Here is a 179815-nt window from a genome sequence, read left to right on the forward strand (position 1 = left end):
GCTCCACAAGCCTGCAGGGCCACGCTGCTTGTTTCCGATCAGACTGGGCCCGGGCGCTGCCCGGCGCGCTGGCGGTACGGATTAGGCCTGGAGGCTCTATCAACTCCGACATATCAGACGGCCGAAATTGCGCTGCTCCCAAGCGGTGGGGTTTGCAGGCGAAAGAGGGTTTGGGCCTCAATCTCTGCCTCCAGCAGCGCGGCCTTCAAATCCGGGCTGAGCCTTTTAAAAGGCGCCCAGTCGCCGAGGGTCCAATTGGTATCGCCTGGTAAGACGCGCTGCATGATCACTATTGCATCGCTCACCTCGGACAGATGGCCGTAGGTCCGATCGTCGTGCCGGAGGATGTCCAAGATTCGCAGTTTCAGGGCGTCAATCGTCAGGTGAGTCAGCATGGTACCTCCTATGTTTCGAGGCTTTATCGTGCCGGCACGACTCCCAGCAATCAAGTCCGGGCCTGAGCAAAAAGACCGGTGACCTCTTGCTCGCAGGTTCCATCTTGCTTTTTAAATAGATTAGTGGCAGAGCCGTTACAGCGGATGAAGAGCGCCAAAGGCTGCGACATTTCGCGCCAAAGGCGACGTAAATCAGCGCCAAAGCGCGCGGCGCGCAACTCGGTGTCAGCACCGGAGCGCATTTACGCTGTATCAATCCGCCCTCTGACGGAACCAATCCCCAAAACCCAGTGTCATTAAAATGAGAATCAATAACATTTAAAGAAAACAGCGCCCGATGATCACCCCGCACGACAGCGCCGCTTTGCCGCAGCAGTCCTCCACTGCCAACAGCCCCGCGCCATCCACAGCCCTTGACCGGCTGCCCCTGCACACCCCTGCGCTGGTGACGGGCCTGCATAGCGCCAGCGGCGAGCAGGAAGAAGGCACGGTGCTGCGTCTGATGGAGATCGGATTTCTCCCTGGCGAGGCGGTGCGTGTGGTCGCGCGCGGTGGTTTTGGGGTGGACCCGATTGCGGTGCGGGTGGGGCAGGCCACGTTTGCGTTGCGCCGCAGCGAGGCGTCGATGGTGCAGGTGCAAATCGGCGTCGAGGTGCAGCCATGAGCGCGCAGGGCACCTCCACCACCGCGCCATCGACAACCGCCCCGCTGCGCATCGCCCTGCTGGGCAACCCCAACTGCGGCAAGACCGCGCTCTTCAACCTGCTGACGGGTGCCCGCCAGAAGGTGGCCAACTATGCGGGCGTGACGGTCGAGCGCAAGGAAGGCTCGCTGCAGACCGCCAGCGGCAGGCGCGTGCGCGTGCTGGACTTGCCGGGCGCCTACAGCCTGCATGCGCAAAGCATGGACGAAGCCGTCACGCGCGACATCGTCACCGGGCAGCGGGCAGGCGAGCCGGCGCCCGAGGTGCTGGTCTGCGTGACCGATGCCACCCACCTGCGGCTCAACCTGCGCCTGGTGCTGGAGGCCCGCGCCCTGGGGCTGCCCATGGTGCTGGTACTGAACATGAGCGACGTGGCCGAGCGCCAGGGCATCGTGATCGACCGCGAGGCGCTGGCGCGTGAGCTGGGCATGCCGGTGCTGGCCACCGTGGGCGTGCGGGGCGGCGGTGCGCAAGAACTGGTGCAATGGCTGGACACGGTGCAGCCTGCGGCGCTGGCCGCCGCGCAGGTGCCGCTGGCGATGCCCGAAGGCAGCGCGCAGCAGCAGGTGATGCAGCTGCACCAGCAGGTGCGCCGCATCATCGACCTGGCAGTGCGCGCGCCGCAGGTCAGCCTGCACCGCGACGACCGCATCGACGCGGTGGTGCTGCACCCGGTGTGGGGCATGGTGCTGCTGGCCGTGACGCTGTTCCTGATGTTCCAGGCGGTGTTCAGCTGGGCCGCTGCGCCCATGGACTGGATCAAGGCCGCCACCGAGGCCGCGGGCGCGTGGGTCAACGCGAACATGGGCGAGGGCACGCTGCGCAGCCTGCTCACCGACGGCATCATCGCCGGCGCGGGCGGGGTGGTGGTGTTCCTCCCGCAGATCCTGATCCTGTTCTTCTTCATCCTGGTGCTGGAAGACTCGGGCTACCTGCCGCGCGCGGCGTTTTTGCTGGACCGGGTGATGGGCGTGGTGGGCCTGTCGGGCCGCTCGTTCATCCCGCTGCTGTCGAGCTTTGCATGTGCCATCCCGGGCATCATGGCCACGCGATCCATCCCGAGCTGGCGCGACCGGCTGGTGACGATCATGATCGCGCCGCTCATGACCTGCTCGGCACGTTTGCCGGTGTATGCGCTGCTCATCGCGGCCTTTATCCCGGAGCAGACGGTGGCCGGTGTGTTCAACCTGCAGGGCTTGGTGCTGTTCGCGCTGTACGTGGCCGGCATCGTCAGCGCCATGGCGGTGGCCGCCGTGGCCCGGCTGGCGCGCACCAACACCGGTGCCGCGCCGCTGCTGATGGAGCTGCCCACCTACCGCTGGCCCAGCGTGCGCAGCCTGGCCATCGGCCTGTGGGAGCGCGCCAAGATCTTCCTGCGCCGCGTGGGCGGCATCATCCTGGCGCTCACCGTGCTGCTGTGGTTCTTGTCGTCGTTCCCGGCGCCACCGGTGGGCGCCACCGGGCCCGCCATCGAATACAGCCTGGCGGGCAAAATCGGCAGCCTGCTGGCGGTGGTGTTCGCGCCCATCGGCTTCAACTGGCAGATCTCCATCGCCCTGGTGCCCGGCATGGCCGCGCGCGAGGTGGCCGTGGGGGCCTTGGGCACCGTGTATGCGCTGTCGGCCACGGGCGAGGAGACCGCCGCGCAGTTGGGCCCGCTGATCGCCGCCCAATGGTCACTGGCCACGGCGCTGTCGCTGCTGGTGTGGTTCATCTTCGCGCCGCAGTGCCTGTCGACCATCGCCACCGTCAAGCGCGAGACCAACAGCTGGCGGTACCCGTTGATCATGACGGCGTACCTGTTTGCGCTGGCCTACCTGGCCAGCTTCGTGACGTACCGCATCGCACTGGCGATGGGTGGAGGGTAGACAACCATGGCCCAGGACATCATCGTCGGCGTGATCGTGGCCGTTGCCATGCTCTACGTGGCGTGGCGCTACATGCCGCAGGGTTGGCGGCAACGCCTGGGAAGGGTGCACCCGGCGTTGGTGCAGGCACCGGGCTGCGGCAGCGGGGACGGCGGTGGGGGGTGCAGCAGCTGCAGTAGCGGTGGCGGTGGCTGCGGTCCTGCAGCATCGTCGCCGGGCGAGGCTGCCGAGAAAACAGTGGCCATGCCACGCTCGCGGCATTGATTTGGGTTGCTATATTATTTGTAGCTCCTTGCGCTTGTCCATCAAGCGGTAGAGGGCGCTGGAGCATCTAATAGGCTTGGATGGCTTGGATGGCTTGGATGGCTTGGATGGCTCGGATGGCCACATGCGTCACATACCCCCAATCCGTTCGGGCTGAGCCCGTCGAAGCCTTGCACGCTGGGGGCATGCCCTGGCTTCGACAGGCTCAGCCCGAACGGATGGTGAGTTCGCTGAGGCTGCAGTTCATCAGGCCGCGAGTTCGCTGAGGCTGCAGCTCATCAGGCAGATGGCCAGCGGTTGTCACGACGGCCATGGCCCGCTCCGGTCAGCGCCGCATCAGCCCCGGCGCGCCGCCAGCGGTATCTCCACGAAGAAGCCCACGCCCCGCCCGCCCAGTCCCTGGCCCAGCCGCACTTGCCCGCCCATGCGCAGCGCGGCCTGGCGCACGATGGCCAGGCCCAGACCGGAGCCGTTGGTGGCATGGCCTGCATCGTTGTGGCTTCCGCTGCTGGCCGCGTGGCCCGGGCCGCGGTAGAAGCGTTCGAACACCTTGCCCTGCTCGGCCGCCGGAATGCCCGGCCCGTCGTCCTGCACCGCCAATTGCAGCGTTGTGCCACCGTCGTCCACCCGCAGGCCGACAGCCACCGTGCCGCCTGCGAGCGAGTAGCGCACCGCGTTGTCCAGCAGGTTGTGCACCACCGATTCCAGCGCGGGCAGGTCCAGCCGCGTAGTCAGGCTGTCGGGCGCGTCCAGCGACAGTTCGATCTGCCGGGCCATGGCCCGCGGCGCGGCCTGCGCCAGCGCGGCGCGCAGCCACTGCGCCACGTCCAGGTCGCGCGGAGTAGGGCGCTGCGCTTCATCGAGCGCGGCCAGGTCCAGCAGCTGCTGCGCCAGGTGCGATGTGCGGGCGATGGCCTGCTCCAGGTGCGCCTGGGCCTGCGTGCGCTCGGCTTCGCTTTGCGAACGTGCCATGACATGGGCTTGGGCGGTGATGACGGCCAGCGGCGTGCGGATCTCGTGGGCGGCGTCCTGCACGAAGGCGCGCTCGCGTTCGACTTTCTGGCGCATGCGGGCCAGCAGGGTGTCCAGGGACTGCTCCAGCGGTTTGAGCTCGCGGTGCTGTGCGTCGAAGCCCACGGGCTGCAGGTCGTCGTTGTTGCGCCGGGCAATGCGGCTGGCCAACTGCTGCAGCGGCTTGAGGCCGTTGCGCACCGACAGCCACACGGGCACCAGCACGAAGGGCATGGCCAGCAGCAGATAGGGCAGGATGAAGCGGCCGTTGTAAGCCAGAAAGGCTGCATCCGTGCGCTTGGGCTCGAACACCTGCAAGGCCCACCGGGCGTTGTGGCCTGTGTAGATGCGGTACACGGTGCCCTCTGCGATGGCTTCGGTAATCACGCCCACCGCCTCCGGGTGCCTGGGGGGTAGATTCAGGGTCTTCAACTCATGCGAGGCAAACACCGGATTGCCGTCTGCATCACTGAGTGCGTGCAGTGTCTTGCCAGGAAAAATGCCAATCTGGCGGCGTCGTATGTAGGTCCACGTTTCGGTGGAGTCGATGGCTGCTGCAGCGTGTGCGGGGTTGGTCACGTCCTGCAGAGACACCAGCAGGGCGTCTCCGTACTTTTGCAGGCCCGGGTCGTTGGTGATGGTGTGTTTGTAGGTCATGAAGATGTAGCACAGCAACACCCCCCAGACCAGCACAAACGCCAGCAGCACCGATACCACGCTGCGGCGCACCAGGGTGGGCTCGGCCAGCCGCTGCCATCTGGCGCGCAATGTCGTGCGTGCGCTCATGCTTGAAGCAGGTAGCCCACGCCGCGCACCGTACGGATCAGCTCCGGCCCGATCTTGCGGCGCAGGTTGGACACATGCACTTCGATGGCGCCAAAGTCCACCGGCTCGCCCAGCGGGTCCAGCCGCTGCGCGATCACGCCCTTGGGCACCACGGCGCCAGGCTCGCGTGCCAGCTCCAGCAGCAGCTGAAACTCGCGCGGCGACAAGTCCAGCGCCTCGCTGCCACGCCGCACCTGGTGGCGCCGGGGCTCGATCACCAGCTCGCCCAGCACCCAGCGCTCGCTGGCCTGCCGCGCGCTGCGGCGCAGCACCGCGCGGATGCGCGACATCAGCTCGGCCGTGGCAAAGGGCTTGATCACAAAGTCGTCCGCGCCGCCGTCCAGTCCCGCCAGCCGGTCCTCCACCGCCGAGCGCGCGGTGATCACGATGACGGGCACCTGCTCGCCCTGCGCCCGCCAGCGCGCCAGCAGGTCGAACCCGCTGCCGTCGGGCAGCGTCAGGTCCAGCAGCACGCAGTCCACGGTGGTGGCATCCACCGTGGCGGGCGCGTCCACCGCGCGGCGCAGCCACTCGCTGGTCAGTCCCTCGACCTTCAGCGCCGACTGCAGGGCCCGGCCCAGGTCCAGGTCGTCTTCGATGAGCAGGATGTGCATGGGGGGGATTGTGGCGGTTTGCACCACGGTTGGACGGGGCAACAGCATGTTGGCGCGCCGTCTTTGGCTGCGCTTAAGACACGCGCTGGACAATGACCGGAGGAGGGTAGGTATGAGAAAAATCAAGCGCCATGCCGCGATGTGGATGACTTGTCTGGCGGGCCATGCTGCGTGGGCCCAGGGTCAGGCCGAGGGCGCGGGTGCACCCCCGCAACTGGAGGGCGTGACGGTGACGGCGCGCCGCTCGCTTGAGCAGCGCTTCTTTGCTGCGGGCTCGCTGGTGGTGGTCGACCGCAACGACATCGAGCAGATGGGCGCTTTCTCGGTGGCCGATGTGCTGCGTCAGTTGCCCGGTGTGCAGGTGACGCCGTCAGGGGACGGCAGTGTGGAGATTCGCATGCGCGGCATGGACCGTGGCGCGACCCAGTTGCTGGTGGATGGACAGCGCGTAGGCAGCAAGCGATCGCAGTTGCCCATCGACCAACTGCCGCCAGAGCTGATCGAGCGCATCGAGGTGGTACGCGCGCCCACTGCGGAATTCTCAGGCGCCACGGGCGGCACCGTCAACATCGTGCTGCGCCAGGCCACGGTCAAGCGCGAGACAGTGCTGCGCCTGACGGACAACCATGTGTGGGGGCGCGATGCGGGCCAGGCCTTCTTCTCGCGCACGGGTCCTATCGGCGCCACGCCGACACGGGCTGGCGCTGAGAGTGATGCAGCGCCCAGCCCGCCGTGGTCGTACTTCGTGGCCGCGTCGGCCACAGGGCTGCTGCTGGGCTCGGACACCCACCGCAGCACGCAGCGTCCGGGTGTGGAAGTCGCCCAGTCGGACACCAGCGCTCGCTACCGGCGCACCGACTATGCGTTGGTCCCGCGCGTCAGCGGTCGGCTGTCGGCGCAAGACCAGCTCACGCTGCGCGCAACGCTCAGCCGGGGCGAGTTTGCCGGCGAGTCTGTCAGCGTGGGTAGCGGTGATGGAACCTATGCGCTGAGTTCACAGGAAGCGCACCGTTACGAGCGCCGCTACCTGCAGGCCGCGGCCGACTGGACGCACCGCTTTGCCGCCAGCAAGCTCGAAACCACACTCGCCACAAGCCGGGCAAGTGACACCGTGGACCGCGATGGAACGCTGGTCCGCGCTGCGGGAATGGCGGGGGCCGCTGCAGTGACCGACAGCTACAGCTTTCTGGATGACCGGCGGGAGGACCTGGTGAGCCTGAGTACCAAGCTCACCGGCACCACCAGCGCTTTGCTCTGGAGCGTGGGTGCGCAGCTGGAAGACCGTCAGTTGCACGTCCGCACGACAGCGAGTGGCGAGTTGCCGTCGAACACTGCGTTGGAGTCTGGAATCCGCCGCGCCGTACTGTGGGGGCAAAACGAATGGGAGCTGCCCGCCAACACCACGCTCACCCTCGGGTTGCGGGGCGAGCAGGTCACGCTCCATGGTGGCAGCTCGCTGGTGGCGGGCCAGCGGCAATGGAACATTTTGCAGCCCTCGCTGCACACGCGCACACCGCTGTCCGACGATCTGCAATGGCGCTTCAACCTGGCCCGCGTAACGCAGCTGCCGCGCGTGTGGGACCTGGTGGACCGGACCATTCCCAGCCAGGGCAGCAACAGCCTGAGCAACCCCGACACCATGGGCAACCCGAACCTGCGCCCTGAAGTGACGTGGACGCTGGACACAGGCTTTGAGCGCCGGCTGGCGGCGGGCCACATGGGCTTGAACGTTTTCGTGCGCAGGGTGAGCGATGCGCTCGCGCCCACGCTCCAGCTACAGGGCGCGCGCTGGGTGGAGCAGCGCAGCAACGTGGGCGACGCCATGGTCTGGGGCCTGGAGGCGGACGCCCGCACCGGCCTGGGTTGGCTGGGGCTGGCCAGCGACTGGACGCTGTCTGCCAACGCCAGCCTGCTGCAGTCGCGCATGACCAGTGGGCGCAACGAGGGCCAGCGCATTCCCGGGCAAGCCCGCTACATCGTCACGTTGACTGCGGCCCGCCCTATGCCGCGCGGCGGCGGTTGGTACGGCGGCGCCACGCTGTCGATGACCGGGCCTGCAGACCAGAATGTCGACCCGGTGTTGACGGGGCGCAGCCGTGCCCATGCGATGCTGGATGTGTACGTGGGGCAGTTGGTGCGGGGCCTGGGTTACTGGCGGCTCGGTATCTACAACGTGGGGGACGCACGCTTTCGCCGCGACCGGGTAGATGCATCGGGCCCGGTGCCGCTACTGAGCACCAGCAGCATGCGGCTGACACCGCGTGTGTACCTGACGGTGGGCACGCAGTTCTGACGGTGGCTGCCGCCTTGTCTTGCCTCTGGCTGCGCTGAGCGGTTCAATCCCACCTGTCTACCCATCGCCTGGAAATCATGGATGCTCCCAACGCTTTGATCGAACTGCGGCAGCTGTCTGCCGCCAATGCGGAGGTGTTTTCGTCGCTGCGCCGCGAACTGACAGCGGACAACCCGATACCCATGGGTCTCACGTTGGAAGAAGAACTGAGCCGCTCTCTGGACGGCTTCAGGGAGCAACTGGCGTATCCGGCGCCGAATGCCGTATTCGGAGTCTTTTGCGATGGTGTGTTGGCGGGGACGGCAGCCGTGGCATGGCAGAGCAAATTCGCATCGTCTCGCCACAAGGTATTGTTGTGGGGCACTTTTGTTTCCCCACGGTTCAGACGCCGAGGTTTTGCGCGCAGGCTGGTTGTGCGGGCCATTGAGCACGCACGTGCTCAAGGTGCGCGGCGGATCAATCTCATGATGTATTTGCCCAACGATGCGGCGGCCCAGCTGTGCCGGTCGCTGGGTTTCTCGACATACGGTGTGGAGCCGGAGGCCGTGTGTCTTGACGGGGCGTACTTCGACGCTGCGCTGATGAGCCTGCGGTTGGACTGAGCCCTGCGCGGAGTTGCGCCGTGACCCGCTCAGCCGTACAAGCGGCCTGAGGAAAGGGCTTGCAAGGCGTTCTGGAGGTTTGCGCGCGCCTGTGCCTCACAGCGCTCGTGGAACCACTCCGAGCCATAAATCCGCGGCCGGTCCACAAACCCCTGCAGCACCGCGCTGCGGCCCGCCACGTAACGCGGCCAGCGGACAAAGAAGTATTCACGCCGCACGTTGCGCTCGAACTGGCGGTAGACCGCCTCGCTCTGGCCGAGGATGGACAGGTCGATATCGACAACCCATTGCGCATCACCGGCCAGGGTGCCCGGGTTGTGGCGGGTGTCGAGGATGTGCTGGTGCACGCTGAGAACCATGGTTTCGGGCAGTCCCTGGCTGCGCAGGAAGCGCACGGCCCAGTCAGCGCTGCGCTGCTCGTTGTGCTTGCTCCACGGCCAGTAGACCGCGTCGTGGTACCACAGCGCCAGGGCCACCGCATGGGGGTCTTGCAGGACACCGGGCTGCCGGTCCTGCACGGCCTGCAGGTGCCGCAGGCAGGCCCACAGGTGCGTGGTGTCGTGGTACGCGCGGGGCCAGTGGGCCCAGCTCAGGATGAGGCGGCGGCCCTCGGCGCGCCAGGCGGGGGTGTCGCGGCCCAGCGCCTGGCCCAGCGCGTTCCAGCGCGCCTGCAGTTGGGCGCTGTGGACGGGCTGGCGGCGCCAGGGCATGGTGGAGCAGTGAATCAGGCCACGCTTCCGAGCAGAAGGTACTCCATGAGTGCCTTCTGCACGTGCATCCTGTTTTCTGCCTCGTCCCAGACCACCGACTGCGGCCCGTCGATCACATCGGCTTCGACCTCTTCGCCGCGGTGGGCGGGCAGGCAGTGCATGAAGAGGGCATCCGGCTTGGCGGCGGCCATCATCTCGGTGTCCACGCACCAGTCGGCAAAGGCTAATCTGCGCTCTTCGTTCTCGGCCTCGTAGCCCATGCTGGTCCACACATCGGTGGTCACCAGGTCGGCGCCTTGGCAGGCTTCGAGCGGGTTGCTAAAGAATTGATAGCTGCCAGCGCTGATTCCACGGTCGCCAGCGGCCAGTTTCTCGTCCACTTCGTAGCCGCGCGGCGTGCTCACATGCACCTTGAAGCCCAGCAGCGATGCCGCCTGCAGCCAGGTGTTGGCCATGTTGTTGCCGTCGCCCACCCACGCCACGGTCTTGCCCTTGATGGCGCCGCGGTGCTCGATGAAGGTGAAGATGTCCGCGAGGATCTGGCAGGGGTGGTATTCGTTGGTCAGGCCGTTGATGACGGGCACGCGCGAGTTGCCGGCAAAGCTTTCGATCTTGGCTTGTTCATACGTGCGGATCATCACCAGGTCGACCATGCGGCTGATGACCTTGGCGCTGTCTTCGATGGGCTCGGCGCGGCCCAGCTGGCTGTCGCCCGTGGTCAGATGCACCACGGAGCCGCCCAGTTGGTACATGCCGGCCTCGAAGCTCACGCGCGTGCGCGTGCTGGCTTTCTCGAAGATCATGGCCAGCGTGCGGTCCACCAGGGGGTGGTGCTTTTCGTAGGCCTTGAACTTCTTCTTGATGAGCGCGGCGCGCTCGAACAGGTACGCGTATTCGTCGGCGGTGAGGTCGTTGAACTGCAGGTAATGTTTCAGCGTCATGGCGTGCTTGCTCTTCATTCAGCCAGGATGGCTTTGACCAGCGGGGTCAGCTTGGCGACGATCTCGTCGGCCTCGGCGGTAGTCAGGATCAGTGGGGGCACCAGGCGGATCACGGTGTCTGCCGTGACCGACAGCAGCAGGCCAGCCTCGGCCGCGCGGGCGATCAGCGCGCCGCAGGGCTTGGCAAGCTCGATGCCCAGCATCAGGCCCTGGCCGCGGATGTCCTTGACGCCCGGCAGGCTGCCCAGCTCGCGCTGCAGCGCCGCGCGCAGGTGGTCGCCCACCTTTGCGGCGTTGGACAGCAGGCCATCTTCTTCCATGATGCGGATGGTCTCGACCCCGGCGCGCATGGCCAGCGGGTTGCCGCCGAAGGTGGTGCCGTGGTTGCCGGGCTGCAGCACGTTGGCGGCCTTGGGGCCGGCCACCACCGCGCCGATCGGCACGCCCGAGCCCAGGCCCTTGGCCAGGGGCATCACGTCGGGCACGATGCCCGCCCATTGGTGGGCGAACCACTTGCCGGTGCGGCCCATGCCGCACTGCACTTCGTCGATCATCATGAGCCAGCCGCGCTCGTCGCACAGCTTGCGCAGCTGCTGCAGGTATTCGATGCGCATGCCGTTGATGCCGCCTTCGCCCTGGATGGTCTCGAAGAACACGGCCACCACGTTGGGGTTGCCTTCGGTGGCCTTCTTGATGGCCTCGATGTCGTTGAGCGGCACGCGGATGAAGCCTTCGACCAGCGGGCCGAAGCCGTTGTGGATCTTGGGGTTGCCGGTGGCCGACATGGTGGCGATGGAGCGGCCATGGAACGCCTTCTCGTACACCACGATCTCGGGCTTGGCGATGCCCTTGTCCACGCCGAACTTGCGGGCGATCTTGAGGGCCGCCTCGTTGGCTTCGAGGCCCGAGTTGCAGAAGAACACGTTCTGCATGCCCGACAGCTCCACCAGTTTGGCGGCGAGCTGCTCTTGCAGCGGCACGTGGTAGTAGTTGGAGGTGTGGATCAGCTTGGTGAGCTGGTCCTGCAGCGCGGGCACGAGCTTGGCATGGTTGTGGCCCAGCGTGTTCACGGCGATGCCGCCCAGGCCGTCCAGGTATTCCTTGCCGTTGACGTCCCAGACTCGGCTGCCCTGACCGCGGGCCAGCGCGATGGGGACGCGGCCATAGGTGTTCATCACGTGGGGCGAAGCTGCCGGGGTGGTAGCGGTCATGCAGAAATCTCCTGACGGTGCGGTGAATGGGCTGCCCTGTTGGGATCAAAGCCCGAGAAAGCGAAGCACGATTCTAGGGGGAGCACGGTGAACGGCTGTTGACGATTGCGCATTACTGCAATGCCGTGCGTTGGCAGCAATCCGGGCCTGATTCCCGATGCCGGCCGTGGATTAGAGGGGTAGCTCTTATATAAGAGTTAGAATGTCGCGTTGCGGTGCAGCATGCAGTGATCCTGCCTTGGGGCGCCCTTACTACCACTCCAATCCCCCGATGGTTTCCCCCTCCTCCAAAGAAGTCTTCATCCAGGGCATCACCCACGACGGGAAGACCTTTCGCCCCAGTGACTGGGCCGAGCGGCTGGCCGGGGTGATGAGCAGCTTCCGCCCGGGCGGGGCGCGGCCTGGCAGCCATCTGAGCTACTCGCCGTGGTGCATTCCGACGACGCTCAATGGCGTCAAGTGCGTGGTGGTGCACCGCGACCTGCAAGGGCACGAGCCCATGGCGTGGGATTTCGTCATCAACTTCGCACGCGACAACAACCTGCAGGTGGCCGAGGCCTGCCTGCTGCCCGACCCGCCGCCCAAGGGCTGAAGGAGCGCAGCGCCGGGGTTGTTTAGCGCTGGACGTTGCTGCCCGCAGGCCCCGCGCGCAGCAACTGGTCCGCCTGCAGCCGGTTCATCCAGGCCTTTTCCACGAACGGGTCGGTCACGCCGTAGTGCCCGTGCTTCACACGCATGAGCAGGTTGGCGGACGTCATCATGCCGATGATGCCCTGCACCTCCTGCGCGGTGACATCGCGGCCAATCTGCGCCGCATAGGCCTTGAGCGCTTCGCCGGTGAACACGCCCTTCACGTCGCCGCCGATGCTGCAGATGCGCGAGAACACCGCCTCTGCCAGCGGGCCCATGGCTTCTACCTTTTGCAGCTCCACATCGGCTGCCGCGGCGCCCAGCGACTGGGCAATGGTGGGCAGGTGTTCGTCCGGCAGCGCGTCGGCGGGCAGGCTGCGCAGCACGTTGAGCGCTTTCATCAGCTCCTCCGGCCGGCTGCCCATGCTGCGAAAGGCAGATTCTGTGACGTCGGCCGAAGGCAGCATGGCGCCCAGCTGCGGGCGGACCTGATCCAGCACGTAGTCGATGAAGTCCCGCCCCAACACCGGAAACTCGTTGGTCACCGCGCCGTTGAAGGCCTGGTTGCCCTTGAGCGTGAGCTCCTGCACGCGCGCGCGGTGTGAGCCGGTGCCGATGAACAAGAAGTAGCCAGGAGTGTCGGGGCGGGTGTTGATGGCGTCGCGCGCGGCCTTGAGCGCGTGCAGCAGGTGGTCGCCGTCGGCGCTGCCCAGGGCGTGCTGCACCTCGTCGATGATGAGCACCACGTCCGTTCTGGCCTGGTCGATCAGTGCCTCGAAGGCGTGGGCCAAGGTGGTGCCGTCGTCCTTGCCCACGTCGGCCAGCTTGAAGCCAAACTTGAACCCCGCCGCCCCGGCCTCGACGCTGGCCACGTCCTTGAGGCGCTTCAAGATGCCCGAGCCGGGCGTCTGCAGGTCCTTGAGCGTCTTGCGGATGGCCTCGTGCACCAGGTCCGCGGGGTTGGCCTGGGGCTGGCTCCACAAATCCACATAGACCACGATGGCGCCCAGCGCCTCGAGCACAGGGATGAGGTCGGTTGCGAGGAACGTGGTCTTGCCCACCCGGCGCTGGCCCGACAGGAACAGCCCGGAGCGCAGGGACGTGTCCAGGAACGAGGGCCTGAGCAACTGCGTGGCCATCTGCTCGGCAAGGGCGGTGCGGCGGAACGTCATGGTTTATAGGTTTTTATGAAATTCCAATAATTATGATCAATCCATAATTCGCCGTAAAGCCGGATGGCGTGCATTCTGGGGCGACGGCTCTGGATATTGAGCGCCAAATCGGCGCAAAGCGTTCGGAAACGAAAAAACCGCCCGAAGGCGGTTTTGTTCGTTTGCTGGCAGCGCACCCGTTACAAACGGCGAACGGCACATGCCGTTCGGGCTGTTTGCCTGAAGTGAATCAGGCGGAAAATGAGTTTTAAGCGGCTGCCAGAGCCAGGGTCTTCACCTTGGCAGACAGACGGCTCTTGTCGCGAGCAGCCTTGTTCTTGTGGAAGATGCCCTTGTCGGCCACGGAGTCCACCACGGCTTGCATCTTGGCGAACAGTTCGGTCGCCTTGGTCTTGTCGCCAGCCAGAACAGCCTTTTCGACGTTCTTGACAGCGGTACGGTATTTGGAGCGCAGCGAGGTGTTGGCTGCGTTCAGCTTGGTGTCCTGACGGACGCGCTTGCGGCCCGACGCCAGGCGCGGGTTCTTCTTCTTGGGTTTAGCGGATGCCATGATTTAGTTCCTTGAGTCTGAGGATGATGCCAGCAAAGCCCGCGATTATAGCCCAGACCGGGTTTCAGCTGCCACCACACTCAAAAGCCGGCGCAGCGCCATCGCCTGCGCAACCAGGGCGTGGGCTTCGCCGTGCCGCCCGATACGTCCCCCATGGGGTGAAGCCGCGCAGCGGCACAGGGGTAATACACTCCAGCGGTGTCATTGCTCAAAGCCGCCTCCACCGTTTCCCTGCTGACCCTGGCCTCCCGTGTGACGGGACTCATGAGCCAGTTGCTCATGGCCTCGATGTTCGGGGCCAACGCGCTGACCGACGCCTTCCAGGTCGCCTTCCGCATCCCCAACCTGTTCCGGCGGCTGTTTGCCGAAGGGGCGTTCAGCCAGGCCTTCGTGCCGGTGCTGGGCACCGCCAAGACGCAGCAGGGCGAGGAAGCCACGCACAAGCTCATCTCCGCGGTGGCCACCGCCCTGGCCTGGGTGTTGCTGCTCGTCTGCATCCTGGGCGTGGTCGGCGCGCCGCTGCTGGTATGGGCGCTGGCCAGCGGCCTGCGCCAGAACGCCGAGGCCTACGACGCCGCGGTGCTGATGACGCGTTTCATGTTCCCGTACATCGGCTTCATGTCCATGGTGGCGCTGTCGGCGGGCATCCTCAACACCTGGAAGCACTTCGCCGTGCCCGCCGCATCGCCCGTGCTGCTCAACGTGTGCATGATCGCCGCGGCCTGGCTGGGTGCGCCGCAGCTGGAGGCCCGCGGCATCGAGCCCATCTACGCCATGGCCGGCGGTGTGATGCTGGGGGGCGTGCTGCAGCTGGCCGTGCAGATACCGGCCCTGGTGCGCCTGGGTCTCATGCCGCGCATCGGCGTCACCTGGGGCACCGTGCGTGCCGCCTGGGCCGACCCCAGCGTGCGCCGCGTGCTCACGCTCATGGGGCCGGCGGTGCTGGGCGTGGGGGTGGCGCAGATCTCGCTCATGATCAACACGCAGATCGCCTCGTACCTGGCGCCGGGCAGTGTGACCTGGCTGTTCTATGCGGACCGGTTGATGGAATTCCCCACCGCGCTGCTGGGCGTGGCGCTGGGCGTGGTGCTCACCCCACAGCTCACGGCGGCCAAGGCGGCGGGCGATGCCGAGAAGTACTCGGCCATGCTCGACTGGGGCCTGCGCATCGTGGTGCTGCTGGCCGTGCCCTGCGCGGTGGCGCTGCTGACCTTTTCCACACCGCTGGTGGCCACGCTGTTCCACTACGGCAAGCTCACCGACGACGATGTGGGGCAGATTGCGCTCGCGCTGTCGGGCTACGGCGCCGGGCTGATCGGCATCGTCGCCATCAAGGTGCTGGCGCCCGGCTACTACGCCAGCCAGGACGTGCGCACGCCCGTGAAGATCGCCATTGCCGTGCTGGTCATCACGCAGTTGCTCAACATCGCGCTGGTGCCTTTCATCGCCCACGCGGGCCTGGCCTTGTCGATTGGTCTCGGGGCCCTGGTCAACGCGCTGTGGCTGCTGATCGGCCTGCTGCGGCGCGGCAGCTACCAGCCGCTGCCGGGCTGGGGCATGTTCGCCTTGCAGGTGATTGCCGCCAGCGCCTTGCTGGCCGTGCTGCTGCTCTGGGGCTCGCAGCATTTCGACTGGGTGGACATGAAGGGGCAGACCCTGCGGCGCATAGGGCTGCTGGCGGCGCTCATGGCGGCCGCTGCCGCGCTGTATTTCGGCGCGCTGTGGGCGGCGGGGCTCAAGCTGCGCCAGTTGCTGCGGCGCTGATGCCGGTGATGCTGGTAACAGCCTGGCAAAACCTGGGTTTGTGCAGCTTGACGCCAGGGCAGGGTGCACTTACAACAACGCCATGCCCCTGAGTCTTTCCGTGCCCACCTCGCTCGAGTACTTTGCATCGCTGGTGCAGAGCGACGACCACTTTCCGCTGCTGGAAGCCGCCGCCAGCCTCGCCCAGGACGAGTACCCCGAAATGGACGTGCAGCTGCTGCTGGGCGACATGGACCAGTTGCTTGCGCGCATCAAGCGCCGCCTGCCGGTCGATGCGCCCGCGCTGCAGCGCCTGCGCACGCTCAACCAGTTCTTCTTTGCCGACCTGGGCTTTGCCGGCAACATCAACAACTACTACGACCCCGAGAACAGCTACCTCAACGCCGTGCTGCGCACCCGTCGGGGCATTCCGATCTCGCTGGCCATCCTGTGGATGGAACTGGCGCAGGGCCTGGGCCTGCACGCGCGCGGCATCGCCTTCCCGGGGCACTTCATGGTCAAGGTGCTGCTGCCCAAGGGGCAGGTGGTGCTCGACCCGATCTCGGGCCAGTCGCTCAGCCGCGAGGAGCTGTCCGAGCGGCTGGAGCCCTACAAGCGCCAGAGCGGCCTGGTGGACGACTACGACGTGCCCCTGGGCCTGTACCTGCAGGCCGCCACGCCACGCGACATCATTGCGCGCATGCTTCGCAACCTCAAGGAAGTGCACCGCACCCAGCAGGACTGGCAGCGGCTGATCTGCGTGCTGGACCGCCTCATCGTGCTGCAGCCGCAAGCCTGGGGCGAGTGGCGCGACCGGGGCCTGGCGCATGCCGAACGCGGCAATACTGCGGAGGCCGTGGTGGACCTGGAAACCTACCTCGACCATGTCGAGGACGGCCTCGACATCGACCTGATCTCCGACCGCCTGAGCGCCTTGCGCAGCGCGGGCTGACCTGCTGCAGCGCAGGCAGGCACGCCTGCCGCCTGCGCGCCGGGCACCTTGGGGTCAGCGCGGAACTAAACCCCCTGCCTAGAACGGCGCCCCGTCTGCTGGCAGGGCCGCCTGCAGTTGAAACAGCTGCCTGCGCAGCTCGGTGTTCTCAGCCGTGAGTTCGGCCACGCGGTGGCGCAGTGCCTGCAGTTCATCAGCGCCCGAGCTTGCGCCTGCGCCAGTATCTGTGTCAGCGCCTTCCGCCTCTGGCGATGGGGCGTCTTCCTTGGGCTTGCGCTTGTTGAGTTCACGCACGCGCTTGGCGGCCTGCTTGAGCTCGTCCTTGCCCGCCGCGACGGCGGCCACCTGTTCTTCAGCGGGCAGTGTGGCGACGGCGGCAGCGGCGTTGATCGAGATGGTGCCGGACTTCACCGCGGCCACCAGTTCGGGGGCGGCCTGCTTCTGGATCTTCTCGATCATCACCACCTGGCTGCTGCTCAGCCGGGCAGCCTTGGCGATGGCCTCTCGGCTGCTCAACGGGTCGGGCGCGGGCAAGGCTGCCATTGCTTCGGGCGCAGCTGCCGGCATGTCGGTCGTAGCGGCCGACTCAGCGGGTTCGGCAGCCGTGGCAACGCGTGCCTTGCGGTCCGCGATGATCTCCCGCTTGCGCAGGGCCAGCACACCGCGCTGGAAGTCGGACACGCTGCGGCGCCCCAGGTGCTGGTCGATCATCCACAGGTGCACGTCTTCCATCGACTGAAAGCGCGGGTTCTGCACCGTCTGGAAAGGCAGGCCGTGCTTTTGGCAGATGCCATAGCGGTTGTGGCCGTCCACCAGCACATCGCCCCACAGCACCAGCGCATCGCGGCAGCCTTCGGCCAGGATGCTGCGCTCCAGCGCCTCGTGCTCGTCAGGGGTCAGGGGTTCGATATAGGCTTTGAGTTCTTCGTTGACGACGATGTTCATGGCAGGCAGGGCAGGGCTTGGGAGGGCGAATCGGAGGCGGGCAAGGGGCGCGATTGTAGACATGCCCGGCCACCGGCCCCGCGCAATCGCCCCGCTGCGCTGATGCAGCAGCTCAGCGGCCGCTGACCCTTCGCTCACCGGTCGCGCGCATCCCGCAGCGCCAGCCAGCCTGCCACGGCCGTGAAGGCCACCACCACCGCCACGATGATCCAGAAGCCGTGCGGCTCGTCCGCCAGCGGCACGCCGCCCACGTTCATGCCGAACAGGCCCGCCAGGATGTTGATGGGCAGGGCCAGCACGGTGACCACCGTCAGCACGAACAGGCTGCGGCTGTTGGCCTCCTGTACGCTGGCGGCAATCTCTTCCTGCAGCAGCTTGATGCGCTCCTGCAGGCCCTGCATGTCGCGCAGCACCACCGAGAATTCTTCGGTGGAGTCGCGCAGCTCCTGGGCGTCGTCCGCATTCATCCAGACGGGCGGGTGCTGCAGCAGCCTGAACAGCGCCGCGGGCTCGGGCGCCAGCAGCCGCTGCAGGCGCACCAGCAGCCGCCGCAGCACGCCCAGGCGGGCGCGCTTGTGGTCCAGGCGGCCTGCCAGCAGCGCGTCCTCCACATCGTCGATGCGCTGTGTCACGCCACGCACGATGTTCACCAGGCCCGAGGCCTGCGTGCGCATCAGCTCGGCCAGCAGCCCCACGCTGGAGCGCGGCGCCTGCCCGCTGCGCACCGCCGTGCGCAAGGCATCCACCGACCGCAGGGGGCGCGTGCGCCCCGTCACCATCAGGTGCGGCGCCACGCTGGTCCACAGCGTGGCGATGTCCGAAGGCTCGAACGCGAAGTCGAAGTGCGCATCGTTGAGCACCGCGATCAGCGTGTCGTCGTCGCGCTCGATGCGGGTGGAGACCGAGCGGTCCTTGAGCGCGTCGAAGAACGCTTCGGGCAAGTGGGCGTGCCGCTCCATCCAGCGCACGGCCTGGGCCTGGCTCAGGTTGAAATGCAGCCACAGGAACTCGCCCGGGGCTGCGGCAGCGGTGCCCTGCGCCTGCAAGGCCAGCCACTGGGCGGCTTGCACGGAGTCCACCTCGCGCGGCAGGGCGTCGTCGCCCAGCAGATAGCCGCAGATGAGCCCTGCGGCATCGCCACCATAGTTGAGGCTGGCGTGGAGGGCGCCCGGAACAGGCGGGCTGGGGGGAGCGGGGGTTGCAGGCGTGGGCACGGACGTGCATGATGCAGCGCCGTTGTGACGCTGCGGTGACAGATCATGGTGCTGTCATGCCGCTGTCACGGCAACGTCACTCGCCGGGAGCACCATGGCGCTCTTTGTGTGAAGACCCTGACGCCCATGCTCTACAACAACGCCCTCGACACCCAGGAACTGATGCAGCGCATCGCCAATGACCTGATCGACAGCTACGACGAAGAACTGGAGCTGGAGATCGAAGACCGCGAGGTGGACGACATCGGCGCGCCCACGGCCGCCGACAAGCTCGCACGCCAGCAATATTTCAAGGAACTGTTTCGCCTGCAGGGCGAACTGGTCAAGCTGCAGGACTGGGTGCAGCACAGCCGCGAGAAGGTGGTGATCCTGTTCGAGGGGCGCGACGCCGCGGGCAAGGGCGGCGTGATCAAGCGCATCACCCAGCGCCTGAACCCCCGCGTGGCCCGCGTGGCGGCACTGCCCGCACCGAACGACCGTGAGCGCACGCAGTGGTACTTCCAGCGCTATGTGGCGCACCTGCCAGCCGCGGGCGAAATGGTGCTGTTCGACCGCAGCTGGTACAACCGCGCCGGCGTGGAGCGCGTGATGGGCTTTTGCTCGGACGACGAGTACGAAGAGTTCTTCCGCACCGTGCCCGAGTTCGAGAAGATGCTCGTGCGCTCGGGCATCCGCCTCATCAAGTACTGGTTCTCCATCACCGACGAAGAGCAGCACCTGCGCTTTCTGGGCCGCATCCACGACCCGCTCAAGCAGTGGAAGCTCAGCCCCATGGACCTGGAGAGCCGTGTGCGCTGGGAGGCCTACACCAAGGCCAAGGAAACCATGCTCGAGCGCACCCACATCCCCGAGGCCCCCTGGTGGGTGGTGCAGGCCGTCGACAAGAAAAAGGCGCGGCTGAACTGCATCGCGCACCTGCTGTCGCAGATGCCGTATGAAGAGGTGCCGCACCCCACCGTGGTGCTGCCCGAGCGCGTGCGCAACCCCGAGTACCTGCGCCAGCCCGTGCCTGCGTCGATGTACGTGCCCGAGGTGTACTGAGCCGCCTGGCTCAGGTAGCCTGGGCGGTGAGCGGCTCCAGGCGCCCGCCGGCTTGAGTGCCCTCTGCATGGGGCGATAGCCGGATCGGCTGCGGGCCTGTTGGATTGCTCGGCAAGTTGGCCGGCTCGCCGTTTGGCAGTTTGGCAGGCCCGCAGGGCGCTCGGTTGCTGGTTCAGCAAACCAACTGTGGTGCTACTATTTTTATAGCTGCTACCGCTTGCATATCAAGCGATAGGGCATCAAAAAATCAAAATCCAGGGCGCGCTACGCCGTGCCTTTGAGCATCTGGATCGTCGAGATCACATCCCGCACCTTGAAGGGCTTGAGCAGCACGCGCCGCACCTGCAGGGCCTTCATCTGCACGGCGGTGGAGGCGTCGACCTGGTCCGTGGTGACGGCCACGGGCACCTGGGCGTCCACCGCGAACTGGGCGCTGCGCACCCGCTCCAGCAGGGCCACCGCCTCGGCCACCTCATCCAGCGACACGATGACGCCCGAGAAGCCTTTGTTCGTCAACTGCTGCTGCGCGTTGCGCACGCTGTTGACCTGGCGCACCGGCGGCAGGTTCAGTTGGCGCGCGGTGGCCACGATGATGCTGCCCGTCAGCGAGCTGGGCTCGACCAGCAGGATGTCTTGCTGCGAGGTGGGGCTCATGGGGCCACCTCCTCGCGGGCGCGGCGCACCAGTTCTTCCACCGCCAGGTCGCGCAGTGACCCGAGGATGGCCAGGTCGACCTCGTCGAGTTGGCGCGGTGTGCGGTCGATCAGGCACAGCGTGCCGATGTTCTGCCCGCCCGGCATCTTGAGCGGCGCACCGGCGTAGAACTGGATGTGGGGGTCGCCGGTGACCATGGGGTTGTCGGCAAAGCGGTCGTCCAGCGTCACATCGGGCACCACCATGGTCTCGTCCTGCAGGATGGCGTGGCCGCAAAACGAGATGCCGCGCCCGGTCTCGCACACGTCCAGCCCGACGCGGGCCTTGAACCACTGCCGGTCTTCGTCGATGAGCGACAGCAGCACGATGGGCATGTCGAACTCGTCGGCAGCGAAGGCGGTGAGCCGGTCGAAGCGCTCTTCGGGCGGGGTGTCCAGGATCAGCAGCTGGCGCAGGGCCTGCAGGCGGTCATCCTCGTTGGCGGGGCGAGGGGGCTCTTTCATGGCGGTGTGGGGATAGCAGTCGCGATGGCGTCGATTATGGCCGTGGCTGTGGCCGCTGCGCGGGCACCTGGTGGATCAGTGGGGTTGACCCCGCCCCGCGCCCTGGGAGGGCGTGCCGCCCCGGCCGAACTGGTGCCAGGCGCGGCGCAACTGCGTGTCGGAGCTGAAGCCCGCCATCTGCGCCGCCTGCGTCACGTTGCGCCCGGACTGCAGCGCCGCCTCGGCCGTGGCCAGGCGGATGCGGCGCAGGTAGGCCAGCGGGGCAATGCCCGCATGCTCCAGAAACAGCCGCGTGAGGTGCCGCGGCGAGGTATGCGCCACCTCGGCCATGGCGGGCACGCTCCACTGGGCCTGGGGCTGCTGGCCCACGGCGTCCTGCACGCGGTGCAGGGCGGCGTGCAGGTGGTTGCGGTGGTGCAGAAACGGCGAGAACTGCGGGTCATCCGGCCCGCGGCGCAGCACGATCACCATGGCCTGCGCCACCTGCACCGCCACCGTGGGGCCGCACAGGTCCGAAATGCGGTGCAGCAGCAGGTCGATGCCGGTGGTGACGCCCGCGCTGGTGTACACCGGCCCGTCGGTCACGAACACGCGGTTGGCGACCACGTCGCAGCGCGGGTCCACCTCGGCCAGCTCGTCCAGGTGCAGGTGGTGCGTGGTGGCGTGCCGCCCGGTCAGCAGCCCCGCGTGCGCCGCCAGCACGGCACCCGCGCACACGGTCACCAGCTCCAGCAGCCCGGCCGCCAGGCGCAGGCCGCGCAGCCAGTGCAGCAGCGCCTGCGCTTCTTGGCCGCTCACATCGATGCGCTGGCCCACCAGGCCGACCAGCACCACCCACGCCGGGCTGGGCAGCGTGTCGGGCAGCGGTGCCAGCCCGCTGATCGCGACCCCCACCGACGAGAGTGACTCGGGCGTGGGGCTCACGAAGTGCTGCACGAATCGCTCGGGCAAGCCGCGCGCGCGCAAGGTCTGGTTGGCGATGCGCAGTGCCTCGGCCGGGCCCGCCCAGTCCAGCACCAGGCTGCCGGGCAGCAGGGCGAAGTAGACGTGGATGGGGGTGGGTGGGGTCAGGGCTGCGGGTTCCATGGCGTGTCCAATTGGCGGGCAGTGCGCTTTGACAGCGCCTCGCTCACCAGGCGCGTCACCAGGTGCAGGCTCATGTCGATGCCCGCGCTGATGCCGGCCGATGTGACCAGGGCGCCCCGGTCCACCCAGCGCACATTCTCCCGCACGTCGAGCGCTGGAAACTGCGCGCGCAGGTCGGCAATGTCTTCCCAGTGCGTGGTCACAGGTCCGTCGGTGACCACGCCGGCCGCCGCCAGGATGAACGCGCCGGTGCACACCGACGCCGTGATCTGCGCGCCGCGCGCCGCCTGCGCCACCCAGGCACGGGTCTGGGCGCAGGCTGCGGCGGCATCCACCACGCCGCCGGGCACGATGAGCACGTCGGGCGCCGTGGCGGTGGTGAAGTCGGCGTCCGGCAGCACGCGCAGGCCGGCACGCGCCTGCACGGGCGCCAGGCTTCGGGCTACGCACTGCACGGCAAACGGCGCGGGTGCGCCGGGCTGCAGGCGCTGCTGCATGCGGGTGGCGGTGGTGAACACTTCGTAGGGGCCACCCAGGTCCAGCGCTTCCACCTCGTCGAAGACGAGGATGGCGATGTTCAGGGGGTGCGGAGCTGCAGTGATTGAGGTCATGGCCGTGGTGAAGTCGAAGAAAAGACGTAGCGCGGGTAGGTGGCCTGCGCGGCGGCCGGGGCCTGCAGGTCCAAGTCCACCGTGCAAAACGGCTGTGCGGGCGAGGTGCGCGCCAGCAGCACGCCGTCGGGGCTGATGACCCAGCCCGCGCCGCCGTAGGTGCCGGCGGCGGTGTCCACGCGGTTGGACGACAGGCTGTACGCCCCGGTGCGTGCGGCGGCCACGGTGCCCACGGCCAGCCACTTGGCGGTGGTGGCGGCAGCCGTCGCGCGCGGCGACAGGATGGCCTGCACGCCGCCCAGCGCGGCATAGTCGCCGTAGGTGTCCAGGGCCCAGAGTTCGGAGCAGATGTTGAGCCCGAACGCGAGGGCCCCGGCGTCGAAGCGGGGAAAGGCCGCATCGCCGCGCTCGAACCAGTGCGCCTCCCAGCCGCCGGGCTCGTCAGGCAGGTGGAACTTGCGCCGCAGCGGCGTGTAGCCGCCCAGGCGCGACCAGGCAAAGCCTTCGTTGAGGCGCCGCCCGCCCACCGTGACCGGGCGTGCGCCCACCACCCAGTCGGCGCCCAGCTCGTGCAGGCGCGCCTGCCAGGCATCGCTCAGCGCCACGGCGGCATCCCAGCGGGCGGGGTCCGGGGGCAGGGTCTCCCACACGGGCTCGACGAACGCAAACTCGGGCAGCAGCACCAGCGTCGACCGCTCGGCGCGGGTGTGCGCGCACAGCGCCGCCCAGGCGCGGTCGAGCAGCGCGGGGAGGTGGGGGAGTTCACAGACGGTGGCGCGCATGGTGGTGGGTCCTGGTGTGTGGGTTTTTGGGTGATCCATCGGGCATCCGTCCAGCGTCATCACGGTGCCATCACTATGGGACATCGCAGTGAGACGGGGCGGATGCCATGGTTCAAGGCATGGCGCCTATGGTGCCTGGCCTGCAGGAGCACGTCCGAACCCCGCGGGACACATTTCGATCAAATTGAGACATCCTGCAGGCCCGATGGGCAGACCGGGCGCACGCCACCGTCCACAGCGCAGTTGAAGGACTTGGAATATGGCAAAAAATGGCCTCTACCGCTTGCCTGGAGTACGCTAGAAGCTATCAAATTGATAGTAGATGCGCGCAGGGCCCGAGATGCTGTTAAGGTGGCTAGGGTTTTCCCTTATCTGTCGATCACGCTTTTCTCCAGCGCCCTCGTCACCGAGGCCTCCCCGACACCGCCACTGCCACTGCCTCTACCGCTTCATCCACACCCATGGCCCGACGTTCACGCATGTTCTCCCTGTCGGCGCTGACGCGGGCGTACCAGCGCAACCTCAAGGCCCTGGTGCGCGCCACGCGGCCCGCGGCCACGCCCAAGAAGACAAAATCGCTGAAGGCGGTGTCGCCCTTGCGGGCAGGGGCTTTGGCCCCCGCGCGGGCGCCTGCGGCCCCACGCAGTGCCAGCCGCGTGCGCAAGCCGCGGGTGGCGGCGGTGCGGGGCGAGTGGCTGGCCGGCGTGGCCCCGGGGCCGGCCGGGGCGCGGCGCTACCACCTGTTCGTGCCGCCGGGGTTGGTGGCACGGCCTGGCGAGACCTTTCCGCTCCTGGTGATGCTGCACGGCTGCGGCCAGACGGGGCGCGATCTGGCCGTGTCGTCGCGCATGAACCGGCTGGCCGCGCGCGAGCGCTTCCTGGTGCTGTACCCCGAACAGGAGCGCGTGGCCAACGCACACGGCTGCTGGAACTGGTTCGAACGCCGCAGCGGCAAGGCCGAGGCCGAAGCGGCCACGCTGCTGGCTGCCGTCGACAAGGTGGCCCGCCGCCAGCCGGTGGACCTGTCGCGCGTGGGGGTGGCGGGCTTGTCGGCGGGGGCCAGCATGGCGGTGCTCATGGCGGCCACCTACCCCCACCGGTTCTGCGCAGTGGCCATGCACTCGGGGGTGGCCCCGGGCACGGCAGAGTCCGCTGCCACCGCCATGGCCGCGATGGGCGGACGGCGCGAGGCGCAGTTGCCCGAGCCCGTGCTGGGGGCTGCGGCCGATCTGCCTGCGCAGCCCCGCGGTGCCACGGCCACGGCCGCCGCCGCAGTGGCCGCAGGCGCGCCGGGGGCCGCCGTCGCGCTGCCCCCCCTGCTGGTACTGCACGGCAACGCCGACAGCGTGGTGTCGGTGCGCAATGCCACCGCCACGGCGGCGCTGTGGGCCGACAAGCTGGGTGCCCGCGCCGGGGCGGTGCGCATCCTGCAGCGCGGGCAACGCCACGCCACGCAGGTGACGGAGTTCAAGGCCCGCGGCCGCACCGTGGTGGCACTGCGCGAGGTGGTGGGCCTGGCGCACGCATGGAGCGGCGGCGCGGCCGACCAGCCCTACAGCGACCCGGCCGGGCCCGATGCGTCCGCGCTCATCTGGGCTTTTGTGGCCAAACAGTTCGATCGCAGGAAAGCTTGATCAAAAACAGCGGCTGGCGCTTGATAGAAAAGCGCTGGAAGCTATGCTTTTGGTAGCGTCTGGCGCGGGTGTCCTGCGCGGTGTCGGGCGCAACGCAGGTCAGCCCGTTCGATCCATCCAGGCAGAGGGCCGGCCGTGGTGCGCAGGCCGGCTACACCAGCCGCGCCGCCACCAGTTCCTTTTTCAGGTACGCATAGAACAGTGGTGCCGCCACCAGCCCCGCGGGGCCGAAGACCGCCTCGGCGACGAACATCACCGACAGCAGCTCCCACACGCCCATCTGGGTGCGGCGGCCCACCACCTTGGCGTTGATCACGTATTCGGCCTTGTGGATCAGGATGAGAAAGCCCAGGCAGGCCGCCGCCGCCAGGGGCGACACCGACAGGCCCACGATGGTGATCACCACGTTGCACACCAGGTTGCCCACGATGGGCACCAGCCCGGCGATGAAGGTGAAGGTGATCAACACCGGCGTGTAGGGCAGCTCCAGGCCCCACACCGGCAGCACGAACAACAGGAACAGGCCCGTCAGCAGGGTGTTGAACGCCGCGATCCAGAACTGCGCGGCGACGATCTGCCGGAACGCCTCGCCGAACAGCGTGATGCGCAGCCGCAGTTGCTGCGCCAGCGGCCCCCGCGCCAGCACCGCGGGGCGCACGGCGGCCAGGGCGCCGATCAGCAGGCCCACATAGGCAAACAGCACGCCGGCCAGCCAGGCACGGCCGGCCATGGCCAGTGCGCCTGCCTTGGCGCCCAGGTAGCTGGCGATGATGCGCTGGATGTCGGCCACGCCTTCGGGCAGGTGCGCGGCCATGTCCTCCGGCAGCTTGAGCCGCAGCTCCAGCACCGTGCGCGCCATGTAGTTGAGCAGCTCCTGGTACTGCTGCGGTGCGGTGACCAGATAGCCGCGCGAATGCGTGAGCCCCGCCGCCAGCAGCGCCAGTGGCAGCAGCATCACCAGTGCGGCGGCCGCAATCTGCGCAACGCGCAACGCCGAGACCGAAGGATGGGCCTGGCGCCGCACCCGGCTCAGACCCTGCGCGAACCAGCGGGTGAGTGCCCGCGTCAGCAGAAAACCCAGGCACACGCACAACAAGCCCGGCAGCAGCCCCCGCCACATCACCAGCAGCAGCGTGGCCGCCATGAGCACATAGCTGGCGATCACGATGCCTTGCGTCGCGGCGAGCGGGGGCAGGGTGGTGGGATGTTGGTTAGCCACGGTGCTCGGTATCGACCGCATGGTCAGCAACTGGCGCAGCCCCGGCCAGCGGACGCCTCGCTCGGGCCACTCCGCCGTGCTGCTGCCGTCCCCCCGCCCGCAGGGTTCTATCCTGCGAGAGTGGGGAGAAGCCGCGAAGCGGCTCGGCGGGGCATTGCATCACTTCAGGCCACGACCACGGCAGCACCTTCGCCACGTGCGGCGATGGTGCCGATGGCGTACACCTGCTCGCCCGCGGCGCGCAGCGTGGCAGCCGTGGCTTCTGCGGCGGCAGCATCCACCACCACCACCATGCCGATGCCGTTGTTGAAGGTGCGGTTCATTTCGATGTCGTCGATACCGGCCGTCTTCTGCAGCCAGGCGAACAGCTCGGTCTGGGGCCAGCTGCCCTTGGTCAGGTGGGCGGCGGTGCCGTCGGGCAGCACGCGGGGAATGTTCTCCAGCAGGCCGCCGCCGGTGATGTGGGCCAGGGCCTTGATGCCGCCGGCATCCTGCGTGTGCGGGTGGGCAGCCAGCGCGGCCAGCACGTTCTTCACGTACAGGCGGGTGGGCTCCATGATGGCCTGCTTGAAGGGCTTGCCGTCCAGCGTGGCCGGGGCTGTGGCGCCCGCGCGCTCGATGCACTTGCGCACCAGGCTGAAGCCGTTGGAATGCACGCCGTGGCTGGCCAGGCCCAGCACCACATCGCCGGGCTTCACGTCCTGGCCGGTCAGGATCTTGGCCTTTTCGACCGCACCGACGGCAAAGCCGGCCAGGTCGTATTCACCTGCGGGGTACATGCCGGGCATTTCAGCGGTTTCGCCGCCGATCAGCGCGCAGCCGGAGAGTTCGCAGCCTTTGGCAATGCCGCCGATCACGGCCGCGGCGGTGTCCACATCGAGCTTGCCGCAGGCGAAGTAATCCAGGAAGAACAGGGGCTCGGCGCCCTGCACCAGCACGTCGTTCACGCTCATGGCCACCAGGTCGATGCCCACGGTGTCGTGCATGTTCCATTCGAACGCGAGCTTGAGCTTGGTGCCCACGCCATCGGTGCCGGACACCAGCACAGGCTCCTTGTAGCGCTTGGGCACTTCGAACAAGGCGCCAAAGCCGCCGATGCCCGCCAGCACGCCTTCGCGCATGGTCTTCTTGGCCAGCGGCTTGATGCGCTCGATGAGCGCGTCGCCCGCGTCGATGTCAACGCCGGCGTCTTTGTACGAGATGGGGGTGGAGGAGGCAGAGGAGCTCATGGAAGGGGCTTTGGTGCTGGTAGACCCGCCGGGCGGGCTGGAATCCGAGGATTTTAAGCGGCACGCCCGGGACGGACTTTCTCAGCCCTGACTGGGCGGGGGATTTGAAGCTGGCACCCGGGCGGTGCCATCACACGCGCACGCCGGCCACCGCGCGCCGCGACGGCCGCCCGCGGGGGATGCCGCGGCATCCCCCACAGCTCGGTTCCACGGCTGTGCAACTAATAAGTTCACTCATCAAACTATGTCGGGTTTGCCCGGATGTGTGCGCCGGTTCGGCCCTTCCATAATTAGTTCGTCGTCCGCACTATGTCGTCGGAAGGCGGTGGTCCGGAAGGGGAACTGCCCGCCACGGACTGCAGCCTGCAGGGTTCAGCGAGAGGGGTTGCGGCGCGACAGTCAACGTCGTTCACACCAACCAAGGCCCGCACGAGGCCATCAATGGAGACAAGAATGAAATTGAAGACAACCTTGACCGCCCTGGCAGCCCTGGTGCTGGGCCTGTCCGGCGCCAGCGCCTTCGCCCAGGTGGTGGGCGTGAGCTGGTCCAACTTCCAGGAAGAGCGCTGGAAGACGGACGAGAAAGCCATCAAGGACCAGTTGGCCAAGCTCGGGGCCAGCTACATCAGCGCCGACGCGGGCGGCTCGCCCGAGAAGCAGCTGTCCGACGTCGACTCGCTGATCGCCAAGGGTGCCAAGGTGCTGATCGTGCTGGCGATGGACAAGGACGCGATCCTGCCCGCGGTCAACAAGGCCGCGCAGCAGAAGATCCCGGTCGTGGCGTACGACCGCCTGATCGAAGCGCCCGGCGTGTTCTACATCACCTTCGACAATGTCGAGGTCGGCCGCATGCAGGCCCGCGCGGTGTTCGAGGCCAAGCCCAAGGGCAACTACGTGATGATCAAGGGCTCGCCCACCGACCCCAATGCCAACTTCCTGCGCGGCGGGCAGCAAGAGGTGATCGAGGCGGCCATCACGAAGGGCGACATCAAGATCGTCGGCGAGGAATACACCGAAGGCTGGAAGCCCGAGGTCGCGCAAAAGAACATGGAGCAGATCATCACCAAGAGCGGCGGCAAGATCGACGCCGTGGTGGCCTCCAACGACGGCACGGCCGGCGGTGTGGTGGCGGCGCTCACGGCCAAGGGCATCAAGGGCATTCCGGTGTCCGGCCAGGACGGCGACCATGCGGCGCTCAACCGCGTGGCCCAGGGCTCGCAGACCGTGTCGGTCTGGAAGGACGCCCGCGACCTGGGCCGCGACGCGGCGGCCGCCGCCGTCGCGCTGGCCAAGGGGCAGAAGGTGGCCGGCGCCCAGACCTGGAACGGAGGCGAGAAGAAAGTGCCGCTGCAGGCGCAGTTCCTGAAACCCGTGCCCATCACCGCCAAGAACCTCGACCTCGTCGTGAAGGCCGGCTGGATCCAGAAGGACGCGCTGTGCAAGGGTGTGGATGCGGCCAAGGCGCCCGCCGCCTGCAAGTGACGTGACCCCGGCGCGGCGCTGCATGCCGCCCGGTGGCTGAACAACACGTTTTGAAGCTCCCGGACCGGGAGCGGGACCCTGCCGCGCGCGGCGGGCCGGCCTGCGCCCGGTCCCTTCACGAACAATTTTGGCGGAGTGCGCTTGTGAGTCCTGTTCCCCATGCCCTCAGGCAGTTGGCCATCGACTGGCGGCTGGTGCTGATGGGTGCCGTCCTGGTGGTCACCGCCATCGTGTTCAACATCCTCTCGGGCGGCCTGTTCCTGTCGCCCGAGAACCTCTACAACATCGCCCAGCAAACGGCCGTGGTCGGCATCGTGGCCACGGTGGTGGTGCTGGTGATCGTGGCGCGCCACATCGATCTTTCGGTGGGCTCGGTGATGGGTTTCGTCGGCGTGCTGATCGCCACGCTGATGTACACCGCTGGTTGGCACTGGGTGGCGGCGTCGCTCGCCGGGCTGGCGGTGGCGATCGGTGTGTCGCTCTACCAGGGCGCGCTCACGGCGATGCTGGGGGTGCCGTCGTTCGTGGTCACGCTGGGCGGGCTGATGTCGTTTCGCGGCGCGGCCTTCATGGTGGCCGACGGCAAGACCCAGCCGGTCAGTGACAGTTTCTTTCAGCGCCTGGGTGGCGGCTTCGATGGCGCCATCGGCGTGCAGGCCAGCTGGGTGCTGGCCGTGGTGCTGGTGGTGGCGCTGGGCCTGAAGACCTGGCTGCGGCGCCGGGCCAAGGCCTCGTACGGCGTGCCCAACCCCGCACTGTGGCTCGATGCGCTGGTGGCGGCCGTGCCGGCGGTGATCGCCGTGGGCTTTGTCGCCACCATGAACGCGTACCAGATCCCCACCAAGGATGCGCCGCAGGGCGTGCCCATCCCCGTGCTCATCTGGGGCGGCGTGGCGGTGGTGCTGTCGTTCATCGTGCGGCGCACGCGCTTTGGGCGCTACGTGTTCGCCATCGGCGGCAACCCGGAGGCCGCGGCCCTGGTCGGCATTCCGGTGCGGCGCGTCACGCTGATGCTGTTTGCGCTGATGGGTGTGCTCATCACGATTGCGGCCATGGTCTCGATCGCGCGGCTCAACGCCGGCACCAATTCGCTGGGCACGGGCATGGAGCTGTTCGTGATCGCGGCGGCCGTCATCGGCGGCACGGCGCTGGCGGGCGGCAGCGGCTCCATCCTGGGCTCGGTGCTGGGGGCGCTCATCATGCAGAGCATCGACAGCGGGCTCTTGCTGCTCGACATCTCCATCGGCCTGCGCTACGTGATCATCGGGCAGGTGCTGATCGCGGCCGTGGTGTTCGACGTGGTGTACCGCCGCCTGACCGGAGACACCGCATGAACGCGCCCCTCGTGGAAATGCGCGGCATCCGCAAGTCGTTCGGTGGCGTGCGGGCGGTGGACGACGTCAGCCTCAACCTGTACCCGGGCGAGGTGGTGGCCCTGCTGGGGCACAACGGCGCGGGCAAGTCCACGCTGATGAAGATGCTGGCCGGTGCCTACCCCATCGACAGCGGCGAGGTGCTGGTGCAGGGGCAGGGCGCCCACATCCGCACGCCGGCCGATGCGCAGCGGCTGGGCATCGAATCCATCTACCAGACGCTGGCGCTCGCCGACAACCTGGACGCGGTGGCCAACCTGTTTCTCGGCCGCGAGCTGCTCACCCGCTGGAACACGCTGGACGATCACCGCATGGACGCCGAAGCCCGCAAGGTCTTCGAGCGCCTGAACAAGAACTTCCGCAACGTGCGCACGCCGGTGCGGCGCCTGTCGGGCGGGCAGCGCCAGGTGGTGGCCATCTCGCGCGCCATCTACTTCAACGCCCGCATCCTGATCATGGACGAGCCCACCGCGGCGCTGGGCCCCGAGGAGACCGCCATGGTGGGCCGCCTGGTGCGCCAGCTCAAGGCCGAAGGCGTGGGCATCTTCCTCATCACCCACGACATGCCCGATGTGTTCGGGCTCAGCGACCGCCTGGCGGTGATGAAGAACGGGCGCATGGTGGGCGCCTACCGCACGGCCGATGTCACCGAGGACGAAGTTCTGGGCATGATCATCGCAGGCAAACAACCCGAAGGAAAAGCGCAGACCCACCGCCTTGGCGAGCCTGCGCCGACCCCCACACCCGCATGAAGACCACCGGCGACCAGCAACTTGTCAAACGCATCAACCGCAGCGTGCTGCTGCGACTGCTGCGCCAGCGCGGCAGCCTCTCGCGCGCCCAATTGGCCGGCGAGAGCGGCCTGACCAAATCCACCGTGAGCCTGCTGGTGCGGGAGCTGATCGACGAAGGCTGGCTCGCCGAGACCGGGCTGGCCGCCGCGCAGGGCATGGGCCGCCCGTCCACACCGCTGCGCCTGGACGGCAGCCGCCGTGCCATGGTGGGCGTGGAGATCGGCGTCGAGTCGCTGCGGGTGGTGGGCGTGTCGGTCACCGGCGAGGTGCTGTGCGCGGCCGAGGCCCCCCTGGCCGACCGCGACCCTGCCGCCGTGTGCCGCCAGGTGGCGGCGCTGGTGGTGCGCACGCAGGCCGAGCTGACCGCCAGGCCGGTCACCGTGTCGGGCGTGGGCATCGGCGTGCCCGGCGCGTTCGACGAGGCCACCGGCACCATCCGCTTTGCGCCCAACCTGGGCTGGCGCGACGTGGCCTTTTTGCCGCTGATCACACGTGCGCTGGCCGACGCGGGCAGCCCGCCGGTGGCGGTGCATGTGCAGAACGAGGCGGACACCGCCGCGCTCAGCGAGTACGAGTTTGCAGATGGTGAGGCGACGGACTCGCTGATCTTCGTGACCTGCGGCGTGGGCGTGGGGGCGGGCATCGTGCTCAACGACCGGCTGTTCACCGGGCTGCAGGGCATGGCCGGAGAAATCGGCCACAGCATTTTGCAGATCGACGGGCCGCCGTGCTCCTGCGGGCGCAGGGGGTGTGCCGAGACCTTCTTCGGGGCCCGGGCGCTCGAGCGCCAGAGCGACCCCGCGCGCGGCGGCGTGTTCCTGGGCGTGGTGCTGCAAAACCTCTGGACCACCTTCAACCCCGGCGCGCTGGTGGTGGGAGGGCCCTCGTGCGAGCGGCACCCCGGCATCGTGCAGCAGGCCCGCGACACGCTCGATGCCTACGCGGCCAGCGCGGGCGTGGCGGCGCCCGCCGTGCGCGCAGCCCGCTACGGCCTGCTGGCCTCGGCCGTGGGCGCGGCTGCGCTGGTGCTGCACCACGAGCTGCGGCCCATGCACGCACCGGCAGTGGCCGCGGCGGGGGCCGACGAGCAGACCCTGGGCCCACCACCGGCAGGCGCCACACCGCCCGCCCTTCTTCACTGAACGCAGCCATCCACCATGTACATCGGCATCGACATCGGCACCTCGGAAGTGAAGGCTTTGTTGCTCGGCCCGGACCAGCAGGTGCTGGGTGCCGCCGGTGCGCCCCTGTCGGTGTCGCGCCCCCACCCCGGCCACAGCGAGCAGGACCCGGCCGACTGGTGGGCGGCCACGCAGGACGCCCTGGCCAGCCTGCGGGCCGTGCACCCCGAGGAATACGCAGCCACCGAGGCCATCGGCCTGTCGGGCCAGATGCATGGCGCGGTGCTGCTCGATGCACACGACCGCGTGCTGCGCCCCGCCATCCTCTGGAACGACACGCGCAGTGCCGAGGAGTGCGCAGAGATGATGCGCGAGCTGCCGGCGCTGAGCGGTCTGGCCGGCAGCCTGGCCATGCCCGGCTTTACGGCCCCCAAACTGCGCTGGGTGGCACGCCACGAGCCCGCGGTGTTCCGGCAGATCGCCAAGGTGCTGCTGCCCAAGGACCATGTGCGCCTGATGCTGACCGGCGAGCACGTGAGCGATCTGTCGGACGCGAGCGGCACCCTGTGGCTCGATGTGCAGCGCCGCGACTGGTCGGATGAACTGCTGGCGCTGACCGGCCTGGCGCGCCGGCACATGCCGCGCCTGGTGGAGGGCAGCGCAGCGAGCGGGCGCCTGCGGACCGATGTGGCGCAGTCGCTGGGCCTGCGGCCCGGCACCGTGGTGGCCGGTGGCGCGGGCGACAACGCCGCCAGCGCCGTGGGCATGGGCGCGGTGCAGCCCGGCCAAGGGTTCCTGTCGCTGGGCACCAGCGGCGTGCTGTTTGTGGTCACACCGCAGTACCAGCCGAATGCGGCCAGCGCCACGCATGCGTTCTGCCACGCGGTGCCGGGCCGCTGGCACCAGATGAGCGTGATGCTGGCCGCCGCCAGCGCGTTGCAGTGGGCGGCCCACCTGCTGGGCGCTGCAGACGCGGGCGAGGTGGCCGCACGCGCCGCGGCGCTGAGCGCCCCGGACCGCGAGGCGGCGCCGGTGTTTCTGCCCTACCTCAGCGGCGAGCGCACGCCCCACAACGATGCGCGGGTGCGCGGCAGCTTCCACGGGCTGGACATGGACACCGACGCCGCACGCCTGGGCTATGCGGTGATGGAGGGCGTGAGCTTTGGTTTGCGGGACGGCCTGGCGGCCTTGCATGCCGCGGGCAGCGAGGTGTCGCGCCTGTCGCTGGTGGGCGGTGGCGCCCGCAGCGCCTTCTGGGCGCAGATGCTGGCCAGCGCGCTGAACGTGGAGATCGTGACCCACGGCGGATCGGCCGTGGGCGGCGCTCTGGGGGCCGCGCGCCTGGGCGCACTGAGCGTCGGCATTCCCCTGGAGTGGGCGTGCCTGCCGCCGCCCATCGACACCGTCTACCTGCCTGACCCTGCCGAGCGCGCCTTGCTGGCGCCGCGCCATGCCTTGTTTCGCAGCCTGTACCGCAGGCCCTGATGTCCCCGAGCCCCGTCCTGAGCCCTGTCCCGAGCCATGTTCCGTCCTTAGCCGAGAAAACTATGAGCACCTACTTCTCCGACATCTCCCCCATCGCCTACGAAGGCCCCGATTCCACCAACCCGCTGGCCTTCAAGTGGTACGACAAAGACCGCCTGGTACTGGGCAAGCGCATGCAAGACCACCTGCGTTTTGCCGTGTGCTACTGGCACAGCTTCTGCTGGAACGGCTTCGACCCCTTCGGCTACGACGGCACCTTCGAGCGCCCGTGGCAGCAGGTGGCCGACCCCATGGCCGCGGCGCGGCTGAAGGCCGATGCGGCGTTCGACTTCTTCGCCCGGCTGGGCACGCCGTACTACTGCTTTCACGACCGCGACGTGGCGCCCGAGGGCAGCACCCCCCGCGAGAGCGTGAGGTACCTGCACGAGATGGTGGACGTGCTGCAGGCCAAGCAGGCCCAGACGGGCGTGAAGCTGCTGTGGGGCACGGCCAATCTCTTCAGCCACCGGCGCTTCATGTCGGGCGCCTCCACCAACCCGGACCCCGACATCTTTGCGCTGGCCGCTTTGCAGGTGAGGGAGGCGATGGACGCGACGCTCAAGCTTGGCGGAGAGAACTACGTGCTGTGGGGCGGCCGCGAGGGGTATGAAACCCTGCTCAACACCCGCGTGGGCCACGAGTTGGACCAGATGGGGCGCTTCTTGAACATGGTGGTGGAGTACAAGCACAAGATCGGCTTCACCGGCACCATCCTGATCGAGCCCAAGCCGCGCGAGCCCTCCAAGCACCAGTACGACTTCGACACCGCCACGGTCTACGGGTTTCTGGCCCGCTACGGCCTGGACAAGGAGATCAAGGTCAACATCGAGGCCAACCACGCCACGCTGTCGGGGCACAGCTTCGAGCACGAGATCGCCACGGCCATCGACCTGGGCATCTTCGGCTCCATCGACATGAACCGCGGCGACATGCAGTGCGGCTGGGACACCGACCAGTTCCCCAACAACATCCCCGAAACCGCGCTGGCCCTGTACCTGATCCTGCAGGCCGGCGGCTTCACCACCGGGGGCCTCAACTTCGACGCCAAGGTGCGGCGCCAGTCGCTGGATGCCGAGGACATGTTCCACGGCCACATCGGCGGCATGGACGTCGCGGCCCGGGCGCTGCTGATCGCCGAGAAGATGGTCACCGACGGCCGCCTGGCCCGCCACGTCGACGCCCGCTATGCTGGCTGGAACGCGGCCTTCGGCCAGGATTTGCTGGCCGGCCGACTGGGACTGGCCGAGGTGGCCGACCGCGCCCTGGAGCGCAACCAGGACACGCGGCCGGTGTCGGGCCGGCAGGAGCTGCTGGAGAACCTGCTCAACAGCTATCTTTGACAACAACGAACCGAAAGCTTGGTATGAAACCTGTGGTGTGGGGCGTGCTGAGCACGGCCAGGATCGGCATGCAGCACGTGATTCCGGCCCTGCTGGCGAGCCCGCTGGTGGAGTTGCGCGGCATCGCCTCGCGCACGCTGCCAGCGGCCCGGCAGGCGGCGCAGCAACTGGGCATCGCCCAGGCGTATGGCAGCTACGAAGAGCTGCTGGCCGACCCGGCCATCGAGGCCATCTACAACCCGCTGCCGAACCACCTGCATGTGCCGCTGACCCTGCAGGCCGCGGCCGCCGGCAAGCATGTGCTGTGCGAGAAACCGGTGGCGCTGACGTCGGCAGAGGCCCAAACACTGCGCGCCGCCGCAGGCCAGGTGCACATCGAAGAGGCCTTCATGGTGCGCCACCACCCGCAGTGGCACCGCGCGCGCGAGCTGGTGCGGGCCGGGCGCATCGGCACGCCGCAGGCGGTTCAGGTTTTCTTTTCGTACTTCAACGACGACCCGCACAACATCCGCAACCAGCCCGGCATCGGCGGCGGGGCGCTGTACGACATCGGCTGCTACGCGGTGCTGGCCGGGCGCTATCTGTTCGAGGCGGAGCCGCAGCGCGCCGTCGCCTTGGTGGACCGCGACCCGGCGCTGGGGACCGACCGGCTGACCAGTGCGCTGCTGGATTTCGGCGCGGGAAGGCAGGCCAGCTTCACCGTGTCGACGCAGAGCGTGCGCTACCAGCGGGTGCAGGTGGTGGGCACGCGTGGCCGCATCGAGATCTTCATCCCCTTCAACGCGGCGCGCGGTGGCGAGATGCGCCTGGCGCTGGACGAGGGCGGCCTGCTGGACGGCAGCAGCATCACCACCGAAACCCTGCCAGCCTGCGACCAGTACCAGCTGCAGGTGGAGGCCTTCTCGCGCCGCGTGCGGGACGGTGCGGCCCCGCAGGCCCAGGGCATCGACGACGCGGTGGCCCAGGCGCGGGTGATCGACGCGCTCTGGCAGTCCGAGCGCACCGGGCGGTGGGAAGCACTCGCCTGAAGGCGGCGCGAACCCGCGACCAGAGGGCGCCCGGGCCCACCGGCCCGGGGTTTGGCACCATTGACAGGGTGCCCCGGGCAGGGCGCACAAGCCCTCCGGCGCCGCCGTCCGGGCCCGGAACGCTGGCGGCCGCCCGAAGCCGGTTGGCGGCAGTCTAAAATCCCGCTCACTGTCGCCCCCCGTCCTTGCGATGCCGGATCGGGGCGACCCCGCGCCCCAGCCTCTTGTCCGCGGTGCCCGCCGTAGTTGCTCCGTTGCTCTAGGGTCAGGCACCTTCCAATTCACCTGTGATGCCGCTGCCGATCCCATACCTGTCCGCCGCTCCTGCACCCGCCACCGCTGGCCTGGCCCGGCCGCAGGGGTGCCGCGCATGATGAAGCAGCTGGCGCTGGACATCGGCCTGGCCACGGGGCCCACCCTGGCCCGTTTCTTCGCCGGCCCCAACGAGGCCGCGCTGCAGCACCTGCGCCTGGCCGCCGGGGACGGCAGCAGCCTGGCCACCCGGTCGCCCGTGCCCACCTACCTGTGGGGCGAGCCCGGCAGCGGCAAGACCCACCTGCTCAAGGCGGTGCGCCAGTCCCTCCGGGAGCAGGGCGCCAGCGTCGGCTGGCTCGACCCGTCGGTGGCCGAGCCGCCGGACTTCAACGAAGACTGGGCCGCCATCGTCATGGACGATGTGCATCTGTACGACACCGCCCAGCAGGCCACGGCGTTCAACTGGTTCGTCAACGCCATCAGCCCGGCCAGCGGCAGCCAGCGCTGGGTGCTGGCCGCCGGCAACCTGCCCCCGGCCGACCTGCCCCTGCGCGACGACCTGCGCAGCCGCCTGGGCTGGGGCCATGTGTTCCAGCTGCAGCTGCTGGGCGAGTCCGAGCGCCGCTCGGTGCTGCGCCAGGAGGCCGACGCCCGCGGCGTGTTCCTGGGCGACGACGTGATGGACTACATGCTCAACCGCTTCTCGCGCGACCTGGGCAGCCTGATGCTGCTGCTCGACCAGCTCGATGCGTTTGCGCTGCGCACCCAGCGGGCGATCACCATCCCCTTGCTCAAAACGATGCTCGAATCGGAATGATGACGCGTCCTTCCTTGCCTTTTGTGAACCTGAATGACCTCTGACACCCGCCCCCTGCGGCTTGCGCTGTTCGACCTCGACCACACGCTGCTCCCGCTCGACTCCGACTACGAGTGGGGCGAGTTCACCATCCGCATCGGCTGGAACGACCCGGTGGAGTTCGCGCGGCGCAACGGCGAGTTCTATGCGCACTACCAGGCCGGCACGCTCGACGTGCATGACTACGTGCGCTTTGCGACCGAGGCCGTGCGCCTGCGCGGGCCCGAGGCTTCGGCGGCCGCGCATGCGCAGTTCATGCGCGAGGTGATCGGCCCGGCCATCAAGCCCCAGGCGCGCGACCTGATCCGCCGGCACCAGGCTGCGGGCGACACGGTGCTGATCGTCACCGCCACCAACGAGTTCGTGACCCGCCCCATCGCCCATGCGCTCGGCGTCGCCGACGATGCGCTGCTGGCCGTGCAATTGGCGCGCGACCCGCTCAGTGGCTGGTACACCGGCGAGATCGACGGCGTGCCCACCATGCGCGAAGGCAAGGTGCGCCGCATGGAAGAGTGGCTGGCCGCACGCCAGCTTGGCTGGGCGGACGTGGACAGCACGTTCTACAGCGACTCCATGAACGACGTGCCCCTGCTCGAGAAGGTGAACCGCCCCGTGGCCACCAACCCCGACCCGCGCCTGCGCGCGCTGGCCCAGGAGCGCGGCTGGCGCATACTGGACCTGTTCCCCCAGACTGAAGCCAGCCAGGACGCTGCTTCCTGACACCCGCGCGCCAGCGCCAGACCTTTTGCTTCACTCGCTGACCCATGATCAAGAAGTTCATTGACAAACTGCTGGGCAAATCGACCCCCGGCACCTCGGGCGGCAAGCCCCATTTCGGCAAGCGCGAAGAGGTGCCCGCCACGGTGCACGGCATCGACCCCGAGCTGGTGGACCGCCGGGCTGCCGAGGTCGTGGCCACGCTCAAGCAGGCCGGCTACGAGGCGTATATCGTGGGCGGCGCCGTGCGCGACCTGCTGCTGGGCCTGCGCCCCAAGGACTTCGACGTGGCCACCAACGCCACGCCCGAGCAGGTCAAGGGTCTCTTCCGGCGCGCGTTCATCATCGGCAAGCGTTTTCGCATCGTGCACGTGGTGCACGGCCGGGGCCGCGAGCATGAGGTGATCGAAGTCTCCACCTTCCGCGCCTACCTGGACAACAGCGCCGCAGGGCAGCAGGTCAGCGGCAACGAGAAGACCTCCAGGGCGGCCCTGGCGGGCATGCAGCATGCCGTGGACGCATCGGGCCGCGTGCTGCGCGACAACGTCTGGGGCCCGCAGGACGAAGACGCCACGCGCCGCGACTTCACGGTGAACGCCATGTACTACGACCCGGTCAGCCAGATCGTGGTGGACTACCACAAGGGCATCCAGGACGCGAAGAAGAAGACGCTGCGCATGATCGGCGACCCGGCCACGCGCTACCGCGAAGACCCGGTGCGCATCATCCGCGCGGTGCGCTTTGCGGCCAAGCTCAGCGGGCTGGGTTTCACCATCGAGGCCAAGACCGCCGCACCCCTGGTGGAGTCGCAGACCCTGCTGGCCGACGTGCCGCAAAGCCGCATGTTCGACGAGATGCTCAAGCTGCTGCAGACGGGCCACTCGATCGCGAGCGTGGAGCAACTGCGCAAGCTGGGCATGGCCAAGGGCATCTACCCGTTGCTGGACGTGGCGGTGGAGCGCGCCGACACCCCGTTCGTGAAGGCCGCGCTGCTGGACACCGACCGCCGTGTGAACGAAGGCAAGCCCGTGGCCCCGAGCTTCTTGCTGGCCTGCGTGCTGTGGGAAGACGTGCGCAAGAGCTGGACGGAGCGCCTGGCCCAGCGCCAGCACCCGCTGCCTGCGCTGCAGGACGCCATCGACGATGTGTTCGACAAGCGCATCGGCGATGTGTCGGGCCGCGGCAAGCTGGCCGCAGACATGCGCGAGATCTGGGTCATGCAGCCCCGCTTTGAAAAGCGCGTGGGCAGCACGCCGTTCGGCATGGTGATCCAGCCGCGCTTTCGCGCGGGCTTCGACTTCTTGCGCCTGCGCGCCGATGTGGGCGAGGTGGAGGAGGCCCTGGCGGAGTGGTGGCAGGACTTCCAGGGCGCCGACGACGAGCGCCGCGAAGACCTGATGGACCAGGCCAAGGAAGAGCAAAAGACCCGCCAGAAGGCCCAGCAGGCGGTGGTCAAGCGCGTGCCGCGCCCGGCACCTGCACCCGCCCCTGCACCCGCCCCTGCACCCGTCGCGGCCCCCCGCGAGGGCGGCGATGCCGACGCAGCCGATGCCGGTGACGGCGCCGCCGAGTTCACGGCCGACGGCGCAGCCGCCCCCAAGAAGCGCCGCCGCCGTCGCCGCAAGCCCGTGGGCGACGGCAGTGCCACCAGCTCGGTCCCCGGCCCCGAGCAGGACGCCTGATCGGCATGGCCCCGCGCCCTGCAGCCGCGATGCGGTGGGTGCGGCAGCCACAAGACAACCCACGGCGCAGACCCCGATGACCCCGGCACCGCAGAGCGGCGCAGCGCCTGCGCTGCGGCTTGACGACCAATCCGCTTCCACGGCCTATATCGGCCTGGGTGCCAACCTGGGCGATGCCGCCGCCGCCCTGGGCGCAGCCGCCCGTGCCATCCATGCCTTGCCGGGCACGCGGGTGCTGCGCGCATCGTCGCTGTACCGCAGCGCGCCGGTGGACGCCACGGGCCCGGACTATCACAACGCGGTGGTCGCCGTGCGCACTGCCCTGGCCCCCCACGCCTTGCTGGGCGCGCTGCAGGCCATCGAGGCGGCCGCCGGCCGCGAGCGCCCCTACCGCAACGCACCCCGCACGCTGGACCTGGACATCCTGTTTTTTGGCGAACAGGCGATCGACACGCCCACGCTGACCGTGCCGCACCCGCGCCTGCAGGAACGCGCGTTCGTGCTTCTGCCCCTGGCCGAGATCGCGCCCCCCCAAGTCCACCCTGAGTGGCTGGCGTCGGTGCAGGATCAGCGCATCGAGCGGCTGTCGGCCGCGTGGTGCGAAGGGCTGTAGCCGCCCACTGGTCGCGCTGATCGGCTCTGCCGAGACCCGGCAAGCCGCAGGTGGTGTCGCCCTGGGGGCGGGCGCCGCCGGCGACTCAGGGGTTCAACCCTGCCGCGCGCGTTGGTTGGACGCAAACACGTTGTCCTTGGCCAGCGCCGTGCCCGCCTGCACCGCGGCCATCCAGTCGGCCGTGGACACGGCTGCGGCAAAGTTGCTGTGGAACACCACGCTGAACACCCGGTGGATCTCTTCAGCGCTCGCGCGGCCCGCGGCATTGGCGTAGGGCAGGGCGCCCGTCGCATCGGCCAGGAACTCCACCGACAGCCCGCGGTGCGAGGCTTCGTAGATCGTGCTGGCGTCGCAGTTGTGCGTCATGTAGCCCACCACCGTGAGGGTGTCGATGCCGCGCTCGGCCAGCCACTCGGCCAGGCCGGTGTTCGTGAAGGCGCTGGCCATGCTCTTTTCGATGCGGTGGTCGGCGTGGCGGCGGGCCACTTCGGGGTGCAGTTGCCAACGGTCGGTGGCCTTGTCGAACACGGGCGCACCGGTCGGCGCCGTGTGCTGCACCACCACCACCGGCACGCCGGCGGCGTGGGCGGCGTCCATGGCGCGGGCGATGTTGGGCAGGGTGTCGGCAACGGGCGGGTATTCGATGGGCAGGTTGCCGCCCGCGAAATACTCGTTTTGCACGTCGATGACGATCAAGGCGCGGCGGGGGGCGGTGGTGGCAGAGGTCATGGTCACGGTCCTGGGTGGATGAAGAAAAGTCTGGGATTGCCGTTCGGGAACGAGGTGATTGTTCGCGCTTGGGCTGTCCACCAAAAGTGGCTGGATTGACATGCATCGATAGAATCGGGCCATCATGCCTGCCTATGCTGCGTCTTCCCCGCTGCCCGCTTCGTCGCCCGCCCCGGACACCGTGGCCGTCGTGGCCTTCGACGGCATCAGCCCGTTTCACCTGTCGGTGCCCTGCCTGGTGTTTGGGGAGGACCGCACGGCCGAGGGCGCGCACCGCTACCGGCTGGTGGTGTGTGGCGTGGAGCGCGGGCCGCTGCGCACCTCGGCGGGTTTTGGTATCCACGTGGACCATGGCCTGGTGGCACTGCGGCGCGCGCAGATCATCGTGGTGCCGTCCTGGCGCGATGACCTGGCGCCGGCGCCACCTGCTTTGCTGGCGGCGCTGCAGGCGGCACACCGCCGCGGCGCGCGCATCGTGGGGCTGTGCCTGGGCGCCTTTGTGCTGGCCGAGGCGGGACTGCTCGACGGCCGTGCCGCCACCACGCACTGGGCGCTGGCGCAGGAGTTTGCGCGGCGCTACCCCCGCGTGCTGCCGCGACCGGAGGTGCTGTACGTGGAGGATGGCCTGGTGCTCACCTCGGCCGGCACGGCTGCGGGCATCGACTGCTGCCTGCACCTGCTGCGCCAGCAGCACGGCGCCGAGGTGGCCAACCGCGCCGCGCGCCGCATGGTGGTCGCCCCGCACCGCCAGGGCGGGCAGGCGCAGTACATCCAGCAGCCGGTGGCGCCGTCGGTGCGTGGCGACCGGCTGGCGCCGCTGCTGCAGTGGCTGGGCGAGCACCTGCACCACACCCACACGCTCGAATCCCTCGCCGAGCGCGCGGTGATGAGCCCGCGCACCTTCACCCGGCGTTTTCGGCAGTCCACCGGCACCACCGTGGGCCAGTGGCTGCAGAACCAGCGCATCGCCCTCGCGCAGCGCCTGCTGGAGGGCAGCGACCAGTCCATCGAGGCCGTGGCCGCCGAGGCCGGCTTCGGCTCGGCCGTCTCGCTGCGGCAGCACTTCTCGGCGGGCGTGGGCATAGCGCCCTCGGCCTACCGGCGGCAGTTTCGCCGCACGGCGTAGTGCATTCGTGATGGAATGATTTGCTATTGATTTGCTATTGATTTGCTATTGATTTGATAGCTGCTTGCGCCCGATGGACAAGCGGCAGAGGCGTTTTTCATCCCATGGATGCGGTGCACGAAGGGCCCGTCCTGCCTGTCGCCTGATCACTGCTCCGCACCGCCCCGCACTGCACGCATATTCGACTGTCAGCGCCGGGGCACTGCGGGATTGCTTTCAGTGGTGCATTAAATGCTGCATTTCAATAAGCGCCGGTGATTTTCTGTTGTTATTAATTTTCCGACGTTATTTTTGTTCGGAATATTGCACTCCGCCGGGGTCGGAATTAATGGGGCGAAACGCCCAGAAGCATGCGTTGCATAGAGTGAATGGACCCGCTGGTTCAGCGCGGAAAATCGTATGGCCCCTGGGCTGGCGAATCATTTTTCTGATTATTCCGAGTGCTGCATACTGATTTTCTGTCATTGCCTGGCAGTTTCCCATCAGCACAGGAGGTCACCGCACCATGTCACTCGGTCGCCGCGCATTGGTTCAATCCACATTACTGGCTCCGCTGTCCGTGATCGGCCGGAACGTGAGAGCTGCAGAGGTCGTCCGCATCGGCCAGACGGTCGCACTGTCGGGCAACTTCGGCGAGATGGGTGGCATGTACACCCAGGGCATCAAGGCCGCGTTCGATCATGCCAACCGAGGCCGTCAGGCGCGGCAGATCGAGCTGATCACGCTCGACGACAAGCTCGACGGCCCGGCCGCCCTGACCAATGCCAAGCGGTTGGTGGAGCAGGAAAAGGTGGCCGCGATCATCGGCGTGGCCGGCACGGGCGTGGCCAAGGCCGTGATGCCGTACTGCGAGGAAAAGCGGGTGCCGCTCTTTGCACTGACCGGCGACGACAGCGTGCGCAAAATCAAGCAGGAGTTCACATTCTTCTCGTGCGCCAGCTACGGCGACGAGGTCAGGAACATGGTGCGGCATGGCGCCACCATCTCGCACAAGAGCGTGTTCGTGGTGCACACCGACGTGCCCGCAGGCGCTTCGTGGGTCGACAGTGCGCGCCTGTCAGCGCAGGACAACAAGCTCGAATTCAAAGGCTCGATCGCTGCGGCGCCCGATGGCTCCAATGCCGACGCGGTGCTCAAAGCCTTCCTGGATTCTCGGGCGAGTTTTCTGGTGATGGTGTATGCGGGCGCGGGCGTGAAAGTCCTGCTCGAACGATTGCACCAGGCCCATGTGTTTCCCGGTTCGATCTACCTGTTGTCGCAGGGCGCGACGCCCGGGCTGGTGGATTCGGTGCGCAGCAGTGCGTCGGGGCTGATCGTGTCGCAGGTGGTGCCGAACCCGTTTTCCACCCTCAGCCCGCTGGCGCGCGACTACGACACCGCCATCGCTGCGTCGGCGGTGCCCAAGAATTACATGACCTACCAGGGCTTTTTGCTGGGCCGCGCTTTTGCCGACGCCCTGGGTAGAACCAAAGGGGCGGCCACCGCGGCCGCGGTGGCCGATGCCTTGCAGGAGACCCCGCTGGCCTATGGCGACTACAAGCTGGACTACCGGGGCGGCAAGCGCCTCGGGACATCGTTTACCGACATTTCGATGCTCACCCGAGACGGCCGTTTCATTTCCTGAGACAGCCAGGGCGCCACGCGCCCGGCGCGGTCAATCCACCTTGGCGCCCGACGCCTTCACGACCTGCTGGTACTTGGCGCGCTCCGCGGCCATGAAGCTGTCGAACTGCGCTGGCGTGGTGCTCACCGGCTCGGCCAGCAGTGCGGCGAAGCGGGTCTTGGTTTCGGGCGTGTTCAGGGCCGCCACGAAAGCCTTGTTCAGCTTGTCGATGATGGGCTTGGGCGTGGCTGCAGGCGCCACCAGGCCCCACCAGGTGTCGATGGAGAAGCCCTTGAAGGTGGCAGACAGCGGCGGCACACCAGGCAGCGAGGGCGAGGCGTCCAGCGAGGTCACGGCCAGGGCCTTGAGCTTGCCCGCGCGGATGTTGGGCGCGGCGGCGGCCAGGTTGTCGATGTTGAAGTCCACCTCGCCGCCCAGCAGGGCCAGCTGTGCGGGGTTGGCACCGCGGTAGGGGATGTGCAGCGCGAAGATGCCGGCGCGCTGCTTGAACATCTCGCCTGCCAGGTGGCCCGCGCTGCCGTTGCCGCCGCTGCCGTAGTTGAGCTTGGCCGGGTTGGCCTTGGCGTAGGCGATCAGGTCGGCCACGGTGTGGATCTTGAGCTGCTCGGCCTTGGCGGCGTTGATGACCAGCACGTTGGGCACGCGCACCATCTGCGTGATGCCCGCAAAGTCCTTGGCGGCGTCGTACGGCATCTTGGTGTACAGCCAGGGGTTGACGGCGTGCGTGGCGGTGGCGGAGATGCCGATGGTCAGGCCGTCCGGCGCGGCCTTGGCGATGGCGTCGGCACCGATGTTGCCGCCCGCGCCGCCCTTGTTGTCGATGATCACGGTGCCCAGCGAGTCGCGCACGCGCTCGGCCAGCGCACGGGCCGTCACGTCGATGGGGCCGCCCGCTGCGTAGGGCACGATCAGCCGGATGGGCTGGCCCGAGTCCTGCGCGAGCGCGACGTGGGAGGAGAAAGCCGCGGTGAGGGCGGCGCTGGCGATGAGGATGTTTCTGCGGTTCATGGATGCCATTGTGCAAAAAAATCGTAAGAAGGCTTACGAAAACCTTCGGGTGGGGCGTTCTTTGGGGTCAGGACGGGGTCCTGGAGAGCCCCAGGTCCTCGACCAGCATGCCCAGTTCGTGCGACGAGCGGATGTCCAGCTTGAGAAAGATGGCCGAGCGGTGCGTGTCCACGGTGCGTGGGTCGATGGGGCGCTCCGGGTCGCGCTGGGCCATGGCGCGGGCGGCCTCCTTGCTGCTGATGCCGGTGGCCAGCAGGCGCGCCACCTCCTGCTGGCGGGGGCTCAGGGCGTTCCACCGCTCCAGCAGCAACGCGTGCCGCTGCGTGTGGGCAGCCACTTCCTCTGACATGGTCGCGGCGCGGTGCACCGCCGCCAGCAGGGTGGCTTCGTCGCAGGGCTTTTCCAGCCAGTCCACGGCACCTTGCTTGACGGCGGCCACGGCCGAGGCCAGTTCGCCGTGCGCGGACAGGAACACCGTCTTGAGCACGGTGCCCCGCTGGCGCATGGCGTCAAAGACCTGCAGCCCGCTCATGCCGTCCATGCGCAGGTCCAGCAGCACGCAGCCCGGGCGCGACAGGTCGGCGCGGGCCAGAAAGTCGGCCCCGCTCTCGAAAGGCTCGGCCACATGGCCCCCGGCCAGCAGCAGCGCGGCGAGCGAATGGCGCACGCCTTCGTCGTCGTCCACGATGTAGACATGGAATGCCGGTGCTTCGGGGGTTGCCGTGGTGGTCGTGGTGGTGACGTGGTGGTCGATCATGGCGATTCGTTGGGCAGGAGCGCGGTGTGCAGGGGAAGCCGGATCTCGAAGACTGCGCCGCCGCCCTCGCGGTTGCGGGCCAGCAGCTCGCCCCCCATGCTCTCGACGATGGAGCGGCAGATGTTCAGGCCCAGCCCCAGGCCGTCGGAGCGGGTGGTGAAGAAGGGTTCGAACAGGCGGTCGGCGATTTCAGGCGCCAGGCCCGGCCCGCGGTCCAGCACCTGCAGGGACGCGCGGCCCGCTTCGGTGGTGGTGCGCAGCAGCAACTCGTGCCCCGCACGCGGCGCGGCATGCGACTGCATGGCCTGCAGTGCGTTCAGGCCCAGGTTCAGCACCACCTGTTCCAGCAGCACACGGTCGGCGCTCACCTGCACCGGCCCGTGGGCCAGGTCCAGCCGCACGGCCACGCCGTGCCGGCGGGCCTCGGCGCGCAGCAGCAGGGCCAGGGACTGGTCCACCGCGGCGTTCAGGTCGCAGGGCTCGCGCGCCTCGGGGTGCTGCCGCACCCAGCGGCGGATGCGGCCCACGATGTCGGCCGCGCGCAGTGCCTGGGTCGAGAGGGCGGCCAGGGTATCGTTCAGCAGCTCGGCCTTGCCCTGTGCTGCGAGCGACTTGGCGGCGGCCGCGTAGTTGACCAGGGCCGCCAGCGGCTGGTTGAGCTCGTGCGCCAGGGTGGAGGCCATCTCGCCCACGGTGATCACGCGCTGCACGCGCTGCAGTTGGGCTTCGCGCTGCTGCTGCTGTTCTTCGGCCCGCTTTTGCGCGGTGATGTCCACCACCGAGCTCATCCAGCCGATATGGTGGCCGCTGCCGTCGATGAGCCGCGTGGTGTAGAACATGGTGTGCACGTCCGAGCCGTTGCGGTGCCGCAGCCGGTTCTCGCGGCCCTGGGGCGATGCCTTGCCGGCCTGCACCGTGTCCACGTCGTTCCAGTGGCGGTCCAGGTCGTCGGGGTGCCAGTAGGGGTAGGGCGGCCGTTGGCCGATGAGCTCGGCGGCCGTGTAGCCCACCATGTCGCACATGGCGGCGTTCACATAGACGATGCGGCCTTCCAGGTCGCGTGCCCGCATGCCCACCAGCAGCGAGTCTTCCATCGACTGGCGGAACGCCTGGGCTTGCTGCAGCGCGTGGGTGCGTTCGTGCACCCGCTGCTCCAGCTCGATGCGCGCCTGGCGATTCTCGGCCAAACGCCGCTCGCGCAGTTGCCAGTAGAGCGCGCCCAGCACCAGCAGGCCCGACGCCAGGCTGGCCAGCGCCCAGGCCTGCTGGCGGGCCGCAGCCACCACCTTGCTGTCGGCCGTGATGGTCAGCGACCAGCCCAGGTCGGGCAGGGGCTCCTCGTAGGCCAGGTATTCCTTGCCGGTGTCCGGCACGCGCAGCTGCCCGCCGGGCTGGTCGGCAGGCAGCTCCAGCTTCCAGGGCACCGGCACTGGCGACCACTGCGCGCCGTACTGCTCGTCGTGCTGCACCTGCTGCACTGCGTCGGGGGGCAGTGGCCGGGTGGTCTTGTAGAGCCAGGGCGCCACCGACCCGAGGAACACGATGCCGCGCTCGTCGGCCACGAACACCGGGTCCCGCAGCTGCGACCAGGTGTCCACGATGGGCTGCATGCGCACCTTCACGGCCACCACGCCGATCACCTTGCCGTCGGCCTGCTGCACAGGTGCGGACGCAAAGAGGCCGGGCTCGCCCGTGGTCTTGCCCACGCCGTAGAAGCGGCCTGTCAGCCCGTGCAGCGCGTCGCGAAAATACGGGCGGTTGCCGTAGTTCTGGTCGACGAAACTGCTCGGGGTGTCCCAGTTGCTCGACGCCAGGGTCATGCCCTGGGCATCCATCACGTACAGCGTGTCGGAGCCCGCGCGGGTGTTGACGGTCTGCAGATAGGCGTTGGCAGCCTCGCGCACCTGCGGCGAACTGGGGTTGCGCAGCAACTGCGCCACCAGCGGCTGCTGCGCGGCGGTGAAGGGCAGGTAGCTGTAACGCGTGGCCACGCCCCGAAGCGCCAGCGCCTGCACTTCGGCCGAGCGGCGCAGGTTGTCCCATTGGCTATCGAGCTCATTGCGCGTGGCCCATTCCCCGGCCCCCAGCACCATCAGCACGGCCACGCACAGAACCGTGACCGTGGAGCCCGCGCCCTGCAGCGCACGGCGCAGCCTGGTCATTTCAATGGTCCACGGTGTTGCTCGACAGCATCCCCGGCCCGAGAAACGGGCGCGGCCAACGCCAGTGCACCCGTGGGTCTGGCTGCGCCAGTCCACCGGGTGCGTCCCCCCTCGGGAGGGAAGGCGCGCAACGCCTCAGGGGGGCGTCCCATGCTTGTCGGCTTCGGACGTAAAAGAGTCCGCATAGAACTCTTCGGGCGGCAGGCCGCGGTGCGCGCTGTAGCTGTCGCGTGCAGACTCGACCACGATGGGCGCGCCGCAGGCATACACCTGGTGGCCCGAGAGGTCGGCGAAATCATCGAGCACGGCCTGGTGCACAAAGCCCGTGCGGCCCGTCCAGCCGTCGTCGGGCTCTGCGTCCGACACCACGGGCACATAGGTCAGGTGCGGCATCTCGGCCGCGCGGGCCAACACCCAGTCGTGCATGTACAAATCGCCCGGCCGGCGCCCGCCCCAGTAGAGCACCGTGGGGCGGGTGATGGCCTTGAACTGCATGTGCTCGATGAGCGCCTTGATGGGCGCAAAGCCCGTGCCCGAGGCCAGCAGCACGATGGGGCGGTCGGAGTCCTCGCGCAGGAAGAAACTGCCGAACGGGCCTTCGACCCGCAGGATTTCCTTTTCCTTCATCGCGCCGAACACGTGGTCGGTGAACTTGCCGCCCGCCATGTGGCGGATGTGCAGCTCCACGCCGGGCGCCTCGGCCTGCGTGTGCGGCGCGTTGGCCATCGAGTACGCACGGCGCGCGCCGTCGCGCAGGATGAATTCAATGTACTGGCCCGCGTGGTAGCGGAAGGTGTCGGCCGCGGGCAGCTGCAGGCGCACCTGCATCACGTCGTGAGATGCCTTGGTGAGGGTGGACACGCGCACCGGCATCTTCTTGATGGGGTAAGCGCTCTCGTCGGTGACCTGGCGCGACTCCAGCACCACGTCGGTCAGCGGCTCGGCGCAGCAGGTCAGCACCAGGCCGGCAGCTTCTTCGTCGGCCGTGAGCGCCTTGGACTGGTGTTCGCCATGGTGCACGGCACCGCTGATCTTCTTGCACTTGCACGAGCCGCAGGCGCCGTCCTTGCAGCCATAGGGCAGGCCCACGCCGCTGCGGATGGCGCCGGCCAGGATGGCTTCGCCGGCGTTGGCGGTGAAAGCGCGGCCGCTGGGCTGGACGGTGATCTGGAAGGCTCTGGGGCTCGCGGTCTCGGCGCTGGTCATCTTGTGGGTATCCTTGGGAACGTACTTCTTCACAAACCGGTGTTCTTCGCATTCACCCGGCTGAGTAAACGGACCGATTTTGCCTTCAAACCAAAACCCCCTTGGCGCCCTGCCGGCGCGTTTTCGCCGCGAGCGCCTGCTGATCGTGGGCTGCGGTGACGTGGGTCAACGCGTGGCGCGCCAACTGCACACCGGCCCCGGCGCGGGGCGCATGCATGTGCTGGCGCTCACGTCGAGCCCCGAGCGCACCGCGGCCTTGCGCGCCCAGGGCATTCGCCCGCTGCGCGGCAACCTGGACGACCCGGCCACGCTCCGGCGACTGTCGGGCATTGCCACGCGGGTGTTGCACCTGGCGCCGCCACCCGGTGAAGGTGCTGGCGGCCAAGGTTGGTGGCGTGATCCCCGCACGGTGGCCCTGGCCCGCGCACTGCGCCTGCGCAGCCTGCCCACATCGCTGGTGTATGCATCCACCACCGGCGTGTACGGCGACTGCGGCGGTGCCCTGGTGCCGGAGACCCGGGCCGTGGCCCCCGGCACGCCACGCGCGCAGCGGCGCGTGAATGCCGAGCGGGCAGTGCGCCACCTGGGCCGTGCGGGCGTGCGGGCCAGCGTGCTGCGCATTCCGGGCATCTACGCCCCCGACCGCGAAGGTGGCACGCCCGAAGCCCGCCTGCGCCGCGGCACCCCGGTGCTGGTGCCCGAGGACGACGTGTTCACCAACCACATCCATGCCGACGACCTGGCGCGCGCCTGCCTGGCCGCCCTGTGGCGCGGCCGGCCACAGCGCATCTACAACGTGAGCGACCAGACGGAGCTCAAGATGGGCGACTACTTCGACCTGGCGGCCGACCTGTACGGCCTGCCGCGCCCGGCGCGCGTGGCGCGCAGCGCCGCGCAGGAACAACTGTCGGTGATGCTGCTGAGCTTCATGAGCGAATCGCGCCGGCTTTACAACCGGCGCATGCGCCAGGAGCTGGGGCTGGTGTTGCGCTACCCGACGGTCGAGAAAGGTTTGAAATAACCAAAATCTATCTTGGAATCACATTTCCTTGATTGTCGTAGCAGCGAAAAACATTGCAGTTTACAATTTTGCCAGTGCGCACTACAGGTGGCACTGGCGTTGGGCGTCGGTTGTGAATCACTAACGGCGGTGTAGCTTGGGTAGAGTTCGCGGCACGGGCCTTCTCTATTTCTGCAAAATCTGCTGGCCCGAGACAGTCAAAATTAACTTGTCGCTGCGCTGTATCGAGTCGCACATTCTGCTCGTAGGATCCATTACTTGCCTCACTTGCAATAATGTCTAGATTTCGCCTTGAACGCGCGCATTCTCTAGAGTGAGCATAATTGGGCTTAATGTTTGGCAGATTGTGCCCAGAAGTGGTATTTTGGTTTTCCTGCTTGGCGGCATCCAGCTCTGCGCGCAATGCTGCGCGTTTGCGCTCAATTGCAACTGCAGCTTGCTCTCGCTCAAGTCTTAGTTCCTCAGGCGTTTTTCGAGATTCAACCTCGTAAGCGTCCGTTCCGCTTGAACAAGCACCGTCAGTGTAAGTAACCTTACCGCTGCGAGCGTCGGTGCAACGCATCACCTGAGCACCTACGCTAAAACTCAAAAAAATAGCGCAGGTGATCAAGTATTGAGTCAAAGTGGTACGCCGACTCATAATCCTTACTCCAAGAGCCCAGCATCAAGGCTTGTCAGGGTTGTTGATGCCCTGGCGTGCACGCCAGTCACCAGGGGCTGGCGTGTAGCTGTCGGGTGCCATGCGGCCGGGGCGGGACTCGCGGTTGCGGCGATCTTCGGCGGCGCGGCGGTCACGCTCGGCCTGCTCGCGGATCGCCTGGTCACGGTCGCGCTGGCGGCGGTCGGCATCGCGGGCCTGCTGGTCGCGGCGGTCGCGGGCTGCGCGTTCACGCTCGGCACGGTCCCGTTCGCGTTCACGTTCCATGCGCTCACGGTCGCGTTCGCGGTCACGCCAGTCGTTGCGGTTGCGGTCACGCTCCCAGCGGTCGTCGCGGTCGCGCCCGCCGTAGTAGATGGCCGCGGGTGGTGCGGAGTACGCGGGGTACGCAGGGTAGACCGGCGGCGGGCTCGAATAGACGGGCTGCGAGTTGTAGATGTAGCCCGGTTGCTGCTGGTAGGCGGGCTCGTAGTACGGGTCGCCCGGGACAGTGGCGCACCCGGTCGCTGCGGCGCCCAGGACCGCGATGGAAATGATGCGGGCGAATGTGTTTTTCATACTGTTCAGACCCCCGGCAGGGCGTGGGCGTTCCGACCTGCTCGTAAAGCCCCCGAAAAGCACCCCGGCGGGGTGTTACAAATTCGCGGACTGCGTGTTCACGCGTTGTAACTTTAGCGTTCGGAGGCGGGGTTTGGTTGACCGGACGGCGATCCTGCAGGTAGGACAGTTTCCCCTGCCGCTCGCCACAGGTTGACAGTATCGACGACGCGCTCGTCAAAATGCATAGCAGCCAGCGCTTGCTGGGCCAGCGCTGGCTGCTAAAAACGCCTGAAGTGAGAGTCCGGCCGGCCGCAAAAGTGCGCCGGACGGCACACGCCGATCTTTACTTGGGCAACACGCGCCGGATGGTTTCGGCCAGGTCTTCCGCCACGAACTTGGCGACGTAGCCATCGGCACCCACGCTGCGCACGTGGTCTTCGTTGGCAGAGCCCGACAGGGACGAGTGGATCACCACCGGCAGCCCATGGAAACGCGCGTCCTGCTTGATGTTGCGGGTGAGCGTGAAACCGTCCATCTCCGGCATTTCCAGGTCGGTCAGTACCATGGCGACGCGGTCGAGCACGGTCTTGCCCTCGGCCTCGGCGCTCTTGGCGATGGCGTTGAGCCGGTCCCAGGCTTCCTTGCCGGACTTGACCATCTCGTACGGCGCCTTGAGCGCCTTGAGTTCCTGCTCGATGAGCGAGCGGGCCACGAAGGAATCATCGGCCGCAAGGATCATCGTGCCGGGCTTGAGCTTGAGCTTGGCGCCCACCTTCTCCTCGGTCACCTCATGGCCGTCGGATGGCGACACCATCTGCAGGATGGCCTCGACGTCCAGCACCTGGGCCAGGCGCGATTCGTCGGTATTGCCGTCCAGGCGGGCGATGCTGGTCACCAGCTTGCCCTTGGCGCCGCTGGTTTCGGCCGACAGCACCTGCTTCCAGTCCAGGCGCACGATGTCTTCCACGGATTCGACCGCAAACGCCTGGGTGGTACGGGCGTACTCGGTCACCAGCATGATGTTCAGGCCTGTCTGGGGCTTGCAACCCACGATGGAGGGCATGTCCAGCACCGGGATCACCTGGCCGCGCAGGTTGACCACACCCAGCGAATGGGGCGTGGTGCCCGCGATCGGGGTGATGCTGGGCATGGCCACGATCTCGCGGATCTTGAAGACGTTGATGCCGAAGAGTTCGGATTTGCCCAGGGCGGCGTCCACCCCCAGGCGAAACAGCAGCAGCTCGAACTTGTTGGTGCTGGTGAGGTTGGTCCGCTCGTCGATGTCCTGCTGCACTGCTTTCATGATGGATCCTTCGCGCAGAAAAAAGATACGCGCTTTTACAAATTCTAGGAGCAGAACGGCATGCGCAGTGCGCTAAATCTTCAGGCGATACCCGAATAGTGCGCTGCAGCATGCCGCCGTCGCGGCGCCGATACAGACCGGGCCCCATTTCCCTACCCAATGCAAGGGCGCTGGCACCCTGCGCCGGTCGTCCTTCTTGAACGACGTCGCGCAGCCGCCGTGCGGGTCAATGCGGCCTCTGTCTTTGTACCGCACCGCCCCGTCCGGGCGCCAGTGGTTTTCGACCACGCGGCCCCGTCGCTGCCCTGCGGTAGGCGGCCTGGCGGCATCCGAAGCCCCTTCAGTCCGCCACCCCCGGCAACTGCCGCAGGTAGGCCTGCAGCGCCGCGATGGCCTGGCGCACCTTGGCGGGCTGTGCATCGCGCTGGGGCGTCACCGCCCAGATATCCATGGTGCCGAAGGACCAGTCGGGCAGCAGTTGCACCAGCCGCCCGGCCTGCAGCGCCTCGTGCGAATCCATGCTGCCCACCAGCGCCAAGCCGAGCCCCGCCTCGCACATCTGCTGGATCGACAGCTGGTTGTTGCTGGCGATGCGCGGCTCCACCCGCAGTGCACGGGGCTCGCCCGCAGGGCTGCGCAGGTCGACGAGCAGCCCGCCGTTCTCGCGTGCAAAGCCCAGCCAGCTGTGCGACAGCAGCGCGTCGGGGTGCTCGGGCCGGCCGTGTGCGGCCACCCAGGCGGGCGATGCGCACAGCCGCCACTGCATGCTGCCCAGGCGTCGCGCCGCCCAGGTGGAGTCGGCCAGGCGCCCATAGCGCACCGCCAGGTCGATGCGGGCATTGATGAGGTCGATGGTGGCGTCGTCCACCAGCAGACGCAGGCGCAGGGCCGGGTGGGCGGCCAGCAGGTCACCGAGCGCCGGGGCGATGTGCCGCGCAAACCCCACCGTGGCCGACAGGCGCAGTTCGCCGCTGGGGGCATCGCGTGAGGACGCCAGCTCCGCCCGCGCCTGCTCGGCGGCCGCCCACATGGCGGCGCAGCGGGCGTGGTAGCGCTGGCCGGCCTCGGTGAGCGCCAGCTTGCGCGTGGAGCGGTGCAGCAGCGTCACGCCGCCGTCGCTCTCCAGCTTGCGCACCTGCTGGCTCATGGCAGAAGTGCTCATGCCCAGCGCCCGCGCGGCGCCGCTCATCGAGCCGTGCTGCACCACCGCGGCGAACACGGCCATGCGTTTGAGGTCGTCCATGGAAAGAAGGCGTAGGGGTGAAAAAGCGGTCAATTGTGAAGTACAGCTTCAAGCACAAGGCATTTGAAGCCCTCTACCGCACGCTTTGACAAGCCCCTATTCTCACTGCATCCCAACTCTCTGACCTGAGGAACCCTCCATGAACATCGCCCTGATTGGTGCCACCGGCTTTGTCGGCTCGGCCGTGCTCGACGAACTGCTGCAGCGCGGCCACCGCGTGACCGTGCTCGCCCGCAACCCCGGCAAGCTCACCGCCCGCGAACGGCTGACAGTGGTCGCCGCCGACGCCCAGGATGCCCCGCAGATCGCCCAAGCCGCTGCCGGCCACGACGCCGTGGTCAGTGCCTACAACCCCGGCTGGACGGTGCCTGACATCCACGACCAGTTCCTCAAGGGCACCCGCGCCATCATCGACGGTACCAAGCAGGCGGGCGTGCGGCGCCTGCTCGTGGTGGGCGGCGCCGGCAGCCTGTTCGTGGCGCCCGGCGTGCAACTGGTGGATACGCCGGACTTCCCTGCCGAATGGAAGCAGGGCGCCCTGGCTGCCCGCGAGGCCCTGAACTGGATCCGCACCGAGAACACGCTGGACTGGACCTTCCTGTCGCCCCCCATCCTGCTGGCCCCGGGCGAGCGCACCGGCAAGTACCGCCTGGGCACCGAGGCGCCCCTGATGAATGGCGAGGCGCCCGGCGGCATCAGCGTGACCGATCTGGCGGTCGCGATTGCCGACGAACTGGAAACGCCGCGGCACGTGCAGCAGCGGTTCACGGTGGCGCATTGATACGCATCGAGGCGAATTGACATCACGTGGCGCGCCTCATGGGCCGCAGCCGTTCAGTCCCGGCCCCCCGTCGGGCGGAAAAAGCGCCTTGTCCTACAGGGAGAGTGCTCACGGTAGCGGCACGATATGTTGAAGGCGGTAAAAAATTGCAAGAAAACTCGGGAAGCTGCCCGCCCGCGTGACTGGACGTTGCTGCGTCCGCTCGCGGTCGGTGCCGAGCGGTTTGCCTTGCGCAGGCCGCCGGCAACCCAGCGCTTCCGGAGTTTGTTTCTGTGCCTACTTTTTCTTCGCTGAACACTCAGCAATCCCCCATCTACAACCGCTTGCCTGCAGCCTTGCGCGCTTGGCGCCGCTTGAGCCTCTTGTGCGTCCTGGGCTCGGCACTCGGCGTGCTATCGACCACCGCCAGCGCCCAGGATGCTCCGCCGGAGCAGCGCCGCATCTTCATCGACGGCGCCCGCGCCGCCGGGGATGTGGGGCTTGCATCGGTGGGGGTGCAATTGCCTTGGGAATGGCGCCGCTCCTTCCTGGGGGGCGAACTCTCGGGCCACTGGGATGCCCACGTGGCCCATTGGCGCGCGCCCGCTGGTACGGCGGCGTCGGAGCGGCGGCATTGGACCCAGCTGGCGCTGGTGCCCACGCTGCGGTTGCGGTTTGACGGCGGGCGGTCGGCGTGGTTCATGGAAGGGGGCATCGGCCTGTCGGTGCTCGACGGGCACTACGCCACACGGCACAAGACCTTCAGCACGCGCTTCAACTTTACCGACCACCAGGGCATTGGTTTCAACTTCGGTGCGCAGAGGCAGCACGAGCTGATGCTGATCGTGCGCCATGTCTCCAACGGTGGCATCCGCAAGCCCAACCCGGGCGAGGATTTCGTGCAGTTGCGCTACGGCTTCGCCTTTTGAACGAAGCCGGGGCGCATGAACGCGTTGAGTGCTACTGATTTGATAGCTGTGGGCGCTTGTCCAGTGCGCGGAAGAGGCATTTTTTAGTCAGTAAACGCCGTATTGCCCCCACCGCGCGCGAGGTGCCCGGGACGCAAAGGGCGCCCATCACCCATCACCCATCACCCATCACCCATCACCCATCACCCATCACCCATCACCCATCACCCGTCACCCGTCACCCGTCGATCAGCTGCGGGTCCCACGCGAACACGGTCTGCTCCTGCTCGCCCAGCTTCTCGATGCCCAGGCGCATCACGTCGCCGGGCTGGAGGAACTGCGCCTGGGGCTTCTTGCCCATGCCCACGCCGGGCGGGGTGCCGGTGGTGATGAGGTCGCCGGGCTCCAGCGTCATGAAGCGGCTGAGGTAGCTCACCAGCTGCGCCACCGTGAAGATCATCGTGCGGGTGCTGCCGGTCTGCTGGCGCTCGCCGTTCACGTCCAGCCACATCGACAGATTCTGAGGATCGCCCACTTCGTCGGCGCTCACCAGCCAGGGGCCGATGGGGCCGAAGGTGTCGCAGCCCTTGCCCTTGTCCCAGGTGCCGCCGCGCTCGAGCTGGTATTCGCGCTCGGAGATGTCGTTGATGGTGCAATAGCCGGCCACGTGCTGCAGTGCATCCGCCTCGCTCACGTAGCGCGCGCGCGTGCCGATCACCACGCCCAGCTCCACCTCCCAGTCGGATTTGACCGAGCCCTGCGGCAGCACCACCGGGTGATTGCAGCCCACGGCGCAGTCCACCGTCTTGGTGAAGATGATGGGCTCCTTCGGGATGGCCATGCCGGCTTCGGCCGCGTGGTCGGCGTAGTTCAGGCCGATGGCGATGAACTTGCGCATGCCCGTCCACGGCACGCCCAGGAGGCCCTGGGGCACGACGGGCAACGTGGCGGCATCGATGGCGGCCAGCACGGCCAGGCCAGAGGGTGACAGGGTGGCGGGGCTGATGTCGGGCAGCACGCCGCTCAGGTCGCGCACCGTCCCGTCGGTGTGCAGCAGGGCGGGTTTTTCCTGGCCCTTGGGGCCGTGGCGAAGCAGCTTCATGGTTCGTAGTGGTGGAGGGGTTGGATGATGGGTGGCACAAAACGCAGAGCGTAGATGAAATCAGTTGGACCAGCCGCCGTCGATGACCTGGGCGGTGCCCGTGGTGAACGATGACTCGTCGCTCGCCAGGTACACGGCCAGCGCGGCGATCTCTTCGGCCCGGCCCAGCCGGCCCATGGGCTGGCGCTCGACAAAGCCGGCCTCCACAGCGGCCAGGCTCTGGCCCGTGGCCGCGGCCTGCGCGGTGATGCGGTCCTGCAACGACGGCGACATCACCGTACCGGGGCAGATGGCATTGCAGCGGATGCCCTGGGCCACGAAGTCGGCGGCCACCGACTTGGTCAGGCCCACGACCGCCGCCTTGGTGGTGCCGTAGACGAACCTTCGCGGCGCCCCCTTGATGCTGCCCGCTACCGACGCGACGTTGATGATGGACCCGGCGCCGCGCGCCAGCATGCCGGGCAGGAAAGCCCGGATGGTGCGAAATTGCGCGCGCACGTTCAGATCGAAAGCGAAGTCCCACTCGTCGTCCGTGCAGTCGAGCACACTGCCCGCATGCACAAAGCCCGCGCCGTTGAACAGCACGTCCACCGGACCCACGGCGGCGGCTGCGTCGCGCACGGCCTGGGCCTGGGTCACGTCCAGCACGCGGGTCTCGCAGCCTGTGTCGCGCTGCAGGGCGGCCAGAGCGGCAGCGTTGATGTCGGTGGCGATCACCCGCGCGCCCTGGGCCGCAAAGGCGATGGCCGTGGCGCGGCCGATGCCCTGGCCGGCGGCGGTGAGAAAGGCGGTCTTGCCTGCAAGTCGGAGTGTCATGGTGTGGCGGCGGTGGGTGACAGAGAGGGCGGAAAAGGCATTGCCAAGCACTAGCCCGTGAACCAGCGCAGCGGCGCCAGCACCGTCTGCGGAAAGATCACCATGATGAACATCACCGCGAACTCGGTCGCCATGAAGGGCAGCACGCCGCGCGTCACCTCGTCCATCTTCATGCGCCCCACGCCGGCCACCACGTTCAGGATGGTGCCCACCGGCGGCGTGACCAGGCCGATGGAGTTGTTGATGATGAACAGCACGCCGAAGTACACCGGGTCGATGCCCGCGGCCTTGATCACAGGCATCAGCACGGGGGTCAGGATGAGGATGGTGGGCGTCATGTCCATGGCCGTGCCCACCAGCATCACCAGCACCATGATCGCGATCAGCAGCAAGGTCTGGTTGCCCATGAAGGGTTTGAGCAGCTCCACCATCTGCGCAGGCAGGTTGGCCACGGTGATGAGCCACGACGACACCATGGCCGCCGCCACGAGGAACATCACCACCGCAGTGGTCTTGGCCGCGGTGGTGAAGATGGGCAGCAGCGCGCGCAGCGGCAGCTCGCGGTAGATCACGCTGGCCACGAACAGCGAATACACGGCCGCGACCACCGCGGCCTCGGTCGGCGTGAACACGCCCATGCGCAGGCCCACCAGGATGAACACCGGCAAGGTCAGCGCCCACACCGACTCCCGCGCGGTGCGCCAGACTTCGGCTGCAGTCTTCTTCTCCGGCATGGCCAGCACTTCCTTGCGGCCCACCCACCACCAGGTCACCGCCAGGCCTACGCCGATCATGATGCCGGGCACGATGCCCGCGATGAACAGCTTGCTGATCGACACGTTGGCCGCCACGCCGAAGATCACGAAACCGATGCTCGGCGGAATGATGGGCCCGATGACGCCCGACGCCGCGATCAGCCCGCCCGAAACCTCCTTCTTGTGCCCGGCCTTGACCATCATCGGCAGCAGCAGCGCCGTGAGTGCCGCCGCATCGGCCACGGCCGATCCTGACAGCGACGACAGCAGGCAGGCGGCCAGGATCACCACATAGCCCAGGCCGCCCTTCACATGCCCCACCAGCGCCAGCGCGAAGTTGACGATGCGTTGCGACAGCCCGCCCACGTTCATGATCTCGCCGGCCAGCATGAAGAAGGGCACGGCCAGCAGCGGAAAGCTGTCGGCGCCATTGATGAAGTTCTGCGCCAGGATCTGCGCGTCGAACAGATCGAGCTGCCACATCAGCGCGACGCCGGCGGCCAGCAGCGCATAGGCGATGGGGATGCCCAGGGCCATGGTCCCGATGAGGGCCCCCAGAAAAATCAGCACGGTCATGTGTTGTCTCCGTTATTTTTGATGTGCCATCTGTGAATGCATGCGTGCTTACGTGCGTGCTTGCCTATTGGCCGCGCTGCTTCGGCGTCTGGCCCAGCGCCCGCGCGGCCGCGTCTTCGCGCGCCAGCTCGGCCTGCAGGGCCTCGAGCTCGGCCTGTTCTTCGGACTCCTTGACCATCACCAGCTCGTCCTCGCTGGCCTTGCCGGTCAGCACGCGCAGCAGTTGCAGCGTCAGCAGGAAGCCGGCGCACACCGAGAACACCACGCCCGAGGCATAGAAGATGGCCATCGATGCGCCGGTGACCGGGGCCTCCACATCCCAGTTGATCTTCATCTGCTGCCAGCTGCCGTCGAAGAACAGCCAGGTGATGTAGAGCATCAGCACGTGGCCCAGCGCCATGCAGGCTTTCTTGCCCCGCACCGACAGGCGCGACACCAGCATGTCGGTGCCCAGGTGCGCGTTCTCCTTGATGGCCGCCACCGCGCCCAGGAAGGTGATCCACACGAAGAGCCAGCGCGACAGCTCCTCGCTGACGGCGATGCCGGAGTTGAAGACGTAGCGCAGCACCACGTTGCCGAACACCAGCACCACCATGGCGGCCAGCGCCAGCGCGATGAGAAGGTTGATGGCCCGGACGTAGCGGTCGATGACAGTGTTGAGCATGAGGTTGTCTCCGTGGATGGCGGGGTCGGCCGGTCTCGCGTTGTTTCAAAGGCTCAGAGCGCCGCGCCCTGCAGCAGCCCGCGCGCGGCCAGGTTGGCGATGAAGGCGCGCAGGCCAAAGCGCCAGGGCGGCGCCGTCTCGCTGTGCGTCACCGTGTTGTGCAGCGCGCCCAGCCAGGCGCTCTGGATCGTGACCACGTCGCCCAGCTTGTGGGTGAAGCCGCCGCCGGGCTGGTCGCGGTCTTCGATGGGCGCGAACAGCGTGCCCAAAAAAAGCATGAAGCCGTCCGGGTACTGGTGCGCGGCCAGCGTCTGGGCCACCAGGTCGGCCGGGTCGCGGCTGATGCTGGCCATGGTGTTGATGCCCCGCAGCGTGAAGCCGTCGGTGCCCGCCACGCGCAGGTGCACGGTCTCGGTGCGCACCTGGTCCAGCCCGAAGCCTGCGTCGAACAGCCTGATGAAGGGGCCGATGGCGCACGAGGCGTTGTTGTCCTTGGCCTTGCCCAGCAGCAGCGCGCTGCGGCCCTCGATGTCGCGCAGGTTCACGTCGTTGCCCAGCGTGGCGCCCACGATGGCGCCACGGCTGTTGACGGCCAGCACCACCTCGGGCTCGGGGTTGTTCCAGGCCGAATCGGCGCGGATGCCGATCTCCTCGCCCGTGCCCACCGCTGCGAGCACCGGCGCCTTGGTGAAGACCTCGGCGTCGGGGCCGATGCCGACTTCGAGGTATTGCGACCACAGGCCTTTGTCCTGCAGCAGTGCCTTCAGGGCCATCGCCTGCTCGGAGCCGGGGCGGATGTCTGCCAGGCTCTCGCCGATGAGCCCCACCACCTGGCTGCGCAGGCCCTGGGCACGGGCCGCGTCGCCGCGGGCCTGCTCTTCGATGACGCGCTCGATCAGGCTGGCCGCAAAGGTCACGCCGGCGGCCTTGACCACCTGCAGGTCGCAGGGGGCTAGCAGCCAGGGCAGGGCTGCGTTGCGCGTGCTGCTCTGGCCGATGTGGTTCGGTTGGCTGTTGGCGAGAAGTTCATCCACGCGGCACAGGTATTGGCCCTTGGCAGCACGCGCCGCCTCTGCGGGCGCGGGCGTGTCCAGCAGCGTACTCATGGTGGGGTAGTGCCGGCTCAGGTCGAAGACGCCGTCGGTGCGCAGGGCGATCACCGCCGGGCCGGGCACATCGCCAGGCACCCAGGCACGGCCGACCAGGGTGCCGGCCAGGCCGTCTTCGGGGAGGATGTGGGCGTGCGGTGCGGGTGCTTGCGCCGCCCGCTGCAGGACGGGAGATGCTGAGGTGTCGGTCATGGAAGTCCTTGAAATGAAGTTCTGGTTCTCTGCCCAGAGTTTTCGCAGCAGTGGGCGGGTGCTGGGTGCTCTCCCGCATGCCATCCCTGCATCACCCCATCCGTTCACGTTGAGCTTGTCGAAACGCTGCGCAAGGCTTCGACAAGCTCAGCCCGAACGGTGGGGAGGGGGGAGGGCTCGGGCCTCGCATCGCCCACCCCATCAATGGTTGTGCCGCGGCGTGTGTTCCGAAATCCGCCGGTAGTCCAGCGCAAAGTCGAGCGTCGCTCCATCCACCAGCTGCCCGGTCTTCTCGCGGTACAGCGCTTCCCAGGGCGACTGGCTTTTGGGAACAGGTGGCGTGGGCAGCTCGCGGCGGCGGCGCTCGATCTCTTCGGGCGCCACCAGCGCATCGCACCGGCCCGTGTTCAGGTCGATGCGAATCGTGTCGCCGCTGAGCAGCCATGAGAGGCCGCCGCCCACCGCGCTTTCGGGTGAGACATTCAGGATCGACGGGCTGTCGGCCGTGCCCGACTGGCGTCCATCGCCCAGCGTGGGCAGGGTGTTGATGCCGCGTCGGATCAGTGCGTCGGGCGGCTGCATGTTGACCACCTCGGCCGAGCCCGGCCAGCCGATGGGACCCGCGCCGCGCATCACCAGGATGCAGCCTTCGTCGATGCCGAGCGACGGGTCGTTGATGCGCGCGTGGTAGTCATCGGCCCCTTCGAACACCACGGCGCGCGCTTCGAAGATGCCCTCTGCGCCTGGCGTGTTCAGGTAGCGCTGGCGGAAGGCTTCGGAGATCACCGAGGTCTTCAGGATGCCGAAGTCGAAGAGGTTGCCGTGCAGCACCAAAAAGCCGGCTTTCTCCATCAACGGCGCGTTGAAGGGGAAGATCACCTCGCGGTCGCGCGTCTCGCGGCCCTGCAGGTTGTGGGCCAGGGCCTTGCCGGTCACGCTCAAGGCACCGGCATGCAGGCGGCCGGCCTGCTGCAGCTCCCACATCAGCGCCGGCACACCGCCTGCGCGGAAGAACCGTTCGCCCAGGTATTTGCCGGCGGGCTGCATGTTCAGCAGCAGGGGCAGGTCGTAGGCATGCTGCGTCCAGTCCTCGGGGCGCAAGTCCACGCCCGCGTGGCGGGCCATGGCCATGATGTGCACCTGCGCATTGCTGCTGCCCCCGGCCACGCTGACCACGGCCAGCGCGTTGAGAAAACTCTCGCGGGTGAGGATGCGTGAAGGGCGCAGGTCCTCGAAGGCCATGTCCACGATGCGCCGCCCGGTCTCGTACGCCATCTGCCCGCGTTCGCGGTAGGGGGCCGGAATGGCGGCGCAGCCCGGCAGCGACAGGCCCAGCGCCTCAGCGACCGCGTTCATGGTCGATGCGGTGCCCATGGTGTTGCAGTGGCCGGCCGATGGCGCGCTGCTGCAGGCGCGCTGCAAAAATTCTTCTTCGTCGATGTCGCCCGCGGCCAGCTGGCGGCGGCTGCGCCAGATCACGGTGCCCGAGCCCACCAGTTCGCCGTCGTGCCAGCCGTCCAGCATGGGGCCGCCCGAGAGCACGATGGCCGGGATGTCCACGGTGGACGCCGCCATGATGCCGGCCGGCGTGGTCTTGTCGCAGCCGGTGGTCAGCACCACCGCGTCGATGGGGTAGCCGTACAGGATCTCCACCAGCCCCAGGTAGGCCAGGTTGCGGTCGAGCGCAGCCGTGGGGCGGCGGCAGTTCTCGAAGATGGGGTGCACCGGGAACTCCATCGGGATGCCCCCGGCGTCGCGGATGCCCTCGCGCACGCGCCGGGCCAGGTCCACATGGATGCGGTTGCAGGGCGACAGGTCGCTGCCGGTCTGCGCGATGCCGATGATGGGGCGGCCCGAGCGCAGTTCTTCGGGCGTGAGCCCGTAGTTCATGAAACGTTCGAGGTAGAGCGCGGTCATGTCCGAGCGAGCGGGGTCGGCAAACCATTCGCGGGAGCGGAAGGGGCGGCGGGGTGTTTGGGTCATGGATCGCGGTGTGTCAGCAGGAGGGACGGGCGCTGCGCCAGGGGGTTGCATGTGTGAGGTCGAACCACCAAGCCGTTCGGGCTGAGCCCGTCGAAGCCTTGCACAGCGCTCCGACAGCCCTCAGAGAACGGTGGGGCGGAGCAGAAAAACTACTTGCCGCCCCGCACCTTGGCCAGTTCCGCGTTCATCTCGCCCGTGGTCTCCTCGCCGAATTCCTTGGCGTACTTGGTCAGCACCGGCTGCAGCTTGGCGCGCATCTTGGCCTGCTCGGCGGGTGCGAGTTCGGTCACCTGCATGCCCGCCTTCTTCAGCTCGCCCAGTGCGGTCTCGCTGAACGCGCGGATGGTCTTGCGTTCGAACAGGGTGGCTTCGCGCGCGGCGTCCTGCACGATCTTTTGCTCCTGCGCCGACAGGCCGTCCCAGGTCTTCTTGGACATCAGCAGCACCCAGGCGCTGTACATGTGGCGCGACAGCACCAGGTGCTTTTGCACCTCATAGAACTTGCTCGACAAGATGGTGGCGGGCGGGTTCTCCTGGCCGTCCACGGCGGCCTGCTCCATGGCCGAGTACAGCTCGGTGAAGGGCATGGGCGTGGCGTTGGCGCCCAGGGCGTTGAAGGTGTCGAGGAACAGGGGGCTCTGGATCACGCGCAGCTTCAGGCCTGCCAGGTCTTCCGCCTTGGTGATGGGGCGGCGCGAGTTCGTCACGTGCCTGAATCCGTTCTCCCAGAAGCCCAGGCCCACCAGGCCCTTTTCGGGCAGCTTGGCCAGCAGCTTCTGGCCGAACGGGCCGTCGAGCACCGCGTCGGCTTCTTGCTCGTTGTTGAAGGTGAGCGGCAGGTTCAGAACGCCAAACGGCTTGATCAGCGCCATCAGCGTGGAGCTGTCGGGCACCGTCATCTCCAGCGTGCCGCCACGCAGTGCCGAGGTCATGCTCACGTCGTTGCCCAGCGAGCCGCTGGCGTACAGCTTGGCCACCAGCTTGCCGCCGCTCTTGGCCGAGAGCTGCTCGGCAAAGTGCTTGACGGCCTGCGCCTGGGGGTGGTCGTCGTTCAGGCCGATGCCGACCTTGAACACGTGGTCCTTGATCTGCGCCGACACAGGTGCGGCCATGGCGGCCAGCAATGCAGCGGCCAGGGCGAGTGATTTGAATTGCATGGTGTTTGTCTCCGAATATGGAATCGCTGGGGCACGGTGGGGCACGGCCCAAAGACGGTCCACCGGCGCCATCGGGTCTCTGCAGGACCCTCCCGACGCAGGCGAGAGATTAGGTTTGGCTGGGCGCCGGGTCCACTCACTTTTTTGCTAGCATCCATTCCAAATGCTGATGACTTGCCGTGGCCTCCACCCTTGGTTCGGGTAAACCCCTGTCGATGGCGCAGGCCTGCGCGCGGCTGCGCTTTCGGCACCTGCAGTTCCTGGACATCCTGGGCCAGACGCGCAACCTGCGCCTGACGGCCGAGCAGATGCACATCACGCAGCCGGCGGCCACCAAGATCCTGATGGACATCGAGGAGATCCTGGAATCGCGGCTCTTCGATCGCCTGTCGCGCGGCATGCGGCCCAACGAGCTGGGGCTGTTCACACTGCGCTACGCGGCCAGCGCGCTCGCCGGCCACCGCAAGTTCGTCGATGAATTCAACGCGCTCAAGGAGGGCGGCCACGGCCACCTGACGATCGGCGCCATCACAGGGTCGGCCGCGCATGTGCTGACGGCGTCGGTGGCCGAGATCCAGCGCCTGCGCCCGCTGCTGGTGCTCAAGGTGCTGGAGCAAAGCAGCGACCAGTTGATCGTGTGGCTGGCCGAGCGCAAGATCGACCTGATGATCGGCCGCTTCACCGACGAGGTGCAGCGCGCGCAATTCCACTACGAACGCCTGTCCAACGAGCCGTTGCTGGTGGTGGGCGGCCTGCACCACCCCCTGCGCGGCGCGCGCGACCTGGACATGGCGGAGCTGTCGCACTGGCCGTGGATCCTGTACCCCGCGTCCACCGCGGTGCGCAGGGTGTCGGACGACATCTTCGGCCGCAACGGCCTGGCGCTCAGCTCGGGCGTGGTGGAGACCCCGTCGTTCCTGTTTGCGCTCCAGATGATGCAGACCACCGACATGCTGTCGCTGCAGCCCCAGGCGCTGGTGGAGCGGTACATCGCCAAGGGCCTGCTGGCCCGCATCCCCGTGGACCTGCCCGACCGCATGCCCGACTACGGCCTCATCACCCGGCTGGGAGAGTCGCCCACGCCTGCGATGCAGGCCTTCACCGACGTGCTGCGCGAGGTGGCAAGCCCTGCCGCCGATGGGCCCTGACCGGCCTGGCTGTGGGCGCCGTGGGCACTCGGCTATCGATAACCAAAGGTTATTGAAAATGCCTTGCAGCCGCGCCCGCCCGCCCGCCCGGGCCGTTATGCTCTGCGCCCTTTCCCCGAATCTTCTGCAAGCCTTCTCTCCATGCAAGACACCCCTGACACGCCCGACACCATCCAGGAACCGCGCCGTTGGTCCGACGGCCAATGGACCGCGCAGGTCATCAAGAACGAGGATGACGACGGCTGGGCGGTGTCCATGACGCTCAAGGGCGAGACGGAGCCCGCGCTGGTCGGCCCCTGGACCATGGGGCGCGACAAGAAGAACCCCAAGCCGCTCGACGTCTCGGCCTTCCACACCCTCGTCAAGACCGCCAGCGAGGTGCTGCGCCGCCATGAGCAGCAGTTGCATGCGCAGCTCAACAAGAACGTGTCGGTCACCGTCAACGGCCAGCGGCTGAAGGTGGCCCTGGCCATCGTGCCCGACGAAGAAGGCGCCACGGCCACGCTGAGTGCCCAGGACGATCTGGGTGAAGAACTGGCGCGGGTGCCGGCGCCGCCCACCTTCAAGCTCACGGCCGCGAGCGCCACGGCCTGGGTGGAGGGGGGCTTCGAGAAGCCGCGCTGACGGGTTGATGCGCCTCAACGGTCGCGGCAGGGCCATCGCGCAGGCGACTGCAGGGCACCAGGGTTTCCCCTAGAATCCGTGCGCCGGGCGGGATGTTTCCTGCACGGCAGCGTTCTCAGGGCGGGGCGAAATTCCCCACCGGCGGTATCTGCAGGCAGATGTCTTTGCATCTGCACTGCAGCAGCCCGCGAGCGCCCGGGCCGTGCCAGCAGTGGCCGCGGCCCGGGGTCAGCAGATCTGGTGAGATGCCAGAGCCGACGGTCACAGTCCGGATGAAAGAGATCGCGAAACCAGGGGCCGCCCGCAGGGGGGGCGCCGTGTGCGTGCTGGGTGCAGCGTGTCTGTCTTTTTGTGTCCGCGGGGTGGTGATGCGTCACGGCCCTGGGGTCCGGCCGACACTGCGGCACCGGTGCGCGCGGCGCCGCCCAGGCACGGCAGTCCTGTTCGCGCGCCCTGATTCTGGCAATCCTTTCCTCGCTTTTGAGATAAGTCCATGAATCAGTCCATTCCTTCCCAGACAGCCATCTCCGCCGCCACGGCGCGCCGCAGCGAACGCGTCGCGATCATCTGCGCCGGCTGGCACCGGGACATCGTCCACCAGTCGCGCGATGCCGCGATCGCCGAGTTCGGCCGCAACGGGCTGCCCGCCGGGCAGATCGAGCAGTTCGAAGTGCCCGGCGCCTTCGAGATCCCGCTCCTGGCCAAGCGCCTGGCGCAAAGCGGCCGCTACGACGCCATTGTGGCCTGTGCGCTGGTGGTCAACGGCGGCATTTACCGCCACGAATTCGTGACCACCGCCGTCATCGACGGCCTGATGCGCGTGCAGCTCGACACCGAGGTACCCGTGATGTCCGCCGTGCTCACGCCGCGCGACTTCCACGAGCACGAAGACCACCTCAAGTTCTTCCGCGAACACTTCGTGAAAAAGGGCACCGAAGTGGCCGACGCCTGCCTGCGCACCATGGCGCAGTACAAGGCGCTGGAGCCTGCGCACGGGGACTGAAAAACCCCAACCCTCTGTGGCGCCCGGGCGTGCTGGCACGCGAGCGTCGGATGCTATAAAAAATATAGCTATCAGCGCTTGATGCGCGAGCGGTCGCAGTCGATTGGTTTGAATGTCGACTGCACGCCAGGGGTCTCAGGCTGCAGCCAGCCGTGGCACGCCCCCTACCCGTACTCCGGCGCCTGCGTGCTGCTCGCCCGGCGACAGGCGAAACACCGCCACCGCGTCCACCAGCTGCTGCGCCTGCACCTTCAGGCTGTCGGCCGCTGCGGCGCTTTGCTCCACCAGCGCCGCGTTTTGCTGCGTGGCCTGGTCCATCTGCATCACCGCCTCGCCCACCTGTGCCACGCCCGCGCTCTGCTCGCTGCTGGCTGCGCTGATCTCGCCCACGATGTCGGTCACCCGGCGGATCGACGCCACCACCTCGGTCATCGTGGCGCCGGCCTTGTCGACCAACGCGGTGCCTTGCTCCACCCGCTCCACGCTGGTGTGGATCAGGCTCTTGATCTCCTTGGCCGCGGCGGCACTGCGCCCGGCCAGGCTGCGCACCTCGCTGGCCACCACGGCAAAGCCGCGGCCCTGGTCGCCTGCGCGGGCGGCCTCCACCGCGGCATTCAAAGCCAGGATGTTGGTCTGAAAGGCAATGCCGTCGATCACGCTGATGATGTCGGCGATCTTCTTGCTGCTGTCGTTGATGCCCTTCATGGTGCTCACCACCTCGGCCACCACGTCGCCGCCCTGCACGGCCACGGTGGATGCACTCACGGCCAGCTGGTTGGCCTGGCGGGCGTTGTCGGCGTTGGCCTGCACGGTAGAGCTGAGCTCCTCCATCGATGCCGAGGTTTCCTCCAGCGCGCTGGCCTGCTGCTCGGTGCGGGCCGACAGGTCGTTGTTGCCCTGCGCGATCTCGGTGCTGGCGGCGGCCACGTTGTCGGCGTTGTGGCGCACATGGCTCACCACGCCGGACAGGCTCAGTTGCATGGCGTGCAGCGCGTTCTGCAGCAGCGCGATCTCGTCCTTGCCGCGCACGGGCTGGGCCACGGTCAGGTCGCCGCTGGCCACGGCCTGCGACACCCGCACGGCGTTGTCCAGCGGGTTCACCACTGTGCGGCTGAACGCCACCGCGCCGGCCATGCCCAGCGCACACACCACCAGCATCACCACCAGGCTGATGGTGGTGGCCTGCCGGGCCGCGCCGGCTGCACCTGCCGCCACCTCGCTGCTGGCCTTGGCGATCAGGTCACCGGCCTGGTCCAGCAGCTGTGATGGCTCGCGGTCCATGCCCTGCACGGCCTTGTCGCCGGTCTCGGCATCGTGGCCGGCAGCCTTGAACGCCTCGAAACCCTTGCGATAGGCCACCCCCATGCGCTCATGCGCCTGGGCGAACTGCGCCACCCGGTCGCGCCCCGCGCCTGCGGGCAGGCTGGCCACCAGCTTCTGTGCACCGTCGTTGATGGCCTTCTCCTGTTTTTCAAACGCGGCCCAGTAGCGGTTGAGTTGCGCTGGGTCCTTGCCGCGCAGCAGCACGTTCTTCCACTCCTGCACCTGCACCTTGAAGTCGCTGAGCATGGCGGAGGCCAGCCGCTCATGCTCGAAGCTCTGCGCCACCGTGGTCTGGTAGGTGTGCAGCGCCTGGTTCAGGCGGCTGATGCCGAACAGCGCCGCCGCGAACAGCAGCAGCAATGCTGCGGTAAAAGCGAGGGGGAGCTTGAGACTGAGCTTCATGGCGGACTCCTGAGGTTCCACTACAACGGCGCCATCGCACAACGCATCGGGCGCGGAGATGCAAGCTGCAAAGTCTCTGCAGGCCGGCCAGCGGTGACGCACGGCGAGTGAGACTTCCGATGCCATTATGGGCACGTGTGTAAGTTTTTGTGTGCGGATTTAACGCGGTTGCTGAAAGGTGCGCACTGCGCCGCAGTAAGATGCCGCCCGCGGTGCAAGCCGCGCCCGGGCCCGCGGGAAGGGTTGAACCCACTTGCCACTCCTGGAGCACTCTGCGTGCTCCGTGCCGAGCTGACTTTTCTTTTCATCCTTTGTGCTGCCGGAGTTGCGGGCCGTCGGCGATCCATGCACGGAGGTTCTCGTGAAACGCATTCCCCCTCGGCCCGACCTGGGCCATCTCAAGAAACAAGCCAAGGACCTGCTCGCCCGCTACCGCAGTGGCGAGCCCGAGGCGTTGGCACGCTTTCGCATTGCGCTGCCGGCGGCTGCAGGCCAGGCTGACGAAGCCATCGCCGCCATGGGCCTCAGGCTGCACGACGCGCAGTCGTGCCTGGCGCGCGAGCATGGCTTTGCGTCGTGGGCCGACGTCCAGGGCTTTGTGCTGGCACGGCGTGCGCTGGAGGATGACCCGGAGCGCGCCACCCTGCAATGGCTGCGGCTGGTCTACGCTGGCGACATTGCAGGCGGCAACCACAGCGCCCGGCCCCGGCTGGCCGAACGCCTGTGGGCCGATGGCGCCATCCCGCAGGACGAAGGCCCGTGGCTCGCCTGTGCCGTGGGCGATGAGGCGCGCCTGCGCCAGGCCATTGCGCAAGACCCGGGCTGGGTGCACCGCGCTGGCGGGCCCTTGCAGCTGCCGCCGCTGCTGGCCGTGGCGCATTCCAGCCTGGCGCGGCTGCCGGCGTTTGCGGACCGCCTGCAGGCCTGCGTGGGCCTGCTGCTGCAAGCGGGTGCCGATGCCAACCAGCGGGTGGGCAGCCGCTGGCCCCCCGCGTCGCTGGCAGCGCCCGATGCAACGCACCCCCTGTCGGCGCTGTATGGCGCAGCGGGGCAGAACCAGCATGCCGGCATGGCGCGCCTGCTGCTGGACGCGGGCGCCGACCCCAACGATGGCGAGTCGCTGTACCACGCGCTGGGCAGCCTGGACTGCACGCGCATGCTGCTGGAGGCGGGCGCGCGGGTGCAGGGCACGAACGCGGTGTACAGGGTGCTCGACATGGACGACCTGCTTGCGCTGCAACTGCTGCTGACGCACGGTGCGGATGCGAACGAGCCCTTGGGCCAGGACGGCGGGCCCGCCCCCCACAGCGCGCCCCTGCTGTGGGCCCTGCGGCGGCGGCGATCGCTCGCACACGTGCAGGCGTTGGTGGCCGCGGGTGCCGACCCCGCCATGCGCACCGCCGACGGCACGGCGGCGCACATCCAGGCCCTGCGGTATGGGCTGCCGGCCGTAGCGGAGTTTCTGCGCACCGCGGCGGGCGGGGGCGAGGTGCCTGCCGACGAGCAGTTCATCGCCGCCTGCGCCGAGGCCGACGAGGCACGGGCGCGCACGCTGCTGACCGCCCTGCCTGGGCTGGTGCATGCGCTGTCGCCGCCCCAGCAGCGCCTGCTGCCCGAGCTGGCTGCCCAGGCGGACTGCGGCCATGCCGTGCGGCTGATGGTGCGCCTGGGCTGGCCCATCGACGCGAAGGGTGGCGACTGGGACGGCACCGCGCTGCACCTGGCCATCTTTCGGGGCGACGCGGCGCTGACCCGTTTCCTGCTGGAGCACGGCGCGCGCTGGCAGGCCACGCATGGCTTTGAGGACAACGCTTGCGGCGCGTTGTCGTGGGGTTCCATCAACACGCCCGAGCCCGGTGGCGACTGGGTGGGCTGTGCGCAGGCGTTGCTGGACCATGGCCTGCCGCCGGCAGCGCTTGATCCGAAGGGGTCCGAGGCGGTGCTGCTGGATGGGCGGCTGATGCGGTTCTCGGACGATGTAACGGAGTGCTTGCTGGAGGCTGCAGCGCCGATGGCGTGAAGCGAAACGCGTTCACCTCTATCCCACCACATCCCACCGTTCACGCTGAGCCCGTCGAAGCGCCGCGTGAGGTTTCGACGGGCCTGTCCTGAGCCCGTCGAAGGGCTCAGCCCGAACGGTTGAGGGAGGTTCGAGCCGATCCGGGATTCCGACCAGCTGACATTAGGTTGGGACGGGAAAGTAGCTGCAGAAAAAGCAACGCCCCGCATCGAGTGAGGCGGGGCGTCGCGGATGATTGATCACGGATCACGGATCACGGATCACGGATCACGGATCACGGATCACGGATCACGGATCACGGATCACGGATCACGGATCACGGATCACGTCGGTCAGCGAGTGGCTACACCACGCCCGTCGCCCGCAGTGCTGCAATACGCTCGGCACTGATCCCCATCTCGGCAAGCACCTCGTCCGTGTGCTGACCCAGCGCCGGCGGCGCATTGCGCAGGACCGGCGGCGTGGCCGACAGGCGCAGCGGGCTGGCCACGCCGGTGATCTGCTGCACGCTGTCGGTGGCGGCCTCGCCGTCCTTCCAGCGCGGCAGCGTCACCGCCAGGCCGCGCGCTTTGACCTGCGCATCGTCGAACGCCTGCGCAATCGTGTTGATGGGGCCGCAGGGCACGGCCTTGTCTTCCAGCAGCGCGATCCAGTCGGCGGTGGTGCGCGTGCGCGTCACGGCCTCCATGGCGGGGATCAGGTCGGTGCGGTGCTTCACGCGCAGCGTGTTGGTGGCAAAGCGCGGGTCGGTGCCCCACTGGGGCTGGCCGGCCGCGGCGCAAAAGCGCTGGAACTGCCCGTCGTTGCCGATGGCCAGCAGCATGTTGCCGTCGGCGGTCGCAAAGTCCTGGTAGGGCGCCAGGCTCGGGTGGCTGTTGCCCATGCGCTCGGGGGCCTTGCCGGTGGCAAGGAAGCCTGAGGCCTGGTTGGCCAGCACGGCCATGCCTACGTCCAGCAGCGCCATGTCGATGTGCTGGCCCTGGCCGGTGCCAGTGGCCGCGTTGTCGCGCACATGCAGCGCGGCCAGGATGGCGTTGCTGGCGTACAGGCCGGTGAACAGGTCGATCACGGCCACGCCCACACGCATGGGGCCGCCGCCGGGCTGGCTGTCGGCCTGGCCGGTGATGCTCATGAGGCCGGTCATGGCCTGCACCATCAGGTCGTAGCCCGCGCGCTCGGCGTACGGGCCGTCCTGCCCGAAGCCGGTGACCGAGCAGTAGATGAGCCGCGGGTTCAGCGCGCGCAGGCTCTCGTGGTCCAGGCCGTATTGCTTCAGGCCGCCGACCTTGAAGTTCTCCACCACGATGTCGGCCTCTTGCGCCATCTGCCGGATCAGCGCCTGCCCGTCGGGCGAGGCCATGTCGATGGTGACCGAGCGCTTGTTGCGGTTGCAGGCGGTGTAGTAGCTGGCCTGGTTCGTGTCGTTGCCCTCGGCGTCCTTCAAGAAGGGCGGGCCCCACTGGCGCGTGTCGTCGCCCACGCCGGGGCGCTCCACCTTGACCACATCAGCACCCAGGTCGGCCAGCACCTGCGTGCACCAGGGGCCCGCGAGCACGCGGGAGAGGTCGAGGACCTTGATACCGGCCAGGGCGCCTTGGGGGGAGAAGGGTGTGGTCATGGTGTTGTTACTATGAAATTGATAGCTGGTGGCGCTTGTCTGGCAAGCGATGGAGGCCTTTTATGCCTCAAGATACGTGCTCAGGGCGCGTTGCAGACTCACTCTCCCTCGTGGGCGAAGGGTTGGGGAGAGGGGGCGGCGCAGGCATGGCGCAGCCGCAGACCCCTCTCCCCCGGCCCCTCTCCCGCAAGGGGGAGAGGGGAGTGTCGACACAACACAGCCCCCGATAGGCTCCCGTATTCGCTCCCTCTCCCCTCGCGGGAGAGGGTTGGGGAGAGGGGGCACAGGCATAGGCGCACGCCGCAGACCCCTCTCCCCCGACCCCTCTCCCGCAAGGGGAGAGGGGAGTGTCGACACAGCACCGCGCCCCATAGGCCCCCGGATTCCGCTCCCTCTCCCCTCGCGGGAGAGGGCTGGGGAGAGGGGGTGATCAAGCACAACGCATGCGCCGCTACGCCCCCTCCCCCAGCCCCTCTCCCACAAGGTCAGAGGGGAGTTTCACGTCTCAGTTCGAGAACGCCGCAATCCCCGTCTGCGCACGGCCCAGGATCAGCGCGTGCACATCGTGCGTGCCTTCATACGTGTTCACCACTTCCAGGTTCACCAGGTGGCGCGCCACGCCGAACTCGTCGCTGATGCCGTTGCCGCCCATCATGTCGCGCGCCAGGCGGGCGATGTCCAGGGCCTTGCCGCAGCTGTTGCGCTTGATGATGGACGTGCCTTCCACGCTGGCCGTGCCCGCGTCCTTCATGCGGCCGAACTGCAGGCAGGCCTGCAGGCCGATGGCGATCTCGGTCTGCATGTCGGCCAGCTTTTTCTGGATGAGCTGGTTGGCAGCCAGGGGGCGGCCAAACTGCTTGCGGTCCAGCGTGTACTGGCGGGCGGTGTGCCAGCAGAACTCGGCCGCACCCAGGGCGCCCCAGGCGATGCCGTAGCGCGCGCTGTTCAGGCAGGTGAAGGGGCCCTTCAGTCCCTGCACTTCAGGAAACGCGTTTTCTTCAGGCACGAACACGTCGTCCATCACGATCTCCCCCGTGATCGATGCACGCAGGCCCACCTTGCCGTGGATGGCAGGAGCCGTCAGCCCCTTCATGCCCTTGTCCAGCACAAAGCCGCGGATGGGGCCCACCGCGCCGCCTTCGGATACTTCCTTGGCCCAGACGACGAACACATCCGCCACGGGGCTGTTGGTGATCCACATCTTGCTGCCCTTGAGCTTGTAGCCGCCATCGACCTTGTAGGCGCGCGTGGCCATGCTGCCAGGGTCGGAGCCGTGGTCGGGCTCGGTCAGGCCGAAGCAGCCGATCCACTCGCCGGTGGCGAGCTTGGGCAGGTACTTCTGCTTTTGCGCTTCGGTGCCGAACTCATGGATGGGCACCATCACCAGCGACGACTGCACGCTGGCCATGGAGCGGTAGCCCGAATCCACACGCTCCACCTCGCGGGCGATCAGGCCGTAGGCCACGTACGACAGGCCGGGGCCGCCGTACTGTTCGGGGATGGTGGGGCCCAGGAGGCCCACTTCGCCCATCTCGCGAAAGATGCTCACGTCCATCTTCTCGTGGCGGAAGGCGTCCAGCACGCGGGGTGCCAGCTTGTCCTGGCAGTAGGCGGCGGCAGCGTCCCGGATGGCGCGCTCGTCGTCGGTCAACTGCTGGCTCAGGAGGAAAGGGTCATCCCATTGAAAAGAGGCGTGGGCCATGTGCGTGTCTCCAGGTGGAAAAAAAAGGGGTGGCAATAAAGGTGTTCTGGGGCGCATCGTAGGCCTCACCCCACCATGCCGCAAGCGAGTTCTTTTCATCCAGATATGCATGAATGGAATGTATGGAATACTTTGTGCCAGATACCGCCTGCCCAGTCGGCAGCGTACAAGTTCATCTTCATCATGCGCCGCAATATTCCATCGACCCAGGCCCTGGCCTGTTTTGAAGTCGCCGCCCGCCACGAGAGCTACACCCGCGCCGCGCAAGAGCTGGCGCTGACCCAAAGCGCCGTCTCGCGCCAGATCCAGGCACTGGAAGAATTTCTGGGCGTGCAGCTGTTTCGCCGCACCCGCCACGGCGTGGTGCTGACGCCTGCCGGCGCGCACTATGGCCGCCAGGTGGCGCGCTGGCTGCAGGGGCTGGAGCGCGACACGCTGGACGTGATGGCCCACCAGGGCGAGGGCGGCACGCTGTCGCTGGCGGCCGTGCCCACGTTCGCCACGCGCTGGCTCATACCGCGCCTGCCGCAGTTGGCGCAAGTGCACCCCGACATCGTGGTGCACATCGATACGCAGACGCGGCCGTTTCTGTTTGCCGACACCACCTTCGACGCCGCGCTGTACGCCGGCACGCCGGAGCAGGTGGCCAACTGGCCCGGCGTGCAAGCCCAACTGCTGATGCACGAAGAGGTCGTGCCAGTGTGCAGCCCCCGCTTGCTCGAATCCGCCGCGCCACGCGGCCGGGGCCGCGCCCACCAGCCGGTGGCGGCCGAAGCGCTGGCCGAGTTGCCCCTGCTGCAGCAAAGCACGCGCCCGTATGGCTGGCGGCAGTGGTTCGATGCGATGGCAGTGGAGGCGCCCCACGCGCTCGACGGCCCGCGCTACGAGCTGTTCTCCATGCTGGCCGTGGCGGCCACGCACGGCATGGGCGTGGCGCTGATCCCGCCGCTGCTGATCGAGGCGGAGCTTGCCAGCGGCGAACTGGTGGTGGCCTGCGCCCGGCCCCTGCGCGGCGAGCGCGGCTACTACCTCATCAGCCCCGCGCAACCCGCGCAGTCCCCGGTGTTGACCGCGTTCTCACGCTGGTTGCAGGACATGGCCGCGTTGGGGGGCAGTCCGATGCCGGGACCCGGCTAATGCGCTTGCATGCGCCTTCTGGCTGAACTAATCTGGCGCTGCAAGGATCAGTCAACACATAAATCACAACCTGAAAGCGCCCTCCATGACGACCTACCATGCACCGCATTTCGATCCCACCGTCGACGAGATCGAAACCCTGAAGCAACTCGAAATGGGCCAGACCATCACCATGCCCCACGCGCTCAAGGACCACGTGTCCGCGCGCCTGCTGGAATGGGGCTTCATCGCCAAGGGCACCTCCGGAGACCTGACCATCACCCCCAGCGGCCGCCAGCTCATACGCCGGCAAGACAACTGACCCGTGGCACACCACACCGCTGTTGCAGCGCCGGCTTTGAAGCGCACGCCCCTGTCGGGCAAGGCCCGCGCCCTGCGCGCGGTGGTGCTGGGCGCCGCCGTGGCGCTGCTGCTCCAGGGCTGCAGCACCGTCAAGCTGGCCTACAACCAGGCGCCGCAGCTCATGGCGTGGCAGATCAACCGCTACCTGGGCCTGTCGGACGCGCAGAGCGAACGCGTGCGCGACGAGCTCGATGACCTGCACCAGTGGCACCGCGACACCATGCTGCCCCAGCATGCCCAGGTGCTGCAGAAGGTCCAGCGCCAGCTGGCGGACGACGTGACCGCGCAGCAGGCCTGCAGCACCTACGCCGATATCCGCACCCAGCTCGACCAGGTGGTCAGCCAGGCCGAGCCCAAGATGCTGTGGCTCGCATCGCAGCTGACGGACAGCCAGATCCGCCAGCTGGAGCGCAAGCAGGCCGACAGCAATGCCGACTGGCGCAAGGAATGGCTCGACCCCACGCCCGAGAAACTGCGTGAGCACCGCTTCAAGGAACTGCTCTCCAAGGCCGAAGGCTTCTATGGCCGGCTGGACGAGCCACAAAAGGCCGCGCTGCGCGCCTTCATCGCCCAGTCCTCCTTCGACCCTCAGCGCACCTACAACGAACGCCTGCGCCGCCAAAAGGACCTGGTGCAGGTGCTGCAGACCGTGGCCCGCGACCGGCAGAACACCGCCCAGACGAAAACCCTGGTGCGCGAGTACCTGGCCCGGTTCGATCAATCCCCCGACCCGGCTTATCGCAGCTACGCACAGACGCTGCTGACCGAAGGCTGCGCCGGCTTTGCACAGGTGCACAACGCCACCACGCCGGCCCAGCGCGTGAAGGCGGTGGCATCGGCCAAGTCGTACGAGCAGGATTTCATGACGCTGGCTGCGCAGTGACGGGGTAGAGCCGTGCAGGTCGTGGGGGCCGCGGTGGCGAACCAGCAGGCCTGACTGGTGCGGGATGGTTGGCTACAGCTTGCGGCGACGAGGTTTGACCGGCAGGGGCTGGCAGGTACTGTGGCTGTTGAGCGCTGCTGCCCGCTGACGTGCAGTCAGGCCGTAGCTGCAGGCATTGACGCGCGAAGCCAGACCACATGCTGATCGGTGGTCCCACGGCGTATTGCGGCCTGCGACGGCGTGCAACTGCGTGCCGCTGGTCGCCTTGCATCCCGTGGCAATCCCCCATGGCGTCTTTTGCGCATTTGGGTAGATCATGGGGTCCTTGCTTGGCACTTGCAGGAGACCCCGATGGACAACGCTGTCTATGTAAAGCTCAAGGGCATCGTGATTCAGGACTTGCTGAAAGACCCACACCGCGCCCAATTCCACGAGCGCGAACTCAAGACCGAGGACCTGACGCCAGAGTACCGGCGGGCGGTGGAAGAGGCGCTCGCCGAGCTTCGTGCGGCGCAGCGGTCACGCGGTGCTGCTGCCGCTGCGGCACAAACGCAGCGCAAGTGAGCAGGCCTTATCCCGGCATCTGCTTTTCAAAAACCAAAGTTCAGTCAGCGCGCGCCAGCCTCAGAGTTCGTGCTTGGCTTTGAGAAACAGTCGCCCGAGGAGCGAACCCACGACGCCTGCCACCACTGCGGACAGGTAAATCTGCCGGTCCGAAAGCCAGTGCTCCGTCAGGACAAACTTCAAAAGCACGGCGGTCAGCGCAAAACCGAAGAAAGCCCCGATGCCCGAGTACATGCGCGCGTCGAGTGCGTTCGCAGCCTTCTTGAACCCCTCCGAGTGGCCCGCCGCCTCGTGAATCAGCGTCGTTTGGCACCTCATGCACCTCACGTCGGTCGCTGCATTGAGGTTGTTGCATGTCGGACATTGCATGATCGGCGATCCCTCCTGTTTTTGTGGTCTGCCGAATGTATCGCTGAACGTCGGGCGGTCCGGTCACCAGGTCTGCTCCGTCCAACCGCCGCGCATTGTCGAAGGGTTGAAGGCAGCTGGCGCAGTTCCGATTGACCGAGAGGTGGGGCGCTATCGGTCGAAGTACCACTGCAGAAATTTCCCAGCGGTCTCAGGCTCTGCCATCTCGAGAACTGCCTCAGCAATAGCATGCTGTCCTTGAGCGGCGGCCGTGGCAGACAGCGCGCAAGCAACAACCCCGCGCTCACGTTGACTGGCGAGCGCCAGCGCTGCCAGCGACGGAAGGCGCACAAGAGAACTGAAATAGGCTTCTGAGAGGTCTTCAGGAACTTCGATTCCACCTTTTGCACGGCAGATTTCTACCCATGCGGGGAATTGAAGGAATGAAGAATCGGCTTCGGCTGGTGCGATTGCCAGCGCGGCAACGACATGTGGAACAGCGGCGAACGACGCGGAATAAACGTCGCCTTGGTGAGCGAGTGCGCTCCACAGACTGAACCAAGGCTCGGCAGTACCCTCCGATGACGGGAGAGAGCTCAATTGAGCGAGCAGCGCGGGGATATCCACCGCGCTGCCGTATGCGTGTTGCAGTTCTGACCACCGCTCACTCGTCAAACTCAGCACAACAATTCCTCATGACGTCTGTATCCTGTAAAAACCTGCGGGAGACACAGGACTATGACTACGCAGCTGCTCGCGGCCCACTTGATGCAAGGACACGCGCCGCGCGTGTCAGCAGGTCCGACCAAGGCTCGCTGAATACCCATCATGGATGACCTCGACTACGTTCTGGAACGCATTGATCCTTGGGTCTCGAAGTTCATTTCTTCAGGGACAACAGATATGACTCCGCTGCAGGTCGTCGGCGTGGGCGTATGGCTGCTGGAAGCGAAGGTGAACAACGGCGGGTTCGATCAGTATTACTCCAATTCCGCCGGGGCTCTGGCGGTTCCCACCGTGTCCGCGCTTGAAGCCATCGGCGCTAGCAATACAGCCCACTTGCTGGCGGCAGCCAATGCTGAGTTTCCACACGCCATGCCGCCGGTAGACCGAGAGAAACGCCGACAAGCTCTTGACTCGGTCAGAGAGACTGCGCGATTCGGCGCACTGGAGCGGGAGTTCTACCAAGATCAAGAGCACCGTGTATCGCTTCTGGCGAGCTATCTCAGGGCGCACGTCCTTGATGCCTGATATCAGAAAAGGACTGGCAAGCGGACAGTCCACCACCGTCCGATTTCGTCGCCCGTGTTGTTTGCTGTTCGTAAGTTGGCAGCGGCATACGGCCGGGCGGCTCGGTCGGTTTGGTGGGCTTTGATGGGCTTTGATGGGTTTGCCGATTGTCCAATTGCGTAGATGGCCGTGGACTGCATGGATAGCTAAGCTGCTGATTACAAAGCAGAAAGAAAAAGTCCAGAAGAGCTTGGACTCTTCTGGAGTCGTTCGTGGTGCCGGACCCATCCCATCCCGAACAAGTACAAGCGCTAGACGCTGAGCGTTCTTGCTGGTGCCTTGGCCGTCCGGTCTGAGCCGCTCGGTCTAGCGCACATCGTCAAGGCGGATGACGTGGTAGCCAAACTGGCTCTTGATGGGGGTCTCGGTGGTCTTGGCCTTTTTCGAGTGTGAAGAGGGCGGCGCTGAACTCGCTCACGTAGCGCGAAGGGTCGGCCGTATCCAGGTCGCCACCCCATGAGCCGGAGGCTGATACGCAGAGATGCGGTGCGCGAGTTGTGCCGGTGCTACCTTAAAAATTTGCTCTTCTGCTCCAAAATTGAGTTAACAGGCCAATGGGAATTGCTCCTACAGTGAGAGCAAATTTTTTATACTTTAATAGGCATTCTTGGGTGTTAATTCTGATGGCATCAAAGAAATTCAAGTCCGCCAATATATTCAAAGTAGAAATGAAAAAACCTTTATTTATCGGCATTGCTCTCGTCGCCATGAACCTTTCTGCTTCGGCGTGGGCTCAGACCGCAGGCCAATTCATGAATAATCCAGCGTTTACCGGTCAAAGGCCGGCGCAGTGCATCTCAACACTTGAAATGCAGCAATGCGCTGCACATGACTTGCGTGATGCAGATGCCGAGATGAGCAAGCACTATGCTGAGTTGCGTGCTACCCTGAGTACAGCTGCTCGAAAGACTCTTTTGACCGAGCAACGGGCGTGGTTGAAATCGCGTGATCGGGACTGCGTCTCCAAAGGGCGCAGTGGCGGCACGATGGCTTCTGTAGCCGTTGCTAGCTGTTGGGTTGAAGTAACTAAATCTCGCTCTTCATCGCTGGAGAAAGAACTCGGGTCGAAGGTGAATTCTGCAGCTCCTTTGCCAGCATCCGCGTTTCTCGGCCGCTGGCGCGGCGGCGAAGGCACTGTAATGAAAATTACGCGCGAAGGCGATCGCCTCTTGATTGACAATCAGTGGGGCTTGGACGCGGATATGCATGGCAAATTTGTTGGCACCATTACAGCGGATGGTCTTCGCTTCGAGCGTAATGGTGTGACCGAGACTGTGCGTCCTGGTATGGGAGATTCCGTAAATCGCAGTGCGTTGAGAGGAAAAAAGGACTGCCTTGTGGTTTCGCGCGATGAAGGCTATTGCCGATATTAGTACGATATTTATTGGAAATAAAAACGATCTTTTGAGATTGGCGCTTCTTAGCATTGACTGCTTTTAACTGATTGCAGACCAACGCAAAAATGCTCCAATATCACTGCCGGGGCCTTTTGCATTCAGCGCCAAGCGTATGCCTGGTAGGAATCATCGCGACGCTCAGGCCGCCGCAGCATCTTTCGCTCGCTGTAACTGCAATGCCTGCACCGGCGTCAGGTACGCATGCCCAGCGCCTCCACTCGGGCTGTTCCAAAGCCTCCGGCCGCTCCAGCGCCACGGCCTTGAGGCGATCAGGGACGGACGGCCATGAACAAGCGACTCCCGCATGTGTGCGGGCTGTACACATGCGGGAGTCGGTCGATTTGGATCAAGGGGCCAAAGAGAAGCCGAGTTCGGGCCATTGGCCAAGTCCGGGGGTGGACTGGTCTGGACGGGTACGGGCAGCCAAGCTGCTGATTCCACAGGACAAATAAAAAAGTCCAGAAGAGCATGGACTCTTCTGGACTCGTTCGTGGTGCCCGGGGCCGGAATCGAACCGGCACGCCTTGCGGCGGGGGATTTTGAGTCCCCTGCGTCTACCAATTTCACCACCCGGGCTGGAATTCGTGAAGCCGCAAATTATGGCACAGTAGGGCGCATGAAATATCCGACGATTGAAGATGCGGTTGGCAACACGCCGCTGGTCGCGCTGCAGCGCATTGGGGCTCAGGACAATGCCGCGCGCGGCAACGTGGTGCTGGGCAAGCTGGAGGGCAACAACCCGGCGGGCTCGGTCAAGGACCGGCCGGCCCTGTCGATGATCCGCCGGGCCGAAGAACGCGGGGACATTCGGCCCGGTGACACGCTGATCGAGGCCACGTCGGGCAATACCGGCATTGCGCTGGCGATGGCGGCGGCGATCAAGGGCTACCGCATGGTGCTGGTGATGCCCGAGGACCTGTCCATCGAGCGCGCCCAGACCATGAAGGCCTTTGGCGCAGAGCTGGTGCTCACCCCCAAGAGCGGCGGCATGGAGCATGCGCGCGATCTGGCCGAGGCGATGCAAAAGCGCGGCGAGGGCAAGGTGCTCGACCAGTTCGGCAACCCGGACAACCCGCGCATCCACTACGAAACCACCGGCCCCGAGATCTGGGAGCAGACCGATGGGCGCATCACGCACTTCGTGAGCGCGATGGGCACCACGGGCACCATCACCGGTGTGTCGCGGTTCCTCAAAGAGAAGAACCCGGCCATCCAGATCATCGGCGCGCAGCCGGAAGAGGGCTCGCGCATCCCCGGCATCCGCAAGTGGCCGCAGGAGTACCTGCCCAAGATCTACGACGCGAGCACGGTGGACGAGCTGGTGTACGTGAACCAGGACAACGCCGAAGACATGTGCCGCCGCCTGGCGCGCGAAGAGGGCATCTTTGCGGGCATTTCTGCCGCCGGGGCTTGCTGGGTGGCGCAGCAGATCGCCGCGCGCTACAGCAACGCCACGATCGTCTTCGTGGTGTGCGACCGGGGCGACCGTTACCTGTCCACCGGCGTGTTCCCCGCCTGATCGGGAAGAAGGCCGGCTGCGTGACCTTCTTTTTTAATGAAAATGGCCGCTACCGCTGGATGAACGTGCGCCAACAGCTATCAAAATAAGAGCATATGCACTACGAAACCCGCTTCTGCACCCACTGCGGCACCGCGCTGCAGCCGATCACCCTGGCCGAAGACGGTGGCGACAAGGAGCGTCTGCGCTGCCCCGCCTGCGGCTGGACGCACTGGAACAACCCCACCCCGGTGCTGGCCGCCATCGTGGAGGTGGACGGCCGGGTGCTGCTGGCGCGCAACGCGGCCTGGCCGGCCAAGATGTTTGCGCTGATCACCGGCTTCATGGAAGCGGGCGAGTCGCCGCAGGAGGGCATTGCGCGCGAGGTGAAGGAAGAGACCAACCTCGACGTGCTGTCCACCACCATGGTGGGGGCGTACGAGTTTCTGCGCATGAACCAGGTCATCATTGCCTACCATGTGGTGGCGCAGGGCGAGGTGCGGCTGTCGCCCGAACTGGTGGATTACCGGTTCTATGACCTCGACAAGCTCAAGTGCTGGCCTGCCGGCACGGGCTATGCGCTGGCCGACTGGCTGCGCACGCGCGGGCACGAGCCGGTGTTCTTCACCGCCGAAGAAAATGAAGAGCGCCGCCGCGGCCTGAACCTGCCGCCCAAAGACTGAAGCACAAGACAAGACAAGACAAGACAAGACAAGACAAGATACGGACACAACACCATGGACATCCACAAAGAAGTCGACACGCGCGGCCTGAACTGCCCCCTGCCCATCCTCAAGGCCAAGAAGGCGCTGGCCGACATGGCCAGCGGCCAGCTGCTCAAGGTGGTGGCGACGGACAGCGGCTCCCTGCGGGACTTTCAGGCGTTTGCCAAGCAGACGGGCAATGAGCTGGTGGAGCAGCAGACGGTGGGCGAGGAATACATCCACGTGCTGCGTCGGCGTTGACGACCTGACGGGTACACGCACGGAGGCACCGCAGGCGGTTCACGCCGCGGCGCGTCCTGTGCAGGGCTGGGGCCACGGGCGCACGCCCGGCCATCAAAAAAGAAACCCTCTCGCAGCGTTTGCTGGGAGAGGGTTTTTTGTTGTGCAGGCACGGTGTTGTGACTGGGCGGCGGTCAGCTTTCGCGGCGCGGGCCAGGCGCGGCGCCCGGCTTCGACAGGCTCAGCCCGAACGGGCAGGGGTGATGGTGCGCCGGTGGGCGATCTCTGATCCCCGAGTCCTGATCCCTGGAGCCCGATCCCTGGAGAACGATCCTCGGGGCCTGATCCCCGCGGTCGCGCTTACGCTTACAGCTCCAGCGCCTTCAGGTATTCACGGAAGTGCGCACCCACCTGCGGGTGGCGCAGCGCCAGTTCCACCGTGGCTTCCAGAAAGCCTTCCTTGCTGCCGCAGTCATAACGCTTGCCCTGGTACTGGAACGCGTACACGGCCTCGTTCTGCATCAGGCGGGCGATGCCGTCGGTGAGCTGGATCTCGCCGCCCACTCCGCGTGGCTGGTTGCGGATCTCGTCGAACACGCCGGGCGTGAGGATGTAGCGGCCGGCCACGCCCATGCGCGACGGGGCCACGTCGGCCTTGGGCTTTTCGACGATGCGCTCGATGCGGATCAGCGGGCCCCCGGCGGATTCACCGGCCACGATGCCGTACTTGTGCACCTGGTCTTCCGGCACTTCCTGCACGGCGATGACCGAGCGGCCCTGCTGGCGAAAAGCCGTGGCCATCTGCGCCAGCACGGGCTGGCCGCCCTGGGGGCCGACCATCAGGTCGTCGGCCAGCAGCACGGCAAAGGGCTCCTTGCCCACCAGCGGTTCGGCGCACAGCACGGCGTGGCCCAGGCCCAGCGAGCGGGGCTGGCGCACGAAGGCGCAGTCCATGTCGTCGGGCTGGATGGAGCGCACCAAGTCCAGCAGTTCCTTCTTGCCGGCGGCTTCGAGTTCGGCTTCCAGCTCGTACGCGGTGTCGAAGTGGTCTTCGATGGCGCGCTTGCTGCGGCCCGTGACGAAGATCATGTGGCGGATGCCGGCCGCATAGGCTTCTTCCACCGCGTACTGGATCAGCGGCTTGTCGACCACGGGCAGCATCTCTTTCGGAGATGCCTTGGTGGCGGGCAGAAAACGGGTGCCCAGGCCAGCAACGGGGAACACGGCTTTGCGGACGGTGGTGGCAACGGTCATGGAGAAGGTTCCTTCGGGGATGTGAAGCAGTGAAATCGGGTGGTGGGGGGCGCCGCCAGGGCGGGCCCTCCAGCCCGAAGAGTATGGCGTCGGTGGTCAGCCCAGTCGTGTCAGTTGATCGCGCAACCGGCCCAGCGTGGCGCCGAAGTCGGCGATGCGCTTCTTTTCCTGGTCGATCACCGCAGGGGGGGCCTTGGCCACGAACGCTTCGTTGGAGAGCTTGTTGTGGGCCTTGGCGACCTCGCCCTCGATGCGGGCGATTTCCTTGGACAGACGGGCCTTCTCGGCCGCCACGTCGATCTCCATGTACAGGCACATGCGGGCATCGCCCACCACAGCCACGGGCGCGGCCTGCGCGGCGGCGGCCCAGGCGGCTTCGTCGTCGAACACCTTGACCTCGCTGAGCTTGGCCAGCGCCTGCAGCACCGGCGCCACGCCGCGCATGAACTCGGTGTCGCCCACCACGAACATGGGCAGGCGGGTCGACGGCGAGACGCTCATCTCGCCACGCAGGGCGCGGCAGGCGTCCACGAGGCCCTTCACGCGGCCCATGTGGGCGATGGAGGCCTCATCGATCTTGGCGGGTTGGGCCTCAGGGTAGCGGGCGATGCTGACCGACTCGCCGGGGATACCGGCCACGGGCGCCACCACTTGCCACAGGGCTTCGGTGATGAACGGGATGATCGGGTGGGCCAGGCGCAGGATGGCTTCCAGCGTGCGGATCAGCGTGCGGCGCGTGGCGCGCTGCTCGGCCTCGGTGCCGTTCTGGATCTGCACCTTGGCGATCTCCAGGTACCAGTCGCAGTATTCGTTCCAGACAAAGTCGTAGATCGTGTTGGCCACGTTGTCCAGGCGGTACTCGGCAAAACCCTTGGCCACCTCGGCCTCGGTCTTTTGCAGCAGCGACGTGATCCAGCGGTCGGCCTGGCTGAAGTGCATGTAGCCGTGGGCGGGGCCGCCGGGCTGGCATTCTTCCTTGGTGTGCTCTTTCAGGCCGCAGTCCTGGCCTTCGCAGTTCATCAGCACGAAGCGGCTGGCGTTCCAGAGCTTGTTGCAGAAGTTGCGGTAGCCCTCGCAGCGCTTGCTGTCGAAGTTGATGCTGCGCCCCAGGCTGGCCAGCGCCGCAAAGGTAAAGCGCAGCGCATCGGCGCCGTAGGCCGGGATGCCCTCGGGGAATTCCTTTTGCGTGTTCTTGCGCACGGTGGGTGCGGTCTCGGGCTTGCGCAGGCCGGTGGTGCGCTTGTCCAGCAGCGGGTCGAGCGCAATGCCGTCGATCAGGTCCACCGGGTCGAGCACGTTGCCTTCGGACTTGCTCATCTTCTTGCCCTGCGCGTCGCGCACCAGGCCGTGGATGTACACATGCTTGAACGGCACGCGGCCGGTGAAGTGCGTGGTCATCATGATCATCCGGGCGACCCAGAAGAAGATGATGTCGTAGCCCGTCACCAGCACGGTGCTGGGCAGGTACAGGTTGAAGTCGTCGGTGGGTGCGTCGCCTTGTTCAGGCCAGCCCATGGTGCTGAAAGGCACGAGCGCGGACGAGTACCAGGTGTCGAGCACGTCCTCGTCGCGGCGCAGCGTCTTGCCGGGCGCCTTGGCCTGCGCCTCGGCTTCGCTCCGGGCCACGATCACGGTGCCGTCCTCGTCGTACCACGCCGGGATCTGGTGGCCCCACCACAGCTGGCGGCTGATGCACCAGTCCTGGATGTTGTTCATCCACTGGTTGTAGGTGTTGACCCAGTTCTCGGGCACGAACGTCACCTCGCCCGTGGCCACCGCGTCGATGGCCTTTTGCGCGATGCTCTTGCCCGTGGGGTCCTGCTCGGACACCTTGCTCATGGCCACGAACCACTGGTCGGTCAGCATGGGCTCGATGACCTGGCCGGTGCGGGTGCAGATGGGCACCATGAGCTTGTGCTTCTTCACCTCGACCAGCGCGCCGAGGGCTTCGAGGTCCGCCACCACGGCCTTGCGGGCCACGAAGCGGTCCATGCCCTGGTATTTGGCCGGGGCGTTCTCGTTGATGGTGGCCTGCAGCGTCAGCACCACGATCATGGGCAGCTTGTGGCGCTGGCCCACGGCGTAGTCGTTCTGGTCGTGCGCGGGGGTGACCTTGACCACGCCCGTGCCGAATTCCTTGTCCACGTAGTCGTCGGCGATCACCGGGATCTGGCGGTCGCACAGCGGCAGGTTCACCATCTTGCCGATGAGGTGGGTGTAACGCGCGTCCTCCGGGTGCACCATCAGGGCCACGTCGCCCAGCATGGTCTCGGGGCGGGTGGTGGCCACCGTCAGGCTGCCCGAGCCATCGGCCAGCGGGTAGGCAATGTGCCACAGCGAGCCGTCTTTTTCTTCGCTCTCGACTTCCAGGTCGGACACGGCGGACTGCAGCTTCGGGTCCCAGTTCACCAGGCGCTTGCCGCGGTAGATCAGGCCCTGTTCGTACAGCTTTACGAAGGTGTCTGTCACCACCGTGGAGAGCTTGTCGTCCATGGTGAAGTATTCACGGCTCCAGTCCACGCTGTCGCCCATGCGGCGCATCTGCGTGGTGATGGTGTTGCCCGACTTTTCCTTCCATTCCCACACCTTGCTCACGAAGTTCTTGCGCGCCTCGGGCGGGGTCGGGCCCATGTCGTAGCGGCTGATGCCTTGTTCCTGCAGCTGGCGCTCCACCACGATCTGCGTGGCGATGCCCGCGTGGTCGGTGCCCGGCACCCACGCCGTGTTGAAGCCACGCATGCGGTGGTAGCGCGTCAGGCTGTCCATGATCGTCTGGTTGAACGCATGGCCCATGTGCAGCGTGCCCGTCACGTTGGGCGGCGGCAGCTGGATGGAGAACGCGGGCTCGCCCGCCTGGGCGGCGCCGGTGCCCCGGAAGCCCGCTACGCCGTAGCCACGGCGCTCCCATTCGGGGCCCCAGTGGGCTTCCAGGGCGGCAGGTTCAAAAGACTTGGACAGGCTGTCGAGGCCGGTTTGTTGCAGGGGCGAGCTCATGGGGTATGGGGCGGTGGGACCCGGCGGCCACGCTGTGCGGCGCCGGGTCGGACAAGATGGACCGGGCATTTTACGGGAGCGCAGCCACTGCCCCGGCGCCGTGGGGCTGCGGGCTGTCCGACCGTTCATCCAGCGTTTCTATCCAATTGTTACCTTGTGCCTGCACCTGCAGCCACAGCGGTGCCGATAATCGCCGCCCATGGAGCGAGGGAAGGCCGCAGTGAAGCAGGCCGGGCTCCATGCAAGAGAGCACGCGCGTGCTCTTCGGATCACTACATACAACACGGTGGACTACCGGCCAGAAAGGCGGCGCGCAAAAGCGCCGGTTTCGGGCATTGGGCCGCCATAACACACGTCCGAACCCATGACAGCAGTTCCATCTTCTTTCCGCACGGCCCTGGCCAAGGTCTTCGTGTACGCGCTGCTCGCGCTGTTCCTGGTGCCGGCGGGGACGTACTTCTTCAGCGGCTACGCGCAGCGCGACCAGGACGCGGGTTTCGTGGCCGGCATCAGCCAGCGCATCGACGCCGAAAAGGGCATGCCCGCGGCCGAGAAGCAGGCGCGCAAGGACTACTACCGCCTGAACCCGCCGTCCACCATCTGCGGCAGCACCGACCCCGAGGCGCAGGACTACCGCGCGGCGCTGTGCGAGCGGTACTCGGACGTCTGGCAGTTCAACATGGCGCGCAAGGTGTCGTTCTGGACCCTGGTGGCCAGTGCCCTGCTGCTGGTGAGCGTGCTGGGCCTGGGCGCGCTGGCCTTTGCCGACCGCACGCTGCAGTACAGCAGCTTCGTCACCGGCTGGCGCCTGACCACCTGGGCCAGTGCGGCGGCGCTGGTCGTGCAGGGGGCCATGGCGGTCTGGCTGTCTTTCTGGGTCACTGCCTTTTTCTTTCACAAGTACTCGCCCAAGCTCATCATCGTCGTCGGCCTGGCCGTGGCGGCCGGTGTGTTCGTGGCGGTGGCGGGCATCTTCAAGCGGGTGCATTCCGAAAGCCGCGCCGTGGGCGAGCTGGTGTCCGAAGAAGATGCGCCCCTGCTGTGGAAGCGCATCCGCCACATGGCCGAGCGCCTGAAGACCGAGCCGCCGCAGCACATCGTGGCCGGCATCGACGCCAACTTCTTCGTCACCGAGGCTCCGCTGGCGGTGGGTGACAAGCTCCTGACGGGCCGCACGCTGTTCGTCAGCCTGCCGCTGCTGCGCATCCTCGACCAGTCCGAAGCCGACGCGGTCTTCGGCCATGAACTGGCCCACCTGCGCGGTGGCGACACCAAAAGCAGCGCCCTGCTGGGCCCCAAGCTCGTGCAGTACGACCACTACCGCCACGCGATGCGCACCGGCGGGCTCACCGCCATCGTCTCGCCCGTGCTCGACCTGTACCGCATGATCTTCGAGATCGCGCTCGCCCGCGACAGCCGCGAGCGCGAGTTCAAGGCCGACCGCATCGCCGCCAAGCTCATCACCCCCGCGGCGATCGCGCAGTCGCTCGTCAAGATCGCGGCGTACGCGCAGTACCGCCACAAGATCGAGGACGAACTCTTCGGCCGCAACGAGCGGCACGACCAGGCCACGCTGGGTATTGCCAGCTTCGTGGCCCAGGGCCTCGCGCCGTACGCTGCGTCGGACGACTTCCTGGCCGCGATGAAGACCGCCAACGTGCCCCACCCCTACGACTCGCACCCCGCCATGCCCGAGCGGCTGCGCAATGTGGGCATGGCCGTGAAGGAGCAGGACTGGGGCAGCATCGCCGTGCGCGTGCCTGCGGCCACCTGGGTGCAGCAGATACTCACGGCCGACGCCATCGAGCAGCGCCTGTGGAGCGACTACGAGCAGCAGTTCGCGCAAGACCACGAGCGCAGCCTGGCCTACCGCTACGAGCCGGCCAATGACGCAGAGCGCGCCGTGGTGCTGAAGTACTTCCCGCCGGTGGTGTTCCAGCTCAAGGGTGATGACACCGTGGAGATCAGCATCGACGGCATCCGCACCAGCGCCGACGAGACCACCGTGTTCTGGGACGCGGTGAAGGCGCTGGAGTACAAGGAAAGCAGCTTCGGCAATGCGCTCATCGTGACCCACCCCGACAAGGGCGCGCTGGGCACGGCCAAGACCACGAAGATCAAGCTCGGCGGCCTGGCCAAGCAAAAGGACGAGTTCAACGCCGCGGTGGGCCATTACTGGCAGCGGCACCAGATCATGCGGGCGCACCAGCAGGGCGGCTGAGGCACCAGGGAGCGCCTGCGGGAGCACTCATTGCCGGTTGGGAGGCGTGCTGTTGGACGCCTGGGGATGTGCTGGCGAGCGCGGGCTGTGAGTGCAACTCGTGCTTTGTCTGTAGCCGCCAGCGCCCGGCCTGCGCCAGGTGTCGGCTTCTTGCTACTTTTTTTATAGCTGCTGGCGCTTTTCTATCAAGCGGTGGAGCACTTTTTCATCACGAGCGAGTGCCAGCCGGGCGCCCCCGGGCCACCGCATCAGCCTTGTGCGTACTCCGGCCGGTCGTTCTGCTGCGGCTTCAGGGGCTGGGCCGCCTTGCCTTCGGCGCGCTCCTTGCGCCACTGCTCCTTGCGCGCCGTCCACTCCTTCAGGCGCGCATGCGCCACCGTGCTGTCCTTTTCCATGGCTTCTTCATTGGCCAGCTGGGCCGACAGCTCCAGGCGGATGCCGTTGGGGTCGAAGAAGTAGATGCTCTTGAAGATGTGGTGGTCCGTCACGCCCAGCACCTCGATGCCGTGGGCCTGCAGGCGCTGCTTGGTGTTCTCCAGCTCTTCGATGGTGTTCACGCGGAAGGCGATGTGGTTGACCCACAGCGGCGTGTTGGGCGAAGGCTCGGCCTTCACGTCGTCGCCCAGGTCGAAGAAGGCGATGAACGAGCCGTCCTTCAGGCGAAAGAAGAAGTGCGTGTACGGGCAGTACTCGCCGGTGCTGGGCACGTGGTCGCTCTGGATGATGTGGTACAGCGGCAGGCCCAGGATGTCTTCGTAGAAGTGGCGCGTTTCCTCGGCGTCGCGCGCCTTGTAGGCGTAGTGGTGCAGTTGCTGGATGGCAGCGGGCGCGGGCAGGGTGGCCAGGTCGGGCTTCAAGACGGCATTCATGCGGTGTCTCCTCAGATGGATGGTTGTAATTCTACTATTCGTAATCAATTTACGTTAAGTTAATTTTTAGGGGCGACGAGTTTGCGGTACAGTCCGCATCCGTCCATTGCCACCCACCGAGGCCCGACTCCCATGCGCCTGTAAGCCTCTTCAAGCCGTTCCCCCGCTTGCCTTTGCGAAGGCCAGGGGGCTCTCTGTCTTGTCTGGAGTGCTTTGGCATGGCGACACCTTCACGGGGCGCATCCGCCCCCGGCAGCCGCAGCGCTGCCGCATCCACCCTCAGTAGCCGCAGCGCTGCCGCAGCTTCGGCTGCTCATCCTTCGTCGGATTCCCCTTCCTCTGCCGTGTCCGCGGCTTCTGGTGACGGTGGGGCGCCGTCCCCATCGCCGCATCCGCGTGCGGGCGCCAGCGTGCTGCAGTTTCACGACGTCACCTGGGGCCCGCCCGGCGGGCATGCGCTGTGGGCACGCCCCCTGACCGTGGCCGTGGGCCGCGGCGTGACGGGCATCGTAGGTGCCAATGGCAGTGGCAAGAGCGTCTTCCTTCAGTTGGCGGCGCGTGCGCTGCAGCCGGCCAGCGGCGTGGTGCTGGGCCAGCCCCCGGTGCATGCGGTGGCGCAGGAGGTGGACGCCGCGCCGCAGGCCACAGTGGCAGACATCGCCGGCCTGGGGCCGGTGCTGGGCGCGCTGGCGCGGCTCGCGGCCGGGGAGGGGTCTGCCGACGATGTGCTGGCGGTCGATGGGCGGTGGGACCTGCCCGCGCGCTGGCAACAGGCGCTGCAGGCACTGGGCCTGGCCCACCTGCAACCGGGACACGAGGCCCGGCAACTGAGCGGCGGCGAACGCATGCGCGTGGCGCTGGCGGGCGCTTTCTTGTCGGATGCGGACCTGCTGGTGCTGGACGAGCCCACCAACCACCTGGACCGCCCCGCCCGCCGCTGGTTGATGGAGTCGCTCGGCCAGTGGCCCGGCAGCGTACTCGTGGCCAGCCACGACCGCGAGCTGCTGGGGGCGGTGGGCAGCATCTTGGAGCTGTCTCCGGCCGGGCTGCAGCGCTATGGCGGCAACTGGGCCCTGTACCAGGCGCAGCGCCAGGCCGAAGCCGCAGCCGCCCAGGCGGACCTGGACCACGCGCGCACCGAGCGCGAGCGGGGCCTGCGCACGCTGCAGCGGGACCACGATGCACAACTGCGCCGCGCAGCCCGTGGCCGCGAAGTGGGGCGCACGGCCAACCAGGCGTCCGTATTGCTGGACCGCCAGAAGAACAACGCCCAGGCCCACGCCGGCCGCGAGCACGAGCGCCAGCAGCAGGAGCGGCTGCGCCTGAACGACGCGGTGCGCGAGGCGGCATCGCGGCTTCCCGCGCAGGCATCGGCCACGCTGGTGCTGCCGCAAAGCGCTGTGCCGGCGGGCAGGCAGGTGCTGGCGTTCGAACAGGTGGTGGTGCCCCATGTCGCACCCGGCCAGCCGCCGCTGGATGGCGTGTGGAGCGGGCCGGTGCGCATCGCGGTCACGGGGCCCAACGGCTGCGGCAAGAGCAGCCTGCTGCGGCTGATCGCGGGGCCGGGCGAGGTTGCGCGCGACATGTCGGGCGACGTCTCGGGCAACATGTCTGGGGGCCGCGTGCTGCGCAGCGTGCGGGCCGCCTGGCTGGACCAGCACAACACCGACATGCTGCCGCCCGGGCGCAGCGTGCTCGATCAACTGCAGGCGCTGGGCTCGCCCTTGCCCGAGGCTGCGCTCCGCACGCACCTGGCGCAGATGGGGCTGGGGGCGGACAAGGTGCGGCAGTCTTCAGGGCAGCTCAGCGGTGGGGAACGCATCAAGGCCGCGCTGGCCTGCGCGCTGTGGGCGGGCGAGCCGGCGCAGATGCTGCTGCTCGACGAGCCCACGAACCACCTGGACATGGCCGCCGTGGACGCCCTGCAGTCTGCGCTGCAGGCCTTCACCGGCGCCTGGATCGTGGTGTCCCACGACCATGCCTTTTTGCGTGCCCTGCAGCCGGATGTGGTGTGGGCGTGGCGGCACCAGGGCTGGGATCTGGATGCGTCGCTGGACACAGCCTGAGCGCACACCGGGCAGCTTGCGCCCCAGATGCCCACGGTGGCGCCCAGGAAAAAAGCCACCCGCTGCGCTGACGCTGCGGGTGGCTTCTGGGCCAAGACGCCAGCGGCGCCTTGGGGGCAGTGACGACCGTGATTACTGCTTCACGGCTTCGATCTGGACCACGAGGCGCACGTTCTTGGGGAAGCCCCATTCCACGCCGTAATTCATGCCCCACTGGGTGCGGTCGATGGTGGTCTCGAAGTCGCCGCCGCACACTTCGCGCTTGAGCATCGGGCTGTCGTAGCAGTTGAACTGCGTGGCCTTCAACGTCACGGGGGCGGTCTTGCCCAGCAGCGTGAGCTGGCCGGTCACTTCGCTGACCTTGTCGCCGTTGAAGGTGAACTTGTCCGACACGAACTTGATGGTGGGGTGCTTGGCCGCATCGAACAGGTCAGGGCTTTGCAGGTGCTTGTCGAACGGAGGCGTGCCCGAGTTCACCGAGGTGGTGTCGATGGTGATGTCCACCTTGCCGGTCTTGGCTGCGCGGTCGAACTCCACCGTGCCTTGCTTCTTGTCGAAGCGGGCGCGGTTCGTGGTCGTGCCGAAGTGGCCGATCTCGAACGTCACGAAGGTGTGCGTCGGGTCGATGGCGTAGTTGGCGGCCTGGGCGGCGCCAGCGGTCAGGGTGGTGGCAGCAGCCACGGCCAGCAGGGAGAACAGGGACTTGCGCATGCGAAAACTCCTTAAAAGGAAAGGTTCAGGGACGAAGGAACACGAAAAAGTTTGAGTTGTCAGCCCAGGCCCGAAACAGGCATGGCCGAGGCCAGCGCTCCCGCGCAAGGGCCGCCCCGCCGCGCTGGGAGCGTCCCCCTCCCGCATTGCGCAGCAATGCGAGAGAGAGAGGAAGGCGCGGAGCGACTCAGGGGGCGCTTCATTCAGATCTTGCCCACGCCGGTGAGAGCGAGCTTGAACTTCACGGTCACGTCGTCGGCCACCATCGAGGTGTCGGCCCACTCGTTCTCGCCGATCTTGAACGCCAGGCGCTTGATGGGCAGGGTGCCGGTGGCCGTGGTGGTGGGGCCGCTTTGCGTGAGCGTCACGGGCACGACCACGTTCTGGGCATTGCCCTTGATGGTGAGCTTGCCGGCCACTTCGAACTTGCCGCCGCCCAGCGCCTTGATGGCGGTGGACTCGAACTGCGCCTGCGGGAACTTGGCCACGTTGAACCAGACGGGCTTGGGCAGCTCGGCATCGGTTTCCTTGGAGCCCAGCGTGGCGCTGCCGGTGTCCACGGTGAGCGCGATCTTGCTGGTGGCCAGCTTGGCGGGGTCGAACGCCACCTGGGCGCTGAACTTCTTGAAATGCCCATCCAGCGGCACACCCATCTGGCGCGCGGTGAACTGCACCTCGCTCTGGGCGGGCACAAGCTGTTGCTGGGCCATGGCAGCCTGGGCGCTCACGACGAAGGCGGCGCCCAGCACGATGCGGGAGAAGGCGGAAGACAAGTTCATTCGGAAACTCCGATCAAAGATTGTTGGAAAAGAGAGCAGTGCCGAGATGTGCCACTGAGGTATGACTGGGGCGAGCACTCGCCAGCGCACCCGTGGATCCGGCTTTGCCGGTCCACCGGGTGCGTCCCCCTTCGAGGGAAGACGCGAAGCGGCTCAGGGGGGCCTTCATCCTCCACCAGGCAGCATGCGTCGGAGCAGGCCATCGCGGTCGATGATCTGGTGCTTGAGCGCTGCCGCCACATGCAGCACCACCAGGCCCGCCATCGCGAACGCGGTGTACTGGTGCCACGGCTTGATGGCCTCGGCCAGCTCCTTGCTCACCGGCACGAAGTCGGGGAGCTGCCACAGGCCCAGGAAGACGATGGGAAAGCCCGCCGCAGAGCTGTACGCCCAGCCGATCAGCGGCACGGCGAAGAACAGCAGGTACAGCAGGTGGTGCGTGCCGTGGTGCGCCAGTTTTTGCCACCGCGGCATGGCGTTGTCGACAGCGGCAGGCAATGCTGGGGGGCGGTGCGTCAAGCGCCACAGCAGGCGCAGCACCGACAGCACGAGGATGGTCACGCCCGCCCACTTGTGCCAGTTGTAGAACTTGAGCCGCTGGGGCGAGAACGGCAGGCCGGTCATGTACAGGCCGAAGCCGAACAGTCCGATCAGCGCCAGACCCAGCACCCAGTGCAGGAGGATGGCGGTGCGCGTGTAGCGGCGTGGTGGTGCTGCGGCAGCAGGGGCTTGGGCGGTTGCAGTCATCAAAAAGGTGGCTCAGGAATGTGGGCGCCGGCGCGCTGCAGCGGGTGCTGGTGCGCGTCCGGTGATAGGGCAGTGTAGGAAGCCAGGGGCAGGCCCGGCTTCAGGCAGATTGACCACTCAGTTCAAAAAAAATGAATTGAGGGGGCCTGAGCAATCAAAGTTCCCCAATGCTTGGGGTAACCCTGTGCGGTCAGGGGGCATCGGGTGAGGCGATGGATGAAGAGCGCCCGGGGTCTGGCCGGACCGCGCCGGTCGGACTGTGAAGCGGCGGCATGGCGGCAGGTCGCTCTGTCATGCAGCGCGTCCTGGCGGCTCTTTCAAACGGCGTGCTCGGGCAGCTAGCTCAAGCCGCCGGTGCGCGGGTGCGCGGGTTGCGCGGCGCAGGGTTACCGGCCCAGCGCGGCTTTCTTCCACGCCTCGGCCGCGACGGCATCGTCGCCCCGCTGCTCGGCGAGTTCGGCCAGATGCCGCCACGCACTGGCGCGCAGGCCGGCGTCGGCCAGCTGCTGCGCGGCCTGCGTGAGCAACTGCTGGGACTTGCCCCACAGTTGCCGCTTGAGGCAGGCCATGCCGGCCAGGTACTGCAGCCGCGCGTCGCGCGGGTTCGCCTGGTGGGCGGATTCGATGCGGGCCAGCCAGGGCGCGTCCAGTGCATCCAGGCCCGCTTCGAGTGCCCGCACCAGCTTCAGCGCATGGTGCTCTGCCAGTGCGTCGGGCAGGCCGACCATGCGCTCCCACACCGGCAGCAGCCAGGCGCGCACCTGCGTGGCGTCACCACCCAGTGATGCGAGGCGCTGCGCGGCCTGAATCGCCAGCTCGGGCATGTTGCGTTCGGACGATTCCAGCGACAGCCAGATCTGCTGCAGCTGCGCGGTGTCGTGCGCGCTGTGGATGAGCTCAGTGGCCAGGCCGCGCACGATGCTCTGTGCCGCGCTGGGCGAGAAAGCGCGGTGCTTGCCCAGCAGGCGCGCGGTGTCGAGTGCCTCTTGCGTCTGCCGTGCCAGGCGCGTGGCCTTGAGCTTGATGCGCAGGGCCAGCGTGCGACGCGCCGCGCCCTGGGGCAGGGCGGCCAGGCGTTCGAGCGCTGCGCTCGGGTCGCGGTCGTCCAGCGACCAGCGGGCGGCGCGCATCTGCGTGCCTTCGCGCATTTCCTGCTCGTTGACGGTGCCGCGGGCCGGGGCCTCCTGCAGCGCGTCCTGCAGATGGCTTTCGCGCGTCGCGCGGTCTTGCAGGGCATGCGATGCCTCGGCCGCAATCATGTGCGCCAGGGCGCGCAGCTGGCCGCCGTGCGGCACGCCTTCGCCGGAGGCGGCCAGCGCGCTCTCTTGCGACAGCGCCGCCACCGCCGCCTTGCGCGAGCGGATGAAACGGCCGCCCAGCATGTGGGTCAGCGCATCGAGCAAGGCCGCGTGCATGGCGCGCTCCTTTTGTTGCACGCGCCAGCGGCGCGCCTGGTGCGGCAGCTCCAGCAGCGCAGCGAGGGCACGCAGCGCGGCGTAGACGGTGACGAACCCGCCCACCAGCAGCAGCACCACCATGTTCAGCGACAGGTCGATGCGGTAAGGCGGCCAGTACAGGGTGACAGTGCCCTGGTTGTTGCCCGCGAACAGCGCAGCCGCCACGGCCACGCCAAACAATGCTAAAAGCCAAAGTGCTGCGCGCATTTCAATATTGCTCAGTGATCCGCTGCACTGCGCGCCTGCCCGTGAAACTGGCGCGGCCAGAGGCGAGTGCCACCGTGGAACTGGCTTCGCCAGGCCACCGGTGGCGTCCCCCTCCCGCAGGAGAGGGGGAAGGCGCGAAGCGACTCAGGGGGTGATTCATTTACCTTCCGGCTGCTGCGGTGGCCAGGGCGGACAAGGTTTCGTCCAGCCGCGGCTGCTCGGCCGCCTTCATGCTGGCCTGCGCGGTCTGCAGCGTGCTGGCCGCGTTCTGGGTGCGCCGCGATGCGGGGTCGAAGTACTTGTTCAAGGCCACGGTGGCGGCGGTCAGGTCGGCGCGGGCCGATTCGAACTGCCGCGCGAGCACGCCCAGCCGCGCATTGAGCAGCTTGAGTTTGAGGTTCTCGCGCAGGAAAAAGGTCTGCTCGGGCGCCAGCAAGATCGCCTCGGGCTGGTCGATACGGCTCACGCGCACCAGGCCCCGGGCTTCGTCGCGCACCACTTCCCAACTGCGCTGCAGGGTGGCTTGCCACCACGCCATGCCCTCGGTGGGGGCGGGCGGGCTGCCGACAGCGGCCGGGCCGGTGGACAGGCGCTTGGTCGACGCTGCCTGCGCCACCGCGTTCAGCACGGGCAGCTCGTCCACCTGGCGCACCAGGTCGTCCAGGCGGGCCAGCAGGCCGGCGGTGTCGGTGACGGCCGCACGGGTCAGGCGGTCCAGGTCACGGCCGATGGCGCGCTGCACGGGGGCCAGGCGGGGTTGCGCTGCGCGCTCGATGCGCTGGTTGGCGCTCTTGAGGGCGGCCACCAGCGGCTCCAGGCTGCCAGTGAGCTGGGCCTGCTGCTGGGCTAGGCGGATAGCGGACTCGATGTCCACCACCAGGTTTTCATCGCGCGACCGCGACAGGCTTTGCATGAGCTCTTCGAGCTGGCTGCGCTGCAGGGCCACTTCGCTCACGCGCGCCTCGGCCACCGACAGGCGGGCGGCGGTGTCGCGCACCAGTTCTTCGGCTTGGCGGGCCATGGTGCGGGCCTCGATGGCCTGCGCGCCGGAGTCGGCGGACTGCCGGGCCAGTTGTTCCTGGATGGCGCTCAGGCGTTGCCACAACAGGCCGCTGCTGATCAGCGCGGCGGCGGCCACCGTGCCGAGCAGCAGCGTCACGGCGCCGCCGCGGCCTGTGGCGGCGGGTGCCGGTGCAGGTACGGGGATGGCCGCCGGTGCGGCCACGGGCGCGCCGGCGTGGGCTGGAGGCAGGTCGTGGGAAGGCGCGGAACTCATGCGCCCGATTCTATCGACGCCACCACGTCGGCCAGCGCTGGCCGGCATTCCCGCACCGTGCCAAAGCCCACTGCGTGGGCCGCCTGGGCGATGCGAGGGTGGGTGGTCAGCGCCTGCGCCGCCGCCCAGGTTTGGCCCGGCAGCGCCTGTGCCAAGTGGGCCACGGCCTCGGAGCTGCTCAGCAGCCACACCGAACCGTCCTGCGCGGCCTGTTGCGCCAGCGCCATCTCCATCGCATTGAAAGTGGGCGCGCCGCGTTGGTATGCCACCACAAAGTCCACCTGCCCACCGGCGGCGGTGATCTGCTGCGCGAGCCAGTCGCGCCCCGTGCCCTGCGCCGACTCGTGCGCGCCGTCGGGCGTAGCCGAGCGTCCGCGCACGATGAGCACACGGTCGCCCGGGCCGATCTGGCCGTGCACCTGTTGCCACAGCGATTCGGAGTCGAACTGCGCGGCATCGGGCGCCGGGCCGTCGATCTGGCCAGGTGGCACGCCCGCCTGCACCAGCGCGGCAGCTGTGCCCGGGCCCGGTGCCCATGCTCTTGTTTTGATAGCTGATAGCGCTTGCTTATAAAGCGGTAGGGGCTGTTTTGATTCAAAAAAGTAGGTGGCGGCATTGCCGCTCACGAACATCAGCGCGCGGTAGCCCGCCAGCCGTGCGTGCGCCTGCGCCAGGGCCTGCTGGGCTGCGGGGTCGGTGCAGGGGCCGATGCCGATCAACGGCAGTGCGACGGCATCAAGGCCGTGCGCCGAAAGCTGATCGACCCAGTGCGCGGCCTCGCGGGCCGGCCGCGTGACGATCACCCGGGGCAGGGGCATGGCCGCCTCGGCTCAGTCTTGTGGGCGGAACGCGGGGTCCACGCCGCGCGCGCCGCCAGCGCGCAGGCGCTCGGCCACCGCGGTGCCCAGTGCTTCTGCTTGAACCAGCGTGGCCACGGGCCCGTGGGCCTGTGCGCGCACCAGCGGGGCCTGGCCGTCCGGGTCGCCCCAGGCAGCGTCGATGTGCAGCACGCCGCCGCTCAGCGTGCCGTGCGCCGCCAGCGGCATGGAGCAGCTGCCGCCCATCGCACGGCTGACCGCGCGTTCGGCCGCCACGGTGAGCCAGGTGGCCTGGTGCGCCAGCGGTGCCAGCGCGTCCACCAGGTCCTGCCGCTCGCCGCGCACCTCGATGCCCAGCGCGCCCTGGCCCGCTGCGGGCAGCATGGTGTCGGGGTCGAACGCGGTGCGGATGCGGGACTCGAGCCCCAGGCGCTTCAAGCCTGCGGCCGCCAGCACGATGCCGTCGTACTGGCCTTCGTCCAGCTTGCGCAGGCGGGTGTCGAGGTTGCCGCGCAGCGGCTCGATTTTCAGGTCCGGCCGCAGGGCCTGCAGCAGCACCTGGCGGCGCAGGCTGGAGGTGCCCACCACCGCGCCCTGGGGCAGATCGGCGAGCGACGCATAGCGGGGCGAGACGAAGGCGTCGCGCGGGTCTTCGCGTTCCATCACGCAGGCCAGCACGAAGCCTTCGGGCAGCTCCATGGGCACGTCTTTCAGCGAGTGCACGGCGATGTGCGCGCGGCCTTCTTCCAGCGCCACTTCCAGCTCCTTCACGAACAGGCCCTTGCCGCCCACCTTGGACAGCGAGCGGTCCAGGATCTGGTCGCCCTTGGTGGTCATGCCCAGCAGCTCCACCGTGTGGCCCTGCGCGCGCAGCAGGGCTTGCACATGCTCGGCCTGCCACAGCGCCAGGCGGCTCTCGCGCGTGGCGATCACGATGGACAGCGGCGGGGTTGCCGCGGGGCTGTGCCCTTGCGACAAGCGAGACTCCTGGGGGGGCAGCGACCCGGTCGGCGAGGCGTGGGGGGCGTCTTTGGGGGTGCTCAAGTTCGTAACCTGTTTGTAATCTTTCAGGGGCGGGCGATGCTAGCATGCGCCCGCACCGGGGCTGTGGTGTGGCCTGGCGCAGACCGGGCGGGCGGCCCCCGGCCATCCCATCCATTCCCGGAGACACCTGCATGAAACGATCCGACAAGGACCAGCCCCTGATCGACGACATCCGCCTGCTCGGCCGCATCCTGGGCGACGTGATCCGCGACCAGGAAGGCGTGGCCGCCTATGAGCTGGTCGAGCAGGTGCGCAAGCTCTCCGTGGCCTTCCGGCGCGATGCCGACCAGGAGGCCGACCGGGCGCTCAAGAAGCTGCTCAAGTCGCTGTCGGGCGACCAGACGGTGAGCGTGATCCGCGCCTTCACCTACTTCAGCCACCTGGCCAACCTGGCCGAGGACCGCCACCACATCCGCCGCCGCGCCGTGCACGAGCGCGCCGGCGACACGCAGGAGGGCAGCATCGAGGTCGCCCTGTCGCGCCTTCGCTGGGCCGGCATCGCGCCCAAGACCATCTCGCAGACGCTGGCGGGCAGCTACGTGGCGCCCGTGCTCACCGCCCACCCCACCGAAGTGCAGCGCAAGAGCATTCTGGATGCCGAGCGCGACATCGCCCAGCTGCTCGCCACGCGCGACGACATCCAGGTGCGCGCCCAGCTGTACAACACCGCCAAGGACGCGCTCACCCCGCGCGAGTTGGCCGCCAACGAAGCCCAGCTGCGCGCCCGCGTGGCCCAGCTGTGGCAGACGCGCCTGCTGCGCTACAGCAAGCTCACCGTGGCCGACGAGATCGAGAACGCGCTGTCGTACTACGAAGCCACCTTTCTGCGCGAGATCCCCAAGATCTATGCCGACCTGGAAGCCGAGCTGGGCCAGTACCCCGTGCACAGCTTCCTGCGCATGGGCCAGTGGATCGGCGGCGACCGCGACGGCAACCCCAACGTCACCGCGCAGACCCTGCAGTACGCCCTGGGCCGCCAGGCCGAGGTGGCGCTGCGCCACTACCTGACCGAGGTGCACTACCTGGGCGGCGAGTTGTCGCTGTCGGCACGCCTGGTGCAGGTGTCGGCCGAGATGGAGGCGCTGGCTGCGCGCTCGCCCGACACCAACGAGCACCGGGTGGACGAGCCGTACCGCCGGGCGCTGACGGGCGTCTATGCGCGCCTGGCCGCTTCGCTCAAGGAGCTGACCGGCGGCGAGGCGGCGCGCCATGCGGTCGCCCCGCAGAACCCGTACGTGAGTGCCGAGGCCTTTTTGGCCGACCTGCGCGTGATCGAGGCGTCGCTCAAGTCCCACCACGGCGAAGCCCTGGCCGCCGAGCGCCTGCACCCGCTGATCCGCGCGGTGCAGGTCTTCGGCTTTCACCTGGCCACGGTGGACCTGCGCCAAAGCTCCGACAAGCACGAAGAAGTGGTGGCCGAGCTGCTGTCCACGGCACGCATCGAGACCGCGTATTCCACGCTGTCCGAGACCGACAAGCGCGCGCTGCTGCTGCGCCTGCTTAACGACGCGCGCCCGCTGCGTGTGGTGGGCGCCAGCTACTCGGACCATGCCCGGGGTGAGCTCGCCATCTTCGAAGCGGCCCTGGCCATGCGCCAGCGCTACGGCCACCAGGCCATTCGCCACTACATCATCAGCCACACCGAAACGGTGAGCGACCTGCTGGAGGTGCTGCTGCTGCAAAAGGAAGTGGGGCTGATGCGCGGCACGCTGGACGGCGACGCCCGCAACGACCTCATCGTCGTGCCGCTGTTCGAGACCATCGAAGACCTGCGCAATGCCGCGCCCATCATGCGCGAGTTCTATGCCCTGCCGGGTGTGGCAGGCCTGGTGCACCGAAGCGGCAGCGAGCAGGACATCATGCTCGGCTACAGCGACAGCAACAAGGACGGCGGCATCTTCACCAGCAACTGGGAGTTGTACCGCGCCGAGATCGCGCTGGTGGAGCTGTTCGACGAACTGGCCACCAGCCACGGCATCCAGCTGCGCATGTTCCACGGCCGCGGCGGCACCGTGGGCCGCGGCGGCGGCCCGAGCTACCAGGCCATCCTGGCCCAGCCCCCCGGCACCGTGCGCGGCCAGATCCGCCTGACGGAGCAGGGCGAAGTCATCGCCTCCAAGTACGCCAACCCCGAGATCGGCCGGCGCAACCTGGAGACCCTGGTCGCCGCCACGCTCGAAGCCACGCTGCTGCAGCCCACCAAGCCTGCGACCAAGGCGTTCCTCGATGCCGCAGCGCAGCTGTCGCTGGCGAGCATGGGCAGCTACCGCGCACTGGTGTACGAGACGCCCGGCTTCACCGAATACTTCTTCAACTCCACCCCCATCCGCGAGATCGCCGAGCTCAACATCGGCTCGCGCCCCGCGAGCCGCAAGGCCAGCCAGAAGATCGAAGACCTGCGCGCCATCCCCTGGGGCTTCAGCTGGGGCCAGTGCCGCCTCACGCTGCCCGGATGGTTCGGCTTCGGTTCCGCGGTCGATGCCTTCGTCAACGCCGAAGGCAAGGACTCCAAGAGCCAGCTGGCACTGCTGCAAAAGATGTACCGCCAGTGGCCGTTCTTCCGCACCTTGCTGTCCAACATGGACATGGTGCTCGCCAAAAGCGACCTGGCCCTGGCCTCACGCTACAGCGAACTGGTGACCGACGCGCGGCTGCGCAAGAAGGTCTTCACCGCCATCGAAGCCGAATGGCTGCGCACGGCAGAGGCCCTGACCCGCATCACCGGCGACAAGCACCGCCTGATGCACAACGCGGCGCTGGCCCGGTCCATCAAGCACCGGTTTCCGTACATCGACCCGCTGCACCATTTGCAGGTCGAACTCGTGCGCCGCTGGCGCGCGGGGCAGGGGGATGAGCGGGTGCAGACCGGGATTCACATCTCCATCAACGGGATTGCGGCGGGGTTGCGCAATACCGGCTGACGAGGGCCGGGAAGGGGCGCGGCTGCGCCTGCATGTGGCGTATGGCGTATGGCGTCAATCGCGCAGCAACTGGGAGTGCCGCAAGCATCCCCACGCCACGCCCAACGCGATGCCGATGCCCAGCCCCCAGGCCACCGGCAGGCCGGTGCCGAAGATGAGCAGGGCCGTCACCCCCAGGCTCGCCAGCGCGATCCAGAACATCGTGACGAGGTCGAAGTGGGCGACTGCCACGGCATCCTCGTCCACGCTGCGCTTTGAGCTGCCGCGCGTTTCGCGTTGGCGCCTGAATACGAAGACGTCCGCGATGAACTCCGCGATGCCGGAGAGAAGATCGGTCACGATGCTCATGGCAAGTTCACACCTTTGCTGCAGTGGTCGTTCTTGAAGTGGCAAGTGGCTGCCGCCGCACCCGTACGGGATGTGCAGGTGCGGGGCAGATCCAAGCGGAATGTAGTGCCAACGGCGACGCCAGCATTTCATCAGCGGTCAGTGCGTCAAATCCACACCTTGGTTGGTATCGCAGCTTCAGTCCGGCATGAACCCCGGCAGCCCTCCACTACCATTTCCTCGGTCGTGGGCCTTCGGTTTTGTGTGGCTTGCAAGGCAGGCCGTCACGGCTGGCTGGTGTGCTGCATTCTGTGGCAGCGTGGATGGCTCCGGCGGGGGGCTTGCCTGCGGCGGAAGGCACCGTCCACACGAACGTCGCGTCCGGCTCGGGGGGAGCCGGCGGGACGCAATCATTCAGTAGATATCTATGGCGAGTTCTTCACAAATAAGAAACTACATGCTCAGGCGCGTGGCCTGTTGGCTGTTTGCGTTGGCCGGGTGGTTCGCCGTCGGGGCGCCAGTGGTCCATTGGGTGACCTGGAACTCGGCCGAACAGGAAATTGCGATTCTGGAGACGGCCGGCGAGCGCGACGAAAGAATATCGCCCGTGGTGCTCTACAGCACCATTCGCCGGTGGGAGGCGCAAGCCGCCCAGCTGGAAATTTGGCTGACGGCCGCCGGGATCGTGACCCTGTGCTTCATCGCCAACGCAATCGAATGGGCCTGGGCGCGGCGCACCCAGCGCAGCCCATAACGGGCGTGACCCGTGGCCAGGCCCGGGCCGGGCGACAGCGCTGACTCAATCGCCCAGCAACTCCCCCACCGCCTTCAAATCCTCCACCCGGTCACAAATGGCCTTCACCGCCATCATCACCGGGATGCCCAGCAGCAGGCCCCACAGGCCCCACAGCCAGCCCCAGGCGAGCACGCTCACGAACACGGCGACGGGACTCATGCTGCTGGTGCGGCTGGTGAGCCAGGGGGTCAGCAGGTTGCCGATGAGGGTGTGGATGACCAGCGACGCACCGCCGATGGCCAGGGCCATGTCGATGGTGCCAAACTGCAGGAAGGCGACCAGCGCCGATGAACCCGTGACCAAGGCCGAGCCGATGTACGGCGCCAGGTTGAGCACCCCGGCCACGACGCCCCACACGGCAGCGTTCTGCAGGCCCAGCGCCCAGTACGCCAGGCCCGTGGCCACGCCCACGAGCACGCTGGTGAACACCTGCACCAGCAGGTAGCGCTGGATCTGGTTGGTGATGTCTTCCAGCACGTGGATGGTCACCTTGCGCCGCTCCAGGCTGGTGCCCGCGATGCGCAGCAGTTTGTTGCGAAACAGGTTGCCGGAGGCCAGCGCGAAGAAGGTGAGGAAGATCACCACCGTCAGTTGCCCGAGCGCCGACATCAGACCCATGGTGCCGCTCCACAGGTAGTCGCGCACGTTGAAGGGCGGGCGCTCCACGATCACGCGCTGCACGCCGCGCCGGGCGGGAGCGGCGGCCGTGTTCTCGTTGGCGGCCTGTTCGATCTGGGCTGCGGCCTGTTGCACGGTGTCCAGCGGGCTGGCGGAGGTGGCGCGCGAACGGATGTTGTCGCGCACCTTCTTGGCGGCTACGGGCAGGGAGTCGACCAGCTGTGCAGCGCCGTCGCTCAGCGACCAGGCGGCGGTGGCCAGGCTGCCGACAATGGCGATCAGCAGCACGCCCGCGCCCAGCCAGCGCGGAACGCGGGCGCGGTGCAGCATCTCCACGGCGGGCCGCAGCGCCGTGGTGAGCAGCAGGCTCAGCATGATGGGGATGAACACCGCGCTGGCCCAGTGCAGCAGGGCCACGCTCGCGAACAGGGCGAGCAGGGCGAGCGACAGGTTGCGCACGTCCACGGGCATGTGGAGCATGAGCGGGCCGTTCAAGGCAGAGGGGGAAGCTGAAGACAGCGCGGCTTCTGACAGGGAGGGGGCCGCAGTGCCGGACTCTGCGGCTGCAGCTGCGGCTTGAGGGGTGGGGGTGGGGCTGATGAGGCTGTCTGCGGTCGTAGCGGATGCGGGGGCTTGCGCCGGGGGGGCTGCTGCGTGCGGCGTTTTCTGCGTTTCGCTGCCTGCCGGTTCGGCGGGAATGGCGTCCGCAGGGGTTGCGGGGGCAGGGGGCAGGGGGTCGGCAGTGAGCGCAGTCATGCGCAGATTGTGCTGCAGCCACCGGGCTCCCTGTGTAGGCGGCCACGCCAGCGCTGGGATGGTGCGCAGGGAAGAGCGGCGCAAAACCCGCGCTTATTGCCCGATGGCCGCACCCCGCTCATCGCTAGGATGACGCGATGCCATTGCATTGCCTGCATTTCCACCACCACACGGCGACAAAGGGGTCGTGCGCATGAAAAACCAACGACATCCAGCGGTAGGGGGCGTGCTCTGGCGCGCCGCGGCGGCCTCGATCGTCCTGCTGTTGGCGGGCTGCTCGTCACTGGATGTGCCCCGTGCCGACAACTACCCCGCCACCGACCAGAAGAAGGCCCGCGCCGTGCACCACTGGGACGTGCTGGCCGACGATGTGGCCAGCCGGGTCGCGGGCAAGATCAGCGCCTGGCCGCCGGGCGAGTACCCCATCTACGTGGCACCGTCTGCGGGCGACACCAGCTTCAACAACGGGTTTCGCAAGCTCCTCATCACGCGCCTGCTGGACCGGGGCGTGACGCTGTCCACCCAGCCTACGGCCGTGACGCTGACGTTCGAGACGCAACTGGTGCAGCACGAGGCGCGGGTCGTCAGCATGGGCCCGATGCCCTGGACCCGCCTCGCGCTGGGCGTGGGTGTGGCGCGGGACTGGCACCTGTACCACCAGAGCGCGGGCTCGATGCTCGGCGGGATCGTGGCCCTGGGCGCGATCACCGACCTGACGCAGTACGCCATCAGCGGCGCCGCCGCGGGCGGGCCCACGCGCACCGAAGTGCTGATCACCACCTCGCTGGAGAGCGCCGACCGCTATCTGGCGCGCACGGCCGACGTGTACTACATCGAACAAGATGACTCGGGCCTGTACAAGGCCAAGGCGCCGGAGCCGCCACCGCCGATGCCGCCGCCCCCCACGCCCATGAAGACCTGGCGGGTGGTGGCGCCATGAGGCCCCGTCTGCTTGGCGCCCCAGCCCGCGCCGTGCACGCGCTGGCCGCAGCCTGCCTGGCGCTGGGCCTGCAGGGCTGCGCGTCGAACCCGATGCACAGCTACTACTACGGCGACCGCGCCGGTGGCGTTTCGCGCAGCGACCTGATCGAGACCAACGAACGCGCTGCCGATGCGCTGCTGCAGTACGCACCGCTGGATGCGAGCCAGCCCGTGCTCGTGGCCACGCTGGTGAATGTGGACCGCCTGACCGAATCGTCCCGCCTGGGCCGCATCTTCTCCGAGCAGATCGCAGGCCGCCTGGTGCACCGCGGGCTGCGGGTGACCGAGGTGAAGCTGCGCGACAACCTGCTGCTGCAGCGCGACCAGGGCGAGTTGCTGCTGTCGCGCGAGGTGCGCGAGGTGAGCCAGGCGCAGGACGCGCAGGCCGTGGTGGTGGGCACATACGCGGTGTCGACGACGGTGGTCTACATCAGCCTGAAGCTGGTGAACCCCGTGGGCAACACGGTGGTGGCGGCGTACAACTATGCGGTGCCGATGGACGAGAACGTGCGGGCGTTGCTGGCTGGAAGGTAGTGAAGCCCCCCTGAGCCGCTTCGCGCCTTCCCCCGAGGGGGACGGACGCCCCCAGCGCGGCGGGGCGGCCCCTGCGCGGGGGCACTGGCGTGGTCCATGCGAGTTCATAGACCAGTGGACTGTTGTCTCCTCCAGAAACGCCAAAGCCCCGCCGGTAGTCCGTGCGGGGCTTTTTGCTGGAAAGGTCAATGCAGCATCAGCGCGCCGGCGGTCTTGCTCTTGCCTGCGCGTGCGGGTGGGTTGCACAGGCCGCAGGTGAAGTGGCGGTTTTCGTACAGCTCGGTCACGAACTGGCCGCTGCACTGCGAGCACTTGGTGCGGGTGAGCATGCCGGCGTCCACGAATTTCACCAGGCGCCAGGCGCGGGTGAACGACAGCAGGGGTTCGATCTCGGCGGTGGCGACCTGTTCGTTGTACAGGCGGTAGGCCTTGGTCAGCAGTTCCACCGAATCCAGGTCCACGCCCTTGGACAGGTATTCGTAGATGTTCAAGAACAGCGAGCTGTGGATGTTTTCCTGCCAGGTCAGGAACCAGTCGGTCGAGAAGGGCAGTTGGCCCTTGGACGGCGACTTGCCCGCGATCTCCTTGTACAGGCGGATCAGCCGCTCGTACGACAACGTGGTTTCCGATTCCAGCACCTGCATGCGGGCGCCCATCTGGATCAGCATGGCGGCGCGTTCGATCTGCTTGGATTCGTTCAGAACGCTCTTGGCTGGGGCTTTGACGGCGGCGGCAGGGGTGGTGGACGACATGGCGGGCTTTCGGCGGGGTGGGCGGTGGGGGCGGGCGGGTGAAGCGCTGCTGTGTCAGAGCACTTCAGACACGCGGCTGGCCATCAGGATGTTGGCGTGCAGCGTGTTGGTGGCTTCGTTGCCCACCTTCTTGGCCGAGTGGTTGGTGAGCAAGCTCCACACCAGGTTGTCGTCCACGCGGAAGCTGCACAGCAGCGTGTTGCGGGAGGCCAGCTTCATCACTTGCGCTGCGGACAGCGAAGCGAGAATATCGGCAGACTCCTCGTTCATGCCCAAGCGGAACACGGCTTCCGCCTTGTCCTGGCGAATCAGGGTCTGGGCCAGCATCAGGTAAGTGAGGTTGGCTTCGCGGATTTCAGCGAGGAGTTGTTCGTTGGTCATGGCGGCTTCCTTTGTTCCATTGCCCGGATCCTGCGTTGTCTGCTGGTTGCAGGGTTTGCGTGATCCGTTGAAATGGATTGTGAAACCGCCCCAATCAGAAATTAAGTCGGGGTTTGGATGTGCCGCGTGTCTGGTTGTGCGGTGGGCCGTGTAGGAATTTGCCTTACAAGAACCTCAGGCGCTGTCCCGCATTTCCATTGGTGAAGGGGTGCTGTGCCTTTGCGCACACCCTGCCCGGTTCTGCTCATGGTTTTGATAGCGCCTGCAAAACCATCTTTTTTGCGGTTTTACATGTCGCGTCGGCACGTTGTGGCGCGGATCAGCCTTTTTCGACGGGGCGGGCGGGGTCTGAGCACCACTCGCTCCAACTGCCGGCAAACAGCGCGGTAGGGCCCAGGCCGGCGACTTCCATGGCCAGCAGGTTGGGCACGGCGCTCACGCCGCTGCCGCACTGGTGCACCACGGTGGCCGGGTCACGGCCTGCGAGCAGGGTGTCGAACTCCGCGCGCAGCGTGGCGGCGGGCTTGAAGCGGCCGTCCGCGCCGATGTTCTCGGCGAAAGGGCGGTTCAGCGCGCCGGGGATGTGGCCCGCCACCGGGTCCAGCGGCTCCACCTCGCCGCGAAAGCGGGCGCCGGCACGGGCGTCGATCACGTTCTGCGCGGGGCTGCCCAGGCCGGCCAGCACCTCGTCGGCCGTGGCCAGGCGGCGCAGGGGCTCGCCCAGCTCGAAGTTGGACTGGAAGTGCGCGGGCTCTTCGCCGCTGGCCACCGCGCCACCGGCCGCCTGCCAGGCCTGGAGGCCGCCGTCGAGCACGGCCACCGCATCGTGGCCCGCCCACTTGAGCATCCACCACAGGCGACCGCAGTAGTTGGCGCCCTGGCGGTCGTACACCACGGCCTGCATGGGGTTGGCAAAGCCCACGCTGGAGAGCCACATCGAAAATCGCTCGCGGCTGGGCAGCGGGTGGCGGCCGCCGGACGCGGGCTTGTCGGCCTCTTGCGCGGTCAGGGTGCCGCCCGCACCGGGCGCGCCGTGCTTGGCGCTCAGGTCGTGGTCGAGGTCGGCGTAGACGGCGCCGGGGATGTGGGCCTGGTCGTACTGCTGTGCACCGGCCGAGGGCTGCATCAGCTCGAAGCTGCAGTCGAACACCATCAGCGGCGCGCCGCCGTCGATCAGGGCCTGCAGTTCAGAAGCGGAAATGAGGGTGGTGTAGGAGGTGGTCATCGGAGTGGGATGTCAAAACAACGGGCTCCATTGTGTCCAGTTGCGCGCGGTCCCGCGCATCCACTTCGTATCAATGTTCTTCGGCGGGCGCGCCGGGTGCGGCGCGGGCGCGCAGGATGGTGGCGGCGATGCCGCTGCCCACGATGAGCGCCATGCCCGCCCAGGCGATGGGCGGCAGCTGGTCGCCGAACAGGGCCACGCTGTAGATCGCGGCGAACACGATGCCCGAGTACTGCAGGTTGGCCACGACCAGCGTGCCGCGCTGGGTCTTGGCGCTGGCATACGCCTTGGTCATGCACAGCTGGCCGCCCGCCGCCAGGATGCCGATGGGCAGCAGCCACAGGGCCTGCCAGCCCGGCCACACCGACGTGCCGGTGAAGAGCATCGCTGCGCCGCCCGCCACCGCCGAGCCCAGTGCAAAGTAGAACACCGTGCGCGACTCCGGTTCGCCCAGGCGCGACAGCGCCACGACCTGCATGTAGGCAAACGCGGCCGACAGGCCCGACATCAGGCCGATCATGCCGGCGAAGGCCTGGTGCGCATCCAGGCTGGGGCGCAGCATCATCACCACGCCCACGAAGCCGGTGAGCACGGTGGCGATCAGCGTGCCCTGCAGCGCGGGGCGCGGGGTGGTGGCCGACGGGCGCCAGGCCAGCAGCGTGCCGCCGATGAGGAAGGCCGCGATCCACACGCTGCTCATGTAGTTGAGCGTCATGGCCGTGGCCAGGGGGAGGTGGGCGATGGCGTAGAACCAGGCCCCGAGGGACACCACACCCACCGAGCTGCGCCAGGCGTGCATGCCCGGGTACTGCGTGGCCAGGCTCACCTTTTGCGAGCGCGCCAGCAGCCACAGGATGCCCATGCCGATGATGCCGCGGTAGCACACCAGCTCGGCCGAGTTGAAGAAGCTGGAGGCGAGCTTCACGCACACGCCCATGCTGGCAAACAGGAACGCGGCCAACACCATCCAGAGGGCTTGCATGGGGAATGAGTCTCGAAAGTAGAAATAGCTGCCGCGCTGGATTACCAAGCGCTGGCAGCTATTGTAATGAGAGCGGTTTCAGCAATTGCCGCTACTCGACAGCATTTACCTCGCTGTTCGAGTGTTCGGGTATTCGGTCACGGCGGCAAGGGGAATGCGTCCACGTCGTGCAACCGTAGCGGCCTGATCCAGCGTCACCGCGCAAGGGCCGCCCCGCCGCGCTGGGGGCGTCCCCCCACCGTGGGGGAAGGCGCGAAGCGACTCAGAGTGGGCTTCCCATGGCTTGGCGGTACCACTCGTGAAAGTGTTGCATGCCGTCTTCCATCGGGCTTTGGTAGGGGCCGACCTCGTTGTCGCCGCGCGCCAGCAGCGCCTTGCGGCCGGCGTCCATGCGTTCGCCGATCTCGTCGTCCTCGACGCAGGTCTCCATGTAGGCAGCCTTCTGCGCCTCGACGAATTCGCGCTCGAACGCAGCGATCTCTTCGGGGTAGTAGAACTCCACCATGTTCATGGTCTTGGTCGGGCTGATGGGGTGCAGCGTGGACACGGTCAGCACGTGCGGGTACCACTCCACCATGATGTGCGGGTACAGCGTGAGCCAGATCGCGCCGTGCTTGGGCGGCTTGCCCTCGCGGAAGGCGAGCAGTGCCTCGTGCCAGCGCTCGTACACGGGGCTGCCGGCCTTGCCCAGGCGGTTGGCCACGCCCACGGTCTGCACCGAGTAGTTCTTGCCGAATTCCCAGCGCAGGTCGTCGCACGTCACGAAGCTGCCCAGGCCCGGGTGGAACGGGCCGACGTGGTAGTCCTCCAGGTAGACCTCGATGAAGGTCTTCCAGTTGTAGTTGCACTCGTGCAGTTCCACATGGTCAAGCACGTAGCCGTCGAAGCTGAGGTCGGCGCGCGGGCCCATCTGGGCCAGGTCGGCAGCCACGTCGTAGCCGTTGTCTTCGAAAAGGAGCCCGTTCCACTCCCGCAGCTTGTAGTTGTTCAGGTCCAGGCAGGGGTCGTGCGAGAAGTGGGGCGCGCCCAGCAGTTCGCCCTTCGGGCTGTATGTCCAGCGGTGCAGAGGGCACACGATGTTGCCGCCCGCATGGCCCTTGCCCTGGCCTTGCAGCGAGCCCTTGCCCTTGAGCATGACGGCCTGGCGGTGGCGGCAGACGTTGGAGACCAGCTCGATGCCGCCCTGGGCGTTGCGCACCAGCGCGCGGCCTTCGCCCTCCTGAGGCAGGGCGTAGTAGTCGCCGGCATTCGGCACGCTCAGTTGGTGCCCCACATAGCGGGGCCCGCGCTGGAAGATGGTGGCTAGCTCGCGCTGGAACAGCGCCTCGTCAAAGTAGCTTGAAACTGGTAGTTGGCTTGCGGCCTGCTGCAGTTGAAGACTTAAATCAGACATGGGTGACCTGACCTAAAGACTCCCCACAGGGAAGTGCGGGAGGTGCGCCGAAGCGCATCCAGAAAAAAGAAACCGGCTAGGGAAGCTGAGCCGGTGTGCGGGAATGGGATTATAGGCGGTGGGGTTATTCCCGCATCCCAGCTACGTGTATTGAAAAGCTTCGTTCTAGATGCAGATCAAAATCAAACCGCCCGCAGTATCCGGGCCCATGGGCGGGTTGGCTGGCCAGCTGGCGCGGTCCGCGGCGCCGCCATTCCAGTGGCCGAGGTCCCCTGCGCCGCAGTGGTGCGCCTAAAATGACCGGTTTTTTCACCCGCGCTCTGCGCCCCCTCCATGCCCAAGGCCCCCGCCACCCCCGCGCCTCCTTCCGAACCCGCCAGCTACGAAGCGGCGCTGGAAGAACTGGAGCAGCTTGTGGCCCGCATCGAGTCGGGCCAGCTGCCGCTGGACCAGATGCTGGCCGGCTACCAGCGCGGCGCCACGCTGCTGGCCTTTTGCCGGCAGCGGCTCGAAGCCGTGCAGGACCAGATCAAGGTGCTGGACGACGGCCAGCTGCAACCATGGAGCCAGGAATGAGTGCAGTGCCCGCGCCGACATCCGCAGCAACGAATCCCGTGCCTTTTGAATTTGAAGCCGGCCGCTGGAGCCACCACTACCTCGCCCGCGTGGAACAGGCCCTGTCCCTCTGGGTGGGCGACGGTGCGCCGGCTGGCCTGGGCGATGCGATGCGCTACGCGGTGCTCGATGGCGGCAAGCGGCTGCGGCCCCTGTTGGTATTGGCCGCGTACGAGGCCGTGTGCAGCGGCCAACCCGCAGCGGCAGCGGCTGCACCGGCCACTGCGGCCGACGACGCCGCCTTGCGGGCCGCGTGCGCGGTCGAGCTGATCCACGCGTACTCGCTGGTGCACGACGACATGCCCTGCATGGACAACGACGTGCTGCGCCGGGGCAAGCCCACGGTGCACGTGCAGTTCGGCGAGGCGCAGGCCCTGCTGGCGGGCGACGCGCTGCAGGCGTTTGCGTTCGAGCTGCTCACGCCCGACGGCAGTGCCATTCCCCCTGCCACGCAGGCCACGCTGTGCCGCCTGCTGGCGCGCGCGGCGGGCTCGGCCGGCATGGCGGGCGGGCAGGCGATCGACCTGGCCAGTGTGGGCGTTGCCCTGACCGAAGACCAGTTGCGCCAGATGCACCGGCTCAAGACCGGCGCGCTGCTGCAGGGCAGCGTGCTGATGGGCGCCGTGTGCGGCCACGCCGCGCAGCCGGCGTACCAGGCGCTGTCCGACTACGGCGCCGCCATGGGCCTGGCGTTCCAGGTGGTGGACGACATCCTGGACGTGGTGGCCGATTCGGCCACGCTCGGCAAGACCGCCGGCAAGGATGCCGCGGCCGACAAGCCCACCTATGTGTCGCTGCTGGGCCTTGCGCGTGCGCAGGCCTATGCGCAAGAGCTGCTGCGGGAGTCGCAGGCGGCGCTTGAGCGCAGCGGCCTGCCCGACACCCGTGCCCTGGGGGCGCTGGCCGACATGGTCGTGCGCCGCTCCCACTGACTCCCGTTCTTGCACCGCTGGCGCAGATCACGATGAAAACCAGCCCCTGCCGCTTGTCCAGCAAGCGCTGGCAGCTATCAAAAGAATAGTAATGTCAACCACGTCCTTTCCCCTGCTGCAGACCATCAACGACCCGGCAGACCTGCGCCAGCTCTCGCGCGCAGACCTCAAGGCGCTGGCCACCGAACTGCGCGAGTTCGTGCTGCAGAGCGTCTCGCAGACCGGCGGGCACCTGAGCTCCAACCTGGGCACGGTCGAGTTGACGGTGGCCCTGCACCACGTCTTCAACACCCCTGAAGACCGCCTGGTGTGGGACGTGGGCCACCAGACCTACCCGCACAAGATCTTGACCGGCCGGCGCGACCGCATGCAGACGCTGCGCCAGATGGGCGGCATCTCGGGCTTTCCGCAGCGGGCCGAGAGCCCGTACGACACCTTCGGCACGGCGCATTCCAGCACCAGCATCTCGGCCGCGCTGGGCATGGCCCTGGCGGCCAAGCTCAAGGGCGAAGACCGCCACGCGGTGGCCATCATCGGCGACGGCGCCATGACGGCCGGCATGGCCTTCGAGGCATTGAACAACGCCGGCGTGGCAGATGCCAACCTGCTCGTCGTGCTCAACGACAACGACATGTCGATCAGCCCGCCCGTGGGCGCGCTCAACCGGTATCTGGCGCAGCTCATGAGCGGCCAGTTTTACGCCGCCGCCAAGAACGTGGGCAAGACCGTGCTCAAGCCCGTGCCGCCGCTGCTGGAGCTGGCCAAGCGCTTCGAGCAGCAGGCCAAGGGCATGGTGGTGCCCGCCACGCTGTTCGAAAAATTCGGCTTCAACTACATCGGCCCCATCGACGGGCACGACCTCGACTCGCTCATCCCCACGCTCGAGAACATCAAGAGTCTGAAAGGCCCGCAGTTCCTGCACGTGGTGACCAAGAAGGGCCAGGGCTACAAGCTGGCCGAGGCCGACCCCGTGGCCTACCACGGCCCGGGCAAGTTCGACCCCAGCGTGGGCCTGACCAAGCCCGCCACGCCGCCCAAGCCCACGTTCACGCAGGTGTTCGGCCAGTGGCTGTGCGACATGGCCGCGCACGACACGCGCCTGGTGGGCATCACGCCCGCCATGCGCGAGGGCTCGGGCATGGTCGAGTTCGAAAAGCGCTTCCCGGACCGCTACTACGACGTTGGCATTGCCGAGCAGCACGCGGTGACCTTTGCGGGCGGCATGGCCTGCGAGGGCGTCAAGCCCGTGGTGGCGATCTACTCCACGTTCTTGCAGCGCGGCTACGACCAGCTGATCCACGACGTGGCGCTGCAGAACCTGCCGGTGGTCTTTGCGCTCGACCGCGCGGGCCTGGTGGGGGCCGACGGCGCCACGCACGCGGGGGCGTACGACATCCCCTTCGTGCGCTGCATTCCCAACATGAGCATGGCGTGCCCGGCCGACGAGCGCGAATGCCGCCAGTTGCTGTCCACCGCGTTCGCGCAGAACCACCCCGTGGCCGTGCGCTACCCGCGCGGCAGCGGCGCGGGCGTGGCGCCCCTGCCGGGGCTGGAAGGCCTGCCGTTCGGCAAGGGCGAGATCCGCCGCGAGCGCCAGGGCACTGCTGCGCCCGGCAGCACCCCGCGCATCGCCATCCTCGCCTTCGGCACGCTGCTGTACCCGGCCCTGCAGGCCGGTGAGGCGCTCGACGCCACCGTGGCCAATATGCGCTGGGCCAAGCCCATCGACGAGGCCCTGCTGCGCGACGTGGCCGAGCGCCACGATGTGCTGGTGACGCTGGAAGAGGGCGCCATCCAGGGCGGCGCAGGCAGCGCCGTGACCGAGGCGCTCAACGCCATGGGCATCGTGCGCCCCGTGCTGCAATTGGGCCTGCCCGATGTCTTCATCGAGCATGGCGACCCGGCCAAGCTGCTGGCGCTGCAGGGCCTGGATGCCGCGGGCATCGAGCGGGCGATCCGCCAACGCTTTCTGGCGTCCTGATCGGCACACCGCCAGGGGGCGGGGTGCGGCAATGGCTACTGGCATGGGCGGCCCGCACAGGCCGTGCACTGATGGCCGGCCGCGTTCGGAGCGTCGCCGCGTGCGGTGCCATCGCTTCGGCGTCACCTTGACCTGCGATCGGCCAGAGCGGGGCAGTTGCCGCTGCGGCCCTGGACGGCTTCGGCCGGGCGCAGAGATACCTCGCCCGGCGCCCGGGAAAACCTAGAGGGCAGTCCGCACCCCTGCCTTCTACAATTGCGTCAAAAAGCAACGGGCCACCAGCCCGTGCGGGCGCTGCAAGGGTGCCCTGGCTGCTCCCTTCCGGCACTACCACCCCTCTGGAGACTTTTTGTATGGATCGCCGTTCGCTCATCAAGCACTCCGGTCTGGCGGGTGTACTGGCCACAGGCGTTGCGCCGGCCGTGCATGCCCAGCCCACGCTGCGGTGGCGCATAGCATCCAGTTTCCCGCGCTCCTCGGACAACATCTTCGGCGGCGCCGAGGTGTTCGCGAAGGCCGTGCGCACCCTGTCCAACGGCAAGTTCGAGATCTCGGTCCACCCCGGCGGAGAACTCATGCCCCCGTTCGACGTGGTGGATGGCGTGCAGAGCGGCGCGGTGGAGATGTGCCACGCCGTGCCGTATTACTTCTACGCCAAGAACCCGGCGTTCGCGCTGGGTTGTGCGGTGCCTTTCGGCTTCAATGCCCGCCAGATGAGTGCGTGGATGCTGCATGGCAACGGGCGCAAGCTCATGAACGAGTTCTACGCCGGCTACAACATCGTGAGTTTTGCCTGCGGCAACACAGGCACGCAGATGGGCGGCTGGTTCCTGCGCGAGATCAAGACGCCTGCGGACTTCAAAGGCCTGAAGATCCGGGTGGGTGGCGGCTTGGTGGCCGAGGTCATGCAGCGGCTGGGCGCCATTCCGCAGAGCCTGCCGGGCGGCGAGATCTACCAGGCGCTGCAAAAGGGCGTGATCGATGCGGCCGAGTGGATCGGCCCTTACGATGACCAGAAGCTGGGCTTCAACAAGGTGGCGCCTTACTACTATTACCCCGGCTGGTGGGAGGGCGGCCCCGAGGTCGACCTCTATGTGAACAAGAAGGCCTACGAGTCGCTCACGCCAGACTACCGCTTCATCATCGAGGCTGCGGCATCGATAGCGCACACGGACATGCTCGCCCGGTACGACGCGCTCAATCCCAACGCGCTCAAGCAACTGGTGGCCGCCAAGACCAAGGTGCTCCCGTTCTCGCAGACCGTGATGGACGCTGCGTTCAAGGCATCGATGGAAGTCTTTGCGCAGAACGACTCCAAGAGCCCGGAGTGGAAGAAGATCTACGGCGACATGCGCAACTTCCAGCGCGACCAGATCCTGTGGTTCCGGTTTGCGGAAGCGCGGTATGACACGTTCATGTCGGCGCAAAAGATTTAGCTCCCCCTGAGTCGCCTGCGGCGCCTTCCCCCTGAGGGGGACGCACCCAGCGGCCTGGCAAAGCCAGTTCCGCGGGTGCACTCGCATGGGGCGCGCCAGTTTCTGCGGCTGGTTATGGCGCTTGCGCGCTGTGACTCCGCAGAGCCATCGTTGGCGCTCTGAATCGCGATGCTTGCAGAACCCTGAAGCCCGTATGCGCGCGCCGGGCTTTCACGGGAAAACCCCCAAATCCGCGGGGGGGCATGTTCCTACAATCAATCGGGCTAGAAGGTCCTTGGCTGCGGGCGACCCGCTTGCGTGCCAGGGTGTGCAATCACAAGTATTTCGGAGAGAACTCATGGATCGTCGTTCAATCATCAAGCAGGCAGGTATTGCCGGTGTGCTGGCCGCCGGAGTGGCACCAGCAGTGCACGCGCAAGCCGCAGTGCGCTGGCGCCTGGCATCGAGCTTCCCCAAGCCCCTGGACACCATCTACGGTGGCGCTGAAGTGTTCGCCAACGCCGTCAAGGCGATGTCCGGCGGCAAGTTCGAGATCTCGGTCCACGCGGGTGGCGAGCTGATGCCTCCCTTCGGCGTGGTCGACGGCGTGCAGCAGGGCTCCGTCGAAATGGCCCACACCGTGCCTTACTACTTCTACGGCAAGAACCCCGCGTTCGCCATCGGTTCGGCCATTCCTTTCGGTATGAACGCCCGCCAGATGAACGCCTGGATGCTGCACGGCAATGGCCGCAAGCTGATGGACGAGTTCTACGGCGGCTACGGCATGCTCAGCTTTGCGGGCGGCAACACCGGCACGCAGATGGGCGGCTGGTTCCGCAAGGAAATCAAGACCGCAGCCGACCTGAAGGGCCTGAAGATGCGCCTGGGCGGCGGCCTGGTGGGCGACGTGATGACCAAGATGGGCGTGGTGCCCCAGAGCATCCCTGGCGGCGAAATCTATCAAGCGCTGGAAAAGGGCACGATCGACGCGGCCGAGTGGGTGGGCCCGTACGACGACCAGAAGCTGGGCTTCAACAAGGTCGCTCCGAACTACTACTACCCCGGCTGGTGGGAAGGCGGTCCTGAAGTGGACTTCTTCGTCAACAAGAAGGCCTTCGATGCCCTGTCGTCCGAAAACAAGGCCATCATCGCCGCCGCTTCGGCGCAGGCTTCGGTGGACATGCTGGCCAAGTACGACGCCCGCAACCCCGTCGCCTTGAAGCAACTGATCGGCGCCAAGACCAAGCTGCTGCCGTTCAGCAAGGAAATCCTGGACGCATCGTTCAAGGCCTCGCTGGCCGTGTACGAAGAAAACAGCGCCAAGAGCCCCGAGTGGAAGAAGATCTACACCGACTTCGCCGCATTCCAGAAGGACCAGGTGGCATGGTTCCGCGTGGCCGAAGGCCGGTTCGACAGCTACATGCAGACCATCAAGCTCTGATCTGGCGCTGCGCCAGGCATTGCAACAAAAAACCGCGCTTCGGCGCGGTTTTTTTATGCGTGGCGTGGAGAGGCTTCCCCATTCCGCACTCAGTCACGCGCTCGCCGGTAGTGCAGGGCGACGGCGCCGTTGCGCATAGGCGCCGCAGCAATCAACGCCAGCCGTCGCGTGCCAGGCAGCCCGCTGGCGTACAGCGTCGGTCCGTGGCCCGCGATGCGGGGATGCACCAGAAATCGGTACTCGTCGATCAGGTCCAGCGCATCCAGCGCCGCCGCGAGCTGGCCGCTGCCGAGCAGCACGCCAGCAGCTGTCGCGTCCTTCAGCGCCTGCACCTGCTCTGGCAAGTCAGCACCGCCAGCGATGTGGTGGCTTTGGGTCCACGGGAAATCTTTGCGTGTGGACGAGACCACGTACTTCGGCTTGGCCTCCAGCTTCACCGCCCACTCGCGCACGGCCGGCGGCGCCTGCACATCGCCACGCGCGACGCCCGGCCAGTAGCCCTCCATCATCTCGTAGGTGACGCGGCCCCAGAGCATTGCGCCGTGCTCGTCCATGAGCTGGGTGAAGAAGGCGTGTGTCTCGTCGTCGGCAATGCCCTCTTGGTGGTCGGCACAGCCGTCCAGGGTGAGGTTGAGGCTGAAGGTGAGAAGTCCCATGGGATGGCTCCGCGTTGGGTGATCAGGTGTTCAGAGCCGCTGTCTAGCAATTGCGGCCACTGCTGCGCTCTTGTGTCTTTTCCCTCGTTGCTGCACACACCACTTGTGGGTGCTGACCCATCGCTGGTGCCGGGCCGCAGGTTCGGCTGCACTCATTCCTTGAGGCTCACCCCCAGGTTGTCCAGTTTTTTCGCATACGAGTCTCTGCGTTTTACCGCCTTTGCAGCGGTTTCGACCGCAGCTTGGATGGCCCTGGGGCCCTTGTTCTCCGCAGCTTTGATCAATCCGAGCTTGTGAGCGGCATCTGCCTGAGCCCGTCTGAACGTGGCAATGAGTTCGGAATGTGCAACGGATGAATTCACAGTTACTCCCACATCAATCGGCGCAGTTGGCCTCAAAGCTTGACGCTGGTGCGCAGCAAGGCTGTCCTCAACTCGCGAGTCGCAGACTTCGACACATCCACCTGTTGAACGGCCAGGTCGAACGGTGAGCCTGGCTTGATATTCGAAGGCAGTATCTTTTTTGCTGGAAGCTTGGAGGGGTAGGTGCCCTGGCCCGGACACATGCGAACGGAAAACCCGAATTCTTCGAGGACACCATTGGCATACAGCTCTGCCAATTGTTGGAACGTCACGAAAGTTGAACGTTTGACGTCCTTGTGTCCAGGCTCCTGGATGTCACGAACGATCTCGAATTTACCCAGCGAATCTCGCTGCGTATCGGTGAACGGGTGCAGCAAGAACGTCTGACGAACGCCATCCTTCTTGGACACCAGCGTGTGCTCCACGGCTATATCTGTTAACAGCATTTATTTCCTTGCAAAGCGCCATCAGTCGCCATGGTTGCCTTGGTTGCCAAAGTCGCAGACCCTGTTGAATCAGATCAGCTTGGAGCAGTCTTCGACGCCCAGTCTTTGGCGGACCGCATGGGGCCGATGCGGGAAGTCTATCCACTCACAGTGGCGTTGAGTCAAGACGCAACGGTCCAGCGTGCACCGGCATGCCACGATCATCCGGCAAGAAAAAACCGCGCCTCAGCGCGGTTGTGGTGTTTCTGAGCCCGGAGCAATGTCCAGTGCTGTTGCGGTCAAAACTGCCGAAACGCCTTCAGCTCCGCCCCGATCCGCTCGAACTCCGCCATCAGCTGCGGTGTCGCGCCGTAGAACACCGTGAACTTGCCCGCCAGCGTCCGCACATACAGCCGCGGCGCAATCAACCAGCTCAAGCCCGGCACGCGGATCAGGCGCACGTAGGCCAGGTCGTCGAAAGCCATGGACTTGTCCCACACCCAGCGCTGGTGCAGGCCGCTGGGGGTGATGCGGGTGCGGCTGACCATGATGCTCCACCAGGTCCAGGCCATCAGCAGCAGGCCGGCGATGAACCAGCCCGTGCCGTTGCTCACGCCGCTGCCCAGGGCGCCGCGCGACCACAGCTGGTAGAACCACAGGGTGCAGCCGCCCACGATCAGCGTGGCAAACGCCCGGAAGGTGGGCGAGAACGCCGCGCCTGTCACCTCGCCGTCTTTCGGGGCAAAGCGAAACGGCTCCATCAGGGGCTGCGGCGTGATGTTCATCAGCATGCGCAGGCCACCTTGGTTCGTGCGATCACGGATGCCATCACTTGGCAGGCTCGGCCGGCGCTGCCGCGGGGTCTGCCGGCGTGGCAGGCTCGGCGGGTGGGGTGGCGGAGTCGCCAAAGGGGTTCTCGCCGCCCGACGATGACTCTTCGCTGCGCATGTCGTCCACCGGCACTTCGATCTGCACCTTGTCGGTGTCGATCACCTCGGCCTTGGGCAGGAACATCGTCACGGTCTGGGGCACGAAGATCACGATGGCCACCAGCAGCAGCTGCATGATCACCCAGGGGATCGCGCCCATGTAGATGTCGCTGGACAGCACGGGCTTGGGAATGCGGCCTTCCTTGAACAGCGTGTTGGCAATGCCGCGCAGGTAGAACAGCGCGAAGCCGAAGGGCGGGTGCATGAAGCTCGTTTGCATGTTCACGCACAGCAGCACGCCGAACCAGATCAGGTCGATGCCGAGCTTGTCGGCCACCGGGCCCAGCATGGGCAGGATGATGAAGGCGATCTCGAAGAAGTCGAGGAAGAACGCCAGGAAGAAGATGAACAGGTTGACGGCGATCAGGAAGCCGACCTGGCCGCCGGGCAGGCCCGAGAGCATGTGCTCGACCCACTTGGCACCGTCCACGCCCTGGAACACCATCGAGAACACCCGGGCACCGATCAGGATGAACACGACCATGGCCGTGAGCCGCATCGTGCCTTGCATGGCCTCCCACATCAGCGACAAGGTCAGGCGCTTGTGGATGGCCGCCAGCAGCATGGCGCCGACCACGCCCATGGCACCGGCTTCGGTGGGGGTCGCGATGGCGGTGTCGATACCTGGCAGGCCGCCCATGGAGCCCAGCACCGCAAAGATCAGCAGCGCCGACGGGATGATGCCGCGCAGGCACTTGAGCCAGAGCTTGGCGCCCGACATGGTGCGCGCTTCCTTCGGAATGCCCGGCAGGTAGTGCGGCTTGAACACGCCCAGGAAGAATGTGTAGCCCGCGAAGATCAGCACCTGCAGGATGGAGGGGCCCCAGGCGCCGCGGTACATGTCGCCCACCGAGCGGCCCAACTGGTCGGCCATGACGATCAGCACGAGCGACGGCGGCACCAGCTGCGTGATGGTTCCCGAGGCGGCCAGCACGCCGGTGGCGTAGCGCATGTTGTAGCCGTAGCGGATCATCACGGGCAGCGAGATCAGCGCCATGGCGATCACCTGGCCGGCCACGGTGCCGGTGATGGCGCCGAGGATGAAGCCCACGATGATCACCGAGTAGCCCAGGCCGCCGCGCACGGTGCCGAAGAGCTGGCCCATCGAGTCGAGCATGTCTTCGGCCAGGCCGCACTTCTCGAGGATGGCGCCCATGAAGGTGAAGAACGGGATCGCCAGCAGCAGCTCGTTGGAGAGGATGCCGAAGATGTTGATGGGCAGGTTGGCCATGAACACGGGCGGGAACCACCCCATTTCGATGGCGAAGAAGCCCGACGCCAGCCCCAGGGCGGCAAGTGAGAAGGCGACGGGGAAGCCGATCAGCATCACCACCACCAGCCCCGCGAACATGATCGGGGCGAAGTTTTCCATGTGCATTTTGTTGTTCCTGAAATTCCGGGAGTGAGAGCGCGGCAGGCCGTCCTAGCAGGCGGGGCCGGGGTGCCGCGGGGTCTTCTTCATGGCGCGTCCTGGAGGGAGCGGCCCAAGGAGCGGGCTGCTTACTGCACCGGCTTTTCGTAGTGGGTGTTCATCTGGTAGATGCCGCGCAGGTAGGCCACGCGCTTGATGATCTCGGCCAGGCCCTGCAGGACCATCAGGGTGAAGCCGACGGGCATCAGGATGATGGCGGGCCAGCGGATCAGGCCGCCGGAGTTGCCCGACATCTCGCCCGACAGGAAGGCGCGCTCGAACAGGGGCCAACTCAGGTAGGCGATGAGCGCCATGGCAGGCAGCAGGAACAGCGCCAGGCCCATGATGTCCACATACACCTGCTTGTTGCCGCGCAGCTTGCCGTAGATGATGTCCACGCGCACATGCTCGTTGAGCATCAGCACGAAGGGCGCGCCCAGCATGACGGTGGCGGCAAACAGGTACCACTGGATCTCGAGCCAGGCGTTGGAGCTCATGTCGATGCCGTAGCGCACGAAGGCGTTGCCGGCAGAGATGAGGGCGGCGGCGAGGACGGTCCAGGTGGCGATCTTGCTGAGCTTGCTGGAAATCCAGTCCATGCCCAAGGCCAATTTGAGAAGTGCTGACACGTTGTGTCTCCTGAGTATGAAAATGGGGCGGGCCCAATGCGCTGCCGGGCCCGAGGGTGTCTGAAAGTAACGCGCATCCTACTCCCCAAGCGCTGAAGAAAGCCTGACGCGCCGACATGGGGTTTTCCTCAGGGTCGGGCCCCTTCATCGGCGCTTTCCGAGGCTTCGCGCGCCGGTATCCCCACACCATTTTCCCTCTTGGCACCACCCCCGCAGCATGCGCTTGTGCGGCATGCGCTGCCTGTATGCGTTCTCAGGCCGCCTGGGCGCGGGAGGCGCGCTTGGGCTTGGCAAAGCGCCACCAGGGCAGCACCCGGCTCATCGCCAGCACCTCGCCGCAGCGCAGCGGCGTGTAGCCCGGCAACCCGGCCATCTGCTGCAGCCAGTCGGGCGTCTGCAGCAGGGTGCGCAGGGCCAGGGTGGCGGGCTGGTCCAGGCTCGCCTTCAGGCAGGCCAGGTGGTAGCGCTCGCGCACCAGCGGCACAAAGCCCAGGCCGCGCGCCCGCGCCGCCAGCTCGATGCCCACGCCCACATCGGCCGCGCCGGCGGCCACGGCCTGCGCCACCGCGGTGTGCGATGGCTCGTCGGACGCATAGCCGGCCAGCGCGCCCGGTGCCAGCCCGTCCTGCGCCAGCAGCTCGTCGATGAGCACGCGCGTGCCGGAGCCCAGCGGCCGGTTCACGAACCGTGCCCCGGTGCGGGCCACGTCGGCCAGGGTGTTCAACTGCAGCGGGTTGCCCGGCGCGACGATGAGGCCCTGCGTGCGCTGGGCAAAGCCGATGACCTTGTGCAGGCCCGGCTGCAGCAGGGGCTGGTAGGTGCGCGCGGTCAGCGACTCGGCCTGGGCGTTCTCCACCGTGTGGAAACCCGCCAGCGTGCAGCGCCCTTCGTTCAGCGCGCGGATCGCATCCACGCTGCCCGTGAAGCGGATGTCCAGGTGCAGCCCGCCGGTGCGCCCCGGTGTGGCCGCGTGCGCCCGCAGTGCGGCCAGCGCGTCGTCGTGGCTGGCGTACAGCGTGAGCACGTGGGCCTGCGGGTCGAAGGCCACGGCGAACGCGCGCTCCAGGTCCGCATGCAGTGCCGCGATCTGCGGCGCCAGGCGGGCCTGGGCCTGCCGCTCGGCCCACAGCAGCTTGGTGCCGAACTCGCTGAGCTGGGCGGACTGCCCCTTGCCCCAGATGATGAGCTCGCCGCCCAACTGCTCTTCCCAGCGCTTGAGCGCACCCCAGACATGGCGGTAGGACAGGTCGAGCGCACGCGCCGCGCCCGAGATGGAGCCGTGCTCCGCCACGGCCTGCAGCAGTTCCGGCAAGGGGTTGCGAATGAGTGCGGTGCCCGCGTCGCGGCTCAGCGTGTAGTGGAGTTGGACCCTATGCACAGGATTTCATATGGCTGGATATTGGCAGGGTGCCTACGATAGCCCAATTCAATATATGTCCACGCTGACCGAAAGCGCGAGCACAGCGCTGCAACTCACCCTCTCCTTCGACCCGGTGCTGTGGGCCATCGTGGGCCGCTCCCTGTCGGTCAGCGCCACCGCCTGCCTGCTGGCCTGCGGCCTGGGGCTGGTGCTGGGGGCATGGCTCGGGGTGGCGCGGTTTGCGGGGCGCGGCGCGGTCCTGGCCGTGCTCAACACCCTGCTGGCCGTGCCGTCCGTGGTGGTGGGGCTGGTGGTGTATCTGCTGCTGTCGCGCAGCGGGCCGCTCGGGTCCCTGGGCTGGCTGTTCAGCTTCAAGGCCATGGTGCTGGCCCAGGCCATCCTGGTGCTGCCGGTGGTCACCGCGCTCACGCGGCAGGCGGTGGAAGACGCCGAGCGCGCGCACGGCGAGCAGCTGCGGTCCCTGGGGGCGGGCACCTTGCTGCGCAGCCTGCTGCTGGCGTGGGACGAGCGCTACGCGCTGCTCACCGTGCTGATCGCATCGTTCGGGCGCGCCATCTCCGAGGTGGGCGCCGTCATGATCGTGGGCGGCAACATCGACGGCTTCACCCGCGTCATGACCACCGCCATCGCGCTCGAGACCAGCAAGGGCGACCTGCCCCTGGCGCTGGCGCTGGGCATGCTCCTGCTGGCCGTCGTGCTGGCGCTCAACGTGGTCATCGCCCTGGTACGCCGATGGCGCGAGCGGGTGGACGGCGCGGCCTCCGGCATGCCGGTGGGGGTGGCCGCATGAGCGCAGTGCACACCACCCAAGGCGTGGAGATGGCCGGCGCGCCAGGCCAGCCAGCCGCCAACGACGGCGCCCCGTGGGTGGACCTGCGCCACGTCTCGGTGCGCTATGGCGCCGTGGTGGCGCTGGCGAATGTCAGCCTGTGCATCGTGCCCGGCGAGCGCGTGGCCCTGGTGGGCGCCAACGGCAGCGGCAAGAGCACGCTGCTGCGCGTGCTGCACGGCCTGGCCGATGCCAACGGCGGCGGAGGCCTGCACTGCAACCGCACGCTGCGCCAGGCCATGCTGTTCCAGCGCCCGCACATGCTGCGCACCAGCGCCCTGAACAACGTGGCGCTGGCTCTGTGGCTGCGCGGCATGCGCTGGCGCGACGCCCGGCTGGCCGCGCTCACTGCGCTGCAGCGTGTGGGTCTGCAGGGCATCGCGGCGCAGAACGCACGCACCCTGTCGGGCGGGCAGCAGCAGCGGCTGGCGCTGGCGCGCGCCTGGGCACTGCGGCCGGATGTGCTGCTGCTGGACGAGCCCACCGCCAGCCTGGACCCGCACGCCAAGCGCGAGGTCGAGTCCCTGATGGCCGACTTCGCCGCCAGCCACGGCGCTGGCGGCCCCGCCCACCCAGTCACCATGGTGTTCAGCAGCCACAACCTGGGCCAGGTCAAGCGCCTGGCCAGCCGGGTGATCTACATGGAGCATGGCCGCCTGGTGGCCGACCTGCCGGTGCACGACTTCTTCAACGGCCCCCTGCCCGAGGCCGCCCGTCTGTTTGTCAAAGGAGAACTGGTATGAAAAAAACCGCCCCCCACGCTCGCCACCCCGTGCCGTCGCTGTCGCCCGAGGGATCCGCTTTCTCGTCCCGGGGTGGCCCGGTGATGAAGAATTTCAAGCTTTTGGGCCCTGTACCGCGCATTCAGCAAGCGCTGGTAGCTATTATTTTTGTAGCATCTGGCGTGGCGTCCGCGCAGAGCATCACGATGGCATCCACCACATCCACCGAGCAGTCGGGGCTGTTCGGCCACCTGCTGCCCGAGTTCAAGAAGACCAGCGGCATCGACCTGAAGGTGGTGGCCCTGGGCACGGGCCAGGCGCTGGACATGGCGCGCCGGGGCGACGCCGACGTGCTGTTCGTGCACGACCAGGCAGCCGAGGAGAAATTCGTGGCCGATGGCTGGGGCGTCAAGCGCTACCCCGTCATGTACAACGACTTCATCCTCGTCGGCCCCAAGGACGACCCGGCGGGCACGCGCGGCAAGGACATCGTGCAGGCGCTGCAAAAGCTCGCGGCCGGCAACGGCAACTTCGTCTCGCGCGGCGACAAGAGCGGCACGCACGCTGCCGAGCTGCGCTACTGGAAGCTCGCGGGCGCCGATGCCGCCAAGGGCAGCGGCTACAAGGAATGCGGCTGCGGCATGGGCCCCGCGCTCAACATCGCGGCGTCGAGCAACGCCTACGTGCTGGCCGACCGCGGCACCTGGCTCAACTTCAAGAACCGCGCCGACCTGGCCATCCTGGTCGAGGGCGACACCAAGCTCTTCAACCAGTACGGCGTGATGGTGGTCAACCCTGCCAAGCACCCGCACGTGAAGGCGCAGGACGCGCAGAAATTCGTCGACTGGGTCGTGTCGCCGGCCGGCCAGCAGGTCATCGCCAGCTACAAGATCGGCGGCGAGCAGCTGTTCTTCCCGAACGCGAGCAAGTGACCCCCCCTGAGGCGCTGCGCGTCATCCCGCCAGCGGGACGCCACCCGTGGCCCGGTGAAGCCGGCTCCACGGTGGCGCTGGCCTGCGGCGCGCCGGTCGGCTAACCCCCCGGGTGAAGGCATCGTCCGGTGGGGGCTCAGCCCCACAGGCCGGGCTTGTTCACCATCAGGTAGAACACCACGACCATTGCGATGAAGGCGGGGTAGCCCAACGCTTCCCACCAGCGGGCGCAGCGCCAGTACTGCGGGGGCAAGGGGCTGCCCATGCGCGCAGCCTCTGCCGCCATGTCGCGCATGCGCAGCTGCAGCCACACCACCGGCAGCCAGCAGGCGCCCGCCAGCACATACAGCCCCAGTGACAGCGCCAGCCACGGCGTTGTCAAAGGCAGGCCCAGCATGTACGCCATGCCCAGCCCTGTGGCGGGCTGTACGAACACCGTGGGCGTGGTGAACCACCAGTCCGCCCGCACCACCAGCCGCGTGACCACGGCCTGCGCCTGCACGTTGCCGCTGCGGTTGGTGAAGAACATGTAGAACGCCGAGCCCAGGCCCGTGCCCACCAGCAGCATGCTGGAGACGATGTGGATCCACTTGAGGGTGAGGTACAGGCTCATGGTCGGCTTGTTGGCGCAGCGCGCGGCGTGGCCTGCAGCAGCACCCACAGGATGGCGGCGATGGGCAGGTTCTTGGTCAAGGGGCCCAGCGGGTGCAGCCACAGGTCGGGCTGGATCACCGTGGCCAGCACCGTCATGGTGGCCATCAGCGCCAGCGCGGCGGCATACGCGGCGCGGCCAGGTCGCCATGCCATCCACCCACCCAGCACGGCATCGGCAGCCGCGCCGCCCAGGATGAGTGCAGCGGTCCAGCCAGGCGTTTGCAGCGCGGCCGGCAGGCCGGCCAGCAGGGCGCGGCTTTGGCCGTGCAGCTCCCACACGCTGACGATAGCCGTGATGAGCCACACGGCCACGAGGCTGTAGCGCAGCAGGCGCTCGGTGGCTACGGGCAGGGCGTTCACGCGGGTTCTTCCACCACGTCGGTCACCATGCCCCAGCGGTCGAATTCGGGCGCGAAGGATTCGAGTGCGAGCAGGCCCGTGCTGGTGTGCGCACCCAGCGGCAAGGGGTTGCCGGCCGCCAGGCGCCGCGCGAGCAGGATGGCGGCCATGCACGGGATCTCCGGGCCGTGGTCGTGGTCGGCCGCGATGTGCCAGGCGCGGCGGCGCGTGTGGCCGTGGGCATCCGTGCCGGCCACGCGCACCACCATGCCGCCCAGCGGCGTGCCCAGCACGTCCAGCACGCCGCCCGCGCGGTGCAGCAGCCCGGCCAGGCGCTCGGGGTGCGGCAGCAGGCCCCAGTGGCGCAGCGCGGCGATGGCGGCGAAGCTGCGCTGCGCCAGGCCCACCTCCAGCGCGGCTCGGAACACCACGCGGTCGCGCACCTGGTAGCGCTGTGGGAACAGCTCCAGGTCCGGGATGTCGCACACCGCGGCCAGGCGGGGGCGCAGCCGCTGGAAGTGCACCGGCACCGGCTCGGACCAGCCTCGCCGGGGCCGCCACTGGCCACCTTCCCACACCGGAATGGGCACGCCGCAGTAGCTCAGCACCGCCGCCAGCGTGGCCTGCCCGCGCGGTGCGCGCTGGGCGGGGGCGATGCAGATGTCGATGCTGTCGATGTGCTGCCAGCCGGCGCACAGGTGGTCGATGACGGCGGACGACAGCGCGGGCACGGTGCTCGCGCCCGTGACGGCGGTGCGCTGCGCCGCAGCGAAGGTGCCGTGCACCGCCGCCGGAAAGTCGCACACGAAGCGGCGACCGTCGGCCAGGTCGATGTAGTGCGCCCCGGCCTGGGCCGCTGCCTGCGCCACGGCATAGGCCTGCGCCTGGAACGGGCCGGCCGTGTGGATGACGAGGCCCACGCCCCAGGCGCGCAGCTGGTCGGCCAGGCCCGGGGCCTGGTGGTCCAGCGCCACGCCGCGTGCGCCGTGGTGCAGCGTGGCTGCCAGCGCTTGCGCGCGGGCTGCATCGCGGCCGGCCACCAGCAGGGTCATGTGGTGGTGCTGGGACGGGTCGCCCGCCAGGGCGCGGCAGATGCGCGCGCCGAAGTTGCCATAGCCGCCCAGGACCAGTGTGGTGAGAGTTGTCACGAATGAGAGGGATGAACGGAGTGCAGAAAGTCGGGCCCGGAGGCGCGCGACGCGGACAGCACCGGCGCCGCCGCAGCGCTGCCAGCGGCCGCCCGGGTGGTGTGGGAGAGCAGGGCCTGCAGTGCCTTGCGGCGCGGCTGCATCTCGTTGGCGTACCAGGCCGGCACGCTGGCCGATGCCATGGGCTTGCTGTACAGGTAGCCCTGGATGGCGTGCAGGCCCGCGGCCGCCACGGCTTGCAGTTCGTCCGCGGTCTCCACGCCCTCCACCACCACCGACAGGCCGAACTCGCGGGTCAGCGCCCCGATGTGCCGCAGCAGCGACTGCCTGCGCGCATCGCTGGCCAATTGCTGCACGAACAACCGGTCGCACTTGACGCCCGCGATCGGCAGGTCCGCCAGCATGCCCAGCGACGAGTAGCCGGTGCCGAAGTCGTCCATCACCACCGCGATGCCCAGCGTGCCCAGCGCCTGCAGCGCGTCCACCATGGGTGCGCCCAGCGCGATCACGGCGTGCTCGGTCATCTCCAGCCGCAGCGCGTGGTGCGGCAGGGCGCGCTGCGCCAGTTCTGCGCGCAGCCAGTCGCAAAAGCCGGTCGCCAGCAGCGTGCTGGGTGCCACGTTCACGCTGATGGTGATCTGAAGCAGCCCCTGTTCGCGCCAGGCGGCCAGGCAGTCCAGCGCGTTGCGCAGGATCATGCGGTCCACATCGCCGGTGCGGCCCTGCAGCTCGCAGGCCAGCAGAAAGATCTCGGGGTTGAGCGGGCCCAGGGCCGGGTCTTTCACGCGCAGCAGCGCCTCGAACTGCACGCCGGGCTGGCGCAGGTCCACGATGGGCTGAAAGTGCAGCGCCAGCCGGTCGGGCTGCAGCAGGTCGTGCAGCCGGTCGGCGATGAGCGACAGCTGCATGTCGCGCTCGGGGTTGTGCGCCATGTTGGACGCCCGCATCATCGACAGCCCGCGGCGCAGCAACTGCTGGCGGCCCGCGTCGAAGTGCATGTTGCGCAGCTGCTCTACTGCCAGGGCGGTGCCGAACACCACCACGCAGACCAGCAGCGCGCTGTTGTGCGCCGCGTCGCCAGCCGGGACGCTGAGCAGGCCGAACGTGTTGACCAGCAGCCAGTGCAGCAGCAGGATGGCCGCGCCGCACACGGCCTTTTCTTCCCATGACCGGCGCAGCAGATGGGGTGTGAGGACGCTCATCTTCACCGCCCGGTGGCGGATGGATGTCCAGGTGGCCAGGCACAGCGCAATGGCAGCCGCCAGCACGATCGCCGTCCAGTTCACCGTGGCAAAGCTGCGCACCAGGTCCTGCGTGATGGTGAAGTGCGCCAGCAGCATGCCCGCCGCCAGGCAGGCCCCCGCCATCGCGATGTGCAGTTTGCGGGCGCTGGTGCTCAGCGTCGGTATGGTCAGGCGCGTGCTCACCGCCATGATGATGAGCCCGCTGAGTGCGGGCACCAGGTCGAGTGCCACCGCGTGGTGCGCCAGCTCTTCATACAGAAAGAGGCCCACCACATCCAGCGCCCACACGATGCAGCCGATGCCCAGCGATGCGTGCGATGCACTCACGCGCCGGCTGGGCGGGTCGGCCGAGAACGCCGTGTGCTCCACCAGGCGCTGGCACACGTGCACCACCAAAGACGCAGTCACCCAGAACAGCAGGCCCTGCAGCGGCGCAGGAAAACCCACCCCGAACGCCTGCGCGGCGTCATGCCAGATTGAAACCATGTTGCCCCACCCCCGTTGTAGGCGGTCATCATACGACCCGGGGACGGGCCCACTGTTGCGCTCAGTTGACGATGGCCACGCCCTTGATCTGTGCATACACCGGCTTGCCCGCCACCAGGCCGAGCGCCTGGGCCGAACGCTCGGTGACCCGCGCCAACAGCCGCGTGGGCCCGGCGTCCAGCGCCACCATCAGCTGGCCCGGGCTGTCGTGCGCCACGTGGGCCACCGTGGCAGGCAGGATATTGAGGATGCTCGTGCCTGCAGGCGGCGTGAGCGCAATGCTCACGTCCCGCGCCTGGATGCGCAGCCGGATCGGCGCGCCCACGGCATGCTCGCCGGGGCTGACCAGCAGCAGCTGCCCGCCTGCGAACGTCACTGTGGTCACCAGGTCGTGGTCGTCGTGCTGCGTGACGTGGCCGTCGATCACCGTGGCGGCAGCGTCGCCATGGGCCAGGGGAAGGTCCAGCCGCACCAGCAGTTCGGACGTGGGGCCGTGGGCGCGCACGCGGCCGTCCTCCAGCAGCACCATGTGCGCGGCCAGCCGCGCCACTTCGTCGATGGCGTGGCTCACGTACAGCACCGGGATGTCCAGCGTGCACTGCAGTGTGTCGAGGTAAGGCAGCACCTCGGCCTTGCGCGGTGCATCCAGCGCGGCCAGGGGCTCGTCCATGAGCAGCAGGCGCGGGCTGGTGGCCAGGGCGCGTGCAATGGCCACGCGCTGGCGCTCGCCGCCCGACAGGGCCTGGGGCTTGCGGTCCATGAGGTGGCCGATGCCCAACAGGTCCACTGCTTGCTTCAGCGCCACCTGGCGGCGCGCGGGCGGCGTGCGCTTTTGGCCGTAGCCGATGTTGCCCTGCACCGTGAGGTGGTCGAACAGGCTCGCTTCCTGGAACACATAGCCCAGAGCGCGCTCGTGCGTGGCCCGCCAGATGTGCTGTGCGTCGTCCTGCCAGGTCTCGCCGTTGACCTGCACGTGCCCCGGCTGCGCACGCTCCAGGCCCGCAATGGCGCGCAGGCAGGTGGTCTTGCCGCAGCCCGAGGGGCCGAACAGCGCGGTCACGCCGCGCCCGGGCAGGCGCAGGTCCACATCCAGCGTGAAGCCGGGGCGTGCCAGGTGCAGGCGCGCCTCGATCTGCTGAGAACTCGGTGCGTTGGCGCTCATCACGACACCATCGACGCCCGGCGCCGCGTGAGGTTCAGGCCCAGCAGCACCAGGAACGAGAAGACCACCATGCCGCCGGCCAGCCAGTGCGCCTGCGTGTACTCCAGCGCTTCCACATGGTCATAGATCTGCACCGACACCACGCGCGTCACGCCGGGGATGTTGCCGCCCAGCATCAGCACCACGCCGAACTCGCCCACCGTGTGCGCAAAGCTCAGGATCGCCGCGGTGATGAAGCCTGGGCGGGCCAGCGGCAGCGCCACGGTGAAGAACCGGTCCAGCGGCCCGGCGCCCAGCGTGGCAGCGGCTTCGAGCGGCCGCCGGCCGATGCTCTCGAACGCATGCTGCAGCGGCTGCACCGCGAACGGCAGCGAATAGATGAGCGAGCCCGCCACCAGCCCCCAGAAGGTAAACGGCAGCGTGCCCAGCCCCAGGCTCTGCGTGAACTGCCCGATGGGCCCATGCGGCCCCATCGTGACCAGCAGGTAAAAGCCGATCACCGTGGGCGGCAGCACCAGCGGGAGCGCCACCACGGCGGACACCGGACCGCGCCAGCGCGACGGCGTGTGCGCCAGCCACCAGGCCAGCGGCGTGCACAGCACCAGGAGCAGCGCCATGGTGGTGCCGGCCAGGCGCAGCGTCAGGCCGATGGCCGCCAGATCGGCGCTGGAAAAGGGCATGGAGCGTCGGAAAGTGTCTTGGAAGTCGGGAAGCGGTGCCAAGCGATTTGCGCACGCGCCCTTCAGAAACTATAGCCGTAGGACTTGATGATGGCGCGGGCCTTGTCGCCGCGCAGGTACTGGAGCAGCGCCGTGGCCGCCGCGCTGTCCTTGCCCGGCGTGAGCAGCGCCGCATCCTGGCGGATGGGCTCGTGCAGATCCGCCGGCACCTGCCAGGCCGAGCCGCTGGTGATCTTGCCGTCGGCCATCACCTGCGACAGCGCCACGAAGCCCAGTTGCGCATTGCCCGTGGCGACGAACTGGTGCGTCTGCGCGATGTTCTCGCCCTGCACGAAGCGCGGCTGCAGCTGCGCGGTCACGCCCAGCTTGTCCATGGTCTGCATGGCGGCCAGGCCGTAGGGCGCCAGCTTGGGGTTGGCGATGGCCAGGTGCTTGAAGTCGCCGGTCTTGAGCACGGCGCCCTGCGCATCCACATAGCCGGGCTGCGCGCTCCACAGCACCAGCGTGCCGATGGCATAGGTGAAGCGCGAATTGGTCACGGCCTTGCCTTCCTTCTCCAGCCGCGCGGGCGTGGTGTCGTCGGCCGACAGCAGGATCTGGAACGGCGCGCCGTTGGTGATCTGCGCGTAGAACTTGCCGGTGGCGCCGAACGACAGCTCGGCCTTGTGGCCCGTGTCCGCCTCGAAGGCGGTGGCAATCTTCTGCATGGGCGCCGTGAAGTTGGCGGCCACGGCGACCGACACGGTGTCGGCATGGGCCGACGGCAGCAGGGCGGCGAACAGTCCCGTGGACAGGCTGGTGGACCAGCCGATGGCGGTGAGGATGCGGGGCAGGGAGGCAAGGCGATGCAGCATGGCGGCGCGGCGCGGGTGGCGCTATTCATGAATGGAATAGCGCGAGTATATGCAGATCGCTGTGGTGTGCTGGTGGGGCCAGGGGGCCCGGCTGCGCCGGGTCAGGCCAATGGAGGCAGCCGCATCGGCCAGGCCGCAGTCGGCTGCGCTGTAAGCTTTGGCGGATGCAAGAGCAAGAATTTCAGGTGCTGTGCAAAGGCAGGGCGCTGCATGGAACAGCTTTTCACGGCATTTCGCCACAACCCCCGCGCACGCTGGCCCTGCACGGTGGCGGGCGCTCGTCGCGCCAGGGCTACCGGCCTCTGCTGACCTACCTGGCGGGCCAGGATCAATCTGCGGCGGCGTTCGATTTTGCGGGCCAGGGCGACAGCCCGGGGCCGATGTCCGACTCCAGCCTGGACGACCGTGTCGCGCAGGCGCTGGCGGTGGTGGAGAGGCTCGGCCTGCAGCCGCCGGTGTCGCTCATCGCCAGCAGCATGGGCGGCCACATCGCGTGCAGCCTCATCCCGCGCCTGATGCCTGCGGCCATCGTGCTGTTCTGCCCGGCCGCGTACGAGGCCGCGGCGCAGCCGGTGGCTTTCGGGCCGGCATTCCAGCAGGTCATTCGCACCACCACGGCCTTTGCGGCATCGCCCGCGTTCAGCGCGCTGGAGCAATTCGAAGGCCGGCTGTTGCTGGTGCTGGGCGAGCACGACGCAGTGATCCCCCGGGAGGTCGAGCACGGGTACATCACCCGGGCCACGCGGGCGCGCAGCGTGGAGGTGATCCGCCTGGCAGGGTCGGGCCACGCGCTGCATGCCTGGCTGCAGGACCACCCCGCGGACCGTGGGCACGTGTTTGCCCGCGTCCTGGCCACGCTGCGCGGCTAGGTGTGGTGCGACACTTGTGCTTGGCCGCCCACGCCGCCTGGCCATCATCCTGAATCTTCCATGTCCTCATCGCTGTCCATCTCGTCCGCACTGACCCACGCCCTCACCGACAAGCGCATCGACATCCTGCGGCAGATCGGTGACACCGGCTCCATCTCGCAGGCGGCGCGCGTGGTGGGCGTGAGCTACAAGGCGGCGTGGCAGGCGGTGGACACGCTCACCAACCTGGCCGGTGCGGCGCTGGTCGCACGGGCCGTGGGCGGCGCGGGTGGCGGGGGCGCGCGGCTGACCGAGGCGGGGCAGCAGTTGCTGGCGGCTGCGGATGCGATGACCCAGGCGCGGGGCGCCGTGCTCTCGCGCTGGCAGGCCACGCCGCATGCGGGCCCCGCGCTGGCGAGGCTGGCGGTGCGCACCAGCATGCGCAACCAGTGGCCCTGCGTGGTGCAGCGGCTCGAAGTGCTGGGGCAGATCGTGCGCGTGCACCTGGTGTTCGAGGCCGAGCTGGGCGATCTCGCGGGTGCGACGGTGCTCGCATCGCGCATCACCCGCGAGAGTGCGGAACTCCTGGGCCTGCAACCGGGGCTGGTGGTGCAGGCGCTGTGCAAGGCGACCGCGGTGCGGGTGGAGCGCCGTGCCAGTGCGGGCTCCGGGGCCGGCCGGGAGGGCCCGGACGCGGGCCGCTTCTGCCTGCCAGCCAAGGCCGTGCGCGTGGTGCGCGGCGAGTCGGGCGACGAAGTGTCGGCCCAGCTCGCTGCCGGCGTGCAGATGGTAGGCTTTGCCGCGGCGGGCAGCGGGTTGCGCGCGGGCAGCCGGGTGGAGCTGATCGTGGACGACAACGCGGTGGTGCTGGCGCTGGCCGAAGTCTGAAGGGACCGCAGTCGGCTGTCTGCGCCGTGCGGCGCAATCTATTCAGATGCTATGGATTTGATAGCTGGTAGCGCTTGTCTACCCAGCGGCAGACCGCGTTTTTATTCAAGAAATTGGAGTCCTTGCGGGCGTGGGCGCACCGCGCATGCCCGTAGCGTGTGCCCGCCGTCTGCGCTCAATGCCCCTTGGGCACGCCCAGCTTGCGGTACACCGTGGCGCGGCTGATGCCCAGGGCGCGTGCGGCTTCGGCGACATTGCCGCGGGCGTCCTGCACGGCCCGGCGGATGAGGGCGGTTTCGGCCTCGCGCAGCGGGGCGGGTGATGTGGCGATGGGGGCCATCGGCGCCATGGTCGCAGGGCCCGCAGTCCAGGCGCTGCCGGGCGCCGTCTGGTGCGGTGCCAGGGCCAGGCCCGACAGCCGCAGCCCCGACCACAGCGGCAGGTCCAGCGGCGCGGGCGTGCCGCGCGAGCGGGCGGCATCGAAGAGCTGGGGCCAGGGCAGCGCCATCAGGTCGCTGCAGTGCCGCAGGCTGCCCGGCGGGCACAGCGGCAGGGGCAGCAGTTGCCGGGCCATGCTGTTGCAGCCCAGCACGTAGCCGTCGGCATCCAGCACCAGCAGCCCGTCGGCCTCGCTGCCCAGCGTGCTGCCGGGCCAGTTCACGCGCAGCAGCAGTGAGTGGGGCAGCTGCTGCAGCAGTGCGTCTTCCATGGCGCGGGCGGACCGGGCCACCAGGTGGCGCAGTTCGGGGCGCTCGGGCACGTCCACGCCAGTCAGGTCCAGCATGCCGATGCACTGCCCGTCGGGGCCGAAGAGCGGCGCGCCCGCGCAGCTGTAGCTGCCGTTGTCGTCGAAGAAGTGCTCGCCCCGGTGCAGCCACACCGGCTGCAGCTCGGCCAGCGCGGCGCCGATGGCGGTGGTGCCCACCGCCGCTTCAGACAGGTCGATGCCCACGCGGCCGATTGCACTGGCGCGCGGGTCGTGGCGGTCGCACGGGCCCTGCACGTCCACCACGATGCCGTGGGCGTTGGTCAGGATGGCGAAGTACCGCATGCCGGCAATCGCGCGGGTGAGCTGGTGCAGCACGGGGCGCGCGGCGGCCAGCAGCTGGTGGTTCTGGTCGCGGCTGCGGCGCTGGGCCGATGCGCTCACTACATCAAAGGCCACGCGCTGTGCGGGCTGCAGGCCCCTGTCCAGGCAGCGTTGCCACGACCGCGTGATCCACGGCTCCACCGCGGTGCGCGTGGTCAGCGCGCCCTCGTCCAGCAGTGCGCGGCGCGCCTGGGCGATCAGGGCGTGGCGGTCCTCGGCGGGTGATGGCGGTGCGGTGGCGAGCATCGGTATCCCGGATGGATGGCGGGTGGCGGCGCCGCAGCAGGGGCGGTCGCAGCGGCGTGCCCCGCATGATGCGCCGGTGTGCGGCGCAACATGTTTCATTTTGAGAATTTCCGGCGCGCGCTGCCGGAAATTCAGGGTTCTCCCTAGGGATGGGGCCGGGGGGCGGGCAGAAGATGCAGCGGCTTAGGACAGGTTCACAGCCAAACTCTTCGAGGAGACAGCCAGATGCAAGTCCAGTTCACGGTCAACGGGCGCGCGGCCCGTGTTGACGTTCCACCCAACACCCTGCTGGTCCATGCGCTGCGAGAGCACCTGCTGCTCACCGGCACCCACGTGGGCTGCGACACCAGCCAGTGCGGCGCGTGCACGGTGCACGTCAACGGCCGCGCGGTCAAATCCTGCGCCATGCTGGCCGTGCAGGCCCAGGGCGCCGATGTGCAGACCATCGAGGGCCTGGCCGCGCCGGACGGCACCATGCACCCCATGCAGGCGGCCTTCAAGGAATGCCACGGCCTGCAGTGCGGCTTCTGCACCCCGGGCATGGTGATGAGCGCGGTGGACCTGTGCAACAGCCACCCGCACGCGAACGAAGGCGAGATCCGCGAGCTGCTCGAAGGCAACATCTGCCGCTGCACGGGCTACCAGAACATCGTGCGGGCCGTGCAGGTGGGCCAAAAAGCCATGGCGTCGGCATAACGGAAACAAGGAGACAGACCATGGGTGCATCCGACTTCTCCAAGCTGCCGCACATCGGCGAATCGCTCCGGCGCAAGGAGGACTACCGCTTCCTCACCGGCGCCGGCCAGTACACCGACGACGTGGTGCTGGCTGCGCAAAGCCACGCCGTGTTCGTGCGCTCGCCGCATGCGCATGCGCGCATCAACAGCATCCACACCGACGCCGCCAAGGCCGCGCCGGGTGTGCTGGGCATCTTTGTGGGCACCGATGTGGCGGCCGACAACATCAACGGCCTGCCCTGCGGCTGGCTCATCACCAGCACTGATGGGCAACCGATGAAGGAGCCACCGCACCCCATCCTGGCGCAGGGCAAGGTGCGCTATGTGGGCGACCATGTGGCCATGGTGGTGGCCCTCACGCAGCAGCAGGCGCGCGACGCAGCCGAGCTGGTGGAGGTGGACTACGACGTGCTGCCCGCGGTGGTCAGCGTGGCCGATGCCGCCGCAGGCACGGTGGCCGGCGCAGGCCTGCACGACGCGGCGCCTGACAACCACTGCTACAAGTGGGCCATCGGCGACAAGGGCGCGGTGGATGCGGCCTTTGCCAACGCGGCGCATGTGACGCAGCTCGATCTGGTCAACAACCGGCTGATCCCCAACGCCATGGAGCCGCGCACGGCCATCGGCAGCTACAGCCGCGCCAACGACGAGTACACGCTGTACGTGAGCAACCAGAACCCGCACGTGGAACGGCTGCTCATGACGGCCTTCGTGATGGGCCTGCCCGAGCACAAGGTGCGCGTGATCGCGCCCGACGTGGGTGGCGGCTTCGGCTCCAAGATATTTTTGTATGCCGAGGACGTCTGCCTGACCTGGGCGGCCAAGAAGCTCAACCGCAACATCAAGTGGGTGGCCGATCGCAGCGAGTCGTTCCTGTCCGACGCGCATGGCCGCGACCACGTGAGCCATGCCGAGATGGCGATGGACAAGGACGGCAAGTTTCTGGCCATGCGCGTGCACACCGACGCCAACATGGGCGCCTACCTCAGCACCTTTGCCAGCGCGGTGCCCACCATCCTGTACGCCACGCTGCTGGCGGGCCAGTACACCACGCCGCAGATCTATGTCGAGGTGGACGCCTGGTTCACCAACACCGCGCCGGTCGATGCCTACCGCGGCGCGGGCCGGCCCGAGGCCACCTACCTGCTCGAGCGCCTGGTCAGCCGCTGCGGCTGGGAGATGAACCTGCCGCAGGACGAGATCCGCAAGCGCAACTTCATCACCAGCTGGCCCTACCAGACGCCCGTGGCGCTGCAGTACGACGTGGGCGACTACCACGCGTGCATGACGCAGGCGCAAGAGCTGGCCGACGTGGCGGGCTTTGCGGCGCGCAGGGCGGCCAGCGAGGCCCAGGGCCTCCAGCGCGGCATCGGCTACAGCAGCTACATCGAGGCCTGCGGCATCGCGCCGTCCAACATCGCAGGCGCTCTGGGTGCGCGCGCGGGCCTGTTCGAATGCGGCGAGGTGCGCGTGCACCCCACCGGCAGCGTGACGGTGTTCACCGGCTCGCACAGCCATGGCCAGGGGCACGAGACCACCTTTGCGCAGGTGGTGGCCGCGCGCCTCGGCATTCCGGTGGAGAACGTGGACATCGTGCACGGCGACACGGGCCGTGTGCCGTTCGGCATGGGCACCTACGGGTCGCGCTCCATCAGCGTGGGCGGCGCGGCCATCATGAAGGCGCTGGACAAGATCGAGGCCAAGGCCAAAAAGATCGCGGCGCATTTGATGGAGGCGAGCGACGCCGACATCGACTTCAGCGGCGGCGAATTCACGGTGCGCGGCACGGACAAGAAGATCCCGTTCGGCCAGGTGGCGCTCACGGCCTACGTGCCGCACAACTACCCGCTCGACAAGCTCGAACCCGGGCTCAACGAGACGGCCTTCTACGACCCGACCAACTTCACCTTTCCCGCCGGGACCTACATTTGCGAGGTGGAGGTGGACCCCGCCACCGGCAGCACGCGGGTGGACCGGTTCACCGCCGTGGACGACTTCGGCACCATCATCAACCCGATGATCGTGGAGGGCCAGGTGCACGGCGGGCTGGTGCAGGGCATCGGCCAGGCGCTGATGGAAAACTGCGTGTACGACCGCGAGACGGGCCAGCTGCTGACGGGCAGCTTCATGGACTACGCCATGCCGCGCGCCGATGACTTCCCCGAGTTCAAGCTGGGCCATGTCTGCACACCCTGCACGCACAACCCGCTCGGTACCAAGGGCTGTGGCGAGGCGGGCGCCATCGGCTCGCCACCGGCGGTGATCAACGCCGTGCTCGACGCGCTGCACCCGCTGGGCGTGAAGGAGTTCGACATGCCCGCGTCGCCGCACCGCGTGTGGGAAGCCATTCAGTCGGCCAAGGCATAAGGAAGGAGATCGACCATGTACGCATTCACCTTTGAAGCGCCTTCTTCCACCGCAGCCGCCGCACAGCTCATCGCCCAGGGCGGCAAGCTGCTCGCGGGCGGGCAGAGCCTGCTGCCGTCGATGCGCCTGCGCCTGGCCAACCCCGAAAAGATCGTCGACCTGAACAACATCGCCGAGCTGGCCGGCATCCGCCGCGAGGGCAACGCGCTGGTCATCGGTGCCATGACGCGCCACATGGACGTGGCGAACAGCGCAGAGGTTAAAAGCGCCATCCCTGCGCTGGCCGACCTGGCCGCGCACATCGGCGACCGGCAGGTGCGCGCGCGTGGCACGCTGGGCGGGTCGGTGGCCAACAACGACCCTGCGGCCTGCTACCCCAGTGCGGTGCTGGGCCTGGGCGCGACGGTCATCACCAACCAGCGCGAGATCGCGGCCGATGATTTCTTCGTCGGCATGTACACCACGGCACTGGAGGAGGGCGAGATTCTCACCGCCATCCGCTTTCCGATCCCGAAGCGCGCGGTGTACCTCAAGTTCAAGCAGGCCGCGTCGCGCTTTTCGCTGGTGGGCGTGTTCGTAGCGCAGACGGACAGCGGCGTGCGCGTGGCCATCACCGGCGCGGCCAGCAGCGTGTTTCGCCACGCGGGGCTGGAGGCGGCGCTCAACCAGAGCTTCACGCCCGCATCGGCCGCTGGCGTGAAGATCGAAGCGAGCGACCTGAACAGCGACATCCACGCCAGCGCGGCTTACAGGGCGAATCTCATCAGTGTGCAGACCCAACGGGCCGTGGCCCAGTTGGTGGGATAAGCGGGGAGGGGATATGGGTGACCCACCACGGCGCCGGGTGCTCCGTGGTGGGCAGGTATTGAATAAAAATGGCCGCTACCGCTTGTTAGATAAGCGCTATATGCTATCAATTAAATAGCAATGAATCCGCAGACTCCTCACGTTGCTCACCACCCTGCGCCTGCCTCCGTCGACGCGCTGCTGCAGGCCCTGCAGGGCGTGGGCTACTTCGCCGACCGGCGCCTCGCCACGTCAGTCTTCCTGGCCCTGCAATTGCAGCGCCCCCTGCTGCTGGAGGGCGAGCCCGGCGTGGGCAAGACCGCGCTGGCCCGGGCCTTGAGCGCGGTGCTCTCGCGCAGCCTGATCCGCCTGCAGTGCTACGACGGGCTGGAGCAGCGCGAGGCGCTGTACGAGTGGAACTACGCCGCCCAGCTGCTGCACATGCGCCTGGCGGAAGGCAAGGCCAACGCCGACATGGCGCAGGTCGAGCGCGAGGTCTACCAGGACCGCTACCTCATCCGCCGCCCCCTGCTGCAGGCCCTGCAGGCCCCCGCGCCCGGTGCCGTACTACTCATCGACGAAGTGGACCGCGCCGACGAGCCCTTCGAGGCCTTTCTGCTCGAATACCTGGGCGAGTACCAGGTCAGCATCCCCGAGATCGGCACCGTGCGCGCCAGCGCCACGCCCGTCACCCTGCTCACCAGCAACCGCACGCGCGACCTGCACGACGCCGTCAAGCGCCGCTGCCTGTACCACTGGCTCGACTACCCCGACCGCGACCGCGAACTGGCCATCGTGCGCGCGCAGGTGCCGGGCGCGAGCGCGGCCCTCGCGCAGCAGGTGGCCGACTTCGTGGGCCGCCTGCGCAGCCAGCCGTTCGCCAACGCCTTCCAGCGCGCGCCCGGCATTGCCGAAAGCGTGGAATGGGCCAAGGCGCTGGTCGCGCTCGACACCATCGTGGTGGACCCCGAAGTGGTGTCCGACACGGCGGGCATCTTGTTCAAGCAGCGCGAGGATGTGGCGGCACTCACGCGCGACATGTCGCAGCAGCTGTTGCAGCCTGCCGACGCGTGATGCCAAGCGGCCTTCAAAAATACGCGGCCGCTCACGCTGAGCTTGTCCAAGCGCTGCGCGAGGCTTCGACAGGCTCAGCCCGAACGGTCTGGAGCGATCGAATGCGCATCCGTGGCCTGTGTGGGAACCTGTGAGGGTGCGACCATGGCGGGAGGCACACCCATCTCTCAACTTGGCGACGCCCGCACCGGCAAGCTGGCCGACAACCTCACGGGCTTTGGCCGCACCCTGCGCCGCGCCGGCGTGCCGGTGGATGCCGCCCGCATGGCGCTGGCGCAGCAGGCCGTGATGCTGGTGGGCGTGGAGCGCGCCGACTTCGGCGCGGCGCTGGAGTCGGTGCTGATCAGCCGCGAGCAGGACCGGCTGGTGTTCCGCGAGCTGTTCGATGCGTACTTCAAGAACCCCGCCATCGCGCAAAAGCTGCTGGCCCAGATGCTGCCCAGTGCCGAAGCGAAGGCAAACCCGGTCAAACGCCGCCCGCGCGTGAGCGAGGCGCTGGCCCCGGTGCACGCCGCGCGCAACGCTCCGCCGGTGCGGGAGGACGAAAAAATCGACCTCGACGCCGCCATGACCGCCAGCGACCGGCAGCGCCTGCACCATGCGGACTTCCACCAGCTGTCGGCCAGCGAGTACCTGTTGGTCGAGCGCCTGGCACGCGATATCGCCCTGCCACTGCCGCACTACGCGGCCCGCCGCACCCGCCCCGGCGCGCGCGGCAGCCGCCCGCACTGGCCCGGCGCCATGCAGCAGGCCGCGCGCACCGGCGGCGAGCTGCTAACCCTGCCGCGCCTGCAGCGCCGCCAGCAGCCGCTGCCCTTGCTGGTGCTGGTGGACGTGTCGGGCTCCATGGAGCGCTACGCGCGGCTGCTGCTGGCCTTCCTGCACGCGGCCACCGCGCCCCGCCATGCAGGGCCTGGCCTGCGGCGCGACGTGTTCGCGTTCGGCATGGGCCTGACCGACCTCACCCCGGCATTCAAGCTCGGCGACACCGATGCCATGCTGGAAGTGGCCGGCCAGGCGATTGCCGACTTTGCCGGCGGCACACGCATGGGCGACAGCCTGGCCGCGCTGCGACTGCAGCACGCGCGGCGCCTGGTGGGGCGGCGCACGCTGGTGCTGCTCATCAGCGACGGCCTGGACACCGGCGCGCCCGAAGTGCTGGAGCGCGAATTGGGCTGGCTGCGCCGCCACAGCGGCCGCCTGCTGTGGCTCAACCCCTTGCTGCGCTTTGGCGGCTATGCGCCCACCGCGCGGGGCGCGGCGGCGCTGCACCGCCAGGCGCACGGCATGCTGGCGGTGCACAACCTCGCGCGGCTGCAGGACCTGGCGGGCAGCCTGGCGGCGCTGCTGCGGCAGTGAGGACTTGGAGCGGACGCGGATGCGGTGGCGGTTGCCGACGAATGCCATCACCACCGTTCACGCTGAGCCCGTCGAAGCGCCGCGCAGGGCTCCGACAGGCTCAGCACGAACGGTGAAGGGGCTGCGCTGTATCGAATGCAATGGATTTCTGAGACCTGTGAACACTGAGAGGACCCCACCATGGAAATGCAAGCCAGCCGTACCCTTGCCGTGAGCCAGCAGCAGGCCTGGGACGCACTCAACGACCCCGAGGTGCTCAAGCTGTGCATCCCCGGCTGCGAGAAGGTCGAGCCCACCGCCGAGCACCAGTACAGCGTGGCCATGGCGCTCAAGATCGGGCCGGTGTCGGCCAAGTTCGCGGGCAAGATCACGCTGTCGGACATCGTGCCGCCCGAGAGCTACACCATCGCCTTCGACGGATCGGGCGGCGTGGCAGGCTTTGGCAAGGGCAGCGCGCAGGTCCGGCTGGTGCCGCTGCCTGCCGATGCGGCAGGGCAGGACAGCTGCGAGCTGCACTACACCGTGCAGGCCACGGTGGGCGGCAAGATCGCGCAGCTGGGCCAGCGCCTGATCGACGGCGCGGCCAAGTCGATGGCCGAGGATTTCTTCAAGCGCTTTGACAACAAGATGCAGCGCCGCCACCCGCGCGCTGTGGCAGACGACGCAGCGGGTGCAGCGGTGCCGCCCGAAGAGCCCGAGCCTGCGGTGGCGGCCCTGGCAGCGGCGACTGGGATGCAGGCAGGCAGCGGGCCCGGTGCGCCCACTGCCACCGCCACCGTGTCTGCAGCCTCAGCGGCGACTGCCGCCGCAGAGCACAGCGCATTGGCCGCCACAGCGGGTGACGACAATCCCCCCAGCGGCATACCGGTTTGGGTGTGGGCGGCCGGCGCAGGCGCGCTGGTGCTGTTAGCGTGGTGGTGGAATTGACGCCCCCCTGAGTCGCTTCGCGCCTTCCCCCCTGAGGGGGGACGCCTCCGGTGGACCGGCGAAGCCGGATCCACGGTGGCGCTGGCATGGGCACCGTGCTGATTTGGGGCGCAGCGGGCGTGATGGATGGCGGTGCAAGACCGTTGAAATGAACTAGCGAAGAAGCAAATGGAAAACCTGGATGTGATGGTGCTGCGCACGCTGCAGGGCTGGCGGGCTGCGGGGCGGCGGGCGCTGCTGGGCACCGTGGTGCGGACTTGGGGATCGTCGCCGCGGCCGGTGGGCTCGATCATGGCGCTGTGCGAAGACGGCGCGGTGGTGGGGTCGGTGTCGGGCGGGTGCATAGAGGACGATTTGATCGACCGCCACACGCGGGCCTATGCGCAGGTGGCCGCCGCAGCCAGTGCGGCCGGTGCAGGCGATGCGGTGGTGGACCGCAGCATCCCGAGCGGCCCGCCCGCCTTCGTGAAGTACGGCATCACGGCGGACGAGGCGCACCGCTTCGGCCTGCCCTGCGGCGGCACGCTGGAGCTGTTGCTGGAGTACGACCCTGACCCGGCCGGCCTGGCCGCGCTGATCCAGGCGCTGGAGGCCGGCCGCCTGATGCAGCGCAGCGTGCGCCTGGCCGATGGCGTGGTCACGCTGCAAGCCGCCGCAGCGCCGCAGGACCTGGTGCTGGACGCGCAGCAGCTCACCAACACCTTCGGCCCCGAATACCGCATGCTGCTCATCGGCGCGGGGCAGCTGGCCGAGTACCTGGCCACCATGGCGCTGTTCAACGGCTTCGCGGTCACGGTGTGCGACCCGCGCGAGGAATACCGCGGCAGCTGGAACGTGCCCGCCGCCACGGTGGTGAGCGACATGCCGGACGACGTGGTGGCCGCCTTCAAGCCCGACCGGCGCAGCTGCGTGGTGGCGCTCACGCACGACCCCAAGCTCGACGACCTGGCGCTGCTGGAGGCGCTGGGCACCGAGGCGTTCTACGTGGGCGGCATCGGCTCGCGCCGCAACAACGAGGCGCGCCGCGCGCGGATGATGGAGCACTTTGACCAGACGGCCGAGAGCCTGGCGCGGCTGCGCGGGCCCATCGGCATCTACATCGGCAGCAAGACCCCGCCCGAGATCGCGGTGAGCGTGATGGCCGAGATCCTGGCCGTGAAGAACGGCGTGGCCCTGCCGCGCGACGTGGAGGTGGCACAGGCCAAGAACGAGCGGGAACTGGCGCACAACGAGCCGGGTGCGCTGGTGTGCGGCGTGGGCTGACGCGAGCCAGCCGCGCCGACCCCTCGTTCAGCCACCCGTTCAGGCCCCCATGACCACCGGCCCGCCCTTGGCGATGCCGCGCTGGTAGGCCGGGCGTGCTTCCATGCGCCGCTTGTAGGCCTGCAGGTTCGGGCAGCTGGCAGCCTTGCTGGCACGTGAGAGGGCGGCCTCGACCGCAAAGCTCATCTGGAAGTCGGCCATGCTCAGCTGCTCGCCGGCGAACCAGGTGTTCTGGCCCAGGTGCTGCTCCATGAAGTCGAGCGCGGTGTTCACGTTGGGGTCGATCACCTTGTCCTGCACCTTGCCGCACAGCGCCTTGGCGATGGGTTTGACGAAGAAGGGCATGGGCTGCGTCGGGATGGTCATGAACACCAGCTTCATCACCAGCCAGTTCATCAACGAGCCCTCGGCGTAGTGCATCCAGAACCGGCATTGGCGGTAGGCCGGCGTGCCGCGCGCAGGCTGCAGGTGGGCCAGGTCGCCGCCGGCCTGGGCGCCGTAGGTTTCCACCAGGTATTCGACGATGGCACCGGACTCGGCGATCACCTCGTCGCCGTCGGTGATGACGGGCGACTTGCCCAGGGGGTGGATCTTTTTCAGCGCGGGCGGGGCCAGCTTGGTGGCCTTGTCGCGCTGGTAGATCTTGAGCTCGTACGGCACGCCCAGTTCTTCCAGGAGCCACAGGACGCGCTGCGAGCGCGAGGTTTCGAGGTGGTGCACGGTGATCATGGTGTCATCTTAGCGGTTGGAGATGGGCGCCCGCGCTGTGGCGGGCCGATGGCGGGGGCAGGCCGGCAGGCACAAAAAAGCCCTCGCGAAGGAGGGCGTTTCTTGGCACGGGGCCATGGCCCCAGGGGCAGATCAGCCGCCCTTGTGGGTGCGCTTGCCAGGGTTCTTCTTGCTGCGGGTGGCCACGCCACGCTCCAGGCTGGTGCGCTGGCCGCGGCCAGGGGTGGCCAGCGACATGCCAGGCAGGGGCTGGGGACGGGGAGTGCGCTTGCGGTCTGCTTCGGTGACGATCTTGTTGCCCATGGTGGTTCTCTGTCGAAGTGGAAAAAAGAGTGATTTTAGGCCACATGCGGCTTTCGGGCTTTTTCACGCCTGGCGCACGGGCATCGAGCGTGGTCACAAGCCGGCCGGTTGCGAGCCGGCGGCCATCTGCTGGCACCCAGTTGCCGCGTCGGCAGGCAGGGCCCAGCCTGCGCGCGTCAAGGCACCGTGAAGTGGTTGCCTGCGACCGTTCCCTGGTCGGTGGACAGTGCCTCGATGCAGTGCACGGGCTGCACGAAGCGGTTGTCCGCATCTTCGATGGCAGTGGTGCGGATGACCGGCGGGTCGGCCCGCACGCCGCCGAAGATGGTGGCAAACGCCACGTCCGCCGCATCGCGCCCGGTGGAAAAGCGCAGCAGTCCCATCGGGATGGCGGTGCCGGAGGGGTCGAAGATGTACCAGCGGTCGCCCAGGTACACCTCCACGTAGGCATGAAAGTCCGGCGGGCCCAGGCTGGGGTCGGCGCCGTAGTCGGTGCCGGTGGTAAACCGCGCAGGAATGTTCACCGCGCGGCACAGCGCGATCATGAGGTGCGCGAAATCACGGCACACGCCCACCTGTTCGATCAGGGTATCGACCGCCGATGTGTTGGAGTTCGAGGTGTTGGACGTGAACGCCACGTGGCGGTTCACCCAGTCCCGGATCGCCTGCACGCGGCCATGCCCTTGCCAGAGCGCGCCGAATTCCTTGTTGGCCAGGCGCAGCAGCCTGTCCGACTGGCAGTAGCGGCTGGGGTAGATGTAGCCCATCACCTCGGGCGGCAGTTGCCGCACCGGCACTTCCGCCAGCTGCAGGGGGTCGGCGCGGTGGTGGGCGATGTCTACCGTGGCCGAGTACGACAGCTCCAGCACGCCCGGCTCGCCGTGCAGGCGCAGCGAGCGGTTGAGCGTGGCGGGGTCGGTGTGGATCTGGTAGGAGATGTCCTGGTTGATGACCAGCCGCTCGTTGCTCACCGTCTGCTGGGGCGTCTTGGCGGCGTGGATGTTGAACACGAAGTCCGCGCCGTACTGGTCGATCTCGTAGCGCAGTCCGATGTGCAGCTCCATGCGGACGCGGTCGGCCGATGGGCGCGACGCTGCGTTGGCGTCGCTGCCCCCGGTGCCGGGCAGGGACCATCCATCGGTGGCGAGCAAGGCGCTGTGGGGTGGCGTGGCGGCCATGGTGTGCAAAAGGGTCATGCTGCGCTCCACTGTCCGGCCGTGGACGCAAAAGGTACCGCACCGCGGCGCGCGGTGCGGGTGTGGCGGGGGTACTGGAGGTGGCGATCCATGGGGTGTCCTTGGTACGCTGCGCATCCGCAATCCGGGCGCGACAGCTTGCATTGAGGATAGACCCGCAGGCCCTGCGGCCACTGTAGGCCGACGGCGCGCCGTTGCGCAGGCTGTGCGGGGCTTTGTGGCCGCCAGAGGGGATTCACGCTATGTCGAACGCGCTGCGCAGCGCTGCGCAGAACGCAGCATTGCCGCTGATCGACAGCGTCAAGGTGGTGCGTGCAGGCGCTGGGCTGCCCGGGACGCTGTGGATGCTGCCGGACAGCGGCTCGAAGGCGAGTTGCAGCGGCGTGCTGACTTCCTGCACGCCCTGCAGGTCGTACTGCCACTGGCCCCCATCTTCCGCCGGGCCGCAGGCGTCGGGGAATTCGGCGTGGGCCCACTGCAGCACCTGCGCCACTTCGGCCTGCAAGGGCGGCAGCTGTGCAGGCGACACGCTGGCCATGGCGTCGAAGGTGCCGGTGCCTTCGTCGTCTTCGCTGTAGTCAAAGTCCAGGTAGTTCAAGGTCATTGCGGCATTGTGCGGGAGACGTATGGCAACCTGGCGCGGCCACGCGTGCTGGTGCGCTCGGTGCGTGCGCGGCCCACTCTCTAGAATTCCTTCTTTTTTCAATGTGCAAGGACGCGCGGTGGCCGACAACGTGGTTTTGAGGGTGGAGCGCCTGGGTTTTGCCTACCCCGAGTGCGCGGTGCTGGAGGACGTGTCTCTGGCCTGGCCCGCAGGCCTGGCACTGGTGCAGGGCGATGAAAGCAGCGGCAAGACCACGCTGCTGCGCCTGCTGGCGGGCGAGCTGGCGCCCCGGTCGGGCGAGGTCACGCTGCAGGGCGTGCGGCAGCGCACCGACCCGGCGGCCTACCGCGCACAGGTGTTCTGGCAGGACCCGCGCAGCACGGCGCTGGACGAGCTCACCGCACGGCAGTGGCTGGCGGGGCTGCCTGCGCAGCATGCACGGTGGGATGCTGCGGCCCTGGCGGCCCATGTGGAAGGCTTTTCGCTGGACCCGCACCTGGACAAGCCCTTTTTTGCCTTGTCCACCGGCAGCCGCCGCAAGGTGCTGATGGCTGGCGGCCTGGCCAGCGGGGCGGCGCTCCTGCTCATCGACGAACCGGTGGCGGGGCTCGACAAGCCCTCGGTCAACTACCTGGTGCAGGTGCTGGGCCGGGCCGCCGCCGACCCGGCGCGGCTGGTGGTGGTGGCGCACTACGAGCCGTTGCCGGGCGTGGCCTGGGGCCGCACGCTGACGCTGGCCCGGGCTCGGTAAACTGGGCGCCTTCCCCCGGCAGTTTTTTCTACTTTTTCTCCTTTCATCCCAAGGAACACCATGGACGCGCTCCTCTTCGCCCCCGTGGCGGTGGCCATTGCGCTCACGCCCGGCCCCAACAATTTTTGCGGCCTGAACAACGGCATCCGCGCCGGTGTGGGCGCCGCGCTGGTGGCTACGGTGGGCCGGGTGGCGGCGTTCGCCATCTTCCTCACGGTTTCGGCCGTGGGCCTGGGAGCCATGCTGCTGGCGTCCGAGACGGCGTTCACCGTGGTCAAGTGGGTGGGCGCGCTGTACCTGTTCTGGCTGGGCTGGCGTGCGTGGCGCAGCCGCGAGTTCAGCGGGCTGGAGGTGGTGGAGGGCGGCGATGTGAAGGCCTCGGGCGTGCCGGTGAACCTGCGGGCGCTCATCACCCAGGAGTTCCTGCTGGGCATCACCAACCCCAAGGCGATCATCTTGTTTGCCGCGATCTTCCCGCAGTTCATCGACCCGGCCCAGCCGGCCGTGCGCCAGTTCGTGGTACTGGGCGCCGTGTACCTGGCCGCCGAGTTCGTGTCCACGGCGGTGTACGCAGCGGGTGGGCGGCAGATCCGCCGCTTCATCCGCACATCGCGCGGGGTGGTGCGGCTGAACAAGGCCACCGGCGGCTTCTTCATGGGCGCGGGCGGCCTGCTGCTGGCCACCAACCGGTAGCGCGGTGACGCGGTAGAGCGAGCAGCGGGCCGCGCAGCCAGGACAGCCCTGCGCTGCTGCGCTACATCGCCTTGAACAGGTGGGCGTACAGGCGGCTCACGGGCAGCTTCTCGGGCCGGCCGGCCAGCTCCAGGTGCAGCTTGCCCGCCTCGTCGCGGGTCACGGTGGTGATGCTGCTGGCGCGCACCAGCGTGCTGCGGTGGATCTGCCAGAACACCTGGGTATCGAGCTGGCCGATCAGGTCCTTGAGCGGGGTGCGGATCAGGTACTCCCGCGCTGCGGTCAGCACCCGCACGTACTTGTCGGCCGCCTCGAAGTACAGCACGTCGGCCACCGGCACCATGTGGATCTGGCTGCCGCTGCTGGCCTGGATCAGCGTGAGCGGCGTGCCCGCCGCGGGCGTGGCAGGCGCTGTTGCGGCTGCGGGTGCCGCCACCCCCGGCGCCACCAGCAGATGGCGCAGTTGCGCCATGGTTGCTTCCAGATCAATAGCAGCTGGCGCTTTGCTGGCAAGCGCCAGCTGCAGTTTTTGCACTGTCTTTTGCAGCCGGGCCGCCTGCACGGGCTTGAGCAGGTAGTCCACTGCCTGGGCTTCGAACGCCTGCACCGCGTACTGGTCGTAGGCGGTCACGAACACCAGCGCCGGGAAGGGGCGGCCCGCGGGGCCGTCCGTCGGCCAGGCGTCGGCCAGTTCCACCGCCGCATCCAGCCCGCTCTGGCCGGGCATGCGGATGTCGAAGAACAGCACGTCCGGCTGCAACGCCAGGGCCTGGCGCACGGCGGACAGGCCGTCGCCCACCGTGGCCACCACCTGCAGCGCGGGCCAGGCGCGGGCCAGCTCCTGCTGCAGCGCGGCGGCGAGCAGGGGTTCGTCTTCGGCGATCAGGGCGCGCACGGCAGGCTGGGTCATGGGGTGGTGCTCGATGGGCTCGATTTCAAAGGAAAAGTGACCGTAGCGCTTGTCCCGCCAGCGCTACCAGCTATCAATTTCAGAGTGCCCGCCGTTCCGTGCAGCGTGGCCAGCCGCTCACGGGCCTGGGCCAGGCCGAAGCTCTGCCCCGGGCCCGGGGTGGGCAGGGTGTCGGGCAGGCCCGCGCCGGTGTCGATGACGTCGAGCACCAGTTGCGGCCCGCCGTCACCCGGCCGGGTGCTGGCGCGCACGGTGATGTGCCCGCCCTCGACCTGCGGCTCCAGGCCGTGGCGGATGGCGTTTTCCACCAGCGGCTGCAGCAGCAGCGGCGGCACGGGCACGCCGCGCAGCGCGTCGGGCAGATCCAGCGTGTAGGCCAGGCGCGGTCCCATGCGCACCGCCATCAGCTCCAGGTAGTCACGCAGGCGCTCGAACTCGTTTTCCAGCGGGTGCTGGGTGCTGCGCGATGCGCTGAGCGTGGCGCGCAGGTAGCCGATCATGCGGTCCAGCATCTCCTGCGCGCGGGCCGGGTCGGTGCCGATCAGCATGCGCAGGTTGGCCAGGGTGTTGAACAGCATGTGCGGCTCGAGCTGGGTCTCCAGCAGCTTGAGCTGCGCTTCGCTGGCCTGGCTGCGCACCTCGTTCACCTTGGCCAGCAGCCAGGCGCTCTTGCTCTTGGTGTAGAAGTAATAGGTGCCCAGGAACCCCGCCACCACGGTGATGCCGATGGAGATGCGCAGCTGCGCGCGGCCGCCTTGGTCCCACGACGAATAACCGCACCACCAGTCGCCCAGCAGCGTGCCGCCCAGGTAGCCCAGCACGATGCTGGCAAACGGCAGAAGAAACCCGGACAGGCCCGTGGGCCAGCCCGTCTCCTTGCTGGACGGAAACAGGTGCCGGCCGAAGTCGATCAGCGCCCAGGTCAGCGAGCCGATGGCGATCGAGTAGCGGGCCGGGATGTCGTAGGCCTTCTCGGGCTGGAAGGCGTACTGCAGGGCGGCGATGGCCAGGCAGAAGGCCAGCACTTGCAGCAGGTGCTGCAGTTTCTCGATCCAGTCGATTTTCATGGCAGCGCGGGCGTGGAGGTCGGGGGCTCGAGCGGTGCATGCTAGCGCTGGTTGCGCTCTTGCTGCTCGCGCAGCAGCCGCTCGCGCTCCTTGTGCACCATGCGCTCGCGCAGCCCGCTGCCCGTGCCCAGCACGAACACCGAGATGCCGTGCAGCGCCAGCCCCAGGCCCCAACCCAGCAGAGGGAACACCGACCAGGGCCGGTTGCCGAAGCCGTAGCGCGACATGCCGAACACCACCAGGTTGACCACGACGAAGGCTGCGGCATGCACATACCAGCCCAGCTTGGCGCCGGCGCGCCGGCGGGCCAGTTGTTCGATGTCGTCGGGGGTCATGGGGTGGGGCATGGTGAAGGGTCGATTCTAGGGCGCCGGACTGCTGGTCACGGCGCACGCCGCAGCGGTTGCAGCGGCTGCAGCGGCTGCAGGTGCTGGGCAAAGAACGCCACCACCTTGGCGTCCAGCTGGGGCAGGGTGCTGCTGCGGTCAAACCCGGGCGGGTCTCCCAGCAACGCCTGGTGCACCGTGCCCAGCAGGTGCATCGGCGGCAGGGGCGAGAGCATGGCGCCGTGGCTGGCGCCGGGCAGGTGGGCGACCAGGGTGCAGCGGTCCTGGCAGGCGGCCAGCACCGCGCCGCTGTGAAATTGCGGCACCTGGTTGACGTCCAGGCCCGCGGTGATCAGCCCCAGCGGAATGCGCGGCGTGGCCAGCGTGGCCATGTCGAAGTCGGCGGCAAAGGGCACGAAGGCGATGGCCGCCTGCACGCGCGGGTCGCTGTAGGCCTGGTCGGTGGCGTCGTCGAAGCGCTGGCGGATCACGCCCAGCGCCACGGCTTTCTTCAACCCGTCCAGCAGGTTGCCGTGCAGCCGCGTGATGAAGCCGACGCAGGACGAGAAGTCTTCGGCGATGTGGGCCTCGCAGTGCTGGCGAAAGCGCGCCGGGGACCAGTGGCCTCCCGCCAGCGTCAGCGCGGTGTGGCCGCCGGCCGAGCCGCCGAACACGCCCACCGTGGCCGTGTCCACCAGCGGCGCCAGGCGCGCATCCTGCGCCACCGCGTCGATGGCGCGGGAGACTTCGGCGGGGCGGCGTTTCCAGCTCTCGGGGCCGGGGGTGGACGGGTCTTTGTAGTTGTCGCCCGCATGTTCGGGCAGGGCGACGACGAACCCGGCCGCGACCAGCGCGCGCGCCAGGTCGGTGTGCACCCAGGGGCTGCCGCCCGAGCCGTGGGTGATGACCACCAGCCGCCCGTTGCCCGGTGTGGATGCGCCGTCCAGGGCCAGGTGCAGGGTGAAGGGGCCGCGCGTCACTGCCTGGTCGGCGCTGCCGCTGGGGTAGAACACGGTGACCGGGCCATCGCCCTGCAGGCCAGGCAACTCCCTGAGGCCCGTGCCGGCGTGGGCGGCGGTGGCGGTGGCCATCGCCAACAGGCCCGCGGCCAGCAGCCGCCACGCCGGGGTGCGCGCGGCGACCGGTGTGCGGCTCACAGGCGCTGCTCCTGTTGGACGGCCAGACGGTTGCGCTCGGCCTGCACCATGCGTTCGTGCAGCCCGCTGCCCGACACCAGGAACACCACCATCCCGTGAATGGCCAAGCCCAGGCCCCAGCCCAGCGCCGGGTACACCGCCCAGTGCCTGCCGCTGGTGGCAGACAGGGTCACGAGCAGCAGGTTGACCAGCAGGTAAACACCGGCGTGCATGTACCAGCCCAGCTTGGCGCCTGCGCGTCTGCGGGCCTGGCGTTCGATGGGGTCGAGGGCGGTGTCGTGGTCGAAGCGGTGGTGGCGCATGGGGAACTCCTGGGGGATCGAGGTGGGTGGTGGGGTGTTGAGGGGGCCGCCTTCAGGCGCTGGCAGCCTGGCTGGCAAAGCCCCCGCTGCTGCGCACCAGGCGCCACAGCCGCAGCGACCGGGCCGCGAACAGGCCGTTGAACACGCCGTAGAGCGCAGCGATCTGCAGGGCGAAGCTGCCGTCGCGGGCCAGGGCCGGCTGCATGGCCAGCTCGACGCCCACGAGGTACTTGGTCAGAAAGATGCCCAGGATCAATGCCAGCGGCATGGCGCTGCCCGGCAGCTGGAAGCAGCGCGAGCCGCTGTCGTACAGCGTGCCTGCAGGCGCGGTGGGCTGGAACCACAGGGCCAAGCAGGTGGCGGCCGTGGCGGCAGCCATCCAGGCGCCCACGGTGCCGCCGGTATGGCCTGCACCGCCGAAGGCCGAGGCCAGCCCGTAGATGGAAAAGCCCGTCATGGCCACCGGCATGACCACCACCCGCACCAGGCTGGCGGTGCGGTCGAACAGCTGGCTGGCGCCCAGCCACACCAGCGCGGCCAGCAGGCCCCAGACCCAGTAGGGCGTTTGCTGAATGATCTGGCCCAGGGCCTGGGGCTGGTGAACGAGGAGTTGGAGCAGCATGGTGAAAATCCTTGGAAGGGGGTTGAAGCGGTGGGGAAGGCGCTGGTGAGCAAAAAACGGGGCGCCGCGGCGTCAGATCACGCCCAGCTGGGTCCATAGCGAGTGGCCGAGCAGCCGCCCGGGCAGCAGGGTGAAGGCGCCCGCCACCACGCAGGCGCCGAAGTAGACGCGCTGCATGACCGCCCTGTGGCCGGTGATGTTGCGGCGGGCCAGGTAGACGAACGACAGGGCCAGCATGCCCAGCGTGATGGGAATGAGCAGGTGGATCAGGCCGAAGCTGCCCCAGCGGGGGCCGCCGCCACCGGTGATGAAGAGGGCCGAGACGGCCGTCGCCACCATCAGGGTGACCCAGGCGTAGCCTGCGGCCCGGTGCAGGCGGGGGCGTTGGGTGGCGCCCTTGCGGGCCCACAGGGCCACCGGGCCGATGGCAATGGCCGCCAGCGCTGCGGCGACATGGATGGCGATGACGGGGGTGAAGCTTTGCATGGCGGGTTCTCCTGGCGGTCGGTCGATGGGGTGGACTGTGCCGATGCACCCCTGTCGCCGCCAGCGGCTTGCGACGAAATGCCGCCTGGCGGGCGCGAAATGCAGTCGGCGGGAGCGGCCGGAGCAACATTCGGCGATGGCCTACGGTCCGCAGCGCCATGGCGGACGCCTTTTTGCGCCGGCGAGCAGGCAAACTACCGGGGGTCGTGAGGGGGCCGGGCCGGTGCAAGGACAAAGACCCGGCTGGGCAGGGGCCGCGAGGCGGCTGCTGCCCGAGGTTTACTTTTCTTCGCACAGCGTTCAAGGCAGACCGTGAACAGGCCCCCTACGATGCTCTGACCCGGCCGAACCCAAGAACACCCACCAGCTACCGCCATGAATCCGCAAGAAGAAGTCAACGCGCCCGCCCCGCAACCGGCCGTCCCGCCACAGCCCCCGCAGGCACCGCGCCGCCGGCGCCGCTGGATGGGTAGCGTGCTGGCGTTGCTGCTGGTGGTCCTGGTGGGCGGTGCGGCCTGGTACCTGGTCCAGCGGGCCAATGGCGATTCCGCCGCGGCGCCGGGTGCCGGCCCGGGTCGGGGAGCGCCTGGCGGGGGCCGGCCCATGGTCACCGTGGGTGATGCCGTGGCCCGCAGGGCCGAGCTGCCGGTGGTCATCGATGCGCTCGGCACCGTGATCCCGGCCACCACCGTGACGCTCAAGCCCCAGGTGTCGGGCACGCTGACCGAGGTGCTGTTCACCGAAGGGCAGATGGTCAAGAAGGGGCAGCTCCTGGCGCAGATCGACCCCCGGCCTTACGAGCAGGCGCTGATGCAGGCCCAGGGCACCCGCCAGCGCGACGAGGCGCAGTTGGAGAATGCGCGCCTGACGCTGGCACGCTACCAGACCCTGCTGTCGCAGGACTCCATCGCCCGGCAGGACGTGGACACGCAGGCCGCGCTGGTCAAGCAGCTTGAAGGCACGGTGATGACCGACAAGGCCCAGGAAGGCACGGCGCGCCTGAACCTGAGCTACACCCGCATCACCTCGCCGGCCACGGGCCGCATCGGCCTGCGCACCGTGGATGCGGGCAACCTTGTGTCCTCGGGCGACGCCACGGGCATCGCCACCATCACCCAGGTGGCACCCATCGACGTGCAGTTTGCCGTGCCCCAGGACCGCGTGGCCGACGTGCTGGCTGCGCAGCGCGACGCCGACGCGCTGGCCGTGACCGCGCTGGACCGCACCCGCAAGTCCGAGCTGGATAAGGGACGCTTTTCCACCCTCGACAACCAGATCGACACCACCACCGGCACCGTGAAGGCCAAGGCGCGCTTTGCCAACGCCGCGGGCACGCTGTTCCCCAACCAGTTCGTGAATGTGCAGCTGCTGCTGCGCAACGTGCCCGCCGTCGTCGTGCCGGTCACGGCCGTGCGCACCGGGGCCAACGGCGACTATGTGTACGTCATCAACGAAGACCGCACCGTGACGCTGCGCAAGGTCAAGCGCGGCCAGGCCACCGTGGGCCTGATGGCGATCGCCGAAGGCCTGAAGGAGGGCGAGCGCGTGGTCACCGAGGGCGGCGACCGGCTACAGGACGGCATGGCCGTGCAGACGGCCGACGGCCAGGGCGCGCGCGGGCCGCGCTCGGGGGCGAGCGGGCCGCGCAGCGGTGCGTCCGGCCCCCGCGGAGAGCGCGGGGAACGCCGCCAGCGTCCACCGCAGAATCCTTGAGCGCGCGCTGACACCATGAGTCCTTCGCGTCCGTTCATCGAGAGGCCTGTCGCCACCGCCCTGCTGATGCTGGCCATCGTGCTGGCGGGGATGCTGGGCTTTCGCTTCCTGCCCTTGTCGGCCCTGCCAGAGGTGGACTACCCCACCATCCAGGTCCAGACCCTGTACCCCGGCGCCAGCCCCGAGGTGATGAGCCGCACGGTGAGTGCGCCGCTCGAGCGCCAGTTCGGCCAGATGCCGGGGCTGGAGCGCATGGCCTCGACCAGCGCGTCGGGCGTGTCCATCATCACGCTGCAGTTCGGCCTGGGCCTGGCGCTCGACGTGGCCGAGCAGGAGGTGCAGGCGGCCATCAATGCCGGCAACTCGCTGCTGCCCGCCGACCTGCCCGCGCCGCCGGTGTACGCCAAGGTCAACCCGGCCGATGCGCCGGTGCTCACGCTGGCCATCAGCTCCGACACGCTGCCGCTGACCGAGGTGCAGAACCTGGTCAACACCCGCCTGGCGCAAAAGATCAGCCAGGTCACCGGCGTGGGGCTGGTGTCGCTGGCGGGCGGGCAGCGGCCTGCGGTGCGCATCCAGGCCGACACCAAGGCGCTGGCGTCGTACGGCATCGGCCTCGATACCCTGCGCACGGCCATCACGTCGGCCAATGCCAACAGCGCCAAGGGCAGCTTCGACGGACCGCAACGCTCCTACACCATCAACGCCAACGACCAGCTGCTCACGGCCGACGACTACAAGAACCTCATCGTCTCGTGGCGCAACGGCGCGCCGGTGCGCATGATCGAGGTGGCGCGCGTGGTGGACAGTGCCGAGAACAACCGCCTGGGCGCCTGGGCGGGCCTCAACGAGCTGCCCGGCGCTGCGCCCGACCGCCGTCAGCCAGGCAGCGCGCCCGCAGCAGGCAGCGGCAGCGGGGGGGCCGATGCAGGCGCGAAGGAGCCCGGGGCCACACTGACCCCGGCCATCATCCTGAACGTGCAGCGTCAGCCCGGGGCGAATGTGATCGCCACGGTGGACAGCATCAAGAAGCTGCTGCCCGAGCTGGAGGCCGGCCTGCCCGCGTCGCTCAAGGTGCAGGTGCTCTCCGACCGCACCACCGGCATCCGGGGCTCCGTGCACCACGTGGAGCTGGAGCTGATCCTGGCGGTGCTGATGGTGGTGCTGGTGATCTTCTTCTTCCTGCACAGCCTGCGCGCCACCATCATCGCCAGCCTGGCCGTGCCCATCTCGCTCATCGGCACCTGCGGCGTGATGTACCTGCTGGGCTACAGCCTCAACAACCTGAGCCTGATGGCGCTGACGATTGCCACCGGCTTCGTGGTGGACGACGCGATCGTGATGATCGAGAACATCGCGCGTTACCTGGAAGAGGGCGAGCCGCCGTTCCAGGCCGCGCTCAAGGGCGCCACGCAGATCGGCTTCACCATCATCTCGCTGACCGTGTCGCTGATCGCGGTGCTGATTCCGCTCCTGTTCATGAGCGATGTGGTGGGGCGGCTGTTCCGCGAGTTCGCGGTCACGCTGGCCATCACGATTTTGATCTCGGGCGTGGTGTCGCTCACGCTGGTGCCCATGATGGCCGCGCGCTGGCTGCGCCCCGAGCCCGTGGGCGGGCAGCACGGCATTGCGGGCCGCATCAACCGCGGTTTCGACCGCGTGATCGCGGGCTACGACCGCTGGCTGCAGTGGGTGCTGCGCCACCAGGGCGCGACCCTGGTGGTGGCGGTGCTCACGCTGGTGCTCACCGCGCTGCTGTACGTGGTCATCCCCAAGGGCCTGTTCCCCACGCAGGACACCGGGCAGCTGCAGGCGCGCATCGAAGCATCGCAGGATGTGTCGTACGCCCGCATGAGCGAGCTGCAGCTGCAGGCCTCGCGCGCCATCCTGCAGGACCCGGACGTGCAGTCGCTCAGCTCCTTCGTGGGCGTGGACGCGGCCAACAACACCATGCTCAACGCCGGGCGCATGCTGATCAACCTCCAGCCCGACCGCGACGGGCAAGAGGCCATCATGCAGCGCTTGCGCGAGCGGGTGCGGTCGGTGGCGGGCGTCACGCTGTACCTGCAGCCCACGCAGGACTTGACCATCGACGCCGAGACCGGGCCCACCGAATACCGCGCGTCCATCGGCGGTGTGGATTCGGCCCAGGTCAACGACTGGACGCGCAAGCTGGCCGAGCGCCTGAAAACCGAGCCCAAGGTGCGCAACGCCACCACCGATGCGGGCGCGCAGGGCCTGTCGGCCTATGTGGACATCGACCGCAATACCGCCTCGCGCCTGTCCGTCACGGCCAGCAATGTGGACGACACGCTGTACAGCGCCTTCGGCCAGCGCATCGTGTCCACCATCTTCACCGAGACCAACCAGTACCGCGTGATCCTGGAGGCACAGCAGGACCAGCTCAACACGCCCGAGGCCCTGGGCACGCTGCAGCTGCGCACCGGCTCGGGCGCGCCCACGCCGCTGGCGGCCATTGCCACCATCCGCGAGCAACCCGCGCCGCTGCAGGTCACGCGGGTGTCGCAGTACCCTGCGGCCACGCTGGGCTTCGACAAGGCGCCGGGCGTGTCGCTGGGCGCGGCGGTGGATGCGATCCGCGCCGCCGCCAAGGAGATCGGCATGCCCGCCGGGCTGTCGATGGAGTTCCTGGGCGCGGCCGGCGCGTACGAGAAGTCGCTGTCCAGCCAGCTGTGGCTCATCCTGGCGGCCATGGTGTGCGTGTACATCGTGCTCGGTGTGCTGTATGAGAGCTATATCCACCCGGTGACCATCCTCTCGACCCTGCCGTCGGCGGGCGTGGGAGCGCTGCTGGCGCTGATGCTCACGGGCAACGACCTGGGGGTGATCGGCATCATCGGCATCATCCTGTTGATCGGCATCGTCAAGAAGAACGCGATCATGATGATCGACTTCGCCATCGACGCCGAGCGCAACCAGGGCAAGTCGCCGCAGGAGGCCATCCACCAGGCGGCGCTGCTGCGCTTTCGGCCCATCCTCATGACCACGCTGGCGGCGCTGTTCGCGGCGCTGCCGCTGATGCTGGGCTGGGGCGAGGGCGCCGAGCTGCGCCGGCCGCTGGGCCTCGCGATCTTCGGCGGGCTGATCCTGAGCCAGATGCTCACGCTGTTCACCACGCCGGTGATCTACTTGGCGTTCGACCGCATGGGCCGCCGCGTCACGGGCCGGGGCACTGCCGCGGCGCCGCAGCAGGGTGCGGGGCCTGAAGCCGTTGCCGGTGTGCGCACCGGTGCGGGTGCGGGAGACGTGCGGTGAACCTCTCGCGCCCCTTCGTGGAGCGGCCGGTCGCCACCGTGCTGCTGACCATTGGCCTCGCGCTCGCGGGCATCGCGGCGTTCTTCGTGCTGCCGGTGTCGCCGCTGCCGCAGGTCGACTACCCGGCCATCTCGGTGTCGGCCAGCCTGGCCGGCGCCAGCCCCGAAACCATGGCCACCAGCGTGGCCACGCCGCTGGAGCGGCGCCTGGGCGTGATCGCGGGGGTCAACGAGATGACCTCGTCGAGCTCCAACGGCTCCGCCCGCGTGAGCCTGCAGTTCGACCTGAACCGCGACATCGACGCCGCGGCGCGCGAGGTGCAGGCCGCCATCAACGCATCCCGCGCCGACCTGCCTTCCACGCTGCGCAGCAACCCCACCTACCGCAAGCGCAACTCGGCGGCGTCGCCCGTCATCATCCTGGCGCTCACCTCCAAGACCCGCACGCCGGGCGAGATCTACGACGCGGTGTCCAACGTGGTGAGCCAGCGGCTGTCGCAGGTGGACGGCGTGGGCGAGGTGGAGATCGGCGGGGGCTCGCTGCCCGCGGTGCGCGTGGAGCTGCTGCCCTTTGCGCTCAACCGCTACGGCATCAGCACCGAAGACGTGCGCGCCGCCATCCAGGCCTCGAACGCCAACCGCCCCAAGGGCGCGATCGAAGGCGACGGCCGCCGCCTGCAGATCTACACGCCGTCGCCCGCGCGCAAGGCGTCCGAATACGAATCCTTGGTCGTCGCGTGGCGCAACAACGCCGCCGTGCGGCTGGGCGACGTGGCGCGGGTGGAAGACGGCGTGGAGAACCGCCGCACCGTGGGCCTGTTCAACGGCGAGCCGGCCATCATCGTGCTGGTCACGCGCCAGCCGGGCGCCAACATCATCGAGACCGTGGATTCGGTGCGCGCGCTGCTGCCCGACCTGCAGGCCCAGCTGCCGCAGGACATCCAGGTGGCGGTGGCGTCGGACAGCACCAACTCCATCCGCTCGTCGCTCAAGGAGATCGAGCTCACGCTCATGGTCTCCATCGCGCTCGTGGTGCTGGTGGTGGGGCTGTTCCTGCGCAAGGCGCGGGCCACGGTGATCCCGGCGGTGGCCACGGTGGTGTCGCTGCTGGGCACCTTCGGCGTGATGTACTTTTTGGGGTTCAGCCTGAACAACCTGAGCCTGATGGCGCTGACGGTGGCCACCGGCTTCGTGGTGGACGACGCCATCGTGGTGCTGGAGAACACCATGCGCCACATCGAGTCCGGCATGGACCGCATGCAGGCGGCGCTGCAGGGCGCGCGCGAGGTGGGCTTCACGGTGCTGTCTATCAGCCTGTCGCTGGTGGCGGTGTTCATACCGCTGCTGTTCATGGACGGGCAGGTGGGCCGGCTGTTCCGCGAGTTCGCGATCACGCTGTCGGCCGCGGTGATGATCTCGCTGGTGATCTCGCTCACCACCACGCCCATGATGTGCGCGTGGCTGCTGCGCGCGCACGACCCGGCCGATGACAAGCCGCCATCGCGCCTGGCCCGCTGGGCCGAGCGCGGCTACCAGGGCGTGCTGCGCACCTACACCAGCAGCCTGGACTGGGCACTGGCCAGCAAGGGGCTGGTGGTGCTGATCCTGCTGGCGGTGGTGGGGCTGAACGTCTACCTGTTCGCCAAGATCCCCAAGGGCTACTTTCCGGAGCAGGACAACGGCCAGCTCAACGCCGGCCTGCGCGCCGACCAGAGCATCTCGTCCGACGCGCTCGCGGCCAAGCTGCGCCAGGCGGTGGACATCATCCGCAAGGACCCGGCGGTGGACACGGTGGTGGGTTTCTCGGGCGGCAGCCGCGCGGGCGGCGGCTTCATGTTCGTCAACCTGAAGCCCCTCAAGCAGCGCACCGACAGCACGCCCGCCGTCATCGCGCGGCTGCGGCCGCAGCTCAACCAGATCACCGGCCTGCGCGTCTTTTTGAACCCGGTGCAGGACCTGCGCATGGGCGGGCGGTCGAGCAATTCGACCTACCAGTACACGCTGAAGAGCGACAACATGGCCGACCTCAAGCTGTGGGCGGGCAAGCTGGCCGACCGGCTCAAGGACGAGACCCTGTTGAAAGACGTGGACACCGACCTGGCCGAGAACGGCGTGGAGACGTACATCGAGGTGGACAAGGCGTCCGCATCGCGCCTGGGCGTGACGTCGTCGGCCATCGACAACGCGCTGTACAACGCCTTCGGCCAGCGCTCGGTGGCCACGATCTACGGCGAGCTCAACCAGTACGCCGTCATCATGGAGTGGGCGCCGGAGTACACGCGCGGCCCGCCGGCCCTGAAGGACATCTACGTCGCCGCCAACCCGAGCGGCGCCACCGGCACGGTGGCCAACCCTGGCCAGCGCGGCGCGTCCACCGGCCAGGTGATCAGCACGGCGGCATCGACCATGGTGCCGCTGAGCGCGATCGCCAAGGTGGTGGAGCGGGCGTCGCCCACCTCCATCAGCCACCAGGACGGCGAGCTGGCCACCACGGTGTCGTTCAACATCGACCCGGGCACGTCGCTCGGGCAGGCCCAGCAGGTCATCGCGCAGGCCGAGGCCGACATCGCCATGCCCACCAACGTGCGCGGCAGCTTCCAGGGCACGGCGCTCAGCGCGCAGCAGTCGCAGGGGCAGCAGGCCTTCCTCATCATCACGGCCATCATCGTGATCTACATCGTGCTCGGCGTGCTGTATGAAAGCCTGATCCACCCGATCACGGTGCTGACCACGCTGCCCTCCGCTGGCGTGGGGGCGGTGCTGGCGCTGCTGCTGTTCAACATGCAGTTCACCATCATCGCGCTCATCGGCGTGTTTTTGCTGATCGGCATCGTCAAGAAGAACGCGATCATGATCATCGACTTTGCGCTGGAGGCCGAGCGCGCGCGCGGCCTGTCGGCGCTCGATGCCGTGCGCGAGGCCTGCATCCTGCGCTTTCGGCCCATCCTCATGACCACGATGGCGGCTGCGCTGGGCGCGCTGCCGCTGGCCATCGGCTTTGGGCAGGGCTCGGAGTTGCGCCAGCCGCTGGGCGTGGCGATCATCGGCGGGCTCATCGCGAGCCAGTTGCTCACGCTCCTGACCACGCCCGTGGTCTATGTGCTGCTGGACAGGCTGCGCACGCCCGCCCCCAACGAACAACATCTGAGCCGTGCCGGCGCCCCCGGCGCGGCCACCTGATCGGTGCCCATGACACATCTCCACGCCCCGCTCACACCCGGCGCGCACGCCGCCCGGCCTCCCCTGGCCCGCCCGACCACGCTGGCACTGGTGCTGGCAGCCGCTGCCCTGCTGTCCGCCTGCTCGGTCACGCCGCCCTACCAGCAGCCCGAGATGGCGGTGCCCGCGTCGTTCAAGGAGGCCGGTGCCACCTGGGCACCCGCGGCGCCTGCCGACGCGCTGGACCGCGGCCCCTGGTGGGAGCTGTTCCAGGACGCCGAGCTCAACCGCCTGGCCGAGCAGGTGCAGCTGTCCAACCAGAACATCGCCGCGGCCGTGGCCGCCTATGCGCAGGCGCAGGCCGTGGTGCGGCAGCAGCGCGCAGGGCTGTTCCCGTCGGTGAGCCTGTCGGGCGGTGCCACGCGCACCGGCGGCGAGGGCGCCGCCCGCTCGGGCCTGACCACCCAGGCATCGCTGGGGGTCGACTGGGCGCCTGACCTGTGGGGGCGCCTGCAAAGCGGCGTCACCGGCGCCCAGGCCAGCGCGCAGGCGAGCGAGGCCGACCTGGCCTCGGCGCGCCTGTCGGCCGTGGGCACGCTGGCCTCGGCGTACTTTCAGCTGCGCGAGGCGGATGCGGAGATCGAGCTGCTGCAGGCCACGGTGGAGGGCTACGAGCGCAGCCTGCAGATCGTGCGCAACCGCTACGGTGCCGGGGTGGTGGCGCAGACCGACGTGCTGCAAGCGCAGACCCAGCTGGCCAACGCGCGCGCGGACTTGGCCACCGTGCGGCAGAACCGGGCGCGCTTCGAGCATGCGCTGGCCGTGCTGACCGGTCGCGCCCCGGCCGACTTTTCGCTGCCGCGCGCGCAGTGGTCGGCCCAGGTGCCCGATGTGCCGCTGGGCGTGCCCTCGACGCTGCTGCAGCGCCGGCCCGACATCGCGGCGGCCGAGCGCGCGGTGGCGGCGGCCAATGCGCAGATCGGCATCCAGCGCGCAGCGTACTTCCCGAACCTGAGCCTGGGCGCGTCGGTGGGCAGCGGCGGCAGCAGCGTGGCCGACCTGTTCAAGGCGTCCACGCTGGTGTGGTCGCTGGGCCTGTCGGTGGCGCAGACGATCTTCGATGCCGGCGCTACGGCGGCCCGCGTGGAAGAAGCCCAGGCCGCGCGCGAGGGCCGCGTGGCGGTCTACCGCCAGACGGTGCTCACGGCCTTCCAGACGGTGGAAGACCAGCTCACGGTGCTGCGCACCTTGCAGGAGCAGGAGCCCCTGCGCCGCGAGGCGGTGGCCGCGGCGGAGCGCACGGCGCAGCAGTTGCTCAACCGCTACCGCGAAGGGCAGGTGGGCTACACCGAGGTGGTCACGGCCCAGGTCTCGGCGCTGTCGGCGCAGCGCGCGCTGCTGCAATTGCAGGTCAACCGCCAGCTGGCGGCGGTGACGCTGGTGCAGGCGCTCGGCGGCGGGTGGCAGGCGCCGTGGCAGGAGCAGCAGCAGGCTCCGGCTCAAACGCTCCCGCAGTCCCGGCCCTGAGGGGGCTGGAGCCTGCGCGGGCCCGCCACAGGCCCGCTGCGCATATACTCCTGTTTTGATAGCTGCTAGCGCTTGCCAGGCAAGCGGTAGAGCCCGATTTGACTTAAATTTTCCTTAAGGAGTGCGCGTGGACGTTCTATTGCTGGTCAAGGCCGCCATCATGGGCGTGGTCGAGGGCCTGACCGAGTTCCTGCCCATTTCCTCCACGGGGCACCTGATCCTGGCGGGCTCGCTGCTGGGCTTCGACGATGCCAAGGCCAAGGTGTTCGACATCGCCATCCAGACGGGCGCCATCTTCGCCGTCATCCTGGTGTACTGGCAGAAGATCCGCGAGACGCTGGTGGCCCTGCCCACCGAGCGCCAGGCCCAGCGGTTCGCGCTCAACGTGTTCATCGGCTTCCTGCCCGCCGTGGTGCTGGGCCTGCTGTTCGGCAAGATGATCAAGGCGCACCTGTTCACGCCAGTGGTGGTGGCCAGCACCTTCATCCTGGGCGGCTTCATCATCCTGTGGGCCGAGCGGCGCTCGCCGGCCGCCACGCGCATCCAGACGGTGGACGAGATGACGCCGCTCGATGCGCTCAAGGTGGGCCTGGTGCAGTGCCTGGCGATGGTGCCCGGCACCAGCCGCAGCGGCGCCACCATCATCGGTGGCATGCTGCTCGGGCTGTCGCGCAAGGCGGCGACGGACTTCTCGTTCTTCCTGGCCATCCCCACGCTGACCGGTGCGGGGGTGTACAGCCTGTACAAGGAGCGCGCGCTGCTGTCGGCGGCCGACATTCCGATGTTCGCGGTCGGGCTGGTGTTCTCGTTCATCAGCGCCTGGCTGTGCGTGCGCTGGCTGCTGCGCTACATCAGCAGCCACAGCTTCGTGCCGTTCGCGTACTACCGCATCGTGTTCGGCATCATCGTGCTGGTGACCGCCTGGACGGGCTGGGTGCAGTGGGCGGATTGACGGCTGCGCATTCACTCGGATTGGTTATGGGACGAAAGTGATAAGCTGATGGCACACCCTGCCGCTCGGCGCAGGGGCCGAGGCGCGCGGCGGTGACCTTCCTGGAGGGCTGGCGCGCGGGGCGTTCCACCGATGACCCTGCCCCGCTGGGGCTTTCGCCGCATGATGCAAGACGATCCAGAGTTGTCCGACTATCGGGCCATCGCCCCCGGGCACAGCCTGTCCAAGGACGAGTTGCTTGATGTGATCACGCGCAGCGCTGGCGCCACCATGGCGGTGGTGGACCGCAGCCTCACGATGCTGTATGTCAACGATGAATACGCGCGCTGGTTCGGCACCGTGCCGGAGCAACTGGCGGGCAAGTCGTTGACCAACATGTACGGCGATGCGGCGGTCACCGCATTCATGCCCTTCGTCGCCCGCGTTCTGTCGGGTGAGCGGGTTCAGTACCAGCGTCTTTTGCGCACCCCCTACGGCTTCGACGAGTGGCGCACCATCTGCCTGACGCCCTGGCACAACCGTGAAGGCTCCATCGAGGGCTTCATCACCACCGCACTCGATGTGCACGAGCTGCAGGTCACCATGGACGCGCTGCGCGCGGCCAACCAGCGCCTGTCCTCGCACATGGAAAACAGCCCGCTGGCGGTGCTGGAAATGGACCACAACCTGCGGCTGCTGCACTGCTCGCAGCGCGCGGTACAGCTCATGGGCTGGCTGCATGTGGCGGACCTGCAAGGGCAGTTGCTCAACGAGTTGCTGGACCTCTCGCCCGCGGATGCGACCCTGCAGCTGGCCCTGCAGCGCCTGCAGTCGGGCCAGGAGTCGCAAAACCGGGCCGAGACTTCCTTCACGCGCGACGACGGGTCCGAGGTGCATTGCGAGTGGTTCAACTCGGCGCTGACCGATGCCGAGGGGCAGGTCACATCGATCATGGCGCTGGTCGAGGACGTGTCCGCCAAGATCGAGATCGCGCGCCAGCACCACTACCTGGCCAACCACGATTCGCTCACCGGCCTGCTCAACCGGGCGGCCTTCCAGGCCCAGCTGGAAAAAGCCCTGGAGCCCGCGCGCAGCGTGGGCTGCGTGGCGCTGCTGTTCATCGACCTGGACGGCTTCAAGAGTGTGAACGACACCGAGGGCCACCGCGCGGGCGACGAGGTGCTGCGCATCGTGGCGCGGCGCATCGCCGGCACCGTGCGGTCCGGCGACACCATGGCGCGCCTGGGGGGCGACGAGTTCCTGGTGATGCTGGAGCACGACGTCACCCGCGACGTGACGGACACCATCGGCCACCGGCTGCTGGAGGCGCTGCAGCAGCCCATGCTGGTGGACGGGCGGGAGCTGTCCATCGGCGCGAGCATCGGCGTGGCCGTGTGCCCACCGCTGGGCGGCCACATCGACGATCTCATCAACCGCGCCGACCAGGCCATGTACAGCGCCAAGCGCGCGGGCAAGGGGCGCCTGCACTACGCGGACGCAGACGCGGACGCGGGCTGATTCGCCGGCTGGCCGGCGGGCAGGTCGCCCGGGCCGGGGCCAGTGCCAGGCCGTGACCTGCCACACCACACCACGCAACGCAACGCAACGCAACGCAACGCAACGCAACGCAACGCCAGGGCGCTGGGCCCTGGCGGCAAGCTGCTCCTACCCCGGCAGCGCGATGCTCTGCGCGAAGTGGAAGAAGTTGGTCGGGTCGTACTGCGCCTTCACCTTGCGCAGCCGCGGGTAGGCCGGGCCCCAGTAGGCGTCGGCGAAGTTCTCCAGGCTGCCGTCGGGGTAGTTCTGGTAGACGTGGCCGTTGAGGAACGGCTTGACCAGCGCCATGAAGCCGTCGAGCCAGGCCTCCATCTGCGCCCGCTCGGCCGGGTTGCGCCAGAACACGTCCACCACCAGGTCGGCATCTGCGCTGCGGTGGATGAAGGCGCTGTCTTCCACCGGGTAGCGGTTGATGGCGCCGCCGTAGGCCTCCAGGTAGGCCAGCGACCAGGTGTTGGGCGAGGTCTTGAAGTAGTCGATGATGCGCTGCCAGTCGGCGGTGCTCAGGCGCGCGCTGATGTAGCCGCTGGCCTTGGACTCGGCCACGCCATTGGGCAGGTTGTCGGGCAGGGTGTAGGGGTGGTCTTCGAGCCAGGTGTTCATGGCCGGGTAGCTGCCGGTCTTGTCCACCAGCAGCTTCGCACTGGGGACGGCCAGCAGCGGCGCGATGGCCGCCAGGCCCGCATCGCGCGGTCCGGTGTACATGCCCTGCACCATGTACACGGGCACGCCGTTCTGGTAGCCCAGGTTCATCATGTAGCCCAGCGCATCGGGCGCGCCGGTCTTCATGAAGTCGCGCTGCATGAGGGTGAGGACTTCGGCGGCATGGGCCTCGTCCCAGCTGATGGCCCAGGCCCACACGTCGTCCAGGCGCACCATGCGGTAGGTCACCTGCAGCAGCACGCCGAAGTTGCCGCCGGTGCCGCCGCGCATCGCCCAGTACAGCTCGGGGTTTTCGGCCGCGCTGGCCAGCACGATCTTGCCGTCGGCCAGCGCCACGCGGAAGGATTCCACCATGTCGCTCTGGATGCCGAAGGCCCGCGAGGTGTAGCCGAAGCCGCCGCCCTGCACGAAGCCGCCCACGCGCACATTGCCGCAGGCGCCGGTGGGCACGTGCCAGCCGGTGCCCCTCATGGCACCGTTGAAGGTGTCGAAGTCGGTGCCGGGCAGCACATGCACGCGCCGGGCCAGCGGGTCGAGCGTGACGCCCGAGATGCCGCTCAGGTCGATCACCATGCCGCTGTTGACCGAGTAGCCTGCCGTGCTGTGGCCGCCGCTGCGCACCGCCACCCACAGCCGGTACTTGCGCGCCACGGCCAGGCATTCGAGCACGTCGCCTTCGCACACGCAGTAGACGATGACCTGGGGGTAGGCCTGGAACGCGGGGTTCGACTCCTGCCGGTCCTTGTCGTAGTTGCGGTCCGACGGCAGCACCACGCGCCCGACGATGTTGTATTCGAGTTCGGCGATGGCCTCCCACGAGATGGCTTCACCGGCGCCGTCGCCGGCAACCACGGCGGCCGTGTTCAATGCGGCGTGTGACCTGAAAAGTGCGATGCGTTCGTCCTTGGCATGACGGGCAGGGCTCTTGCGATGGGGCATGGCGAACTATCCTCCAGAGTGAAAGGGAGCCCCGTGTTTATCGCAGGCCGTGGGTTTTGACCAGTGCTGAATGACCGCTGTTGCCCGCGCAGTGCATGCGAGGGGTCGGCAGCCCGCCGGGCACGGCGGCCACCCCCCGACACTCCTCCCGCCGCGGGGCCACAGCAAGGCAGGTCAGGACGACGACAGCGCCAGGTCGCCGGTGTTGCGCCGCAGGCAGAACTTGCCGCCCTGCTTGCCGCTGTACATGGCCGCATCGGCGAGCTTGAGCAGGCCCACGGCGTCGTTGCTGTCCTCCGGCGCCAGCGCGTAGCCGATGGTCAGGCCCACCTGCACCTGCAGCTGGCCCAGCGAGAACGGCGAGCGAAAGGCATCGAGCAGCTTGAGCCCGAGCTCGTGGGCTTGCTGCGCATTGCCCAGGTCGCCCGTCATCACCACGAACTCGTCGCCGCCCAGGCGCGCCACCACGTCGCTTTGCCGCAGGTGGCCCTGCAGGCGGCGCGTGACGGCCACCAGCAGCTCGTCGCCCACATCGTGGCCGTGCCGGTCGTTGACGGGCTTGAAGCCGTCGAGGTCCATCACGTACACCGCCAGCAGCTTGTCGGGGCCGCACCGGGGCAGGGCCGAGGCCAGCGCGATGTTCAGCCCGCGCCGGTTGGGCAGCCCGGTGAGCGGGTCGGTGTGGGCCAGGGAGCGCATGGCATCGCGTTCGCGGTTGGCGTCGATGGCCTCGGTGCGCAGCGCCTTGGTGCGCACCCCCAGCACCCGCATGAACAGCAGCATGTCCAGCGTGGCGCCAAAGCCGAACGAGTGCATGGTCCAGAAGTTCACCGGCACCCAGCCGCGGATGACGCCGATCACCGTGGCGGTGGCGGCAAAGTAGATCAGCCAGGCCAGCAGCAGGCTGGTGCCCACCGGGTCGCCCTGCCGCGCGCGGCGCACGGCGCCGGGGATGCCCATGAGCGCCGGGACCAGCCCGAGGATGCTCACCACGGCGGCGATGGCCGCGGTGCTCAGCACGTCCAGCGCATGCACCACGGCCAGCAGCGCGCACAGCACCGCGCCGGCCCGCATGGCGCGCAGCAGCCGGCTTTGCGGCCGGTGGCCCACGAGGGCCTGGCTGATGAAGAGGAACGACCCGCAGGTGGCCATCAGCGCCGACAGGCCTGCGGCATGCAGCTCGAGCCAGATGTTGTCCTGCCAGAGGTACTGCGATCCCAGGCCGAACAGGTGCAGCGAAAAGAGCGTGCTGCCGGTGATGAGCAGCGCGTACTGCAGGAACAGGATGTCCCGCAGGTTGATCCACTGCGCCAGGCTGTAGATCAACAGGCACAGCGCCAGGCCGGTCAGGATGCCCTGCAGCATCTGCTCGTTCATGGCGGCGCTGTGCCATGCGGTGGGCTTGTTGAGCGTGATGGGCAGCACCATCGCGCCGGTGGTCTCCACGCGCAGCAGCAGGTCGTAGTGGTGGCCCGGCTGCATCAGGAGCGGCAGGGCATGCGTGCGGGTGCGCAGCGGGCGCTGCGAGAACGGCTGCAGGCTGCCGAGCGTGGCCTGCTGGGTCACGTGGCTCCCATGGGTCAGGTAGACCTCGATGCGCTGCAGCACGGGGTAGTCGATGTCCAGCACCCAGGTGCCGTCGGAGCTGGGCGCCACGCTGACCGGCACGCGCACCCACACTGCGTCGGTGCGCACGCCCAGCGTTCCGCTGCTGCGCGGGGGCGCGGCGAACTCGGCGGTGCGCCGCATGACGTCGTCCACCGACAGCACGCGCGACGCGTCGTTCAGGATGGTGACGGCGGGCCAGGCTTCGTGCGAGTGCACCTCGTCGCGCAGCAGGATGCGGCTGTCGTGGCCGTGGCCGTCGCCCTGTGCCCAGCTGCCGTGGCACCCCACCGACAGCCACACCAGAACGCAGCCCATCATCCAGCGCCTGAGGAGGGCCGGCAACCGTTGCCACGGCAGCAAGAGGGGGACGGTGCGCATGGTGTGGATCGACGCTTGGGCAGTATAGGAGGCAGCAGGGTCGCGGGGTTGCAGGTGGTGTGGCTGTCTCGTTCAGGTGGCCGGCGCCAGGTCGTTGCGGCCACGGCGTACCGTGCGCTTGCCGTCTTGCTTGCCGGCGTACATGGCTGCATCGGCCAGGCGCAGCAGCACCTGCGGGTCTGCGCTGTCCAGCGGCGCGATGGCATAGCCTGCCGTGAGCCCCACGTGCAGCCGCAAGTGGCTCAGGCTGAACGGCTGCTCGAAGGCACGCAGCAGCGCCTGGCCCAGCTCATGCGCCTGCTGCGGTGTTTCCAGGCCCTGCGCCATGATGATGAACTCGTCGCCGCCCATGCGGGCCACCATGTCCGAGTGGTGGCGCACGCTGCGCTGCAGGCGGTGGCCCACGGCCACCAGCAGGTCGTCGCCGACGTCGTGGCCGTGCGCATCGTTGACGGGTTTGAACCCGTCCAGGTCCATGAGGTAGAGCGCCACCAGCCGCTGCTCGGAGCACTGCGCCAGCGCGGAATGCAGCGCATGCTGCAGGCCGCGCCGGTTGCTCAGGCCGGTGAGGTGGTCGGTGTGGGCCAGCGAGCGCATCAGATCGCGCTCCTGCATGGCTTCCACGGCGCGTGCCTGGGCCGCGTTGGCGCGCAGGCCCAGCACGCGAAAGAAGAGCAGCATGTCCAGCGTGGCGCCGAACTGGAACGAATGCAGCGTCCAGAAGTTCGCGGGCACCCAGCCCTGGACCAGGCACACCATGACCGCGGCGGCGACGCCGAAAGCGACCCATGCAGCCAGCAGGGTGGCGCCGATCGGGTCTCCGCGCCGCACCCGCGTGATGGCCGCGGGCAGGCTGATGAGGGAGGGCAGGGCACCCGCCAGGCTCATGTAGGCAATGCCGATGGGCACGCTCACCCAGCCGAGCACGAGCGCGGCGCACACCGCGGCGGTGATCGCCGCGCCCGCCCGCATGGTGCGCGCGTACCGGCTGTGCGGTGTGTCGCCGGCCAGCGTGTGGCCCAGGAACAGGAACGAGCCCGCCAGGGCCATCAGCCCGGCTGCCAGGCCCGCATACCGGCCCATCCAGAGATTGTCGGGCCACAGGAACTGGGCGCCCAGGCCGAAGAACTGCAGCGAAAAAATCGCGCTGCCCAGCACCACCAGCGCATAGAAGCCGAACATCCGGTCGCGCTGCGTGACCCACTGGACCAGGCTGTAAGCGAGCAGGAAGAACGCCAGCCCGTTGAGCAGGCCCTGCAGCATCTGCTCGCTCAGGGCTGCATGCATCTGATAGGGCATCTCCCCCACCGTGATGGGCAGGATCAGCGGCCCCGTCGCCTGCACCCGGATCAGCAGGTCGTACGGTTGCCCGGGCTGCAGCTCGAACGCCATCGCAGGGGTGCGGCTGGACAGCTGCCCCTCGCCCGGCTGGCGGGTGCGCAGTCTCTGGATCACCTGGCCGCCGCGGGTCAGGTAGATCTCGGCCTGCAGCGAGCTGTAGCCCAGATCCACCACCCAGGGCGTGCGCGGGGCCTCGGGCGCAATGACGGGAATGCGCAGCCACATCGCGGCCTTGTGCACACCCAATGATCCACCACGCCGGGCGGGCGCCTCGAACGCGTCCAGGCGTTCCAGCATGTCCTCGGCCGTGAGGCTGTACGTGGGGTCGGCCTGCAGGGTGATGGCTTCCCACGCATTCACCTGGGGCCGGGCCTGCGTCAGCACCAGGGGCGCGTCAGCCCGTGCCTGCAGGGGCACGGCCATGGGTGCGAGCAGCCACAGCAGGGTGAGTGCCAAGCCGCGATGCGCGCGCCAGAGCCGGGCCGGGAGCAGGAGGGCATGGAGCAACAGGTGCATCAGTGGGGAGGCCCTGGTTACGCGGGTCGCTGCGCCTGCGCGGAGCCCGTGGCCTGCGCCTTCTGGGTCCGGCCCAGGCCCAGGCTCCAGCTGCCGTGCGTGGTGAGGCGGTCTTCCAGGCGGTTGAGCCAACGGGGTGCGTTGGGGTCGTCGCTCCAGCTGTGGACCACGTCGTCGACCTGGTTGAGCAGCGCGGTCGGCAATTGCAAAGGCCGTGTCTGGCTCATGAGCACCCGGCTCATGAAGTGGTAGCCCAGCACGCGGGTGAGGGCGCGGACTATCGAGAACCGGGGCATTGCCAGGCGCACCACCGCATCGAGCACGCGCGCCGCGATCAGCACCACCCAGAACAACAGCGCCGACGACCAGGGCACGGGCTGGGTCAGTCCCAGGTCGCTGGCCGTGTCGCGCCCGCACAGGTAGCGGGTCATGAGCTGGGGGAAGGGTTTGACGATGTCCCACGGCAAAGCCTTGGCCATGGTCTGCATCAGCGCCTGGCCCAGGGCTGGGCGGGGATCGGGGCTGATCGGGTCTGCGCGCCCGCGCGCCTGCATCTGCGCCATCAGCACCTGGCCTTGCTCCATGGTGTCGACCATCAGCGAGCGTTCGATGCCCAGGACGTGGCCCACCACGTTCCAGGCATGCAGGTAGGCTTCTTCCTCGTGGCGCGGCAGTCCGATGCCCAGCTTGTGCAGGCTGCGCAGGAACACATAGCCGAAGGTCAGCAGCGTGTAGGCCAGCTCTTCCTGGTTGCAGGGCAGGCCGTCATCGGCCACGTCCCAGCCGCGCGCATGCAGCATCTGGAACATGGTGACGCCGCGGCCGCCGTTGGCGGGCAGCGGCGTGGGCGCGATGGCGCTGGCATCGCCTGCTTTCAGATGGTCCACGGCACGCTGCGGGCTGCCGTGCAGGATGAGGTTGCGGATGGTGGCGTGGATGAGTCGCACCTTCAGCACCTGCGCCACGCCCGCACCGCGTTCGCTCAGGCCGCCGTGCATCATCACCGGAAAGATCATGGCGGCGGTGGAGCGGATGCGGTATTCGGTGTTCTGCTCCAGCTGCCCGGCGGTGTGCAGCACGGCCGACAGGTCGGGGATCACGTAGCACTCGGGCAGGCTGGCGCAAAACAGCAGGATGCACGACAGCGCGCCGTGCTCCATGAACAGCTTTTCGGCGCGCTCGATCTGGCGGGCGTCGGCCCAGTCGGGCAGCACCTGGGCGGTGCGGACATAGTGGTTCAGCGCATCGGCCATGGCCTGGTCCACATAGCCATCGGCCGGCTTGCCGCCCACGGTGCCATGCACCGGGCCCACCGCAACCGTCCACTGCGCGATGCCCGCGTTGTCGGCCCATTGGCCCAGCAGGATGTTCACCGTGTCCAGGCGCTTCCATTGCTCGGCATCGGCATCCACCATGCCGGGGGGCCAGGGGCCGAGCATGTCGGCAATGGTCTGGTCGGCCAGCGGGTCGGCGTGGTGCTGCATGCCGGCCAGTTCGGCGTCGGGAAGCGGGAAGTGGCGGGAGTTCGTCATGGTGGCTGTCTTCATGCTGCGGCTTCTGTGGGGGTGCGCCAGCGCTGGAATCCCGCCATGGCGCACAGCAACGGTATGCCCATGGCAAACGGGGCGATCGAGCGGATCTCCACCGGGTTGCCCAGGACCATCTGGAACACCATGCCGGACGCGTAGATGGCCAGCGGGACCAGCGCGTGGCGCCGCAGGAAGGGGCTCACGGGCTGCAGCGGGCGGCGGCGCACCGACAGGCGAAAGCTGAAGATGATGCAGAAGGCGACGAACACCCAGCCGAAAAAGCCCTGCACGGTCTCGCCGAACCAGGCGCCGTCGGTCTTGGCCATGATCCAGGCCTTGAGCGTGTAGACGAGGTAGGGGTCGGCGCCCAGGTCGAACGCGGTGACGATCATCGCGGCCAGGAACGACAGCATGGCCGCATTGCCGAGCCCCGGCGCGCCGTCCACTGCCGACTGCCACACGATCAGGTTGCTGATCACGTAGCCCGCGTAGGTGAGCGAGAACCACATCATGGGGATGACGATGGGCACGTTGACGAGCCGGGCCCCCAGCACATCGGTGTAGGTGTAGTGCCCGAAGAACCAGCCGTGCGTGCTGCCCATCTGCTCGGCGAACCAGCCCAGGCTCACCGCGATCAGCACGAACTGCAGCGCCGGGCGGGCGCCGAGCAAATGGGTGGCACTGGCCCAGCAGCACGCGAACATGAGCACCGACGCAGTGACGATGGCAATGGTGGTGTCGTTGTGCGTGCGCAAGGCCGTGACCACCAGGAATGCCGCGAGCAACGCGAAGGTCACCGCGGGCAGTCGGGCAGTCAGGGGAGTCTTTGCAGGCATGTGGGGTGTATCACGCTGTAACAAACCCCCAGTGTAGAGGATGCGCCCGTGATTCGCGCCCCTTGTTTTTGCAGAAACCTCAGTGCCTTTTCGGTACTTTTGCGGGCCGTTTTGGTGTTATATCAGCGTCGCACCGTGGCGGCTCAGCGCATCACGGGGTCAGGGCTTTCAGCGAAGCGAGATTGAGCAAGGAGGCCTCGATGGCCGCCGCGGTGGCCACCGGCTGCTCCATCGGGAACAGGTGGCTGCCGTCCAGCATCATCGTGCGGCCCTGCGTGATGCGCAGGGTCAGGGCCATGCCCACCTGCTTCATCTCTTCGGAGTCGCGCCCGCCGATGAAGGCGGCGGGGCACTGCAGCGGGTGCGCGGCCAGCAGCCGGCCCAGGTTGTGCGGCAGCGTGTTGTAGATGGCGGTTTCCACCGCGCGGTCGAACCCCAGGATGCGCTTGCCATCGTGGTCCACCAGGCCGTGGGTGACGTAGTCGTGCAACACCTCCGGGTCCCAGCGCGCGAACGCCTTTTTCTTGCGAAAGTGTTCCAGCGCCTCGTCGTTGCTGGCCCAGCTGAAGCGGCGCTGCCGGCTGATCTTGCCCGGCGAGATCGAGCCCACCACCTGCGTGCGTTTGGCCACGTCGACGGCATTGGCCTTCCAGCCGCCCAGCAGCGGCGAGTCGATCAGGAGCACGCCCCGCACCAGCTCGGGGTGGCGCGCGGCAGCCATCACGCTCAGAAAGCCGCCGAGCGAATGCCCCACCAGAAACACCGGCTGGCCCAGGCGCTGCACCTGCGGCGTGGCGAAGTCGGCCAGCTGCTGCACCAGGTGCGGCCAGTTGTTGGTGACGGGGTACTGCGCTTCGTGGCCGTACCGCTCCACGGCATGCACCTCGAAGCCGCGGGCCTTGAGGTGCTGGAAGAGGACGCGGTAGGTGCACGCCGGAAAGCTGTTGGCGTGCGAGAAAACGATGGGGAGCATGGAGGTACGCGCAGGGAGCAAGGGCTGCAGCCGGCACCCCGGACGGGGCGCGCGGGGCAGGTCAGATGAGCTTGTCCAGGTGGTTGGTGATCTTCTTGAGCGGCTTGCTGCGCGCAGGGTTCACCATGATGGGAACGTTGGTGGCACCGCCGCCCCAGGCCGGGTCCTCGATGCTGTCGAACACCTCGCGCAGCTTCTGGCCCCAGTTGTCGTGCAGCATGCGGAAGTACGGGTTGTTCTCGTCGATGCAGACCACCTTCTCGGTGGAGAAGCGGTCGACCTCGTAGACCACCAGGTCCAGCGGCAGTCCCACCGACAGGTTGGACTTGAGCGTGCTGTCCATGGACACCAGCGCGCACTTGGCGGCTTCGTCCAGCGGCGTTTCGGGCGTGAGCACGCGGTCGAGCACGGGTTTGCCGTATTTGGACTCGCCCACCTGGAAGTACGGCGTCTCGGACGTGGCCTCGATGAAGTTGCCGGCCGAGTAGACCTGGAACAGGCGCATGCCCTCGCCCTTGATCTGGCCGCCGAACACCATTGACACATTGAAGTCGACGCCCGAGCGCTTGAGCGCCAGGCCGTCGCGCTCGTGCACATGGCGCACCGCAGCGCCCAGCACGCGGGCGGCGTCGAACATGCTCTTGGCGTTCCAGATGGAGATGGTCTCGCCCGAGTCGCCGTCCTTGAGCTGCTCGGTCTGCAAGATTTCGCGCACCGATTGGGAGATGGACAGGTTGCCGGCCGACAGCAGCACCATGAAGCGGTCGCCCGCCTTCTCATAGACCATCATCTTGCGAAAAGAACTGATCTGGTCCAGGCCGGCGTTGGTACGGGAATCGGACAGGAAAACCAGCCCGGCGTTGAGTTTGATGGCGACGCAATACGTCATGGAGCAGATGGTGGGTCTAGGGTGGGGGAACCCGCAAGTTTAGTCCGGCTTGCGCTCCAGGTTGGTGCATGGCCCGTGCAAGGCCCTGCGCGCCGCACGGCGCTGGCGCAGTTTTGAGTGAATTGCTATTGAAATAATAGCTGGCAGCGCACGCCAGGCATGCGGCAGGTGGCATTTACACTCAATTGGCCAGCATCTTCTTGAGTTGGTAAAGCGCGTCCAGCGCCTCGCGCGGGCTCAGCTGGTCGGGGTGGATGCCCGCCAGGGCTGCTTCGATGGGGCTGGCGCCCGCGCCCTCGGGGGCCTCCGGCGTGGCGAACAAATCCACCTGCAGATCGTTTTCGCCCGCACGCTCTTCCAGCGCGGCCAGGGCATGGCGGGCGTGGTGCAGCACGGGAGACGGCATGCCCGCCAGCTTGGCCACCTGGATCCCGTAGCTGCGGCTGGCGGGGCCGGGCTGGATCTCGTGCAGAAAGACGATGTCCGCGCCGGACTCGGTGGCGCTCACGTGCATGTTGATGGCGTGGCGTGCCTTGGCGGGCAGCTCGGTCAGTTCGAAGTAGTGCGTGGCGAACAGAGCGAACGCGCGCGTCTTGTCGTGCAGGTGCGTGGCGATGCCGCTGGCCAGCGCTAGGCCGTCGAAGGTGCTCGTGCCGCGGCCGATCTCGTCCATCAGCACCAGGCTGTGCGGCGTGGCGGCGTGCAGGATCTGCGCGGCCTCGGTCATCTCCAGCATGAAGGTGGACTGCGCGTTGGCCAGGTCGTCCGCCGCGCCGATGCGGGTGTGGATCGCGTCGATGGGGCCCAGGCGGCAGTGCGATGCGGGCACGTGGCTGCCCATGCAGGCCAGCAGCACGATCAGCGCCACCTGCCGCATGTAGGTGCTCTTGCCGCCCATGTTGGGGCCGGTGATGATCTGCATGCGCGTGTTGGCGTTCAGGCGCGTGTGGTTGGCGATGAAGCTGCCGCTGGATGTCTCGGCCAGGCGCGCCTCCACCACCGGGTGGCGGCCGTTCTCGATCTCGATGCAGGGCTCGGGCACGAACTGGGGCGCGCACCAGTTGAGCGTGAGCGAGCGCTCGGCCAGGGTGCACAGCACGTCCAGCGCGGCCAGGGCCTGGGCCAGTCGGGTGAGGGCGGGCACGTGGGGCTGCAGCTGGTCCAGGATCTGCTCGTACAGCCACTTCTCGCGCGACAGGGCGCGCTCGTTGGCCGACAGTGCCTTGTCTTCGAAGGTCTTGAGTTCGGGCGTGATGAAGCGTTCGGCGTTCTTCAGCGTCTGGCGGCGGCGGTAGTCGTCGGGCACCTTGTCCACATGGCTGCTGGTGACCTCGATGTAGAAGCCGTGCACCTTGTTGAACTGCACGCGCAGGTTGGGGATGCCCGTGCGGGCTTTCTCGCGCGTTTCCAGGTCCAGCAAAAAGGCATCGCAGTTGGTCTGGATGGCGCGCAGCTCGTCCAGCTCGGTGTCGAAGCCGCTGGCGATCACGCCGCCGTCGCGCACCAGGGCCGCGGGCTCCTCGTCGATGGCCGCGCACAACAGCGCGGTGCAGCCCTCGGGCGGGTGCAGGTGGCTGAAGATTTGAATCAAATAGGGCTCTGGCGCTTGCCCGGAAAGCGCAAGGTGCTCTGATTTTTGTAGCGTCTTGCACAGGGCGACCAGCTCGCGCGGGCGCACCTGGCGCAGGGCGATGCGGGCGGTGATGCGCTCCACATCGCTCACGCCCTTGAGTTCGCCGCGCAGCAGGGACCACGGGCCGCTGCCCCCGCCGGCACCCGCGTCGCCGCGCAGCGCCGTCGTGGCCGACAGTCGCTGGCGCGCCTGGTCGCGGTCGCGCTGGGGCTCGAGCAGCCAGGTCTTGAGCAGGCGGCTGCCCATCCCGGTCATGCAGGTATCGAGCAGCGAGAACAGGGTGGGTGCATCGTCGCCGCGCAGCGTCTTGACGAGTTCGAGGTTGCGTCGCGTGGTGGCCGGCAGGTCGATCAGGTCGTCGCCGCGCTGCACCTGCACGCTGTGCACGTGCGTGAGCGTGCGGCCCTGCGTGTGCTCGGCATACGCCAGCAGCCCGGCGGCGGCGGCGTTCGCCTCGCCCAGGTCTTGTGCACCCCAGGCCTGCAGGCTGGCCGCGCCCAGGTTTTCCAACAGCTTGCGCTCGCCCAGGGCACTGTCGAACTGCCAGTCGGGCCGCGGGCTCATGGGGCAGGTGAAGGCGCCGCCCTGGCGCAGCACCTGCAGTTGCTGCTCGAAGCGCTCGGTCACGCCGGCGCTGTAGATCAGCTCGCTCGGGGCCACGCGCGCCAGCCAGCCGCCCAGTTCGTCGTGCGCGCATTCGGCCAGGTACACGCGGCCCTGGGTCACGCTCAGCCAGGCCAGGCCGCAGCGCGCGCGGGGCGCCTGGTGCACGGCCATGAGCAGCGATTCGGATTTGTCGGACAGCAGTTCGGTGTCGGTCAGCGTGCCGGGCGTGACCACGCGCACCACCTTGCGCTCCACCGGTCCCTTGGCCGCGCCGACCTCGCCCACCTGCTCGGCAATGGCCACCGACTCGCCCATCTTGATCAGGCGCGCCAGGTAGGTCTCCAGCGCATGGAAGGGCACGCCTGCCATCAGCACCGGCTGCCCGCCCGACTGGCCGCGCTGCGTGAGCGTGATATCGAGCAGGCGCGAGGCCTTCTCGGCGTCCTGCCAGAAGACTTCGTAGAAGTCGCCCATGCGGTAGAGCAGCAGCGTGTCGGGGTACCCGGCCTTGAGCGCTAGATATTGCTGCATCATGGGGGTATGACCGGCGAGGTCCTGCTCCCCTGCGGGTGTTTGGGATTTGTCTTGTGTGTTCAACAACTTAACCAGCTATTTCTTGGTCTCGCATTGCCAGGGATTTTCCATTGCCGTCAGCCCTGCCGATGCTTTGGGGAGGGGGCTGTTTTGGACCGAAGCGCATTTTCGTTGATCTGGCTATCGCTTGGCGCCCGCCTTCGAACTGCAGTGAAAAATCCTGATGTTCTCGGCATCTATGAAAGACAACACCGTCTGCCGGATGCCCTCAATGCTCATGCGCCAGATGTCGGCCAGCAGGTGATCCGTTCTTGGCTGCTTCAGCGGCCTGGGACCACCTACAGATTTCGAGGAGGGTGCCCGCTGAAATCTCCCGGCTGGACGAACTCATCGCCCAGACACATGGCCTTCAGGCGTTGCTGGACCAACCCGGACCGCTGCGGCTCGGCAATCATGCCTGGCAGCACGTTCGCGAAGTCCGGGCTCGCCAGCAGTTGAGTCAACGCTGTGCTCACGGCCTGCCGCAGCGCGGCGGGCGCCACAGCCATCTCACTGGCCAGCTCCTCGCGTCCATCGACGATGTTGAGCACGTCTTCGATGTCGTGGCTGCTCAGGTAGTCGCCGCCACCGCGGCCTGCGAAGGCCTCCAGTTTGGTCGCCACGAAGGCCACGGCGCTGACCAGCCGAATCGTGATGCCCGATCCCAAATTCGCAGGCGCTGCACTTTCAACCGCATACGGATACCACCGGTTGGAGAACCCCAGCACCTGCGGCTGCACCGGCATCAGGTCGAGCAGGAGGCCCGACTCCTTGTGCACCCAGCGGCAGATCACATCGCTGCTCATATCGCGCGCGAAACCACGCTGCGCCACGGCTTCCTCGATGCGATAAAACAGGGCTCGACTGGCGTTCACTACCGCATCGACGTCGCGGGTGGCGCGCACCGGGTCGGCCAGCGGGTCCGTCACCAGCAGGCCGGCGACGGCACCGCCGACGAACACCACCTGTTCACGCAGATCGCCCAATGCCTCGGCGATCTGGCGGAGCTGCGGCAGATTCGGATCATCGGCCCGCATCGGGTGCCTCAGCGTGTAAGCGCATCAGTTCGGTCTCCAGGAGTTGGGCAGCAAGGTTGCGCTCGCGCGCCCTGCCTGTGCGCAAGGCATCGAGCAAGGCCAGCAGGCGATGGAGCGACGGGTCGGCCAGAGCCGCCTGCGCAGCGGTGCGGTAGAGCGGTGACAGCGTCGGTCCCTTGGCCTTGCCGTCAGGATGTGCCCACACGGGCGCCTCTCCTTGCGCAACTGTCAACTGGCTGGCCAGCGGCTCGGCTCCGAATGCCGTCGGGACACCGCGCTTGACGGGGCCCATCGTGGCCGGCCAGACGTAGCGCACGCCATGCAGCATGAACTCGAGCAGGTTCGGCCGGACCGGTGACCATTCGACGCGTGACGGCGCCACGGCGAGGCCTGATGCCACGGCCCGCTTCACGCTGGCATGCGCTTCCGAAGCGCTCATGCTCAGCGCCTCGCCCAAGGCGGCGTATGGCCACCGTTGGGGCGGGTGGGCTGCAACCTTCAGCAGCACCAGCAGGTCTTGGGGTTTGAGGTCCATGGGCGATGTGAATTCGCTATTCGTGAATTGCGAATATCGCTGATGCACGAGCGTTTGGCAAGCTTTGGAGAATCTACGCGGATGGGTACTGACAAGGTAGGGGCAAGAGTGACAGGTTGGAGACTATAAAAAATGAGGGGACGGCGTCACTGGCACTGATCAACAACCGCATGCCCTGTCGCTGACCTGTACTGCAGCATCGTGGGTGTGTGGTGTTCCAACGTCTCGGACATGCAGGGAGACCAGCCATTCAACCCCTGGGGTTTCCCCTCACGCGGTTACATGTCTGTTTGTCATGGCGTTACGTTTTGACATACTCTTGCCTGTATGCTGTGCCATGGCCTGGCGCAGTGGCCGCCACGGCTTTGCAACCGGCTGCTGTGCGCGCGCAGGCCCCTTTCCTTCAGAGGTTTCAGACCGACCGTGATTTCGTCCGAACTGCTGACCGACCTTCTTGCTCCCGCTGGCGAAGGGGCCATCGAGCCCATGGCGCAGGCGCGCCTGCAGGCCCTGGTGGATGCGGTGCCGGTGGCGCTGATGGAGTTCCGGTTGCAGGGCGGCCGCCTGCTGCTGCTGGCCGCCAATGCCGCCGCGCGCCGCATGCCGGGGCTCGGTGCGGTGCGCCACCCCGGTGCGGACGCCAGCGAGGTGTTCGACCTGCTGGCCGGCACGCAGCTGCTGGACCAGCTGCACGGCGTCGTGCGCGTGGGGGCGCCGCTGGAGTGCCGCCAGGTGGTGCGCGAAGCCGGGCGCCTGCTGCTGGCCTGGGACCTGTCCGCGCGCCGCGTGACCACGGACTGCATCGTCGTCACAGTGCGCGACGCCACCGAGGCCGAGACCTTGCGTGCCGCGCTGGCCAACGCCGAGCACGCCCTCGAAGAAGTGCGCCGTGAGCTGCGCGAGCAGACCGACGTCTTCAACACCATGGAAAGCCTGGCCCGCGCAGGGCACTGGCGCCGCATCGAGGACCCGGGCGAGACCGTGCTGCTGTGGTCGCCCGGCCTGTGCAACATCGCCGGCTTCGAGCAGCAGGAGTGGGTGGATCCCGAGCGCGCCGTGAGCGGCATCCTGCCCGAGGACCGCGGCGTGTTCGACAAGGTGCGCGAGCGCGGCCAGGGCCTGGATGTGGAGTACCGCTGGCGCCGGCCCGATGGCGAGGTGCGCTGGATGCGCTCGCGCGTGCAGCGCACGCTGCCGCGCGACGGCGTGCAGGTGGTGATGGGCGTGGTGCAGGACGTGACGGACGAGCACCGCGCGGCCGAACAGCTGCGCGAGCAGCTGCTCTTCATCCAGCGCATCGCCAGCCGCATCCCCGGCTTCATCTACGAATACCGCCTGCATGCCGACGGCAGCACCAGCGTGCAGTACATCAGCGACGCGGTGCGCGAGTTCATGGGGGTGGAGCCGCACGAGGTGACGGCCGACCACGAGGTGCTGATGCTGCGCGTGCTGCCCGAGGACCTGCCGCATGTGCAGAGGTCCGCCATCACCTCGGTGCGCAAGCTCGTGCCCTGGCAGTGCGAATACCGCGTGCGCATGCCCGACGGCAGCATCCGCTGGCACATGACCAACGCCATACCGCACCGCGAGCCCGACGGCTCGGTGGTGTCCCATGGCTTCACCATGGACATCACCGACCGT

Annotated in this window: 163 protein-coding genes, 1 tRNA gene, 1 pseudogene and 1 riboswitch; of the genes and pseudogenes, 71 read left to right on the top strand and 94 right to left on the bottom strand. The window is 67.9% G+C overall.

Going from position 1 to position 179815, the window contains the following annotated elements:
- Window positions 1-113 precede the first annotated feature (113 nt).
- Together ACSQ3D_RS20345 and ACSQ3D_RS20350 are read right to left on the bottom strand one after the other, a co-directional pair.
- Window positions 114-395, bottom strand: a complete 282-nt coding sequence (locus ACSQ3D_RS20345; protein ID WP_436128110.1) for a hypothetical protein — start codon at window positions 393-395, stop codon at window positions 114-116.
- Window positions 396-445: 50 nt separating this feature from the next.
- The gene (locus tag ACSQ3D_RS20350; RefSeq protein WP_436128111.1) at window positions 446-637 is read right to left on the bottom strand and encodes a hypothetical protein; all 192 of its coding nucleotides are present in this window, start codon (window positions 635-637) and stop codon (window positions 446-448) included.
- A gap of 95 nt (window positions 638-732) precedes the next feature.
- Between ACSQ3D_RS20350 and ACSQ3D_RS20355 the strand changes: the two genes are divergently transcribed.
- Genes ACSQ3D_RS20355 through ACSQ3D_RS20365 form a run of 3 tightly spaced genes read left to right on the top strand, consistent with a single transcriptional unit; the run spans window position 733 to window position 3230 of the window.
- On the top strand, window positions 733-1059 hold the full coding sequence (locus tag ACSQ3D_RS20355) for a FeoA family protein (protein WP_436128112.1): 327 nt from the start codon (window positions 733-735) through the stop codon (window positions 1057-1059).
- On the top strand, window positions 1056-2966 hold the full coding sequence (gene feoB / locus ACSQ3D_RS20360) for a ferrous iron transporter B (protein ID WP_436128113.1): 1911 nt from the start codon (window positions 1056-1058) through the stop codon (window positions 2964-2966). Before ACSQ3D_RS20355 ends, feoB begins: the two co-directional genes overlap by 4 nt.
- Before the next feature lie 6 nt (window positions 2967-2972).
- A complete protein-coding gene (locus ACSQ3D_RS20365; protein WP_056416908.1) occupies window positions 2973-3230 on the top strand; it encodes a hypothetical protein in 258 nt (85 codons plus the stop codon).
- A gap of 336 nt (window positions 3231-3566) precedes the next feature.
- Here ACSQ3D_RS20365 and ACSQ3D_RS20370 read toward each other — a convergent pair whose 3' ends face one another.
- Together ACSQ3D_RS20370 and ACSQ3D_RS20375 are read right to left on the bottom strand one after the other, a co-directional pair.
- Window positions 3567-5027 carry a sensor histidine kinase gene (locus ACSQ3D_RS20370; protein ID WP_436128114.1) on the bottom strand — a complete coding sequence of 487 codons (1461 nt, stop codon included), beginning with the start codon at window positions 5025-5027 and terminating at the stop codon, window positions 3567-3569.
- Window positions 5024-5680: a response regulator gene (locus tag ACSQ3D_RS20375; protein WP_056167888.1), complete on the bottom strand. Its 657-nt coding sequence runs from the start codon at window positions 5678-5680 to the stop codon at window positions 5024-5026. Before ACSQ3D_RS20375 ends, ACSQ3D_RS20370 begins: the two co-directional genes overlap by 4 nt.
- Before the next feature lie 112 nt (window positions 5681-5792).
- On the opposite strand from ACSQ3D_RS20375, the gene ACSQ3D_RS20380 reads away from it, so the two are divergent.
- Entirely contained in the window at window positions 5793-7973 is a 2181-nt protein-coding gene (locus ACSQ3D_RS20380; protein WP_436128115.1) for a TonB-dependent receptor plug domain-containing protein, read from the top strand.
- A gap of 77 nt (window positions 7974-8050) precedes the next feature.
- Window positions 8051-8575 carry an N-acetyltransferase family protein gene (locus ACSQ3D_RS20385; RefSeq protein WP_436128116.1) on the top strand — a complete coding sequence of 175 codons (525 nt, stop codon included), beginning with the start codon at window positions 8051-8053 and terminating at the stop codon, window positions 8573-8575.
- Between the two features lie 29 nt (window positions 8576-8604).
- Here the strand turns inward: ACSQ3D_RS20385 and ACSQ3D_RS20390 are convergent, their stop codons facing one another.
- From ACSQ3D_RS20390 to ACSQ3D_RS20400, 3 genes are read right to left on the bottom strand one after another with little or no spacing between them, the layout of a single operon-like run.
- Window positions 8605-9285 (bottom strand): HD domain-containing protein, encoded by a 681-nt coding sequence (locus tag ACSQ3D_RS20390; protein ID WP_436128117.1) that lies wholly within the window; start codon window positions 9283-9285, stop codon window positions 8605-8607.
- 14 nt (window positions 9286-9299) lie between these two features.
- Window positions 9300-10226 (bottom strand): ornithine carbamoyltransferase, encoded by a 927-nt coding sequence (gene argF / locus ACSQ3D_RS20395; protein WP_436128118.1) that lies wholly within the window; start codon window positions 10224-10226, stop codon window positions 9300-9302.
- A gap of 14 nt (window positions 10227-10240) precedes the next feature.
- Window positions 10241-11437, bottom strand: a complete 1197-nt coding sequence (locus ACSQ3D_RS20400) for an aspartate aminotransferase family protein (RefSeq protein WP_436128119.1) — start codon at window positions 11435-11437, stop codon at window positions 10241-10243.
- A 271-nt stretch (window positions 11438-11708) separates the two neighbouring features.
- Between ACSQ3D_RS20400 and ACSQ3D_RS20405 the strand changes: the two genes are divergently transcribed.
- Window positions 11709-12029 carry a DUF3579 domain-containing protein gene (locus ACSQ3D_RS20405; RefSeq protein WP_056416924.1) on the top strand — a complete coding sequence of 107 codons (321 nt, stop codon included), beginning with the start codon at window positions 11709-11711 and terminating at the stop codon, window positions 12027-12029.
- Between the two features lie 22 nt (window positions 12030-12051).
- Here ACSQ3D_RS20405 and ACSQ3D_RS20410 read toward each other — a convergent pair whose 3' ends face one another.
- On the bottom strand, window positions 12052-13239 hold the full coding sequence (locus ACSQ3D_RS20410; RefSeq protein WP_436128120.1) for an AAA family ATPase: 1188 nt from the start codon (window positions 13237-13239) through the stop codon (window positions 12052-12054).
- 247 nt (window positions 13240-13486) lie between these two features.
- Window positions 13487-13789, bottom strand: coding sequence for a 30S ribosomal protein S20 (rpsT, locus tag ACSQ3D_RS20415; RefSeq protein ID WP_056167912.1), 303 nt, complete (start codon window positions 13787-13789; stop codon window positions 13487-13489).
- A 198-nt stretch (window positions 13790-13987) separates the two neighbouring features.
- Between rpsT and murJ the strand changes: the two genes are divergently transcribed.
- Together murJ and ACSQ3D_RS20425 are read left to right on the top strand one after the other, a co-directional pair.
- Window positions 13988-15553: a murein biosynthesis integral membrane protein MurJ gene (murJ, locus tag ACSQ3D_RS20420; protein ID WP_056416930.1), complete on the top strand. Its 1566-nt coding sequence runs from the start codon at window positions 13988-13990 to the stop codon at window positions 15551-15553.
- 82 nt (window positions 15554-15635) lie between these two features.
- Entirely contained in the window at window positions 15636-16484 is an 849-nt protein-coding gene (locus tag ACSQ3D_RS20425; protein WP_396503637.1) for a SirB1 family protein, read from the top strand.
- Window positions 16485-16562: 78 nt separating this feature from the next.
- Here ACSQ3D_RS20425 and ACSQ3D_RS20430 read toward each other — a convergent pair whose 3' ends face one another.
- Window positions 16563-17429: a plasmid replication/partition related protein gene (locus ACSQ3D_RS20430; protein WP_436128121.1), complete on the bottom strand. Its 867-nt coding sequence runs from the start codon at window positions 17427-17429 to the stop codon at window positions 16563-16565.
- 134 nt (window positions 17430-17563) lie between these two features.
- Window positions 17564-18643, bottom strand: a complete 1080-nt coding sequence (locus tag ACSQ3D_RS20435) for a transporter (RefSeq protein WP_436128122.1) — start codon at window positions 18641-18643, stop codon at window positions 17564-17566.
- Between the two features lie 126 nt (window positions 18644-18769).
- Between ACSQ3D_RS20435 and ppk2 the strand changes: the two genes are divergently transcribed.
- Window positions 18770-19684: a polyphosphate kinase 2 gene (gene ppk2, locus ACSQ3D_RS20440; RefSeq protein ID WP_056169174.1), complete on the top strand. Its 915-nt coding sequence runs from the start codon at window positions 18770-18772 to the stop codon at window positions 19682-19684.
- A gap of 264 nt (window positions 19685-19948) precedes the next feature.
- Here the strand turns inward: ppk2 and ACSQ3D_RS20445 are convergent, their stop codons facing one another.
- The 5 genes from ACSQ3D_RS20445 to ACSQ3D_RS20465 form a co-directional block, all read right to left on the bottom strand.
- Window positions 19949-20338 (bottom strand): histidine kinase, encoded by a 390-nt coding sequence (locus tag ACSQ3D_RS20445; RefSeq protein WP_056416938.1) that lies wholly within the window; start codon window positions 20336-20338, stop codon window positions 19949-19951.
- Complete coding sequence (locus ACSQ3D_RS20450; protein ID WP_056416940.1) at window positions 20335-20841, bottom strand: GAF domain-containing protein; 507 nt, start codon at window positions 20839-20841, stop codon at window positions 20335-20337. The genes ACSQ3D_RS20445 and ACSQ3D_RS20450 overlap by 4 nt, the downstream gene beginning before the upstream one ends.
- Window positions 20842-20916: 75 nt before the next feature.
- Window positions 20917-21927: a GlxA family transcriptional regulator gene (locus tag ACSQ3D_RS20455; RefSeq protein ID WP_436128123.1), complete on the bottom strand. Its 1011-nt coding sequence runs from the start codon at window positions 21925-21927 to the stop codon at window positions 20917-20919.
- Window positions 21909-22538, bottom strand: a complete 630-nt coding sequence (locus ACSQ3D_RS20460) for a DJ-1/PfpI family protein (RefSeq protein WP_056167932.1) — start codon at window positions 22536-22538, stop codon at window positions 21909-21911. The genes ACSQ3D_RS20455 and ACSQ3D_RS20460 overlap by 19 nt, the downstream gene beginning before the upstream one ends.
- On the bottom strand, window positions 22535-23320 hold the full coding sequence (locus ACSQ3D_RS20465) for a carbon-nitrogen hydrolase family protein (RefSeq protein WP_436128124.1): 786 nt from the start codon (window positions 23318-23320) through the stop codon (window positions 22535-22537). The genes ACSQ3D_RS20460 and ACSQ3D_RS20465 overlap by 4 nt, the downstream gene beginning before the upstream one ends.
- Window positions 23321-23781: 461 nt before the next feature.
- Between ACSQ3D_RS20465 and ACSQ3D_RS20470 the strand changes: the two genes are divergently transcribed.
- Window positions 23782-24954 carry an extracellular catalytic domain type 1 short-chain-length polyhydroxyalkanoate depolymerase gene (locus ACSQ3D_RS20470; RefSeq protein WP_436128125.1) on the top strand — a complete coding sequence of 391 codons (1173 nt, stop codon included), beginning with the start codon at window positions 23782-23784 and terminating at the stop codon, window positions 24952-24954.
- A gap of 151 nt (window positions 24955-25105) precedes the next feature.
- On the opposite strand, the gene ACSQ3D_RS20475 is transcribed toward ACSQ3D_RS20470, so the two are convergent.
- On the bottom strand, window positions 25106-26194 hold the full coding sequence (locus ACSQ3D_RS20475) for an AI-2E family transporter (protein WP_056413103.1): 1089 nt from the start codon (window positions 26192-26194) through the stop codon (window positions 25106-25108).
- Between the two features lie 143 nt (window positions 26195-26337).
- Entirely contained in the window at window positions 26338-27402 is a 1065-nt protein-coding gene (gene purM / locus ACSQ3D_RS20480; protein WP_010459230.1) for a phosphoribosylformylglycinamidine cyclo-ligase, read from the bottom strand.
- 453 nt (window positions 27403-27855) lie between these two features.
- Between purM and xylF the strand changes: the two genes are divergently transcribed.
- The 11 genes from xylF to folK all read left to right on the top strand — a co-directional run bounded on the left by xylF (window position 27856) and on the right by folK (window position 40187).
- A complete protein-coding gene (xylF, locus tag ACSQ3D_RS20485; protein ID WP_056165270.1) occupies window positions 27856-28884 on the top strand; it encodes a D-xylose ABC transporter substrate-binding protein in 1029 nt (342 codons plus the stop codon).
- Window positions 28885-29084: 200 nt separating this feature from the next.
- The gene (locus tag ACSQ3D_RS20490) at window positions 29085-30218 is read left to right on the top strand and encodes a sugar ABC transporter permease (protein ID WP_436128201.1); all 1134 of its coding nucleotides are present in this window, start codon (window positions 29085-29087) and stop codon (window positions 30216-30218) included.
- Window positions 30215-31009 carry an ATP-binding cassette domain-containing protein gene (locus ACSQ3D_RS20495; protein WP_396503630.1) on the top strand — a complete coding sequence of 265 codons (795 nt, stop codon included), beginning with the start codon at window positions 30215-30217 and terminating at the stop codon, window positions 31007-31009. The genes ACSQ3D_RS20490 and ACSQ3D_RS20495 overlap by 4 nt, the downstream gene beginning before the upstream one ends.
- Window positions 31006-32193, top strand: coding sequence for an ROK family protein (locus tag ACSQ3D_RS20500; RefSeq protein WP_436128126.1), 1188 nt, complete (start codon window positions 31006-31008; stop codon window positions 32191-32193). The genes ACSQ3D_RS20495 and ACSQ3D_RS20500 overlap by 4 nt, the downstream gene beginning before the upstream one ends.
- A 15-nt stretch (window positions 32194-32208) precedes the next feature.
- The gene (gene xylB, locus ACSQ3D_RS20505; protein ID WP_436128127.1) at window positions 32209-33657 is read left to right on the top strand and encodes a xylulokinase; all 1449 of its coding nucleotides are present in this window, start codon (window positions 32209-32211) and stop codon (window positions 33655-33657) included.
- A gap of 62 nt (window positions 33658-33719) precedes the next feature.
- Window positions 33720-35036: a xylose isomerase gene (gene xylA / locus ACSQ3D_RS20510; RefSeq protein ID WP_436128128.1), complete on the top strand. Its 1317-nt coding sequence runs from the start codon at window positions 33720-33722 to the stop codon at window positions 35034-35036.
- A gap of 23 nt (window positions 35037-35059) precedes the next feature.
- A complete protein-coding gene (locus ACSQ3D_RS20515; RefSeq protein WP_436128129.1) occupies window positions 35060-36064 on the top strand; it encodes a Gfo/Idh/MocA family protein in 1005 nt (334 codons plus the stop codon).
- A 373-nt stretch (window positions 36065-36437) separates the two neighbouring features.
- The gene (gene hda, locus ACSQ3D_RS20520; protein WP_396503913.1) at window positions 36438-37136 is read left to right on the top strand and encodes a DnaA regulatory inactivator Hda; all 699 of its coding nucleotides are present in this window, start codon (window positions 36438-36440) and stop codon (window positions 37134-37136) included.
- A 33-nt stretch (window positions 37137-37169) separates the two neighbouring features.
- On the top strand, window positions 37170-37895 hold the full coding sequence (locus tag ACSQ3D_RS20525) for an HAD family hydrolase (protein ID WP_396503625.1): 726 nt from the start codon (window positions 37170-37172) through the stop codon (window positions 37893-37895).
- Window positions 37896-37939: 44 nt separating this feature from the next.
- Entirely contained in the window at window positions 37940-39574 is a 1635-nt protein-coding gene (gene pcnB, locus ACSQ3D_RS20530) for a polynucleotide adenylyltransferase PcnB (RefSeq protein WP_436128130.1), read from the top strand.
- Between the two features lie 76 nt (window positions 39575-39650).
- Window positions 39651-40187, top strand: coding sequence for a 2-amino-4-hydroxy-6-hydroxymethyldihydropteridine diphosphokinase (folK, locus tag ACSQ3D_RS20535; RefSeq protein WP_436128131.1), 537 nt, complete (start codon window positions 39651-39653; stop codon window positions 40185-40187).
- 93 nt (window positions 40188-40280) lie between these two features.
- On the opposite strand, the gene ACSQ3D_RS20540 is transcribed toward folK, so the two are convergent.
- Complete coding sequence (locus ACSQ3D_RS20540; protein ID WP_056412815.1) at window positions 40281-40916, bottom strand: cysteine hydrolase family protein; 636 nt, start codon at window positions 40914-40916, stop codon at window positions 40281-40283.
- 124 nt (window positions 40917-41040) lie between these two features.
- On the opposite strand from ACSQ3D_RS20540, the gene ACSQ3D_RS20545 reads away from it, so the two are divergent.
- Together ACSQ3D_RS20545 and ACSQ3D_RS20550 are read left to right on the top strand one after the other, a co-directional pair.
- Complete coding sequence (locus tag ACSQ3D_RS20545; RefSeq protein WP_436128132.1) at window positions 41041-42042, top strand: GlxA family transcriptional regulator; 1002 nt, start codon at window positions 41041-41043, stop codon at window positions 42040-42042.
- A gap of 505 nt (window positions 42043-42547) precedes the next feature.
- A complete protein-coding gene (locus ACSQ3D_RS20550) occupies window positions 42548-43666 on the top strand; it encodes an ABC transporter substrate-binding protein (RefSeq protein ID WP_436128133.1) in 1119 nt (372 codons plus the stop codon).
- A gap of 30 nt (window positions 43667-43696) precedes the next feature.
- Here ACSQ3D_RS20550 and ACSQ3D_RS20555 read toward each other — a convergent pair whose 3' ends face one another.
- From ACSQ3D_RS20555 to ACSQ3D_RS20570, 4 genes are all read right to left on the bottom strand, one after another.
- A complete protein-coding gene (locus ACSQ3D_RS20555; protein ID WP_056413112.1) occupies window positions 43697-44674 on the bottom strand; it encodes a Bug family tripartite tricarboxylate transporter substrate binding protein in 978 nt (325 codons plus the stop codon).
- 67 nt (window positions 44675-44741) lie between these two features.
- Window positions 44742-45431, bottom strand: a complete 690-nt coding sequence (locus ACSQ3D_RS20560; RefSeq protein WP_436128134.1) for a response regulator transcription factor — start codon at window positions 45429-45431, stop codon at window positions 44742-44744.
- Window positions 45428-47593, bottom strand: a complete 2166-nt coding sequence (locus ACSQ3D_RS20565; RefSeq protein ID WP_436128135.1) for a PAS domain S-box protein — start codon at window positions 47591-47593, stop codon at window positions 45428-45430. The genes ACSQ3D_RS20560 and ACSQ3D_RS20565 overlap by 4 nt, the downstream gene beginning before the upstream one ends.
- Before the next feature lie 135 nt (window positions 47594-47728).
- Window positions 47729-48799 (bottom strand): CDP-6-deoxy-delta-3,4-glucoseen reductase, encoded by a 1071-nt coding sequence (locus ACSQ3D_RS20570; protein WP_056413117.1) that lies wholly within the window; start codon window positions 48797-48799, stop codon window positions 47729-47731.
- A 79-nt stretch (window positions 48800-48878) separates the two neighbouring features.
- Here ACSQ3D_RS20570 and ACSQ3D_RS20575 point away from each other — a divergent pair, with 79 nt between their 5' ends.
- Complete coding sequence (locus ACSQ3D_RS20575) at window positions 48879-49820, top strand: SDR family oxidoreductase (RefSeq protein ID WP_396503617.1); 942 nt, start codon at window positions 48879-48881, stop codon at window positions 49818-49820.
- Window positions 49821-49827: 7 nt separating this feature from the next.
- Here the strand turns inward: ACSQ3D_RS20575 and ACSQ3D_RS20580 are convergent, their stop codons facing one another.
- The 4 genes from ACSQ3D_RS20580 to ACSQ3D_RS20595 all read right to left on the bottom strand — a co-directional run bounded on the left by ACSQ3D_RS20580 (window position 49828) and on the right by ACSQ3D_RS20595 (window position 53564).
- Entirely contained in the window at window positions 49828-50460 is a 633-nt protein-coding gene (locus ACSQ3D_RS20580; RefSeq protein ID WP_396503616.1) for a DUF4124 domain-containing protein, read from the bottom strand.
- Between the two features lie 24 nt (window positions 50461-50484).
- A complete protein-coding gene (locus tag ACSQ3D_RS20585) occupies window positions 50485-51036 on the bottom strand; it encodes a hypothetical protein (protein WP_396503615.1) in 552 nt (183 codons plus the stop codon).
- Between the two features lie 325 nt (window positions 51037-51361).
- Window positions 51362-52321 carry a chemotaxis protein gene (locus tag ACSQ3D_RS20590; RefSeq protein ID WP_056165232.1) on the bottom strand — a complete coding sequence of 320 codons (960 nt, stop codon included), beginning with the start codon at window positions 52319-52321 and terminating at the stop codon, window positions 51362-51364.
- 340 nt (window positions 52322-52661) lie between these two features.
- A complete protein-coding gene (locus ACSQ3D_RS20595; RefSeq protein WP_436128136.1) occupies window positions 52662-53564 on the bottom strand; it encodes a LysR family transcriptional regulator in 903 nt (300 codons plus the stop codon).
- Between the two features lie 139 nt (window positions 53565-53703).
- On the opposite strand from ACSQ3D_RS20595, the gene ACSQ3D_RS20600 reads away from it, so the two are divergent.
- Both ACSQ3D_RS20600 and ACSQ3D_RS20605 read left to right on the top strand, forming a co-directional pair.
- Window positions 53704-54345, top strand: coding sequence for an NAD(P)-dependent oxidoreductase (locus tag ACSQ3D_RS20600; protein ID WP_436128137.1), 642 nt, complete (start codon window positions 53704-53706; stop codon window positions 54343-54345).
- A 272-nt stretch (window positions 54346-54617) separates the two neighbouring features.
- A complete protein-coding gene (locus ACSQ3D_RS20605) occupies window positions 54618-55253 on the top strand; it encodes an acyloxyacyl hydrolase (RefSeq protein WP_436128138.1) in 636 nt (211 codons plus the stop codon).
- Between the two features lie 217 nt (window positions 55254-55470).
- On the opposite strand, the gene ACSQ3D_RS20610 is transcribed toward ACSQ3D_RS20605, so the two are convergent.
- The 7 genes from ACSQ3D_RS20610 to ACSQ3D_RS20640 all read right to left on the bottom strand — a co-directional run bounded on the left by ACSQ3D_RS20610 (window position 55471) and on the right by ACSQ3D_RS20640 (window position 63586).
- Window positions 55471-56334: a fumarylacetoacetate hydrolase family protein gene (locus ACSQ3D_RS20610; protein WP_436128139.1), complete on the bottom strand. Its 864-nt coding sequence runs from the start codon at window positions 56332-56334 to the stop codon at window positions 55471-55473.
- 60 nt (window positions 56335-56394) lie between these two features.
- Window positions 56395-57150 (bottom strand): SDR family oxidoreductase, encoded by a 756-nt coding sequence (locus ACSQ3D_RS20615; RefSeq protein ID WP_436128140.1) that lies wholly within the window; start codon window positions 57148-57150, stop codon window positions 56395-56397.
- Window positions 57151-57200: 50 nt separating this feature from the next.
- A complete protein-coding gene (locus tag ACSQ3D_RS20620; protein ID WP_396503609.1) occupies window positions 57201-58481 on the bottom strand; it encodes a TRAP transporter large permease subunit in 1281 nt (426 codons plus the stop codon).
- A gap of 64 nt (window positions 58482-58545) precedes the next feature.
- Window positions 58546-59145, bottom strand: coding sequence for a TRAP transporter small permease (locus tag ACSQ3D_RS20625; protein WP_056412854.1), 600 nt, complete (start codon window positions 59143-59145; stop codon window positions 58546-58548).
- A gap of 53 nt (window positions 59146-59198) precedes the next feature.
- Complete coding sequence (locus ACSQ3D_RS20630; protein ID WP_436128141.1) at window positions 59199-60446, bottom strand: fumarylacetoacetate hydrolase family protein; 1248 nt, start codon at window positions 60444-60446, stop codon at window positions 59199-59201.
- Between the two features lie 201 nt (window positions 60447-60647).
- The gene (locus tag ACSQ3D_RS20635; protein ID WP_436128142.1) at window positions 60648-62429 is read right to left on the bottom strand and encodes an IlvD/Edd family dehydratase; all 1782 of its coding nucleotides are present in this window, start codon (window positions 62427-62429) and stop codon (window positions 60648-60650) included.
- A gap of 149 nt (window positions 62430-62578) precedes the next feature.
- The gene (locus ACSQ3D_RS20640) at window positions 62579-63586 is read right to left on the bottom strand and encodes a TRAP transporter substrate-binding protein (protein WP_056412860.1); all 1008 of its coding nucleotides are present in this window, start codon (window positions 63584-63586) and stop codon (window positions 62579-62581) included.
- 215 nt (window positions 63587-63801) lie between these two features.
- Between ACSQ3D_RS20640 and ACSQ3D_RS20645 the strand changes: the two genes are divergently transcribed.
- The 3 genes from ACSQ3D_RS20645 (at window position 63802) to ACSQ3D_RS20655 (ending at window position 66361) form a co-directional block, all read left to right on the top strand.
- Window positions 63802-64734, top strand: a complete 933-nt coding sequence (locus ACSQ3D_RS20645) for a LysR substrate-binding domain-containing protein (protein ID WP_436128202.1) — start codon at window positions 63802-63804, stop codon at window positions 64732-64734.
- 141 nt (window positions 64735-64875) lie between these two features.
- Window positions 64876-65358, top strand: coding sequence for a hypothetical protein (locus ACSQ3D_RS20650; RefSeq protein ID WP_056412866.1), 483 nt, complete (start codon window positions 64876-64878; stop codon window positions 65356-65358).
- Window positions 65359-65465: 107 nt separating this feature from the next.
- Window positions 65466-65646, top strand: a riboswitch (FMN riboswitch).
- 205 nt (window positions 65647-65851) lie between these two features.
- Complete coding sequence (locus ACSQ3D_RS20655; RefSeq protein ID WP_056165209.1) at window positions 65852-66361, top strand: 6,7-dimethyl-8-ribityllumazine synthase; 510 nt, start codon at window positions 65852-65854, stop codon at window positions 66359-66361.
- A gap of 135 nt (window positions 66362-66496) precedes the next feature.
- On the opposite strand, the gene ACSQ3D_RS20660 is transcribed toward ACSQ3D_RS20655, so the two are convergent.
- Window positions 66497-68086, bottom strand: coding sequence for a methyl-accepting chemotaxis protein (locus tag ACSQ3D_RS20660; RefSeq protein ID WP_436128143.1), 1590 nt, complete (start codon window positions 68084-68086; stop codon window positions 66497-66499).
- A gap of 361 nt (window positions 68087-68447) precedes the next feature.
- On the opposite strand from ACSQ3D_RS20660, the gene ACSQ3D_RS20665 reads away from it, so the two are divergent.
- Window positions 68448-70106: a hypothetical protein gene (locus ACSQ3D_RS20665; RefSeq protein ID WP_436128144.1), complete on the top strand. Its 1659-nt coding sequence runs from the start codon at window positions 68448-68450 to the stop codon at window positions 70104-70106.
- A gap of 343 nt (window positions 70107-70449) precedes the next feature.
- On the opposite strand, the gene ACSQ3D_RS20670 is transcribed toward ACSQ3D_RS20665, so the two are convergent.
- The gene (locus ACSQ3D_RS20670) at window positions 70450-71724 is read right to left on the bottom strand and encodes a CaiB/BaiF CoA transferase family protein (protein ID WP_436128145.1); all 1275 of its coding nucleotides are present in this window, start codon (window positions 71722-71724) and stop codon (window positions 70450-70452) included.
- 505 nt (window positions 71725-72229) lie between these two features.
- On the bottom strand, window positions 72230-73426 hold the full coding sequence (locus ACSQ3D_RS20675) for an acyl-CoA dehydrogenase (RefSeq protein ID WP_056165206.1): 1197 nt from the start codon (window positions 73424-73426) through the stop codon (window positions 72230-72232).
- A gap of 183 nt (window positions 73427-73609) precedes the next feature.
- Here ACSQ3D_RS20675 and ACSQ3D_RS20680 point away from each other — a divergent pair, with 183 nt between their 5' ends.
- From ACSQ3D_RS20680 to ACSQ3D_RS20695, 4 genes are all read left to right on the top strand, one after another.
- Window positions 73610-74563, top strand: coding sequence for a LysR family transcriptional regulator (locus ACSQ3D_RS20680; protein ID WP_436128146.1), 954 nt, complete (start codon window positions 73610-73612; stop codon window positions 74561-74563).
- 85 nt (window positions 74564-74648) lie between these two features.
- Window positions 74649-74864, top strand: coding sequence for a hypothetical protein (locus ACSQ3D_RS20685; RefSeq protein WP_056412877.1), 216 nt, complete (start codon window positions 74649-74651; stop codon window positions 74862-74864).
- Between the two features lie 3 nt (window positions 74865-74867).
- Window positions 74868-75788: a DUF6279 family lipoprotein gene (locus ACSQ3D_RS20690; protein WP_436128147.1), complete on the top strand. Its 921-nt coding sequence runs from the start codon at window positions 74868-74870 to the stop codon at window positions 75786-75788.
- Window positions 75789-76139: 351 nt separating this feature from the next.
- Window positions 76140-76352: a hypothetical protein gene (locus ACSQ3D_RS20695; RefSeq protein WP_056422285.1), complete on the top strand. Its 213-nt coding sequence runs from the start codon at window positions 76140-76142 to the stop codon at window positions 76350-76352.
- A 60-nt stretch (window positions 76353-76412) separates the two neighbouring features.
- On the opposite strand, the gene ACSQ3D_RS20700 is transcribed toward ACSQ3D_RS20695, so the two are convergent.
- Both ACSQ3D_RS20700 and ACSQ3D_RS20705 read right to left on the bottom strand, forming a co-directional pair.
- Window positions 76413-76721: a zinc finger Ran-binding domain-containing protein gene (locus tag ACSQ3D_RS20700; protein WP_436128148.1), complete on the bottom strand. Its 309-nt coding sequence runs from the start codon at window positions 76719-76721 to the stop codon at window positions 76413-76415.
- Between the two features lie 150 nt (window positions 76722-76871).
- Window positions 76872-77384, bottom strand: coding sequence for a hypothetical protein (locus tag ACSQ3D_RS20705; RefSeq protein WP_436128149.1), 513 nt, complete (start codon window positions 77382-77384; stop codon window positions 76872-76874).
- Window positions 77385-77528: 144 nt separating this feature from the next.
- On the opposite strand from ACSQ3D_RS20705, the gene ACSQ3D_RS20710 reads away from it, so the two are divergent.
- Entirely contained in the window at window positions 77529-77951 is a 423-nt protein-coding gene (locus ACSQ3D_RS20710) for a DMP19 family protein (protein ID WP_436128150.1), read from the top strand.
- Window positions 77952-78299: 348 nt separating this feature from the next.
- Here the strand turns inward: ACSQ3D_RS20710 and ACSQ3D_RS20715 are convergent.
- Window positions 78300-78456 (bottom strand): annotated as a pseudogene (locus tag ACSQ3D_RS20715) (peptidylprolyl isomerase); the annotation flags it as partial.
- A gap of 157 nt (window positions 78457-78613) precedes the next feature.
- Here ACSQ3D_RS20715 and ACSQ3D_RS20720 point away from each other — a divergent pair.
- On the top strand, window positions 78614-79363 hold the full coding sequence (locus ACSQ3D_RS20720; protein ID WP_436128151.1) for a lysozyme inhibitor LprI family protein: 750 nt from the start codon (window positions 78614-78616) through the stop codon (window positions 79361-79363).
- Between the two features lie 515 nt (window positions 79364-79878).
- Here ACSQ3D_RS20720 and ACSQ3D_RS20725 read toward each other — a convergent pair.
- Window positions 79879-79963, bottom strand: a tRNA-Leu gene (locus ACSQ3D_RS20725).
- Between the two features lie 40 nt (window positions 79964-80003).
- Here ACSQ3D_RS20725 and cysM point away from each other — a divergent pair.
- From cysM to ACSQ3D_RS20740, 3 genes are all read left to right on the top strand, one after another.
- Window positions 80004-80906 (top strand): cysteine synthase CysM, encoded by a 903-nt coding sequence (gene cysM / locus ACSQ3D_RS20730; RefSeq protein ID WP_436128152.1) that lies wholly within the window; start codon window positions 80004-80006, stop codon window positions 80904-80906.
- A 95-nt stretch (window positions 80907-81001) separates the two neighbouring features.
- Window positions 81002-81568, top strand: coding sequence for an NUDIX hydrolase (locus ACSQ3D_RS20735; protein ID WP_436128153.1), 567 nt, complete (start codon window positions 81002-81004; stop codon window positions 81566-81568).
- A 54-nt stretch (window positions 81569-81622) separates the two neighbouring features.
- Window positions 81623-81850 carry a sulfurtransferase TusA family protein gene (locus ACSQ3D_RS20740; RefSeq protein WP_056167055.1) on the top strand — a complete coding sequence of 76 codons (228 nt, stop codon included), beginning with the start codon at window positions 81623-81625 and terminating at the stop codon, window positions 81848-81850.
- A 345-nt stretch (window positions 81851-82195) separates the two neighbouring features.
- Here ACSQ3D_RS20740 and galU read toward each other — a convergent pair whose 3' ends face one another.
- Window positions 82196-83083 (bottom strand): UTP--glucose-1-phosphate uridylyltransferase GalU, encoded by an 888-nt coding sequence (gene galU / locus ACSQ3D_RS20745; protein ID WP_056412904.1) that lies wholly within the window; start codon window positions 83081-83083, stop codon window positions 82196-82198.
- A gap of 96 nt (window positions 83084-83179) precedes the next feature.
- Window positions 83180-86077, bottom strand: coding sequence for a valine--tRNA ligase (locus tag ACSQ3D_RS20750; RefSeq protein ID WP_436128154.1), 2898 nt, complete (start codon window positions 86075-86077; stop codon window positions 83180-83182).
- Between the two features lie 364 nt (window positions 86078-86441).
- Here ACSQ3D_RS20750 and ACSQ3D_RS20755 point away from each other — a divergent pair, with 364 nt between their 5' ends.
- Window positions 86442-88298 (top strand): M48 family metalloprotease, encoded by a 1857-nt coding sequence (locus ACSQ3D_RS20755; protein ID WP_436128155.1) that lies wholly within the window; start codon window positions 86442-86444, stop codon window positions 88296-88298.
- A 248-nt stretch (window positions 88299-88546) separates the two neighbouring features.
- Here the strand turns inward: ACSQ3D_RS20755 and ACSQ3D_RS20760 are convergent, their stop codons facing one another.
- Window positions 88547-89167, bottom strand: coding sequence for a VOC family protein (locus ACSQ3D_RS20760; protein WP_056167046.1), 621 nt, complete (start codon window positions 89165-89167; stop codon window positions 88547-88549).
- A gap of 344 nt (window positions 89168-89511) precedes the next feature.
- Between ACSQ3D_RS20760 and ACSQ3D_RS20765 the strand changes: the two genes are divergently transcribed.
- Complete coding sequence (locus tag ACSQ3D_RS20765) at window positions 89512-91233, top strand: ATP-binding cassette domain-containing protein (RefSeq protein ID WP_436128156.1); 1722 nt, start codon at window positions 89512-89514, stop codon at window positions 91231-91233.
- A 132-nt stretch (window positions 91234-91365) separates the two neighbouring features.
- Here the strand turns inward: ACSQ3D_RS20765 and ACSQ3D_RS20770 are convergent, their stop codons facing one another.
- From ACSQ3D_RS20770 to hemC, 7 genes are all read right to left on the bottom strand, one after another.
- Window positions 91366-91944, bottom strand: a complete 579-nt coding sequence (locus tag ACSQ3D_RS20770) for a YceI family protein (RefSeq protein ID WP_056412915.1) — start codon at window positions 91942-91944, stop codon at window positions 91366-91368.
- A 203-nt stretch (window positions 91945-92147) separates the two neighbouring features.
- Window positions 92148-92723 (bottom strand): YceI family protein, encoded by a 576-nt coding sequence (locus tag ACSQ3D_RS20775; protein WP_056412918.1) that lies wholly within the window; start codon window positions 92721-92723, stop codon window positions 92148-92150.
- Window positions 92724-92888: 165 nt separating this feature from the next.
- Entirely contained in the window at window positions 92889-93470 is a 582-nt protein-coding gene (locus ACSQ3D_RS20780; RefSeq protein ID WP_056412921.1) for a cytochrome b, read from the bottom strand.
- A gap of 386 nt (window positions 93471-93856) precedes the next feature.
- Window positions 93857-95134 (bottom strand): heme biosynthesis HemY N-terminal domain-containing protein, encoded by a 1278-nt coding sequence (locus ACSQ3D_RS20785; protein WP_436128157.1) that lies wholly within the window; start codon window positions 95132-95134, stop codon window positions 93857-93859.
- A 160-nt stretch (window positions 95135-95294) separates the two neighbouring features.
- A complete protein-coding gene (locus ACSQ3D_RS20790) occupies window positions 95295-96410 on the bottom strand; it encodes a uroporphyrinogen-III C-methyltransferase (RefSeq protein ID WP_436128158.1) in 1116 nt (371 codons plus the stop codon).
- Window positions 96407-97228, bottom strand: coding sequence for a uroporphyrinogen-III synthase (locus ACSQ3D_RS20795; protein WP_436128159.1), 822 nt, complete (start codon window positions 97226-97228; stop codon window positions 96407-96409). The genes ACSQ3D_RS20790 and ACSQ3D_RS20795 overlap by 4 nt, the downstream gene beginning before the upstream one ends.
- Before the next feature lie 12 nt (window positions 97229-97240).
- A complete protein-coding gene (gene hemC, locus ACSQ3D_RS20800; RefSeq protein WP_436128203.1) occupies window positions 97241-98206 on the bottom strand; it encodes a hydroxymethylbilane synthase in 966 nt (321 codons plus the stop codon).
- 197 nt (window positions 98207-98403) lie between these two features.
- On the opposite strand from hemC, the gene ppc reads away from it, so the two are divergent.
- Window positions 98404-101193: a phosphoenolpyruvate carboxylase gene (ppc, locus tag ACSQ3D_RS20805; RefSeq protein ID WP_436128160.1), complete on the top strand. Its 2790-nt coding sequence runs from the start codon at window positions 98404-98406 to the stop codon at window positions 101191-101193.
- A 54-nt stretch (window positions 101194-101247) separates the two neighbouring features.
- On the opposite strand, the gene ACSQ3D_RS20810 is transcribed toward ppc, so the two are convergent.
- Window positions 101248-101541: a hypothetical protein gene (locus ACSQ3D_RS20810; RefSeq protein ID WP_436128161.1), complete on the bottom strand. Its 294-nt coding sequence runs from the start codon at window positions 101539-101541 to the stop codon at window positions 101248-101250.
- Window positions 101542-101977: 436 nt separating this feature from the next.
- On the opposite strand from ACSQ3D_RS20810, the gene ACSQ3D_RS20815 reads away from it, so the two are divergent.
- Window positions 101978-102274 (top strand): hypothetical protein, encoded by a 297-nt coding sequence (locus ACSQ3D_RS20815; protein ID WP_436128162.1) that lies wholly within the window; start codon window positions 101978-101980, stop codon window positions 102272-102274.
- 45 nt (window positions 102275-102319) lie between these two features.
- On the opposite strand, the gene ACSQ3D_RS20820 is transcribed toward ACSQ3D_RS20815, so the two are convergent.
- Entirely contained in the window at window positions 102320-103696 is a 1377-nt protein-coding gene (locus ACSQ3D_RS20820) for an AI-2E family transporter (protein WP_436128204.1), read from the bottom strand.
- Between the two features lie 187 nt (window positions 103697-103883).
- Between ACSQ3D_RS20820 and ACSQ3D_RS20825 the strand changes: the two genes are divergently transcribed.
- Entirely contained in the window at window positions 103884-104630 is a 747-nt protein-coding gene (locus ACSQ3D_RS20825; protein ID WP_056412948.1) for a hypothetical protein, read from the top strand.
- Window positions 104627-105205 (top strand): FlgO family outer membrane protein, encoded by a 579-nt coding sequence (locus ACSQ3D_RS20830; protein ID WP_436128163.1) that lies wholly within the window; start codon window positions 104627-104629, stop codon window positions 105203-105205. Before ACSQ3D_RS20825 ends, ACSQ3D_RS20830 begins: the two co-directional genes overlap by 4 nt.
- Before the next feature lie 185 nt (window positions 105206-105390).
- On the opposite strand, the gene flhC is transcribed toward ACSQ3D_RS20830, so the two are convergent.
- From flhC to ACSQ3D_RS20855, 5 genes are all read right to left on the bottom strand, one after another.
- The gene (flhC, locus tag ACSQ3D_RS20835; RefSeq protein WP_396504065.1) at window positions 105391-105957 is read right to left on the bottom strand and encodes a flagellar transcriptional regulator FlhC; all 567 of its coding nucleotides are present in this window, start codon (window positions 105955-105957) and stop codon (window positions 105391-105393) included.
- 54 nt (window positions 105958-106011) lie between these two features.
- Window positions 106012-106338 (bottom strand): flagellar transcriptional regulator FlhD, encoded by a 327-nt coding sequence (gene flhD / locus ACSQ3D_RS20840; protein WP_008902803.1) that lies wholly within the window; start codon window positions 106336-106338, stop codon window positions 106012-106014.
- Window positions 106339-106657: 319 nt separating this feature from the next.
- Window positions 106658-107563 (bottom strand): sulfurtransferase, encoded by a 906-nt coding sequence (locus ACSQ3D_RS20845; RefSeq protein WP_436128164.1) that lies wholly within the window; start codon window positions 107561-107563, stop codon window positions 106658-106660.
- A 70-nt stretch (window positions 107564-107633) separates the two neighbouring features.
- Window positions 107634-108545: a DMT family transporter gene (locus tag ACSQ3D_RS20850; protein ID WP_436128165.1), complete on the bottom strand. Its 912-nt coding sequence runs from the start codon at window positions 108543-108545 to the stop codon at window positions 107634-107636.
- A 262-nt stretch (window positions 108546-108807) separates the two neighbouring features.
- Window positions 108808-109938, bottom strand: a complete 1131-nt coding sequence (locus ACSQ3D_RS20855) for an aromatic ring-hydroxylating dioxygenase subunit alpha (RefSeq protein WP_396504067.1) — start codon at window positions 109936-109938, stop codon at window positions 108808-108810.
- 333 nt (window positions 109939-110271) lie between these two features.
- Here ACSQ3D_RS20855 and ACSQ3D_RS20860 point away from each other — a divergent pair, with 333 nt between their 5' ends.
- The 5 genes from ACSQ3D_RS20860 (at window position 110272) to ACSQ3D_RS20880 (ending at window position 116322) form a co-directional block, all read left to right on the top strand.
- Entirely contained in the window at window positions 110272-110514 is a 243-nt protein-coding gene (locus tag ACSQ3D_RS20860; RefSeq protein WP_056412963.1) for an exodeoxyribonuclease VII small subunit, read from the top strand.
- On the top strand, window positions 110511-111485 hold the full coding sequence (locus tag ACSQ3D_RS20865) for a polyprenyl synthetase family protein (protein WP_436128166.1): 975 nt from the start codon (window positions 110511-110513) through the stop codon (window positions 111483-111485). Before ACSQ3D_RS20860 ends, ACSQ3D_RS20865 begins: the two co-directional genes overlap by 4 nt.
- 91 nt (window positions 111486-111576) lie before the next feature.
- Window positions 111577-113466, top strand: a complete 1890-nt coding sequence (gene dxs / locus ACSQ3D_RS20870) for a 1-deoxy-D-xylulose-5-phosphate synthase (protein WP_436128167.1) — start codon at window positions 111577-111579, stop codon at window positions 113464-113466.
- Between the two features lie 353 nt (window positions 113467-113819).
- Complete coding sequence (locus ACSQ3D_RS20875; protein ID WP_396504069.1) at window positions 113820-114902, top strand: TRAP transporter substrate-binding protein; 1083 nt, start codon at window positions 113820-113822, stop codon at window positions 114900-114902.
- A gap of 337 nt (window positions 114903-115239) precedes the next feature.
- Entirely contained in the window at window positions 115240-116322 is a 1083-nt protein-coding gene (locus tag ACSQ3D_RS20880; RefSeq protein WP_056412974.1) for a TRAP transporter substrate-binding protein, read from the top strand.
- Window positions 116323-116411: 89 nt separating this feature from the next.
- Here the strand turns inward: ACSQ3D_RS20880 and ACSQ3D_RS20885 are convergent, their stop codons facing one another.
- The 7 genes from ACSQ3D_RS20885 to ACSQ3D_RS20915 form a co-directional block, all read right to left on the bottom strand.
- Entirely contained in the window at window positions 116412-116978 is a 567-nt protein-coding gene (locus tag ACSQ3D_RS20885) for a dihydrofolate reductase family protein (RefSeq protein WP_056412978.1), read from the bottom strand.
- A 152-nt stretch (window positions 116979-117130) separates the two neighbouring features.
- The gene (locus tag ACSQ3D_RS20890) at window positions 117131-117340 is read right to left on the bottom strand and encodes a hypothetical protein (protein ID WP_082485763.1); all 210 of its coding nucleotides are present in this window, start codon (window positions 117338-117340) and stop codon (window positions 117131-117133) included.
- Window positions 117341-117372: 32 nt separating this feature from the next.
- Window positions 117373-117786 carry a hypothetical protein gene (locus tag ACSQ3D_RS20895; RefSeq protein WP_436128168.1) on the bottom strand — a complete coding sequence of 138 codons (414 nt, stop codon included), beginning with the start codon at window positions 117784-117786 and terminating at the stop codon, window positions 117373-117375.
- Window positions 117787-118064: 278 nt separating this feature from the next.
- Window positions 118065-118556 (bottom strand): hypothetical protein, encoded by a 492-nt coding sequence (locus ACSQ3D_RS20900; protein ID WP_436128169.1) that lies wholly within the window; start codon window positions 118554-118556, stop codon window positions 118065-118067.
- 37 nt (window positions 118557-118593) lie between these two features.
- On the bottom strand, window positions 118594-120132 hold the full coding sequence (locus ACSQ3D_RS20905) for a TRAP transporter large permease (protein WP_056412984.1): 1539 nt from the start codon (window positions 120130-120132) through the stop codon (window positions 118594-118596).
- 122 nt (window positions 120133-120254) lie between these two features.
- Window positions 120255-120794, bottom strand: coding sequence for a TRAP transporter small permease subunit (locus ACSQ3D_RS20910; protein ID WP_056170573.1), 540 nt, complete (start codon window positions 120792-120794; stop codon window positions 120255-120257).
- A gap of 253 nt (window positions 120795-121047) precedes the next feature.
- Window positions 121048-122172 carry a substrate-binding domain-containing protein gene (locus ACSQ3D_RS20915; protein WP_436128170.1) on the bottom strand — a complete coding sequence of 375 codons (1125 nt, stop codon included), beginning with the start codon at window positions 122170-122172 and terminating at the stop codon, window positions 121048-121050.
- Between the two features lie 55 nt (window positions 122173-122227).
- Here ACSQ3D_RS20915 and ACSQ3D_RS20920 point away from each other — a divergent pair, with 55 nt between their 5' ends.
- The 3 genes from ACSQ3D_RS20920 to ACSQ3D_RS20930 all read left to right on the top strand — a co-directional run bounded on the left by ACSQ3D_RS20920 (window position 122228) and on the right by ACSQ3D_RS20930 (window position 124658).
- Window positions 122228-122965: an ABC transporter permease gene (locus ACSQ3D_RS20920; protein ID WP_056412989.1), complete on the top strand. Its 738-nt coding sequence runs from the start codon at window positions 122228-122230 to the stop codon at window positions 122963-122965.
- Between the two features lie 29 nt (window positions 122966-122994).
- Complete coding sequence (locus ACSQ3D_RS20925; protein ID WP_436128205.1) at window positions 122995-123747, top strand: ABC transporter ATP-binding protein; 753 nt, start codon at window positions 122995-122997, stop codon at window positions 123745-123747.
- Between the two features lie 83 nt (window positions 123748-123830).
- Window positions 123831-124658, top strand: coding sequence for a substrate-binding domain-containing protein (locus ACSQ3D_RS20930; RefSeq protein ID WP_436128206.1), 828 nt, complete (start codon window positions 123831-123833; stop codon window positions 124656-124658).
- Window positions 124659-124794: 136 nt separating this feature from the next.
- Here ACSQ3D_RS20930 and ACSQ3D_RS20935 read toward each other — a convergent pair whose 3' ends face one another.
- The 7 genes from ACSQ3D_RS20935 to modA all read right to left on the bottom strand — a co-directional run bounded on the left by ACSQ3D_RS20935 (window position 124795) and on the right by modA (window position 131225).
- Window positions 124795-125271 carry a DUF2269 family protein gene (locus ACSQ3D_RS20935; RefSeq protein ID WP_436128171.1) on the bottom strand — a complete coding sequence of 159 codons (477 nt, stop codon included), beginning with the start codon at window positions 125269-125271 and terminating at the stop codon, window positions 124795-124797.
- Complete coding sequence (locus ACSQ3D_RS20940; RefSeq protein ID WP_436128207.1) at window positions 125268-125663, bottom strand: DoxX-like family protein; 396 nt, start codon at window positions 125661-125663, stop codon at window positions 125268-125270. The genes ACSQ3D_RS20935 and ACSQ3D_RS20940 overlap by 4 nt, the downstream gene beginning before the upstream one ends.
- A 5-nt stretch (window positions 125664-125668) precedes the next feature.
- Window positions 125669-126799: a saccharopine dehydrogenase NADP-binding domain-containing protein gene (locus tag ACSQ3D_RS20945; RefSeq protein ID WP_436128172.1), complete on the bottom strand. Its 1131-nt coding sequence runs from the start codon at window positions 126797-126799 to the stop codon at window positions 125669-125671.
- Window positions 126796-128529 carry an EAL domain-containing protein gene (locus ACSQ3D_RS20950; RefSeq protein ID WP_436128173.1) on the bottom strand — a complete coding sequence of 578 codons (1734 nt, stop codon included), beginning with the start codon at window positions 128527-128529 and terminating at the stop codon, window positions 126796-126798. Before ACSQ3D_RS20950 ends, ACSQ3D_RS20945 begins: the two co-directional genes overlap by 4 nt.
- A 61-nt stretch (window positions 128530-128590) precedes the next feature.
- A complete protein-coding gene (gene modC, locus ACSQ3D_RS20955) occupies window positions 128591-129691 on the bottom strand; it encodes a molybdenum ABC transporter ATP-binding protein (protein WP_436128174.1) in 1101 nt (366 codons plus the stop codon).
- A complete protein-coding gene (gene modB, locus ACSQ3D_RS20960; RefSeq protein WP_056413008.1) occupies window positions 129691-130371 on the bottom strand; it encodes a molybdate ABC transporter permease subunit in 681 nt (226 codons plus the stop codon). The genes modC and modB overlap by 1 nt, the downstream gene beginning before the upstream one ends.
- A gap of 62 nt (window positions 130372-130433) precedes the next feature.
- Window positions 130434-131225, bottom strand: coding sequence for a molybdate ABC transporter substrate-binding protein (modA, locus tag ACSQ3D_RS20965; RefSeq protein ID WP_436128175.1), 792 nt, complete (start codon window positions 131223-131225; stop codon window positions 130434-130436).
- A gap of 164 nt (window positions 131226-131389) precedes the next feature.
- Between modA and ACSQ3D_RS20970 the strand changes: the two genes are divergently transcribed.
- Window positions 131390-132094 (top strand): alpha/beta fold hydrolase, encoded by a 705-nt coding sequence (locus tag ACSQ3D_RS20970; protein WP_396504080.1) that lies wholly within the window; start codon window positions 131390-131392, stop codon window positions 132092-132094.
- Window positions 132095-132154: 60 nt separating this feature from the next.
- A complete protein-coding gene (locus ACSQ3D_RS20975) occupies window positions 132155-132961 on the top strand; it encodes a TOBE domain-containing protein (RefSeq protein ID WP_436128176.1) in 807 nt (268 codons plus the stop codon).
- A gap of 175 nt (window positions 132962-133136) precedes the next feature.
- Here ACSQ3D_RS20975 and ACSQ3D_RS20980 read toward each other — a convergent pair whose 3' ends face one another.
- A complete protein-coding gene (locus ACSQ3D_RS20980; protein ID WP_436128177.1) occupies window positions 133137-134297 on the bottom strand; it encodes a helix-turn-helix domain-containing protein in 1161 nt (386 codons plus the stop codon).
- Window positions 134298-134522: 225 nt separating this feature from the next.
- On the opposite strand from ACSQ3D_RS20980, the gene ACSQ3D_RS20985 reads away from it, so the two are divergent.
- The 7 genes from ACSQ3D_RS20985 (at window position 134523) to ACSQ3D_RS21015 (ending at window position 142810) form a co-directional block, all read left to right on the top strand.
- Window positions 134523-134993 carry a (2Fe-2S)-binding protein gene (locus tag ACSQ3D_RS20985; RefSeq protein WP_056170543.1) on the top strand — a complete coding sequence of 157 codons (471 nt, stop codon included), beginning with the start codon at window positions 134523-134525 and terminating at the stop codon, window positions 134991-134993.
- Between the two features lie 20 nt (window positions 134994-135013).
- On the top strand, window positions 135014-137401 hold the full coding sequence (locus ACSQ3D_RS20990) for a xanthine dehydrogenase family protein molybdopterin-binding subunit (RefSeq protein ID WP_436128178.1): 2388 nt from the start codon (window positions 135014-135016) through the stop codon (window positions 137399-137401).
- Window positions 137402-137416: 15 nt separating this feature from the next.
- Window positions 137417-138208 carry an FAD binding domain-containing protein gene (locus ACSQ3D_RS20995; protein ID WP_436128179.1) on the top strand — a complete coding sequence of 264 codons (792 nt, stop codon included), beginning with the start codon at window positions 137417-137419 and terminating at the stop codon, window positions 138206-138208.
- Between the two features lie 120 nt (window positions 138209-138328).
- On the top strand, window positions 138329-139261 hold the full coding sequence (locus ACSQ3D_RS21000) for an AAA family ATPase (RefSeq protein ID WP_436128180.1): 933 nt from the start codon (window positions 138329-138331) through the stop codon (window positions 139259-139261).
- A 144-nt stretch (window positions 139262-139405) separates the two neighbouring features.
- A complete protein-coding gene (locus ACSQ3D_RS21005) occupies window positions 139406-140620 on the top strand; it encodes a vWA domain-containing protein (protein WP_436128181.1) in 1215 nt (404 codons plus the stop codon).
- Between the two features lie 180 nt (window positions 140621-140800).
- Window positions 140801-141547 (top strand): CoxG family protein, encoded by a 747-nt coding sequence (locus ACSQ3D_RS21010; RefSeq protein ID WP_436128182.1) that lies wholly within the window; start codon window positions 140801-140803, stop codon window positions 141545-141547.
- Window positions 141548-141715: 168 nt separating this feature from the next.
- Window positions 141716-142810 carry an XdhC family protein gene (locus ACSQ3D_RS21015; protein ID WP_436128183.1) on the top strand — a complete coding sequence of 365 codons (1095 nt, stop codon included), beginning with the start codon at window positions 141716-141718 and terminating at the stop codon, window positions 142808-142810.
- Window positions 142811-142849: 39 nt separating this feature from the next.
- Here ACSQ3D_RS21015 and ACSQ3D_RS21020 read toward each other — a convergent pair whose 3' ends face one another.
- From ACSQ3D_RS21020 to ACSQ3D_RS21035, 4 genes are all read right to left on the bottom strand, one after another.
- Window positions 142850-143539: a glutathione S-transferase family protein gene (locus tag ACSQ3D_RS21020; RefSeq protein ID WP_436128184.1), complete on the bottom strand. Its 690-nt coding sequence runs from the start codon at window positions 143537-143539 to the stop codon at window positions 142850-142852.
- Window positions 143540-143671: 132 nt separating this feature from the next.
- Window positions 143672-143842, bottom strand: a complete 171-nt coding sequence (locus tag ACSQ3D_RS21025) for a hypothetical protein (RefSeq protein ID WP_200912394.1) — start codon at window positions 143840-143842, stop codon at window positions 143672-143674.
- Between the two features lie 176 nt (window positions 143843-144018).
- A complete protein-coding gene (locus ACSQ3D_RS21030) occupies window positions 144019-144906 on the bottom strand; it encodes a transglutaminase-like domain-containing protein (protein ID WP_056413142.1) in 888 nt (295 codons plus the stop codon).
- Window positions 144907-145273: 367 nt separating this feature from the next.
- Entirely contained in the window at window positions 145274-145642 is a 369-nt protein-coding gene (locus ACSQ3D_RS21035) for a hypothetical protein (RefSeq protein ID WP_396504089.1), read from the bottom strand.
- A 118-nt stretch (window positions 145643-145760) separates the two neighbouring features.
- Here ACSQ3D_RS21035 and ACSQ3D_RS21040 point away from each other — a divergent pair, with 118 nt between their 5' ends.
- Complete coding sequence (locus ACSQ3D_RS21040; protein ID WP_436128185.1) at window positions 145761-146393, top strand: ABC transporter ATP-binding protein; 633 nt, start codon at window positions 145761-145763, stop codon at window positions 146391-146393.
- A 60-nt stretch (window positions 146394-146453) separates the two neighbouring features.
- Entirely contained in the window at window positions 146454-147086 is a 633-nt protein-coding gene (locus ACSQ3D_RS21045; RefSeq protein WP_436128186.1) for a LysE family translocator, read from the top strand.
- Window positions 147087-147147: 61 nt separating this feature from the next.
- Here ACSQ3D_RS21045 and ACSQ3D_RS21050 read toward each other — a convergent pair whose 3' ends face one another.
- The 7 genes from ACSQ3D_RS21050 to ACSQ3D_RS21080 all read right to left on the bottom strand — a co-directional run bounded on the left by ACSQ3D_RS21050 (window position 147148) and on the right by ACSQ3D_RS21080 (window position 151956).
- Window positions 147148-147996, bottom strand: a complete 849-nt coding sequence (locus ACSQ3D_RS21050) for a LytR/AlgR family response regulator transcription factor (protein ID WP_396504091.1) — start codon at window positions 147994-147996, stop codon at window positions 147148-147150.
- Entirely contained in the window at window positions 147993-149063 is a 1071-nt protein-coding gene (locus tag ACSQ3D_RS21055; RefSeq protein WP_056413052.1) for a sensor histidine kinase, read from the bottom strand. The genes ACSQ3D_RS21050 and ACSQ3D_RS21055 overlap by 4 nt, the downstream gene beginning before the upstream one ends.
- Before the next feature lie 41 nt (window positions 149064-149104).
- The gene (locus ACSQ3D_RS21060) at window positions 149105-149410 is read right to left on the bottom strand and encodes a 2TM domain-containing protein (protein ID WP_056413055.1); all 306 of its coding nucleotides are present in this window, start codon (window positions 149408-149410) and stop codon (window positions 149105-149107) included.
- A 35-nt stretch (window positions 149411-149445) separates the two neighbouring features.
- The gene (locus tag ACSQ3D_RS21065; protein WP_436128208.1) at window positions 149446-150480 is read right to left on the bottom strand and encodes an alpha/beta hydrolase family protein; all 1035 of its coding nucleotides are present in this window, start codon (window positions 150478-150480) and stop codon (window positions 149446-149448) included.
- 62 nt (window positions 150481-150542) lie between these two features.
- The gene (locus ACSQ3D_RS21070; protein ID WP_436128187.1) at window positions 150543-150848 is read right to left on the bottom strand and encodes a 2TM domain-containing protein; all 306 of its coding nucleotides are present in this window, start codon (window positions 150846-150848) and stop codon (window positions 150543-150545) included.
- A 52-nt stretch (window positions 150849-150900) separates the two neighbouring features.
- Window positions 150901-151470 carry a DUF6622 family protein gene (locus tag ACSQ3D_RS21075; RefSeq protein ID WP_436128188.1) on the bottom strand — a complete coding sequence of 190 codons (570 nt, stop codon included), beginning with the start codon at window positions 151468-151470 and terminating at the stop codon, window positions 150901-150903.
- A 72-nt stretch (window positions 151471-151542) separates the two neighbouring features.
- Window positions 151543-151956 (bottom strand): DUF2306 domain-containing protein, encoded by a 414-nt coding sequence (locus tag ACSQ3D_RS21080; RefSeq protein ID WP_056413064.1) that lies wholly within the window; start codon window positions 151954-151956, stop codon window positions 151543-151545.
- 375 nt (window positions 151957-152331) lie between these two features.
- Here ACSQ3D_RS21080 and ACSQ3D_RS21085 point away from each other — a divergent pair, with 375 nt between their 5' ends.
- The 6 genes from ACSQ3D_RS21085 (at window position 152332) to ACSQ3D_RS21110 (ending at window position 164079) form a co-directional block, all read left to right on the top strand.
- Window positions 152332-153669: an efflux RND transporter periplasmic adaptor subunit gene (locus ACSQ3D_RS21085; protein WP_436128189.1), complete on the top strand. Its 1338-nt coding sequence runs from the start codon at window positions 152332-152334 to the stop codon at window positions 153667-153669.
- Window positions 153670-153684: 15 nt separating this feature from the next.
- Window positions 153685-156945 (top strand): efflux RND transporter permease subunit, encoded by a 3261-nt coding sequence (locus ACSQ3D_RS21090; protein WP_436128190.1) that lies wholly within the window; start codon window positions 153685-153687, stop codon window positions 156943-156945.
- Window positions 156942-160124, top strand: a complete 3183-nt coding sequence (locus ACSQ3D_RS21095; RefSeq protein ID WP_396504097.1) for an efflux RND transporter permease subunit — start codon at window positions 156942-156944, stop codon at window positions 160122-160124. Before ACSQ3D_RS21090 ends, ACSQ3D_RS21095 begins: the two co-directional genes overlap by 4 nt.
- A gap of 9 nt (window positions 160125-160133) precedes the next feature.
- Window positions 160134-161630, top strand: a complete 1497-nt coding sequence (locus tag ACSQ3D_RS21100) for an efflux transporter outer membrane subunit (RefSeq protein WP_436128191.1) — start codon at window positions 160134-160136, stop codon at window positions 161628-161630.
- Window positions 161631-161757: 127 nt separating this feature from the next.
- On the top strand, window positions 161758-162582 hold the full coding sequence (locus tag ACSQ3D_RS21105) for an undecaprenyl-diphosphate phosphatase (protein ID WP_436128192.1): 825 nt from the start codon (window positions 161758-161760) through the stop codon (window positions 162580-162582).
- Window positions 162583-162744: 162 nt separating this feature from the next.
- Window positions 162745-164079, top strand: a complete 1335-nt coding sequence (locus ACSQ3D_RS21110; RefSeq protein WP_156370450.1) for a diguanylate cyclase domain-containing protein — start codon at window positions 162745-162747, stop codon at window positions 164077-164079.
- Window positions 164080-164226: 147 nt separating this feature from the next.
- Here ACSQ3D_RS21110 and ACSQ3D_RS21115 read toward each other — a convergent pair whose 3' ends face one another.
- From ACSQ3D_RS21115 to ACSQ3D_RS21160, 10 genes are all read right to left on the bottom strand, one after another.
- The gene (locus tag ACSQ3D_RS21115; protein ID WP_056413080.1) at window positions 164227-165720 is read right to left on the bottom strand and encodes an FAD-binding oxidoreductase; all 1494 of its coding nucleotides are present in this window, start codon (window positions 165718-165720) and stop codon (window positions 164227-164229) included.
- 174 nt (window positions 165721-165894) lie between these two features.
- Window positions 165895-167706: a diguanylate cyclase domain-containing protein gene (locus tag ACSQ3D_RS21120; RefSeq protein ID WP_436128193.1), complete on the bottom strand. Its 1812-nt coding sequence runs from the start codon at window positions 167704-167706 to the stop codon at window positions 165895-165897.
- A 72-nt stretch (window positions 167707-167778) separates the two neighbouring features.
- Complete coding sequence (locus tag ACSQ3D_RS21125; protein WP_436128194.1) at window positions 167779-169563, bottom strand: diguanylate cyclase domain-containing protein; 1785 nt, start codon at window positions 169561-169563, stop codon at window positions 167779-167781.
- A 17-nt stretch (window positions 169564-169580) separates the two neighbouring features.
- The gene (locus tag ACSQ3D_RS21130) at window positions 169581-171110 is read right to left on the bottom strand and encodes an oxygenase MpaB family protein (protein ID WP_436128195.1); all 1530 of its coding nucleotides are present in this window, start codon (window positions 171108-171110) and stop codon (window positions 169581-169583) included.
- Window positions 171107-171928, bottom strand: a complete 822-nt coding sequence (locus ACSQ3D_RS21135; RefSeq protein WP_436128196.1) for a carotenoid biosynthesis protein — start codon at window positions 171926-171928, stop codon at window positions 171107-171109. Before ACSQ3D_RS21135 ends, ACSQ3D_RS21130 begins: the two co-directional genes overlap by 4 nt.
- A 151-nt stretch (window positions 171929-172079) precedes the next feature.
- Complete coding sequence (locus ACSQ3D_RS21140; protein WP_396504102.1) at window positions 172080-172901, bottom strand: alpha/beta fold hydrolase; 822 nt, start codon at window positions 172899-172901, stop codon at window positions 172080-172082.
- Window positions 172902-172962: 61 nt separating this feature from the next.
- On the bottom strand, window positions 172963-173790 hold the full coding sequence (locus ACSQ3D_RS21145) for a proteasome-type protease (protein ID WP_056413095.1): 828 nt from the start codon (window positions 173788-173790) through the stop codon (window positions 172963-172965).
- A gap of 181 nt (window positions 173791-173971) precedes the next feature.
- Window positions 173972-176563: a DNA mismatch repair protein MutS gene (gene mutS, locus ACSQ3D_RS21150; protein WP_436128197.1), complete on the bottom strand. Its 2592-nt coding sequence runs from the start codon at window positions 176561-176563 to the stop codon at window positions 173972-173974.
- Window positions 176564-176901: 338 nt separating this feature from the next.
- Window positions 176902-177639 (bottom strand): hypothetical protein, encoded by a 738-nt coding sequence (locus ACSQ3D_RS21155; RefSeq protein ID WP_200912395.1) that lies wholly within the window; start codon window positions 177637-177639, stop codon window positions 176902-176904.
- Window positions 177626-178174 (bottom strand): hypothetical protein, encoded by a 549-nt coding sequence (locus ACSQ3D_RS21160; RefSeq protein WP_436128198.1) that lies wholly within the window; start codon window positions 178172-178174, stop codon window positions 177626-177628. Before ACSQ3D_RS21160 ends, ACSQ3D_RS21155 begins: the two co-directional genes overlap by 14 nt.
- 423 nt (window positions 178175-178597) lie before the next feature.
- On the opposite strand from ACSQ3D_RS21160, the gene ACSQ3D_RS21165 reads away from it, so the two are divergent.
- On the top strand, window positions 178598-179815 hold a 1218-nt coding region (locus ACSQ3D_RS21165), incomplete at its 3' end, for a PAS domain-containing protein (protein ID WP_436128199.1).

The organism is Acidovorax sp. LjRoot117, assembly GCF_964252695.1.
Lineage (GTDB): Bacteria > Pseudomonadota > Gammaproteobacteria > Burkholderiales > Burkholderiaceae_C > Acidovorax.

Bases quoted from the DNA above. Each gene is read 5' to 3' on its own strand.
- ACSQ3D_RS20345 (WP_436128110.1), bottom strand. From the start codon at position 395: ATGCTGACTCACCTGACGATTGACGCCCTGAAACTGCGAATCTTGGAC.
- ACSQ3D_RS20350 (WP_436128111.1), bottom strand. From the start codon at position 637: ATGCGCTCCGGTGCTGACACCGAGTTGCGCGCCGCGCGCTTTGGCGCT.
- ACSQ3D_RS20355 (WP_436128112.1), top strand. From the start codon at position 733: ATGATCACCCCGCACGACAGCGCCGCTTTGCCGCAGCAGTCCTCCACT.
- feoB (WP_436128113.1), top strand. From the start codon at position 1,056: ATGAGCGCGCAGGGCACCTCCACCACCGCGCCATCGACAACCGCCCCG.
- ACSQ3D_RS20365 (WP_056416908.1), top strand. From the start codon at position 2,973: ATGGCCCAGGACATCATCGTCGGCGTGATCGTGGCCGTTGCCATGCTC.
- ACSQ3D_RS20370 (WP_436128114.1), bottom strand. From the start codon at position 5,027: ATGAGCGCACGCACGACATTGCGCGCCAGATGGCAGCGGCTGGCCGAG.
- ACSQ3D_RS20375 (WP_056167888.1), bottom strand. From the start codon at position 5,680: ATGCACATCCTGCTCATCGAAGACGACCTGGACCTGGGCCGGGCCCTG.
- ACSQ3D_RS20380 (WP_436128115.1), top strand. From the start codon at position 5,793: ATGAGAAAAATCAAGCGCCATGCCGCGATGTGGATGACTTGTCTGGCG.
- ACSQ3D_RS20385 (WP_436128116.1), top strand. From the start codon at position 8,051: ATGGATGCTCCCAACGCTTTGATCGAACTGCGGCAGCTGTCTGCCGCC.
- ACSQ3D_RS20390 (WP_436128117.1), bottom strand. From the start codon at position 9,285: ATGCCCTGGCGCCGCCAGCCCGTCCACAGCGCCCAACTGCAGGCGCGC.
- argF (WP_436128118.1), bottom strand. From the start codon at position 10,226: ATGACGCTGAAACATTACCTGCAGTTCAACGACCTCACCGCCGACGAA.
- ACSQ3D_RS20400 (WP_436128119.1), bottom strand. From the start codon at position 11,437: ATGACCGCTACCACCCCGGCAGCTTCGCCCCACGTGATGAACACCTAT.
- ACSQ3D_RS20405 (WP_056416924.1), top strand. From the start codon at position 11,709: ATGGTTTCCCCCTCCTCCAAAGAAGTCTTCATCCAGGGCATCACCCAC.
- ACSQ3D_RS20410 (WP_436128120.1), bottom strand. From the start codon at position 13,239: ATGACGTTCCGCCGCACCGCCCTTGCCGAGCAGATGGCCACGCAGTTG.
- rpsT (WP_056167912.1), bottom strand. From the start codon at position 13,789: ATGGCATCCGCTAAACCCAAGAAGAAGAACCCGCGCCTGGCGTCGGGC.
- ACSQ3D_RS20425 (WP_396503637.1), top strand. From the start codon at position 15,636: ATGCCCCTGAGTCTTTCCGTGCCCACCTCGCTCGAGTACTTTGCATCG.
- ACSQ3D_RS20430 (WP_436128121.1), bottom strand. From the start codon at position 17,429: ATGAACATCGTCGTCAACGAAGAACTCAAAGCCTATATCGAACCCCTG.
- ppk2 (WP_056169174.1), top strand. From the start codon at position 18,770: ATGCTCTACAACAACGCCCTCGACACCCAGGAACTGATGCAGCGCATC.
- ACSQ3D_RS20445 (WP_056416938.1), bottom strand. From the start codon at position 20,338: ATGAGCCCCACCTCGCAGCAAGACATCCTGCTGGTCGAGCCCAGCTCG.
- ACSQ3D_RS20450 (WP_056416940.1), bottom strand. From the start codon at position 20,841: ATGAAAGAGCCCCCTCGCCCCGCCAACGAGGATGACCGCCTGCAGGCC.
- ACSQ3D_RS20455 (WP_436128123.1), bottom strand. From the start codon at position 21,927: ATGGAACCCGCAGCCCTGACCCCACCCACCCCCATCCACGTCTACTTC.
- ACSQ3D_RS20460 (WP_056167932.1), bottom strand. From the start codon at position 22,538: ATGACCTCAATCACTGCAGCTCCGCACCCCCTGAACATCGCCATCCTC.
- ACSQ3D_RS20465 (WP_436128124.1), bottom strand. From the start codon at position 23,320: ATGCGCGCCACCGTCTGTGAACTCCCCCACCTCCCCGCGCTGCTCGAC.
- ACSQ3D_RS20470 (WP_436128125.1), top strand. From the start codon at position 23,782: ATGGCCCGACGTTCACGCATGTTCTCCCTGTCGGCGCTGACGCGGGCG.
- ACSQ3D_RS20475 (WP_056413103.1), bottom strand. From the start codon at position 26,194: ATGCGGTCGATACCGAGCACCGTGGCTAACCAACATCCCACCACCCTG.
- purM (WP_010459230.1), bottom strand. From the start codon at position 27,402: ATGAGCTCCTCTGCCTCCTCCACCCCCATCTCGTACAAAGACGCCGGC.
- xylF (WP_056165270.1), top strand. From the start codon at position 27,856: ATGAAATTGAAGACAACCTTGACCGCCCTGGCAGCCCTGGTGCTGGGC.
- ACSQ3D_RS20490 (WP_436128201.1), top strand. From the start codon at position 29,085: ATGGGTGCCGTCCTGGTGGTCACCGCCATCGTGTTCAACATCCTCTCG.
- ACSQ3D_RS20495 (WP_396503630.1), top strand. From the start codon at position 30,215: ATGAACGCGCCCCTCGTGGAAATGCGCGGCATCCGCAAGTCGTTCGGT.
- ACSQ3D_RS20500 (WP_436128126.1), top strand. From the start codon at position 31,006: ATGAAGACCACCGGCGACCAGCAACTTGTCAAACGCATCAACCGCAGC.
- xylB (WP_436128127.1), top strand. From the start codon at position 32,209: ATGTACATCGGCATCGACATCGGCACCTCGGAAGTGAAGGCTTTGTTG.
- xylA (WP_436128128.1), top strand. From the start codon at position 33,720: ATGAGCACCTACTTCTCCGACATCTCCCCCATCGCCTACGAAGGCCCC.
- ACSQ3D_RS20515 (WP_436128129.1), top strand. From the start codon at position 35,060: ATGAAACCTGTGGTGTGGGGCGTGCTGAGCACGGCCAGGATCGGCATG.
- hda (WP_396503913.1), top strand. From the start codon at position 36,438: ATGAAGCAGCTGGCGCTGGACATCGGCCTGGCCACGGGGCCCACCCTG.
- ACSQ3D_RS20525 (WP_396503625.1), top strand. From the start codon at position 37,170: ATGACCTCTGACACCCGCCCCCTGCGGCTTGCGCTGTTCGACCTCGAC.
- pcnB (WP_436128130.1), top strand. From the start codon at position 37,940: ATGATCAAGAAGTTCATTGACAAACTGCTGGGCAAATCGACCCCCGGC.
- folK (WP_436128131.1), top strand. From the start codon at position 39,651: ATGACCCCGGCACCGCAGAGCGGCGCAGCGCCTGCGCTGCGGCTTGAC.
- ACSQ3D_RS20540 (WP_056412815.1), bottom strand. From the start codon at position 40,916: ATGACCTCTGCCACCACCGCCCCCCGCCGCGCCTTGATCGTCATCGAC.
- ACSQ3D_RS20545 (WP_436128132.1), top strand. From the start codon at position 41,041: ATGCCTGCCTATGCTGCGTCTTCCCCGCTGCCCGCTTCGTCGCCCGCC.
- ACSQ3D_RS20550 (WP_436128133.1), top strand. From the start codon at position 42,548: ATGTCACTCGGTCGCCGCGCATTGGTTCAATCCACATTACTGGCTCCG.
- ACSQ3D_RS20555 (WP_056413112.1), bottom strand. From the start codon at position 44,674: ATGAACCGCAGAAACATCCTCATCGCCAGCGCCGCCCTCACCGCGGCT.
- ACSQ3D_RS20560 (WP_436128134.1), bottom strand. From the start codon at position 45,431: ATGATCGACCACCACGTCACCACCACGACCACCACGGCAACCCCCGAA.
- ACSQ3D_RS20565 (WP_436128135.1), bottom strand. From the start codon at position 47,593: ATGACCAGGCTGCGCCGTGCGCTGCAGGGCGCGGGCTCCACGGTCACG.
- ACSQ3D_RS20570 (WP_056413117.1), bottom strand. From the start codon at position 48,799: ATGACCAGCGCCGAGACCGCGAGCCCCAGAGCCTTCCAGATCACCGTC.
- ACSQ3D_RS20580 (WP_396503616.1), bottom strand. From the start codon at position 50,460: ATGAGTCGGCGTACCACTTTGACTCAATACTTGATCACCTGCGCTATT.
- ACSQ3D_RS20585 (WP_396503615.1), bottom strand. From the start codon at position 51,036: ATGAAAAACACATTCGCCCGCATCATTTCCATCGCGGTCCTGGGCGCC.
- ACSQ3D_RS20590 (WP_056165232.1), bottom strand. From the start codon at position 52,321: ATGAAAGCAGTGCAGCAGGACATCGACGAGCGGACCAACCTCACCAGC.
- ACSQ3D_RS20595 (WP_436128136.1), bottom strand. From the start codon at position 53,564: ATGGACGACCTCAAACGCATGGCCGTGTTCGCCGCGGTGGTGCAGCAC.
- ACSQ3D_RS20600 (WP_436128137.1), top strand. From the start codon at position 53,704: ATGAACATCGCCCTGATTGGTGCCACCGGCTTTGTCGGCTCGGCCGTG.
- ACSQ3D_RS20610 (WP_436128139.1), bottom strand. From the start codon at position 56,334: ATGAAGCTGCTTCGCCACGGCCCCAAGGGCCAGGAAAAACCCGCCCTG.
- ACSQ3D_RS20615 (WP_436128140.1), bottom strand. From the start codon at position 57,150: ATGACACTCCGACTTGCAGGCAAGACCGCCTTTCTCACCGCCGCCGGC.
- ACSQ3D_RS20620 (WP_396503609.1), bottom strand. From the start codon at position 58,481: ATGACCGTGCTGATTTTTCTGGGGGCCCTCATCGGGACCATGGCCCTG.
- ACSQ3D_RS20625 (WP_056412854.1), bottom strand. From the start codon at position 59,145: ATGCTCAACACTGTCATCGACCGCTACGTCCGGGCCATCAACCTTCTC.
- ACSQ3D_RS20630 (WP_436128141.1), bottom strand. From the start codon at position 60,446: ATGACCGACACCTCAGCATCTCCCGTCCTGCAGCGGGCGGCGCAAGCA.
- ACSQ3D_RS20635 (WP_436128142.1), bottom strand. From the start codon at position 62,429: ATGACCCAAACACCCCGCCGCCCCTTCCGCTCCCGCGAATGGTTTGCC.
- ACSQ3D_RS20640 (WP_056412860.1), bottom strand. From the start codon at position 63,586: ATGCAATTCAAATCACTCGCCCTGGCCGCTGCATTGCTGGCCGCCATG.
- ACSQ3D_RS20645 (WP_436128202.1), top strand. From the start codon at position 63,802: ATGGCGCAGGCCTGCGCGCGGCTGCGCTTTCGGCACCTGCAGTTCCTG.
- ACSQ3D_RS20650 (WP_056412866.1), top strand. From the start codon at position 64,876: ATGCAAGACACCCCTGACACGCCCGACACCATCCAGGAACCGCGCCGT.
- ACSQ3D_RS20655 (WP_056165209.1), top strand. From the start codon at position 65,852: ATGAATCAGTCCATTCCTTCCCAGACAGCCATCTCCGCCGCCACGGCG.
- ACSQ3D_RS20660 (WP_436128143.1), bottom strand. From the start codon at position 68,086: ATGAAGCTCAGTCTCAAGCTCCCCCTCGCTTTTACCGCAGCATTGCTG.
- ACSQ3D_RS20670 (WP_436128145.1), bottom strand. From the start codon at position 71,724: ATGACCACACCCTTCTCCCCCCAAGGCGCCCTGGCCGGTATCAAGGTC.
- ACSQ3D_RS20675 (WP_056165206.1), bottom strand. From the start codon at position 73,426: ATGGCCCACGCCTCTTTTCAATGGGATGACCCTTTCCTCCTGAGCCAG.
- ACSQ3D_RS20680 (WP_436128146.1), top strand. From the start codon at position 73,610: ATGCGCCGCAATATTCCATCGACCCAGGCCCTGGCCTGTTTTGAAGTC.
- ACSQ3D_RS20685 (WP_056412877.1), top strand. From the start codon at position 74,649: ATGACGACCTACCATGCACCGCATTTCGATCCCACCGTCGACGAGATC.
- ACSQ3D_RS20695 (WP_056422285.1), top strand. From the start codon at position 76,140: ATGGACAACGCTGTCTATGTAAAGCTCAAGGGCATCGTGATTCAGGAC.
- ACSQ3D_RS20700 (WP_436128148.1), bottom strand. From the start codon at position 76,721: ATGCAATGTCCGACATGCAACAACCTCAATGCAGCGACCGACGTGAGG.
- ACSQ3D_RS20710 (WP_436128150.1), top strand. From the start codon at position 77,529: ATGGATGACCTCGACTACGTTCTGGAACGCATTGATCCTTGGGTCTCG.
- ACSQ3D_RS20720 (WP_436128151.1), top strand. From the start codon at position 78,614: ATGGCATCAAAGAAATTCAAGTCCGCCAATATATTCAAAGTAGAAATG.
- cysM (WP_436128152.1), top strand. From the start codon at position 80,004: ATGAAATATCCGACGATTGAAGATGCGGTTGGCAACACGCCGCTGGTC.
- ACSQ3D_RS20735 (WP_436128153.1), top strand. From the start codon at position 81,002: ATGCACTACGAAACCCGCTTCTGCACCCACTGCGGCACCGCGCTGCAG.
- ACSQ3D_RS20740 (WP_056167055.1), top strand. From the start codon at position 81,623: ATGGACATCCACAAAGAAGTCGACACGCGCGGCCTGAACTGCCCCCTG.
- galU (WP_056412904.1), bottom strand. From the start codon at position 83,083: ATGACCGTTGCCACCACCGTCCGCAAAGCCGTGTTCCCCGTTGCTGGC.
- ACSQ3D_RS20750 (WP_436128154.1), bottom strand. From the start codon at position 86,077: ATGAGCTCGCCCCTGCAACAAACCGGCCTCGACAGCCTGTCCAAGTCT.
- ACSQ3D_RS20755 (WP_436128155.1), top strand. From the start codon at position 86,442: ATGACAGCAGTTCCATCTTCTTTCCGCACGGCCCTGGCCAAGGTCTTC.
- ACSQ3D_RS20760 (WP_056167046.1), bottom strand. From the start codon at position 89,167: ATGAATGCCGTCTTGAAGCCCGACCTGGCCACCCTGCCCGCGCCCGCT.
- ACSQ3D_RS20770 (WP_056412915.1), bottom strand. From the start codon at position 91,944: ATGCGCAAGTCCCTGTTCTCCCTGCTGGCCGTGGCTGCTGCCACCACC.
- ACSQ3D_RS20775 (WP_056412918.1), bottom strand. From the start codon at position 92,723: ATGAACTTGTCTTCCGCCTTCTCCCGCATCGTGCTGGGCGCCGCCTTC.
- ACSQ3D_RS20780 (WP_056412921.1), bottom strand. From the start codon at position 93,470: ATGACTGCAACCGCCCAAGCCCCTGCTGCCGCAGCACCACCACGCCGC.
- ACSQ3D_RS20785 (WP_436128157.1), bottom strand. From the start codon at position 95,134: ATGCGCGCAGCACTTTGGCTTTTAGCATTGTTTGGCGTGGCCGTGGCG.
- ACSQ3D_RS20790 (WP_436128158.1), bottom strand. From the start codon at position 96,410: ATGAGTTCCGCGCCTTCCCACGACCTGCCTCCAGCCCACGCCGGCGCG.
- ACSQ3D_RS20795 (WP_436128159.1), bottom strand. From the start codon at position 97,228: ATGCCCCTGCCCCGGGTGATCGTCACGCGGCCGGCCCGCGAGGCCGCG.
- ppc (WP_436128160.1), top strand. From the start codon at position 98,404: ATGAAACGATCCGACAAGGACCAGCCCCTGATCGACGACATCCGCCTG.
- ACSQ3D_RS20810 (WP_436128161.1), bottom strand. From the start codon at position 101,541: ATGAGCATCGTGACCGATCTTCTCTCCGGCATCGCGGAGTTCATCGCG.
- ACSQ3D_RS20815 (WP_436128162.1), top strand. From the start codon at position 101,978: ATGCTCAGGCGCGTGGCCTGTTGGCTGTTTGCGTTGGCCGGGTGGTTC.
- ACSQ3D_RS20825 (WP_056412948.1), top strand. From the start codon at position 103,884: ATGAAAAACCAACGACATCCAGCGGTAGGGGGCGTGCTCTGGCGCGCC.
- ACSQ3D_RS20830 (WP_436128163.1), top strand. From the start codon at position 104,627: ATGAGGCCCCGTCTGCTTGGCGCCCCAGCCCGCGCCGTGCACGCGCTG.
- flhC (WP_396504065.1), bottom strand. From the start codon at position 105,957: ATGTCGTCCACCACCCCTGCCGCCGCCGTCAAAGCCCCAGCCAAGAGC.
- flhD (WP_008902803.1), bottom strand. From the start codon at position 106,338: ATGACCAACGAACAACTCCTCGCTGAAATCCGCGAAGCCAACCTCACT.
- ACSQ3D_RS20845 (WP_436128164.1), bottom strand. From the start codon at position 107,563: ATGACCACCTCCTACACCACCCTCATTTCCGCTTCTGAACTGCAGGCC.
- ACSQ3D_RS20850 (WP_436128165.1), bottom strand. From the start codon at position 108,545: ATGCAAGCCCTCTGGATGGTGTTGGCCGCGTTCCTGTTTGCCAGCATG.
- ACSQ3D_RS20855 (WP_396504067.1), bottom strand. From the start codon at position 109,938: ATGTCTGATTTAAGTCTTCAACTGCAGCAGGCCGCAAGCCAACTACCA.
- ACSQ3D_RS20860 (WP_056412963.1), top strand. From the start codon at position 110,272: ATGCCCAAGGCCCCCGCCACCCCCGCGCCTCCTTCCGAACCCGCCAGC.
- ACSQ3D_RS20865 (WP_436128166.1), top strand. From the start codon at position 110,511: ATGAGTGCAGTGCCCGCGCCGACATCCGCAGCAACGAATCCCGTGCCT.
- dxs (WP_436128167.1), top strand. From the start codon at position 111,577: ATGTCAACCACGTCCTTTCCCCTGCTGCAGACCATCAACGACCCGGCA.
- ACSQ3D_RS20875 (WP_396504069.1), top strand. From the start codon at position 113,820: ATGGATCGCCGTTCGCTCATCAAGCACTCCGGTCTGGCGGGTGTACTG.
- ACSQ3D_RS20880 (WP_056412974.1), top strand. From the start codon at position 115,240: ATGGATCGTCGTTCAATCATCAAGCAGGCAGGTATTGCCGGTGTGCTG.
- ACSQ3D_RS20885 (WP_056412978.1), bottom strand. From the start codon at position 116,978: ATGGGACTTCTCACCTTCAGCCTCAACCTCACCCTGGACGGCTGTGCC.
- ACSQ3D_RS20895 (WP_436128168.1), bottom strand. From the start codon at position 117,786: ATGCTGTTAACAGATATAGCCGTGGAGCACACGCTGGTGTCCAAGAAG.
- ACSQ3D_RS20900 (WP_436128169.1), bottom strand. From the start codon at position 118,556: ATGCTGATGAACATCACGCCGCAGCCCCTGATGGAGCCGTTTCGCTTT.
- ACSQ3D_RS20905 (WP_056412984.1), bottom strand. From the start codon at position 120,132: ATGCACATGGAAAACTTCGCCCCGATCATGTTCGCGGGGCTGGTGGTG.
- ACSQ3D_RS20920 (WP_056412989.1), top strand. From the start codon at position 122,228: ATGTCCACGCTGACCGAAAGCGCGAGCACAGCGCTGCAACTCACCCTC.
- ACSQ3D_RS20925 (WP_436128205.1), top strand. From the start codon at position 122,995: ATGGCCGGCGCGCCAGGCCAGCCAGCCGCCAACGACGGCGCCCCGTGG.
- ACSQ3D_RS20930 (WP_436128206.1), top strand. From the start codon at position 123,831: ATGAAGAATTTCAAGCTTTTGGGCCCTGTACCGCGCATTCAGCAAGCG.
- ACSQ3D_RS20935 (WP_436128171.1), bottom strand. From the start codon at position 125,271: ATGAGCCTGTACCTCACCCTCAAGTGGATCCACATCGTCTCCAGCATG.
- ACSQ3D_RS20950 (WP_436128173.1), bottom strand. From the start codon at position 128,529: ATGGTTTCAATCTGGCATGACGCCGCGCAGGCGTTCGGGGTGGGTTTT.
- modC (WP_436128174.1), bottom strand. From the start codon at position 129,691: ATGAGCGCCAACGCACCGAGTTCTCAGCAGATCGAGGCGCGCCTGCAC.
- modB (WP_056413008.1), bottom strand. From the start codon at position 130,371: ATGCCCTTTTCCAGCGCCGATCTGGCGGCCATCGGCCTGACGCTGCGC.
- modA (WP_436128175.1), bottom strand. From the start codon at position 131,225: ATGCTGCATCGCCTTGCCTCCCTGCCCCGCATCCTCACCGCCATCGGC.
- ACSQ3D_RS20970 (WP_396504080.1), top strand. From the start codon at position 131,390: ATGCAAGAGCAAGAATTTCAGGTGCTGTGCAAAGGCAGGGCGCTGCAT.
- ACSQ3D_RS20975 (WP_436128176.1), top strand. From the start codon at position 132,155: ATGTCCTCATCGCTGTCCATCTCGTCCGCACTGACCCACGCCCTCACC.
- ACSQ3D_RS20980 (WP_436128177.1), bottom strand. From the start codon at position 134,297: ATGCTCGCCACCGCACCGCCATCACCCGCCGAGGACCGCCACGCCCTG.
- ACSQ3D_RS20985 (WP_056170543.1), top strand. From the start codon at position 134,523: ATGCAAGTCCAGTTCACGGTCAACGGGCGCGCGGCCCGTGTTGACGTT.
- ACSQ3D_RS20990 (WP_436128178.1), top strand. From the start codon at position 135,014: ATGGGTGCATCCGACTTCTCCAAGCTGCCGCACATCGGCGAATCGCTC.
- ACSQ3D_RS20995 (WP_436128179.1), top strand. From the start codon at position 137,417: ATGTACGCATTCACCTTTGAAGCGCCTTCTTCCACCGCAGCCGCCGCA.
- ACSQ3D_RS21000 (WP_436128180.1), top strand. From the start codon at position 138,329: ATGAATCCGCAGACTCCTCACGTTGCTCACCACCCTGCGCCTGCCTCC.
- ACSQ3D_RS21005 (WP_436128181.1), top strand. From the start codon at position 139,406: ATGGCGGGAGGCACACCCATCTCTCAACTTGGCGACGCCCGCACCGGC.
- ACSQ3D_RS21010 (WP_436128182.1), top strand. From the start codon at position 140,801: ATGGAAATGCAAGCCAGCCGTACCCTTGCCGTGAGCCAGCAGCAGGCC.
- ACSQ3D_RS21015 (WP_436128183.1), top strand. From the start codon at position 141,716: ATGGAAAACCTGGATGTGATGGTGCTGCGCACGCTGCAGGGCTGGCGG.
- ACSQ3D_RS21020 (WP_436128184.1), bottom strand. From the start codon at position 143,539: ATGATCACCGTGCACCACCTCGAAACCTCGCGCTCGCAGCGCGTCCTG.
- ACSQ3D_RS21025 (WP_200912394.1), bottom strand. From the start codon at position 143,842: ATGGGCAACAAGATCGTCACCGAAGCAGACCGCAAGCGCACTCCCCGT.
- ACSQ3D_RS21030 (WP_056413142.1), bottom strand. From the start codon at position 144,906: ATGGAGCTGCACATCGGACTGCGCTACGAGATCGACCAGTACGGCGCG.
- ACSQ3D_RS21035 (WP_396504089.1), bottom strand. From the start codon at position 145,642: ATGACCTTGAACTACCTGGACTTTGACTACAGCGAAGACGACGAAGGC.
- ACSQ3D_RS21045 (WP_436128186.1), top strand. From the start codon at position 146,454: ATGGACGCGCTCCTCTTCGCCCCCGTGGCGGTGGCCATTGCGCTCACG.
- ACSQ3D_RS21050 (WP_396504091.1), bottom strand. From the start codon at position 147,996: ATGACCCAGCCTGCCGTGCGCGCCCTGATCGCCGAAGACGAACCCCTG.
- ACSQ3D_RS21055 (WP_056413052.1), bottom strand. From the start codon at position 149,063: ATGAAAATCGACTGGATCGAGAAACTGCAGCACCTGCTGCAAGTGCTG.
- ACSQ3D_RS21060 (WP_056413055.1), bottom strand. From the start codon at position 149,410: ATGCCCCACCCCATGACCCCCGACGACATCGAACAACTGGCCCGCCGG.
- ACSQ3D_RS21065 (WP_436128208.1), bottom strand. From the start codon at position 150,480: ATGGCCACCGCCACCGCCGCCCACGCCGGCACGGGCCTCAGGGAGTTG.
- ACSQ3D_RS21070 (WP_436128187.1), bottom strand. From the start codon at position 150,848: ATGCGCCACCACCGCTTCGACCACGACACCGCCCTCGACCCCATCGAA.
- ACSQ3D_RS21075 (WP_436128188.1), bottom strand. From the start codon at position 151,470: ATGCTGCTCCAACTCCTCGTTCACCAGCCCCAGGCCCTGGGCCAGATC.
- ACSQ3D_RS21080 (WP_056413064.1), bottom strand. From the start codon at position 151,956: ATGCAAAGCTTCACCCCCGTCATCGCCATCCATGTCGCCGCAGCGCTG.
- ACSQ3D_RS21085 (WP_436128189.1), top strand. From the start codon at position 152,332: ATGAATCCGCAAGAAGAAGTCAACGCGCCCGCCCCGCAACCGGCCGTC.
- ACSQ3D_RS21090 (WP_436128190.1), top strand. From the start codon at position 153,685: ATGAGTCCTTCGCGTCCGTTCATCGAGAGGCCTGTCGCCACCGCCCTG.
- ACSQ3D_RS21100 (WP_436128191.1), top strand. From the start codon at position 160,134: ATGACACATCTCCACGCCCCGCTCACACCCGGCGCGCACGCCGCCCGG.
- ACSQ3D_RS21110 (WP_156370450.1), top strand. From the start codon at position 162,745: ATGATGCAAGACGATCCAGAGTTGTCCGACTATCGGGCCATCGCCCCC.
- ACSQ3D_RS21115 (WP_056413080.1), bottom strand. From the start codon at position 165,720: ATGCCCCATCGCAAGAGCCCTGCCCGTCATGCCAAGGACGAACGCATC.
- ACSQ3D_RS21120 (WP_436128193.1), bottom strand. From the start codon at position 167,706: ATGCGCACCGTCCCCCTCTTGCTGCCGTGGCAACGGTTGCCGGCCCTC.
- ACSQ3D_RS21125 (WP_436128194.1), bottom strand. From the start codon at position 169,563: ATGCACCTGTTGCTCCATGCCCTCCTGCTCCCGGCCCGGCTCTGGCGC.
- ACSQ3D_RS21130 (WP_436128195.1), bottom strand. From the start codon at position 171,110: ATGAAGACAGCCACCATGACGAACTCCCGCCACTTCCCGCTTCCCGAC.
- ACSQ3D_RS21135 (WP_436128196.1), bottom strand. From the start codon at position 171,928: ATGCCTGCAAAGACTCCCCTGACTGCCCGACTGCCCGCGGTGACCTTC.
- ACSQ3D_RS21140 (WP_396504102.1), bottom strand. From the start codon at position 172,901: ATGCTCCCCATCGTTTTCTCGCACGCCAACAGCTTTCCGGCGTGCACC.
- ACSQ3D_RS21145 (WP_056413095.1), bottom strand. From the start codon at position 173,790: ATGACGTATTGCGTCGCCATCAAACTCAACGCCGGGCTGGTTTTCCTG.
- mutS (WP_436128197.1), bottom strand. From the start codon at position 176,563: ATGATGCAGCAATATCTAGCGCTCAAGGCCGGGTACCCCGACACGCTG.
- ACSQ3D_RS21155 (WP_200912395.1), bottom strand. From the start codon at position 177,639: ATGCGGGCCGATGATCCGAATCTGCCGCAGCTCCGCCAGATCGCCGAG.
- ACSQ3D_RS21160 (WP_436128198.1), bottom strand. From the start codon at position 178,174: ATGGACCTCAAACCCCAAGACCTGCTGGTGCTGCTGAAGGTTGCAGCC.